This is a genomic window from Vreelandella alkaliphila, assembly GCF_016107625.1.
Lineage (GTDB): Bacteria > Pseudomonadota > Gammaproteobacteria > Pseudomonadales > Halomonadaceae > Vreelandella > Vreelandella alkaliphila.
In genome coordinates, this window is the sequence record NZ_JABASV010000009.1 from 1 (window position 1) to 190,751 (window position 190,751).

At 51.3% G+C, this 190,751-nt stretch carries 185 protein-coding genes, 1 tRNA gene and 1 pseudogene; 116 read left to right on the top strand and 71 right to left on the bottom strand.

The window, feature by feature from the left end; genetic code table 11:
* The first annotated feature begins 369 nt into the window (after nucleotides 1-369).
* Nucleotides 370-699 carry a DHCW motif cupin fold protein gene (locus tag JFC11_RS13765; protein WP_198349780.1) on the top strand — a complete coding sequence of 110 codons (330 nt, stop codon included), beginning with the start codon at nucleotides 370-372 and terminating at the stop codon, nucleotides 697-699.
* Nucleotides 700-923: 224 nt separating this feature from the next.
* Here the strand turns inward: JFC11_RS13765 and rlmF are convergent, their stop codons facing one another.
* Nucleotides 924-1,868: a 23S rRNA (adenine(1618)-N(6))-methyltransferase RlmF gene (gene rlmF, locus JFC11_RS13770; protein WP_198349781.1), complete on the bottom strand. Its 945-nt coding sequence runs from the start codon at nucleotides 1,866-1,868 to the stop codon at nucleotides 924-926.
* 123 nt (nucleotides 1,869-1,991) lie between these two features.
* The gene (soxR, locus tag JFC11_RS13775; RefSeq protein ID WP_198349782.1) at nucleotides 1,992-2,468 is read right to left on the bottom strand and encodes a redox-sensitive transcriptional activator SoxR; all 477 of its coding nucleotides are present in this window, start codon (nucleotides 2,466-2,468) and stop codon (nucleotides 1,992-1,994) included.
* Between the two features lie 101 nt (nucleotides 2,469-2,569).
* Here soxR and JFC11_RS13780 point away from each other — a divergent pair, with 101 nt between their 5' ends.
* The 7 genes from JFC11_RS13780 (at nucleotide 2,570) to JFC11_RS13810 (ending at nucleotide 6,992) form a co-directional block, all read left to right on the top strand.
* A complete protein-coding gene (locus JFC11_RS13780) occupies nucleotides 2,570-2,992 on the top strand; it encodes a VOC family protein (protein WP_198349783.1) in 423 nt (140 codons plus the stop codon).
* A 180-nt stretch (nucleotides 2,993-3,172) separates the two neighbouring features.
* Nucleotides 3,173-3,598 carry an N-acetyltransferase gene (locus tag JFC11_RS13785; protein ID WP_198349784.1) on the top strand — a complete coding sequence of 142 codons (426 nt, stop codon included), beginning with the start codon at nucleotides 3,173-3,175 and terminating at the stop codon, nucleotides 3,596-3,598.
* A 46-nt stretch (nucleotides 3,599-3,644) separates the two neighbouring features.
* A complete protein-coding gene (locus JFC11_RS13790) occupies nucleotides 3,645-4,190 on the top strand; it encodes a nucleotidyltransferase family protein (RefSeq protein ID WP_198349785.1) in 546 nt (181 codons plus the stop codon).
* A gap of 115 nt (nucleotides 4,191-4,305) precedes the next feature.
* Nucleotides 4,306-4,884, top strand: coding sequence for a DJ-1/PfpI family protein (locus tag JFC11_RS13795; protein WP_038483512.1), 579 nt, complete (start codon nucleotides 4,306-4,308; stop codon nucleotides 4,882-4,884).
* Nucleotides 4,885-5,020: 136 nt separating this feature from the next.
* On the top strand, nucleotides 5,021-5,800 hold the full coding sequence (locus tag JFC11_RS13800; protein ID WP_198349786.1) for an alpha/beta fold hydrolase: 780 nt from the start codon (nucleotides 5,021-5,023) through the stop codon (nucleotides 5,798-5,800).
* Nucleotides 5,801-5,815: 15 nt separating this feature from the next.
* Nucleotides 5,816-6,373, top strand: coding sequence for a dihydrofolate reductase family protein (locus tag JFC11_RS13805; RefSeq protein WP_198349787.1), 558 nt, complete (start codon nucleotides 5,816-5,818; stop codon nucleotides 6,371-6,373).
* A 64-nt stretch (nucleotides 6,374-6,437) separates the two neighbouring features.
* Nucleotides 6,438-6,992, top strand: coding sequence for a GNAT family N-acetyltransferase (locus tag JFC11_RS13810; RefSeq protein WP_198349788.1), 555 nt, complete (start codon nucleotides 6,438-6,440; stop codon nucleotides 6,990-6,992).
* A gap of 127 nt (nucleotides 6,993-7,119) precedes the next feature.
* On the opposite strand, the gene JFC11_RS13815 is transcribed toward JFC11_RS13810, so the two are convergent.
* The 5 genes from JFC11_RS13815 to JFC11_RS13835 are packed head-to-tail and all read right to left on the bottom strand — an operon-like array spanning nucleotide 7,120 to nucleotide 10,301.
* Entirely contained in the window at nucleotides 7,120-7,329 is a 210-nt protein-coding gene (locus JFC11_RS13815; RefSeq protein WP_095604216.1) for a YrhK family protein, read from the bottom strand.
* A 45-nt stretch (nucleotides 7,330-7,374) separates the two neighbouring features.
* Entirely contained in the window at nucleotides 7,375-7,833 is a 459-nt protein-coding gene (locus JFC11_RS13820; protein ID WP_198349789.1) for a carboxymuconolactone decarboxylase family protein, read from the bottom strand.
* Nucleotides 7,834-7,885: 52 nt separating this feature from the next.
* Complete coding sequence (locus JFC11_RS13825; RefSeq protein WP_232482920.1) at nucleotides 7,886-8,689, bottom strand: helix-turn-helix domain-containing protein; 804 nt, start codon at nucleotides 8,687-8,689, stop codon at nucleotides 7,886-7,888.
* A gap of 45 nt (nucleotides 8,690-8,734) precedes the next feature.
* The gene (locus JFC11_RS13830) at nucleotides 8,735-9,760 is read right to left on the bottom strand and encodes a GlxA family transcriptional regulator (protein WP_232482921.1); all 1,026 of its coding nucleotides are present in this window, start codon (nucleotides 9,758-9,760) and stop codon (nucleotides 8,735-8,737) included.
* Nucleotides 9,735-10,301 carry an isochorismatase family protein gene (locus JFC11_RS13835; protein WP_198349790.1) on the bottom strand — a complete coding sequence of 189 codons (567 nt, stop codon included), beginning with the start codon at nucleotides 10,299-10,301 and terminating at the stop codon, nucleotides 9,735-9,737. Before JFC11_RS13835 ends, JFC11_RS13830 begins: the two co-directional genes overlap by 26 nt.
* 64 nt (nucleotides 10,302-10,365) lie before the next feature.
* Here JFC11_RS13835 and JFC11_RS13840 point away from each other — a divergent pair, with 64 nt between their 5' ends.
* The 3 genes from JFC11_RS13840 to JFC11_RS13850 are packed head-to-tail and all read left to right on the top strand — an operon-like array spanning nucleotide 10,366 to nucleotide 11,561.
* A complete protein-coding gene (locus JFC11_RS13840; protein ID WP_120387090.1) occupies nucleotides 10,366-10,587 on the top strand; it encodes a hypothetical protein in 222 nt (73 codons plus the stop codon).
* Nucleotides 10,588-10,642: 55 nt separating this feature from the next.
* Nucleotides 10,643-11,065 (top strand): Replicative DNA helicase, encoded by a 423-nt coding sequence (locus JFC11_RS13845; RefSeq protein ID WP_095604212.1) that lies wholly within the window; start codon nucleotides 10,643-10,645, stop codon nucleotides 11,063-11,065.
* Between the two features lie 10 nt (nucleotides 11,066-11,075).
* Nucleotides 11,076-11,561, top strand: coding sequence for a YehS family protein (locus JFC11_RS13850; RefSeq protein WP_198349791.1), 486 nt, complete (start codon nucleotides 11,076-11,078; stop codon nucleotides 11,559-11,561).
* Between the two features lie 79 nt (nucleotides 11,562-11,640).
* Here the strand turns inward: JFC11_RS13850 and JFC11_RS13855 are convergent, their stop codons facing one another.
* Nucleotides 11,641-12,384, bottom strand: a complete 744-nt coding sequence (locus tag JFC11_RS13855) for a class I SAM-dependent DNA methyltransferase (RefSeq protein WP_198349845.1) — start codon at nucleotides 12,382-12,384, stop codon at nucleotides 11,641-11,643.
* Nucleotides 12,385-12,554: 170 nt separating this feature from the next.
* Here JFC11_RS13855 and JFC11_RS13860 point away from each other — a divergent pair, with 170 nt between their 5' ends.
* Nucleotides 12,555-12,962, top strand: a complete 408-nt coding sequence (locus JFC11_RS13860) for a DUF4019 domain-containing protein (RefSeq protein ID WP_198349792.1) — start codon at nucleotides 12,555-12,557, stop codon at nucleotides 12,960-12,962.
* Between the two features lie 91 nt (nucleotides 12,963-13,053).
* The gene (locus tag JFC11_RS13865; RefSeq protein ID WP_038486692.1) at nucleotides 13,054-13,371 is read left to right on the top strand and encodes an antibiotic biosynthesis monooxygenase family protein; all 318 of its coding nucleotides are present in this window, start codon (nucleotides 13,054-13,056) and stop codon (nucleotides 13,369-13,371) included.
* A 40-nt stretch (nucleotides 13,372-13,411) separates the two neighbouring features.
* On the opposite strand, the gene JFC11_RS13870 is transcribed toward JFC11_RS13865, so the two are convergent.
* A complete protein-coding gene (locus JFC11_RS13870; protein WP_009723577.1) occupies nucleotides 13,412-14,023 on the bottom strand; it encodes a LysE family translocator in 612 nt (203 codons plus the stop codon).
* A gap of 142 nt (nucleotides 14,024-14,165) precedes the next feature.
* Here JFC11_RS13870 and JFC11_RS13875 point away from each other — a divergent pair, with 142 nt between their 5' ends.
* Nucleotides 14,166-14,651 (top strand): Lrp/AsnC family transcriptional regulator, encoded by a 486-nt coding sequence (locus JFC11_RS13875; protein ID WP_038483538.1) that lies wholly within the window; start codon nucleotides 14,166-14,168, stop codon nucleotides 14,649-14,651.
* A gap of 40 nt (nucleotides 14,652-14,691) precedes the next feature.
* On the opposite strand, the gene JFC11_RS13880 is transcribed toward JFC11_RS13875, so the two are convergent.
* Both JFC11_RS13880 and JFC11_RS13885 read right to left on the bottom strand, forming a co-directional pair.
* Nucleotides 14,692-15,297 carry a YqaA family protein gene (locus JFC11_RS13880; protein ID WP_120387088.1) on the bottom strand — a complete coding sequence of 202 codons (606 nt, stop codon included), beginning with the start codon at nucleotides 15,295-15,297 and terminating at the stop codon, nucleotides 14,692-14,694.
* Nucleotides 15,298-15,306: 9 nt separating this feature from the next.
* Entirely contained in the window at nucleotides 15,307-16,125 is an 819-nt protein-coding gene (locus JFC11_RS13885; protein WP_198349793.1) for a DUF1206 domain-containing protein, read from the bottom strand.
* 155 nt (nucleotides 16,126-16,280) lie between these two features.
* Here JFC11_RS13885 and JFC11_RS13890 point away from each other — a divergent pair, with 155 nt between their 5' ends.
* Entirely contained in the window at nucleotides 16,281-17,210 is a 930-nt protein-coding gene (locus JFC11_RS13890; protein ID WP_232482922.1) for an AraC family transcriptional regulator, read from the top strand.
* Here the strand turns inward: JFC11_RS13890 and JFC11_RS13895 are convergent.
* Complete coding sequence (locus JFC11_RS13895; RefSeq protein ID WP_198349794.1) at nucleotides 17,175-17,768, bottom strand: LysE family translocator; 594 nt, start codon at nucleotides 17,766-17,768, stop codon at nucleotides 17,175-17,177. The genes JFC11_RS13890 and JFC11_RS13895 overlap by 36 nt on opposite strands.
* A 182-nt stretch (nucleotides 17,769-17,950) precedes the next feature.
* Here JFC11_RS13895 and JFC11_RS13900 point away from each other — a divergent pair, with 182 nt between their 5' ends.
* Entirely contained in the window at nucleotides 17,951-18,811 is an 861-nt protein-coding gene (locus tag JFC11_RS13900; RefSeq protein WP_198349795.1) for a bifunctional transcriptional activator/DNA repair enzyme AdaA, read from the top strand.
* Nucleotides 18,812-18,818: 7 nt separating this feature from the next.
* On the opposite strand, the gene JFC11_RS13905 is transcribed toward JFC11_RS13900, so the two are convergent.
* Nucleotides 18,819-19,739: a glutaminase gene (locus JFC11_RS13905; protein ID WP_038483546.1), complete on the bottom strand. Its 921-nt coding sequence runs from the start codon at nucleotides 19,737-19,739 to the stop codon at nucleotides 18,819-18,821.
* 177 nt (nucleotides 19,740-19,916) lie between these two features.
* Here JFC11_RS13905 and JFC11_RS13910 point away from each other — a divergent pair, with 177 nt between their 5' ends.
* Nucleotides 19,917-21,368: a cobyric acid synthase gene (locus JFC11_RS13910; protein ID WP_198349796.1), complete on the top strand. Its 1,452-nt coding sequence runs from the start codon at nucleotides 19,917-19,919 to the stop codon at nucleotides 21,366-21,368.
* A 20-nt stretch (nucleotides 21,369-21,388) separates the two neighbouring features.
* Here the strand turns inward: JFC11_RS13910 and JFC11_RS13915 are convergent, their stop codons facing one another.
* The gene (locus JFC11_RS13915; protein ID WP_038483550.1) at nucleotides 21,389-21,781 is read right to left on the bottom strand and encodes a RidA family protein; all 393 of its coding nucleotides are present in this window, start codon (nucleotides 21,779-21,781) and stop codon (nucleotides 21,389-21,391) included.
* 170 nt (nucleotides 21,782-21,951) lie between these two features.
* Here JFC11_RS13915 and JFC11_RS13920 point away from each other — a divergent pair, with 170 nt between their 5' ends.
* From JFC11_RS13920 to JFC11_RS13930, 3 genes are all read left to right on the top strand, one after another.
* Complete coding sequence (locus JFC11_RS13920) at nucleotides 21,952-22,512, top strand: hypothetical protein (RefSeq protein ID WP_198349797.1); 561 nt, start codon at nucleotides 21,952-21,954, stop codon at nucleotides 22,510-22,512.
* Between the two features lie 386 nt (nucleotides 22,513-22,898).
* Nucleotides 22,899-24,317, top strand: a complete 1,419-nt coding sequence (locus tag JFC11_RS13925; protein ID WP_095604204.1) for a xanthine/uracil/vitamin C permease — start codon at nucleotides 22,899-22,901, stop codon at nucleotides 24,315-24,317.
* A 196-nt stretch (nucleotides 24,318-24,513) separates the two neighbouring features.
* Complete coding sequence (locus tag JFC11_RS13930) at nucleotides 24,514-25,044, top strand: cytochrome b (protein WP_198349798.1); 531 nt, start codon at nucleotides 24,514-24,516, stop codon at nucleotides 25,042-25,044.
* A gap of 111 nt (nucleotides 25,045-25,155) precedes the next feature.
* Here JFC11_RS13930 and JFC11_RS13935 read toward each other — a convergent pair whose 3' ends face one another.
* The 3 genes from JFC11_RS13935 to JFC11_RS13945 all read right to left on the bottom strand — a co-directional run bounded on the left by JFC11_RS13935 (nucleotide 25,156) and on the right by JFC11_RS13945 (nucleotide 29,282).
* A complete protein-coding gene (locus JFC11_RS13935; protein WP_198349799.1) occupies nucleotides 25,156-26,334 on the bottom strand; it encodes a vWA domain-containing protein in 1,179 nt (392 codons plus the stop codon).
* Between the two features lie 3 nt (nucleotides 26,335-26,337).
* On the bottom strand, nucleotides 26,338-27,192 hold the full coding sequence (locus JFC11_RS13940; protein ID WP_095604201.1) for an AAA family ATPase: 855 nt from the start codon (nucleotides 27,190-27,192) through the stop codon (nucleotides 26,338-26,340).
* A gap of 104 nt (nucleotides 27,193-27,296) precedes the next feature.
* Nucleotides 27,297-29,282, bottom strand: coding sequence for a sigma-54-dependent Fis family transcriptional regulator (locus JFC11_RS13945; RefSeq protein WP_198349800.1), 1,986 nt, complete (start codon nucleotides 29,280-29,282; stop codon nucleotides 27,297-27,299).
* A 396-nt stretch (nucleotides 29,283-29,678) separates the two neighbouring features.
* On the opposite strand from JFC11_RS13945, the gene JFC11_RS13950 reads away from it, so the two are divergent.
* From JFC11_RS13950 to JFC11_RS13970, 5 genes are all read left to right on the top strand, one after another.
* Entirely contained in the window at nucleotides 29,679-31,493 is a 1,815-nt protein-coding gene (locus JFC11_RS13950) for an NAD(P)/FAD-dependent oxidoreductase (protein ID WP_095604199.1), read from the top strand.
* 58 nt (nucleotides 31,494-31,551) lie between these two features.
* Entirely contained in the window at nucleotides 31,552-32,328 is a 777-nt protein-coding gene (locus tag JFC11_RS13955) for an SDR family NAD(P)-dependent oxidoreductase (protein WP_095604198.1), read from the top strand.
* Between the two features lie 26 nt (nucleotides 32,329-32,354).
* Nucleotides 32,355-33,404, top strand: coding sequence for a 2,3-butanediol dehydrogenase (locus JFC11_RS13960; protein ID WP_038486701.1), 1,050 nt, complete (start codon nucleotides 32,355-32,357; stop codon nucleotides 33,402-33,404).
* Between the two features lie 250 nt (nucleotides 33,405-33,654).
* Complete coding sequence (locus tag JFC11_RS13965; RefSeq protein WP_198349801.1) at nucleotides 33,655-34,128, top strand: GAF domain-containing protein; 474 nt, start codon at nucleotides 33,655-33,657, stop codon at nucleotides 34,126-34,128.
* 520 nt (nucleotides 34,129-34,648) lie between these two features.
* The gene (locus JFC11_RS13970; protein WP_174412718.1) at nucleotides 34,649-35,257 is read left to right on the top strand and encodes an OmpW/AlkL family protein; all 609 of its coding nucleotides are present in this window, start codon (nucleotides 34,649-34,651) and stop codon (nucleotides 35,255-35,257) included.
* Nucleotides 35,258-35,341: 84 nt separating this feature from the next.
* Here the strand turns inward: JFC11_RS13970 and pepQ are convergent, their stop codons facing one another.
* The 8 genes from pepQ to JFC11_RS14010 form a co-directional block, all read right to left on the bottom strand.
* A complete protein-coding gene (pepQ, locus tag JFC11_RS13975; RefSeq protein WP_038483568.1) occupies nucleotides 35,342-36,631 on the bottom strand; it encodes a Xaa-Pro dipeptidase in 1,290 nt (429 codons plus the stop codon).
* Between the two features lie 85 nt (nucleotides 36,632-36,716).
* Complete coding sequence (locus tag JFC11_RS13980; protein ID WP_198349802.1) at nucleotides 36,717-37,628, bottom strand: LysR family transcriptional regulator; 912 nt, start codon at nucleotides 37,626-37,628, stop codon at nucleotides 36,717-36,719.
* A 49-nt stretch (nucleotides 37,629-37,677) separates the two neighbouring features.
* Nucleotides 37,678-38,739, bottom strand: coding sequence for an ABC transporter ATP-binding protein (locus JFC11_RS13985; RefSeq protein ID WP_198349803.1), 1,062 nt, complete (start codon nucleotides 38,737-38,739; stop codon nucleotides 37,678-37,680).
* A complete protein-coding gene (locus tag JFC11_RS13990; protein ID WP_095604194.1) occupies nucleotides 38,736-39,752 on the bottom strand; it encodes an ABC transporter ATP-binding protein in 1,017 nt (338 codons plus the stop codon). Before JFC11_RS13990 ends, JFC11_RS13985 begins: the two co-directional genes overlap by 4 nt.
* A gap of 7 nt (nucleotides 39,753-39,759) precedes the next feature.
* Complete coding sequence (locus tag JFC11_RS13995; protein ID WP_038483577.1) at nucleotides 39,760-40,704, bottom strand: ABC transporter permease; 945 nt, start codon at nucleotides 40,702-40,704, stop codon at nucleotides 39,760-39,762.
* Nucleotides 40,701-41,750 (bottom strand): ABC transporter permease, encoded by a 1,050-nt coding sequence (locus JFC11_RS14000; RefSeq protein WP_120387078.1) that lies wholly within the window; start codon nucleotides 41,748-41,750, stop codon nucleotides 40,701-40,703. The genes JFC11_RS13995 and JFC11_RS14000 overlap by 4 nt, the downstream gene beginning before the upstream one ends.
* Nucleotides 41,751-41,901: 151 nt before the next feature.
* On the bottom strand, nucleotides 41,902-43,473 hold the full coding sequence (locus tag JFC11_RS14005) for an ABC transporter substrate-binding protein (RefSeq protein WP_095604192.1): 1,572 nt from the start codon (nucleotides 43,471-43,473) through the stop codon (nucleotides 41,902-41,904).
* 326 nt (nucleotides 43,474-43,799) lie between these two features.
* Complete coding sequence (locus JFC11_RS14010) at nucleotides 43,800-44,186, bottom strand: glutaredoxin family protein (RefSeq protein WP_083003374.1); 387 nt, start codon at nucleotides 44,184-44,186, stop codon at nucleotides 43,800-43,802.
* A gap of 242 nt (nucleotides 44,187-44,428) precedes the next feature.
* On the opposite strand from JFC11_RS14010, the gene mpl reads away from it, so the two are divergent.
* From mpl to JFC11_RS14025, 3 genes are read left to right on the top strand one after another with little or no spacing between them, the layout of a single operon-like run.
* Nucleotides 44,429-45,814, top strand: a complete 1,386-nt coding sequence (gene mpl, locus JFC11_RS14015) for a UDP-N-acetylmuramate:L-alanyl-gamma-D-glutamyl-meso-diaminopimelate ligase (RefSeq protein WP_120387075.1) — start codon at nucleotides 44,429-44,431, stop codon at nucleotides 45,812-45,814.
* Nucleotides 45,811-46,476, top strand: coding sequence for a flavin prenyltransferase UbiX (locus JFC11_RS14020; RefSeq protein WP_038483587.1), 666 nt, complete (start codon nucleotides 45,811-45,813; stop codon nucleotides 46,474-46,476). The genes mpl and JFC11_RS14020 overlap by 4 nt, the downstream gene beginning before the upstream one ends.
* 2 nt (nucleotides 46,477-46,478) lie before the next feature.
* Complete coding sequence (locus tag JFC11_RS14025; RefSeq protein WP_198349847.1) at nucleotides 46,479-47,102, top strand: LysE family translocator; 624 nt, start codon at nucleotides 46,479-46,481, stop codon at nucleotides 47,100-47,102.
* Between the two features lie 10 nt (nucleotides 47,103-47,112).
* On the opposite strand, the gene JFC11_RS14030 is transcribed toward JFC11_RS14025, so the two are convergent.
* From JFC11_RS14030 to JFC11_RS14040, 3 genes are read right to left on the bottom strand one after another with little or no spacing between them, the layout of a single operon-like run.
* Nucleotides 47,113-48,504 (bottom strand): bifunctional DedA family/phosphatase PAP2 family protein, encoded by a 1,392-nt coding sequence (locus JFC11_RS14030; protein ID WP_198349804.1) that lies wholly within the window; start codon nucleotides 48,502-48,504, stop codon nucleotides 47,113-47,115.
* 27 nt (nucleotides 48,505-48,531) lie between these two features.
* Complete coding sequence (locus JFC11_RS14035) at nucleotides 48,532-49,464, bottom strand: diguanylate cyclase domain-containing protein (RefSeq protein ID WP_038483592.1); 933 nt, start codon at nucleotides 49,462-49,464, stop codon at nucleotides 48,532-48,534.
* Nucleotides 49,457-50,236, bottom strand: a complete 780-nt coding sequence (locus JFC11_RS14040; protein WP_370687198.1) for a hypothetical protein — start codon at nucleotides 50,234-50,236, stop codon at nucleotides 49,457-49,459. The genes JFC11_RS14035 and JFC11_RS14040 overlap by 8 nt, the downstream gene beginning before the upstream one ends.
* A gap of 264 nt (nucleotides 50,237-50,500) precedes the next feature.
* Between JFC11_RS14040 and JFC11_RS14045 the strand changes: the two genes are divergently transcribed.
* From JFC11_RS14045 to lipB, 11 genes are all read left to right on the top strand, one after another.
* Entirely contained in the window at nucleotides 50,501-51,808 is a 1,308-nt protein-coding gene (locus JFC11_RS14045; protein ID WP_120387073.1) for a glutamate-5-semialdehyde dehydrogenase, read from the top strand.
* Entirely contained in the window at nucleotides 51,805-52,464 is a 660-nt protein-coding gene (gene nadD, locus JFC11_RS14050) for a nicotinate-nucleotide adenylyltransferase (RefSeq protein WP_038483597.1), read from the top strand. The genes JFC11_RS14045 and nadD overlap by 4 nt, the downstream gene beginning before the upstream one ends.
* 107 nt (nucleotides 52,465-52,571) lie before the next feature.
* A complete protein-coding gene (gene rsfS / locus JFC11_RS14055; protein WP_038483599.1) occupies nucleotides 52,572-52,958 on the top strand; it encodes a ribosome silencing factor in 387 nt (128 codons plus the stop codon).
* The gene (gene rlmH, locus JFC11_RS14060) at nucleotides 52,955-53,422 is read left to right on the top strand and encodes a 23S rRNA (pseudouridine(1915)-N(3))-methyltransferase RlmH (RefSeq protein ID WP_038483601.1); all 468 of its coding nucleotides are present in this window, start codon (nucleotides 52,955-52,957) and stop codon (nucleotides 53,420-53,422) included. The genes rsfS and rlmH overlap by 4 nt, the downstream gene beginning before the upstream one ends.
* 35 nt (nucleotides 53,423-53,457) lie before the next feature.
* Entirely contained in the window at nucleotides 53,458-55,365 is a 1,908-nt protein-coding gene (gene mrdA / locus JFC11_RS14065; RefSeq protein WP_038483603.1) for a penicillin-binding protein 2, read from the top strand.
* Nucleotides 55,365-56,528: a rod shape-determining protein RodA gene (gene rodA, locus JFC11_RS14070; RefSeq protein WP_198349805.1), complete on the top strand. Its 1,164-nt coding sequence runs from the start codon at nucleotides 55,365-55,367 to the stop codon at nucleotides 56,526-56,528. Before mrdA ends, rodA begins: the two co-directional genes overlap by 1 nt.
* A 47-nt stretch (nucleotides 56,529-56,575) precedes the next feature.
* Nucleotides 56,576-57,592 carry a lytic murein transglycosylase B gene (gene mltB, locus JFC11_RS14075; protein ID WP_198349806.1) on the top strand — a complete coding sequence of 339 codons (1,017 nt, stop codon included), beginning with the start codon at nucleotides 56,576-56,578 and terminating at the stop codon, nucleotides 57,590-57,592.
* A gap of 2 nt (nucleotides 57,593-57,594) precedes the next feature.
* Nucleotides 57,595-58,569, top strand: coding sequence for a septal ring lytic transglycosylase RlpA family protein (locus JFC11_RS14080; RefSeq protein ID WP_198349807.1), 975 nt, complete (start codon nucleotides 57,595-57,597; stop codon nucleotides 58,567-58,569).
* 68 nt (nucleotides 58,570-58,637) lie between these two features.
* The gene (locus tag JFC11_RS14085; protein ID WP_120387069.1) at nucleotides 58,638-59,840 is read left to right on the top strand and encodes a D-alanyl-D-alanine carboxypeptidase family protein; all 1,203 of its coding nucleotides are present in this window, start codon (nucleotides 58,638-58,640) and stop codon (nucleotides 59,838-59,840) included.
* A gap of 118 nt (nucleotides 59,841-59,958) precedes the next feature.
* The gene (locus JFC11_RS14090; RefSeq protein ID WP_038483613.1) at nucleotides 59,959-60,270 is read left to right on the top strand and encodes an HP0495 family protein; all 312 of its coding nucleotides are present in this window, start codon (nucleotides 59,959-59,961) and stop codon (nucleotides 60,268-60,270) included.
* Between the two features lie 2 nt (nucleotides 60,271-60,272).
* Nucleotides 60,273-60,929, top strand: a complete 657-nt coding sequence (gene lipB, locus JFC11_RS14095) for a lipoyl(octanoyl) transferase LipB (protein WP_231658509.1) — start codon at nucleotides 60,273-60,275, stop codon at nucleotides 60,927-60,929.
* Between the two features lie 73 nt (nucleotides 60,930-61,002).
* On the opposite strand, the gene lipA is transcribed toward lipB, so the two are convergent.
* Nucleotides 61,003-62,061 carry a lipoyl synthase gene (gene lipA, locus JFC11_RS14100; RefSeq protein WP_198349808.1) on the bottom strand — a complete coding sequence of 353 codons (1,059 nt, stop codon included), beginning with the start codon at nucleotides 62,059-62,061 and terminating at the stop codon, nucleotides 61,003-61,005.
* A 248-nt stretch (nucleotides 62,062-62,309) separates the two neighbouring features.
* The gene (locus JFC11_RS14105) at nucleotides 62,310-63,296 is read right to left on the bottom strand and encodes a LysR family transcriptional regulator (protein ID WP_038483619.1); all 987 of its coding nucleotides are present in this window, start codon (nucleotides 63,294-63,296) and stop codon (nucleotides 62,310-62,312) included.
* 229 nt (nucleotides 63,297-63,525) lie between these two features.
* On the opposite strand from JFC11_RS14105, the gene JFC11_RS14110 reads away from it, so the two are divergent.
* The 6 genes from JFC11_RS14110 (at nucleotide 63,526) to JFC11_RS14135 (ending at nucleotide 71,248) form a co-directional block, all read left to right on the top strand.
* Complete coding sequence (locus tag JFC11_RS14110; RefSeq protein ID WP_198349809.1) at nucleotides 63,526-66,048, top strand: DUF3141 domain-containing protein; 2,523 nt, start codon at nucleotides 63,526-63,528, stop codon at nucleotides 66,046-66,048.
* 303 nt (nucleotides 66,049-66,351) lie between these two features.
* A complete protein-coding gene (topA, locus tag JFC11_RS14115; RefSeq protein ID WP_038483622.1) occupies nucleotides 66,352-68,979 on the top strand; it encodes a type I DNA topoisomerase in 2,628 nt (875 codons plus the stop codon).
* Nucleotides 68,976-69,437, top strand: coding sequence for a DUF6586 family protein (locus JFC11_RS14120; protein WP_198349810.1), 462 nt, complete (start codon nucleotides 68,976-68,978; stop codon nucleotides 69,435-69,437). Before topA ends, JFC11_RS14120 begins: the two co-directional genes overlap by 4 nt.
* A gap of 53 nt (nucleotides 69,438-69,490) precedes the next feature.
* On the top strand, nucleotides 69,491-69,955 hold the full coding sequence (locus JFC11_RS14125) for a 2-hydroxyacyl-CoA dehydratase (protein WP_198349811.1): 465 nt from the start codon (nucleotides 69,491-69,493) through the stop codon (nucleotides 69,953-69,955).
* Between the two features lie 174 nt (nucleotides 69,956-70,129).
* A complete protein-coding gene (locus JFC11_RS14130; protein WP_038483627.1) occupies nucleotides 70,130-70,762 on the top strand; it encodes a L,D-transpeptidase family protein in 633 nt (210 codons plus the stop codon).
* A 222-nt stretch (nucleotides 70,763-70,984) separates the two neighbouring features.
* Entirely contained in the window at nucleotides 70,985-71,248 is a 264-nt protein-coding gene (locus tag JFC11_RS14135) for an Lpp/OprI family alanine-zipper lipoprotein (protein ID WP_009723517.1), read from the top strand.
* An 89-nt stretch (nucleotides 71,249-71,337) separates the two neighbouring features.
* Here the strand turns inward: JFC11_RS14135 and JFC11_RS14140 are convergent, their stop codons facing one another.
* Nucleotides 71,338-72,462 (bottom strand): L,D-transpeptidase family protein, encoded by a 1,125-nt coding sequence (locus tag JFC11_RS14140; protein WP_198349812.1) that lies wholly within the window; start codon nucleotides 72,460-72,462, stop codon nucleotides 71,338-71,340.
* 106 nt (nucleotides 72,463-72,568) lie between these two features.
* Nucleotides 72,569-76,018 carry a transcription-repair coupling factor gene (gene mfd / locus JFC11_RS14145; RefSeq protein ID WP_198349813.1) on the bottom strand — a complete coding sequence of 1,150 codons (3,450 nt, stop codon included), beginning with the start codon at nucleotides 76,016-76,018 and terminating at the stop codon, nucleotides 72,569-72,571.
* 254 nt (nucleotides 76,019-76,272) lie between these two features.
* Between mfd and JFC11_RS14150 the strand changes: the two genes are divergently transcribed.
* The 9 genes from JFC11_RS14150 to sthA all read left to right on the top strand — a co-directional run bounded on the left by JFC11_RS14150 (nucleotide 76,273) and on the right by sthA (nucleotide 85,982).
* The gene (locus JFC11_RS14150; protein WP_038483633.1) at nucleotides 76,273-77,727 is read left to right on the top strand and encodes a glyceraldehyde-3-phosphate dehydrogenase; all 1,455 of its coding nucleotides are present in this window, start codon (nucleotides 76,273-76,275) and stop codon (nucleotides 77,725-77,727) included.
* A 317-nt stretch (nucleotides 77,728-78,044) separates the two neighbouring features.
* Complete coding sequence (locus JFC11_RS14155) at nucleotides 78,045-79,394, top strand: Na(+)-translocating NADH-quinone reductase subunit A (protein WP_120387065.1); 1,350 nt, start codon at nucleotides 78,045-78,047, stop codon at nucleotides 79,392-79,394.
* Nucleotides 79,394-80,620 carry an NADH:ubiquinone reductase (Na(+)-transporting) subunit B gene (locus JFC11_RS14160; RefSeq protein WP_120387064.1) on the top strand — a complete coding sequence of 409 codons (1,227 nt, stop codon included), beginning with the start codon at nucleotides 79,394-79,396 and terminating at the stop codon, nucleotides 80,618-80,620. Before JFC11_RS14155 ends, JFC11_RS14160 begins: the two co-directional genes overlap by 1 nt.
* Nucleotides 80,620-81,441, top strand: coding sequence for a Na(+)-translocating NADH-quinone reductase subunit C (locus JFC11_RS14165; RefSeq protein ID WP_120387063.1), 822 nt, complete (start codon nucleotides 80,620-80,622; stop codon nucleotides 81,439-81,441). The genes JFC11_RS14160 and JFC11_RS14165 overlap by 1 nt, the downstream gene beginning before the upstream one ends.
* A gap of 2 nt (nucleotides 81,442-81,443) precedes the next feature.
* The gene (locus tag JFC11_RS14170) at nucleotides 81,444-82,112 is read left to right on the top strand and encodes an NADH:ubiquinone reductase (Na(+)-transporting) subunit D (protein WP_120387062.1); all 669 of its coding nucleotides are present in this window, start codon (nucleotides 81,444-81,446) and stop codon (nucleotides 82,110-82,112) included.
* 1 nt (nucleotide 82,113) lies between these two features.
* Nucleotides 82,114-82,731 (top strand): NADH:ubiquinone reductase (Na(+)-transporting) subunit E, encoded by a 618-nt coding sequence (nqrE, locus tag JFC11_RS14175; protein ID WP_120387061.1) that lies wholly within the window; start codon nucleotides 82,114-82,116, stop codon nucleotides 82,729-82,731.
* 68 nt (nucleotides 82,732-82,799) lie between these two features.
* Nucleotides 82,800-84,032 (top strand): NADH:ubiquinone reductase (Na(+)-transporting) subunit F, encoded by a 1,233-nt coding sequence (nqrF, locus tag JFC11_RS14180; protein WP_038483644.1) that lies wholly within the window; start codon nucleotides 82,800-82,802, stop codon nucleotides 84,030-84,032.
* Nucleotides 84,033-84,235: 203 nt separating this feature from the next.
* Nucleotides 84,236-84,490, top strand: a complete 255-nt coding sequence (gene nqrM, locus JFC11_RS14185; RefSeq protein WP_009723507.1) for a (Na+)-NQR maturation NqrM — start codon at nucleotides 84,236-84,238, stop codon at nucleotides 84,488-84,490.
* A 100-nt stretch (nucleotides 84,491-84,590) separates the two neighbouring features.
* A complete protein-coding gene (gene sthA / locus JFC11_RS14190) occupies nucleotides 84,591-85,982 on the top strand; it encodes a Si-specific NAD(P)(+) transhydrogenase (RefSeq protein WP_038483647.1) in 1,392 nt (463 codons plus the stop codon).
* Nucleotides 85,983-86,022: 40 nt separating this feature from the next.
* Here the strand turns inward: sthA and JFC11_RS14195 are convergent, their stop codons facing one another.
* The 5 genes from JFC11_RS14195 to leuS all read right to left on the bottom strand — a co-directional run bounded on the left by JFC11_RS14195 (nucleotide 86,023) and on the right by leuS (nucleotide 91,647).
* Nucleotides 86,023-86,961, bottom strand: a complete 939-nt coding sequence (locus tag JFC11_RS14195; protein ID WP_198349814.1) for a PA2778 family cysteine peptidase — start codon at nucleotides 86,959-86,961, stop codon at nucleotides 86,023-86,025.
* A gap of 13 nt (nucleotides 86,962-86,974) precedes the next feature.
* Nucleotides 86,975-87,388 (bottom strand): PA2779 family protein, encoded by a 414-nt coding sequence (locus tag JFC11_RS14200; protein ID WP_198349815.1) that lies wholly within the window; start codon nucleotides 87,386-87,388, stop codon nucleotides 86,975-86,977.
* Between the two features lie 100 nt (nucleotides 87,389-87,488).
* The gene (gene holA, locus JFC11_RS14205) at nucleotides 87,489-88,556 is read right to left on the bottom strand and encodes a DNA polymerase III subunit delta (RefSeq protein WP_198349816.1); all 1,068 of its coding nucleotides are present in this window, start codon (nucleotides 88,554-88,556) and stop codon (nucleotides 87,489-87,491) included.
* Nucleotides 88,553-89,065 carry an LPS-assembly lipoprotein LptE gene (locus JFC11_RS14210; protein ID WP_038483653.1) on the bottom strand — a complete coding sequence of 171 codons (513 nt, stop codon included), beginning with the start codon at nucleotides 89,063-89,065 and terminating at the stop codon, nucleotides 88,553-88,555. The genes holA and JFC11_RS14210 overlap by 4 nt, the downstream gene beginning before the upstream one ends.
* On the bottom strand, nucleotides 89,062-91,647 hold the full coding sequence (gene leuS / locus JFC11_RS14215) for a leucine--tRNA ligase (RefSeq protein ID WP_095604168.1): 2,586 nt from the start codon (nucleotides 91,645-91,647) through the stop codon (nucleotides 89,062-89,064). Before leuS ends, JFC11_RS14210 begins: the two co-directional genes overlap by 4 nt.
* Before the next feature lie 163 nt (nucleotides 91,648-91,810).
* Between leuS and JFC11_RS14220 the strand changes: the two genes are divergently transcribed.
* Nucleotides 91,811-92,329 (top strand): zinc ribbon-containing protein, encoded by a 519-nt coding sequence (locus JFC11_RS14220; protein ID WP_198349817.1) that lies wholly within the window; start codon nucleotides 91,811-91,813, stop codon nucleotides 92,327-92,329.
* Between the two features lie 20 nt (nucleotides 92,330-92,349).
* On the opposite strand, the gene JFC11_RS14225 is transcribed toward JFC11_RS14220, so the two are convergent.
* A complete protein-coding gene (locus JFC11_RS14225; protein WP_095604167.1) occupies nucleotides 92,350-93,663 on the bottom strand; it encodes a hypothetical protein in 1,314 nt (437 codons plus the stop codon).
* A 619-nt stretch (nucleotides 93,664-94,282) separates the two neighbouring features.
* Here JFC11_RS14225 and JFC11_RS14230 point away from each other — a divergent pair.
* The 3 genes from JFC11_RS14230 to JFC11_RS14240 all read left to right on the top strand — a co-directional run bounded on the left by JFC11_RS14230 (nucleotide 94,283) and on the right by JFC11_RS14240 (nucleotide 96,160).
* Nucleotides 94,283-94,684, top strand: coding sequence for a GFA family protein (locus JFC11_RS14230; protein ID WP_038486724.1), 402 nt, complete (start codon nucleotides 94,283-94,285; stop codon nucleotides 94,682-94,684).
* Nucleotides 94,685-94,774: 90 nt separating this feature from the next.
* Nucleotides 94,775-95,395 carry a LysE family translocator gene (locus tag JFC11_RS14235; RefSeq protein WP_038483663.1) on the top strand — a complete coding sequence of 207 codons (621 nt, stop codon included), beginning with the start codon at nucleotides 94,775-94,777 and terminating at the stop codon, nucleotides 95,393-95,395.
* Nucleotides 95,396-95,536: 141 nt separating this feature from the next.
* Nucleotides 95,537-96,160, top strand: coding sequence for a peptidase E (locus JFC11_RS14240; protein ID WP_198349818.1), 624 nt, complete (start codon nucleotides 95,537-95,539; stop codon nucleotides 96,158-96,160).
* A gap of 241 nt (nucleotides 96,161-96,401) precedes the next feature.
* Here the strand turns inward: JFC11_RS14240 and JFC11_RS14245 are convergent, their stop codons facing one another.
* A complete protein-coding gene (locus JFC11_RS14245) occupies nucleotides 96,402-97,310 on the bottom strand; it encodes a LysR family transcriptional regulator (protein ID WP_120387055.1) in 909 nt (302 codons plus the stop codon).
* A 104-nt stretch (nucleotides 97,311-97,414) separates the two neighbouring features.
* On the opposite strand from JFC11_RS14245, the gene JFC11_RS14250 reads away from it, so the two are divergent.
* The 4 genes from JFC11_RS14250 to JFC11_RS14265 all read left to right on the top strand — a co-directional run bounded on the left by JFC11_RS14250 (nucleotide 97,415) and on the right by JFC11_RS14265 (nucleotide 100,150).
* Nucleotides 97,415-98,533: an FAD-dependent monooxygenase gene (locus tag JFC11_RS14250; RefSeq protein WP_198349819.1), complete on the top strand. Its 1,119-nt coding sequence runs from the start codon at nucleotides 97,415-97,417 to the stop codon at nucleotides 98,531-98,533.
* A 21-nt stretch (nucleotides 98,534-98,554) separates the two neighbouring features.
* Nucleotides 98,555-99,055, top strand: a complete 501-nt coding sequence (locus tag JFC11_RS14255; protein ID WP_120387054.1) for a P-loop nucleotide/nucleoside kinase family protein — start codon at nucleotides 98,555-98,557, stop codon at nucleotides 99,053-99,055.
* 97 nt (nucleotides 99,056-99,152) lie between these two features.
* Entirely contained in the window at nucleotides 99,153-99,692 is a 540-nt protein-coding gene (locus tag JFC11_RS14260; RefSeq protein ID WP_198349820.1) for an MAPEG family protein, read from the top strand.
* Nucleotides 99,693-99,781: 89 nt separating this feature from the next.
* Nucleotides 99,782-100,150, top strand: a complete 369-nt coding sequence (locus JFC11_RS14265) for an ASCH domain-containing protein (RefSeq protein WP_038483689.1) — start codon at nucleotides 99,782-99,784, stop codon at nucleotides 100,148-100,150.
* A gap of 30 nt (nucleotides 100,151-100,180) precedes the next feature.
* On the opposite strand, the gene JFC11_RS14270 is transcribed toward JFC11_RS14265, so the two are convergent.
* A complete protein-coding gene (locus JFC11_RS14270) occupies nucleotides 100,181-100,783 on the bottom strand; it encodes a glutathione S-transferase family protein (protein WP_038483691.1) in 603 nt (200 codons plus the stop codon).
* 149 nt (nucleotides 100,784-100,932) lie between these two features.
* On the opposite strand from JFC11_RS14270, the gene JFC11_RS14275 reads away from it, so the two are divergent.
* From JFC11_RS14275 to bla, 3 genes are all read left to right on the top strand, one after another.
* Nucleotides 100,933-101,829 (top strand): LysR substrate-binding domain-containing protein, encoded by an 897-nt coding sequence (locus JFC11_RS14275; protein ID WP_095604157.1) that lies wholly within the window; start codon nucleotides 100,933-100,935, stop codon nucleotides 101,827-101,829.
* 89 nt (nucleotides 101,830-101,918) lie between these two features.
* Nucleotides 101,919-102,458 carry a GrpB family protein gene (locus JFC11_RS14280; protein WP_198349821.1) on the top strand — a complete coding sequence of 180 codons (540 nt, stop codon included), beginning with the start codon at nucleotides 101,919-101,921 and terminating at the stop codon, nucleotides 102,456-102,458.
* Between the two features lie 65 nt (nucleotides 102,459-102,523).
* Nucleotides 102,524-103,417, top strand: a complete 894-nt coding sequence (gene bla / locus JFC11_RS14285; protein ID WP_198349849.1) for a class A beta-lactamase — start codon at nucleotides 102,524-102,526, stop codon at nucleotides 103,415-103,417.
* 71 nt (nucleotides 103,418-103,488) lie between these two features.
* Here bla and JFC11_RS14290 read toward each other — a convergent pair whose 3' ends face one another.
* Nucleotides 103,489-104,391, bottom strand: a complete 903-nt coding sequence (locus JFC11_RS14290; RefSeq protein WP_198349822.1) for a LysR family transcriptional regulator — start codon at nucleotides 104,389-104,391, stop codon at nucleotides 103,489-103,491.
* 197 nt (nucleotides 104,392-104,588) lie between these two features.
* Between JFC11_RS14290 and leuC the strand changes: the two genes are divergently transcribed.
* The 18 genes from leuC (at nucleotide 104,589) to JFC11_RS14380 (ending at nucleotide 124,147) form a co-directional block, all read left to right on the top strand.
* Nucleotides 104,589-106,040 (top strand): 3-isopropylmalate dehydratase large subunit, encoded by a 1,452-nt coding sequence (gene leuC, locus JFC11_RS14295; RefSeq protein ID WP_120387048.1) that lies wholly within the window; start codon nucleotides 104,589-104,591, stop codon nucleotides 106,038-106,040.
* A 3-nt stretch (nucleotides 106,041-106,043) separates the two neighbouring features.
* Entirely contained in the window at nucleotides 106,044-106,691 is a 648-nt protein-coding gene (gene leuD / locus JFC11_RS14300; protein WP_038483703.1) for a 3-isopropylmalate dehydratase small subunit, read from the top strand.
* A 42-nt stretch (nucleotides 106,692-106,733) separates the two neighbouring features.
* Nucleotides 106,734-107,813 (top strand): 3-isopropylmalate dehydrogenase, encoded by a 1,080-nt coding sequence (gene leuB / locus JFC11_RS14305; RefSeq protein ID WP_198349823.1) that lies wholly within the window; start codon nucleotides 106,734-106,736, stop codon nucleotides 107,811-107,813.
* 128 nt (nucleotides 107,814-107,941) lie between these two features.
* Complete coding sequence (asd, locus tag JFC11_RS14310) at nucleotides 107,942-109,054, top strand: aspartate-semialdehyde dehydrogenase (protein ID WP_089038162.1); 1,113 nt, start codon at nucleotides 107,942-107,944, stop codon at nucleotides 109,052-109,054.
* A gap of 168 nt (nucleotides 109,055-109,222) precedes the next feature.
* A complete protein-coding gene (locus JFC11_RS14315) occupies nucleotides 109,223-110,764 on the top strand; it encodes a type IV pilus assembly protein FimV (protein WP_198349824.1) in 1,542 nt (513 codons plus the stop codon).
* 24 nt (nucleotides 110,765-110,788) lie between these two features.
* Nucleotides 110,789-111,748, top strand: a complete 960-nt coding sequence (truA, locus tag JFC11_RS14320; RefSeq protein WP_038483709.1) for a tRNA pseudouridine(38-40) synthase TruA — start codon at nucleotides 110,789-110,791, stop codon at nucleotides 111,746-111,748.
* Nucleotides 111,745-112,380, top strand: a complete 636-nt coding sequence (locus JFC11_RS14325; RefSeq protein ID WP_038483711.1) for a phosphoribosylanthranilate isomerase — start codon at nucleotides 111,745-111,747, stop codon at nucleotides 112,378-112,380. Before truA ends, JFC11_RS14325 begins: the two co-directional genes overlap by 4 nt.
* An 86-nt stretch (nucleotides 112,381-112,466) precedes the next feature.
* Nucleotides 112,467-113,705, top strand: coding sequence for a tryptophan synthase subunit beta (trpB, locus tag JFC11_RS14330; protein ID WP_038483713.1), 1,239 nt, complete (start codon nucleotides 112,467-112,469; stop codon nucleotides 113,703-113,705).
* An 8-nt stretch (nucleotides 113,706-113,713) separates the two neighbouring features.
* Nucleotides 113,714-114,517, top strand: a complete 804-nt coding sequence (gene trpA / locus JFC11_RS14335) for a tryptophan synthase subunit alpha (RefSeq protein ID WP_009723460.1) — start codon at nucleotides 113,714-113,716, stop codon at nucleotides 114,515-114,517.
* 90 nt (nucleotides 114,518-114,607) lie between these two features.
* Nucleotides 114,608-115,627, top strand: a complete 1,020-nt coding sequence (gene accD / locus JFC11_RS14340) for an acetyl-CoA carboxylase, carboxyltransferase subunit beta (protein WP_038483715.1) — start codon at nucleotides 114,608-114,610, stop codon at nucleotides 115,625-115,627.
* Nucleotides 115,620-116,954, top strand: a complete 1,335-nt coding sequence (gene folC, locus JFC11_RS14345; RefSeq protein WP_051626458.1) for a bifunctional tetrahydrofolate synthase/dihydrofolate synthase — start codon at nucleotides 115,620-115,622, stop codon at nucleotides 116,952-116,954. Before accD ends, folC begins: the two co-directional genes overlap by 8 nt.
* Nucleotides 116,955-116,996: 42 nt before the next feature.
* Nucleotides 116,997-117,653, top strand: coding sequence for an SPOR domain-containing protein (locus JFC11_RS14350; protein WP_038483717.1), 657 nt, complete (start codon nucleotides 116,997-116,999; stop codon nucleotides 117,651-117,653).
* A gap of 3 nt (nucleotides 117,654-117,656) precedes the next feature.
* Entirely contained in the window at nucleotides 117,657-118,247 is a 591-nt protein-coding gene (locus JFC11_RS14355; RefSeq protein WP_038483719.1) for a CvpA family protein, read from the top strand.
* A 171-nt stretch (nucleotides 118,248-118,418) separates the two neighbouring features.
* Complete coding sequence (gene purF, locus JFC11_RS14360) at nucleotides 118,419-119,942, top strand: amidophosphoribosyltransferase (RefSeq protein ID WP_038483721.1); 1,524 nt, start codon at nucleotides 118,419-118,421, stop codon at nucleotides 119,940-119,942.
* Between the two features lie 56 nt (nucleotides 119,943-119,998).
* On the top strand, nucleotides 119,999-121,198 hold the full coding sequence (locus tag JFC11_RS14365; RefSeq protein ID WP_120387042.1) for an O-succinylhomoserine sulfhydrylase: 1,200 nt from the start codon (nucleotides 119,999-120,001) through the stop codon (nucleotides 121,196-121,198).
* A gap of 237 nt (nucleotides 121,199-121,435) precedes the next feature.
* A complete protein-coding gene (locus JFC11_RS14370; protein WP_038483725.1) occupies nucleotides 121,436-121,990 on the top strand; it encodes a cytochrome b in 555 nt (184 codons plus the stop codon).
* Nucleotides 121,991-122,062: 72 nt separating this feature from the next.
* Entirely contained in the window at nucleotides 122,063-122,647 is a 585-nt protein-coding gene (locus JFC11_RS14375) for a YceI family protein (RefSeq protein ID WP_198349825.1), read from the top strand.
* A 165-nt stretch (nucleotides 122,648-122,812) separates the two neighbouring features.
* Nucleotides 122,813-124,147 (top strand): MATE family efflux transporter, encoded by a 1,335-nt coding sequence (locus tag JFC11_RS14380; RefSeq protein ID WP_038486733.1) that lies wholly within the window; start codon nucleotides 122,813-122,815, stop codon nucleotides 124,145-124,147.
* A 6-nt stretch (nucleotides 124,148-124,153) separates the two neighbouring features.
* Here JFC11_RS14380 and JFC11_RS14385 read toward each other — a convergent pair whose 3' ends face one another.
* The 4 genes from JFC11_RS14385 to JFC11_RS14400 form a co-directional block, all read right to left on the bottom strand.
* Complete coding sequence (locus JFC11_RS14385) at nucleotides 124,154-125,638, bottom strand: uracil permease (RefSeq protein ID WP_038483730.1); 1,485 nt, start codon at nucleotides 125,636-125,638, stop codon at nucleotides 124,154-124,156.
* A 250-nt stretch (nucleotides 125,639-125,888) separates the two neighbouring features.
* Entirely contained in the window at nucleotides 125,889-127,079 is a 1,191-nt protein-coding gene (locus tag JFC11_RS14390) for an amino acid aminotransferase (RefSeq protein ID WP_038483732.1), read from the bottom strand.
* The gene (locus JFC11_RS14395) at nucleotides 127,080-127,418 is read right to left on the bottom strand and encodes a 4a-hydroxytetrahydrobiopterin dehydratase (protein ID WP_038483733.1); all 339 of its coding nucleotides are present in this window, start codon (nucleotides 127,416-127,418) and stop codon (nucleotides 127,080-127,082) included. It lies immediately after the preceding gene.
* A gap of 28 nt (nucleotides 127,419-127,446) precedes the next feature.
* Nucleotides 127,447-128,346 (bottom strand): GGDEF domain-containing protein, encoded by a 900-nt coding sequence (locus JFC11_RS14400; RefSeq protein ID WP_038483735.1) that lies wholly within the window; start codon nucleotides 128,344-128,346, stop codon nucleotides 127,447-127,449.
* 311 nt (nucleotides 128,347-128,657) lie between these two features.
* On the opposite strand from JFC11_RS14400, the gene cobA reads away from it, so the two are divergent.
* The 4 genes from cobA to dcd all read left to right on the top strand — a co-directional run bounded on the left by cobA (nucleotide 128,658) and on the right by dcd (nucleotide 132,262).
* Nucleotides 128,658-129,428, top strand: a complete 771-nt coding sequence (cobA, locus tag JFC11_RS14405) for a uroporphyrinogen-III C-methyltransferase (protein ID WP_038486736.1) — start codon at nucleotides 128,658-128,660, stop codon at nucleotides 129,426-129,428.
* 159 nt (nucleotides 129,429-129,587) lie between these two features.
* A complete protein-coding gene (locus JFC11_RS14410; protein ID WP_198349826.1) occupies nucleotides 129,588-130,712 on the top strand; it encodes a coiled-coil domain-containing protein in 1,125 nt (374 codons plus the stop codon).
* 171 nt (nucleotides 130,713-130,883) lie between these two features.
* A complete protein-coding gene (gene apbC / locus JFC11_RS14415; RefSeq protein ID WP_198349827.1) occupies nucleotides 130,884-131,684 on the top strand; it encodes an iron-sulfur cluster carrier protein ApbC in 801 nt (266 codons plus the stop codon).
* Nucleotides 131,685-131,695: 11 nt separating this feature from the next.
* Complete coding sequence (gene dcd, locus JFC11_RS14420) at nucleotides 131,696-132,262, top strand: dCTP deaminase (RefSeq protein ID WP_038483741.1); 567 nt, start codon at nucleotides 131,696-131,698, stop codon at nucleotides 132,260-132,262.
* A gap of 91 nt (nucleotides 132,263-132,353) precedes the next feature.
* Here the strand turns inward: dcd and purN are convergent, their stop codons facing one another.
* Both purN and purM read right to left on the bottom strand, forming a co-directional pair.
* Complete coding sequence (purN, locus tag JFC11_RS14425; RefSeq protein ID WP_095604134.1) at nucleotides 132,354-133,112, bottom strand: phosphoribosylglycinamide formyltransferase; 759 nt, start codon at nucleotides 133,110-133,112, stop codon at nucleotides 132,354-132,356.
* Nucleotides 133,109-134,176, bottom strand: a complete 1,068-nt coding sequence (gene purM, locus JFC11_RS14430) for a phosphoribosylformylglycinamidine cyclo-ligase (protein ID WP_095604133.1) — start codon at nucleotides 134,174-134,176, stop codon at nucleotides 133,109-133,111. The genes purN and purM overlap by 4 nt, the downstream gene beginning before the upstream one ends.
* 200 nt (nucleotides 134,177-134,376) lie before the next feature.
* On the opposite strand from purM, the gene JFC11_RS14435 reads away from it, so the two are divergent.
* Together JFC11_RS14435 and hda are read left to right on the top strand one after the other, a co-directional pair.
* Nucleotides 134,377-135,489, top strand: a complete 1,113-nt coding sequence (locus JFC11_RS14435) for an AI-2E family transporter (protein WP_095604132.1) — start codon at nucleotides 134,377-134,379, stop codon at nucleotides 135,487-135,489.
* Nucleotides 135,486-136,190, top strand: coding sequence for a DnaA regulatory inactivator Hda (gene hda / locus JFC11_RS14440; RefSeq protein WP_038483749.1), 705 nt, complete (start codon nucleotides 135,486-135,488; stop codon nucleotides 136,188-136,190). Before JFC11_RS14435 ends, hda begins: the two co-directional genes overlap by 4 nt.
* A gap of 77 nt (nucleotides 136,191-136,267) precedes the next feature.
* Here hda and JFC11_RS14445 read toward each other — a convergent pair whose 3' ends face one another.
* Nucleotides 136,268-136,642, bottom strand: a complete 375-nt coding sequence (locus JFC11_RS14445; protein WP_038483751.1) for a phasin family protein — start codon at nucleotides 136,640-136,642, stop codon at nucleotides 136,268-136,270.
* 349 nt (nucleotides 136,643-136,991) lie between these two features.
* Here JFC11_RS14445 and JFC11_RS14450 point away from each other — a divergent pair, with 349 nt between their 5' ends.
* Nucleotides 136,992-138,368 carry a class II fumarate hydratase gene (locus JFC11_RS14450; RefSeq protein WP_198349828.1) on the top strand — a complete coding sequence of 459 codons (1,377 nt, stop codon included), beginning with the start codon at nucleotides 136,992-136,994 and terminating at the stop codon, nucleotides 138,366-138,368.
* A 30-nt stretch (nucleotides 138,369-138,398) separates the two neighbouring features.
* Here JFC11_RS14450 and JFC11_RS14455 read toward each other — a convergent pair whose 3' ends face one another.
* The gene (locus JFC11_RS14455) at nucleotides 138,399-139,469 is read right to left on the bottom strand and encodes an endonuclease/exonuclease/phosphatase family protein (protein ID WP_198349829.1); all 1,071 of its coding nucleotides are present in this window, start codon (nucleotides 139,467-139,469) and stop codon (nucleotides 138,399-138,401) included.
* A gap of 182 nt (nucleotides 139,470-139,651) precedes the next feature.
* Between JFC11_RS14455 and JFC11_RS14460 the strand changes: the two genes are divergently transcribed.
* A tRNA-Val gene (locus JFC11_RS14460) sits at nucleotides 139,652-139,728 on the top strand.
* Between the two features lie 59 nt (nucleotides 139,729-139,787).
* Here the strand turns inward: JFC11_RS14460 and JFC11_RS14465 are convergent.
* The 4 genes from JFC11_RS14465 to JFC11_RS14480 form a co-directional block, all read right to left on the bottom strand.
* A complete protein-coding gene (locus tag JFC11_RS14465) occupies nucleotides 139,788-140,261 on the bottom strand; it encodes a GAF domain-containing protein (RefSeq protein WP_095604129.1) in 474 nt (157 codons plus the stop codon).
* Between the two features lie 79 nt (nucleotides 140,262-140,340).
* Complete coding sequence (locus JFC11_RS14470) at nucleotides 140,341-141,132, bottom strand: MetQ/NlpA family ABC transporter substrate-binding protein (protein WP_198349830.1); 792 nt, start codon at nucleotides 141,130-141,132, stop codon at nucleotides 140,341-140,343.
* A 114-nt stretch (nucleotides 141,133-141,246) separates the two neighbouring features.
* Nucleotides 141,247-141,900 (bottom strand): methionine ABC transporter permease, encoded by a 654-nt coding sequence (locus tag JFC11_RS14475; RefSeq protein ID WP_038483760.1) that lies wholly within the window; start codon nucleotides 141,898-141,900, stop codon nucleotides 141,247-141,249.
* On the bottom strand, nucleotides 141,881-142,924 hold the full coding sequence (locus JFC11_RS14480) for a methionine ABC transporter ATP-binding protein (RefSeq protein ID WP_038483762.1): 1,044 nt from the start codon (nucleotides 142,922-142,924) through the stop codon (nucleotides 141,881-141,883). Before JFC11_RS14480 ends, JFC11_RS14475 begins: the two co-directional genes overlap by 20 nt.
* Before the next feature lie 460 nt (nucleotides 142,925-143,384).
* Between JFC11_RS14480 and JFC11_RS14485 the strand changes: the two genes are divergently transcribed.
* The 10 genes from JFC11_RS14485 to moaE all read left to right on the top strand — a co-directional run bounded on the left by JFC11_RS14485 (nucleotide 143,385) and on the right by moaE (nucleotide 151,236).
* Nucleotides 143,385-144,011 carry a riboflavin synthase gene (locus JFC11_RS14485; RefSeq protein WP_038483764.1) on the top strand — a complete coding sequence of 209 codons (627 nt, stop codon included), beginning with the start codon at nucleotides 143,385-143,387 and terminating at the stop codon, nucleotides 144,009-144,011.
* A 199-nt stretch (nucleotides 144,012-144,210) separates the two neighbouring features.
* Entirely contained in the window at nucleotides 144,211-145,509 is a 1,299-nt protein-coding gene (locus JFC11_RS14490) for an NCS2 family permease (protein WP_038483766.1), read from the top strand.
* 34 nt (nucleotides 145,510-145,543) lie between these two features.
* Nucleotides 145,544-146,089, top strand: a complete 546-nt coding sequence (locus JFC11_RS14495; RefSeq protein ID WP_038483768.1) for an adenine phosphoribosyltransferase — start codon at nucleotides 145,544-145,546, stop codon at nucleotides 146,087-146,089.
* Nucleotides 146,090-146,097: 8 nt separating this feature from the next.
* Complete coding sequence (gene gpt, locus JFC11_RS14500) at nucleotides 146,098-146,577, top strand: xanthine phosphoribosyltransferase (RefSeq protein WP_009723428.1); 480 nt, start codon at nucleotides 146,098-146,100, stop codon at nucleotides 146,575-146,577.
* 1 nt (nucleotide 146,578) lies between these two features.
* Nucleotides 146,579-147,262 (top strand): uracil-DNA glycosylase, encoded by a 684-nt coding sequence (gene ung / locus JFC11_RS14505; RefSeq protein WP_198349831.1) that lies wholly within the window; start codon nucleotides 146,579-146,581, stop codon nucleotides 147,260-147,262.
* 97 nt (nucleotides 147,263-147,359) lie between these two features.
* On the top strand, nucleotides 147,360-147,989 hold the full coding sequence (gene upp / locus JFC11_RS14510; protein ID WP_038483772.1) for a uracil phosphoribosyltransferase: 630 nt from the start codon (nucleotides 147,360-147,362) through the stop codon (nucleotides 147,987-147,989).
* 88 nt (nucleotides 147,990-148,077) lie between these two features.
* Nucleotides 148,078-149,307 carry a uracil-xanthine permease family protein gene (locus JFC11_RS14515; RefSeq protein WP_038483774.1) on the top strand — a complete coding sequence of 410 codons (1,230 nt, stop codon included), beginning with the start codon at nucleotides 148,078-148,080 and terminating at the stop codon, nucleotides 149,305-149,307.
* Between the two features lie 41 nt (nucleotides 149,308-149,348).
* On the top strand, nucleotides 149,349-149,900 hold the full coding sequence (gene mobB / locus JFC11_RS14520; RefSeq protein WP_198349832.1) for a molybdopterin-guanine dinucleotide biosynthesis protein B: 552 nt from the start codon (nucleotides 149,349-149,351) through the stop codon (nucleotides 149,898-149,900).
* A gap of 60 nt (nucleotides 149,901-149,960) precedes the next feature.
* On the top strand, nucleotides 149,961-150,755 hold the full coding sequence (gene moaC, locus JFC11_RS14525; protein ID WP_198349833.1) for a cyclic pyranopterin monophosphate synthase MoaC: 795 nt from the start codon (nucleotides 149,961-149,963) through the stop codon (nucleotides 150,753-150,755).
* 4 nt (nucleotides 150,756-150,759) lie between these two features.
* The gene (gene moaE / locus JFC11_RS14530) at nucleotides 150,760-151,236 is read left to right on the top strand and encodes a molybdopterin synthase catalytic subunit MoaE (RefSeq protein WP_120387028.1); all 477 of its coding nucleotides are present in this window, start codon (nucleotides 150,760-150,762) and stop codon (nucleotides 151,234-151,236) included.
* 55 nt (nucleotides 151,237-151,291) lie between these two features.
* Here the strand turns inward: moaE and JFC11_RS14535 are convergent, their stop codons facing one another.
* On the bottom strand, nucleotides 151,292-152,890 hold the full coding sequence (locus JFC11_RS14535) for a ribonuclease J (protein ID WP_198349850.1): 1,599 nt from the start codon (nucleotides 152,888-152,890) through the stop codon (nucleotides 151,292-151,294).
* 276 nt (nucleotides 152,891-153,166) lie between these two features.
* Between JFC11_RS14535 and purU the strand changes: the two genes are divergently transcribed.
* Together purU and JFC11_RS14545 are read left to right on the top strand one after the other, a co-directional pair.
* Nucleotides 153,167-154,021, top strand: a complete 855-nt coding sequence (gene purU / locus JFC11_RS14540) for a formyltetrahydrofolate deformylase (RefSeq protein WP_095604125.1) — start codon at nucleotides 153,167-153,169, stop codon at nucleotides 154,019-154,021.
* 85 nt (nucleotides 154,022-154,106) lie between these two features.
* Entirely contained in the window at nucleotides 154,107-154,778 is a 672-nt protein-coding gene (locus JFC11_RS14545) for an energy-coupling factor ABC transporter permease (RefSeq protein ID WP_095604124.1), read from the top strand.
* A 60-nt stretch (nucleotides 154,779-154,838) separates the two neighbouring features.
* Here the strand turns inward: JFC11_RS14545 and lexA are convergent, their stop codons facing one another.
* Nucleotides 154,839-155,516, bottom strand: a complete 678-nt coding sequence (gene lexA / locus JFC11_RS14550) for a transcriptional repressor LexA (RefSeq protein ID WP_038483790.1) — start codon at nucleotides 155,514-155,516, stop codon at nucleotides 154,839-154,841.
* A 327-nt stretch (nucleotides 155,517-155,843) separates the two neighbouring features.
* Here lexA and JFC11_RS14555 point away from each other — a divergent pair, with 327 nt between their 5' ends.
* The 4 genes from JFC11_RS14555 to JFC11_RS14570 all read left to right on the top strand — a co-directional run bounded on the left by JFC11_RS14555 (nucleotide 155,844) and on the right by JFC11_RS14570 (nucleotide 158,759).
* Entirely contained in the window at nucleotides 155,844-156,521 is a 678-nt protein-coding gene (locus JFC11_RS14555) for a TetR/AcrR family transcriptional regulator (protein ID WP_038483793.1), read from the top strand.
* Entirely contained in the window at nucleotides 156,499-157,020 is a 522-nt protein-coding gene (locus JFC11_RS14560; protein ID WP_038483796.1) for a L,D-transpeptidase, read from the top strand. Before JFC11_RS14555 ends, JFC11_RS14560 begins: the two co-directional genes overlap by 23 nt.
* Before the next feature lie 81 nt (nucleotides 157,021-157,101).
* Nucleotides 157,102-158,112: a beta-N-acetylhexosaminidase gene (nagZ, locus tag JFC11_RS14565; protein WP_038483798.1), complete on the top strand. Its 1,011-nt coding sequence runs from the start codon at nucleotides 157,102-157,104 to the stop codon at nucleotides 158,110-158,112.
* Between the two features lie 68 nt (nucleotides 158,113-158,180).
* On the top strand, nucleotides 158,181-158,759 hold the full coding sequence (locus JFC11_RS14570) for a hypoxanthine-guanine phosphoribosyltransferase (protein WP_009723414.1): 579 nt from the start codon (nucleotides 158,181-158,183) through the stop codon (nucleotides 158,757-158,759).
* Between the two features lie 9 nt (nucleotides 158,760-158,768).
* On the opposite strand, the gene ppsR is transcribed toward JFC11_RS14570, so the two are convergent.
* A complete protein-coding gene (gene ppsR / locus JFC11_RS14575) occupies nucleotides 158,769-159,602 on the bottom strand; it encodes a posphoenolpyruvate synthetase regulatory kinase/phosphorylase PpsR (protein ID WP_038483801.1) in 834 nt (277 codons plus the stop codon).
* A 281-nt stretch (nucleotides 159,603-159,883) separates the two neighbouring features.
* On the opposite strand from ppsR, the gene ppsA reads away from it, so the two are divergent.
* Entirely contained in the window at nucleotides 159,884-162,268 is a 2,385-nt protein-coding gene (gene ppsA / locus JFC11_RS14580) for a phosphoenolpyruvate synthase (protein ID WP_038483803.1), read from the top strand.
* A 113-nt stretch (nucleotides 162,269-162,381) separates the two neighbouring features.
* Here the strand turns inward: ppsA and JFC11_RS14585 are convergent, their stop codons facing one another.
* The 3 genes from JFC11_RS14585 to acnB all read right to left on the bottom strand — a co-directional run bounded on the left by JFC11_RS14585 (nucleotide 162,382) and on the right by acnB (nucleotide 167,628).
* Nucleotides 162,382-164,268 (bottom strand): glycerophosphodiester phosphodiesterase family protein, encoded by a 1,887-nt coding sequence (locus tag JFC11_RS14585; protein ID WP_198349851.1) that lies wholly within the window; start codon nucleotides 164,266-164,268, stop codon nucleotides 162,382-162,384.
* A 67-nt stretch (nucleotides 164,269-164,335) separates the two neighbouring features.
* The gene (gene rraA, locus JFC11_RS14590; protein WP_038483805.1) at nucleotides 164,336-164,830 is read right to left on the bottom strand and encodes a ribonuclease E activity regulator RraA; all 495 of its coding nucleotides are present in this window, start codon (nucleotides 164,828-164,830) and stop codon (nucleotides 164,336-164,338) included.
* Nucleotides 164,831-165,024: 194 nt separating this feature from the next.
* Nucleotides 165,025-167,628 (bottom strand): bifunctional aconitate hydratase 2/2-methylisocitrate dehydratase, encoded by a 2,604-nt coding sequence (gene acnB / locus JFC11_RS14595; RefSeq protein ID WP_198349834.1) that lies wholly within the window; start codon nucleotides 167,626-167,628, stop codon nucleotides 165,025-165,027.
* 521 nt (nucleotides 167,629-168,149) lie between these two features.
* Between acnB and JFC11_RS14600 the strand changes: the two genes are divergently transcribed.
* Together JFC11_RS14600 and JFC11_RS14605 are read left to right on the top strand one after the other, a co-directional pair.
* The gene (locus JFC11_RS14600; RefSeq protein WP_198349835.1) at nucleotides 168,150-168,806 is read left to right on the top strand and encodes a MiaE family protein; all 657 of its coding nucleotides are present in this window, start codon (nucleotides 168,150-168,152) and stop codon (nucleotides 168,804-168,806) included.
* Nucleotides 168,807-168,836: 30 nt separating this feature from the next.
* Nucleotides 168,837-172,742 carry an ATP-binding protein gene (locus JFC11_RS14605; RefSeq protein WP_198349836.1) on the top strand — a complete coding sequence of 1,302 codons (3,906 nt, stop codon included), beginning with the start codon at nucleotides 168,837-168,839 and terminating at the stop codon, nucleotides 172,740-172,742.
* A gap of 8 nt (nucleotides 172,743-172,750) precedes the next feature.
* Here JFC11_RS14605 and JFC11_RS14610 read toward each other — a convergent pair whose 3' ends face one another.
* The 4 genes from JFC11_RS14610 to queC are packed head-to-tail and all read right to left on the bottom strand — an operon-like array spanning nucleotide 172,751 to nucleotide 175,222.
* A complete protein-coding gene (locus tag JFC11_RS14610; protein ID WP_120387021.1) occupies nucleotides 172,751-173,032 on the bottom strand; it encodes a YkgJ family cysteine cluster protein in 282 nt (93 codons plus the stop codon).
* Entirely contained in the window at nucleotides 173,029-173,868 is an 840-nt protein-coding gene (locus JFC11_RS14615) for a 6-pyruvoyl trahydropterin synthase family protein (protein ID WP_038483809.1), read from the bottom strand. The genes JFC11_RS14610 and JFC11_RS14615 overlap by 4 nt, the downstream gene beginning before the upstream one ends.
* The gene (queE, locus tag JFC11_RS14620; protein WP_198349837.1) at nucleotides 173,868-174,512 is read right to left on the bottom strand and encodes a 7-carboxy-7-deazaguanine synthase; all 645 of its coding nucleotides are present in this window, start codon (nucleotides 174,510-174,512) and stop codon (nucleotides 173,868-173,870) included. Before queE ends, JFC11_RS14615 begins: the two co-directional genes overlap by 1 nt.
* Nucleotides 174,512-175,222, bottom strand: coding sequence for a 7-cyano-7-deazaguanine synthase QueC (queC, locus tag JFC11_RS14625; RefSeq protein ID WP_198349838.1), 711 nt, complete (start codon nucleotides 175,220-175,222; stop codon nucleotides 174,512-174,514). Before queC ends, queE begins: the two co-directional genes overlap by 1 nt.
* 203 nt (nucleotides 175,223-175,425) lie before the next feature.
* Here queC and JFC11_RS14630 point away from each other — a divergent pair, with 203 nt between their 5' ends.
* On the top strand, nucleotides 175,426-175,842 hold the full coding sequence (locus tag JFC11_RS14630) for an SRPBCC family protein (RefSeq protein ID WP_038483816.1): 417 nt from the start codon (nucleotides 175,426-175,428) through the stop codon (nucleotides 175,840-175,842).
* A gap of 53 nt (nucleotides 175,843-175,895) precedes the next feature.
* Here JFC11_RS14630 and JFC11_RS14635 read toward each other — a convergent pair whose 3' ends face one another.
* The 8 genes from JFC11_RS14635 to JFC11_RS14670 form a co-directional block, all read right to left on the bottom strand.
* Nucleotides 175,896-176,135 (bottom strand): DUF2789 domain-containing protein, encoded by a 240-nt coding sequence (locus JFC11_RS14635; protein WP_038483819.1) that lies wholly within the window; start codon nucleotides 176,133-176,135, stop codon nucleotides 175,896-175,898.
* Between the two features lie 89 nt (nucleotides 176,136-176,224).
* Entirely contained in the window at nucleotides 176,225-177,295 is a 1,071-nt protein-coding gene (locus JFC11_RS14640; RefSeq protein ID WP_120387018.1) for an asparaginase, read from the bottom strand.
* A gap of 167 nt (nucleotides 177,296-177,462) precedes the next feature.
* A complete protein-coding gene (locus JFC11_RS14645) occupies nucleotides 177,463-178,662 on the bottom strand; it encodes an MFS transporter (RefSeq protein ID WP_198349839.1) in 1,200 nt (399 codons plus the stop codon).
* Between the two features lie 8 nt (nucleotides 178,663-178,670).
* Nucleotides 178,671-179,174 carry a hypothetical protein gene (locus JFC11_RS14650; protein ID WP_038483828.1) on the bottom strand — a complete coding sequence of 168 codons (504 nt, stop codon included), beginning with the start codon at nucleotides 179,172-179,174 and terminating at the stop codon, nucleotides 178,671-178,673.
* Nucleotides 179,175-179,251: 77 nt separating this feature from the next.
* Entirely contained in the window at nucleotides 179,252-180,508 is a 1,257-nt protein-coding gene (locus JFC11_RS14655) for a DEAD/DEAH box helicase (protein WP_089038216.1), read from the bottom strand.
* 272 nt (nucleotides 180,509-180,780) lie between these two features.
* The gene (locus tag JFC11_RS14660; protein WP_038483834.1) at nucleotides 180,781-181,374 is read right to left on the bottom strand and encodes a PqiC family protein; all 594 of its coding nucleotides are present in this window, start codon (nucleotides 181,372-181,374) and stop codon (nucleotides 180,781-180,783) included.
* A 13-nt stretch (nucleotides 181,375-181,387) separates the two neighbouring features.
* Nucleotides 181,388-183,070 (bottom strand): intermembrane transport protein PqiB, encoded by a 1,683-nt coding sequence (pqiB, locus tag JFC11_RS14665; RefSeq protein ID WP_198349840.1) that lies wholly within the window; start codon nucleotides 183,068-183,070, stop codon nucleotides 181,388-181,390.
* The gene (locus JFC11_RS14670; RefSeq protein WP_038486739.1) at nucleotides 183,063-184,409 is read right to left on the bottom strand and encodes a paraquat-inducible protein A; all 1,347 of its coding nucleotides are present in this window, start codon (nucleotides 184,407-184,409) and stop codon (nucleotides 183,063-183,065) included. The genes pqiB and JFC11_RS14670 overlap by 8 nt, the downstream gene beginning before the upstream one ends.
* Nucleotides 184,410-184,610: 201 nt before the next feature.
* On the opposite strand from JFC11_RS14670, the gene JFC11_RS14675 reads away from it, so the two are divergent.
* The 5 genes and pseudogenes from JFC11_RS14675 to JFC11_RS14695 all read left to right on the top strand — a co-directional run bounded on the left by JFC11_RS14675 (nucleotide 184,611) and on the right by JFC11_RS14695 (nucleotide 190,465).
* Nucleotides 184,611-185,585, top strand: a complete 975-nt coding sequence (locus tag JFC11_RS14675; protein ID WP_120387013.1) for a calcium/sodium antiporter — start codon at nucleotides 184,611-184,613, stop codon at nucleotides 185,583-185,585.
* A gap of 215 nt (nucleotides 185,586-185,800) precedes the next feature.
* Nucleotides 185,801-186,004, top strand: a pseudogene (locus JFC11_RS14680) (cytochrome ubiquinol oxidase subunit I); the annotation flags it as partial.
* A gap of 49 nt (nucleotides 186,005-186,053) precedes the next feature.
* The gene (cydD, locus tag JFC11_RS14685) at nucleotides 186,054-187,733 is read left to right on the top strand and encodes a thiol reductant ABC exporter subunit CydD (protein ID WP_198349841.1); all 1,680 of its coding nucleotides are present in this window, start codon (nucleotides 186,054-186,056) and stop codon (nucleotides 187,731-187,733) included.
* Nucleotides 187,730-189,457: a thiol reductant ABC exporter subunit CydC gene (cydC, locus tag JFC11_RS14690; RefSeq protein ID WP_198349842.1), complete on the top strand. Its 1,728-nt coding sequence runs from the start codon at nucleotides 187,730-187,732 to the stop codon at nucleotides 189,455-189,457. The genes cydD and cydC overlap by 4 nt, the downstream gene beginning before the upstream one ends.
* Nucleotides 189,458-189,472: 15 nt before the next feature.
* Nucleotides 189,473-190,465 (top strand): adenosine deaminase, encoded by a 993-nt coding sequence (locus tag JFC11_RS14695; protein WP_038483855.1) that lies wholly within the window; start codon nucleotides 189,473-189,475, stop codon nucleotides 190,463-190,465.
* Nucleotides 190,466-190,751: the final 286 nt, after the last annotated feature.

Here is a 190,751-nt window from a genome sequence, read left to right on the forward strand (position 1 = left end):
TGAAAGGCGTTACTTTAAGAGCCTAACGGGTGTCTAAAATATCCGGGGCGATTCAACTATCAGTGGCATCCATAAGTCTAGAGTTTTGTGTCTTTTCTTCAGTATTGTCGTTTATGAGTGCATCAATGCGCCTCAATTGGGAATATCGAGTAGCATTAGAGAATTTAAGCAACTTTATTAGTATTCAAGAGAATTCGTGACATGAAGTGGTTAGCTTGGCTAAAGGCAACCGTAGGGAGTCCTTGCGCTGTTCTCTGGCTAATAGAGCGGAGGCCTTGAGTTAATTGCTGAGAAGTGCTTTGCTTTAGCTCGATACCAGACCAAGCCTGCGCTGGAATAGTTGGTGTTATCTACTTATGGAGACGTAGTTTGAACATTACAGATTTACCTTTTGGGGTGACAGATTGGTCTGAAGTTAAGCAGACTGAGCATTCTGGAGAAAGTGGCGTTGCTTATTGGAAGACCCGAAATTTTGGGGATATCCGGGTGCGTATGGTTGAATATAGTCCTGGCTATTTGGCGGATCATTGGTGTGCTAAGGGCCACATATTGCTCTGTCTTGAAGGTGAACTTCATACTGAGCTAGACGATGGACGCTGCTTTGTTCTCACGCCTGGTTCGAGCTATCAAGTTGCCGATAATGTCGAACTTCATCGCTCTTCGACAAAGCAAGGAGCTAAATTGTTTGTCGTTGATTAGTAGTATAAGCCTGAAGAGGCACGGCGATGGTTACTTCATGGTCGTGCACCTTCAAGGAGATTTGTCAGGATGAGTTCGAGGCGCTAAGTCATACTGTCTTCAGGTGTCGCTAACGTATCCTAACTTGAATCGCCCATACGACACCAAGCCATCAAATTCGTATTGGTTTGGTGTTTAGTGCCGACTACCGCAGGCTGCCTGCAAGCATAAACCGCCTGCGCGGCTTAGATGAATGTCCAGGCCAATACTCTCGTAATCTTGTTTCCCTGCTTCATCTCTATTTCCCGTATATCAACTGCACCGAGCTTACTAATCAACTTCTTGGCAGGCTTAACATTGTCAGTTTTTGAAACCAGGCTAGTAAACCAGCGGCATTGAGCTGAATACTCCTTGCTTTCTCTTATGAGCTTTTTAAGAAACAGCTGTTCGCCCCCCTTACACCAAAGCTCTGCCCCCAACCCGCCAAAATTCAGTGTGGGGGATTGGTTTTTTACCTTTTGTTCTCCCCGACTACGAGCGAGGTTATTGAGTTTAAGCCGGCTACCTTTAAGAGCTTCATCAAGTGAGGCATGGAAGGGGGGGTTGCATACGCTGACGTCAAAGAATTCCCCAGCTTGAATGATCCCCTCAAAAATGTGGTTTTTATCGTGCTGCGTGCGCAGCGTGAAGCGTTCTTTGAGTGTGGGGTTGTTGGCGATAATCGTGGCTACGTTCTCAAGCGACTGCGGGTTAATATCGCTACCGACACACTGCCACCCATAAATTTGGCAGGCCAGTATTGGGTAAATTCCATTTGCTCCCGTGCCGATATCGAGCAGCTTGATACTGCGCTGTTCTAGCCCAGGCCCAGTCTCCAGCAAGTCAGCCATGTAATGGATATAGTCAGCTCTGCCTGGGATTGGCGGGCAAAGCGCGCCCTCTGGAATATCCCAATCTACAATGTTGTAGTACCGGTTTAATAACGCAGCGTTGAGCGTTTTTACTGCCAATGGGTCTGCGAAATCAATGGAAAGGTCGCCATGCGCGTTCGGTTTTACATGGGAGGCTAGCGCTGGGTGGCTTTTTACGAGAGCCGGGAAGTCATAGCCTTGGTTGTGTCGATTCCTCGGGTGCAGGCCTTTGCGAACAGACCTAGCTTGGCTTTTTTCACTTCGATGGGGGATGCTCACAGTAATAGGCCCGAGGCTTGTAGTTCGATAGTAAAGTGGGTCTGGCTTAGCCAGTGATTATAATCTTAATGGTTATGAAGTGCATGCTTGGCAGTTCGAGGGTAGCGAGAGGCCTCCGGTTCATTACACGTTTGGTTCTTGTCGGGTTCTGGCTTTCTGCTCTGCCTGATCGAGAAGTACGGGGCCGCTACCTGATTCTGCCAGCTTGTCGTCAGGGTTATAGAGCGGGCAACTAGTCATGCTCAGGCAACCACAGCCTATACATCCCGCTAGGTTATCGCGCAGTTTTTGCAGGTAAGCAATTCGGCCATCAAGCATTTGCTGCCAGTTTTTTGAAAGCTGCTGCCAGTCTTCAACCGTTGGCGTGCGGTTATTTGGTAATGATTCAAAGGCCTGCTTTATTTCTTCCAGGCTGACACCAACTCTCTGCGCTGCTTTTATCACCGAAATTCGCCTTAGCACTTCTGGTTTATAACGCCGCTGATTTCCAGCATTACGCCAGCTGTGGATCAGCCCTTGCTGCTCGTAAAAGTGCAAGGTGCTTACTTTAATGCCGCAGCGCTTGGCGACCTTGCCAACACTCCAAATTGCTTCTGCCATTACTCACCTCATATTTTTTTGCCATTTTTTCCACAAACCACTTTACCTCAACTTAAGTTGAGGTTTTACCCTGGCATCTCACTTAACGTAAGGAGTCTCTTATGTACTTAGAACACGTTAATCTGGTGGTTACTGATATGGATGCCATGTTGGATTTTTACCGTGCAGTTTTTCCACACTGGCGGGTGCGGGATGAAGGCCATGGCGAGTGGTATGGCAAACCGCGTAAATGGGTGCACTTTGGTGACGATGAAAATTACTTGGCGTTAAGCGATCACGGCGAAGGGGAGAACCGCGATCTGAAAGGTCACTCCGTTGGGCTGGCTCATTTTGCTTATGTGATCGATAACCTCGATGCCGCTGTCGCTAGGCTCAATAACGCGGGCTATGCCATTGCCAAACCTGGTGCTATAGAGCCGTTTCGGAAAAATGTCTATTTTGTCGATCCGGCGGGTTTTGAAGTGGAGTTTGTCGAGTACCTGAGCGACATCCCAGCCGAGCGAAATTTAAACCGCGATGTTTAGCCAGACCACCCTTGCGGGTGCGTTATGCTTACCACGCAATACAAAGCTGGCTAATTCAATCAGTGGCTAAATCGTAGCTCGGGGTAACGCAGGGTGAGAAATGAGTCATAAGGAACCCACGAATAGCGAATAAAAACAAGCTATTGTATGCTCATCTGACCATCAGTAAGGAATATTTAAATGATTCGTAAATGCCGAGAGACGGATATTGACCAGATTTTGGAGATCTGGCTTTCAGCATCGATTAAAGCGCACGCTTTTGTTGAAGCGGAGTTTTGGGCGTCAAAGGTTAACGAAATGCGCGATGTTTATATCCCTGCCTCGGAAACTTTTGTGTTTGAGTCTGACAATCAGATTGCTGGCTTCTACAGTTTATACGGAAATACACTGGCTGCCGTTTTTGTGTCGCCAAGCTTGCAGGGGCGAGGTGTGGGAGCAGCTATGCTTGATGATGCCAAGAGTAGAAGGGAGTGCTTGCAACTATCGGTCTACCAGGAAAATACTCCAAGTATCAACTTTTATAAAAAGCAGGGGTTTATTTCATTAGGTGAGCAAGTTGATAAACAAACAGGCCATCCTGAGTTAGTCATGGAGTGTTATTGTTAAGTGGTCGCCTGCGGCTGCTTAAACAGGTCATAAGTAAGGTATAGAGATGGATCATGAAGCGCTGATCAAGCAATGGATAATGAGTGATCCTGATCGCATGGCGGCGCTGACTATCGCGGCTGCGCAGAAGTTGCCGGGTTGGTGTCTCGCTGCTGGGTTCGTTAGAAATTTGGTGTGGGACAAGCTGCATGGCTTTGCAGCGAGTACGCCATTGAACGACATTGATTTAATTTACTTCGACGCGAACGACGTAAGTGATTTTCGTGATCGTGAGATTCAGCAAAGGTTAATGGGTGTCTCAACCTTTCCCTGGTCAGTAAAGAACCAAGCAAGAATGCACGAGCGCAATGGCGATTATCCGTATACGTCAACCGAAGATGCCATGAGTTTCTGGGTAGAAGTAGAAACTGCTGTAGGCGCTGCGTTGGATGATAGCGGAGAGGTAATAATTGTGGCTCCTTTTGGCGTTGAGCCACTGTTTGGCTACACCATTACATTAAATCCAAAACGGCCAAAACGAACGGACTTTGAAGCTCGGATATACAACAAGCGGTGGCTTCAAACTTGGCCAAAGTTGGTAGTAAATGTTTAACACCAGCTAATTTAATGAGTGTTGAACTGTGCGCGGTGTAACGCATGGCGAGCAGTGGTGGCTTTACTCTTAACTGTTGGCAAATAGCAGACTTAGATTCTAAGGACGTCCTCAAATGAACATTGGCATCTATATCTATGACCAGGCAGAAGTACTCGATTTCTCGGGCCCTTTTGAAGTTTTTACCACGGCCAGTCGCGTCAGTGATGAAGACGCGCCGTTTTCAGTATTTTTAATTGCTGAAAAAGACGGCCCAGTAACTGCCCGGGCGGGATACCAGGTGTTGCCAAATGCCACCATCGATAATCACCCGCCTATCGATGTATTGATTATTGTCGGTGGTGTGCACACGGGTGAAATGGCAAACGAAAAGGTAAAGGCCTGGATTGCAGATCAAGCAGCCATAGTGCAGCAGGTGGCCACAGTGTGCACCGGTATCTTCCTAGTTGCTAATGCTCAACCTAGCCTGAAAGGCAGAGTAACTACTCACTGGGACGACCAGCGTGATTTGCGAACTCAGTTTCCGCAGCTTGATGTGGTGGAGGACGTGCGCTGGGTAGACGATGGCGGTGTCATTAGTTCAGGTGGCATCTCTGCGGGGATCGATATGTGCTTACACTTGGTCGCCAAGTTACGCAGCCCCGAGCTTGCGGAGAAAACAGCGCGACAAATGGAATATCGCTGGAATCGCTAGGATTACGCTTTCTGCATGCAGGTCACAGTGATTGCCACCCGAATGTTATTGCAACCTGTGGTGGTGCTGTTTTGTGCTCAATCCCGTGCTAGTTGGAGTACAGGGGAAGCTTGCTACCGAATTAGGAATAACTGTAATGGACTATTTTCAAGAGGGAACCGGTGAATACTTAGTACTGGTTCATGGGGCGCTCACCGATGGTGCTATGTGGCTTCCTCATATTGAATACCTGAAAGGTGACTATGAGGTGGTTTCTGTTACTTTGAGGCACTTTGGTAAACCTTGCTCAGGTGGTTTTGGCCTCAATACGCATGCCAATGATTTAGCTGAACTACTGTCGAGCTTGGCGAAAGATAAACCCATTAATATTGTTGGTTGGTCTTACGGGGCGGATGTCATCATTAATATGCTGGTGACACATGACTTAGCGTTGTCCAACGTGTTCCTGTACGAGTCTGGTTATCCAGGCTGTTTACAAGGAGAGAAAATGGATGCTTGGCAGTCGGATGCCAACGCCATGTTTAGTCCGGTTTTTGAAAATTTTCATGCTGGAAATATGCAATTAGCGGTTGAGCACCTAATTGACGGTTCAGGCAATAGAAAAGGTTATTTTTCTACTCAGGACGAAAGTATCCAAGCGTTGCAGATATCTAAAGCGTACACGTTAACCCATCAACTGAATCAACAAGAGCAGCCAGCCATAAACGCTGAGTTGGTCTCCAAAATCAGTGCTCCAATCGTTATAGGTTATGGGGCGGAAACGCGTGATATGTTTAGGCTTGTTGCCCAACAAACCGCTCATTTGTTAGCCAACTCTGTGATTAACGAAGTTGCTGGCGAGGGGCATATGTTGCCCCAAGAAAGTCCCGAAAAGTTCTCTACACACATTAAGTTGGCACTTGGTCATGGTTTGTAAATTACGGGGATGTTTATGAAGTGTTCTGTCTATATAGCAACAAGTGCTGACGGATATATTGCGACCCCAGACGGGGGCGTTGACTGGCTTCATACCGCTGGCAACTTAGAGGCAGATATGCGTGAGAACCCCGACATGGGCTTTCAGAGATTTATTGACTCCGTTGATTGTATGGTGATGGGGCGTAAGTGCATGGACGTTATTTCGAGTATGAATTTAGCGCCTGACCAATGGCCCTATGGTGACCTTCATATTGTCGTGCTTAGCCATTCAATCAGCGAGCCTCCTGAAAACCTGCAAGGCAAGGTAGAAATGTACGCTGGTGAGGTTCAGGACTTAATGTCTGACCTAGAAAGTAAAGGGTTTGAACATGCCTATATAGATGGTGGTTCAACCATAACCTCGTTTCTCAATCTTGGGCTTATTGATGAAATGACCATTACAAAAGCACCTATTCTTTTAGGTGGCGGTATAGCTCTTTTTGGAAGCCTTAACCAACAGATTAGGCTTGAAGAGGCCGAAGCGATCGCATTCCCAAACAATTTTATTCAAACGAAATACAAGGTAAGTTGATTTTCAAGGCTGCCTAAGCAGTACCGCAGCAATAGCGACTTTGGGCATCGTGCACAAGGAGAAAATGGTGCAAATTTGTGAAACGGAGCGTCTGGTTATACGAACGTTGTCCTTAAACGATGTTCCCGAATTGACCAAGATCCTCAGTGATCCTGACGTCATGAAGCACTCGATCCGAGGCGTTTGTGATGAAGCCGCAACGCGGCGATTTATCGACTGGTGTTTGGAGTGCTATGCGTCTCATCGTATTGGGCCGTGGGCTTTGGTTGAGAAGGGAGCCGATAAGCTGGTTGGCTTTTGCGGTGTTAGCCCCGAAGAGGTTAATGGTGTAGAAGAAATTGGGCTAGGTTATCGGCTGGCTAAACAATACTGGGGCATGGGCTTGGCGACTGAAGCAGTGCAAGCGGTACTCAGTGTGGCATTTAGCCAGAAGCAACTCGCTTCCGTGGTGGTTATTATCGAACTTGATAATGGTGCATCACTCAAGGTCGCAGAGAAAGCAGGGTTTAGTCAGTTTGATACTATCGAATTCCACGGTCGCCCAGTGAGGTTGTACCGGTTAGCGCCGCAGCAATGGTATGCATTACAAAGCAATGCTGTGAACGCGGCGAGCGTTTGATGGTTATGCCGAATACTGAGAACTGGAAGTGCTAGCGAGCCATGCATAAGGAGGCTGGCCACATGGCCTTTTTATAAGCCGCTAGGTATCTAAAACCCTAGCGGCTATAGAAGCGTCGGGTGTTGGCTCAACTAGACGTGCTTTTGCCCGTATTTTTAATACTCATTGCGTAAATAATAAACATGATGAGTGAACCCATCACAAAACACCATACGCCTACGGTTGCATAGATAGCGCTGTTGGGTAGGAATAAGAGACTGCCAAAGAAAAAACATAAACTGGATAAGAGACCCAGAAAGTTAGGGAGTTGTTGACGCTGTTTCGTCACACTGTTCATTTCATTTACCCATCTGAAATTTTAGTTTTAAGTGCCTAAGATGGCTTAGATAGTGATATTGGGTGAAAACTGAAAGCCCACCGATATCCGATTCCAGCTGTTGATTTGCACAATAATCGCAGTTAGGTCAATTAGCCCCTGCTCACCAAAGGCAGTTAACGCGTTTTGATAGGTGTCGTCGCTAATGGAGGGCTGTTGGCTGATGAGTGTGAGTGCTTCGGCCCAGGCGAGTGCGGCACGTTCTTGTGTGCTAAAGCAGGAGGCTTCCCGCCAAGCAGGCAATACGTCTAGGCGAACCTGATGCTCGCCGTCGTCTCTGGCCTCTTGGGAATGCATGTGTTGGCAAAAGCAGCAGTGATTTATTTGCGAAACACGCAGGTTGACTAAGTGAACGATGGTGCGGTTAAGCGTTGAATCTACAGCAACATTGCCTAATGCAGTTAGGTGCTTAGCTAGGCGTGGGACAAGGCGATACACTGACTGCTGAGATAGACGAGTAGACATGTGAGTGACCTCGGTGAGTAAGTTGAGAGCTCAGCTTAACGTCGAGGTTTTTTTACGCCTTGTAAATTTGCGACAGTTTACGCTTGCGATAGGCGGCGGGCGTTTCATAGGCGAGTGATTGAAAGGCATGAGTGAAGTGAGCTTGGTCATAGTAGCCGCATTGTAGGGCTATTTCCGCTAGGGGAAGCGCGGTTTCAAGTAGCCTATGACGGGCACGGTCTAGCCGGGCATAGGCGACTAATTGGCCTGGCGTAACGCCCACCTCGCGCTTTAATTTGCGTTCCAGGGTGCGCCTAGTCACCCCTAGTGTGGCGCCTAACTCTTGAGGGGGAAGCTGTAGTTTTCCAATCGCTTGAACAATCGTGGGGGTACGGCTATTGACCAGCGGCTGGCTCTTCAGTCGGTGTAACAACCATGTTTCTAACAGGCGTAAACCCTGTTGTGCATCCAGGTGGTAGAGGTGCTCTACCACGTGCATTAACCCTTGTAACCCCGGTGTTTCAAGTTCGTTATCTAAGCGCTGCGGTTTATCTGCGAATGCTTCGGGTAGCAAGCCTAACAGGCAGTGAACGCCTGCTGCTTTAAAGCGAATCCCCAGGCATGGAGTGTGGGCGTCGAGTGTTTCTATTAACGTGCGCCTGTTAAAACAGAGCGTGATGATGGGGTGAGAGCTATCAAGCTTGATACTGAGACTAGCGCCGGCATCGGGATAGAATTTTTCGGTTCTGGGTTCAGTAACATCCCCTGAGCCACCCATTGACCAAAGGCACTGTACCCACGGGGCTAATCGCTGATCAGGTAGGCGATGCCAAAAATTGAGATAATTAGCGTTGCTTGGCAAGATAAGATCGGTCATGGGGGCAACCAGCGATATGTTTTCCTAATGGTAGCTCGTATTGTCTCAATCCAGCAGCTTTTGAGAACTGGCCCGGCGCCATACACTTGGTGATACTTTCTCGTGGCGAGCCCAGATGCGCCTTAGTTGCCGTTCATCACCGAATCCGGACGCTTCGGCGATGCGTGCTAGCGTCCATGGCGTCTCGGTCATTAATGTTTTAGCGCGTTGCAAGCGCAACCCCATAATGTATTCACCCACCAGCATGCCGGTGAGGCTTTTGAACCGACGTCGAAAATGGCGCTCACTCATGGCTGCTTGAGTCGCTAATGTTTCAATACGCCAGGTTTGCGAGGGGGCGGCACATATTGCATCTTGAACGCGATGCAGCCGTTCATCCACATGATTGCGGCCCTCAAGCCAGGCTCCCAACTGGGGTTCCTGTCCACTGCGGCGAAGATATAGCACCATCTCTCGCGCCACCGCTAGCGCTAATGAATGACCGCAAGCGCGGGTAAGCCAGTAGAGCATGGTATCTATACCGGTTGAAATCCCAGCGCTGGTTAAATAGCGGCCATCTTCAATAAAAATACAATCGCTTTGCACCTTGGCCTTTGGCGCTTTGGTCTGTAACTGCTCGATTAATGTGTGATGCGTGGTGCAGCGTCGCCCCTCCAGCAAGCCTGCGTCAGCTAGTAACAGCGTTCCGGAGCAAACCGTCATCAGCGTTTCCGCATAGCATGCGTTTGCCTTAAGCCAACTAACACACTCTTGCTGAGCCAATGGCTCAACGCTATTGCGATACTGTCCTGGAATTAACAGTAGCTGTTGAGGGAGCAGCTGTTCGGGTAACGGGTCAATGCCACTAAGCGTCAGCGGTCCTAACCACGGCATAGCGGTCTTTGGGCCGACATAGCAAACCTCAACATCGATTGAAAGCCGGTCGGCACACTGCAAGACTTGAAGAGGCCCGACCAAGTCAAGGGGCACTTGGCCAGGCATCATCAATACCGCAATCCGCAGGGTGTTGGCTCTTTGGGAGAGCGGTTGACTGTTTTGTTGCTCTTCACTCACGCGTGTTTTGCCACTCATTGATCAAGTCTTGTGTGCTGATAATACGCGCAAAACGGTCTTCAAGTACCAGTTCAGTACGTGCCTTAATATCATCGGCTGACCATGTAATGCCGTTACGCGTCATAGGAAACGTTAGCGTTGCATCGCTGACAAAATCAACGCTGAAGCCTAAATCTGACGCTACCCGGGTGGTTGTCTCGCAGCATTGTTCTGTGCGAATACCGCTAATCGCAAGTTGCGTAATGTCGCGTTCGCGTAACCAATTTTCAAGCTCAGTATCGCTGAATGCATTATGAACACGCTTATGGAAGGTCACCGCCGCTTCATCGTCAAAACCATCAAGCGGGCGAATTAAGCCATTAGCGGGGTCAAAAGCGCCTTGGCTACCGGGTGCTTCATGAAAAATGCGCACAACAGGTATGTTATTTGCCTGCGCCGCGTCTAACACTGCTCGTTGCTTGGGGCGCCATGCTTGCGCCAGAGATTCTACCCAATAATCGCGGGCGGGGAAGGAGGCTTGAACGTCAATTAATAGCAGAGCGGTTTTAGACTGGGTCATGGCTAATCTCATCGTGTTGAAGTGAGGCTACAGATTAGCTATTCCCATTTCAGCCAACGATACCTTGCGCGGTCTAAAAGCGGTCAATTTCGGCCAAGTATTGGCTGATGGCGGGAAGTGTCGGCAAGAAGCGAAAAGCCACCTTGCCGATATCGAAAGCTGTAAAATGATCACCCGGTGGTGCGCTATCAAAGGCTATAATAGCGTGATTATGGTGGAATACCGCTACCGTGACTTTTATCTATCGGGCTGGCTTTTACAGTTTTTATCGAAAATACCTAGATAAGTCGGCTTGTTGGTTGATTTTGTTGTTTGTTTTAATGAAAGGAAGGTGGTTGGTAATGATTAACACCAAAATATATAAAGCGGTTTATGAACTAGCTGAGCGGCTAATGAAAGCTGCGGCTAAAGATGACAGAGAGGCGTTTGATCCGCTCTATGCCGAGTTGCAGGCGATTTGCACCGATAACGAAAACACCGATAAAGACCACCCAGAGCAGTGGGAAACCTTGGCTGACTTTACCGAAGAGTTAGAGGATGCGCTGCCGATTTACCAAAAGGCGCTTGAGAAAGCCATTGCCAAGAACTCGAAAGACCATATGGCCTCTATCGGTTTTTCCATGGCAACGTTGCAAGTACAGTTAGGTCAAACGGATGACGCCATCGAAAGATTGCAACATGCGAAAGCCAGCGCCGATGGCATTGAAGATGACGAGCTGAAAGCAGAAATCGATCAGCTGCTTGAAACGCTAACGACCAACTAGGAAGCCTATTTTGACGAATAATGATATTTTTCGCCGCATCCGCTACACCTTTGATTTAAAAGACAGCACCATCGTGGATATCTTCTCACTGGCTGACGTCAGTGTGAGTCAAGCGCAGGTCACTGCTTGGCTGAAAAAAGACGAAGATGACGCTTTTGTCACGATGAAAAATAGAGAGCTGGCGGCGTTTCTGAATGGGTTTATCAGCTTTAAACGTGGCAAGCGTGAAGGCCCGCAGCCGGTGCCTGAAGCACAACTAAACAATAATATGGTGTTCCAGAAGCTGCGCATTGCACTGAATTTAAAAGCAGACGATATCTTGGCAGTGTTTGAACAGGTGGGCTTACCGCTGAGCCAGCATGAACTTAGCGCCTTTTTCCGTAAGCCAAGCCATAAAAATTACCGTGAGTGTAAAGATCAAATGCTGCGTAATTTCTTACTCGGTATTCAGCGCCAGCTACGGCCTGGTTCGGCCGATGCAGACGCAACACCTTAAGCCCTGGGCTTCTGCGCACTATCTGCTGTGAGGTAAAAGCAAGAGGGGCAACCTTGGCAGCCTCTCTGCTTTACCGATGCTAACGCTTCACGCAGACGAAAAGCGCATTGCCTGAAAGGTTATTCCAGGGGGTAATAGTCTGGTAGTTGTGCTCAAATACATGCACCTCAAAATAAGGCGCCAGTAGGGCGGTTAATTCCGTAAAGCTGACCGCTACCATCGGATGTTCGTCGTTCCAGACCTGCGTGGCGCCTGCGCTGGTTTTTTCAATACTCAGCCTAAGCGATTGCTTTTCGCCGTGCCCGCCGTAGTGCCAACCCGAGCGGAACGTGAAGACATTGTCATCTTGTCTGGCACTGTGTTTAACGCATAAGTCGTTATTGATTTTGTTTTTATCGACCACGTTAAAATAGAAAACGCCGCCCTGTGTTAGTGCGCGATGGGCGCTGGAAATACACCCTTTTAGCTTTTCAATCCCATCGTTGTAGTGGATCGAGTACAAAAAGCAGGTGATCAAATCGAGGGGTTCGCTGGCTTCGAACGCACTCATATCTTGCCGTGAAAAAAGCGCTTCTGGGCAACGCTTGGCGGCGATATCCAGCATGGGTTGGTTAATATCAAGACCACTGCTGAGATAACCAAAATCAATAAAATGGCGGACATGAGGGCCCGTGCCACAGGCTAAATCAAGGTGCACATGCCCGCCGTTGCCGAAAATCTGATGGAGTCGACGAATGGCGTTGCTTTGCGCTTGATAGTCGATATCGACGCACATCAAATCGTAGTAGCCAGATAGATCGGTATAGAGTGCGTTGGCGGACAGATTGGCGGACATAGTAGCCTAATGGTGGGCGCTAAAATATTGGGGTGGCGCATAGTAAACGAGCGGGCAAAGTTTTAGAAGCGAGGGGAATATTGTTGTTAAAGAAATTCGGTCATTGTCCGATAATCACTTAAGAGTAAAAAGCCAATAAGCCGCCACAAGAGTCAGCCATGTCCAAATCACCTGCTCACCTTATCGCTGCGATACTGCTTAGCCTAGTCACCTATGCTCAGGCGTCTGCTAATACGGCAGAAGCAGCGGCGCTAGCGTGGTTAGAATCAATTGATAATGGTGAGGTTGAACAAGCTTGGGAGAGCTCATCGCCGCTACTAAAAACGCCGCTATCGCCTAGCATGCTTAGACGTATCATTGAGTTAGCACGCAATGAGTTTGGCGCGGTTGAATCACGTCGGAAAGTGCAAGTCTCTCACTACCAATCTATGCCGGGTGCGCCAGATGGCGACTACATGGTTTTTATCTTCCATACTCGGTTTGAAAATAAAGCGAGAGGAATAGAAACCGTAACACCTCATCTTGAAGATGGTGAGTGGCGAGTCAGTGGTTATTATGTGCAATAGCCCTGTGTAATAGCTCTGTGTAGTGCTTCTTTGTAATAGGTTTTTGTAAATGACTGATGCCGTAACCAATACGAATCAAGGTGGTGCTGCTATGCCTAGTATTGCTAATACGCCCGAGCCGCCTTACTACGCGGTTATTTTTACCTCACAACGCACCGAGATCGATAATGGCTATGACGCAATGGCGACAAGAATGGTTGAACTTGCAGCACAGCAGCCGGGATTCTTGGGTGTAGAGTCTGCCCGAAATGAAGTGGGAGTGACGGTGTCATACTGGGCTGATTTGGCCTCAATAAAAGCGTGGAAAGCCCACGCTGAGCATCAGGAAGCTCAGCGACTAGGCCATCAGCAGTGGTACCAGCATTTTAAGGCGCGCATTGCCAAAGTCGAACGAGATTATGGTATTTAAACTATCAACGCAGCCTAGGCAGGCTTTTTGCTGATTAAGTTTAAGAGGCTAACCTTAGGGCAAAGCCAATAATGAGTGTTCCAAATACCCAGCGTTGCAGGGTTTGCCTTTTTTGATGGCTGGCAAACCAGCGTTGCATCCGCGCTCCCAAGCAGGCATATAGCGCATCGTACACAAGCCCCACGCCCACTAGCACAGCCCCCAATAGAGTAAATTGGAGCGCAACGTCACCCTGTTGAGTGTGAACGAATTGGGGTAATAACACCGAACAAAACAGCAGCGATTTTGGGTTCAGTAGGTTCGTTAAAAGACCCCGTCTCCAGGCTAGGTAATAGCTACCGGTGAGCGATGCTTGCGGATGGTTAGTATCGGTGCTCCGTTTGGTACGAATCAGCTGCACACCCACCCAAATCAAGTAGGCAGCACCGAGATAACGAACAGCATCAAAAAGCCACGGAGCGGCGACAAATAGGGCGGCCAGGCCCAAACCGGCTAACGCCACATGCAGCCCTCGGGCGATGGCTAACCCTAGCGCTGTGGCTAATCCATGCCCACGGCCCAGCGTACTGCTGGTATGTAGCACCAACAGCATATCTGGGCCTGGAATCAGGTAAACAATGGCTAATGCACTAATAAAAAGACCGATTTCCATGGCCGCTCCCTCAAAATTGCACGTAGTGACTTCATAAAGGGCATGGTACCGTTAAACTGATGAGTGATTTCTTGCCATTTGCGCTCATGGAACATCAGTTATTGGTATTTTGTGCTAACTAAGAGTGGAGAAATGCTTACTTATGCCAAGTGGTCAGTTAGATGCTACCGACCGGCGCATTCTTGCGTTGCTACAGGGGGATGCTCGCTTAACCAATGTGGAGCTCGCAGAGAAAGTAAATTTGTCGCCGTCTCCCTGTTTACGCCGGGTGCGACGCTTGGAAGCAAGCGGCATTATTCGTGGCTATCACGCGGAGCTTGATCGTCGAAGCGTCGGGCTGGAGTTAACGGTGTTTGTGGGCATTAAGGTAGAACGCCACCATGAAGAGCAAGCTAATGCCTTTCGAGAAGCCGTGGTTAAACTGCCGGAAGTGGTCACTGCGCATTTGGTGTCTGGTGAATCGGATTTTCTGCTACAGGTGGTAGTGCCTAGCTTGGCTGCGTACGAGGCGTTTTTAACGGGGACGTTGCTGCGCTTACCTGGAGTGAGCGATATTCGCAGCAACTTTGCTATTCAGCCGGTGAAAGAGTACGGCACATTACCGCTGGATAATAGCGATAAGGCCTAGTCTGGCAGTTGAGGAATGAAGAAGGCCTACGGTTTAGCGATTAATGCGATATTACTAACCCAGCCAGCGACTGTAATCCGACGACCACCACCAGAACCACCATGCCTAGCGCTAGGCTGGTTTTAAGCGCGTGACGCTTCCACATAAGTTCTACGCGGTTGCCAAAGCGGTGTACCAGCCAAGCAAGGCCGAAATAGCGAAGCCCACGGGCTAGTAGGGCAGCCAGCACAAATAACATAATCGGATAGCCGGAAAGCCCGGCGGTAATCATTGCCACCTGAAACGGGATCGGCAGTATGCCAATAGCCAAAATCGCTGCAAAACCGTACTGCTCGAAGAATGTTTGGAACGACTGATAACTCTGCTCCATACCCATAAATTCGATAAACCATGTGCCTATGGATTGGTACAGCACCATGCCGACGGCATAGCCCACAATGGAAGCTATCAGGCAGCCAAGGGTCGTCGCGGTGGCCATTGCCCAAATGCGCTGCTGGTTAATCGCCATGAGCGGGATCAAGACCAGTTCAATGGGAATTGGCAAAATAATGGTTTCTAAAAAAGACAGGGTGCCGAGTAACCACAGCATGTTTTTCGAGCCATTAATACGCTCAAACCACTGTTTAGTCCGTGTTGTTGAAAGCATCTTATGTCTCTACATTTCAGTATTAATGCGACGATAGACGGCCGCTAAAAGGCTGTAGAGACCAAACGCAAAGAGTCCAAGTGCGACAAAGGCAAGCAACCACTGACCGAAAGGTTGGCTTCGCAGCGTGCTGAACACTTCTCCCATACCACCTGCTTGATTAGGGTTAATTTGGTAGGCTGCGATGATAAAAAAGCTGCCCACGATCACGAAGACGAGACCGCGAATCACTAAGCCGAATCGACAGATGGGGTAGGCCCATTGTTGAGTTTGTGGTGGCATCGCAAAGTGTTTATCGAATTTTGCTTTGTAGCCTTTGATTGCATGGGCAATACCAACACCCATCAAGATTAAACCAACCCCGCCAACTAACCATCGCCCGAAAGGCTGCTGCATCAGCCAGCCTGCTACGCCTTGCGAGCCGCCGCTGGAATCCCCAGAAGAGCCTGCAAATTGAAAGATGAGCGTTGCGGCAAAAAATGCCAGAAGAATATGCGTAATGGCACTCGCTAATAAACCTGCGCGAATAGTTAAGCCTTTAGCACCATTACCATGATGGTCGGCGTCTTTGACAGCTTGGATTGTGCGCCATAGAGCGTAGCCGACCAAACCGACAGCAATAAGACCTAGCATGATTTTACCAAAAGGGGCAGTTAGCACTCTTTCTAGAGCACCGCGGCTGCCTTCCGTTTGGCCGCCTTGTCCAAAGGCTGCCAGGGTGGCTAGGCCTCCCACTAATACATAAACGATGCCGCGAGAAGCGTAGCCCATTCGGGCGAAAAGGGTAATCGCATCACGATGATCTGGGTTATTCATTCGATTGGCCATGGTGTCCTCCTGACGTTTATGGCATTGCGAATTCCTACGCAATCTGGCTTATATAGAGCTTGTCTGGCGGCCCATATTGTGCGTGCGTTGTGCTATTGTCTAGCGTAGGCCAAGCCATCAGGCTATTCGCTATTTTTTGATGATGCGAGCAGAAGATGAGCCATAAGTCTCCAAGTGCTAAGTCTTTACATGCTAAGTCTCTACAGGCTGGGTCTCTACAGGCTGGGTCTCCGCGTACTGGGTCGCCGCCTGTTTTTTGGCGCGACTCACGTCTGCCTTATGTCGAACTGCGTAAAATCAGTGATGCGAGGCAAGTGTGCTACGCCCCTCACAGCCATGTTCACTGGTCGGTAGGGGCTATTACCTCAGGCAGCAGTACGTTTTTCTATCGGGAATCGACTTACCCGATTAGCGCCGGTGACTTGGTTATGATGAACCCCGACTGGGTGCATGCCTGTAACCCCATCGAGAACGAACCTTGGGCATATTTGATGCTCTATGTGGATGCGCAATGGCTAGCGGATTTACGCTATCAAATAGGCACGCTTGGTTCCCCAACCTGGAGTGATATCGATACGGCGGTGGTCTCACAGCCAGCGCTGTATGCCCACTATTGTAAAATGGCGGCTTGTTTATTAGATAAGCAATGCACTCTCTCTATGAAGCACGCGTCGGTTACCGGGTTTCTTACCGCATTGATGCTGGCATTAGCGCATGAGACAACCGTCTCTAGGCCGCAGCCGCCGGATGGCTTGCAGGCTGCGGCTGCCTATTGTGACGTGAATGCGGCTTTTGATGTGTCATTGGAAACGCTATGTCAGTTAACCGGCTATAGCGCTGGTCATCTTATCCGTGCGTTTAAGCAGCACTATGGGCTTACCCCTCATGCTTATCTGATTAATCGCCGTGTTCAGCTTGGCCAGCGGGCGCTTAGGCAGGGGGAGTCGATCGTTAATGCGGCTTTATTAGCCGGCTTTAACGACCAACCCCACTTCCAGAGAACATTCAAGCGGTTAGTGGCGGCAACACCCAATCAGTATCGCTATCCGCTACTCAAACAGCAGGAAAATAGCGCTGGCAGCTAGGCCAGCAGCCAGCGTGCGGTTAATGGTAAGCAGAACGAACGGACGGTGAATATAGCGTCTAAGAAAAGCACCTGCATAAACCCAGCTGGCCAATGACAACCAACAAATGGGTAGGTAGAGAGCAGCGAACAGCCATAACTGGTAGGGGTCATTACTGTTGGTGTAAGCCCCAATGCCAGCGGCAGACGCCAGCCACGCCTTTGGGTTTAACCACTGCATCAGCGCGCCGGTCATAAAGCCCGGTGGCTTATCTGTACTCTGGCCGCGAACAGCGCCATCATGTTGGCAAAGCTGATAGCTTAAGTAAAGTAAGAAAAGTAGCCCCGCCCAGCGTAATATTTCCTCCAGCAGTGGCACTACGTTTAGCAGTGAGTAGAGCCCCGCGCCAATCGCCAGGAAAAGCACTAGAAACCCCAGGGTCGCCCCCGTGACAAAAATAAGCCCTTTGGCAATAGGGTAGTGGGTGCCGCTACTCAGGCAAACAAGGTTGACGGGACCTGGTGAAATAGACGCGGCAAGGGCAAATGTTGACATCGGTAACAGTAGTGAAACGCCCATGGTTGTCCTCCTAAACAGAATCAAGAGCTTGCAAGAGCGTGAGAAAAGAGTATTGAACAAAATTGAGATGCCGCGATATTGCGCAAGATTCGGGTAGGCCGGATGACACGGTCTGGTTAAGCTTGTCCTATGTTCAGAGAGCCCTGTGCTTTTCCTCGTTTAGCTCCGGTGAGAACGTCTTTATGAATGACTATGCCCGTATCGAAAAAGCGATGTCCTACATGGTGGCCAATGCCGCTAGCCAGCCAAGTTTGGAAACGGTGGCGGCTCAGGTGCATTTGAGTGCTTACCATTTCCAGCGGCTGTTTTGTCGTTATGCGGGTATCAGTCCTAAGCGTTTTTTACAGGCGCTGACCTTGGAGCGGGGCAAACAACTGATTGCATCGTCAGAAAGTCTTACCAACACCGTACATGCGCTAGGACTAAGCGGTAGCTCGCGGCTTTATGATCACTTTGTGCAGCTAGAAGCGGTCACGCCGGGTGAATTTAAGCGCCAAGGGGAGGGGGTTGAGATTGCCTATGGCGTGCACCCTACACCTTTCGGCGAGATATTGGTGGCGATGACGCCGAGAGGAATTTGTCGGATGGCCTTTGTGGCATCTACCAGCCAGGAAGCGTTGCTGGCAGAACTCGTAAAACAGTGGCCACGCAGTACGCTATGCCATCGCCCTGATGCCACCCGTTATGCGGTAGAGGCACTGTTTACAACATCTGCAGAAACGACCACAAAAGCGACACCTGCCACGCTATCGCTCCACGTGAGCGGTACTAATTTCCAGATTGCTGTATGGCGCGCGCTGCTCACTATTCCTGAAGGGCAGTTGGCGAGCTACTCGCAAATTGCCCAGGCACTTGGCATGCCGAAATCATCTCGAGCCGTCGGAAATGCGGTGGGTGCTAACCCTATTGCACTGTTGATTCCTTGCCATCGAGTGATTCAGCAAAGTGGTGCGCTAGGCGGCTATCGCTGGGGGATTGAAACCAAGCAACAGCTCCAGGCCTGGGAAGCGGCGCAGCATTCTCCTCAGCTTGAGCCGCATTAGCCCTGACTTAGTGTCCAAATACCGACCAGCCGGTCTCTTGAACAAACATTTCCAAGGCGCGTGTACCCAGTAGGCTATTGCCGTATTTATCCAACCCCGGTGACCATACGGCAAGCGAACCACGCCCAGGTGCAATAGCCAAAATTCCACCGCCAACGCCGCTTTTACCGGGCAGACCAACGCGGAACGCAAACTCACCCGACGCATCGTAGTGGCCGCACATCATCATCAATGAATTAATCCGTCGCGCTCGTTGGGGCGATACCACGCGTAAATCACTTGGCTGATTGACACCGTCCGATGCCAAAAACAGCCCGGCGTGAGCAAGTTGTTCACAGCTCATGGCAATTGCGCACTGGTGAAAGTAGGTGCCGAGTACTTTATCGACATCATGGCGTAGGCGACCAAAGGCTTTCATAAAATGAGCCAGAGAAGCGTTGCGGTCTTTGTGCTGCATTTCGGAAGCCGCTACCTGATGGTCAAAACAGATACTGTTATCGTCGGCGATATAGCGCACAAAGCTAAGAATTTCCGCCAGTGTCTCTTTAGGCTCGTGACCCATCATGATGGCATCAACAACCGCAATCGCCCCGGCATTTATAAACGGATTACGTGGTTTACCGCTTTCATGCTCAAGCTGCACGATAGAGTTGAATGGGTCGCCAGAAGGCTCACGCCCGACCCGCGACCACAATCCATCCCCCCATTTGCCCAACGCAATGGTTAGCGTAAAAACTTTGGAAATGCTCTGGATTGAGAACGGCGTAGTGGCGCAGCCTGCAGAAAAGCGTTGGCCGTCTACCGTAGCTAAGCTGATAGCGAATTGGCTGGGGTCCACATGGGCAAGCTGGGGAATATAGTCAGCGACATTTCCGCGCTCGGTTTCAAGGGCAAGCTCGGCGGCAATTTTATTGAGTAACTCTTGCATGTAATACGAATTCGTTTGGCAGCATGAGGCGCTACCCTAGCGGAAACGAGCAGGCTTGTCTGCTGGCGGTTGATACCGAAATGCCATGGCCTATGCACGTTGTTGAGAGGTCTTGTCCGTTGCTAACTAGCTGTTCGGCGGCTACAGTTCGGCTACTTTCAGCAAGAGCCGACGGGCATGACCACATTAATGATTCAGGGCACCACCTCGGATGCGGGCAAAAGCACGGTGGTTGCTGGGCTTTGTCGCGTGTTAAAGCGCCGTGGTATCTCAGTCGCGCCATTTAAACCGCAAAACATGGCACTCAATAGTGCGGTCACTAGCGACGGCGGTGAAATTGGCCGCTCCACTGCGTTACAAGCGCAGGCGGCGGGTGTGGTTCCCCATAGTGATATGAATCCGGTGCTATTAAAGCCGGAGACGGATCGCGGAGCCCAAGTGATTTTACGCGGTAAAGTGCATGGCCACATGGATGCACTGGATTACCACGCGTTTAAGCGCACGGCGAAAGAGAGCGTCATGGCGGCATGGCAGGCCCTGGAAAGCCGCTTTGATATGATCATTGCCGAAGGCGCGGGCAGTCCGGCGGAAATCAATCTGCGTAAAGGCGATATCGCTAATATGGGCTTTGCCGAAGCTGCCGACTGTCCGGTTTTGTTAGTAGGCGATATTGACCGCGGCGGTGTGTTTGCTCAGCTAGTAGGAACGCTGGCGCTATTAAGCGACAGTGAGCAGGCACGCACGCAAGGATTTATTATTAACCGTTTTCGGGGCGATATTGGCCTTTTAGAACCGGGGCTTGAGTGGTTAGAAGCGCGTACTGGCAAGCCAGTTCTGGGCACCTTGCCTTACTTGCAGGGCCTACTGCTGGATGCTGAAGATAGCATTGGTCGGGTTCACGCTGAGAAAGCCAATCACACCCTTAAGGTGATTGTTCCCGCGCTGCCGCGTATCAGCAATCATACGGATTTTGATCCGCTGCGCTTACACCCTCAGGTATCGCTTACCTTTGTAGGGCCAGACCAACCGATTCCACCTGCTGATGTAATGATACTGCCGGGGAGCAAAAGCACCGCCAGTGATTTAGCCTGGCTAACACGCCAGGGCTGGAGAGACGCGATTGCTCGCCATTTGCGCTACGGTGGCAAGGTGCTGGGGATTTGCGGTGGTTTTCAAATGCTGGGTGAGTGGATAGATGACCCGCACGGCTTGGAAGGCGCGCCCGGGAAGGTAGCAGGTTTGGGGTTGTTGCAGGTATCCACGAGAATGGTCGCGGGCAAGCAGCTGCGCAATGTCAGCGGCGTTATGGTCGGGCAAGAAGCGGCTGTAACGGGCTACGAAATCCACAATGGTGTGAGCAACGGGGATGCACTCAATCGGCCGCTTTTTGATTTAGGTAGCCACGTGGATGGCGCTATCAGTATCGATGGCCAAGTGATGGGCACTTACTTGCATGGGTTGTTTGACCACCCTGAAGCCTGCCAAGCGTTGCTTACTACGTTAGGGCTAGCAAGTGCGGCACCCGTCGATTATCGCGCCCACCGCGAGCAAGCGCTTGATCGACTGGCTGATACGCTGGAAGCGCACTTGGATATTGATGCGGTGTTGGCGATGGTAGGGGCGCATTAAGCGCCCAGAATGCTGAGTGTTTATTCTTGCGGTGGGCGCTTTGCCATCAAAGTAATCTCTACGGTACTGCCCCCGCAAATATTTGGTGACTCGGTGCAGGTGCGTGCTGGGTAGCGGCCCGGTTCAAAAAACTCCGCGTAGATACTGTCTAATGCATTGATCTGCCTTAAGTCTGCGAGATGAATGTCGACTCTAACAATATCCGCCAAGCTGCCTCCCTCTTGTTTTAACATGCGTTCAAGTTCGCGCATGACGAGGCGTGTTTCTTCTTTGACATCTCCACGAGTGGCTTTGCCGTTAGAAAGATCCATAACCGTCAGCCCTGAAATAAACACATAATGATCATCGATAACCATGTGACTACCAGGGAAACTCGGTTTGGGTAACGTGGGATCGTCGATATACTGTGGCATTGGCTCTCCTTAGCGACAAATAAGCGAGTCGCGCTTAGTGCGACTCTGCTACTAGAGTGTAGTTCCTTTGGGAGCAGAGGGTGGTGCTATCGATAGCTTTGCTCTAGGCTGGCCAACTTTTAAGGTTTCCCCGTTGTTGATGTGATTTTAAATTCTCATGAGAGAGCGTAATGAAGGTAGTTCATATTAGTCAGAGCGCCCCGCGTAATGCGTGTTTGGCAACCTTGTGTGCCAAGGTATACGGTCAGCAAGCTGGGTTAACGCCGCTGGTAATTTTTACCGGCACGAAAAACGTGCTGTTTGACCAGGAGGCAGCCCGTCTTTTGGCGGGTGTCGATGGCGATGGTAAACCCCTGGTGCTAGCATTGCTGGTGTTGGATGAGGCTGGCGAGGGGATGACGGTAACCCACGCTTGCGAGTTTGTTGATGGTGCTAAAGCGCGTCTAATCAGCGAGTTAAGCCTCAAAGCCCCGCTGCGCGTTGAGGTAAGTGATGCCACCCAAGAAGCGTTCTATCAGCAGTGCGGGTTTAAGCGTTGGTTTGATGGGGAAAATGGGCAACGTGTTGGTTTAGGCGCACGTCATCCTGCTAAGCATAGCGATGAACTGACGCCCACGTTGAGCCTGGATGAGGCGCTAATACTGCGCCGATTTAAGCATGACCCCACTGCATTTGCTGAGGCTAAAGACGCTTTTTTGTCAGGTTTAAACAGCTTCCCAGCTACCCTGTAAGGCGATAGAACACTCAGTGAGTGGATGGATAACGGTACGGTGACTACCCCTTAGCACCTGCTGCTCCTGATCTTTAGGTGTTATTACGCTACTTCTTATATAGCTAAGACTAAAAGACGACGTTTACGTAAGCGTCGTTTTTTCATTGCTGTGTTGTCGACAGTTTGAATGATTTTTTCGGTTTTTAAGCGTATTTTGCATCCATTTAACCCATAGGGGATTATTTTCCAGTCGGCGTGTCGACAATATTTGGGTCAGCCATAAAGGGGTATGCACGAAAAGTCGAATATTAACTTGGTGGATAGCTGAGTAAAAAGCACGTACCTAACAAAAACAATACTCACAAGGATTCAATAATGAACAATCAGACACCGTGAGGAATCGTCGTGCTGCTCAAAAGAAAGTATGGGGAAGAACATCCCTACTGGCCGGTTGGCCCATTCAAAGTTCGCCTACCTTTTATTCATTTCCGTTGGGAAATACCTGAGACCATCCAAGCGCTGGTAATGTTTGTTATCGGGCTAGGGATGATTCCTCTATTAGAACAATATCTAGGGCTTCCTTATGAAGTGGCGTTGGCCTACGTCGTCGTGTGCGGCATTGGTTTTATTCTTCCCCCGTTGTTGGGTGTTCCGTTTGTGGCCGGTTGGATCACGCCCGCGATACCTGTGGTACTGCTGTTTATTGGCCAGTTTGAACCGGGACCAGAAGCAATCCGCGCGATGGTAGCGCTGCAGCTCATGGTCACCGCGATTTTTCTATTTATGGCGGTAACTCGGTTAGGAACAACGCTGGTTAATAGCGTGCCGGATTCAATTAAAGCAGGCATTTTACTCGGCGCAGGCATTGCGGCAATTAGCGGCGAGATTAGCGTTGGGGGCAGGCTGTACGAAACGCCTATTTCGCTGGGGATTGGCGGTTTAATTACGCTTTATGTGCTGTTTTCACTGTCATTTCGTGACTTGACTGAAAAGTTTCGCTGGGCACGCAATATCGCCGCCTACGGCATGGTGCCGGGGATGCTAATCACCATGGCGATTGGCTGGGGAGTTGCCGAATACCCGATGCCTTCGGTTGAGTGGGGCATTGCGATACCCGATTTTGCCGGTATCTGGGCGTATCTACCGTTTACCATTGGTGCGCCGGGTATCGATCTACTGGTTGCGGCAATCCCAACGGCTATCATCGCGTATATCATCGCATTTGGTGACATTATTGTTGGTCAAAGCCTGATCAAGCGTGTCGACCACTTACGCCCGGATGAAAAAATTGAGGTGAATGTCGATCGCGTTCATCTAATTACCGGTTTGCGTAACCTGATGCACTCCATGTTTGCCCCTTACCCTGGGCTGGCCGGGCCGCTCTTTACCGGGGCGATGGCAACCATTGCAGAACGCTACCGCTATGGTCGCGGGGCGATGGATACCATCTACTCAGGAGCATCAGTGTTTTGGATTGTCGGGTTCCTGGCACTGTTCTTATTGCCGTTGGTAACGCTTTTCCGCCCGGTGTTGCCAATTGCGCTGTCGATTACGTTGCTGATTACCGGTTACCTATGCATTGCAGTAGCGGTTGAGCAGATTAAGAACGCCACCGCCATGGGCGTTGCCGGGATTATGGGTGTAGTGTTGGCCACCCACGGCGCAGCCTGGGGGCTCGGTGTTGGGGTGATTCTGTACTTCATGATTGAACACCGTTCGCGGAGCCACGCCAATGACGAGGCTGAAGAGCCTATCCATGTAGAAGAAGATATGGCGGTCGAAAAGGAGTTGGTGAGTGAAGCAGAAGAAAAACCAGCCCGTTAGTTAACCAGCAGTTAACACAACGCTTGCGTAACTATTGGGCGGTTTGAAAACCGGTGGGTCTTAACAGGCCTGCCGGTTTTCGTTGGAACAGCGCGTTCCGCTATTGGCAACAAAAATCCATGCTCTTGTCATGATGTTGTTCGCTAAGCTCGCTAAAATAGCCTTATTGTTGATGACTTAGGCTGAGGAGCGGTGTATGGCGCTAGCAATGATGGATACTAATAAACGCTATGGGATAGTCAGTCGCCTGCTTCACTGGGGGATGGCACTATTATTTGTATGGCAATTCAGCAGTGCTGCGGCGCGGGTGTTTTTCGAAGACACTCCGCTCGAATCTTTTTTATGGGGCACTCACAGCCAAGTGGGCGTGGTGCTCCTGGCGCTTGTGGTCGTGCGAGGGGCCTGGGCGTTAATCAACGCTTCGCGTCGCCCGACCTCGGTTAGTGTGATGGCAACGTTGGGGCACTTGGCACTGTATGGTTTGATGATCGCAGTGCCTACGATTGCACTAATTCGCCAGTACGGTTCAGGCCGTGCGCTGGATGTATTTGGGTTTAACCTAATGCCAGGCTTTGATGGTGAAAAAATTGCCTGGATGACAGAGCTTGGTGGTTTGTTGCATGGCGAACTTGGTTGGGCACTGCTGGCGCTGATTGTAGGCCATGTGGTGATGGCAATTTTGCACCGCAAATTGACCAACCATGATGTGCTTTCACGCATGGCTTAGTGAGAAGAGCTAGTCGATTAGGTTTGCAAAAACAGCGCGTTCCATCGAACGCGCTGTTTTTTTGATTAAAATTTCAGATAAGATAGTAATACTGTCCTTTTCGACGAATTGCTACTTAGCTAACTCGCGCATCGCTGTTTCCAGTCCTTCCATGGTCATGGGATACATGCGGTCATCGATAACGTCACGAATTAACTGGGTCGAGTAGGTGTACTCCCAGGCACGGGGTGGCATGGGGTTTAACCACGCCAAGCGTGGAAACGTATCAGCCAAGCGTTTTAGCCACACGCCGCCAGGTTCATCATTGAAGTGTTCCACGCTGCCACCCGAGTGAGTGACTTCGTAAGGCGACATGGCGGCATCACCGACAATCACCACCTGATAGTCCTCGCCGTAAGTGTGCAACACATCCATGGTCGGGATGCGCTCGTTACGGCGCCGCATATTGTTACGCCAAACCCCTTCGTAGAGGCAGTTGTGGAAGTAATAATGTTCCAAGTGTTTGAATTCGGAACGTGCCGCTGAGAATAACTCTTCGCAGACGCGAATATGATCATCCATCGATCCGCCGACATCTAAAAACAGCAGCACTTTAACCGCATTATGACGTTCGGGGCGCATTTGAATGTTGAGTAACCCTGCATCCCGTGCGGTTTCGCGGATAGTGCTGTCTACATCAAATTCGTCCAGCGCTCCTTGGCGGGCAAACTTGCGTAGCCGCCGTAAGGCCATTTTGATATTGCGGGTGCCCAGTTCAAGCGAGTCATCGTAATCGCGAAAACGTCGCTCGTCCCAAACTTTGGTAGCGCGACGGTGGCGGGAACCATCCTGGCCAATACGTATGCCTTCGGGGTTGTAACCATACGCTCCAAAAGGGCTGGTGCCACCCGTGCCAATCCACTTGTTACCGCCCGCGTGGCGCTCTTTTTGCTCTTCCAGGCGCTTTTTAAAGGTCTCAATCAGCTCTTCAAGACCACCAAGCGACTCAATTTTGGCTTTCTCTTCGTCGCTGAGCTGCTTTTCAAATTCGCGTCGCAGCCACTCATCGGGAATGAGCGCCTCGATCGCCGAGTCCATGTCTTCAAGGCCTTTAAACCAGGCGGCAAAGGCACGATCAAAGCGGTCAAAGTAGCGCTCGTCTTTGACCATGACCGTACGCGCCACTTGATAAAACGCTTCCATATCGGCAAACACGACGCCATGTTCGACCACCGCGTGCAGGTCGAGCAATTCGCGCAGAGAAACGGGCACACCGGCACGTTTGAGGGCATCAAACAGACCAATAAACATGGCTTAGCGCCCCGTACTCTTTTGGCGACGCATCATAAACGCCAGGCGTTCTAGCAGGTGAGTATCCTGCTCGTTTTTAACCAGCGCGCCCGCCATCGGCGGTAGGGCTTTGGCCGGATCGCGGTTATACAGCGCTTCCTGGGCCAGTTCGTCAGCCATTAGCAGCTTGAGCCAATCCACCAGCTCTGAGGTAGAGGGCTTTTTCTTGAGCCCTGGGGCGTTGCGCAGATCGAAGAACACTTCCAAGGCTTCGCCGACCAGCTTGGGGGCGATATCCGGAAAGTGTACATCCACAATCGCCTGCATGGTTTCGCGGTCGGGGAATTCGATGTAATGGAAAAAGCAGCGACGTAGGAAAGCGTCGGGTAGCTCTTTTTCGTTATTCGAAGTAATCACGATAATTGGGCGTTGTTCGGCGCGAATGGTTTCACCGGTTTCATAAACATGAAACTCCATACGATCCAGCTCTTGCAGCAGGTCGTTGGGAAACTCGATATCCGCTTTGTCGATTTCATCAATTAGCAGCACCACGCGCTCGCCCGCGGTGAAAGCTTCCCACAGCTTGCCGGGCTTGATGTAGTTACCGACATTTTCCACCCCTTCAACGCCCAGCTGGGAATCGCGCAGGCGGCTGACCGCATCGTACTCATAAAGCCCTTGAGCGGCTTTGGTGCTGGACTTGATATGCCAAGTAATCAGCTTAGTGCCCAGGGATTCAGCGAGTTCCTCGGCCAGCAGTGTTTTACCGGTACCGGGTTCACCTTTGATGAGAAGTGGACGCTGTAGCACAACCGCGGCATTGACTGCCTGTTTGAGTGCATCAGTTGCGATGTAAGAAGAGGTTGAATCAAACGCCATGGGGAGTGCCTCGGCTTGTCGAAACGAGTTGTTTAAAAATAGATTCAAACAAGTGTACGTGAGGGTAAACCCCATAGCCAACTAGTGGATAGAGCAATTGGCTATCAGCCCTGCCAGTTGGGGGGCACAATCCCTTGGCGCTGCATTTGCCGATACACCGTGGGACGCGAAACGCCTAGTTCACGGGCAACCGCGCTGATATTCCAGTGATGTTGCTTGAGCAGATCGATAAGTGAACCTGAAAGGGCTTCGCTGGCGTTCGTTTCAAGTTGGGCCGACGCGTTGAGGGTAATTCGCTGGCTAAGGCACTGTTCTGGCAGATCGTGAACGGTGATTTCGTCACTTTCCGAAGTGGCCAGGGCAAAAGCGAGAGCGTTTTTAAGTTGACGGATATTGCCGGGCCATGAATACGCGAGCAGCGCACTGATAGCATCTGCGCGTAGGCGCGGCGATATTTGCGTGGCGCGCTCGGCGGCGACATCTTCAAACACGCGGCGAATAACAAATAGCTTATCGGCGCGTTCGCGTAGCGCGGGTAGTCGCAGCTGAGCACCGTTTAGCCGGTAATAGAGGTCTTCGCGGAATTCTCCTTGCTGGATCATTTCTTCGATATGGCGATGGGTGGCCGTAATAACACGAATATCGATTTTAACTGGCGTGTTAGCCCCCAGCGGCATGACTTCCCGTTCGGCTAGCACGCGCAACAGTCGGGTTTGTAGCGCTAACGGCATATCACCGATTTCGTCTAAAAACAGCGTGCCTCCATGAGCCTGTGGAATAAGCCCGCGCATCCCTTTTGAGCGGCCGCCGGTAAAGGCGCCAGGTTCGTAGCCAAACAGTTCGCTTTCAATCAGTGACTCGGGAATGGCCGCACAGTTGACGGCAATAAACGGTTGTTTGGCGCGGTTGCCGCTTTCGTGCAGCGCCCGTGCAACCACCTCTTTACCGGTGCCGGTTTCGCCGCTAATCAGCACGTTCACGTTAGCTTCATTACGCAAGCGGTCGGCCAGTTTTTGTACTTTGCGCATCGCAGGGTCGTCGGCACCCAGCCGAGCTAAGGGTTCCGGCAGTTCAGAAGTAAGCGGTGTTGCCCGTTGCGCCATGCGGGGGCGGCGGGGCTCCAGCAGGCTTATAAAGTGGATGGTGTTGCTGGCGCGAGCGCGGAAGGCACGCAATTGATCATCAGTACCGCTATTAATACTGAGTATATCGGCGATCTCACACTCGAATAGTTCACCCAGCATTGGGGTGTAATTCGTGGACCAAGGTGGCCAGCGGTGCTGGTGTTCAGCGATTAGCTCGCGGCCTACGGCGTTGGCAGCGATGACCTGTCCATTCTCTTCAATGGCGATTAAACCACGCCCGTTGACGTGCACAAATTCCCGCGAAGTATCTAGACGCACCATCAGGCAGTCGCGGTAGCGCTGCAGAAAATAGGCATCCTCAATCATGCGCGCATAAAGCGTTACCAACGATAGGCTGAAATTCTGGCTTTCGTGCTGGGTAGGCGACTGCAGCGCGGAGATATCTAACACGGCCATCACATTACCCTGAGGGTCAGCAATAGGAGCGGCGGTGCAGGTCAGCGAGATATGGGATGCATCGAAGTGTTCTTGGCGGTGGCAGATAATCGCCTGGCGATCATGCAAGCAGGTACCGACAGCGCAGGTGCCTGCAAAGCGTTCATCCCAGTCAGCCCCCAGGTAGAGGCCTGCTTTGCGTAATTGCTGGTCCTGGTTGGGGTCGCCACGAAACTCAACGGTAATGCCGCGGTGGTCGGTGACGAGTAGTACGTAGCCAAGCTGCGCTATTTGCCCATAAAGCTGGTCGACCCCGGCGCGGGCGACATGCAGTAATTCATCAACAGACTCGCGGTGCTCAATCAATGTTTGCTGCGGCACCACCCGCGCTGGGCGTGGATGAGTGGGGTCTAGCTGATACTCGTTCAGGCAGCGCAGCCAGGAGCGACGAATGGGGGCCTGCGCAGGCAAGCTGGGGGTATCGAGTCCTTCACCGAGCTGAAAAATATGCTCGATATGCTGACGTTGTTCAGATTGAAGCCGTGTAGGTGCAAGCGTGGAGTGCAGCATGGCGTTACTCGTTGGGCGCTGTCGTTATTGTTCTTTCAGCCTATGCGCTTTACCCCCAGAGTCAACGTGGTCTGCTTACGCCGTTAGTCGTGCGTTACACCTGTAACGTTTAGCTGTAAACAGCGTGACAAGTGTACATGACTCCCTATTGGTTACTCAGTAGGTGATAAGGCTAGGCGAGGGCGCTGTAAACCCTTCCATGGGCGCTACTTTTGCCATCCATGGCAAAAGACCCTCGCTACGCCTTATCACTGCCTTGTACCTCATTAAGGCTGTATTTTTTGTTTATTTTTCAGCTTGTTGATGTGCTTTTCGGGCTGTTTGGCACGGTAGCTGCTTAGGGTTGGGTGCATCACAGTTAACTCAACAATAACAAATGCACATGGAGTACCCGCTATGTCAAAGATAACGGCACAAGTCCAGCAAACCCCCACGGAGACTGTTCAAGCGTGGCTGCAGGATTTCGATACTGCCCTTCAAACCCAGGATATTGAGCGAGTACTGTCGCTGTTTGGAGACGAGTGCTACTGGCGTGACTTTCTTACGTTTACCTGGAATTTAAAAACCTGTGAAGGCAAAGATGAAATTCAGGCCATGCTCAATGCCACGCTCAATAACGCACAGCCTACGGACTGGCAGTTAGAAGGCGAGGCCACCGAAAACGGCGATATCTACGATGCGTGGTTTACTTTCAATACAGCGGTTGCCCGCGGTAAAGGCTATTTGCGCCTTAAAGAAGGCAAGTGCTGGACGTTGTTAACTACCATGCAAGCACTGAACGACTACCCTGAACAGTGCAATCAACATCGTCCCAAAGGAGCTGAGCACGGTGCCAATAAGCAGCGTGAAACGTGGTTGGAGTCACGGGAGCGTGAAGAAGCAGAGCTGGGCTATACCCAGCAGCCTTACTGCGTGATTATTGGCGGTGGCCAGGGTGGTATTGGTTTAGGCGCACGGCTCAGGCAACTGGGTGTGCCGACGATCATCATTGAGCGCAACGAGCGCGCGGGAGACTCCTGGCGTAAGCGCTATAAGTCACTCTGCTTGCACGATCCAGTGTGGTACGACCACCTTCCCTATATCCCTTTCCCAGATAACTGGCCGGTATTCGCCCCGAAAGACAAAGTGGGTGATTGGCTGGAAATGTACACAAAAGTGATGGAGCTCAATTATTGGAGTTCCACCGAGTGTCAGAATGCTAGCTACGACGAAGCCGCAGGTGAGTGGCTGGTTAAGGTTAAGCGCAACGGCGAAGAGATCACGCTACGGCCCAAGCAGTTGGTAATGGCTACCGGTATGTCTGGGATGCCCAATGTGCCTAAATTCCCAGGGGCAGAAAACTTTGCAGGCGAGCAGCAGCACTCTAGCCAACACCCCGGGCCGGATGCCTATAAAGGTAAGAAATGCGTCATCGTGGGCTCTAATAACTCGGCCCATGACATTGCCGCCGCACTATGGGAGCACGATGCCGATGTCACCATGCTGCAGCGTTCATCTACTCATATTGTGAAGTCAGACTCACTGATGGAAGAGGTGTTAGGACCACTTTATTCGGAAGAGGCTGTGGCGAATGGGTTAACCCATGAAAAAGCCGATCTAGTGTTTGCCTCGATCCCTTATAAGGTGCTGCCGGATTTCCAGCGCCCCGCCTTTGAGGCGATTAAAAAGCGCGATGCTGAGTTTTACCAAAAGCTTGAGAGCGCAGGCTTTATGCTCGATTTCGGTGACGATGAATCCGGGCTGTTTTTGAAATATTTGCGCCGCGGTTCGGGTTATTACATCGATGTAGGTGCATGCGACTTGGTGGCCAGTGGCGATATCAAACTGCGCAGTGGCGTAGGCATTGAGCACATTAATCCGCACTCCATCACGCTGACTGATGGCAGCGAGCTTGATGCTGACTTGATCATCTATGCCACCGGCTATGGCTCGATGAATGGCTGGGCGGCACGGCTTATTTCTCAAGAAGTGGCCGATAAAGTTGGCAAGTGTTGGGGGCTAGGTTCCGACACCACCAAAGACCCCGGCCCATGGGAAGGAGAGCTGCGCAATATGTGGAAGCCCACTCAGCAAGAGGCACTGTGGTTCCATGGTGGCAACCTACACCAGTCGCGGCATTACTCACGCTATTTGGCGCTGCAGTTAAAAGCACGCATGGAAGGGCTAGATACCCCTGTCTATGGCCTGCAGCCAGTTCATCATTTGGGCTGAGCGTTTATACGAGTCGGTATACCGGCTCGGTTCAATTAATTAAAGAGGAGAGACGCTCATGCAATTGAATGGAAAGACTGCATTAGTCACTGGCGGAGGGCGTGGCATAGGCCAGGGTATTGCTATGGCATTGGCAAAAGCTGGTGCGGATGTGGCCGTCGCCGACTTGGATATCGAAATTGCAGAAGAAACGGCTGCTAAGGTCGAAGCGCTTGGCCGTCGTAGTATTGCGCTACAGGTCGATGTTTCGTCCTCCGAATCGGTGCATATGCTGATACAGGCGGTGCAAGAATATTTCGGGCAACTAGATATTGCTGTCAATAACGCAGGAATTATCAGTATTCATTCGGTTGAGGAGCTGTCTGCGCAGGAGTGGGATCGTGTCATGGCGGTCAATGCTAAAGGTACATTTCTGTGTACACAGGCTGAGTTAGAAGTCATGCGGCCACGCCGATATGGGCGGATAGTTAACGTCTCTTCCATCGCTGGCAAGGTTGGGTTTCCTAATCTTTCCCATTATTCCGCTTCTAAGTTTGCGGTCATTGGCTTTACCAATGCTGTCGCTAAGGAAGTCGCATCCGATGGCGTGACAGTGAATGCGCTATGCCCTGGGGTCGTCGGCACTGGTATGTGGCGGGGAGAAGATGGTCTTGCTGGGAGGTGGCGCGAAGAGGGGGAAACTGAGCAGGCCTCCTGGGAGAGGCATCAAAAAACCTTACTGCCTCAGGGCGAAGCACAAACTCCTGAGGATATGGGGCAACTGGTGGTCTATCTGGCTTGCGCCGAACACGTAACTGGTCAAGCCATTGCAGTAGATGGGGGATTTTCTCTGTGACCTATAGCAAAGATGAAAAGAGCACTATGCAGGCAGCGGTTTGGTATGCAGCGAAAGATCTGCGTGTTGAGCAAATGCCGATACCGACGATTAACGACCCTCATGAGGTAAAAGTTAAGGTGGCGGCGTGTGGTATTTGTGGTAGCGATTTGCACGAATACGCCGCTGGGCCGATTTTTATTCCGGTCGATAAGCCGCACCCCATTAGCGGTGAGCAAGCACCAATTATCATGGGGCACGAATTCGCTGGTGAAGTGGTAGAGGTAGGCGACAAAGTAACTCGGGTGAAAGTGGGGGATCGCGTCGCTATCGAGCCGATTCTTTCACCTAACCAGAACGGTGCTTATCAGATGGAGCGCTACAACCTCACGCCACTATTGGGTTTCCATGGCCTTTCTGGCGGCGGCGGTGGCTTCTCGGAGTTCACCGTGATGGGGGAGCACATGGTGCATAAGCTGCCGGATGACCTCAGCTTCGAGCAAGGGGCACTGGTAGAGCCAGCGGCGGTTGCTTTGCATGCCGTTCGTCAAAGTAGTTTGAAGGCAGGGGATAGCGCAGCGGTATTTGGCGCGGGCCCGATTGGCTTAATGACCATCGAGGCACTAAAAGCAGCAGGCGCCGCTCAAATTTACGCCGTCGAGGTAGCTCCTTCACGTAAAGCTAAGGCCGAAGCGCTTGGTGCTATCGTAGTGGACCCGCAGCAAGAAGATGCAGTGGCGAAGCTACAAATGTTGAGCAACGGTGGCGTTGACGTAGCGTTCGAAGTGACCGGGATTCCGGCCGTACTGAATCAGTCTTTGCACAGCACTCACGAAGGCGGTGAAGTAATCGTGGTCAGTATTTGGGAAGGAGAGGCCAGTTTCCATCCCAATGATTTGGTCATTAAAGAGCGTACCATGAAGGGCATTATTGCCTATCGCCATGTTTATCCGGCGGTAATGGCACTAATGCAGCGAGGCTACTTCCGCGCTGAAGATATGGTAACCCAACGCATCCCGCTAGCAGATATTGTTGAAGAGGGATTCGAGGCACTGTTGAGTGATAAAGCGCAGGTGAAAATAATCGTCACGCCCTAGCGCCGTTGCAGGAAACGACCAAAGGCCATCCTATGATGGCCTTTTTTGATTGTAAATTTTGATTTAATAATAAGATTTTTAACTAATTGATAACAAAAAGATAATTTTTATAATTCATGAAACGTAAATGTAAAAATAGTGTAACCGGCGACAAAAGCTGAATTAATGCATACATTTTACTAATCAAAACGATCTAAGCAGCATTGCTGCATGAATGACGCTATCCATTACCTAAGAAGAGGGTGTCGCCATGGTAAAGGGTGAGCAAGCAAGGCTACAGGCACTGCGCCAACTAGCGCTTTTGGATACCCCGCCAGAAGAGCGTTTCGATAGGATTGTTCGGCTGGCAATCCAGTTTTTTGGTGTAGAGGCTGCGCTGGTAACGTTAGTCGATGAAGATCGCCAATGGTTTAAATCCCGACGAGGGATCGCGCTTACCCAAACGTGTCGAGAAGAGTCGTTTTGTGCCCATGCCATTCAGGAAGAAGGAATTTTTGAGATTGAAGATGCCAGCCAAGACAGCCGTTTTAAAGACTTTGTTTTGGTAAAAGTACATAGAGGCATACGCTTCTACGCGGGCATACCAATGACAACGGTGGATGGCTTCAGGATAGGAACGCTTTGTATTATTGACTCCGTGCCACGGCGTTTAAATGAGCAGCAGCGTCAGGTGTTAAAAGATTTAGCAGCATGTGCTGAAGACGAGATCAACCGATCACGCTAGAAGCACTTCTCTGCTCAACGTTAAACGGAGTTTCCAATAGAGCGATTCGTTATGAGGCAAAATCAGCCTGTCATGCTCATAGATGGTGCGCTTTGGCATTGGCAACAACGTCTTGCGATAAATATTTAGTTTTTATTTTTTATAAGATTTTGTTTTAATTCATTAAAAATTAAATTGGCACGCAGTTCGCTATGTATCAGGTAAGAAGCAAATGAACAGAGTTCCCAGCGTTAAATAGGCGTCTCTTCCTTCTTTGCTAAATCGCCCCGACAGAGATTGGTAAGCGATACACTGAGTGAGCTGGCGTGCTCCACCTGGGTCCCCTTCGGGGGACTTTTTTTATATCTGCCCTTTGTGCTTGATTTTTATAACCGATGCTGTCCGCCGACAGAGCTTGATATGTAAAACTTATATTAAAATAACACAACAAGTTTGGAAACGCTGTTTGATTAGTATATATTGTATAGGTAGCTGGAGTTACCGGCACCAATCCCGAGTAAGATGTAAGAGGATGACCCTGATGAGTAAATTAAAATTAGTTTCTGCTGCTGTTCTTACCGCTAGCGCATTGATCGCCAGCCAAGCAGCACTCGCTTACGAAGCAGGTGACGTTTTCGTACGTGGTGGTGTCGCCCAAACGGATACGGGTTCTGGAAATGGCAATGTTGGCGCGGCAGATCTAAACGTACAAAGCGCGCGAGGATTTACGTTTGGCGCGGGTTACCTGTTCACCGATAAGCTTGGCGCTGAACTGAACAGCTCCGAGAAGTTCGAACACGACCTCAACACCAGCCCTGGTGGCAGCGCAGGCAGTGTAGACCGTCTGCCGATTAATCTGTTGGTTAACTACTATCCGATGGGCGGTTTAGACTCTAAGGTTCAGCCTTATGTAGGCGTTGGCTTGAACTATACCCGCTTCTCAGGCGAGCCCACTGGCTTAAGCGTTGATGAAAGCTATGGCGCGATCGGCCAGGCGGGGGTTGATTTAGCGGTTACCGATAACGTCATGCTAAATGGTTACGTTAGCTATGCAGACGTGAATGCTGACATCAATGCAGGTGGTAACAAGGTCGGTAAAGTAAACATGGAACCCGTTACTATCGGTGGTGGCGTTACCTACCGCTTCTAACGAGAAGTGCGCAGGGTGATCTTGCCCTCGATCTGATAGTCGCCCGGCCTGGGGAGTTGATCCTTGGGTCGGGCGTTTTGTTGATCAGGGGGTCAAGTTTTTGAAGCCACTCTCTGTGACAACGACGTTATCTTCAATACGGATGCCGCCACAGTTGGCTAACGAATCAACGACTTTCCAGTTAATCGGTAGTGCCTTGTCGCGCAATGGAGCCAGCAACATAGGGATATAGTAGAACCCAGGCTCTATCGTTACTACCATGCCAGGGCGCAGCGTACGGGTTAAACGTAGCGCTGGGTGCTGTGCAGGAGCGGGTGAGGGCGTTCCATCTGGATGGCGAAGCCCGGCCACATCATGAACCTGCAGCCCTAACGAATGCCCTAAACCGTGTGGGCAAAAAGCTCGCGTGATTCCCTCATCAATTGCCTGTTCTGCGCTGCCCTGAAAAAGGTCATTGGCAATCAGAATATCTGCCAGCAAACGATGCATTTGCTCATGTAACGCAATGAACTCGATGCCTGGAGCAACGCTTTCCACCAGCGTGTCTTTTACATGATGAATGCCGTCAATTAAATCGCGATAGATGCCAGGTGCGTCTGGGCCTGCATAAGTGCGTGTAATATCAGCGCAGTAACCGCGAAAACGGCGACCAGCGTCAACCAATAGGCTATATCGTTGCGTGGGACTGTTTAGGTCATAGTGTTGGTAGTGTAATACGCCCGCATGATCATTTAGCCCAATAATGTTCTGGTAGGGGACATCAGACTCCCGCTGCCTGCTGGCAGCTAGGTAGGCCAGTTGAATATCTAGCTCAGCCGATGCGCCAATAAAAGCAGCCTGCGCGGCTTGATGTCCTGCTATGGCAAGCCGGTTGGCTTCGCTTAAACAAGCTATTTCATAAGCTGTCTTCAACATGCGCAGTTCATCGAGGGCCCTAACCAGAGGTTCGGGCTGATACTGTGCGTCTAGTGCTTGGCGTGTGGTGGCCTCAATATCACCGATCACGGCAGCGCGACCGGCTAACGTTGGTGTGGTCTTTTCGCTACACAGGTGGATATCAAACTCAGTTACCCATGGTTCTTCAGGCAGGCGAGTAGGCAAATGCCAGAAATCTGCTGGCGCATACAGATACAGCTGTGGGCGCTTGCCGGCTTGAATCACCAACCAACTGTGCTGAATATCGGCCATGCCTACCCAGTGCATAAAATGGCCGTAAGTTTGGAAGGTTGGCGTTTGGTCGTCGCCAAAGTGTGCGCTAGCGTGGCCGCTATAGATGGCTAAGCTATCGAGACTGTGACTGGTTAACAGGTCTGCATAAGCTTGCTGTAAATGCGCTAAGTGTTCGCGCTGCAGGTTAAACAAAGAGGCTGACATGCAGGTGGTGTCCTTTTTTTCAATGGCGGCTTGGCTAGTGTCTCAGGGTACGGTATCAAGTCGGGCTATTACTTTAACTACGGGCTTAACTGCGGGGTGGAGCAAGCTCACTCCACAGGCTATCCAGCTCTGCGTGATGCTGGTTTTGGTGCCGATATAGTCGTAGCTCCATCGGAACATCCCAGCGGCTATCGCCGGCTCTGATTAATGTGCCGTTGGAGAGCTCAGCGGCTATGTTGCGTTCGGGTAACCAGCTCATGCCATAGCCGAGAAGCACCAGCTCTTTAATACCTGCCGCATAGAGATTTTCACTTTGCGCCGTGAGGTAGGTGCTTTGCGGTAAGCGAGCGAGATGCGCCTTTACTGCTGAGCCCAATAAGCCGCGCTTTGGATAGGCCAGCCATGGCGCGGGTTGCTGTCGCGAGCCGGGTAGCAACGCGCACGGTGTGCCATTCGCATCTAGTCCTGTGACAGGAATCAAACGCTCGTGGCCAATGACCCGATACGTGCAGGCACTGGTATCGATATCTAAATCGCAACGCCCGATTGGCCAATAGCAGATAGCAAGATCGCACTCTGCCCGACCAAGTGCTTGAAAATAGTCGTTTGCCACCCAGCCAGTTGCACGCAAATAGGGCTGTATGCGCTCTTGCCAGCCCGTAGCAGCAAGCCATTCTGGCAAGAACTGCGGGAGTAAGCTCTGTGGAGCAGCCACCATGATGCGGCGCTGCTGCCCGGCGCTAATTTCGCGCACGCGGTCACGCGTTAAGCGCACGCGATCAGTTACCTGCTCGCACAGCGTCAGGAACTCCTCTCCCGCGGGGGTTAGCGAAAGTGGCAACGTCTGCCGGTTGATCAGCGTCACGCCCATCTCTTCCTCAAGTAATTTAATGCGCCGAGAAAATGTGGGCTGTGTAACGTGCTGCTCATCCGCTGCGCGAGAGAAGTGTCGCGTTCTGGCCAGGGCGATAAAGTCTTCTAGCCAGCGAATTTCCATGTCTTACCTCGTCGTGCTGCCAAACGTGATGCTGTCGTTAAAATTGGCGTCATAGGCGGCCTTCTTCAACAGCGTGGCACGCAACGCGAGTGCCGTCATCCTGCGTTTGCAGGGTAGGGATTTCCTGATGACAGCGGGCGTTGGCATAGGGGCAACGGCCATGGAATACGCAGCCGCTCGGTAAGTTGACCGGCGTAGGCACTTCTCCGGTAAGACGAATATGCTGGGGGCGATCATCTTTTAAGCGTGGAATAGCGGATAGTAGCGCCTGGGTATAGGGATGGCGCGGTTTAGCAAATAGCGTTGCCGTTGTGGCCACTTCACACACCGTGCCTAAATACATCACCGCTACGCGGGTACCAAAGTGCTCAACCACTGCCAAATCGTGGGTGATAAATAGATAGGTCAGGTTACGAGCTTGTTGGGCCTCCATCAGCAGGTTGAGCACTTGCGCCTGAATGGAGACATCCAGTGCCGAAATGGGCTCGTCGGCAACAATAAACTCAGGATCAACGGCTAGGGCGCGTGCTATGGCGATACGCTGGCGCTGACCGCCGGAAAACTCATGCCCAAAACGTTTGCCCCAATCGGGGTCTATCCCCACGGACCCCATAACGTCTTGGACCTTGTCGAGTATCTTCTCTCGGTTCCAGTCTGGGTGGTGCAAACGCAGTGGTTCTTCCAGCGTTTGCTGAATCGTCATCCGTGGATTAAGCGAGGCATAAGGATTTTGGAAAATCATCTGCATGCGCTTGCGATAAGGCAATAGCTGACGAGAGCTCAAATTATCAATGCGCTGCCCGTCATAGCGGATTTCACCCTCTGTGGGGGTGAGTAAGCCCATTACCGTGCGTGCCACGGTGGACTTACCGCAGCCAGATTCACCGACCACGCACAGTGCTTCTCCGCGTTTGATATCAAGGTTAACGCCATTAATCGCGTGTACATGCTCTTGATGACGCACCAGCTTGCCGCCTTTAAAGCGCAGCTGTTCCAAAAAATCCCCTGATAATGAAAAGCGCTTCTTAAGGCCACGAATTTGTAGCAACGATTCGCTGCTCTCTTCATTTTGCGTGGGCGCAGCGTGGCGAGTTTCGACCTGAGCACTCATTGTGTTTCCTCCTTCAGGCGACGATCTTCAAGCATTTCAGCCACCATATGGCAGGCGACACGGCAATTGCCGGATTCGACAAATTCAGGCACTTGCTGGGTGCAGGCCGGCCGTGGTTGACCATCTGCCCTATTGATGAAGTCGCAGCGAGGATGAAACGCGCAGCCGCTAGGTAAGTTAGAGAGTGATGGCATGCTGCCACGGATCTGGTTGAGCTTTTCACCTGGGGTCGCCATTTGTGGTAACGCGTTGATCAGCCCTTGGGTATAGGGGTGCTGTGGATCGTTGATGATTTCCCGTGTGAGGCCTTGCTCAATAACGCGACCGGCGTACATAACCAGCATGCGCTGGGTGACCTGACTCACTACCCCCAGGTCGTGGGTGATAAGAATCAGACCCACGTTGTGCTGTTCGCATAGCTCAAGCAACAGCGCCATGATTTCCGCTTGGATGGTCACGTCCAGGGCGGTAGTCGGTTCATCGGCAATGATAATATCAGGGTCGAGCAGTAGGGCGATGGCGATAATAATACGCTGACGCATACCGCCAGAAAGCTCGTGGGGATATTGATCCAGGCGTGTTTCTGGCGATGGGATTTGTACCTGTTGCAGCTTGTCCAGGGCAATCGCGCGGGCTTCTTTGGTGGAGATCCGTCGATGGGCTTTTAAACACTCGACCATCTGCTCACCAATCGAGAGCACGGGGTTCAGCGTCATCATCGGATCTTGGAAGATCATCGAGATGCGGTTACCGCGTATTTTGCGCAGGCCGCGCTCAGACATGGTGTTAAGCGTCTGGCCTTCAAATTTAATGCTGCCACCCGCTATAAAGCCGGGTTTGGCGATTAGGTTAAGTAGTGAGAAGGCGGCCACGGATTTACCCGCGCCAGATTCGCCTACGATACCTAAGCGCTCGCCGCGCTCCAGGGTGAAGTTGACATCGCGTAGAGCGCGCACTTCACCTTGGCGAAGGGCAAAACGTACATCGAGTTGAGAGACTTCAAGTAGTGCCATGGTGTCCTCAGCCTTTATAGAGTCGTGGGTTCATGACATCACGTAGCCAATCGCCCAATAGATTGATAGACAGCACCAGCACAATGAGTACTGCTCCAGGAATTAGGGTGATCCACCAAGACCCCGATTGGATATAGTCAAAGCCCGATTTGATGAGTGATCCAAGCGATGGGTGGGTTTCGGGCATTCCCAAGCCTAAAAATGACAGCGCAGCCTCTGAAATAATCGCGTTAGCAATTTGCACCGTTGAGATAACAAAAATCGGCGACATGGTATTAGGCAGCACATGGCGGAACATAATGCGTTTGCTACGTAGCCCCATAACGCGTGCAGCATCAACGTACTCTTTGTTTTTCTCAGCCAGTACTGAAGCACGCACCGTACGTGCATACTGAGGCCATTCGGCTAACCCGATAATCAAAATAAGCATGAGTACGGCATATTGGCTGTAGAACGCGCTGCCCATAGTGGCTTTCACTAGCGCGCCCACCACGATAGCGACCATCAAGGTGGAAAATGACAGCTGGATATCGGCTAAGCGCATCAAAAAAGCATCAATGCGGCCGCCTAGGTAGCCTGCCATTAAGCCGAATGTTACGCCGAGCAGTGCTTGAAGTATGACCGCGCCAAAGCCAATCAGTAGCGATACGCGGGTTCCGTAGAGAATAATCGACCATAAATCGCGCCCCTGGGCATCGGTGCCTAGGCTGTAACGCTCATCGGCACCATCAATCCAAAAGGGTGGCAGCTCGGACGACATAATGTCGATTTGAGCCAGATCATAAGGATCGGTAGGGGCTAGCAATGGGGCTGAAAACGCTGCGATCACTAAGCAAATAAATACTGCGAGGCACAGTTGAGCCGTGCGGTCGCGTTTGAAGCTGTACCATAAATAGGAGTCGCGCAGGCGTTCCCAGCGGCTGGGTGCAGTCGTTGTTGTGGGCGTTGTCATGCGGGCTTACCTGTTAGTTTTACGGTGGGGTTAACGAAGCCGTAGATCAAATCCACAATGGTGTTCGTCACCACGAAAATGACGCCGACAATCATCAGGTAGGTAACAATCAGCGGTATATCGGCTCGGTTAATCGCATCAAGGAACATCAGCCCCATGCCCGGCCATTGGAAAACGGTTTCGGTCAAAATGGTGTAAGCCACCATGGTGCCGATCTGTACGCCGCCAACGGTGATAACCGGCAGCATGGTGTTCTTAAGCGCGTGCACAAAGTAAACGCGTCGCATTGAAATGCCTTTGGCTCGGGCATACTTCACGTACTCTGACTGCAGCACTTCCATCATTTCTGCGCGAATCAGGCGGATAAACAGCGGCAACATAATCGATGCTAGTGAAATAGCGGGCAGTACCAAATGCTGTAAACCGTTCCAAGTCGCCAGGTTGGTGTCCCAGTGGCCTACCACATGTACTAAGTCATAGCCACGGCCAAACGATGGCATATTGCCTTCTGTCGACAGCAGGCCATTTAGCCAAGCTCCCCAACTGGTACTTTCAGGAAACAGAGTGATAGTGATACCAATCGCAAAAATCTGAATCAATAAGATGGCGGTCAAAAACACCGGTATCGAAATGCCGATGATCGAAGCGCCCATAAAAAAACGTGATATGGGAGAGCGAGGTTTTATCGCGCTATAAACGCCGATTGGCACTGAGAAAAGCACAATAATCAGCGTAGCCGCAAACACCAGTTCAAGGGTTGCGGGCAAATGCCGGGCGATAACCTCCAGCGCAGGTTCACGATAAAAATAAGAGTCGCCAAAATCGCCTTGAACGGCGTTTTTCGCAAAGCGTGCATACTGAACTATAAACGGATCATTTAAGCCCAAGCGCTCGCGAATGGCTTCACGCTCGCTTTCGGGAACCGACTGACCGACCATCTGTTGTACAGGGTCACCCAGGTTATCCTGGATGGCGAAGGCCAGTACACTGATGACAAACATCACCAATATCGCGTGCATCAGGCGCTTGATTAAAAAAGCAATCATGGCGTACGCCACCTATGTCATAGGTTTAATAGAGAGTTAATTGCAAGTTAGGGCGAAGCCTATGATGAGGCTGTTGACCACATACAACGCTTCGTCCCCCAAAGCTTTGGGGAACGAAGCATCCTTGCACGTGTGAAAGTAAGCGTGGCAATTAGCGACTAATTACCAGATCACCTAGATAGGGGAAGTCTAGGGCGTTAACAACCGGCTCGATATCAACGCCGTTAGCTGCACCATAGGCAAGGTTCTGCCAATGCAGCGTGATGTAGCCCACGTCTTCATAAAGCATGGCTTCGGCTTCACGCAGCATTTCATTGCGTTTTTCGAGATCGGTTTCGCTATCTGCCGCAGTCACAAGTGCGTCGATTTCTTCGTTGCAGTAGCTGCCGTAGTTGTACTGGCCAGCGCCAGTCTCTTCATCAATACAGAAAGAGAGGTATTGGAAGAAGTTGGCGGTGTCTTCGGTGTCAGCGTGCCAGCCAATCATCGCCATGTCGGAAGCGCGCTCGTCATACTCAGGCCAGTACTGGGCAAGCGGCATGGTGCGCAGATTAACGTTAATGTTAATTTGTGCCAGCATGTTTGCCACTGCTTGAGCGATCTGAGCATCGTTCACATAGCGGTTATTGGGTGCGATCATGTCAACGCTGAACCCTTCCTCGTAGCCCGCTTCTGCCATCAGCTCTTTGGCGCGTTCAATGTCATAACGAGGCACTAAGTCAGGGTTGTGGCCGGAATAGCCTGCGGGAGAGAACTGGCTTGCTGGCGTCGCGAAGCCGCGCATTAAGCGGTCGGCAATACCTTCTTGGTTAATCGCCAGATCAACAGCTTGACGCACACGTGCATCCTGGAAGGCTTCAACGCGCTCTTCGTTCATTTGGAAGCCAATGATGCGCGTACCATCCACTTCTACTAGGTTGGCGTTACCGGCTTCGCGAACACGGTCCAGGTCGTTGGGCGGGACGGCATCGATAAAGTCAACGCCGCCTGACAGTAGTGCCGCCACGCGTGAAGCATTCTCAGCAATAGGTGTCAGGACAATTTTAGAAACGTTGCCTTCGCTTTCGGTATCCCAGTAATCCTCAAAGCGTTCAAAATCAACGCGGACACCTTGGCGGCGTTCAGTGATAATAAATGGGCCTGTGCCCGATGCATTACGCGATGCAAATGAGTTGCCCGCTTTGACGATTTCTGCTTTTTCATTGCCGCTTTCCGTTTCACCCGTGTAGAACTCGCTATCCATCGGGAAAATGTAAGTCGCAAGGTTGAGCAGTAGCGGGTAGGGCTCAGTGGTTGTAATTTCGACAGTGTAATCGTCAACTGCTTCGGCGCCTGCGACGGGCTCAAAAATAGCGCGATAATCGGGGCTCTCTTTCAGGCGCTCAATGGTCCATACCACGTCTTTGGCGGTGAAATCGTTACCTGAGTGAAACTTGACGCCTTCACGCAGCGTCATGCGTGTCGTGGTTTCGTCTACCTGTTCCCATTCGGTCGCCAGGCGCGGCTCAAACTCGAAATCTTTTGTCCAACGTACCAACGGGTCAAACGCTAAGTGTGAAAGGCGCAACATGCCGCCAGATAACTGCTCGTGGATATCGAGGGTTTCAGGATCGGCAGAGTAACCAATGCGCAGGGTTTCTGCGCTCGCGGTCATGGGCAGCATCGTCGTGCCTGCAACCACAGCACCAATAACAGAAGCCAGTAGCGTTTTCTTAAACGTCATAATGTTTCCCTTTGTATTGTTTATTGTTCACTTTGCTGGCCAAAGCAAGTGTGTTTAAAAACAGTGTGTTTAAAAGCTAAGTGCTCTTAAAAACCAGCAAAACAGACACGGTCAGCTTGCAAGCTGTTCTAACAATATTCTGTTCTCTTTAAACATAGAGAGTGGGGGGCGCGTCATACAATCGAAATAATGAGAGGTATCATTCATCTGCTGAATGACAGGGCTGGGCACGGCATTAAGAGGAAAGGAGATTAGACGAAGGTGTAGGGAGTGTGAGCCGCTATTTAGGCGCTTCTGCTCAATAGCGGCATCTGTATAAAGGTGTTTTAAGCGAAATGTTGGTGCAACCAGCGGTTAATGGCATCTGACTCGTAGAGCCACTCTTCACGGCCGTCTTCATGATTAATTTTTAAACAAGGAACTTTAACCTTGCCACCGCCTTCTTGAAGGGCTTTTTTATGGGCAGGGTCTAGCTGAGCATCGCGCAATTCGATCTTTAGGCCCAGCCGAGCGATTTCTTTGCGTACTTTGATACAGAAAGGGCATGTCCGGAACTGGTAGAGGGCTAGGTGTTCACAGGCGGCATCGACTTTCGCTTGCTCTTCCTCGGTACGCTCTACCGATTTAGGGGTTGAAAGCTTCTCTGAGATCAACATGACGGGGGCTAGAATAAGGCGAACACCTCTGAAAAAATAGCGAATTAAAACGCGCATCGTAAGCTCCCTCGGTAGCACTGACACTGGTCAGCGATAAGATATGTATGAATGATCGTATTTAAGAGATCATGAGCAAAAAGGTAGCCGCATCCTGCATCAAACTGGGCGTTTTGTCACTTCTGAACGAGCTTAGGCGCTAGCTTTAAAGCCAAGACCTGCCTTGAACTAGATGAGCAAGTTAACGTTGCATGCTAGTCTCAGCAGCTTAGTTAACTGGTTAAGTAAGGAGCGCTTCACCTATGCGTCTGCATATTATGGGTATCTGCGGCACTTTTATGGGGAGCCTGGCTTTGCTAGCGCGGGAGTTAGGGCATCAGGTGAGCGGCTCAGATACGAACGTTTATCCTCCCATGAGTACCCAGTTGGAAGAGGCAGGGATCACCTTGATGGAAGGGTATCGCGCCGAAAACCTTGCTGATCAACCTGCACTTGTCATTGTAGGAAATGCGCTATCGCGGGGTAATCCCGAAGTCGAGGCGCTGCTAAATAGCGGTTTGCCCTATACCTCAGGTGCTCAGTGGTTGGCTGAACATGTACTGCCTGGCAGGCAAGTCATTGCTGTTGCAGGTACTCACGGTAAGACCACCACTGCCAGCCTTTTAGCATGGCTATTGGAAAGCGCTGGCTTAACGCCTGGGTTTTTAATTGGCGGCGTGCCGCGTAATTTTGGCGTGTCGGCACGCTTAGGTCATCACGACAGCCCCTTTATTGTCGAGGCTGACGAGTACGATACGGCGTTTTTTGATAAGCGCTCTAAGTTTGTTCACTACCGCCCCCAGATTGCGGTGATGAATAACTTGGAGTTTGACCATGCCGATATATTCCCTGACCTTGCAGCGATTGAGCGCCAGTTTCACCATTTGGTGCGAACTGTGCCGAGCCAAGGCTGCTTGCTGGTTGCTGATCAACAGCCAGCGCTGGAGCGTGTTCTGGCAATGGGGGCATGGTCGTCGGTCGAGCATTTCGGCACGTTAGAGAGCAGCGAGTGGCAACTGCGTTTGGAACGTGCTGATGGTAGTCGTTTTCAGGTACTCCACATCGGGGCAAACAGCGAAGAGGACGGCGTGGTCGAGTGGGCGTTAACCGGTGAGCACAACGCGCGCAATGCACTCGCGGCACTTGCTGCAGCGAGCCGTTGCGGTGTGAATCTCGCTCGCGCTTGTGCCGCTCTCGCGCGTTTTAAAACACCCCGTCGGCGTCAGGAAATCATCGGTGAAGTGGACGGCGTACAAGTTATTGATGACTTTGCCCACCATCCAACAGCGATTGCAGCGACGTTAAAAGGGTTGCGCGCAGCCACCACCAAAGGGCGACTACTCGCGGTGATTGAGCCACGTTCCAACACCATGCGTTTAGGCGCTCTACGTGCCCGACTAAACGAGAGCGTTGCCGATGCGGATGCAGTGTTCTGGTTTCAACCGGCAGGGCTTGATTGGTCAATGGAGGCGTTAGTGGCTGAACAAGGCGAGAGCGCTGAGCTATATAGCGATATAGATGCACTTGTTAAGGCGGTTGTTGCTCACGCGTCGCCACTCGACCGTATTGTTGTTATGTCAAATGGTGGTTTCGAGGGCGTTCACCAGCGTCTATTGAGTGCGCTATCTGCCAAGGAGCAAACTGAGTGACAGACTTTAAACCTCCGGTGACGGTGGCGCTGACAGGTGCTTCAGGGGCGCAATATGGCCTGCGCTTGATCGACGTACTGGTGGCCTCAGGGCATGAAGTGTGGGTAATGATCTCCAAAGCGGCGCATATGGTTATTGCCACTGAGACGGATGTGTCGTTACCCGCTCAGCCAAAACGCTTAGTAGAGGCGCTTACTGAGCAGAGTGGTGCCAAGCCCGGTCAAATCCGCTGTTTTGGGCGTGAAGACTGGATGGCGCCCGTGGCATCGGGGTCCGGCGCTCCCTCTGCGATGGTAATTTGTCCCTGCTCTACAGGCACGCTGTCAGCAGTCGCAACTGGCGCGAGCAATAACTTAATTGAGCGTGCCGCTGACGTTGCCATCAAAGAGCGGCGGACATTAGTCATGGTGCCGCGTGAAAGTCCATTTTCCCCTATTCACCTAGAGCACATGCTGGCGCTAAGCCGCCTGGGTGTCGTGATTTTGCCTGCGGCCCCCGGCTTTTATCATCGCCCAGAACGGATAGAAGATTTGATCGACTTTGTGGTCGCCCGGATACTCAATCAGTTAGGTATTGCCCACCGCCTTGTACCGCGTTGGGGAGAGGGCCATGAAACCACGTCGAACGATACAGATAACGAAGTAAACAGCACGGAAGAGTAATGATGATGTCATGGGCGACGCTGTCAGTGTTTGTACCCACTTTTTTGTTCGTTTCACTAACGCCGGGAATGTGTATGACGCTGGCCATGGTGCTGGGCATGACCCAGGGAGTGAAGCGAACGCTGTGGATGATGATAGGCGAGTTAGTTGGTGTTGGTATTGTGGCCGCCGCTGCAGGTGCTGGTGTGGCCGCGTTAATGCTACGACAGCCAGAGCTGTTCATTGCGTTTAAGTGGGTAGGCGGCGCTTACTTAGCTTATTTGGGCATTATGATGTGGCGCTCTAGAGGGCGTATGGCTATTCCTGCCGAACTGAATGCCGGACCTGCTGCAGGGAGAGTGCAGTTGGCTACTCAGGGATTAGTCACGGCAGTGGCCAACCCTAAAGGCTGGGCCTTTTTCATGGTGCTGTTGCCGCCGTTTTTAGATGGCAGTCGGCCACTTGCGCCTCAGTTAACCCTGCTGATTGCGGTTATTTTAGTGATCGAGTTTGCCAGCATGCTGGTGTACGCCACTGGGGGGAAAACGCTGCGTAACGTGCTAGGCAAAAGCGGCAATGTACGGTTGCTTAACCGTATTGCAGGGACACTAATGATTGGGGTGGGTGTCTGGCTGGCCCTGGGATAGCACCGAATGGCTAGACAGGTGGCATCAGGATAATTCGCAGGACTACCAGCGCGATGGTGGATGCCATTAGTCTGCCCCACGGGCAATGAGGTAAAGGAGCTCTAACGCGTCGCTGCCAATTCAGCCGAATGAGGGCGCATACCAGCAAGCCCAAGAGCGCGCCGCCGATGAGATCACTTAGCCAATGAACGCCTAATATCAAGCGCGATAACGCCATGGGTGTTGCTAAGATAATGGCCAGCCAATAAACCCAAACTCGTTGTTTGCGGTGCAATTCTGCTGCAATGAAAGCCGCTGCTAGCCCTACAACAACAACCGTCGTGGAGGTGTGTGCACTTGGGTATGAAAATGAGCCAATTAAGTACTCTGGTGTTGCTGGTCGAGCACGCTCAAAAACCATTTTTCCTATTGTGTTGAGCAGCGCAACGCCACCGATGGCAAAGACCCAATGGCAGAGAGCATCGATGCGTTTATGATGGATCAGCCAAACGACCAAAGGCAAAAGTAGTGCGCTAATCCCAAGTGCATCCCCTATTTTAGCTAAAACTAAGCTGATTAACTGAAGTGGTTCATTGGTTAACCAGCTAAACAGTCGCTGTGCTTGTAGGTCTATTGCCAGCGGGTCTTGATGATTGATTACTAGCAGAGTCCAGGCGGAGACACTTGCCAACGTGATCAAAAACAGCAGTAACGAGGCTAGTGGCACTTCATCATTAAGGCTCATTGAGAGCCACGATCGACGCATAAAGGGGATGCGGCGAATAAGGCGTGCTGTTGCCAAGTAGATAAAGCCATGGCGCCCAACCTGAGCTCTTCCCCAGGAAAAAACCACCGCAAGCACGACGATGCTGGCGCCTAATGTAATGATTGCCGTTTCAATGTTTTGGGGGAGGTTGAGGTGCTGTTGCCAGGTTCTTCCTAGTAAGTAGCCAGGCAGCACATAAGCGGGAGCCCACAGGGCTGCGGAGGTGATATTGGCCCACAAAAAAGTGCGCTTTGGCATCCGCATCATACCTGCAATAAGCGGAATAATGGGGCGGACTGGGCCTACGAACCGGCCAATAAATACTGAATGGATACCATAACGGTTAAAAAAACGTGCGCCGCGTTCCAGCCATTCTGGGTGCATGGATAAAGGCCAACGGTTAGTGACCTGTTCACGATGGTGATAGCCAAGCAGGTAGCTAATGCTATCCCCCAAAATTGCGCCTAGTAACGCAGCGCCGATTAGCCATGGTAGGGCAATGGCTTCATGTCCCGCCACGGACGAAGCTGCGGTAATTAACACAACACCAGGCACCAATAAGCCAACCAGCGCAAGGGATTCAAGCAGTGAAATCAGTGCAACCAGCAGTAATAACATGACTGGCGAGAGTGGCAGGGCAAAAAGCGTATCAGCCATGAAAAATACTGCTCCATTTAATCCGCATTAGGCGATAGATAATGCTTTTGCACGAGCTTCCAAGCGATTTATATAGCGTTCAAAGCTCTCATTTCGGCATGGTAGGCAAACAGCAATGCGGGTTTCTAGCTGCCCAGTTTCCACTAGAACACGTTGTGATAGTGCGCGTTGAAGCCGCTCGCGCACCAACATAGCACCGCTCTCACTTGTGTCGGGCAGCACTAGCCAGAACGTGGCGTTGTCTGCCCGGCCTAACAGATCGTGGTCGCGGCAACGGCTATTGACTTCGTTACAGAGAGCGCCCAACAGTGCCGTTTGCGCGCGTGAGCCAAATTGCTCTTCCGCCATATCAAGCTGAGGTAAATGCATCACTAAGACTGCCAAGCGTTTGTTAAGCATTGCAGCGCGCAGAAACTCATTGTGAAGCCGCTCTTTTAGCGTATCAATATGGTAAGCATTGCAATCATTGTCGTTTGGGTCTGTCGCCCTCAGCAATGCTCTTTGTCGTGCGTGCTCCCATGGTGGTAAGGCCATCAGCAGAATGAGAGCGGTATAAGCAATAATTATCTCTGAGGATGCATCGCTGTGACGGGTTAGTAGCCACCACAAGGGGCTGGAAAATACCGTTAGCAAGAAAGCGTTCGATAGCGGTAGTAAAAAAAATGCAGCGGCCGTGGGCAGTCCGATCCAAATTGTCGAGATGCTAGGATGACTGTAGAAGGCAGCCAGGGTAATGATATAACTACTACCCAGCAAAATAGCACGGGGAAGAACCGGGTTTAACGCCTGACTGTGGTGCATTAGCAACGCAGTAAGTAGCAGCAGTGTCACAAACATTGGCACTAAAAGGTCGTGATATTTTCCCATGCCATAAAGCCAGAATGTGTACCCTGCTACTAGGATCACACTGGCAGTGTAGGCAAAAGTCATCAGGTGTCTTTGCCGCGGTTGATCAATCATCGTTACCTTCCCGTTGTTGAGGCGGGGGCTGAACCAGCGTTTCGATGGATAGGCCTGATAGCTCTATATCCATTAGTGGTAGATGGTGGGAGTGCTGTGTTTCTGGGAGGCCTGCACAGAGAAGCTTGCGGCGGTGGGCGGCTTCCTTTGGGTTATGCGACAAGGTCAAGGCGGCAAGCGTCTGATTATTTAAGCGATAAACGTGTTCAAAACTGTATATGAGGTTGCATAATTTTTGCGCCGCCGACCAAAGCTGATGGCGTTTTACTTGGATAATTAACAACTCTGCATAGATGGCTTCACGTTCAGATCGGGTTTGTTCTCGGCTCAGGTCTCTCAGCAGCTGTCCACTTGGCCATAGATTTAATCCGGGGATTAGCCGAAGGCGTTTGCGAATGGAGCCGTTAATATCGATTAACTGGCACGCTTTTGCACTGGACAGCACACCTAGCGTGATCAATGCCGCCAACAGTAGTAGCGCTTCGGGTAAGTTAAGAAGGGGGGCAATGAATGACCAGCTAATCAACGCAGCGCAGGTATTGAACACGGCCACCCAGCGTTTCTGAGGCAGCATAAACATTGCCGCCCAAGCCCATATTAAAAAGCTATGGCGCTCTGGAGCCACGGCAATAAGCCCCAGCAGTAGCGCCCCGGAGAGTGCTTGCCAAGGTAGGCCTTTAGAACGACGATGGCTAAAATCGAGCAATAGTGCAGTAACAAAAAGCCAGCCTACAGATAACCAAAGTACTAGCGCGGCCGCGGGCTGCGCCATATATGTCCAGGACGCTAATGCTAACGCCGCTGCGAACAAGTTGGCTCTTAATAGGCGTATTTTGTACTTGCTTTGCATGGTGGCTTACTATTCACCTTTAATTCAGGATTGCCCATGGAGCACTTTGACTAGGCGTGGGCGTCGAAATGTAATCATTAGTAGCGTCAGTATAACGCCCTAATGGCGTAACATACTGCCAAACACCTAGTACCACTACCATAGAATGCAACTTGCCTTGCATACGCAATAAGACAGGGAGAAAGTATGAGCGGTTCAAACGCACACCAAAACATAGCCCTACAGCAATTAGCTGCGGGGAATGTGCCCGCTTATATCCAGGTGCTCGGTCAAGGCGCTAGGGCAGCCGCCAGAGAGCTGCGTCGTGCTGATACAGGATTGAAAAATCGTGCGCTTGAAGCAATGGCATCGCGCCTGACGGCATCTAAACAATTAATACTAGAAGCTAATGCGCTTGATTTACAGCGTGGCAAAGAAACCGGCCTAGACGCTGCATTGCTTGATCGTCTGGCGCTTAATGATGCGCGAATTGATGCCATGGTCGAAGGTCTTCACCAAGTGGCTGCACTACCTGATCCCGTTGGCGAAATTGACGATATGCGCTATCGCCCAAGCGGAATTCAAGTTGGCAAAATGCGCGTGCCTCTAGGGGTTATTGGCATTATTTATGAATCTCGCCCAAACGTTACCCTTGAGGCAGCAAGCCTGTGCTTAAAATCGGGTAATGCTTGCTTGCTGCGCGGAGGTTCTGAGGCCAGTGCGTCAAATGCGGCGATTAGTAGTTGTATCCAAGAGGGGCTAGCTGACGCTGGCTTGCCAGCTGAATCAGTGCAGGTTGTTGCCACCACCGATCGCGCTGCGGTGGGTGCGATGATTAGTATGCCCGAGTACGTCGACGTCATTATTCCAAGAGGTGGTAAGTCTCTGATCGAACGCATTTCCCGCGAAGCAACGGTGCCGGTCATTAAACATCTTGATGGGGTTTGTCACGTTTACATCGACACTACGGCAGATCCCGCTAAAGCACTGGCCATCGCGGTAAACGCGAAAACGCATCGCTATGGCACCTGCAATACGATGGAAACGCTGCTGGTGGATGCGCCGATTGCCGATATCGTGCTGCCAGAGTTGGCTCGTGCCTACGCCGAGCACCATGTAGAGCTACGTGGTTGCGAGCGTACACGAGCATTGCTGCCCCAAGTGGCGTTGGCCACCGAAGAAGACTGGGGCGCTGAGTACCTTGCGCCTATTTTAGCGATTAAAGTCGTCGATGGTATGGATGAGGCGATTCAGCATATCGAGCAATATGGCTCCCATCATACTGATGCCATTGTGACTCAAGACATCAGTCTAGCGAGACGCTTCATGGCTGAGGTCGACTCAAGCTCAGTCATCGTAAATGCTTCTACGCGCTTTGCTGATGGCTTTGAGTATGGACTGGGCGCAGAAATTGGTATCTCAACCGATAAGCTGCATGCGCGAGGGCCGGTTGGATTAGAAGGGCTTACAACGCAAAAATATGTCGTCTTTGGTGATGGGCAAATCAGGCAATGAGTTCAACACCCATGCGAATAGGCATGCTGGGGGGCACATTTGATCCTGTACATCTGGGGCATTTGCGAAGTGCCGTTGAGGTTCGTGAAGCCCTGGAGCTTGATCGTTTACACATGATTCCCGCACCTCAGCCGCCTCTGCGTGATACGCCTCAGGTGTCACCGGAACAGCGTTTTGAGTTGTTAAGGCTAGGTATTAGCGACACGCCAGGTGTGATGGCTGATGATCGGGAGCTGCGCCGCGAAGGGCCTTCTTATAGCGTGGATACGCTTGCCGAGCTGCGGCAAGCGTATGGCGATAGCGCGAGTCTAGTGATGATTATCGGGTTCGATGCTTTTCTAAGGTTAGCCAAATGGCACAAAGCTAATCAGATATTCTCTTTAGCACATCTCGTTGTGATCGCTCGACCTGGCTATAACGCGCGGTGGCCTGAGGAATTAAGGGAACTGGTGGGTAATCGTGAAGTCGATAGTGTGGATGAACTGATGCGAAGCCCTAATGGTAATGTTCTGACGCTGGCCTTGCCCTCCATGATGGCGATTTCGGCTACTTATATAAGAGAGCGTTTAGAAAAGGGCAAAAGCGTTCGTTATCTACTGCCTGAGGCCGTCGAGGAAGCCATTCTGCGGCATGGTTTCTATCATTCTGGTGAATAGCGCTGGCAGTCAGGAAAGAAGCCGTTACAATGGCCGGCTAATTGACTGAATATCACTGAGCTTGCTTTTGCTGAGCTTACGACAACAAGGGGTTGCCTTTAGGAGCCATGCACATCGATACACTTAAAAATCTAGCGGTTGATGCCCTAGAAGAACTTAAAGCACGAGATATTACGCAGTTAGATGTTTCCAAACTGACTGAAGTTACTGATTTGATGCTGATCGCCAGTGGTACGTCTACTCGCCACGTGGCTGCCTTAGCGCAAAATGTTGTGGAAAAGGCCAAAGCGTCAGGCCTTGCGCCCCGAGGTGTTGAAGGTGGCGATAATGCTGACTGGGTATTGGTCGATTTAGGCGATGTGGTTGTCCATATTATGTTGCCTGAAGCGAGAGCCCTCTATGATCTTGAGCGCTTATGGGCAGACCTACCCAATGACGCTGGGGCTATTAGTGAGTCGCTCAAACGGTTTGAAGAGCGAGCCACGATGTCATGAAGATCCGGCTGTTAGCGGTGGGCACCAAAATGCCTGCGTGGGTTGAGGAGGGCATTGAGACCTACCGCAAACGGCTGCCTCGAGACTTCTCGCTTGAAATTGAAGAGATTCCACTCGGTCAGCGTGGCAAAAATGCTGATATAGCCAAAGCGCGTGCGCAAGAGGCTCAGCGTATACGTGACAAGCTTCGTGGCGACGAGTATATCGTGGCACTTGAGGTTAAGGGTAAGACCTGGAGTACCGAACAACTTGCTGACGAAGCCGACGCTTGGCGCATGTTGGGCAAAGATATTGTGTTGTTGGTGGGAGGACCAGATGGCTTAGAGCCATCCCTTTCAGCAATGGCGGATAAAGCGTGGTCTTTATCGCCTCTCACGTTGCCGCACCCACTGGTACGCATAATGCTGGCTGAGCAACTTTACCGGGCGTGGACACTGTTAGTAGGTCATCCCTATCATCGATAATTGCTTTTTGTCTGATTTGAGAGTCATCGTTACCCATGCCTAAGCGCCGTGACACGCTTAAAAACCCTGAGCAAGAATTGCGTATTTTTCGTGTCAGGGCGCTACTTGCCGTTTTGGTGGTGGTTGTTTTGACGGGATTGCTGACTGGACGATTAGCATACTTGCAGATCGTTCAGCACGATTTATACAGTACTCGCTCCGAAAAAAACCGTGTCCGTGTCGAACCGCTGCCCCCCAATCGGGGGTTGATTTATGACCGCAATGGCGTCCTCCTTGCCGAAAATCGCCCTACCTATAACCTCACGTTGGTGCGCGAACGCGTTGATGATTTAGATGAAACGCTGGCGCTGTTAGTTGAGCTTCTAGACTTGCCCGAAGATGATATTGAAGCGTTCAATGTCCGTTCCCGGCAACGCCAACGCCCGTTTCAGCCTGCGCTTTTAATGAGTGATTTGAGCGAAGACCAAATCGCACGGTTAGCGGTGAATCGGCATCGTCTACCAGGGGTTGAAGTAGAGGCACAGCTTCTTCGTTATTATCCTGATGCCGAAATGATGGCCCACTCACTGGGCTACGTAGGGCGCATCAACGCAGAAGAGATGCAAACCCTAGATGCTGGGCGATATGCGGGAACACACTTTATTGGTAAAACAGGGATTGAGCGCTTTTACGAGACGGAACTGCACGGGCAGGCGGGGCTGCGTAAAGTTGAAACGAATGCACGTGGGCGTGTACTTAGAGAGCTTGGTCGTACTGATCCGGTACCTGGGGAAAACCTTACTTTAACGCTTGATAAGTCAATGCAAATGCTGGCTTACGAGCTGTTAGATGGCAGGCGTGGATCTATCGTCGCGATCGTTCCTGGGACGGGTGAAATCCTCGCCATGGTATCGACGCCTGGCTTTGATAGTAATCAGTTCGTGACGGGAATTGATGTCGCTTCTTATCGCGGCTTGCAGGAAAATATCGACCTCCCGCTGTTTAATCGAGCAATTCGTGGCCATTATCCGCCAGGTTCGACCATTAAACCTTTTTTGGCGCTTGCGGGGCTGGTCGAGGGTGTTATCACTCCCGATAGCACGATTAATGATCCTGGTTTCTATCAGTTACCCAATGACTCTCGTCGCTATCGTAATTGGTTGCGTTGGGGGCATGGTCGGGTAGACATGGAGCGGTCTATTGCTGTTTCAAACAATACTTACTATTACACCTTAGCTCATGATTTGGGTATCGATAATCTGCATGAACAAATGACCAACTTTGGTTTTGGCCAACGTGTTGCTCATGACGTGCAAGGTGAAAGCACTGGCCTGATGCCGTCTCGTGACTGGAAGCGGGCACGCTTTAATCAGCCTTGGTATCCCGGTGAAACACTCTCTGTGGGAATTGGGCAGGGTTACTGGCAAGTAACTCCGTTACAACTGGCTAGTGCAACGGCTACATTGGCTAATCGCGGTCATTGGGTAAAGCCACGTCTTGCGTTAGCAATAGGTGAAGAGCCCTTAGCGTTGGATTTGCCGGATACGCTGCCCGATATTCAGTTGGATAATGACAACTGGTGGGACCGTGTTTTCAGTGGCATGGAAAAAGTTATCAGCGGTAATGAAGGTACAGCACGCCGTACGGGAGTAGGGCTAGAGTACCGTATGGGGGGGAAATCAGGCACCGCCCAGGTGTTCTCGCTTGGACAAGATCAGCGTTACAACGCCGCAGAACTTGAGGAGCGCTTACGCGATCACGCTCTTTTTATGGCGTTTGCGCCAATCGACGACCCTCAAATTGCGGTCTCAGTCATTGTTGAAAATGCTGGAGGCGGTAGTACGCATGCCGCTCATTTGGCGCGTGCGATGACCGATGCATGGATATTAAGAGACGATGCGCCAGACGTTGAAGAAGTTAAAGAAGTATTGGAAGAAGATACTGCCAACGTGGAGGGTAACTAATGAGGTCATGGCAAACCCTCTCTCGCCCATTACGTCGTTATCCAGTACGCCCACCCGATAGTGGTATTGCTCGGCGCAAAAGCATCTGGGAGCGGATTCACCTTGATCCGTGGCTGTTAGGTTTGCTGCTGTTGCTGATGGGTGGTGGTCTATTAGTGCTTTATAGCGCTTCCGGGCAGCGTATTGATACCGTGATTGCTCAAGCTATACGTTTTGGTGTTGCCATCGCTGTTATGGTGGTTATTGCCCAATTATCGCCTTCCACGTTTCTGCGCTGGGCTCCCTTGGCTTACGGCTTGGGTCTAGCTATGTTGTTGGCAGTTGAAATAGCGGGTGATGTGGGTATGGGGGCAAAGCGGTGGCTTGAAATACCGGGTGTTATTCGGTTTCAACCATCTGAAATGATGAAATTAGCGGTGCCACTGATGGTGGCTGCCTATCTGAATCGTTGCCAATTACCGCCACGTTTCAAGCATATTTTTGTATGCGCGGTGATAATCGGCTTGCCGGTGGTGCTTACAGCTATTCAACCGGATCTTGGGACGTCGCTTTTAGTGGCCAGCGCGGCGGTTATTGTCGTGCTTTTGGCAGGTTTGTCCTGGCGCCTAATTGGTTTGATTGCTGCCTTAATTGCAGCAGGGCTTCCTGTTCTATGGATGAATATGCACAACTATCAGCGTCAACGGGTTTTAACATTCCTGGATCCAGATAGCGACCCCTTAGGGTCGGGTTGGAATATTATTCAATCAACAACAGCGATAGGCAGCGGTGGCTTATGGGGGAAAGGCTGGCTTGAGGGTACTCAGTCTCAATTAGAATTCCTGCCTGAGCGCCATACGGATTTTATTATTGCCGTGCTGGGTGAAGAGTTTGGTCTGGTGGGAATGCTCGTGCTGCTATCCCTGTATGTCATGATTGTGGGGAGAGGTCTTTGGCTGGCAACCTCTGCTCAGGACACCTTCGGGCGACTTTTTGCAGGCAGTATTATCCTGACGTTTTTTATATATGTGTTTGTCAATGTCGGCATGGTAAGTGGTATTTTGCCCGTTGTTGGCGTACCGCTGCCGCTAGTGAGCTATGGCGGGACTTCTAGCGTGACCTTGCTGGCAGGGTTCGGTATTCTCATGTCAATACATGCCCATCGGCGGTTGTTGCCGCGCTAGTATCGAATAGATAAGTAGCGGTGCTTTTTCACAGGAGTGGTTAGTTAATGAAATGGGCCCGAAATAAAGCAAGCGGCTGCATGGCAGCTATGTTACTGGCGTGTGCTTACACGGTTGCATGGGCTGACGACGCGTCGCCTTTTGATCCTCAGCAGCATGAAGGTACTCAACAGCTAGTTGACGAGTTAGCAGAACAAGGAATTCCTCGGCAATGGCTAACAGATGCCCTGAATCAAGCCAGCTTTAGCCAATCTGTTTTGGACGCGATGGAAGGTGCGGCTGAACGTCGCTTACGTTGGTATGAGTATCGCGATATCTTCTTAACTCAGCAACGTATTGAGGAGGGAGCCGACTTCATCAGTGAGTATGAGGATGCGTTTGCTCGGGCTGAGGATGTGTATGGTGTCCCACCAGAGATCATTGCTGCCATTATTGGTGTTGAAACCTATTACGGTAAGCATAAAGGGCGTCACCTTGTATTAGACTCATTGGCAACATTAGCCTTCAACCATCCTGTCCGTGGTGGCTTTTTCCGGGGCGAACTGGCGGCTTTTTTGAAAATCGCTCATGAGCAAGGCGTTGAGGTTGACGAGCTTTATGGTTCGTATGCAGGCGCAATGGGGTATCCCCAGTTTATTCCCACGAGTTATCAAGCCTATGCCGTCGATTTTGACGGTGATGGTAAACGAGATTTATGGGAGAATCCGGTTGATGCCATTGGCAGCGTGGCGAACTACTTTGCTGTACATGGTTGGCAGCGTGATGGGGCAATTTATCATGAGGCCGATGGCCCTGATTCAGCGCCTGAAACGCTTCCTATTAACCAAACCAGTAAGCCTGATGTGACTGTATCTGAGGCGATTGAAGCTGGCATTGAACCACAAAGTGCGCTTGATCCAGAGTTACTTGTGGTGCCTTTAAGGCTCGAGCTTGCCGATGATAGTATCCAATATCGCTTGGGGGAATATAACTTTTACGTTATTACCCGCTATAACCACAGCCATCTCTATGCAATGGCGGTGACAGAGCTATCAGAAGCGATTGCACGGCAGGTTGAGGGCTAAATATGAGAACAGTGCTGTCTGAGGCTCGTGGCATAGGTGGTGCGGTGATCATCATGGCGTTGGTTAGCGGCTGTGCCAGCCATGAAGCTCAACAAAATAGCGCCAATCAGCCTGCTAGTAAGCCTGCTGAAAGTGCGAGCGGGGCGCTCAGCAGTGGAGCAAGTAGTGGTGGTGAATCGACGGGGGAGCGCTATGCAATGACCGGCGACGCGTATCCGTTAGAGCCGCCGGATGTGAGCAAGGTGCCAAACGCTGAGCCTCGCATAGAACCGCTATCGCGTTCCGGTAATCGCTCCACTTATGAAGTGTGGGGTGAAACCTATCATGTATTGCCGGATGCAACGGGCTACGTGAAGCAAGGGACGGCCTCCTGGTACGGTGAAAAATTCCATGGCTATGCCACATCAAACGGTGAAATTTATGACATGTATAAAATGTCTGCGGCTCACCGTTCGTTGCCACTGCCAACATTCGCCCGTGTCACCAGTTTAGACAGCGGTCAATCTGTTATCGTGCGCGTCAATGATAGGGGGCCTTTTCATAGCGACCGTGAAATAGATCTTTCCTATGCAGCGGCTGCACGGCTAGGCTTTTTAGATAATGGTACTGGCGCCGTTCGGGTTGAGGCTATCGAGCCTGAACAATGGCTGGCTCAGCAAGGTAGGAGTAGCCGTCCAGTCGATGAGGTGCCTTCGGCATCTTCTACTGTGAATGCACGGCCTGTTCCAAATATTGCTGCTCAGCGACCAATGGCAGCGGATGACGCGATTTATCTACAAATTGCGGCACTGGGCAGTGAAGAAGGAGCCCAGCAGTTGCAGCAACGTTTGGTTAGTGAGCTCCCTCATAAAGTACGGGTGATGAGTGATGCAGATGTGCATCGTGTGCAGGTTGGGCCAGTGAGCCCTAATCAGGAAACCCAAGCACGTGAAGAACTCCGTCGGGCGGGCTTCCCACAAGTGTTTATCGTGAGATAGTTCACCCCATTTATTAGCTAAAATAACGTGCTTCGTTGACGTTTTTTCTTTGTTGTGAGAAGTAAGAGATGAATGTATTGATGTCTATTCGCCGTACCGCTGGGCTTTGTTTGTTTGCGGTTTTTGCCGTGGTGTCTTCACCGGCCGTAGCTCAGGTGATACCTCAGCCGCAAACGATTATTCCCTCCGCTCCTCAGCTAGCGGCGAGCTCATGGATTCTGATGGATGCCAACAGCGGTCGTATTCTTGCTGAGCATAATTCTGATGAACGCTTACCGCCAGCCAGCCTGACTAAACTCATGACCGCTTATTTGGTCGAGCGTGAGTTAGATCGCGGCACAATTAGCTTGACTGATATGGTTAATATCAGTGAGAAAGCTTGGCGTACCGGTGGCTCCAAGATGTTCATCGAGGTAGGCGATCAAGTCTCGGTCGATAATCTGCTGCATGGCATTATTATTGTATCCGGTAATGATGCTAGCGTGGCGATGGCAGAGCATCTAGCTGGTGGCGAAACGCCATTTGCCGATTTGATGAATCAGCATGCTACGCGCTTAGGAATGCACAATACTAATTTCCAAAATCCGACAGGTCTTCCTGGCGATAATCACTACTCCACCGCTCACGATATGGCGTTGTTGTCACAGCATATTATTAACGACTACCCTGAGCACTATACTATTTACTCTCAACGCAACTTCGCGTTTGGTGGCATCGACCAGCCAAACCGTAACCGGTTGCTATGGCGCGACCCGAGTGTCGATGGTTTGAAAACCGGTTGGACAACGGAGGCGGGCTACTGTCTTGTCTCTTCGGCCGAGCGTGATGGCATGCGGCTAATTTCAGTTGTGATGGGCACTAACTCAGAAGAGGCGCGAGCGCAGGAAACGCAAAAGCTACTCAGCTACGGCTTCCGCTTCTATGAAACGATGAAGCTCTATGAGCGTGGTGCAGTGCTTGCAACGCCACGGGTATGGGGCGGTGATAGTAATGAGTTGCGTGTTGGCGTTGATGATGAAGTGTTTATGACACTTCCGCGCAACCGTAATGAAGAGTTGCGTGCTCGCTTGAACCTGGATAGCGATCTTCAAGCGCCGATTGCCGTGGGTGATGATGTCGGTACGTTAGAAGTATATTTAGGTGAAGAAATGGTTGGTGAGCGCCAGCTAGTGGCGCTAGAAAATGTTGAAGAGGGTGGCTTGTTTAAGCGCCTATTTGACCAAGTAAGGCGTTTCTTCAGTGGTTTGATTAGCAACTTTACTGATAAGTAGCCACGAGCTTAAGCGCAGGATTTTTAGTATTTTGCGCTTAAGTTATTAATCTTATAAGGCTGTACTGCACTCGTACCCTGAGCAGAAGTATCTATATATTCCCGTGTAAAGGCGAGCTATGAAAAAAGGCGCGAAAAATGGGCTAAGAGATTTACGTCAGCCTGAAGTAAACGAGCCACCTAAAATCACTTTTCCCTGTGATTACTCATTGAAAGTGGTTGGCGATGCTGCTGAGGATTTTCCAGCCTGCGTGTGCCAAGTGATTGTTAAACATTCCCCAGATTTTGATGAGACGTCGCTTCAAGTCATCGACAGCCGTAACGGCCGTTTTCAATCTGTGCGTGTGACTATTGTAGCCACTGGCGAACAGCAATTACGCCAGCTGTTTGATGATCTGAAGGCTACAGGTCGCGTACACATGGTGGTATGACCTTGGCTAGTCAACCTATTGAGTTGCATCAGCTTGGCCATCGTGCCTACTTGCCTGTGTGGAGCGCGATGCGCGAACTCACCGACACGCGAGACGAGACAACGCCTGATCAATTCTGGCTAGTTGAGCACGATCCCGTTTTTACTCAGGGGCAGGCGGGTAAGCCCGAACATGTGTTAATGCCAGGTGATATCCCTGTCGTGAAAACGGATCGTGGGGGGCAGGTAACCTACCATGGCCCAGGCCAAATTGTATTATATCCATTGCTGGACGTTAGGCGTGGCAAGATTGGTGTTCGTGAGCTAGTAACTGCGCTAGAAAATTCGGTGATTGACGTACTTGCGCTTTATGGCGTTTCTGCCTGGGCGAAACCAGATGCACCTGGCGTCTATGTCGACACGCAGCAAGGTGAGGCGAAAATTGCCTCGCTAGGGTTACGAATTCGGCGGGGCGCAAGCTATCACGGGGTTGCGCTAAACGTAGACGGTGACTTATCCCCCTTTGGGCGCATCAATCCCTGTGGCTATGCAGGTATGCAGGTAACGCGATTGGCTGATTTAGTGGCGCTGCCTGTCGCTCACCAAGTGGGGAGTCAACTAGCGTCTGCATTAGCTCAGCGGTTGGATCGTCAGTTGGTGGATGTATCCTTTACCCAATAATAAGCGATCTGCACGCAAGGCACTGTTGGAACTGATTTAGCTGTGCCAATTGCGTGCAGCTAGCCTAGGCGATTTATCCGACGTTAAACGCAGGAATGCGGTTAGCGTCAGGCTCATGACCAGGAACCGCAGCAGGCGACGCGAGACCAAGATTGTTTTTCTCAAAAACACGGTCAGCGCGATAGCTAGAGCGAACCAGCGGCCCGGACGGCACTTCCATAAAGCCTTTTTCAAGACCAAGCACACGATAGCGATCAAACTCTTCTGGGGTGACCCAGCGCTCTACGGCTAGATGGTTTTTGGTTGGGCGCAAATATTGTCCAAGCGTCACGATATCAACGCCAATCTCTCTCAGGTCATCAAAGGTTTTAAGAATCTCTTCGTCTGTCTCACCTAATCCAAGCATCAAGCTTGTTTTGGTAATTATATCTGGCCGATACTGTTTGGCATGCGCTAAGACATTCAGCGTTTTGCGATAACCTGCACGTGGGTCGCGTACTTTGCTGGTTAGTCGCTCTACCGTCTCTACGTTCTGTGCCAACACTTCCAAGCCCGAATCGACTACCCGCTCAATGGCGGCTTTATCAGCGTCAAAGTCGGGTGTTAGGGCTTCTACAACTACTTCCGGCGTGCGGGATTTGATAGCCTTAATACAGTTGGCGTAGTGCGTAGCGCCGCCGTCGTCCAGGTCGTCTCGGTCAACGGAGGTCAATACGATGTAGCGCAGCCCCATCAACTCGACTGATTTTGCTGTGTTTTCCGGCTCATCTAGATCCAGCCAGCCTTTCGGATTGCCTGTATCCACTGCACAGAATCGGCAGGCGCGTGTGCATACAGACCCCATTAACATGATGGTGGCGGTGCCATTGCTCCAGCATTCGCCCATGTTAGGGCAGTGCGACTCTGCACAAACAGTGCTAAGACGGTGTGTAGAGACATTCTTTTTGACGGCTTCGAAGCGTTCGCCCCCAGGGATCTGTGCGCGCAACCATTTAGGTTTACGGTCAAGACTGGGAGACGCCTCATCTGACGACGTTTTACGCTGTTTCATGCCGTCTTTAATGACCGACATGCCATGCTCATTGCGGAATTTTTCGCCGCTAGGGACGCGCGTTGTGGGGTTATTGCTCATAGGAAAGAGCCTCTCTACTGTGCGGCAGGCAATGCCCAAACGTCGTGGCGTCTAACCATATGCTGTGGCGATGGCGTTTAAATGCCATGGCGTTGACAGTTGGATCGCCTGCGCGAATACATGCCAAACCCTGAAGATTCTGAATGATACGTAGGTAGTAGGCTAATGTAACATATCTGTTGGTTAACAAGACACTAAGCCCTCTTCATCGAACCGCCAAACAGACAGTCCAGCCAATCGATAGCCCACTATAGTGACAGTAAAGGTAGGCAGGAAACGCCGTGGCTAGGTAGTGGGCTAGATGGGGCTTGGAAATACCGACGAAAATCTGGCAGGTGTTCCCGTGTAAAGCGTAAAAAAAGATCAGCGACTGGTGTCGGAAAATGATCGCGACGATACACCGTGCACCACGAGCGCCGAATAGGGAAGTTAGGTAGCGGGAGCGCTGATAGCAGCCCTTGTTCTAGTTCAAGTTGAACCGCCAAGCGGGGCAAGACGGCAACGCCTAAGTGGGCCATAACGCCTTGTTTAATGGCTTCATTAGTGCCTAATTCAATGCGGTGGGGAAGGCCGACTTCTTGGTCAACAGCCAGTTGCTCAAATGCGATACGCACCCCAGAACCTGGCTCACGCATCAATACATAATGGCGCGCAAAGTCGGCTAATGTTGGTGCTTCCATGTGAAGTAGTGGGTGGTCTGGCCATACGAGAGCGATGAGTTCATTTTCAAGAATGGGCATGACTACCAGGTCGTCGTCTTCAGGCACCATGGCCATAATCACGACATCATCTTTTTGTTCTGCCAGTCTTTCCAGCGCTTGACTGCGGTTGCATACCTTTAGACGAATACGTACGTCGGGATAGCGTGCTCGAAACCGTGCTAGTAAATAAGGCACCACATACTGGGCTGAGGAGACTGCTGCGATGTTCAGCTCACCGCTAATGCTGCCATTAATCTCCGAGAGATTCATTTGCAGTCTAGAGAGCTGTCCGAAAATCTCGCGTGTGGAGAGCGCTAGGGTATCCGCGGCAGGTAGCACGTGAAGGGTTTTACCGGCATATTTAAACAGCGGCTGACCAAGAGCGAGTTCTAACTGGCGAATTTGTGCGCTAACCGCAGGTTGTGTAAGCCCTAGCTGCTCGGCTGCGCGCGAGTAAGAGCGCTGGCGGTGAACTGCCTGAAATACCTGTAATTGTCGGAAGGTCAAACGGTTGAGTAGTGTAAGGGATGACATAACAACCTCTAGGTATACACCCTCCGAAGATAGAAAGTGCCACAAAACAAAAAAGTTTCAGCATTACGCTGGAAATGCTACCACCGATGATGTGCGGCGTCTTTATGACAACAATGATGAATTTGCAAAGGTAGGCATCGACGTTATGCAGTGAGTGGCCTAAACTATATTGCATTGCAGCATCAACGCTTCGGGACAGATGCTTTGCATCAACCCAATGGGAGAATTTATGAACTTTCTCGCTCATCCTTTGTTGCCTGGCAGCGCGCTGAAAAGCCTGTGGCCAGGAGCGTCTGATCAAATGGCTCCATTACCGGTCGGCGAGGCCTTTGCTAGCATGGTAGATCCGTTCGGATTCGGACGGGCTGCAGCGGGCTATTGGCGCGACAGTATTGAGCGTAGCGTCCTGTATTGGGATGTTATGCGCGAACGCGGAAATCAATATCTTGAGCATATGGAGCAAACCAAGCCGAACGTGCTTGGATTTGATACAGAGGTGCTCATTGATGGACGTACGCTTCCCCATCCAACCAATTATGAGCTGCTGAGAGTTCTTCCCCCCAGCCATATTCAGATTGACCCTGAGAAACGACCGTTTGTTGTCGTGGATCCTAGGGCAGGTCATGGCCCTGGTATCGGCGGGTTCAAGCCTGATAGCGAGCTTGGGGTTGCTCTAAAGGCTGGTCACCCTTGCTATTTTATTGGTTTTTTGCCTTTTCCTGAACCGGGGCAAACCGTTGAGGATGTGGTAGAAGCGGAAATTGCGTTTTTGCGTCATGTTATCGCTCTGCACCCAGAAACAGCTGAAAAACCAATGGTGGTGGGGAACTGTCAGGCGGGTTGGCAAATAATGATGGCTGCGGCACTTGAGCCGGATGTGTTTGGTCCGATTCTTATTGCCGGTGCTCCGCTTTCTTACTGGGCCGGGGAGCACGGTAAAGCGCCCATGCGCTATACCGGTGGTATGACCGGTGGAAGCTGGATTACTGCTTTAACTAGCGACATTGGTAACGGCCTGTTTGATGGTGCTTGGCTAGTGCAGAACTTCGAGCGTCTCAACCCAGCCAATACCTACTGGAAAAAGCAGTACCATCTGTATGACAACATTGATACCGAATCCAAACGCTATTTAGAGTTCGAGCGCTGGTGGGGTGGTCACGTTGTTTTAGGTGGCCAAGAGATCCAATATATTGTCGATAACCTATTTGTTGGTAATCGTCTCTCGACGGCCCAACTGGTGACTCGCGATGGCCGCCGGATTGATCTTCGCAATGTGCGCTCACCTGTTGTCGTATTCTGCTCGCGTGGTGACGACATAACGCCGCCGCCTCAGGCGCTGGGTTGGATTCGTGATTTATACGAAGGCGAAGAAGATATCATCGCCAACGAGCAGACGATCGTGTACTGCATGCACGACACAACAGGGCACTTAGGGATCTTTGTTTCCGGTAGTGTGTCGCGTAAAGAGCATGCTGAGTTCACGGCCAACATGGACTATATCGACGTTATGCCGCCCGGGCTGTATGAGACAACGGTTTCGCATGTCAGCGAGCGAGATGATGCGGAGTTACTTGAGCGTGATTATTTGCTTGAGTTCACATCGCGTAACTTTGAGGAGCTGGATCAGGATGTAATGCATATCCCAGAAGATGATCGTCGCTTTGCAACGGTTGCACGTATTTCTGAGATCAATCTTGGTTTCTATCGGCTGTACGTTCAACCCTGGGTGCAGGCCATGATGACGCCAGAAGCGGCACGCTGGATTCGTCGTATGCATCCTATCCGGTTAGGCTACAAGCTTCTATCTGATCGTAATCCGCTGACCGTTCCGCTGCCGGTGATAGCTGAAGCAGTACGCAGCAATCGTCAGCAAGTGGGTCAAGATAATGTTTTCAAAGCATTAGAAACGATGTGCTCCGATCAAATCGTCGCCAATCTCAATGCAGTGCGAGATTTGCGCGATAGCACGACGGAAAGGCTGTTTATGGACATTTACGGACAGCCACTACTGCAAGCAGCGGTAGGTTTGCATGGCGATGCGCATGTGCATCGTCGTCGTCCTGGAGCCGAGCCAGAGCATCAACGTTTTGTTGAAAACCGCAAAAATGAGCTGCGCAATAAAATAGCCCAGGGTGGCGCTCATGAAGCCGTCATGCGCTCAGTTATCTATGTGCTAGGTGGAGCGCCAGCGACAGATGAGCGTAATTTCAAACGGTTACGTGCTTCCCGTGCTGAGTTAGAGCCTAGTTCAACGTTGAGTGAATTTAAGCGTTTGGTACGCGATCAGTTCTTTATCCTGAAATTAGATCGTGAGCGAGCGCTATCGTCATTGCCCGAGCTGTTAAAAGGGCAAAGCAGCAGTGACATCGACGGGCATATCGAGCACCTTAAACATGTGTTCGCTGCGAGCGGTGAATTATCTGAGCACGCAGCAGAGCGTTTTGAGCAGGTGAAGATGCTATTTGATCAAGCGAGGCCGCCGAAAGCCGCTCAACCAAAAGCCTTGAGCGCACCCGCTACTGACACTAAGCAAGCAGGTGACCAGAAGGCGGCTATTGATACGCAAACCGCTGCAAGCTCTCCAGCTGAAAGCGTGTCGACAGAGACAGTATCGACGGAAAAGGAGGCTACCCAACGCGCATCTACCGAAACGGTGCCTGCTACTAATAATGTAGCAGCAGATGCAGCTAAAGAAGCAAGCAAGCCTCAGCCAAGAGCGGCGTCGCGTAGGAAACCACCGCGCAAGCGCTAAGTGTTGTAGCGTTTGTCTACGCCCCTGTTTTGATACAGGGGCGTTTTTTTGTTTCCGTATTTTGGGTTGCCGTCTGCGTATTGGCAGTCTAGTGTCTAGCTACTTCATTATGAAAAATAGTACGGATAGACACCTTGCGCTTCAGCATTAGTTTGTTACTTATGCGTCGGTTGTTACTGGCGCTTGTTGCAGGCCTGGGGTAGGGTAGGCGCATTTTTCTCATGGTCGTCAAGTGGTAACAACAGGCGACAACGTATTCAGAGCATGGGCGATAGCGCCTGAGCATTAGGAAAGTGGAGCACTATGGGCAAGTCACTGGTCATCGTCGAGTCGCCTGCGAAAGCGAAGACGATCAATAAGTATCTCGGCAACGATTTCATCGTAAAGTCGAGCGTGGGTCACATCCGTGACCTGCCGACCAGCGGCTCAGGTAAGGCAGCCTCCGACCCGAAGGAGCGCGCTCGCCAGGCTGCGGCAACACGCAAGATGTCGGCGGAAGAGAAAGCAGAGTACAAAAAACGTAAGGCTCATGATCAGTTAATTCGGCGGATGGGCATTGACCCGGATAACGGCTGGGAAGCGCGCTATGAAGTGCTCCCTGGTAAGGAAAAAGTCGTCGCTGAATTAAAGAAACTGGCTGAAAAAGCTGATGCTGTTTATCTCGCAACGGATTTGGACCGCGAAGGGGAAGCAATTGCCTGGCATTTGCGCGAGACGATTGGTGGTGATAACAGTCGTTATAAGCGCGTTGTATTTAATGAAATAACCAAAAATGCCATTCAGGATGCGTTTAAGTCGCCAGGGGCGCTAAATATTCCCCGGGTAGAAGCGCAGCAAGCGCGCCGCTTCTTGGATCGTGTTGTTGGTTTTATGCTTTCACCGTTGCTGTGGGCCAAGATTGCCAGGGGCTTATCAGCAGGTCGTGTTCAATCTGTCGCGGTTCGCTTGATCGTTGAGCGTGAACGCGAAATTCGTGCGTTTATTCCTGAAGAGTTTTGGGATGTCCATGCAGATCTCGCTTCCCCGGATGGCGAGCTGGTTAGATTTGCGTTGGTGCGTCAGGATGGTAAACCCTTCCGTCCTACCTCCGAAAAGGACACGCTTGCGCGCATTGAGCAACTGCGCAAAGCCAAGCTTGCGATTACCTCCCGTGAAGACAAGCCGACGAGCTCCAAGCCTACTGCTCCGTTTATTACCTCAACATTGCAGCAGGCTGCCAGTGGCCGGTTAGGGTTCTCTGTTAAGAAAACCATGACCATGGCTCAGCGTCTCTACGAGGCCGGTTACATTACCTACATGCGTACCGACTCCACCAATCTTTCAAAGGATGCGGTAGAGAGTGTTCGCTCGTTTATTGGTGATGAGTACGGAGCACGCTATTTGCCAGACTCTGCTAACCGTTACAGCAGCAAGGAGAGCGCCCAAGAAGCCCACGAGGCGATCAGGCCCTCTAGCGTTGAGCGCAAGGCTAGTGACCTATCTGGAATGGAGCGTGATGCAGAGCGTCTCTACGAGCTGATTTGGCGTCAATTTGTGGCCTGTCAGATGACGCCTGCGGAGTACCTTTCCAGTACGCTGAGTGTTGAGGTTGATGGCTACGACTTGCGCGCCAAAGGGCGAGTGCTCAAGTTTGATGGTTATACGCGGGTGATGAAACCATCGGGTAAAAATGAAGACCAAAGCCTGCCTGATTTGCCGAAGGGCACGGCGATGGCGCTTGAAAAGCTTGACCCGCAGCAGCACTTTACTAAACCGGCCCCGCGTTATACGGAAGCCAGCTTAGTAAAAGAGCTCGAGAAGCAGGGCATTGGCCGTCCTTCTACCTATGCTGCCATCATTTCCACGATTCAGGATCGTGGTTACGTGAAGCTAGAAAGTCGCCGTTTTTATGCTGAAAAATTGGGTGATATTGTCACCGAACGGCTGAAAGAGTCTTTCCCCGATTTGATGGATTATTCGTTTACGGCTCGAATGGAAGATAGCCTGGATGAAGTTGCGGAAGGCGAGCGTAACTGGCAAGCCTTGCTGGATGCTTTCTATGGTGAATTCAGTCAGGAGCTTAGCAAAGCCGAAAGCGACGAAGGAATGCGCCCTAATCAGCCGGTTCCTACGGATATTGACTGCCCAAGTTGCGGTCGCAAAATGCAAATTCGGACGGCTTCCACCGGTGTGTTCTTGGGTTGCAGTGGTTATAACTTGCCGCCCAAAGAGCGCTGTAAAACCACCATTGATTTAATCCCTGGTGAAGAAGCTGTTGCAGAAGATGCAGGCGAAGAAGCAGAAACCAACGCACTCCGTGCCAAGCGTCGTTGCCAGAAGTGCGGAACCGCCATGGATAACTATCTCATCGATGAGGGTCGCAAACTGCATATTTGTGGCAATAGCCCTGATTGTGATGGTTATGAGGTGGAAGCGGGCAAGTTCAAAATCAAAGGGTACGACGGCCCCATTATCGAATGCGATAAGTGTGGTTCTGAGATGCAGCTTAAGTCAGGTCGATTTGGCAAATATTTCGGCTGCACCAACAGTGAGTGTAAAAACACCCGCAAGTTGCTTCGTAGTGGTGAAGTGGCACCGCCCAAAATGGACCCCATTCCCATGCCGGAACTGGCCTGCCAGAAGGTAGAGGATCACTACGTGCTGCGTGATGGTGCCAGTGGCTTGTTCTTAGCGGCCAGCAAGTTTCCTAAAAATCGTGAAACCCGTCCGCCGCTGGTAAAAGAGCTAAAAGCCCACGCCGACGAACTACCGGAAAAGTATCACTTTATCTTAAAGGCGCCCAGCGAAGACCCGGATGGCCGTCCTGCGCAAATTCGCTACTCACGGAAAAATAAAGAGCAGTACGTGATGACCGATGAAGAAGGTAAAGCAACCGGCTGGAAGGCGACATTTGAGGCGGGTAAATGGCACGTGGAGGATAAGCGCAAGTGAGCCCACGTTCTCGTACCAACCAACTGCTTTATCAAGCTGAGCTTTTGGTTGGTCTTCCAGCAGGTAATGACGAACATGCTCAGGCTCTTCAAATGGCGATTGAAGAGAGCGCCTTGGCGCTCTTTGAGCTGGCATTAAACTCGCTGCTCAAAGAAGTGACCGAGCATGCGCGTCTTAACGAGCATGGCTGGCAAGTGCTCCTTAATGAGAAGGGGCCTGCCGTTGCTGAGCTGCAGCGCTTAAGAGATATGCTGCACCAGCCGGATAGCTGGTTGCACTGGCTGGTAGGGCAAATTGAGAAACTGCACAGTGACGAGGGGGCTAGTAAACGCGCAGTGCAGAACCCCTCAATGATCGCTGTCGGCAGCCAAGTGAGTGTTGCTGACCAGCTGTTAGCTAACCTTCATGCTGCAAAACGGGATATTGCTGCGTTACGTGAAACTAGCCAAGAGTGGTAATTATAACGACAAACGTATTGCCTAGAGAGAGTGAATCGCAAGAGGAGATATAGATGCGCTATAACCAAGTCAAAGACTTCGTTGAATGGGCCGCGGATTATCATGGGCGCATGGCGCGTCAGTATCGTGCTGCGGCTGATTCAAGCGACCAACAACGTCTTGTCATGGCGTTAACGTATTTAGCCGACAGCGAACTCCGGATGAAGACTGGGCTGGAGGCGCTTTTTAGTGATGGCTTTAATCATAAAGAAGTGTTGGAAATATGGTTTGATGACCCTAATGACTTTCCTCAGCCTCCAGCCCTTGAGGCACTTGCTCAACAAACGATTGCAGACTCAATTGATGAGCTGACTCGTGTAGCGGTTGAGTCGCATCGCAAGCTACAGGATCTCTATGAGCATCGTGCATCACGGGCAAAAATAGAGCCAGAGGAAACTTTTTTTAACGCCTTGGCGGAAGGGCATCATGCTGAAGCGCGCAAGCTAGTAACGAGTATGCAAGAATTCGAAGATATCTAGGCAGGCATTTGAGGTGATTTAGATAGCGTTTAATAATGGCGCGGTTGCCATATTGTCGCACTGGCTTATTTTTTGGCTTTTTTGAAAGCACTGACATTTGGTGTGAGAATAAGGTATAACAACCGCCACAAATGCTTTGTTGGCTGGTGATACTGGCCTATATAGAGAACGATAATGATGCCTGTAAACCGTCGCCGTTTTTTAGCGTTGGCGCTGGGCTGGCCTGCTGTGGCCAGTGCAGCGACTTCCGGTACCTTAAATAATTATGAGCCCACAGATCTGGTTGAGACGCTGCTTTCGCGTGCGAGTATTCCGCGTCACAGCAATGAACTTTGGGTATTAATTGATGATAAAGACGCCACGTTGAGTGTTTACCGTGGTAATGCGTTGGTTGAGCACTACGCGCCCATATCCCTTGGGCGAGGTGGGGCGAAAACCCAGCGGATCCGCGGTGATAATGTGACACCACTTGGCGAGTTTCGAATTAATCGATTTAATTACGAAAGTCAGTGGCATATCTTTATTGGTATCGATTATCCTACGCCACCTCATGCGAGGATGGCGCTCGAAAAAGGCATTTATTCCCAAGCGGATTATGATGCTTATTTTGATCACTATCAGCGCCACGGCTCACCGCCGCAGAATACGGCATTGGGCGGTGCCATTGGCATACATGGTATTGGCGAGGGTGATCCAGATATTCATGGCCAGTACCACTGGACTCAGGGTTGTGTTGCTGTCACCAACGAGCAAATTGAACGCGTTGCGTCGCTGGTAGGTGTTGGCACTCGCGTAGTGATCCGATAAGCTATGTCGTTGAAGGAAGTTAAAGGTTTTAAATACGTGGCTATAGACAACCGCTGTGGTCTATTATAAAACAGCGTTTGACTTGCGTGCATTGGTGTAATGCCATGGTACAAGTCGCTGTAAAGAACCTGCACCGCAGGTAGACAAAATTGAGCTAACGCTTTAGCCTTAAATTTGTCATACCCTTAACGTTGTACCCAAGGAAGACTCAAGGAGAACATTATGACTCTGAAGACTGCTCTGAAGATGACTGCCGCTGCTGCTTCACTGGCAATCCTGGCTGGCTGTGCTTCTACCAGCGCCCTGGAAGAAGTTCGCATGACTGCTGAATCTGCACAGGCTGACGCCGCAGAAGCACGCAGCATGGCTTCACAAGCAATGAACACTGCTAACCAAGCTCAGCGCGATGCGCAAGCTGCTCTGCAGATGTCTCAGCAGAACCGTGAAGAAATGAACCGCATGTTCCAGCGTTCCATGCAGAAGTAATTCTGCCTGGGCTCTAAGTGTTAAAACTTAGGGTTGCTGTAGATGTAAAAAAACCCCGCCTCGGCGGGGTTTTTTTATTTTGACTAAGGTTATGCTTCTTCCTCGGCTTGTGTCGCTGTTGTGAGCTCAATTTCTTCTAATAATCCATCAAGCTCCACAGGCTCTTCAACAGGGGCTGGTGCTGGTGCTTGGGGGCCATAAAGCGCTATAAGGCGACCATCCGGATTTTCTACTGCTAGTTTTACCTGGGCATAGTCAACTTCTGCTTGGTCTTCAGCAAGCTCGCTTACTCGTTCGATGGCATTAAGCAGTGGTTCAAAATCGCCAACGTTTTCTTCAAGCTGAGGGTAAGACTGCACAAACAGTGTGCCGTCCGCTGCCCAGCCTGCTTTAAACGGTGCATCCATCAAGTTGACTTGAGTGCCGGTAGGCATGCGCTCGTAGAGCGACTTGATATCTTCGGGGAACATGCGGATGCAGCCGCGGCTGACCCGCATGCCGACGCCTTCAGGGCGGTTGGTGCCATGAATCAGGTAGCTAGGCATCGCCAGTAATATAGCGTGACGACCCAGCGGGTTGTTAGGGCCAGCAGGCACAATAGAGGGGGCTGGCTCGCCACGTGCAGCTGCTTCACGACGCATAGAGGCTGGCGGCGCCCAGGCAGGATCTTTTACCTTCACTGTCGTGCGGGTAATGCCGATCGGTGTGGCAAATTCCTCACGGCCAACACTGACGGGATAGGTTTCAACAATGCCAGGGTTGTCAGCCGGATAATAATAGAGTCGCAGTTCAGACAGGTTTACGACCACGCCTTCGCGGGGTGCAGGCGGTAAAATATAGCGCGCAGGTATAACGATTTCTGTGCCTTCCCCAGGTACCCACATGCTGACGCCTGGATTGGCCATACGAATCTCTTCGTAGCCAATGTTATGGCGTCGCGCTATATCGATGAGTGTGTCTTCAGGATCTTCTACGACGACGGTGTAGTGTTCTCCAATAATGTCGCCTTCTTCAGGAAGGCGAAAATGGCCGCGGGGTAGTTCTCTTTGCTCAGCGAGCTGGTCAGCGCTGGTAAGCGCCTCTTCTGTAGCAGGGGCTGGGCCTTCAGCTGTATCGGCTGGAGACTGTGCATAAATAGGGGTAGAGAGGCTTGCTGTAAGTAAGACAGCTAAGCTCGTCGGGCCCCAGGCGTTATATAACTTACGAATATTCATGGTGGTTCCTAATTAATTTATGCGCCACATTGCTGCAAACTAGCATTGTCAAGGGCGGCAGTTAGAGGGCCGTGCGTAGGGCTTTCATACAAGTTTGCCCCAAGGTTCACGCCGCCGCTACTTTTTGATTGAGTGTTGTAAGCAGAGCTTCGACTTTATCAAAACGCTGTTCGGTGGTTTCCATTGGGAATTCAAATCGTAAAGTGTCTGAGCCATCCAGTCGGTAGTGCTGTGGCGATTTTTGAATAAGCGTCACAAGGGTTAGCGGATCGACCTGGGTAGAGCCGTTGAAAAGCACTCGTCCACGGTTCTCACCGGCTTCAATGCGCGCTACACCCAGTTGTTCAGCGCGGTGGCGAAGCCTAGTCTGACGTATCAGGTTCTTCAAAGGCTGAGGAAGGAGCCCAAAGCGATCAATAAGCTCGACTTGTAGCTCCTTAAGCTCAGCGTCGCTCTGGGTATTGGCGATACGTTTATACATCACCAGGCGCTGCTGTACGTCGTGAATATAGTCGTCAGGAATCAGCGCCGGCAGATTGAGGCTAATCTCGACACCGGTGTTGAAGGGGGCGTCAATGTTAGGCGTTTTGCCCGCACGGATAGCCTTCACCGCGCGATCCAGCATTTCCATGTAAAGCGTGTAGCCGATGGTTTCCATTTGGCCGCTCTGCTCGTCGCCTAGAAGCTCGCCTGCGCCACGTATCTCCATGTCGTGGCTTGCTAAGGTGAAGCCAGCACCGAGATCATCAGAGGCGCTAATCGCTTCCAGACGTTTCACGGCATCTCGTGTCATTGCCTTGGGGGGCGGCGTTAGTAGGTAAGCGTATGCTTGATGGTGGCTGCGTCCAACACGGCCACGCAGCTGGTGTAGCTGGGCCAAGCCGAACTTATCGGCGCGCTCAATCAAAATAGTGTTGGCGCTGGGCACGTCAATGCCGGTTTCGATAATGGTAGAGCACACCAGCACATTGAAGCGACGATGGTAGAAGTCTGACATGACTCGCTCAAGGCTGCGCTCGGGTAATTGGCCGTGAGCGACAGCAACCCGTGCCTCTGGCACCAGTTCGCGGATTTGTTCGGCAGCGTTTTCAATCGTTTTGACTTCATTGTGCAAAAAGTAGACTTGTCCGCCGCGTAATATTTCACGCAGCAGGGCTTCTTTAATGACGCTGCTATCTCGCTGTTGCACAAACGTTTTGACCGATAAGCGCCGTGCTGGTGGGGTGGCAATAATCGACAGGTCTCGGATGCCGCTCATGGCCATGTTCAAGGTGCGCGGAATCGGTGTTGCCGTTAGCGTCAGAATGTCGATTTCGGCGCGCAGCGTTTTGAGTTTCTCTTTCTGCGCGACCCCAAAGCGGTGCTCTTCGTCGATAATTAAAAGCCCCATTTTGGGCAGCTCAACGCTTTTAGACAGCAGTTTATGAGTACCGATTACAATGTCGGTTTGGCCATTTTTGATGCTTTCCAAGGTTTGCGTCATTTCCTTGCCGCCTGTGAAGCGTGAAATAAGGCTAATATTCACAGCGGTGTCGGCAAAGCGGTCGCGGAAGTTTTCAAAGTGCTGGCGAGCTAATAGCGTAGTGGGCACAAGCACCACTACTTGGCGACCAGTCTGAACGGCTAGGAATGCAGCACGCATGGCGACTTCGGTCTTGCCAAACCCTACATCGCCACAAACGACGCGATCCATTGGCTGAGGAGAGATCATGTCGCTTATTACTGCTTCAATGGCTGCCTGCTGGTCAGGGGTTTCTTCAAATGGGAAGCTGGCAGAGAAGCGAACGTATTCATCGCCCGGCGTATCATAAATGAACCCTTCCTGAGCCTCCCTCCGGGCGTAGATGTCGAGTAGCTCAGCGGCAGTGTCGCGGATTTTCTCAGCCGCTTTACGGCGTGCCTTTTCCCACTGATCTGAGCCTAACCGATGCAGCGGAGCGAGTTCGTCATCAGCGCCGCTATAGCGAGAAATAAGATGCAGGCTATCGACCGGGACATAAAGTTTGGCACCGTCGGCATATGAAAGCGCCAGGAATTCGTTAGCTTGACCGCCAGCTTCAAGGGTTTCCAGCCCCAAGTAGCGGCCGACGCCATGTGCTTGGTGAACAACCGGTGCGCCTTCTCGTAACTCAGATAAATGGCGCACGGCCAATTCGTTGTCGTCGGTCGCTTTTTCTCGCCGCCGACTCTGGCGCACGACATCGCCAAAGAGCTCAGTCTCGCTGATTACCGCGACATTCGGTTCGGTAAGCCACAAGCCGCTGCCTACCAAGCTTTCAGTAATGGCAATGCGATCAGTGCTGCTTAAAAAGTCTTGGAAGCTGTCAATATGGGGCAGGCTTAATTTAAGCGGCGCCAATACTTCTTCTAACGCTTCTCTGCGTCCCCGTGACTCGGCAACAAACAGTACCCGCGTAGCTTGCTGTGCATCCAGAAAGGTAGCCAGTTCGTTAAGGGGTTGCTTGGCGCGAGCGTTAATTGCCAGCGAGGGTAGTGCTTGGGCCTTCGGCGCCAGGGCATGGCGTTGCGTGTTGTCTTCGGTTAGTTCGATTCGGGGGCGGGCTTTTATCGCCGAAAAAACGTCATTAACGGGAATGAACGCGCGAAGCGGTGGTAAAAGGGGGCGTGTTGGATCAACACCCAAATTCTCGTAGCGTGATTCAATGGACTGCCAGTGTTGCTCAGCTGCTTCGAATACACTAGGCAACAGTGCTACACGGGTGTCATCGGTAACGTGCTCAAATAAAGAAGCGGTTTCGTCGAAGAACAGTGGCAAATATTGTTCCAAGCCCGGGGAGGGGATGGCTTTCAGTGCATCGTTATAGAGAGGGCACTGGCGCGGATCAACATCAAAAAGCGTTTCAAACTGTTCTCGGAAGCAAGCAATAGCGCTGCGACTGAGTGAATACTCATGAGCTGGGAGTAGCTCAATCACATCGACTTTATTGGTCGAGCGCTGATTGCCAGGGTCAAAATGGCGTAGCGTATCGATTTCGTCATCAAACAAATCGATACGAATTGGCTCATCCATACCCATGGCGAAAAGGTCGATAATTGCGCCGCGCATGGCGTATTCGCCAGGCTCGTAGACCGTTTCTACGGCACGATAACCTGCCCGCGATAGCGATTCGCGAAATGTTTCCCGATTTAGCTTAGCGCCCGCTTTTAGCGTCATCACGCGCCCAGCGATGTATGATACGGGAGGCAGACGCTGCATCAGCGTATTGATTGGCACCAGCACAATGCCGCGTACGCCATCCTGCAGTAAGCGCAGCGTACGCAGGCGTGACGAGATAATATCCTGGTGCGGGGAGAAGCTGTCATAAGGCAGTGTTTCCCAGTCTGGAAAGGGTAGAACGGGAACATTGCTATAGAATGCCAGATCCTGCTCCAGGCGCTGTGCGCTGGCAGTGTTCGGCGTAATAACCAATAATGGTGCGCTTAACGCGACCTGAGCCAGCGCCAGGGCAGTTGCACTGCCCGGCGGCGCTGTTAGGTAGAGCGTGTCGCGAATCCCTTTGGGTTGGGGCGGTTCGAGCAGAGAAAAAGAGGACATAGTCACGGTATCGTTTTGCGCTGAAACGGAATCTGGATCATACACGATCAGTACTTTCAGGCAGAGGCCTGCGCAAAGCAACCACTAGTAGTTAAGTAAGCCTTGTGGTTCCGATACACTATTGTGGTTTGTAGTCAATCCGCTTTTTCTGTAATACCCCTACATGTTGTGCGACTATCCATTCATTGCGGCATGTAGGTAAGCCCAGGATAATGCTCCAGGAAATTTCTTTTCACTACCCAATGAGGCCGCACGTGAGTCAGCAAGCTCTCGAAAACGTTTTTCAGGAATGGCAAAGCAACGAAGCTCTGGCTGAGCAAATGATTCCGCTAGTGGGTCAGCTGTATCGCCAAAATAATGTTGTCGCCACTATGTTTGGTCGTTCCTTGATTAAGCGGTCCGTCATTCGCATCCTCAAAGATCACCGCTTTGTACGCAAAATTGAAGGCACTGAGCTATCTGTTGAAGATACGTTCCCCATCGTAAAAGCGATGAGTGAGATGAACCTCGGCCCTGCCCATGTTGACGTTGGAAAGTTGGCGGTTAATTTTAAACGCCAGGGCGGTGGTGACCTTGATGCTTTCCTGCGTAAAGAACTTGCTGAGATCATTGATGGCTTTCAGCCAAACGGCAGCAAAGGTGAGCCTCAAGACGTTGTGCTGTACGGGTTCGGTCGTATCGGTCGTTTGCTGGCACGTGTAATGGTCGAAAAAGCGGGCGGCGGCAATCTGTTGCGCTTGCGAGCCATTGTCGTTCGTGGCCGCGGCGATGTGGCAAAAGACCTTGAGAAACGCGCCAGTCTGCTGCGTCGTGACTCGGTACATGGGCCTTTCGACGGCACAATTACTGTCGATGTTGAAGCGCGTACACTTATTGTCAACGGTAACGTGATTCAGGTTATTTACGCCGACTCGCCTAGTGAAATTGATTACACTGCTTACGGTATCGACAACGCGGTGATTGTTGATAACACCGGTATCTGGCGCGACGAGGCTGGATTGGGTCAGCATCTTGAGTGCAAGGGCGCTAAGAAAGCATTGTTAACGGCCCCCGGCAAAGGCGATATCAAAAATATCGTATTCGGCATTAATCATGAAACGATTGGCGATAATGACCGTATCGTGTCGGCAGCGTCCTGTACTACCAACGCCATCGTGCCAGTGCTAAAAGCGCTAAATGATGAATATGGCGTAGTGACAGGCCACGTAGAGACCGTGCACGCCTACACCAACGACCAAAATCTTATCGATAATTACCACAAAGGCGACCGTCGTGGGCGTAGTGCGGCGCTGAATATGGTATTGACCGAAACAGGTGCAGCAAAAGCGGTCGCAAAAGCGCTACCTGAACTTGAAGGTAAGCTCACAGGTAACGCCATTCGCGTGCCTACGCCCAATGTTTCTATGGCTATTTTGAATTTAACCTTGGAAAAGGGCACCGATGCAGAGGCGTTGAACGATTACCTACGTCGCGTATCGATTGATTCCTCCTACCAGAAGCAGATTGACTTCGTGGATTCAGCAGAAGTTGTATCGTCTGATTTTGTTGGCAATCGTCATGCAGGGATTGTCGATGCTAAAGCCACCATCGCAAACGGTAACCACGCCGTCGTTTATGTGTGGTATGACAATGAATTTGGCTATAGCTGCCAAGTTATTCGTATTCTTCAGCATATGTCTAATGTGAAGTTTTTGAAGCTGCCGCATTAAGCCGTTTGAGCATTAATGGCGTTTAAGCAGCAGTTAATGCGCTTTTAATCGCTAAGTTGTACCAAAAGCCACCTCCGGGTGGCTTTTTTTATGTTGAAAGCGAGATCAGATCAAGCGTCTATAGCACTTTAGGAGGCTGTCATGGATGTGGTCATTGGCCGCGCTTATCTTTATAATACGATGGATTTTTCGGGGTGGTTCAAGCGTGCTTGAGCCTGACTGGTAACGATCTGAACAGACAATAAGAATTTACTGAACAGAAATAAGCATTCGAACCCCTTACCTTCGTATATCCGATCCATCAACTGGGCGAGACTATGATCGAAGTCAAAAAAGGCCTGGATCTCCCCATCACGGGAGCGCCCGAGCAGCGTATTGAAGATGCGCGGCCTGTGCGCCACGTGGCAATCCTGGGCACCGACTACGTTGGCATGAAGCCGACGATGGAAGTTCAGGAAGGGGATAAGGTCAAACTGGGCCAATTACTCTTCACCGATAAGAAAATTGATGGTGTACGCTTTACAGCGCCCGCCAGCGGTGAAGTAGTTGCTATTAACCGTGGCGAAAAGAGACGTCTGCTGTCTGTCGTTATTAAAGTCGATGAAAATGAAGAAGCGATGACATTTGCTTCTCATGATCGTGACGCTTTAGGGCAGCTTGAACGTCAATCTGTTGTTGATCAACTGGTTGAGTCAGGGCTTTGGACTGCTTTGCGCACCCGGCCTTTCTCTCGCACGCCAGCTATCGACAGCACACCTACCGATATTTTTGTTACTGCTGTGGATACTCATCCACTTAGCGCTGACCCTGCGGTAGTGATCAACGAAAACTCCCAAGCATTTGAAGACGGCCTCAAGGTGCTAACCCGCCTGACCGAGGGCAACGTTTTTCTGTGTACGGGAGCTAATGCTTCCATTCCTGGTGGTAATGTCAGCGGCGTAAAGACTGAGAGCTTTGCTGGCCCGCATCCGGCAGGTTTGGTAGGAACGCATATTCATTATCTTTCACCGGTAGCCCTGCACAAAAAAGTGTGGCACATCGGTTATCAGGATGTGATTGCGTTCGGCAAGCTGTTTGTAGAAGGCAAGCTTGATACGAGCCGTATCATTGCTGTCGGCGGCCCGCGTGCTGAAAATCCTCGTTTATTGCGCACCCGTGTTGGTGCCAGTACGGAGGAACTCTTAGCAGGTGAGGTCATCAAACCCGATGACACCCGTGTTATTTCAGGTTCTGTGTTCTCTGGTGCCTCTGCTGAAGGGAGCCTGACTTACTTGGGACGTTTCCATAACCAAGTAAGCTTGCTTGAGGAAGGTAACAAGCGCACCTTCTTGGGATGGATGTCTACGGGCGCTAATCGGCACTCAGTCATGGGCATTTACATTTCTAAGATTAAAGGCCTGAGCAATTATGCACCAACCACTTCAACCAATGGCTCTGAACGTGCCATGGTGCCGGTGGGTAACTACGAACGCGTCATGCCGTTGGATGTCATGCCAACGCAACTGCTGCGTTCGCTGATTGTGGGCGACATTGAGGTTGCCATGCAGCTTGGGTGTCTTGAGCTGGACGAAGAGGATCTGGCGCTGTGTACCTACGTTTGCCCCGGCAAATACGAGTACGGCCCAATCCTGCGTGACAATCTCACCATGATCGAGAAAGAGGCCTGATGATGGGTATTCGACAAACACTCGATAATCTCGAGCCGCACTTCCATAAAGGTGGTAAGTACGAAAAGTTCTATCCGCTGTACGAAGCGGTAGACACCATTTTCTACTCGCCCCCCAGTGTTGCAAAAACTACCGCGCACGTGCGTGATGGCGTCGATCTGAAACGCATCATGATCACTGTGTGGATGTGTACCTTCCCGGCCATGTTCTTCGGTATGTGGAACGCAGGATGGCAGGCGAACACCGCTATCGAAGCGGGCTATGCCTCCATGAACGGCTGGCGCGAAGCCATCATGATGACCCTCGCGGGCGGTCATGATCCGAGCAGCCTGTGGGCGAACTTCGTTCTCGGCGCGACTTACTTCCTACCGATCTACTTGGTGACCTTCGCCGTGGGTGGTTTCTGGGAAGTACTGTTCGCCATCAAGCGCGGCCACGAAGTCAACGAAGGCTTCTTCGTGACCTCCGTGCTGTTTGCGCTGATTCTGCCGGCCACGATTCCGCTTTGGCAGGTTGCCTTGGGTATTACCTTTGGTGTGGTAATCGGTAAAGAGATCTTCGGCGGCACGGGTAAGAACTTCTTGAACCCTGCGCTGACTGGCCGTGCCTTTCTCTACTTCGCGTATCCAGCGCAAATCTCCGGTGACGCGGTATGGGTAGCAGCCGACGGCTATACGGGTGCGACGGCGCTCTCCATGGCGTTCCAAGATGGCATGTCCGCATTGACCGATACCTACAGCTGGTGGGATGCCTTCCTGGGCTTCATTCCCGGTTCCGTGGGTGAAGTCTCGACGCTGGCGATCCTGATCGGTGCTGCGGTCCTGCTGTGGACCAAGATTGCCAACTGGCGCATCATGCTGGGCGTTTTCCTGGGCATGGTGATCACCAGCACGCTGTTCAACCTGATCGGTTCTGATACGAATCCGATGTTCGCGATGCCCTGGTACTGGCACCTCGTCATCGGTGGCTTTGCCTTCGGCATGGTATTCATGGCGACCGACCCCGTGTCCGCTGCGATGACCAACCAAGGTCGCCTGGTGTTCGGTGCACTGATCGGTGTCATGACCGTGCTGATCCGCGTGGTGAACCCGGCGTTCCCGGAAGGCATCATGCTGGCCATCCTGTTCGCCAACCTGTTTGCGCCGCTGATTGACCACTTCTTCGTCCAGGCCAATGTGAAGCGCCGTCTCAAGCGTACTGGCGTACCGGCCGAGGAGACTGCCTAATGGCACAAGGTAACAACTCCATCAAGAAAGTCCTGATCGTAGCGTTCTCGCTGTGCATCGTGTGCTCGGTCATCGTTTCGACGGCGGCCGTTGCGCTGCGCCCTATGCAGCAGCTCAATCAGGAATTGGATCGTAAAACCAACATCCTCAACGTGGCACGTCTTTATGAGCCCGGCATGGATGTTGAGGAAGTGTTCCGCACCCAAATCACCGCGCGTGTGGTAGAGCTTGATTCTGGTGAGTATACCGATCAGTTCGACCCAGATACCTTCGATGGTTTCGAAGCTGCGCGTGACCCGGCTACCGGCCGCACGCTGTCTGGCGACCGTGACATCGCGGGCCTGACGCAGGTGGAAAACTTCGCGACCGTGTATCTGGTCGGCGATGCTGAAAACCCCGATCAGATCGTTCTGCCCATTCGTGGTCAGGGCCTCTGGGGTCGTATGATGGGCTTCCTCTCCGTTGAAGGTGACGGTAACACCATCGTCAGTATCACGTACTACGACCACGCGGAAACACCGGGCCTGGGTGCCGAAGTGAACAACCCGCGCTGGCAAGCCCAATGGGAAGGTAAAGAGATTTACAGCGAAGAGGGCGACCTCTCTCCTGAAATCCACCTGACCAAAGGCGGTGCGAGTAACGAGCATGAAGTCGATGCGCTCTCCGGGGCCACGCTGACCAGTAACGGCGTGACTAACATGCTGCAGTTCTGGCTGAGTGAAGAGGGCTTTGCGCCTTACCTGGCTAAATTCCGCAGCGGAACCGAGCCATCAGACGCCGAAGACACCGATACCGACTTCGACGACGTTGAGGGGGCCTGATCATGGCGGATGTAAATGCAAAAGGCGTTTTGACGGCGCCGATTTTCAAGAACAATCCCATTGCGCTTCAGATTCTGGGGATCTGTTCTGCTCTGGCGGTCACCACCAGCATGAGCGTGTCGCTGGTCATGGCGCTGGCGGTTATCTTCGTAACATCTTTCTCGAACTTGTTCGTATCGCTGATTCGGAACCACATTCCGTCCTCGATCCGTATCATCGTTCAGATGACCATCATTGCCTCGCTGGTTATCGTGGTCGACCAGATCCTCAAAGCCTATGCTTACGAAATGTCTAAGCAGCTATCGGTGTTCGTCGGTCTGATCATCACTAACTGCATCGTAATGGGTCGCGCGGAAGGTTTCGCGATGTCCAACACACCGGGCATGTCGTTCCTGGACGGTATCGGTAACGGTTTGGGTTACGGTTTTGTTCTGATGGTCGTTGGCTTCGTTCGTGAGCTGCTGGGTGCGGGTAGCATCTTCGGCTTCACTGTCCTGCCGACCATCCAGAACGGTGGCTGGTACGTGCCGAACGGTTTGCTGCTACTGCCGCCTTCTGCCTTCTTCATCATCGGTCTGTTGATCTGGGTACTGCGCTCCGTCAACCCCGAGCAGGTAGAAGAGAACGAGTTCAAGATGAAGCACAACACCAAGCCGAAGGAGGCCGTGTAACATGGAACACTATCTGAGCCTTTTCGTTGCTTCGGTATTCGTCGAGAACATGGCACTTGCCTTCTTCCTGGGCATGTGTACGTTCCTAGCGGTATCCAAGAAGGTGTCTTCTGCCATTGGCCTCGGCATCGCCGTTATCGTCGTACTGACGATCACGGTACCGGTCAATAACCTGGTATTCACGTACCTGCTGCAAGAAGGCGCGCTGACTTGGACCGGCATTAGCGGTGCTGAAAACATCGACCTGTCATTCCTGGGTCTGCTCTCGTACATCGGTGTCATCGCGGCGCTGGTACAGATCATGGAAATGTTCCTTGATAAGTACGTGCCGTCGCTCTACAACGCACTGGGTGTCTTCCTGCCGCTGATTACCGTTAACTGCGCCATCCTCGGTGGCGTACTGTTCATGGTGGAGCGTAACTACAACTTTGGCGAAGCCGTGGTTTATGGCTTCGGCGCGGGTACCGGTTGGGCGCTAGCGATTGCGGCCTTGGCCGGTATTCGTGAAAAGCTGAAGTACAGCGACGTGCCGGGCGGTCTGCAGGGCCTCGGCATTACGTTTATCACCGTTGGCTTGATGTCACTGGGCTTTATGTCCTTCTCTGGCATTCAGCTTTAATCGGAGCCGGTTTTCTCGGCAGCTCAGGCTGCCGAGGTATAGAAAACCTTCAGCAATAGGAAACCGACATGGTTGATACATCTGTCATCTTGCTCGGTGTTGTCATGTTCACGATCATCGTTATTAGCTTAACGGCGATCATTCTGGCAGCGCGCAGCAAGCTAGTGAGTAGCGGGGACGTGACGATTGAAGTCAACGGCGACCCCGAGCACACCCTGCAGACTCAGGCTGGTGGTAAGCTTCTTAACACCCTAGCTGCAAACGGAATCTTTCTTTCCTCTGCCTGTGGTGGCGGCGGTTCTTGCGCTCAGTGTAAGTGCCGAGTAGAAGAGGGCGGCGGCTCTATTTTGCCGACGGAAGAGTCTCACTTCACTATGCGTGAAAAGAAAGAAGGCTGGCGTCTGTCTTGTCAGGTTCCTGTGAAGCAGGACATGAAAGTAGAAGTGCCTGAAGAAGTCTTCGGCGTTAAGAAGTGGGAGTGTGAAGTTACCGCGAATCCTAACGTCGCGACCTTCATTAAAGAGTTGAACCTGAAGCTGCCCGAAGGTGAGGAAGTTGCCTTCCGCGCCGGTGGTTATGTGCAACTGGTAGCGCCGCCTTACGATATTAAGTTCTCCGATTTTGACATCGAAGAAGAGTATCGTGGCGATTGGGAAAAATTTGATATGTTCAAAATTTCCCATAAGAATAACGAGGAAGTTATTCGCGCTTACTCCATGGCTAACTACCCGGATGAAAAGGGCCTCCTCAAGTTCAACATTCGTATCGCGACGCCGCCTCCGGGTACAAGCCACCCGCCGGGCCTTATGTCGACCTATGTCTTCAGTTTGAAGCCTGGCGACAAGGTTACCGTTATGGGGCCGTTTGGTGAGTTCTTTGCCAAAGACACAGATGCGGAAATGATCTTTGTCGGTGGTGGTGCGGGTATGGCGCCAATGCGTAGCCATATTTTCGATCAGCTCAAACGCTTGAAGTCAGATCGTAAAATTACTTTCTGGTACGGTGCGCGCTCCTGGCGTGAAACCTTCTACAACGAAGAGTATGATCAGCTAGCCGAAGAGTTCCCGAACTTTGAGTGGCACCTGGCGCTTTCTGACCCGCAGCCAGAAGATAATTGGGAAGGGCCGACAGGCTTTATCCACAATGTATTGTACGAAAACTATCTGAAGGACCACCCAGCTCCTGAAGATTGTGAGTACTACATGTGTGGGCCGCCCATGATGAACGCGTCTGTTATCAAGCTATTGCTCGATATGGGCGTGGAGCCGGAAAACATCCTGCTGGATGACTTCGGCGGTTAACAACGTGATTGTGTAAGTTGCCTTCGGGCATGAGCGGGGCTGGCCTTTTGGTCAGCCCCGTTTGTATGTGAATGTTTGAAAAACGATGAGTTGCCTGATCATTTTGAAGTGGCTGAGGTACAATAGGCATTAAAATTCTACGGCACTTAACGACATGACCGTTGTCGGCAGGTGAGCAGTTAATGCAATGCTGGGAGGTGAACATGACAATCTGGCTACTGGTATTTGGTTTTATGGCGCTGGTAATGACGGCAATGGCCGTTGGCGTATTAATGGGCCGCAAGCCTATTGCCGGTTCCTGTGGTGGATTAAATCAGTTAGGCCTAAAAGAAGGCTGTGACATCTGCGGCGGCAAAGATGAGGTTTGTGAAGAAGAAAACCGCAAGCGTGGAAGTGTACGTCGGCGTAGCGATGAAAGCCGTGGAGCTGACCTAGGTTATGACGCAACGCGTCGTTAATCTAGCAATTGGCTGCTCAGACGCTCGCTCACCGCGAGCGTTTATGTAAATGCCATTGTTGAGAGCGCTTTTAAGTCAGGAATAAGGAGATCCAAGTCGTATGGCCGTTCACAATTACGATGTTGTGGTGATAGGTACTGGTCCCGCTGGGGAAAGCGCTGCTATTAACGCCGCAAAGCATGGCAAGCGAGTGGCGATTATTGAAAAGCAGGCCCAGGTGGGGGGTAACTGCACCCACTGGGGCACAATCCCTTCAAAAGCGCTGCGCCATCAGGTCAAACAGATCATGGCGTTCAATACCAACCGCATGTTCCGCGATATCGGTGAACCCCGCTGGTTTTCTTTTCCTAAAGTGATGGAGCGCTCGCGTGGCACCATCGATAAACAGGTCGAAATGCGCACAACGTTTTACGCGCGCAACCGCATTGATCTGTTTCATGGTGTGGCGCGTTTTAAAGATGAGCATACCGTGGTAGTGCGAGACCGGCAGGAAGGCGTGGAAGAGCTGGTAGCCAAGAAAATTGTTATTTCTACCGGCTCTCGGCCTTATCGTCCGGCGGATATTAACTTTCGTCATCCACGTATTTACTGCTCTGATACGATTCTCAGCCTTTCCCATACCCCGCGGACACTGGTGATCTTTGGGGCAGGTGTGATCGGTTGCGAGTACGCCTCTATCTTTTCGGGTCTTGGTGTTAAGGTTGATTTGATCAACAACCGCGATAGTCTGCTGTCATTTTTGGATGATGAGATCAGTGATGCGCTTTCCTACCATCTGCGTAAACACGGTGTGCTGATCCGCCATAACGAAGACTATAAAAGTGTCGAAGGTGATGAAGCCGGCGTAACCGTAAATCTGAAGTCAGGCAAGAAAATCCGCGCCGATGCATTTCTTTGGGCGAATGGTCGTACCGGTAATACCGATAGCCTTGGACTTGAGAACATTGGTTTAGAGGCAAACGGCCGAGGCCAGCTTAGCGTTGATGAGCACTACCGCACCGCGATTCCGCATATTTACGCTGCAGGTGATGTGATTGGTTGGCCGAGTCTCGCCAGTGCTGCCTACGACCAGGGATTAAACTCCTGTAACGAGTTACTGGAAAAAGAGTATCGCTTCGTTAGCGATGTACCCACCGGGATCTACACTATTCCCGAAATCAGCTCTTTCGGCCCCAACGAGCGTGAACTGACCGAAGCCAAAGTGCCCTACGAAGTGGGTAAGGCCTTCTTTAAAGATACTGCTCGTGCGCAAATCACCGGCGATACGGTGGGAATGCTGAAGATTTTGTTCCACCAAGATACGTTGGAGATTTTAGGTATCCATTGCTTTGGTGACCAGGCGTCGGAAATTTTGCACATCGGCCAGGCCATTATGCAGCAGGAAGGGGATGCGAATACCGTGAAGTACTTCATCAATACGACCTTCAATTACCCCACCATGGCCGAAGCGTACCGGGTGGCGGCGCAAAATGGCTTAAACCGAGTGTTTTAAAATGTTTTAAGCATGGGGGCTATGCCCCCATACTCACGCCTCACAAACCATCCAGCAGTTGCTGCGCGCGTGGTTGCCAGTCACCGTCTAAGGTGGCAGCCTGAGTGAGTGCTTCGCGCGCACCCTCCCTATTTTCCTTCTGAAGCCTGAGTATGGCTACATTGAGCCATGCAGCGCCCATGGCAGGGTCAAGCTGTGTGGCTGATTCGAAGGCTTCCAGCGCTGCTTGAGGTTGTTGATCGGCGTATAGCGCATTGCCGAGTGCAAATTGACCCAGCGGATTAGCAGGGAAGCGTTCTACAAAGGCTTGCCAACTGGAAAGTGTTGCTACAGGCCCATGCTGCTCCTCGTAAGCGCTAATGGCTTCCAGTGCATTGCGGGCGGTAACGCCTTCGGGCAGGCTGCCTGGTTCGCTAACCACAAATCCCCAGCGCTCACTGCGTGCCCAGGTAGCATCAAAGCGGCTAAACGACATCGTATGTCGTTCGATTTCGCCACTACGTAAAATCAGCGTTTCATTAGGTAAATCAAAACCAATGGCCACCGCGTAGTGCCACATCGGGAAAGCTGGCAAAGCGAGGTTTTGCATCACCACCACGGGGTCACCTGCTTCCAGGTGGCCAAGCAATGCATCCATGGTGCCACGAACGGGGATCGCTAACTGCTTATAACGGCGCACAGTGGCTAGCATTTCAGGTTGGACGCTACCCTCTCGCCCAGGCAGAAATACCTGTGGGATTAACTGCTCAAGCCCTGCATCTACCCCCTGGTGATTGAGCACCATTGCCAGCGTTGCTGGGCCACACTGATACGCCGTCTGGGCGTAAAACGGTACTTCGGTAAGCTCAGTTTGCGGTGCTAGGCTAGCTTTAGTGCTTTCTAGTAGCACCGGGCTGCGGGCGCAGCCGCTAAGCAGAGTGGGCAGCAGTAGGGCAAGCAGTAAAACGCCCGCAAAGCGGGCGTTTAAAAGGTGTTTCATCATGGCAGTCAAATTAGCGAGTGAACGGATAAACATCGGTGAGACCGAGAATGTCAGTCACCAGCAGGATAACGAATACCGCAAATAGGGCGCCAATCACGCCGGCGCCGGCGGGCAGCTGTTCGAGTTGTTCGGCCATTTGCTGCGCTTCTGCATCGCTTAGTGCGGCAACGCGGGCTTCAACGTCATCTAGATCAACACCTTGCTTGAGCAGCTCTTCTTGCACATCTGCACGGGCGAGAATTTCATTAATACGCTCGCGGTCAGCACCTGCGCGGTCGCCTGCTAAAACAGATTGGGTAGAGACTAAGTCTGTAGAGGCAGCGTCCATACTCTGCGGGGCTGTGGGCGCAGCGGCAACAGGTAGACTGGTAATGACTAACGCAGCGATCAGTAAGCTTGAGAGGTAAGCGCGCACTTTTTTCATTGTCTTCATCCTTAGACGTATCGGGGAGCAAGCTAATTTGTAACCTGAATCAATAGTATAGAAATAAACCGTACTGGATTTAAGGCGAAAACGAAAAGTGCTAATTATTTGCACTAATGCGGTAGGTCCAATGGGATTCAGCTAAAAGCCCCTTACCACCCGCCATGGTCATGGCTAGGTCATGAAGCCCTGGCCATAAGGGCACCGCAGAAGCCCCTTTCACAGCAAGATCTAACCGTTGGGCCATCAGCAGGAGTTTGTGTAAACGTTTCATTGATAGGCGACTGATCGCTTTTTGGTAAGCGGGGCGGCGTTTATCAAAAATCATTGGTTTCTGAGTTTTACACGCGTGCTCAAAGCTTTGTCCCTGATCCAAATGCTGGTGCAGCGAAAGCAGGGTGCGTAGCTCGCGACTGAGTGCCCAAAGCACGATGGGAGCTTCAACCCCTTCACTGCGCAGCCCATTAACGATACGCGAGGTCCGGCTTGGCTCTCCTTTTAAACAGGCATCCGCAAGGTTAAACACATCAAAGCGAGTGCTGTCTTCCACGCCTTGGGCAATGCTTTCAACATTAAGGCGAGTGTTAGGTGGATGAATCAGCGCGAGTTTTTGCAGCTCTTGATCAGCGGCCAACAGATTACCTTCGGTGCGCTCACCCAATAAGCGAGCCGCTTCTAGGTCAATTTGCAAACCATGCAGCGATGCGCGATCCCTCAGCCAGTAGCCTAAGCGCGAAGCATCAACGGGCCATACAGGTACAAATAAACCGTGTTTATCGAGTGCTTTAAACCAAGCGCTTTTTTGTTGCTTGGCGTCTAACTTGCCCATGCTGATCAGCAACAAGTCGTCACTGCCATCCATCAATTCAGCATACTGTGCCAGTGCTTTACTGCCATCTTGGCCGAGTTTGTGCGTCCCCAGCCGCAGTTCCAGAAGCTTATTAGAGGCGAATAAAGAGAGGTTGCTGGCGGTTTCCAGTAGCCGGCCCCAGGCAAAATTAGGTTCTACATCTAGCACTTCCCGCTCTTCGACACCCGCTTGCCGCGCGGCTGAGCGCACGGCATCGCAGGCATCACGATGTTGCAGTGGCTCATCACCGGCAACAATCACCACCTTAGGCAATTTTTTTGCTAAGGCCGCGGGAAGCTGATCCGAAAATACCTTCACTGAATGGCCTCAAGGTTCGCCAGTCTTTCGATAATGCGCTCAGCCAGTTGTCGCGTTAGCGTTTGTTCAGCTTCTTGAAAGAGGGTTTCGCGATTGAGCAGATCATCATCGCTGACCCGAATACGTGTATTGGTCGTTACCGTTGCATTATTAAGCACATAAGCATTGTCCTCTCGCTGCTGTACGGAGAGAGACGTGCTTAGCGTTAGCTCATGTTCTTGGCTGGCACGCCCTTCGCTGCCAATACGGCGTTGGCGAAGCGTCGGTGAGCCCAGCGTGACCCGCCAGGGGGCGCCATCAGAAACCTCGCTGCTTTGCTGCAGTAACCGGATGCGTAGCTGTTGGGCCAAGGCACTTTTGTCGTCGCCCTCTAGTGACAGGGCCGGCAAGCGCGGCATTGAATCTAAACCGCGCAAGCGAAACCCGCAGCCGCTGAGCAGCACCGCCGCTGAGGCGGCGATGCTGGTAGCGAGGAAACGACGGCGTGTAACGTGTTGGGATGGTTTCATCCACTCACCACAATGTTAACCAGCTTGCCGGGTACAACGATGACTTTACGAACCGTTTTACCTTCCAGATGGCGCTGGACGTTTTCGTTCTCCATCGCCAGTTGCTCGATGGCGGCTTTATCTGCGCTGGCCGGGGCTTCTAGGCGCGCGCGCAGCTTTCCGTTCACTTGCACGACTAGTTCGATACTGTCGCGGGTGAGTGCGGCTTCATCCACCTTCGGCCACTGAGCTTCAATGGCGGGCTGGTCATAGCCTAATTGTTGCCACAGCGTGTGGCATAGGTGCGGTGTAATGGGTGCCAGCAGCAGCACACATGCCTCAAGCGCTTCGCGACTGACCGCTAGGCCGAGCTCGGACGTGTCGTCGAACTTGGCCACTGCGTTAGAGAGTTCCATTACCGCGGCAATGGCGGTATTAAAGGTGGTGCGGCGGCCAATGTCATCGCTGGCTTTCTTGATAGTCTCGTGGGTCTTACGACGCAGCGCTTTTTGGTCGTCGTTTAACGCATCAAGGGTCAGTTCGCCCGGTGTACCAGCAGCAAGGTGCTCGGTCACCTGACGCCAAATCCGTTTCAAGAAGCGGTGCGCACCTTCAACGCCTGAATCCGACCACTCCAGTGACTGCTCGGGCGGTGCGGCAAACATCATAAACAGACGGACAGTATCGGCACCAAACTTGTCGATCATCGACTGAGGATCAACACCGTTGTTTTTCGATTTAGACATCTTCTCGATGCCGCCCATTTCCACCGGCAGGCCGTCGCTGATTAGAACAGCGCTTAACGGACGACCTTTCTCATCGCGTTTGACTTCTACATCAGCGGGATTGAACCACTCCTTACCACCATTATCTTTAAAGCGGTAGAAGGTTTCCGCGATGACCATGCCCTGGGTGAGCAGTTGCTGGAACGGCTCATCGGAATCCAACATGCCGAAATCGCGCAGCAGTTTATGGAAGAAACGGGCGTAGAGCAGATGCAGAATCGCGTGTTCGATACCGCCGATATACAGGTCAACGGGCAGCCAGTAATTGGCGCGCTCGTCCAACATTGCTTCGTGGTTATCCGCGCAGCAGAAGCGGGCGAAGTACCAGGACGATTCCATAAAGGTATCGAAGGTATCGGTTTCGCGCACCCAGCCATCGCCCAGTTCAGAAAACTCGGGCATCTTCTTCAGCGGTGAACCAGAAGCATCCACGGTGACTTCCATGGGCAGTGCTACCGGCAGCTCATCATCAGAGAGCGGCACGGTTTGGCCTTCCGGGCCGTATTTCACAGGAATTGGTGCACCCCAATAACGCTGGCGAGCAATCCCCCAGTCACGCAGACGGTAATTGGTTTTTACTTCACCACGGCCAAGCTCAGTAAGCTTCGCGGCAATTGCATCAAACGCCGCCTGGAATTCCAGGCCATCAAATTCGCCTGAGTTAATCAGCGTGCCGTGCTCAACATAAGCACCTTCGGAAATATCCGGCTGGTTGCCGTTGGCATCGGCCACCACAGGCTTGAGTTCTACGCCGTACTTGGTTGCAAACTCCCAGTCGCGCTGGTCGTGGGCAGGTACCGCCATAACTGCGCCAGTACCAAACTCCATTAATACGAAGTTGGCCACAAACACCGGCACTTCATCACCGGTGAGCGGGTGAATCGCTTTGTGCCCAGTGAGCATGCCCAGTTTTTCTTTGGTAGCCATTTCGGCTTCCGACGTGCCACCTTTGGCGCATTCGTCACAAAACGCCGCGAGTTCGCTGTTTTGCGCGGCAGCCTGCTTAGCCAGCGGGTGACCAGCGGCGACGGCCACGTAGGTGACACCTAGCAGCGTATCTGGGCGAGTGGTATACACCGCCAGCGGCTCGCAAGCGCTACCGTCTTCCGCCTGAATATCAAAGGTCATCTCAACGCCGCGGGATTTACCAATCCAGTTGCGCTGCATGGTTTTGACCTGTTCAGGCCACTCGACATTATCAAGATCTGCCAGCAGCTCATCGGCGTAGTCGGTAATTTTCAAGAACCACAGCGGGATCTCTTTACGCTCTACCGGTGCACCAGAACGCCAGCCGCAGCCGTCAATTACCTGCTCGTTAGCCAGTACCGTTTGGTCAACCGGGTCCCAGTTCACCGTGGACATTTTCTTATAGACCAAGCCTTTTTCGACCAGCTTGGTAAAGAACCACTGCTCCCAGCGGTAATAGCTGGTATCACAGGTAGCGAATTCGCGGCTCCAGTCGTAGGCAAAGCCAAGTGCCTTCAACTGGTTACGCATGTAATCAATGTTTTGATAGGTCCACTTCGCGGGCGGCACCTGGTTTTGAATCGCGGCATTTTCCGCAGGCATACCGAACGCATCCCAGCCCATGGGCTGCATGACATTTTTACCCTGCATGCGCTGGAAACGGGACACAACGTCGCCGATAGTGTAATTACGCACGTGACCCATATGCAGCTTGCCGCTGGGGTAGGGGAACATGGATAGGCAGTAGAACTTTTCGCGGTTAGCGTCTTCTACTGCTTTGAAGCACTGGTGTTTATCCCAGTACTGCTGAGCGTCACGTTCAATCTCACGGGGGCTGTAATGTGCGTCCATCGGTGTTTTCAATGCCTTGGGGTAATTCGCCCAAAAAGGGCGCAAAGTGAATAATGGATGACGGCTGTCAGATAAGTAACGTCGATTGTATCCTATGCAGGTGTATCCTTGAACGGTTAGCCGATGATAGGCCGCACCTTGGGTCGACAAAAGGAGAGGTACCATGGAACAACATAACGATCACCGTTTGCGCGAAGGCTACGAGCGCCTGCTAGAACGCATGCAGGACGGGGCCAACGATCTTACCTGGGATAATCTACAAAAGGATTTGGACGACGCCGTTGCTTTTGAAGCGGAGCTGGAAGAGTACACCAAAGACGAGCTAGCACTGCTGCGTGCCTGGGTAGAGCGTGACCTGAAAGATATGCGCTACTACATGGCAGATTCCGGTAAACAGGTTGCTAGCTGGTTGGGCATTGATATCGACAGCCTTTCACGGCGGGTGGCGGAATCGCTGCTTTCAATCGCCGACCGCAGCGTGGTGGAGCGCGAACGCTTCGAAGATGACCTGGAAGCTGCCCGCGCCGACTACTGCGAAGGTGAAGTTGCTGCGCCTGGCCTGATGGCGTGCGTACACTGCGATGCCCAGGTGATGCTAGAAAGCGTCTCGCGCCTGGAACCATGCCACCAGTGTGGCCACCGCTATTTCTACCGCTTTCCCAGTAAAATCGTCGAAACCTAAGAGGCTAGCGCACTCATCACTTAATTGACCCAGATGCTCAGGCCTGCGATCGCGCCCAGCGAGAGCAGGCTCATCATGGCGGCATACAGTAAATTGTTTTTCATCATGCGGTAGCCGCTGATTCCGTAGCGCCCCTGCAGCGAAAGGTTTATGCCAGATAACGGCCCAACGCTGGTACCCACCGCCCAAGCGCTCAGCGCAACAAAGGCAAACAGCGTTTGCTCACCGCTGGCTAAATTCAAAATAGATGCCAGCACGGAAACGCCAATGATCGGGTGTAATCCCGCCAGCGCACTCAGTGTAATCGCCGCAAAGCTTACCATAGCCTGCCACATGCCAAAGGTAGCAAATAGCGTCCATTCGTCACCTGCTGCGGCCGCTACCAGGGTAGAAAGCCCCAGCGTTAATAAGCCCGCCGCTAAAAACAGCGAAATTTCCCCGCGCATGGCGGGTAGTCGTGTGGTGGTGTGTTGGCGAATGCGCCGCAGGGTAAAGCGTGTGCCTTCCCGTAAGTTGCTCAGTACCGCTACCACTGGCAGTAAAAAGGTAATAATACTGACAATGGTGAGCGACGGCGTCAGCCAAAAATGAAACAGCATCACCAGTGCTGCCATGCTCGCCGGCATCAACAAGCTACGTGGCGAAAGTGAAAAGCCGTCGACCTCGGTTAAATCAAACCGACGCCTCAACTCTAAGGTGGTTAATAGCCCCGATAGCACCGCCAACGGAAACCCTATCAGCGCAATCTGGCCGTACTGAACTTCAGGCGCCAAGGCAATCACCACCGCCATAGAGGCAAAGAAGGGTGACCACAATGCCGCACTTGAAAGCCCACGATTTAAGGCCAACAGCTGGGGCATGGTTAACGGAGAGCGCCTAGCTAAGCGGTCGCCCACCATAAAAATCGTCGAAAGATTCAGAATAGTGCCAAGAAAGTGCACTCCCAGCCACGTGCGCAGCACGCCATCTGCACCGGTCACCCGTTTGCCCGGTGGGCGCTTATTACCCTGGGTGCCAATCAACGAAATAAAGCTAACGCCCACCAGCATCGTGGCCACAAACACATTGCCTTGAAGCATGGCAGGCCAATTTACATTGGCACCATAAATCACCCGTGCCACCACTAGCATCAGCACTCCAATGGTAATCAATACCCCCGCCTGAATGCGCGAACGGCGCGGAATGTCCCGCCACAGCAGCGCCACCGCTGCCCACAGCACATAGCTCACTGCCTGCGCCGTCGGCACCACGCCGATAAAGCCAATAATTTGAGCAAACAGCCCAAGCAGAATCAAAACACCCGCCACCCGCTGCCGCATCGTTGTCTCTTGCATCTCAATCCCTTGCTGGTTGAGTTAGCAGGCTAATCGGCTTTTCAACAATTGGCTAGCGGAAGAGAAGCTAAGAGGGCGTTTACCGAAAGAAAAGTCGAATTTTCGTAGCGCGATGATAATGCCGCCACCACTAGCCGTGCCGTTATTACCAATGAAAGCAACTTGTAGCGCGCGGTAACGAATTTCGCGAGGAACGAGCGAATGAGGCACCCGCGAAAAGGATCAATTTTGTTCCTCCACGATTTAGCTGTGTCGAGTAATTCGTTTGGCAAAGGTATTGGCTCAAAAATGATGGCGCATTTAGGAACGTTGCCATTGTCTCAGGCCGGCGTCACCCTATTGCAGACGATCTTCGCTCTGACCTGAAAATACTTCGAAAATACCGGAATAAATGGGTTCATGTGAATGACCCATGGGATGATCAATGCCTTATCGACACACCGGAAGAGGCCGAAACAGATTACAGGTTCTACTGTTGTACTCAATTAAAGCACGTAAAATCGCAAAACAAGGCGTTTAGGAGTGATTTCAAATGCTTGTCGGGTTCGCTTCGCTCAAGTATGGCAAGCGCTGGTGACACATTAATACGGCGTTATGTGAGGCCGTGAAAGGAGTTCTTATGACTGATTATTTTGGTTCTTGCCTGTGTGGCACCGTGAGATTTGAGGTAAAAGGCGAGTTTGACAGCTTTTATCTGTGTCATTGTCAGCACTGTCAAAAAGATACAGGCTCGGCTCATGCGGCAAATCTATTCTCAAATTCAGCTAAATTGGTCTGGCAGTCAGGTGCCGATGCAGTGACTTCCTTTGCGCTTCCAGGCTCTCGTCATAATAAGAGTTTTTGTAAGTTGTGTGGTTCAGCATTACCCAATACTCAGATCGCGGGTTTGCTCGTCGTTCCTGCTGGGTGTTTGGACACTGAAATCACTATGTTGCCAACTGCACACATCTTTTTATCTAGCAAAGCTGCTTGGGATGGGGAGTTAGGGGAGGTGCCAAAGTTCGAGGGGCTGCCAGATTGAGCTATCATCACATAACCAGCGGCTGTTGGCAGATGCACCTACGTTGCGCTCTGGCAAGTCGCAAAGCCAAGCGTTAGACCTGGAATTGCCATGAGTTTAGTTGAAATATTAGCTCTGTTTACAGTGATGGCAGCTTTAGCGCTAGTTCCCAGCACTAGTGTCGCTTTGGTCGTTGCTCGCGCTTCTTCTGCCGGATTCTCGAACGGCTGTGCCGTTGCGGCGGGAATTGTAGCCGGTGATCTTATCTTGGTATTGCTAGCTGTTTTAGGGATGACTGCGCTGGCAGAAGCTGTGGGTAGTTTTTTCTTGATACTGAGATATTTGGCAGGCGCGTATTTGATCTGGTTTGGTATAAGTCTTATGAGATCGAAAGCTCCATTGCAGGTGGAGCATTCCGGCCGATCAGTATCGAAATTATCAGCAAGCTTTTTCTCTGGTCTACTTCTCACCCTTGGTGATGTAAAGGCAATATTCTTCTACGCGAGTTTATTCCCTACTTTTGTTGATTTGGCCACTATCCGGACATTGGATATCGCAGCAATTGCGATGATAACCATAGTCGCCGTTGGTGGTGTCAAATTAGGCTATGCATATTTCGCGGGGGTCGTTGCGTCATTTGGCACTAACCATAGAGCAGAACGAGCAGTTAAAGTGACGGCTGGTGGTTTAATGGTTGGAGCCGGATCGTATCTGATAGCAAAGGCTTATTGAGCTTCTCTTAGGATGATCGTTAATCAATGACCTTTCCCCCAAAACTAACCAACATGGAAGGTGGCAGATATGGCTCAAAATGGATTTTCTACAGCCTGTTGAGCCACTATAGTGACAGCATTTAGACAGTAAGGAAGTCGAATGAAAAAAATGTTTTTAGCTTCATCTTTCGTAGATGTTGCAGACCTATTTGTGAAATTTACCAGCGCAAAATGTGTAGGAAAAACGGTTACATTCATTCCTACTGCAAGCCTAGTCGAAGAGGTCAATTTTTATGTGGCCGCAGGCAGAGATGCACTCGAGAAGTGTGGGCTAATTGTTGATGAGCTTGAGATTTCAACTGCTCCAAGTGAAGAGATAAACAGCAAGCTTCAAAAAAATGACTATATCTATGTCACTGGTGGAAATACTTTCTTTTTACTTCAAGAGTTGAAAAGAACTGGTGCAGATAAAATCATAAAGGAACAAATAAGTTCAGGGAAAATGTATATCGGAGAGTCTGCCGGCTCTATTGTTATGTCGCGTAACATCGAGTATGTGAAAGATATGGACGATTTCACGGCGGCACCTAATGTAGGCTCTTTTTCATCATTAGGCATGGTTGGCTTTTATCCAGTGCCACACCATACCAACGCTCCTTTCGAGCAAGTCGTTGAAGGCATAATCACTAGCTATGATGAAAAAATAGACCTTTGCCCAATTAGTAATACGCAAGCCATTATCGTCAATGGTGATGAGTTTGAAGTCTGCACGGCCGAAACTTAACCAGACACAGCGGTTCGCGGACTGTGGTTACGAGTTACTCATTCCCCGCGCTGCTAAAAGAGGTTGCGGAGTAGTATCAGTGCTGGCAAAGCCATCAGTTCGCCGCCGGACGCTTGTTCCACGCGCCGTTTATGATGGCAGCCCAGTCGCTGGCTTTTGGGTGTGGCTATAGCGTCACTACCATACATATGTCTTCAGGCTGACGTTGAGTAGCAGGTGGAAGCTGATATGGGTGAGGTCATCACGAGACTTTATTTCCATCTGAATCAAGATCCATAATTGCTAATCTCAGGTGTTCCAAAAATACTCTCACTTTTTCCAGCGGGTATTTTTTTCCCGAGTAAAACGCATATAACACGAGATCCTCTGGCTGGCAGTTAAGATCAATCTTGATAAGCGATCCATTTTCTATATCTGCTTGGCATGCATGAGTGGGTAAAATAGCAAAGCCAAGCCCCTTCAGCGCGGCAGCTTTAGCCATGTAGCCACTGTTGACCTTATAGCTGGATTGCACCTGAATGGTCTGGTTATTCTTGAATCGCCAGGGCATGCCTTGTAGGACAGACAGGCTGGTGATGCAGGGCGCTTTGCTCAGTTCATCCAGTGAGCCCGGCAATCGGTGATGCTCAAGAAGTTGCGGTGCGGCAACTACGCAACTCGGCCAGCGTTGGATTTCTTTAGCGACCCAGCCAGAATCCTCCAATGGCCCTCTACCGAAGCGTAACACCAGGTCGAATCCTTCTAACAAACCTTCCGAAGGGTTTAATTGGGTGTCACAACTTAGTTGTATTTGAGGATGCTGGAGGCAAAAGTTTGCGGTGATTTCGGCCAGAAAGGGGAGGTCAGGCATGATGATCTTAAGGTGGCCGGATAGGGCGTCACCGTGTAGTGAGGCTTCTTCAAGTGCGTCATTCATCGCCCGTGTGAGCGGCGTGATGGCCTGATAAAGTTGCTTGCCTGCGGCGGTTGGAATCATCTTACGGGTGGTGCGTTCCAATAGTCGCAAACTAAGTTGTTGTTCCAATAACGCGACATGGCGACTGACATTGGATGTTGGCAATTGACGTTGCTCCGCTGCACGCTTAAAGCTTAGTTGTTCATATACCGCCTGAAAGCTAAGTAGCCATTGAAGTTCGATTTTCTCAATCATAGATTCTCTCAGAAAATGGGATTAATAACGCAATAATAGCGTGTTTATCCCTGTGAGTGGATTTGTGACAATCTCTACCGAATTTAACTATTGAGGTAGGGTCGATGAAAAACACTAATCGTATTGCCATTGTTGGTGCAGGGGTTGCTGGAATAGCGCTGGCAATACTCGCCACACAACAAGGCTATCAAGTGAGCGTGTATGAGCGTGACAGTAAGGTCTCGTCCATTGGTGCTGGCGTGACTTTATGGCCAAATGCAATTTTTGTACTGCAACAGATGGGGGTGGAAAAAGAGCTAAAACGCCTGGGTGGTGCTCTCCGTTTAATGCGTCAGTTTGATCAATTTGGCGTTTGGCAGGGTGAGCTTGATATTGAGGAAGTGAACCTGCTGAGTGGTTTCCCCAGTATAACAATATTGCGCCGTGATCTTATGAGCATGCTGGCCGAGAGGTTGGATGATTTGGGGGTGAAAATACACCTTGGCTGCCCAATGACGACGCAGGATATTGGCCGATTAAAGCAAGAGTTTGACGTGGTAGTAGGAGCCGATGGGCGAATGAATTCGGTGGTGCGTCACACGTTATATTCCGAAAAGGTGAGCCCCCGTTACCAAGGGTTCATTAACATCATTGGTATCAGTCAGTTGAATGAGGGGGTTTTAGATAACGCCATCCATGATTTTCGTGGCTTGGGTGAGCGGTTTGGAATTGTCCCTGTGAATAATGGGCTATGTTTCTGGGCTGGCGCATGGAATGCCGATATTGATAAACAACGGCCCTTATCTACTTGGTATGATGAGCTGCATCAGCGTTTTCGCTGCTGGCCTGACCCGGTACGCAACGTGCTGAAATTCTATGATGCAGCATCGCTCAATCGCATTTTTGTTCATGATCTTGATCCCCTGCCTTATTGGCATCAAGACAATGTTGTCATTATTGGAGATGCGGCCCATGCGTCTTTACCAACATCTGGGCAGGGAGCATGTCAGGCGCTGGAAGATGCGTGGCATCTTGTCCGGCTTTTGGGAGAGCAAGGTGAGTTGGAAAGTGTTCTGACAAGTTTTTATCAACAGCGAATCGTTAAGACATCCTCAGCTCAAACCGTTGGAAGACAGGTGGCCGAGAGGATTTTTGGAACACAACTTGCGTCTCAGCCAGCGACTTTAGGCATTTCTGCTGAGCAATTAAGCCTGTTATGGATGCAGGGATTAGAAACGCAGTAGGCGTAATTAAAGGAGCAGATAATGAGTTCTTACGGAACGTTGATATTCTTCTGTGGAAAGATGGGCGCTGGAAAAAGCACGCTGTCTGTCAGCATTGCGCGTGAGCGCGGCGCCGTGCTTCTTTCAGAGGACGACTGGTTAGCTACTCTTTTCCCAGGCGAAATCAACGATTTCAACGACTACATCAGTTACTCGTCACGCCTTAAGCCATTGCTTAGGAAACACGTTGAGCAAATACTCTTGGCAGGCACCACTGTGGTTCTAGATTTCCCCGGCAATACCAGGAAGCAAAGGGCATGGTTCAAGGATATCTACTCGCAACGAGGGATATCTCACGAACTGTACTATGTGATGGCAGAAGACGAGGTTTGTCTAAAACAGCTGAAACAGCGCCAAAGGGAGCAGCCTGAGCGGGCGAGCTTCGATACCGAGGAAGTTTTCAGGATGGTAACGGGTTTCTTTGAGTCACCTGAAGAGTCTGAGGGATTCAATGTCGAGGTTGTAGAGCGGACGTTCACATAACCTTCATATTGCCGATTTAGATGCTTGTGATACCGTTTTAGCAGCGTTTTGAAAGCATATGCTTAAAGCCTCATTATGGCCTAAAAGGAATTAGAATATGACTCAAAAAAGCGATGATAGAACAGTTAAAATGGGGATGCTGCTAGGATTTGTTGGAACAATAGTGGTGTTTGTCTCTTTCTATAGTTTTTTGCCTCAAGTTGCTGAGGAGGTTGTCGTAGTAGAGCGACTAAAGCTCGCAATAATGTGCCTTGTTTTTCCTGTTGCACTGTTTTTTTTGATGATTGTTAGAATCGGCTCTCAACGTTACGGAAACCCATCAGCGGATCCAACTAAATGTGAAGCAAATACAGAGGGGATGAAGGTTGACCTAAGAGTACTATCTAATACTCATGAACAGCTTATGATATTCGCTATTAATATACTGGCGCTATCTGTTTTAATTCCTTATCAATTATTGAGCTTGCTGCCCATCTATTCTGGAGTTTTTGTTGCTGGTCGCGTCATGTTTTGGATAGGTTACAGGCGTAATGTGTTATGGAGAGCGCCAGGGTTTGCAATGTCTACACTGCCTGCAGTGGTAGGAGTAGGGTATAGCTGTGTTGCGGTTTTATTATCTGCATTCGCAGTTTTTTAATAAAATTGAACTTGATGTTGTGTATGTTTTTTTCTTTTTATTGTCGATTTTAATTCGAGTTTGTGATTTTTACTAAAGAAGGAAGGTCTATGCTCGCACTTTCAATAGTAAGCCCGCATGGCTCTAATATAGCTTCGGGAAAAAAGACGCTGGAGGTTCGCTCGTGGCGCCCAGAATCTTTACCTATCCGTGATCTTTTGATTGTAGAAAATTCTCACTTCTTATCTGCTGATAACCCCGTTGACCCTGATGGCAGGGCTGTTGCAATTGTGGATGTTGAAGAGATACATGAATGGCAGCCTTCAGAAGTGAAGGCTGCTTGTTCAAATGGCTGGGAACCTGGTTATTTGGCTTGGTGTTTGTCAAATGTTCGTCCTATTACCAACAACCCGGTTTTTAACAACGTGGCTGTGCCAGCCAAGAGAAAGCTATATGAAGTTGAGCTGGTGCAATTTTAAGCTTAGCAATTGTCAGCATGGGAACGGTTCCTACTCCGCTATGATCGAAATGTGGTTCGGGTGAGACGCTACCCGATCCAGCCACCGGCAAACGTTGGGATAATCCACCAATGCGAACCCGCCATCTTCCGCTACATGGGTATAAGCGAAGAGGGCAATATCCGCGATGGTGTAGCGACCTGCGGCGAACCAGTCCTGTCGTGCCAAGTGATCGTCCATTACCGCTAGCGCTTCGCGCCCCAGTGCTTGTTTACTCGCGAGCTGTGCTTGGCGTTCATCGTTCAGGCCAAGGTGAGTCAGCCAGAAGCGCGGTGTGGCGATGTTGGGCTCGTGACTGTACTGTTCAAAGTTCATCCAACGCAGGGCCTGGGCCTGATCCCAGTGATCTTCCGGCCAATAATCACTCCCTTGGGCTAGATAGTAGAGAATGGCGTTCGACTCGCTGAGAAAGCGGCCGTCGTCGAGCTCCAGTACCGGAATCTTGCCGGTGGGGTTCTTCTGCAGGAATGCTGGGGTTCGCGTTTCTCCATGCACGATATCGTAATGACGATAGTCATAGGGTCTATCCAGCAAATTCAGTAATAGGCGCACTTTGTAGCCGTTGCCGGAGGGTAGGTAGTCGTGCAAGATCATCGTCTTCTCCAATGAGTTTAACGCAAGGGTGGCGGGTCTGAATCCACACCCAAGCCACGGAGGACAGTGTTTCGTTTTCCGCGAAGTTCGACAAACGAATAGTACTAATATCAGCCATCAGTGGGGCTGATGGATAGAGGCCTCGTTACATGGATATGGATCTCCTACGCACCTATATAGCCGTGGTTGATACCGGCAGCCTTACCCGTGCCGCGCGTCAGGTGCACCGAACTCAGGCCGCGCTCAGCATGCAAATGAAGCGGCTGGAAGAGCAGGCCGGCTGCAGCTTGTTCTTTAAAGAAGGCCGCAATCTAGAACTCACCAACGAGGGCAAACGTCTTGTCAGCTACGCTCGCCGATTGCTGGCAATGCATGATGAGGCGCTAGTTCAACTGAGATCGAGCGCCGCTTTACCGACGTTGCGTATTGGCAGCCCAGATGACTACGCCCAGAGCCTGCTACCTTTGTTGGTAGATACCCTTCATGATCAACACCCTAGTGTTCAGCTACAGCTGATATGCGCGCCTACCATCACGTTGAGAAAGCAGCTGGATGAGGGAGCGTTGGACTTGGCTATCCTGACGCGAGCGGCCAACAGTGATGAAGGTCATGTGCTGATGCTTGATAAGGGAATTTGGATACAGCACCCGGAATTTGACTGGCAGCAGCACGAAACGTTGCCTTTAGCTCTGTATGAAGCCGACTGCAAATTTCACAGCTCGGCTTTGGATGGCCTAAACAAAACACGCCGCTCTTACCGCATTAAGGCGCTCAGTGCCAACGCAGGAGCTTTGATGGGGTTGGTTCGGCAGGGCAAGGCCATCACTGCGGCGGCGACGGCTTCCTTGCCGAGTGATTTGGTCGAAGTCGATGCTGCCCATGAAATGCCGGCACTGCCTAGTATTGATATTGTGCTGGTCAGCTCTTCCTCTGGGCATCCTTTGGTGTCGGTGAGTTGGGCGGGTGATTTGGCAAAAGCGTTGTCGCTTAGGCTTCATGACGCACAGAAAATAACCGAGGTCTGTCGCTATGAACGTTCAGTTTAGGCGTGGTAATAACATCGCCACAGTGACCGGACGGGAGTGCATGGCCATGGTGATTTTTGATCAGGTTGATAGAGCAAGGGATAGCGACGATGGATGAAGCAGAGTCCCTTAACAGGGCGATTAATGAGGAAGTGGTAATCTTCCCATCTGATGCTAACTGGCAACGAATGTTCGAGGAGGAGCGAGAGCGTCTCTTTGATTTGTTTCCAGATGATTTTTTGGCGATCGAACACGTTGGGAGTACAGCCGTACCGGGGCTTTCTGCCAAGCCAGTTATCGATATCTTGGCTGGAATGGACTCGATGTCACGTGCCGACAAATTAATGGAACCGTTGTGCCGCGCAGGCTATGCAACATCAATGGCGTTCAACGCTTCGCTAGTTGGTCGGCGTTGGTTGATGCGGTGGGCCGAAGGGCGTAGGACGCATCACTTACACCTCATGGTCTACGGTAGCCGTGAGTGGGATCAGCGCTTGGCATTTCGAAACATACTGCGTGCCAATGCTGAGCTAGCCCAACGGTATGAGAAGAATAAGCGGTTATGGGCGGCAGAATTTAAGTCAGATAGAGAAGCCTATACGGCTGCCAAAGCGGGTTTTATCCTGGAGGCCTTAGAGAGCTCTCTATAGGCCATATAGATAGGCGAAGTGATCAATTTACCTCTCGTTATAGATTTTATGATTTTAAAAGGATGATGAAAGTGGATTGCAAACAACGAGTTTCGCGCTGGGTTATATCGATTTGCTTAATAGCGGTTCCTTCTGTGTTGATGGCTCAGGATGATAATTTGCTTACAGAGGTTGATCGTATAGAGAGACAGTTGGATGCACGCGTTGGTTTTGCAGCCTATGACTTGGAAACTGGGCAGCGTTGGGAATACAACGCAGACCAGCTGTTCGCCATGTCCAGCACCTTTAAAACCTTAGCATGTGCAGCGCTGCTGCAGCGTGTAGATGAAGGAAATGAGCAACTCGAAAGACGAGTGAAGGTATCTGCTTCTGACATTGTCACTTATTCACCCGTTACTGAAGCGTATGCGGATAATCGGGAGATATCGCTTTTTGAGCTCTGTGAAGCGACGATGACAACTAGCGATAATACGGCGGCTAACCTAATTTTACAGGCGATTGGTGGACCACAGGCCGTGACGGAGTTTGTTAGAGAGTTGGGGGATAGTGTCACGCGCTTGGACCGTTGGGAGACAGAGTTAAACGAGGCTGCTCCACATGATGAGCGTGATACCTCCACGCCCAATGCAATGGTGAGTAACCTTGAGAAGCTGGTAGTGGGAAACGCGCTATCATCTCAGTCTAAAAACCAACTGCGTGAATGGTTGGTCAATAATGAAGTGGCTGATGGCTTGTTTAGGTCACAAATGCCTGATGAGTGGGTGATTGGAGATCGGACGGGAGCCGGTGGTTTTGGTTCAAGATCGATTACCGCTGTTATATGGCCGCCCGAGCGCGAGCCTACCATCGTGGCGTTTTATATCACCGAAACTGACGCATCCTTTGAAGAACGAAATACCGCGATAGCTGAACTGGGAAGTGTGATCAGAGATGCCATTGATACGAGTGGCGCTTTGTAGTTGTCCAGGCATCGCCTCACAGGTGCCTAGTAGGCTCGCATATCGCTTTCCCGCAACACTGGTGCGTGCGGCTAAATGTTGAGAGTGGCGTGGCGGGTGCTTTCCAGTTCTTCAATCATTTTTTTAGCGGCATTAGAAAGCGTACGACTGGTGTGGACGAGATAGCCCAACGGGCGCTGGATGGGAGCGGTGTCTACATTGAGCTCGATGAGTTCGCTATCGATCATGTTTTCAGGTAGCAGGCTCCAGCCCAGGCCCACGCTACACATCATTTTCAGCGTTTCTAGATAGTTTGTCGCCATGCTAACGGGAAGCTGTAGGCCCACTTCGGCAAAACGTTGGCCAATCAAGGTACGCGTAAAGGTTTTGGCACCTGGCAGCACGCAATTGAATTCACATAATTCAGTCAAGCTGAGCGGGCTGCTGGTGTGGCGGGTACGCTGCGCCAGTGGGTGGTCGGTGGCGCAGACAAAACACAGCCGATCGCGCCATAACTCTACCACGTGAAGCTGTTCAACGGGGTGGGGGGCGAGAGTGACTATCGCCATCTCAAGCGTGCCGTCGACCACGCCTTGGTAGGCTAGCTCTGAGTCCAGAAAGTGCAGGTCTAACGCCACTTCCGGGTGGCGATGAGTGTATTGCTTTAAAAGCGGTGGCAGTCGGTGTAGGCCGATGTGGTGACTGGTGGCTAGCATTAGCTTACCGCCTACTTGGCCGGAAAGATTGGCGAGTGCTCGGCGGCTGTCTTCCACGGTAAACAGTATGTGCTGTGCTTTGGGAAGTAATACATTGCCCGCTTCGGTCAGCGCAATGCGCCGCCCGATGCGGTCAAATAACCGGGTGCCAAGTTGGTCTTCCAGAGTAGCGATGCGTTTGCTTACTGCAGGCTGCGTTAGATACAGCTGTTCCGCCGCGCGGGAAAAGCTCTGGGTTTCGGCAACGGCCAGAAATGCTTGCAGGCTTTGAGTATCCACTTGCGACTCCCTGAACAGGTATTTATCACTAGGTACTTAATAGGTGCTATCGAATAAGTATTCCAGTTTGGAATCTAATCTATGAATAACATGAATTGCTTTTATGCGCGACTCGCGTGACACTGCCTGTATAGCCACATAAGCAGCACGTAGAGGCTGCCATACCGAACTAGCAGGGCAATGCCCAGGAGAGCAACATGTCAGGTCAAACGCTTTACGACAAACTCTGGAATCAACATTTGGTGAAACAACGTGACGACGGCACGGCGTTGATCTATATCGACCGCCAGTTGCTTCACGAAGTCACCTCTCCCCAGGCGTTTGAAGGACTGCGCCTGGCTAATCGCAAGCCCTGGCGTTTAGATGCTAACTTGGCAACGCCTGACCACAACGTTCCTACGACGGTAAAAGAGCGCGCTGAAGGCAATAGCGGTATTAAAGACCCCGTGTCGTTAATCCAAGTACAAACCTTGGACGATAACTGCCTTGAGTACGGCATTGAAGAGTTCAAAATCAACGACCCGCGCCAGGGTATCGTGCACGTGGTAGGCCCAGAGCAGGGCGCAACGTTGCCCGGTATGACCGTGGTGTGTGGCGATTCCCACACCGCTACCCACGGCGCGTTTGGTGCCTTGGCCCATGGTATTGGCACCTCAGAAGTTGAACACGTTATGGCGACCCAGTGCTTGCTGGCGCAAAAAATGAAGAACATGCAAGTGCGCGTGGAAGGCGAGCTTGGCCTGGGCGTGACCGCTAAAGACGTGGTGTTGGCGATTATTGGCAAAATTGGCACCGCTGGTGGTACGGGCTATGCCATTGAGTTTGCAGGTAGTGCGATTGAGTCGCTCTCTATGGAAGGTCGCATGACCGTATGCAACATGGCCATTGAAGCGGGTGCCCGTGTGGGCCTGATTGCCGTCGATGACACGACGATTGATTATCTGGCCGAGCGTCCCTTTGCGCCCACTGCCCAGCAGTGGGAAGCCGCCGTAGCCGATTGGCGTAACCTGGTTTCCGATGCCGATGCGCAGTTCGATAAAGTAGTTACTCTGCGAGCTGAAGAGATCGAGCCTCAGGTCAGTTGGGGGACTAGCCCGGAAATGGTCACCGGTATTTCCGGCCAAGTGCCAGACCCCCAAGCCGCGTTGGATGACACCGTGCAGCGCAGCCACGCGCGTGCCCTCGAATATATGGGCTTGCAGGCAAACCAGAAAATTACCGATATCAAGCTCGATAAAGTATTTATCGGCTCCTGTACTAACTCGCGTATTGAAGATTTACGCGAAGCGGCCAAGGTGGCGAAAGGTAATAAAGTTGCTGGCTCTATTAAGCTGGCTATGGTGGTGCCGGGTTCTGGTTTGGTGAAACGCCAGGCAGAAGCAGAAGGCTTGGATAAAATCTTTATTGAAGCTGGCTTTGAGTGGCGTGAGCCGGGTTGCTCAATGTGCTTGGCAATGAATGCCGACAAGTTGGGCGCTGGTGAACACTGTGCATCAACGTCTAACCGCAATTTTGAAGGTCGTCAGGGTTACGGTGGTCGTACACATCTGGTGAGCCCTGCGATGGCCGCGGCGGCAGCGATTGCTGGTCACTTTGTTGATGTACGTACCTTACCCGCCAACGACACTAGCCACGCGCAGGAGGCCTAAGCCATGAAAAAGTTTGAACGTTTAGAAGGAATCGTAGCGCCGCTTGACCGTGCTAATGTCGATACCGACCTGATTATTCCGAAGCAGTTTTTGAAGTCGATTAAGCGCACAGGCTTTGGCGTGAACCTGTTTGATGAACTGCGCTACCTGGATGAAGGCCAGCCAGGACAAGACTGTTCGCAGCGCCCGCTTAACCCAGATTTTGTGTTGAACCAACCGCGGTACCAAGGTGCTGAAGTATTGCTGGCGCGCCGCAACTTTGGCTGTGGTAGTTCACGCGAGCACGCCCCGTGGGCGCTCGAAGATTTTGGTTTCAAGGCGGTGATTGCGCCAAGCTTTGCCGATATTTTCTACAACAATGCTTTCAAAAACGGCATTCTGCTGATTACGCTAGAAGAAGATGTTGTTGACCGCCTGTTTACGGAAGTGGCAGGCAGTGAAGGCTATCAATTAGACGTAGATTTAGAAAATCAGCGGGTCATTACGCCCAGTGGCGAAATTCTCGAATTTGAGGTGGATGCGTTCCGGAAGCACTGCCTGCTGAACGGTCTGGACGATATTGGTATTACCCTGCAGGACGAAGACGCTATTCGCGCGTTTGAAGAAAAACATCGCCAGCAGCGCCCGTGGTTATTCCGTCAGCCTGCGTAAGTGTTCATTCACCTTCAACGTTTGAAATGCTAAGGAAATTGCATGACTCATAAGGTATTACTGCTGCCGGGTGACGGTATTGGCCCTGAAATTGCGGCCCAGGCGGCTCGCTTGCTGAAGGCCTGCCAGGAAGCTGGTTTGGATATCGACGTCGAAGAAAGCCTTGTCGGTGGCTCTGCTTACGATGTTCACGGTGAGCCACTGCCTGCTGAAACTCTTGAAAAAGCCAAGGCAGCCAGTGCTATTTTGCTGGGCGCTGTTGGTGGCCCCAAATGGGATACACTCGAAGACCTTTCCAAGCGTCCTGAAAAAGGCCTGTTAGGTCTGCGTAAAAACTTGGGTTTGTTCGGCAACCTGCGTCCGGCCATGCTTTATCCGCAGTTGGCTAGCGCTTCTAGCTTGAAGCCGGAGTTAGTGGCTGGGCTGGATATTATGATTGTCCGTGAGCTTACCGGTGGCATTTATTTCGGCCAGCCACGTGGCATTGAAGAGCGCAACGGCGAGCGGGTGGGTTTTAACACCTACATCTACTCTGAAAGCGAAATTGAGCGTATTGGTCGCGTCGCCTTTGAAATGGCTCAGAAGCGCGGCAAAAAACTCTGCTCGGTAGATAAAGCCAACGTGTTGGAAGTCACTATTCTGTGGCGTGAAGTGATGGAGCGTTTGGCACCAGAGTACCCGGATGTTGAGCTTTCCCATATGTACGTGGATAACGCCGCCATGCAGCTGGTGCGCGCGCCGAAACAGTTTGATGTGGTAGTGACGGGCAATATGTTTGGCGATATTCTTTCCGATGCCGCTGCCATGCTTACCGGCTCTATTGGCATGTTGCCTTCAGCATCGCTAAACGAGAGTGGGCAGGGCATGTACGAGCCTTGCCACGGTAGCGCGCCAGATATCGCTGGGCAGAATATTGCTAACCCGTTAGCGATGATGCTATCGGTCGCGATGATGTTGCGCTATTCATTGAATGAAACCGCCATGGCTGAGCGCATTGAAGCCGCTGTTGGCAGTGTGTTGGATGATGGCTTGCGTACTGCTGACATCGCCTCTAAAGGAACGCGCCGTGTCTCTACCGATGAGATGGGTGATGCAGTATTGGCGGCCTTCGCAAAAAATTAAATTATGTATAAAGCGTGCTAACTAATTGACGCTGAAAGGTATTAACAGTCGGCCACCCTAGGGGTGGCCGACGTTGTGTCTAATATTTGTGTATAATATCGCTCTCATTCTTAGTTGGAGGACTTCACATGTTGAAAGTCGGTTTCGTGGGATGGCGTGGCATGGTTGGCTCAGTGCTGATGCAGCGCATGCAGGAAGATGGTGATTTTAACGGTATTGAACCGGTATTTTTCACCACCTCCCAAGTTGGTCAGCCTGGCCCCGATATCGGCGTGGACGTGCCTCCACTGAAAGATGCGTTTGATATTGATGCGTTAAAAGCACTGGACGTGGTGGTGACCTGTCAAGGTGGCGACTATACCAAGCCGGTTTATAAAGACTTACGTGAGGCGGGCTGGAAAGGCTACTGGATTGATGCGGCCAGCACCCTGCGTATGGAAGACGAAGCGACCATTATTCTGGATCCGGTCAATCGTAAGGTGATCGATAACCAGTTAGCGAAGGGTGCTAAAACCTTTGTCGGCGGCAACTGCACCGTGAGCCTGATGCTGATGGGCTTGGGTGGCTTGTTCGAAGCAGACATGGTCGAGTGGATGACTTCCATGACGTACCAAGCAGCTTCCGGTTCAGGCGCTAAGCACATGCGCGAGCTGTTGAACCAGATGGGTCAACTGCGCGACAGCGTAGGCGAAGAGCTTAAAGATACCTCTAGCGCGATTCTGGATATCGACCGTAAAGTGACTGCTGCGATGCGCAGTGGTGACTTTCCCACGGATAATTTCGGTGCACCGCTAGCGGGTAGCTTGCTGCCATGGATCGATACCAAGCTTGATAACGGCCAAAGCCGTGAAGAGTGGAAGGGCAGCGTTGAGACTAACAAGATCTTAGGTTTGCAAAACAACCCGATCCCCATCGATGGCCTTTGTGTGCGCATCGGTGCAATGCGTTCTCACAGCCAAGCGTTCACTATTAAGCTGAAGCAGGATGTGCCGCTTGATGAGATCGAAGATCGTATTGCTAAGCATAATGAGTGGGTTCAGCTGATCCCGAACGACAAAGACGCTACAGTTGCTGGCCTAACGCCCGCTGCTGCGACTGGCACGCTGCAAGTACCGGTCGGTCGTCTTCGCAAGCTGAATATGGGCGGCGAATACTTGTCAGCCTTCAGTGTTGGTGACCAGTTGTTATGGGGTGCTGCCGAGCCGCTCAAGCGTATGCTGAAGATCTTACGCGAGCAGTAGAGCACGCCACGCTTAAATAAAGGCGTTGATAAAAACGGGAAGCTGTTCGCAGCTTCCCGTTTTTTTATTCTCTGGGTGTGGTAAAAAGGATGCAGAGTGTGATTTTGCTAAGTAAATGTAAGAAAGTGTGGCTTGGCCGCAACCAAATAAAAGGCAGCAGAGGCCTTTATGAGAAAACAGTTAACAGGGATGTTGGGGCTATCGCTGAGCGCTATTAGCCCGCTGGCAGTGGCGCTTGGGTTGGGCCAGGCAACGGTAAGTTCGCCGTTAGATGCGCCGCTTGAGGCCACTGTGCCGCTTCAGGAAAGCGAGCATTTCGCGCTGAGTGATTTACGTGTCGACCTGGCAAACGAATCGGCGTTTAGAGCGCTGGGGTTGGAGTGGACACCCCTTACGGCAAGTATCAGTGTTCAGGTTCAAGAGCAGCCAGCTGGGCATCGACTTTTGCTGCGCTCTTCCCAGGCAGTTCATGAGCCATGGTTGGATCTACTGTTAACGATTTCTTCGCCAGAAGGGCGGCAGACGCGCACTTTAACGCTGTTGTTTGATCCACCTGAATACGCGTTAGGTAGCCCTGTTGACGCCATTGGCTCGGCCGAAGCGACCAGCAGCGCAGCCGCTTCTATGGCATCGGTCGCACGCGATATTGTCTACGTAGCCAGTGGCGATACTCTTTGGAGCGTTGCCGCAAGGGTGAAGCCAGCCGATGTAACCATTCAACAAATGATGACGGCGCTCTTAGCAGCTAATCCCGCTGCGTTTCCCACTGGCAATGTAGATGAACTCCGTGCGGGCCAGACGCTCAATATCCCTACCCGTCAACAGGTTGCTTCACGAACGTCCAGCAATGCTGCCCCGGCGATTCAAGCGATGCGTCAGCCTGTAGACCGTCAGGTTGAGCCCCAAGAAAAACCTGAAAGCCATAGTGATTCGAGCGTGGAGCAGGCAGGCGAGCCAACCATGGAAAGTGTCGACCAGGGCACTAATCCATCCCCGCAAACATCCGATACTGTCGCCATCGAGCAAATGCTCGCTGAACAGCTGTTGGAGAGCCAGGATAGGCTGCTAGCGGCGCTTGACGAGCGCGAAGAAATGCGTGATGAGCTAGTCATGCTGCGTCAAGAGGTGGTGTCGCTAACACAAGCATTGAGTGCGTCTCAGCGCGAGCTTCAGCAAGCTCAAAAAATATCAGATGCGCTGGCGGGGAGTGCCGCGCTGATGGCAAACAGCCATACACCTAACGAGATGCCTAACCTGAACCGTTCGCAGAGTGCGTCAGACACGATTGTTGAGCGCATTACCGCCTATCAATGGCCGCTTGCTAGTACTGCGTTAGCGCTTTTGTTGGGAGCGCTAGTATGGTCTCGCAGACGTCGCGAACGGCAGTGGGAAGATGTTCCGCCCACTTCATCAGTTTATAACGCTGATACGATGCCAACTGCTACGTTTTCACCTACTACGTCTTCACCTACTGCGCTTTCACCTACTATGCCTTCATCTACTACAGAACCACCAGCGCGGGATTCATCAACAGCCGATACAGTACCGGCTAACAGTAAGCCAGTACCGATAGTTGAGGCCGAACGGCAGGAGACGTCTTCGCCTTCAGTCATGGGGAGCAGCCAATATGGGCGGAAGAGCGTCGAGGAACGCTGGGAAATCGAAGAGGTGGCATTTGAGCCACGACGTCGGGATAATGGCACATCCTAACTATCTTCTATGTGACGTGGCTTCATGACGCTGTTTTACCATTTTGACGAAACAAAGCCCTTAACGGGGCGCCTAGCGATGGGCATTGAATATGATGGTACGCGCTTTTGCGGCTTTCAGCGTTTGAAGCACGCAGCTTCAGTTCAGCAAGCGGTGGAAGATGCGCTGGAAAAAGTGGCCAGCGCACCAGTGCGTATTCATGCCAGTGGTCGAACCGATTCTGGCGTGCATGCCACCCGTCAGATCATCCATTTTGACCCGCCTGTTCAGCGTTCTGAAAAAGCCTGGATTTTTGGCAGCAACACCAACCTTCCTAGAGACGTCGCTGTGCGCTGGGTAAAACCTGTGTCCGATGACTTCCATTCCCGCCTGGGCGCACTTGGGCGTCGCTATCGTTATATTTTGTTGAATCAAATTAGCCGTCCGGTGTTAGAACGCCACAACGTAACTTGGTGTCGAGATCCGCTAGATGCCGATGCTATGCATCGGGCGGCACAGGCTTTAGTAGGCGAACATGACTTCAGCAGCTTTCGAGCGGCGGGCTGCCAGTCCAAAACGCCTTGGCGGCAAATGCACTTTGTAGAAGTGAAACGCTATGGGCCAATAGTGGTCATTGATATTCAGGGCAATGCTTTTTTGCACCACATGATTCGCAATATTGCGGGGGCGCTGGTCAGCGTAGGGCGCGGCTCACAAGATGAAGGGCACATTGCGCGCCTGCTGGCACTGAAGAATCGCCGAAAAGGCGATGTCACTGCACCAGCCTGTGGCCTTCATTTCGTAGACTCACTTTATGACGAACGATTTGATCTGCCCAAAGAGCCGTTAGGCCCCAACCTGCTCGCATTTACCGGTGAGTGGACCGGGGAACGTCAGTTACCTGATAATCCGCGCATTGCGGCACGGCGCAAGTTGACGTTTAAGAGTCAGACGCCTTTAAACCAAGAGTCAGCGCCTTCAGAGCAGCAGGAGACCCCATTATGAACGCGCGTTCTGGTCGTACACGGATTAAATTCTGTGGCTTAACTCGCCATGAGGACGTCGCGCTGGCAGCATCGCTTGGTGTGGATGCGCTTGGCTTCGTGATGTGGCCTAAGAGCGCCCGCAGCATAACGCCTGCTGTGCTGGAAGAGTTGGCAGTGGAAGTACCTGCATTTGTGACGCGTGTGGGGTTGTTTGTTAATCAGCCCGCTGAATTCATTGAGCAGTGCTTACCTTACTTGGATTTAATTCAGTTTCATGGTGAAGAGCCTGCCTCGTTCTGTCAGCAGTTTGGACGGCCTTGGATTAAAGCACTGCGCATGCGTGATGATATCGACCTGCATCAGGCGGCGGCTGACTACTCGCTTGCGCAGGCGCTGCTATTAGATGCCTATCGACCTGGTATCCCAGGGGGAACGGGAGAGACGTTTGATTGGTCTAGAATCCCCGCAACCTTAGAAAAACCTGTTATCCTGGCTGGTGGGTTAACGGCTGATAATGTGGCTTCTGCGGTTAACCAAGTAATGCCTTATGCTATTGATGTCTCTGGTGGTATAGAAATATCTCATGGCATAAAAGATGCCGAGTTAATGGCATCTTTTGTTCAAAATGTGGCGTTAGCCTGCGCCCATTAAGCTCATTGCGTAGCGTACCCGACAGGGTGACTACGCCTCATTGTTAGTTCATTTATTGTTTGCCTGTTCTGGCGATCTTGTGAGGTATGCCTGTGACTGTCTCAGCGACTGAAACCAAGTTCAGCGACCTGACCCGAATGCCGGATGCCCGTGGTCATTTTGGCCCCTACGGCGGCCGGTTTGTGTCGGAAACCCTGAGCTTTGCCCTGGAAGAGTTAGAGCAGACCTACCTGAGTCTGCGTGATGATCCCGATTTCCAGGCTGAGTTTGACCGTGATCTTGCCCATTATGTGGGGCGTCCTTCGCCGCTTTACCATGCAGAGCGTTGGTCACAGTCGTTAGGTGGCGCGCAAATTTGGTTGAAGCGTGAAGACTTGAACCACACAGGTGCCCACAAGGTTAATAACACCATTGGCCAAGCGCTGTTAGCCAAAAAAACCGGCAAGCCCAGGGTTATTGCTGAAACCGGAGCAGGCCAGCACGGTGTTGCTACGGCGACTGTGGCAGCTCGCTTAGGCCTGGAATGTGACGTTTATATGGGGGCGGCAGACGTTCAGCGCCAGAAGCTGAACGTTTATCGTATGCGCCTGTTGGGTGCACGTGTAATTCCGGTCGAATCAGGCACTCGTACGCTTAAAGACGCAATGAATGAAGCCTTGCGTGATTGGGTCACCAATGTTGATAACACGTTTTACATTATCGGCACCGTGGCGGGTCCGCACCCTTATCCGCAGTTGGTGCGTGATTTCAACTCGGTAGTGGGGCGTGAGGCGCGCCAACAGTCATTAGCGCAAATTGGGCGTTTGCCAGATGCGCTAATTGCCTGTGTGGGCGGTGGTTCCAACGCCTTGGGCCTATTCTATCCCTTCGTCGAAGATGATGCGGTGGCGATGTACGGTGTCGAAGCCGGTGGCGATGGTATCGAAACAGGCCGACATGCCGCGCCGCTTTCGACTAATGCGCCGCGTGGTGTTTTGCATGGCAACCGAACTTACTTGATGTCTGACGAAGCGGGACAAGTGTCTGACACGCACTCGATTTCTGCTGGCCTCGACTACCCAGGGGTTGGGCCTGAACACGCGCTATGGAAAGATGTTGGGCGAGTTAACTACGTAGCCGCAAACGATAAAGAAGTGCTGGAAGCGTTTCGTGAACTGACGCACATGGAAGGGATTATGCCAGCATTGGAATCGGCCCATGCGCTTGCTCATGCGAAGGTGCTGGCACCGACCATGCGCCCTGACCAGCATATCGTGGTCAACCTTTCTGGTCGTGGTGATAAAGATATCATGACCGTTGCGAACATCGATGGCATTGAGTTTTAAGGGCTAGCATGAACCGTATTGACCAGCGTTTTTCCGAATTAAAAGAGCAGGGTCGTAAGGCCCTGATTCCTTATATTACCGCCGGTGACCCTGCGCCTCAGTACACTGTGGGCTTTATGCATGCCCTAGTAGAGGCGGGGGCTGATATTATTGAGCTTGGCGTGCCGTTTTCAGACCCAATGGCCGATGGCCCGGTGATTCAAAAGGCCTGTGAGCGCGCGCTTAAGCAGGGCACTCGCTTGGTTGACCTGCTGGATATGGTCGCTGAGTTCCGCCAAGTGGATGCTAAAACGCCTATCGTGTTGATGGGGTATCTCAATCCGATAGAGCGGATTGGCTATGAAACGTTTGCTGATAAAGCGGCAAGCGTTGGCGTTGATGGCGTGCTCGTGGTAGATATGCCGCCTGAAGAGGCTGATGAGTTCGGCCCGCTGTTAAAAGCCCGCGATTTAGCAGCGATTTTCTTGGTTGCGCCTACCACTTCCAATGCTCGTGCCGCTACAATATGCGCCCACGGTGAGGGCTATCTCTATTATGTTTCGCTTAAGGGCGTTACCGGTGCTGCTACACTCAATGCTGACGATGTGGCAGAGCATCTCGCGCCCTTGCGCGAAATGACCGATTTGCCATTATGTGTTGGCTTCGGTATCCGCGATGGTGTGACTGCCGCTGAAGTGGCGAAAGTCGCTGATGGTGTGATTGTTGGCAGTGCGCTAGTGAACCGCATTGCAGAGAGCGTTGACGCACCTGAAACCATTGCTGGTCAGCTTAAAAGCGTGTTGGGCGAAATGCGCACCGCGATGGATGCCTAAGCGCATTCCCTCATCGTCTACACTGAATTGATTGACGACACTCATCAAGCTTGGCGTTGCTAAGCATGACGTATACGGAAACTTTTTGATATGAGCTGGTTAGACAAGATTGTGCCCTCCATGGGGCGTATCCAGCGTAAAGACCGTCGCGCCAGCGTGCCCGATGGCCTCTGGCGTAAATGTCCCAAGTGCGAAGCGGTTCTCTATCTCCCTGAGCTTGAGAAGCACCACAGCGTCTGTCCCAAGTGCGACCACCATTTACGGTTGACCGCGCGTAAACGTTTGGACTGGTTTTTGGATAAAGAGGGGCGACAAGAGATCGCGGCTGAGATTGAGCCTAATGATCGCTTGAAATTTCGCGACTCTAAAAAATACAAAGACCGCTTAACGGCTGCCCAAAAAGAGACCGGTGAAAAAGATGCGCTGGTCGCTATGCGTGGCGAGCTAGACGGGCTCCCGGTTGTGGCTGTTGCTTTTGAATTTACCTTTATGGGTGGCTCAATGGGGGCGGTTGTGGGCGAGAAGTTTGTCCGCGCGGCAACCATTGCACTTGAAGAGCGACTTCCGCTGATCTGCTTTGCCGCTTCTGGTGGGGCACGGATGCAAGAAGCACTGTTTTCACTCATGCAGATGGCCAAAACCTCGGCAGCGCTTGAAAAGCTTAAGCAGTCGGGTGTGCCTTACATTTCTGTTCTGACAGATCCAGTGTTTGGCGGGGTATCCGCATCGCTAGCGATGCTGGGCGATCTAAATATCGCCGAGCCCAATGCCTTGATTGGTTTTGCTGGCCCGCGCGTTATTGAACAAACCGTCCGTGAAACGCTGCCGGAAGGTTTTCAGCGCAGTGAATTTCTGCTGGAACACGGCACCGTAGATATGATTGTGCATCGTCATGAAATGCGTGCTCGTGTTGGTGGTGTGCTGCGTAAGCTGACTCATAATATCGCGCTACCTACCGAAGGTGATGTCAGTGACGACGCATCGATTGACGAGCCGTTGGTTGATGAAGCGCCAATAGCCGATGCTGTAGATGCAACAGACGTTGATACGCCTGAAACGCATAGCGAAGCCAGCACCGTTAAGAGCGACGATTCGACCCGCAATGCCTAAGTCTATAGCCCCTGAATCTTTAGCTTCTGACTCTTTAACTCCAGGGTCTTTAGCCGAATGGCTGCACTACCTTGAAACCCTACACCCCGTAGGGATTGATATGGGGCTTGAGCGCGTAGCAGAAGTTGCCAAGCGCATGGGGTTACTAAACAGCCCGATTGCACCACAGGTGATTACGGTGGCAGGTACGAATGGCAAGGGGTCAACCCTTGCCATGATGGATGCTGTCGCACGCACGCACGGTTTGCGGGTGGGGACTTATACTTCGCCCCATCTAGTACGCTATAACGAGCGTGTCACGATCAATGGTGACCATGCTGACGACCAGCGGCTAATGACTGGTTTCTCTCGCGTAGAGGAAGCTAGGCTACAAACGCCTGAAATTAGCTTAACCTATTTTGAGGCGGGAACGCTGTGCGCCCTCTGGTGCCTAGCACAGGAAAACCTCGACTTAGCGCTGCTCGAAGTTGGTCTGGGTGGGCGATTAGATGCTGTCAATATCATTGATGCAGACGTTGCTATTGTTACCACTATTGCTCAGGATCATGCCAATTTTTTGGGGTCTGATATTGCCCAAATTGGCCGAGAAAAAGCAGGCATCTTTCGTGCTGCAAAACCCGCTGTATTGGGCAGTCGACTGCTTCCCAGCAGTGTAGCAGAGGCTGCCAATGCAATTGCCGCTCCTGTTTACTGTCTTGGTGAAGCTTTTAGCCACTCAATTACTGATGACTCTGCTGCTGATAGCCTGTCTGAATGGAGCTGGAGTGGGCTGAACTGCCAGGGAGAGGTTATTTCTCTGGCAGGCCTTCCTGATCCCGGTTTGCCAATTGATAACGCAGCAACGGCTCTCCAAGCATTGACACTTAGCGGATTAGTGGTGAATGCAGACGCATGCCGCCGTGCGTTTCATGGGGTGCAAGTGCCAGGACGTATGCAGTGGATAGGGCAGTGGTGCTTGGATGTCGGGCATAATCCTCATGCAGCCGATTATGTCGCTAGGCGACTCCCATCGGTGCCTGAGGGTGGTCGGCAGTGGGCGTTGATCGGCATGCTCAATGATAAAGACGCTGATGGTGTTATTAGTGCTTTGCTACCCCGCATTACTGACTGGGTATGCGTGGCGTTGGAGGGCGAGCGTGGTCGGTCAGCTGCCGAGCTGGCGGGGCGTATCACATCTTTGGGTGGACGTGTGCATCTTTGCGCCAGTTCCCCAGAGGCCGGAGTACAGATAATGGCTGAGCAGTTGGCACCCTCCGACCGGGTGTTAGTTACCGGCTCGTTTTTTACAGTTGCGGCCTTGTTGGAAATAACACTGCCGCAAGCTTAATCGGCCTAACCGTTGTGCTCGCTAAGCTTGATGGAGAGGGATATGAAATACGGTAAAACGGAACGCATCAGTGGTATTGTCATTTTACTCGCGTTGCTGGCGATTTTCGTGCCGTGGTTGATGAGTGATCCTGCTCCCCGAGAAGAGCGCCCTCAGCCTACGTTTGTTATTGAACGGCCTGTAGAGGCAACACAGCAAGATGTTCCGGCTCCGCAAATGCCGTCATCCATCAACACGTCCTCAAGTGAAGGTCGTTCTGTAGATAGCGCGGTCAATAGTGTGCCAATTGATGCCAATCCAAGGCAGCCTCAAACCGGTCAAGCCAGTAGCTCTAACGCGCAGAGTGCTGGAGCAAATGATCCAATTGCTGAGTTAATGGCTGCAAATAACCGTGATAACGCGTCTACAAGTTCTTCTGCCAGCTCTTCTAGCACATCATCGAATGCTGCTGGTCCAACATCTTCTTCCCAAGGCGAGTGGGCCGTTCAAGTGGGAAGCTTTGGTAATGCGGATAACGCGCAGCGGCTAAGTGATCAGCTTACTCAGGCGGGGTTTAGCGCCTATCTACGCGAGCGTGATAATAACCTCACCTCTGTTTATGTTGGGCCATATGCGACGTCTGAAGATGGTGAGTCTGCGATGGCGATTATTAAGCAGCGTGCCAATGTACAGGGCTTGTTAGTGCGAGTGAGAAATTAACTTATGGCACTTACTTGGATAGACGCGCTTTTCCTGGCGGTGCTGGCACTTTCCATGTTGGCCGGCTTTACGCGCGGATTTGTCAGGGAAGCTCTTGGGCTGGCCGCATGGGTAGTCGCCTTGTTGGTAGCGCGGGTCTTGGCAGAGCCGGTGGCGGATCTAATGAGCGGGTTCATCGACAGTTTCGATGCGCGCTTAGTGTTGGCATTTATTTTAGTGATTTTTGCAGTCATTTTACTTTGTGGGATTGTGATCCGCCTCGTTCATGCGGCGGTAGAGTGGGTCGGTATGGGGTTGCTTAACCGCTTTGCGGGAGCTGCCTTTGGGCTTGCTCGTGGCGCTGTCATTTTATTGGTGGCAACCGTCCTTATTACACTAACGCCCTTAGCTGAGCTACAGGCTTGGCAAGAAGCTGAGCTACGGCCGACGTTTATTGAGCTGCGCGATTGGGCGGTAAGCCAGTTAGATCAATGGGAGCGGGAGCTGCCACAAGCACCTGACTCGCTTCGCGATATTTCGTTGCCAGATTTCCGCGCTCAGGAAGAGCTAGTTCCACAGCCTTTTACGCCAACATCTGAGAATGGTGGCCAGTGAGTCACTGCTTAATGTTGGCTCAACGCGACGTGATGTTTAGTTAGTAATACAGTTAGCCGCTGTCTACCAATGCCCGCTTTTGCGATCGAAAAATAGGCAGTGGCTCACATTCGTTTGATGAACGTACGGGTTTGCTACGGTGAACCATGGCACTAAAGCGAGGTAACTTGAATGTGCGGTATAGTGGGCCTTCTGGCCAAGCAGGCGGTAAATCAGGGAATCTACGATGCTCTGACCGTACTTCAGCATCGGGGCCAGGACGCTGCCGGCATGATGACTTGGAGCGAGGGACGCTTCCTACTGCGCAAGAGTAACGGGCTGGTGCGAGATGTGTTCCATACCCGCCACATGGCTCGCCTAAAAGGTAACCTTGGCATTGGTCACGTACGTTATCCAACCGCTGGTTCCTCTAGTGAAGCTGAGTCTCAGCCGTTTTATGTCAATTCCCCCTACGGTATTGCGCTGGCTCACAACGGTAACCTGACTAACTCTGAGCAGTTAAAGCAAGAACTTTTCTCGACTGACCTTCGTCACATCAATACCAGCTCTGATTCTGAAGTTTTGCTAAACGTATTTGCCCATGAGCTGGGTAAGCAGGGTCTGCACCTGGAAGCCGAGGATATTTTTGATGCCGTTCGTAGAGTGCACCGGCGCTGCAAAGGCGGCTACGCGGCGGTCGCGATCATTAACGGTTTTGGCATGGTGGCATTTCGGGATCCTCATGGTATTCGTCCCGTGGTATTTGGTACTCGCCAAAGTGACGAGGGCCAGGAGGTCATGATTGCTTCGGAATCCGTCGCCCTAGATGTAGGTGGCTTTGAGCTGGAGCGTGACCTTTCACCAGGTGAAGCGATTTTCGTCGACATGCAGGGACAGATTCACACCCAGGTGTGTGCTGATCGACCTGTGTTGACTTCCTGTATTTTTGAGCATGTTTACCTGGCGCGCCCCGACTCTATTCTTGATGGTGCCTACGTGTATGGCACGCGTATGCAGATGGGACGCAAACTTGGCGACCGCATTCTTAACGAATGGCCTGATCACGATATTGACGTTGTCATTCCAATTCCCGATACGTCGCGCACCTCTGCCCTTGAGATGGCTCAGCACTTGGGTGTGACCTACCGCGAAGGGTTTATGAAGAACCGCTATATTGGCCGTACGTTTATTATGCCGGGCCAAACGCAGCGTAGAAAATCGGTGCGTCAAAAATTGAACGCCATTGATGTCGAATTCAAAGGCAAAAATGTGCTGCTGGTGGATGACTCTATTGTGCGAGGAACCACCTGTAAGCAGATTATTCAGATGGCTCGCGATGCAGGGGCTCGTAAAGTGTATTTCGCTTCTGCTGCTCCGCCCGTTCGCTACCCCAATGTCTATGGCATTGATATGCCAGCAGCAAAAGAACTGATTGCGCATGGCCGCACAGAAGAAGAGGTTGGCCAACTGATTGGTGCAGATCGAATTTTCTATCAAGACCTGGAAGATTTGAAAGCAGCTTGCCGTGAGGTTAATCCTGAGATGGATGAGTTTGATTGCTCAGTCTTCGACGGTAACTACGTCACTGGCGATATTGATGATGCCTACTTGGCGGTGCTTGAAGCGAGTCGTAATGACGCGGCTAAAGATCAAAGTGCGGGCGACCATGCGCTAGTGGATATGCATAACCAAGATGATGATGATCTTGACGACTAATGCCGCTTAATAGCTCGTATTACAACTTTTATTGACGTTTTAAAAGGTGCTCAGCCATGCATGATGATAGTCACCAGGATGATTGGTCGCTAGAGACCCTTGCCATTCGCGCGGGCCATCACCGTACGTTTGAGCAAGAGCATGCCGAGCCCATTTTTCCCACTTCAAGCTTTGTTTACGAAAGCGCGGCTGAAGCCGCGCGCAAGTTTGGGGGGCAGGAGCCGGGCAACGTCTATTCGCGCTTTACTAATCCTACTGTGCATACGTTCGAGCGCCGTTTGGCGGCGCTTGAAGGTGGTGAGCGGTGCGTGGCAACAAGTTCGGGTATGTCGGCCATTTTATCGACGGCGTTGGCACTGCTAAGTGCCGGCGATGAAATTGTTGCATCTCGGTCGCTGTTTGGTTCTACCGTGAGTTTGTTTGACAAATACCTGGGAAAATTTGGCATCACGACTCGTTATGTAGAGCTATCTAACGTTTCTGCCTGGGAAGAGGCCATCGGCCCAAATACTAAACTGTTGTTTGCGGAAACACCTTCCAATCCACTGTCTGAAGTCGCAGATATTCCAGCATTAGCTGAACTTGCTAAGCGTAGTGGTGCACTTTTGGCGATTGATAACTGCTTCTTAACACCGGCACTTCAGCAGCCAATTGCACTTGGCGCTGACTTAGTTATCCATTCAGCAACGAAGTATCTGGATGGCCAGGGACGTGCTGTGGGTGGCGCAGTGGTTGGTAAACACGACGTATTGGAAGAAGTGTTTGGTGTGGTACGTACTTGCGGGCCTTGCCTGAGCCCCTTTAATGCGTGGATTTTCACCAAAGGTCTTGAAACCTTATCGTTGCGCATGAAAGCGCATTGCGAAAATGCGCTGACTTTGGCGCTCTGGTTAGATCAACACCCGGCCGTTAATAAAGTGTATTACAGTGGTTTAGAAGCCCACCCTCAGCATGCGCTTGCCAAAAAACAGCAGCAAGGGTTTGGGGCCGTATTAGGCTTTGAAGTGATAGGTGGCCAAAAAGGGGCTTGGCAAGTGATTGATGCAACGCGCATGCTGTCCATCACTGGCAATCTAGGGGATGTTAAAACGACGATTACCCATCCGGCTACCACCACCCATGGGCGTCTTTCTGATGCGCAGAAAGATGCTGCGGGCATCACGCCAGGGCTGATTCGCGTAGCGGTAGGGTTGGAAAGCCAAGCTGATATTCAGCATGATCTTGCCGCTGGCCTGGATGCTTTGGCGGCTAGCTGAGCGATTCAAATAGCGTTTTGATAATCCGGCCATTCGTGGCCGGTTTTTTATTGCTTGTTTGGCTAACGATATTGTTTTTAATACGGCTTTTTACGAATGGTTTTTAACAAACGTTTTTTACGAATGGTGTGTTCTGCTTTTTTCAGCAGTGTTTTGATTAGCAAGACGGTATGCTTTATATAAGTATGTACTTACAGCGGGCATGAGCTATCGCTGTTGTAAATGAGGAAATCAAGGATGTGGCGGAACACGCAGAGTGGTTGGGGAGTCATTAGTATTACTCTTCACTGGCTAAGTGCATTAACCATTGTAGGGTTGTTTGCTTTAGGTTGGTGGATGACAGATCTTGGCTACTACGATACATGGTATAACCAAGCGCCGTGGGTGCATCGCTCGATTGGTATCTTGTTATTAATAGCTACCTTTGCTCGCTTGGTATGGCGCTTGATTCAACCAACGCCTCATGCAGAGGGTAGTCGCTTTGAACGTCTAGCTGCCCATGCTGGGCATATAATGTTATATGTCTTGTTATTGTTAGTGCTTGTTAGTGGCTATTTGATTTCTACTGCCAACGGGCGCGGAATTAGTGTGTTTGATTGGTTTGAAGTGCCAGCGCTGCTCCACGGGCTTCCTGATCAAGCTAGTCTGGCAGGCGATGTTCACTGGTACAGCGCCCTGGCACTTATGGTATTGGCCGCAGGGCACGCGCTAGCCGCTATGAAGCATCATTGGTGGGATCGCCATTCGACACTCGTGCGGATGGTTAACCCTGCTCATGGCCGCAAGCGGTAATGGAATTTTTTTGTCCACTGCGCTGATAGTTTGCTCGTAGTGTTTATTAGGAAAATAAAGGAGATTTCCACGATGTTAAAGAAAACCGCTTTTGCTACTGCAATTGCCGCCGCTTCGCTAGCGACGTTCAGCCAAGCGCAAGCAGCAGAATATCAAATTGACACTGAAGGCCAGCACGCCTTTGTTCAATTCAAAATTAGCCACCTCGGCTTTTCCTATATTCTGGGTACTTTCGAAGAGTTTGACGGTCAATTCTCTTATGACCCAGAAGATTTAGAGGCCTCTTCTGTAGAAATGGAAGTGCAGGTGAGCAGCCTGAACACTAATCATGCAGAGCGTGATCGTCACTTCTTGAGCAGCGATTTTCTTGATGCCAGCGAATATCCTACGGCAACTTTCACTTCAACAGGTTTTGAATCAACGGGTGAAAATGAAGGCGTCGTAATCGGTGAACTAACGCTTCATGGTGAGACACAAGAAATTGAAATGCCTGTTACCTTAATGGGTGAAGGTGATGACCCCTGGGGCAATTACCGTGCAGGTTTTGAAGGCAGCACCATGTTAACACTGGATGATTTCGGCATTGATATGAGCGACTTCCCAGAATCAATGCACGAGCTGGAGCTTTACGTGACGTTTGAAGGCATTCGTCAGTAAGCGAGTGTAAGCAAAAAGCGCCATCACCCTTGCCTGGGTGATGGCGCTTTTGCGTTGGGAGTTACTAGAAACAACTTACATCTCGTAGGTTGTAAGTATTGTTAACTAGGTGGCGTTCACCGTTATCTACTCTGTTTTGAGGATTTCTCTTTGGCAGCGGTCATTATGCAGCAACGCGAGCTGGCGATAACCTTATGGCGTCAAACGTGGCCGATGGCCATTGGCGTGTTGGCGCTATTGGGTTTCCAGCTTGTAGATAGTGCTTTTATTGCCCGTTTGGGAACAGCGCCCTTGGCCGCTCAGTCGTTTACCTTTCCTTTGTCATTTCTGATTATTGGTATTCAAGTGGGAATGGGGATCGCGATTGCGGCGCTGATTTCCCGAGCTCTAGGGGCTGGAGAAGAGAGTAGAGCGAAGCGGTTAGGTAGTCTGGTGCTAATTGCCGGTGGGCTTGTCATCGGTCTATTAACTGTAGTGCTCTGGTTTCTTCAAGTACCCATATTCAGGTTGCTAGGTGCCGATGATAGCGCGCTGGTCTATATTCGCGCTTACTGGGGGCCACAGCTATTTTCGGCTTGGCTAGGCGCGCTGCTCTATTTTATCTATAGCGTGTTTCGTGCTCACGGCGATACACGGCTGCCAGGTAAGATGATGGTGCTTAGTAGCCTTGTTAATCTGGGATTGGATCCGCTATTTATTTTTGGTATTGGTTCTTGGCAGGGGTGGGGGCTAGCGGGCGCGGCTTGGGCGACCGCCATTGCATTTTTTGTGGGGCTGTTATTCAGCAGTATTAAACTAAAGCATCGAAAGTGGACGACGAATACCGCACTATGGCAAGAAGCTAGGCGCTCGTGGCGGCTTTTTACCGGTATTGCTGCTCCTGCTATGGTTAGCCAGTTGATGCCGCCACTGGCGGCGATGTTGGCGATTGCGGCTGTTGCTAGCCTAGGAGATACCCAAGTGGCGGCTTGGGGACTTGCCAGCCGCCTAGAAACGGTTTCGCTGATGGTGATATTGGCGATGACGATGTCGCTACCACCATGGCTTGGGCGTTGCTATGGCGCGGGCGACTGGGGACAGATTCAGCAACTGATGCGCTTGGCAGTGAATGTCGCGTTGATATGGCAGCTTAGCCTGGGGCTGTTGCTGGCGCTGGCTTCACCCTGGGTGGCTATGGTGTTAGCCGGGAACCAGGAGGTGCAAAGTGAGCTCGCGCTGCTAATTCGCTTTTTGTTGCCAAGTTATGCTGCGCTGGGCGTGTGTATGCTGGTGGTGTCTGCAGGTAACGCTCTCGGCTGGCCACTTAGAGCAATGCTGCTTTCAAGCGCACGCTTGTTTATTTGCTATCTACCTTGTTTATGGTTGGGTGCGCAGTTGTTTGGCTGGACAGGCTTAGCCGCTGGTGCGGCATTGGGTAACGTGTTGGCAGGTATGGTTGCTTGGATAGTGCTCAAGCGCATTTTATCCCGCCCGCATCGGCAGGCGGGATTCAGCAAGTAATGCAGTTTAGTGCTTCTTGGGGGCTTCCTGGAACGAGAAGTACATAAACAGTAATGCCATGCCCAAGTAACCCATGACAAATTCAGGCGCCGCGTTGAAGGCCAGTTTTGGGGCGTGCATCAGTCCTACAAATGAGAAGCCTGCCGCAATGGCGGCGAATGCGGCTGCACGCCGGAACTGATGATCGATCACCGATACTGTCATGGCCCCTAGGAAGATGGCCATAAACATCGCACCTTGTCCCATGACAACAATGGCACTGGAAATATCGCTGACGACGTCACCAGCACCCCGGTTGAAGCGTGTCATTACGTAGTTGGCAAAGTAGGGCAGCATCGCCAGCGCAATGGCCGGATAATAGCGGGTATCGTTCGCTTGAAATGCAGTGGCTATCATCGACATGCCGACAAATACCAAGATAGGGGCCACTACTGAGACCGGAATAATGGCCGCTAAGGCAGCGATCAGACCAAACATGGTGGCGAGGGCATAAACGGCACCGTTTAAAATGCTGTAGCCTCGTCCTGCCCCCATCCACTTCGCGCCCACCGTTGCGATATAAACAGTTGTCGGGAATACGCCGCCAAATAGAGCGCCGATCATCGTGCCTGCTCCATCCACTGCCTGGCACTCGCGCACATCGTATTTATCGCCAGCCGCTTCCATCGCTTCAACGTTATTCATGGTTTCAATAGCGTTATAGAGGGTGATGGGGAGCACGACGGTAAGTACGGCCAGCATGCCGGTAAACAGCAAGCCTAGCCCTTCATACCATGCCAAATTAGGCAGTAGGGGGTAGAACCCTAAATGTGTAAAAGCATCGCTAAAGCGTTCACTGCCCGCATCGCCAATCAAATATGCCATCGCAGTACCGACCACAATGGCAAACAGCGATGTCGGTAGCTTAAATGGCATGCTGACGCGGGCCACAAGACCAACAATGATAATGCCGAGCACCAGAAGTCCAATGATAGGCATTTCCAGGGTTTTAAATAGCATCTCACCGGCAATAAAGGTGAGTGCGACGCCAGCAACAGCGCCCAACATGGCCGCCCGTGGGAGGTGATACTGCACCCAGCGGCCAATAATGCTAATCAAGGCTTCTATTGCGCCGCTAATAAAGCAGGCGGCCACGGCAACTTTCCAGGCTAATTCCGCGTCACCGGTTAACTGCTTGGCGGGGAGCAATACGCCGAATAGAAACACAAACATGACCGGTGTGGAGATGCCGTAGGAGAGCGCGGTGACATCGCTGCGGTTTTCTTTGCGTGCGAGCCTAGCGGCACTCCATGCGTAATAAAAATTGCCTGCCATGACTGCCACTGCGGCACCAGGTAACACCTGACCATACACAATGGATGTGGGGAACCCCATGCCCAGCATGGTAATTGCGATAATGACAAAGTTGGCAATATTGTTTTGAAACAGCGCGAAGAACGCGTCGGTATCTTCTTTTTTGTACCACGGATAGTGAGTGCCGACAGCCGCCATGATAGGCCTCTTAGTTATGGTGTGTTGTATACAAGGCTATGCTGAGTGTGCCGAAGATTTGACTGATCGGTCAAGCATTGCGTTGTAGCGGACGCCGCACGGGCGCCCCAGGCTCTGGCGGCAAGCGGGCAATTGTACATAACAATCGCTTGCCTGTTCAGTGGCTTATCTTCAATTCATCTACAAAAACGCCCAGGCAATTTGCCTGGGCGTTTTAGCTGTTGACACTAAGGTTAACAACTCACTGGCGTTATTCGTTAACGGCAGCGATGGCTTTAGCGAGGTAAGGTAAATTCTCGTGTGAGAATCCTGCAACGTTGGCACGGCCAGAGCGCACCATGTAAATACCGAATTCGTCACGCAGGCGGTCTACTTGCTCGGGGGTTAAACCGGTGTAAGAGAACATGCCACGCTGTTCTGCAACGCATGCATACTTTTCATCAAGGCCGTAAGGCTTAAGGGCTTCAACGAAGTCGCGACGCAGCGTATTGATGCGATCACGCATTTCGGTCAGCTCTTCACGCCACATTGCAGACAGCTCAGCGTCGTGGAGAATTTCGCTAACAATCGCGCCGCCGTGGGCTGGAGGGTTAGAGTAGTTCTCACGGGCCACAATGGCAGCCTGAGAGCGAACGTTCTCCATCTGCTCGGCGTCTTTTGCAATCAGGATCAAGCAGCCAGTGCGTTCGCAGTAAATGCCAAAGTTCTTTGAGCAGGAACTGGTGATGATAACTTCATCAAGGTTTTCAGCCAGCAGACGAACACCATAGGCATCTTCGTCCAGGCCTTCCCCGAAACCTTGGTAAGCAAAGTCAACCAATGGCAGTAGTTTGCGCTCGCTCAGTACCGCCATTACTTCTTGCCACTGATCTTTGGACAGGTCAAAGCCGGTCGGGTTGTGGCAGCAAGCGTGAAGTACCACAACGTCGCCTTCAGGAATCTTTTTCAGTGCTGCTAACATACCATCGAAATCAAGGCGGTTGTCAGCATCAACGTAGGGGTACTTGTGAAGTTCGATACCTGCAGCGGTGAAAATGCCGTGATGGTTTGGCCAAGTAGGATCGCTGACCCAGATTCCTTTTCCAGGAAGCTGGTGAGCAATAAAGTCAGCGGCTAAGCGTAGTGCACCTGTTCCACCAGGAGACTGGGTAGCGCTCGCGCGGTTGGCTTTCAATACGGAAGAATCTGTACCTAATACCATAGGCAGCACAGCATCACCGTAAGCAGGGGCACCGTGAGAGCCAATATAGGTCTTGGTGGTTTCATTCTTGAGCAGGCGAGCTTCTGCTTCCTTGACAGCGCGCATGACCGGCGTATTGCCTTGTGCATCGCGATATACGCCAACCCCTAAATCGACTTTCTGGGGATTGGTGTCTTTTTTGAAAGCTTCGATCAGCCCGAGAATGGCATCTCCTGGGACTCGCTCAATTTGCTCAAACATTTATTCGGCTACCTCGTCGGTTCTGGCGGCAAGAATGAAATCATTAAGATGCAGGCCCTTTATTGCATGAGACCACCATGTCACGGTGGTTTTACCCCACTCAGTAACAATGACAGGATGGTGCCCAGCCTGCTCTGCTATATCGCCAACGCGCTGGGTGAATGCCAGGGCATCGGCAAAGTTGCGAAACGTAAACTGTCTCGTCAGCTTCATGATGCCATCGTGGTCAACAATCTGCCACTCTGAAAGTGCTTCTAGATGGGGTTGGCATGCGCTATAAGTGAGCGGTATGGCGTTGCTACTGCAAGGTTCACAGGTTTTCTGAGCAAGCGTTGTCATGTGTTGCCTCCTTTTAAAATTGCTCTTATTAGGGTAGAAGGCATACACAGTCGCGACCAACCTCTTTCGCGCTGTATAGAGCTTGATCAGCGCGCTCTATTAAGTTGGCTAAAGGCTCACCGCACCGATACTCCGCTACACCAATGCTCACGGTTACTTGGCCGGCACCGATTCCAAAATCGTAGCTTGCGATGGCATGTCGGAGACGGTCAGCGAGTTTATGGCATTGTTGCAGCGGTGTAAGCGGCAACACGACCATAAACTCTTCACCTCCAAGTCTTGCCACCATATCTTCGCAGCGCAGGAGTTGCTGAGTTTGCACGGCAAGTTGTTCAAGTACGCTATCGCCCTGCAAGTGTCCCCAACGATCATTGAGCTGTTTAAAATAATCTATATCTACCATCATGATAGATAAAGGCGTCCCATGCCGCGTGCTTAATGAGGCTAGGTGCGTTAAGTGCACCATGAGTTTGCGACGGTTAGGCAATCCCGTTAAAGGGTCGGTGTCGCAGAGTTTTCTTAGTCGCTGCTCTTCAGCGACTTGATCAGTAATATCCATCATGATGCCGCTCCAGCGAACACCATTGGATGCCGGGGAAGGGTTAGCACTTACCGCAATCCAGTGCGGTTTTCCTTTAGGGAAGGGGAGGCGGAAGCGAGTTGTGAGCGGTAGCATCCAGCGTGCAGATCGCTCAATAGACGACATGATTTTGGGGTGATCGTGACCGGTTAGGTGTTCAATAAGTTGGCCAGCGTCATGCGCTAATTGTTGTCGGTCGATGTGTGCCAGCGCCTCGCCCCCGCCTTCCAGATAGGGAAAGTGCATACGGCCGCAATGTGATCGATAGAATTGAAAAATAACCCCTGGTATCTGGGATATCAGACTATCAGTACTGTGCGGTACTGGGGCTGTATCATTCACGAGCATGCGTGAAGCTCCAAAGCATATGCCAAATAAAAGTTAATCGTAAAGGTTAGCCCTAAAAACGTAACTAATATGTAAGCCATTACTGACAACGCTTGCTTTTTTTAAAATCAATTGATCTATATATATTCTATAAAAGAATTTTAGTGTGACGTTAAGTGTCTTCCATAGAAACTTTGGCGCGACACGGGAAGGCCTATTGCATTTTAATAGATTGGATCATTTTTTATTGTCGGGGTGTTTCTTTGAGAGAAGTAAAGGCAGCCACTATAAAGACAGGCCATTCGGTTAGCGCTCAAAAAGTTGGCGGTGGTTTGGTAAGTTTGGTAGGTGCTGGCCCAGGGGATCCAGAGCTATTGACGTTGAAAGCGTATAAGCGGCTTCAGGTAGCAGAAGTGGTGCTCTACGACCGCCTCGTTAGCGATGAAGTGCTAGCCCTGATTGGGCCTAAGGCTGAGCGATTTTACGTTGGCAAGGCGAAGGCGTTGCACAGCGTCCCTCAAAATGAAATTAACCAAACATTGGTGGCTTGGGCCAGGCAAGGTAAGCAAGTTGTGCGTCTCAAGGGGGGAGATCCCTTCATTTTTGGCCGAGGTGGAGAAGAATTAGAAACGCTCATGGCTGAAAATGTGGCGGTAGAAGTCATCCCGGGTATTACCGCGGCATCCGGTTGTGCAGCTTATGCGGGCATTCCTCTGACACACCGAGATCATGCGCAGTCGGTTCGCTTAGTCACGGGCCACTTGCAACATGGAGAGAGCACGCTTGATTGGCAAGCGTTAGCTAGCCCTGGACAAACCTTGGTATTTTATATGGGGCTGAGTAACTTAGAGGCCATTTGCCAGGCTTTGATGGACCATGGTCTCGCACCCAGTACCCCTTTGGCGCTGATTGAACAGGGCACAACACAGCACCAATGTACGCATATTGGTTCTTTGCAACAGCTGCCTGAGGCATTTCACCAAGGTGAGATTACACCGCCTACATTATTGATTATTGGCAGTGTTGTGTCATTACATGCCACGCTTTCTTGGTTTGAGGTTGCCGCTGCCGATGCGATAGGCTTTAAGGAAAGTAAACACTAGGCTAACCAACAAACGGGTAACCGTATGGGCCGTTAGTCATATACGTTGATCGCTGGCTAGATGTTGCTAGATGTGTATGCTAGTAAAAGAATGTCAGGTGCTAAATGTCTATCAACGCTGCTGATATCGGTAGCCTAAAAAAGAAGAGAGGGACGCAGTATGCCAGAAGCAAACCACTCGGATAATCAAGCGTCAGCGAGTAAGCCAGGCATGAAAACGCTTTTTAAAGACAACCGTGTCAAAGGCATTGCTGGTATTGCCGCCATTGCTGTTATTTGGGCAATTATGGCGCAATCGAACTCGGGCACACGGCAAGAGCGTGTCGAAACGTTAGAAGGCCAGTTAGCCAGCATCGAGCAAGATAATAACCAGCTTAGCCAGCGGATTGCAGAAGTTGAGCAAGCTGAGACCGATTTAAGTGCAATGCGTGAGGAAATGGCAGCGCTGGAAGAGCAGCAGGCTCAGGCACAAAGCGATCTAGAGTCCGCTCAGCGTGATACAAGTGCGGTGCAATCGCGTCTTGAAGAGCTAGAAGCTGAGCGTGATGCACTTCAGCAAGAAGTCGATACGTTAAGTGAGCAAGTAGAAAGCGCTGAAGCCGACTTGCAAGCACTCAAAGAAGAACGTGATCAAGTGGTAAGCGCGCGTGACGAAGCTGAGTCTGCTCGTCAGGAAGCTGAAGAAGCTCGTCAAAGTGCCGAAGAGGCCCGCCAAGAAGCGGAGTCGGCACGTCAGCAAGCTGAACAAGAGCGTCAGGAGGCCGTTGACGAGCTTAGTGCCGCTCAAGAGGAACTGTCGGGTTTAGAAACCCAGATTAGCGAAGCTAGCGAACAATTGTCCGGTACTGAGGAAGAGGTGTCAGCCGTTCAAAGCGAATTGGATAATTTGCAAAGCGAGCGTGACTCGCTCACCAGTGAGCGGGATGAGTTGCAAAGCGAGGTTGATTCGTTAACCCAACTGCGCGAAGAAGAGCAACAGAGCCTCGACCAAGTGCGCAGCGAGATGGATGATCTCATGGTCGCGCTGGATATTGGTCGTGAAGAAGTAGCCAATGTTGAAAGTGATATTGAAGCCCGTGAAGAGCAGCTTGCACGCCTGGAAACCCAGCTTAGTGATTGGCGTGACGAGCTTTCATCTTTGGAGAGTCGTTTGCATGTAAGCGATGCAGCGAATGACGAAGTGCCTTCTCTTACTGATGAGCAGAGTGACAACGCTGATTCAAATGGTTCTGAGCAAGCTGAAGAAGCAAGTTCTGAAGAGCAGGATCAACAAAACAGTAACTGATCTATACACTTGATCGTGCGCTGATTGCTAGCGTAATAAAGCGGATGTAGGTACCCCCTGCATCCGCTTTTTGTATGTTGGTTTAGATTGTATGTTGGTTTAGAAATAGGCCGCCTAGGAGTATCATTCAAACCACGGATAGATTAGTCGCAATAGACAGGAGTGCCATTGATGGACGGTGTAAAACATATAGTAGCAGTGGCATCGGGGAAAGGTGGGGTCGGCAAATCGACCGTTACTGTGAACTTGGCACTAGCGCTTTCTGCCCAGGGGTATCGTGTTGGCGTACTGGATGCTGATATTTACGGCCCTAGCCAAGCGCAAATGCTGGGTGTTAAAGAAGGCGTACGGCCTCAGGCGACGGAGGACAATAAGTTTCTGCCGCTAGAAGCGCACGGCCTTCAAGCGATGTCGATGGCCTTTATGGTTAACACCCGTGAGGCGATGGTCTGGCGTGGCCCGATGGTCGTTGGTGCGTTTCAGCAAATGCTGACACAAACCCAATGGGATAATCTGGATTTCCTGCTGATTGATATGCCGCCAGGTACCGGTGATATCCAACTGACGCTGGCGCAAAAAGTGCCTGTTTCAGGCGCCGTGATTGTCACCACGCCTCAGGATATTGCGCTCCTTGATGTCCGCAAAGGCATTGAGATGTTCCGTAAGGTCAATGTGCCAGTGCTTGGCGTGGTAGAGAACATGAGTCTTTATCATTGTGAAAATTGCGGCCACGAAGCGGCTATTTTTGGTACCGGTGGCGGCGATCGCATCGCGGAAGAGTATGATACGACAGTTCTTGGGCGGTTGCCGTTAACGCTATCTATTCGTGAGTTAGCTGACTCTGGTCGCCCCAGCGTGATTTCCGAACCCGATAGCTCAGTGAGTCGCACGTTTGCAGATATTGCCAAACAAGTGGCGCAATCGGTAAATGCCAGCCATAGCGGCGGCCCCACTATTTCTTTTAGCGAGTGATGACGTAACAAATGAGTATTAAATCTGATAAGTGGATTCGTCGCATGGCGCAAAGCGATGCCATGATTGAACCGTTTGAAGCTGAGCAGGTGCGCTATGTGAATGATCAGCGCGTTATTTCTTATGGCACGTCGAGCTACGGTTACGACGTTCGCTGTGCCGATGAATTTAAAGTGTTTACCAACATACATTCGGCTATTGTCGATCCCAAAGCGTTTGATGACAAAAGCTTTGTCGATGTTAAGGGGGATGTGTGTATTATTCCGCCGAATTCCTTCGCATTAGCACGCACGGTTGAGTATTTTCGTATTCCGCGCAGTGTGCTGACGATTTGCCTTGGAAAATCCACTTACGCGCGCTGTGGCATTATTGTTAACGTAACGCCGCTTGAGCCAGAGTGGGAAGGACATGTGACGCTTGAATTTTCAAATACTACCAACCTGCCAGCCAAGATTTATGCCCATGAAGGGGTAGCTCAGATGCTATTCCTTGAATCTGATGAGATGTGTGAAACATCTTATAAAGATCGCGGTGGTAAATATATGGGGCAACGAGGCGTTACGTTACCTCGCACGTAAATAGTGCACGTAACAGTAGTTGTAAGCTAAACGAAAAACGCCTTACGCGCTAATAGCGGTAAGGCGTTTCTTATGGTCAGAGCAGTGACGTTTAGGTGTTTTCGTCAAACTCTTCGTCTAGCTCTTCTGCAGCATCTGTGTGGGAGAGCCGCATACCATGGGGGGGCAGGGGATGGCCATCCATGGTGGCGTTTTCAGCGCTATATTGCAGGCGGCCTTGCAGAAACCACTGAACGGCAATTGGGAAGATTAGGTGTTCACGAGCGTGCACCTTCTCCTTGAGCGTCTCAACGGTATCTTCATTTGTAACGTTCAGTTCTGCTTGCAGCACAACAGGCCCACCATCTAGCTCTTCAGTGACAAAATGCACGCTACAGCCATGCTGTTTGACACCGTCTGCCAGCGCTCGAGCATGGGTATTTAACCCTTGATAGGCGGGCAGCAGTGAAGGGTGGATATTGAGCATTTTGCCTAAAAAACGCTGCACAAAGCGGGGCGTCAGAATGCGCATAAAGCCTGCTAAAACAATCAAGTCAGGCTCATGACGTTCGATGACTTTGATTAGCGCTCCGTCGTAAGCATCGCGGCTGTCATATTCGCGATGAGGTAGCGCAACGGCTTCAATACCCGCTTCTAAGGCGCGCTTCAAGCCATAGGCATCCGGCTCATTGGAAATAACAGCGACGATTTCCCCACCAAGTCGATCATGGCTTTGCGCGTCAATCAGCGCCTGTAAATTACTGCCACTGCCAGAAATTAGCACCACAATACGTCGCGCCGCTGTTGGTTCTGGCGCCATGTCGTTTATGGTGTCGTTGAACGTGCCACTATTGAAGTCAGTACTGCTCATGCGCGAAGGCTCTCCAAAACGACGGCTTCCTCCTGGCGCTGAATAATCTGACCAATGCGATATACGGTCTCGCCTTGAGCTTGCAGGTGCGCCATAGCGTCTTCAGCTTGGGCCTGGGGAACTACAACCACCATGCCGATGCCGCAGTTCAGTACGCGGTGCATTTCCGTTTCACTGACATTGCCTTGGGCTTGTAACCAGTTAAATACTTCTGGGCGCTGCCAGGTAGAAAGATCAACGTGGGCTGCGAGGGTATCGGGTAGAACACGGGGAATGTTTTCCAGTAAACCACCACCCGTAATATGGGAGAGCGCGTGAACGGGAATATCTGTGCCGCGCATCATCGACAGCAACGACTTCACATAAATACGCGTCGGCGCCATTAACGCGTCGCCAAGCGGCTGCCCACCCACAGTATCATTGAGTGAAGCGTTGCTAACTTCCAGAATTTTGCGAATCAATGAATAGCCATTGGAGTGCGGGCCAGAAGAGGCCAATCCCAGCAGTACATCGCCTTCGGCTACCTTGCTGCCGTCTAAAATATCGGCCTTCTCAACAACGCCAACGCAGAAGCCTGCCAGGTCGTAGTCATTGCCCTCGTACATACCGGGCATTTCCGCAGTTTCGCCGCCTACGAGTGCGCAACCAGCCAGTTCGCAACCAGCGCCAATGCCGGTCACGACATCTGCAGCGATATCCACATCCAGCTTACCCGTGGCATAGTAGTCAAGGAATAGCAGCGGTTCAGCACCGGCAACGATCAAATCGTTGACACACATAGCGACCAAGTCAATGCCAATGGTGTCATGCTTACCAAGGTCCATGGCAAGACGCAGTTTAGTGCCGACACCATCCGTGCCGGAGACCAGGACTGGCTGTTTATAACCAGCGGGAAGCTCACACAGTGCGCCAAACCCGCCAAGGCCACCCAGGACTTCAGGGCGTGTCGTGCGTTTGGCAACGTGTTTGATGCGATCAACTAGCGCGTTGCCGGCATCAATATCGACACCTGCGTCTTTATAGCTGAGTGAGGGAGTGGCCTGAGAAGTGGAGGTATCGGTCATGACAGATCCTGTGAAGCCTATAGCAATACGGGTAGTGCTGGCGAAATGGCCAGTGCTGGGGCGATAACGGAACGGATTGTAACACCCAGAGACGTAAGTCGCATCGATGTGCGGCGTTAACCGATGTTCAATACGCTACTTTTGTTACTATTCAGTACGCTAAGGGCGCTAACCATCTTTCCAGGAGGGATATAAAGAGCATGCGACATTCATGGTGGGGCGTTGTTTTTTTGGTGGTATTGGTGGGCTGCCTCTACTTATTAGATGCGGTACTGATGCCATTTATTGCGGGTTTAATTTTGGCCTATTTGGCTGACCCGCTTGCTAATTATTTCCAGCGGTTAGGCATGAAGCGGCCTTGGGCAGTTAGTAGCGTCTTTTTTGTCCTGTTAATGATCCTTATTTTAAGCCTGCTTATTTTGATCCCGCTAGTTGTTCAGCAGACAAAACAGCTGGGAGAGGCGTTGCCGAGTGTCTTCAACTGGATTGAGAATATATTAGCGCCGCAGGTTCAGGAGTGGACGGGTTACGATTTGGGCGCAGAGCTAACGAACGTTAGAGAAACTTTGATCGAAAACTGGCGTGATGCGGGTAGCTATGCAGCTCAGGCGTTAAGTCAAATAGGCCGTTCCGGGATGGCTTTCGTTTCCTGGGTTACCTACGTCGCCCTGATTCCTGTCGTAACGTTCTATTTACTACTTGATTGGAGCAGGCTGATTTCTAGTCTTGCTGATTTGGTTCCTCGTCAATGGACAAGCGATGTTTCCCGCTTGGCTCAGCGCTGCGATGAAGTTCTATCAGCGTTTCTACGTGGGCAGTTACTGGTCATGCTGTGTTTAGGCATTATATATGCGGCGGGCCTAACGTTGATGGGGCTGAACTTCGGCCTGCTGATTGGTGTTGTGTCTGGGCTTGTCAGTATTGTGCCGTTCCTTGGTTTTATTGTGGGGTTAGTAGTGGCGCTTATCGTAGCGCTTTTCCAGTTTGATACATGGTGGGCTGTGCTGGGCGTGATCGCGGTATTCGGTATCGGTCAGGCGGCAGAAAGTGTCATACTTCAGCCTAAGCTGTTAGGCGATAAGATAGGTTTGCATCCTGTTGCAGTTATCTTTGCGGTACTGGCGGGCGGTCATCTTTTCGGTCTGACGGGCGTACTCTTAGCATTGCCTGCCGCAGCGGTCATTATGGTGCTTTTAAGGGAAATTAAAGATCGCTATAAAGGCAGTGCTCTCTATGATGCCGAGCAACGTCCGCAAGAACAGCAACATTACAATGATGGACTGGGTCGTCACGACGAAAGGGAGTCACCATGAGCCGATTACCGGCACAGCTACCGCTTGGGGTAGGGTTGCGAGACGACGCGACATTTAATAATTACTATGCCTCACAAGCAAACGCTTCATTAATGGAGTACCTGAGCCGGCAGCTTAAGTCAGATGCTGAGCCGTTCTTATATTTATGGGGCGCGCCGGGCAGTGGCCGTAGCCATCTTTTACAAGCGGCGTGTCATGCCGCCTCGGATGCAGATAAGCGGGCACTTTATCTTCCATTGGCAGACCTTGGTCATTTTCCACCGCTGATGCTGGAGGATATCGAACGTCTGGATCTCGTCGCCATTGATGATCTTGAATATGTGATAGGGCGTAAGCGTTGGGAAGAGGCTCTGTTTCACGCCTTTAATCGGCTGCGTGATGCGGGAAAAGCCTTAGTGATTGCCGCCAATACGTCTCCACGCCAACTAGACGTTGCATTGCCGGACTTGGCGTCACGGCTAACCTGGGGAGTTACGTTTCATCTGCATCCGTTGGATGATAACGAACGCCTAGCAGCGTTAAAGCTTCGCGCCAACGTACGTGGAATGCAGTTGCCTGATGACGTAGGGCGCTACATTATGCATCGCGGGCCGAGAGAGTTGGGGGATTTGTGCCATGCGCTGGAAACGCTTGATCAAGCATCGTTATCCGCTAAACGGAAGCTGACTATTCCTTTCGTTAAGTCCGCCCTTAATTGGTAAAGCGCAATTGATAAAACGCCCCTGCCAGTGATCTGGCAGGGGCGTTTTAATGACAGCAAGTCAATAACTAACAGATATTAAGCAGTTTTGCTCATTTTGCTAGCAGCAGCTTGCGCTTGCTTAACATTATCTTCTGTCAGTTTTTGGCCTTTCTGCAAAAAGTCTTGCTGAAGAGCAACGACTTTATCTGCATCGCCTTTTACACGTTCAGCTAGTTCTTTAGCCACTTTTTGCTGGCCTTCCATGTAGCTACGCAGGCCGTTGGCGTCTTTCACGCTCATCAGCTGACGCATTTGGGCGATGCCGGTATCTACGTAAGATTTGTTGGCATCAAACTGTGCGTTAAGCATTTTTTCAGAGTAATCGATGCTTAGCGTCATGTATGCACGCACAGGTGCCATGAACATGTTGTCGAACTGCTGAGTCATTTCGTTGGTGTTAAATGTTTGCATGGTAAACACTCCTGTTCCATTGCCCACTAATCGGCCCATTGATTGACGGTGCCGTTAGTGTTGGTTGATCAGCAACGGTTTTGTTAAGCATCCACCGCAGCTGATATCTAGTTATCTTGCGTTGCAGCATAACAGGGGTTTTTGTGCAGTGCAACATTGTGGTGAAGTGAATTTAAGGATCGTGTGAGTGTGGCTGTGTGAGTCGATGATACGCGCGGATTTACCTAACGCGCCGGTAGGGCTAGGCTAAGCGTATAGATAACCGTTATCACTAAAATAATCGTTGGGAAACGTGACGCTAGTGATGTGAGCGGCGTTAGCTAAGTCGTTTTTAAAAAGGAGTGCCAGGATGGACACACGTATTGAACGGGATAGCATGGGTGAGCTCGATGTGCCTGCAAATGCGCTTTATGGCGCTCAAACCCAACGGGCTATCAACAACTTCCCTGTCTCGCATACCCCCATGCCCACGGCATTTATTCACGCTGTCGCGCGGATAAAGCTCGCTGCTGCGCGGAGTAACTGTCAGTTGGGTTTGTTAGATAAACCCCGCGCGGAGGCGATTGAGAATGCGGCTCGGGCGGTGATTAGTGGCCAGCATGATGGGCATTTTCCTATCGATGTTTTCCAGACAGGCTCTGGTACGTCGACCAATATGAACGTCAATGAAGTGCTGGCGACGCTTGCCAGTCGTGAAGGGGTCGAAGTAACGCCAAATGATCACGTTAATATGGGGCAGTCGAGTAACGACGTTATCCCAACGGCCATTCACCTATCGGCAGCGATAGCCGTTAATGAAACGCTTCGTCCCGCATTGGTGACGCTGCAGGCCACGATTGATCGTAGGGCGAGTGAGCTGGCCCATGTTGTTAAAACAGGTCGTACTCATCTGATGGATGCCATGCCGCTGCGTATGGATCAAGAACTAGGAGCGTGGTCGAGCCAAGTGGGGCAGGCCATCGAGCGTTTTGATAGCGCCATGACAAGGCTGTGTCGATTAGCGCAAGGCGGCACGGCGGTGGGCACCGGTATTAACGCGCCTGAGGGGTTTGCCGAGCTAATGGCTAGCGATTTAAGTCAGCAAACGGGCCTACCTTTTGTGCCTAATGATAGCTTTTTTGCCAGTTTGGCATCCCAGGATGCTGCCGTAGAGTTATCGGGGCAGTTGAAAGGGTTGGCCTGTGTGGTTATGAAGATCGCTAACGATTTACGCTGGATGAATTCGGGGCCGTTGGCGGGGCTGGGCGAGATTGAACTTGAGGCACTACAGCCTGGTAGTTCCATTATGCCGGGTAAGGTAAATCCAGTGATTCCTGAGTCGGCCGCCCAAGCGGCAGCGCAAGTCATCGGTTTGGATGCCGCGGTAACAGTGGCGGGTCAGAGTGGAAACTTCCAGCTCAACGTGATGCTGCCGCTAGTGGCTTCGAATCTTCTCACATCGATTAGATTGATGAGTAACACAGCCACCTTGTTGGGTGAGCGTGCTATCGCCACATTCAAAGTGCGTGACGATAATTTACAGGGGCCGCTCGCACGGAATCCTATTTTAGTCACGGCCCTTAATAGCGTGATTGGCTATAACGCCGCCGCCGCGGTGGCTAAAAAAGCCTATCAAGCTGGGCGCCCAATCATCGACGTTGCGGAGGAAGAGACCGACCTAGATCGCTCAACGCTCGAACGTTTGCTAGACCCTGCAGTACTAACGCAAGGAGGCATACCTGAGTAGCCTCTATTGAGATATTAAGAGGGTAGGCGGTTAGGTTTCTTGCGTTTCCGTTTTGCCCTTTTGAATGGTTTTGTTCGCCTCTTGACGCTCTTCTGCACTGGCGTCGGGCGTTTCGTGTTCATTTTGACGCGAAGGCCGATAGCAAAAAGTGGCTAATATAGGGAAGTGGTCAGATCCGAACGCCCCAAGTCGCTGCATGTTGACGAGGGTGAAATGCTCGCTTACAAACGCGTGGTCGAGAGGCCAGCGCAATAGGGGGTAATTAGCGTGAAAGGTACTGAACATGCCGCGTCCGCGACGTGGGTCGAGCATCCCCCCTATGCGACAAAAACGTCGTGTTGTGCGTGACCAAGCGACATCATTCAGATCTCCGGCAACGAGAGTGGCCTTGGGGTTTCGGTGAATTTCTTTTCCAATCCATAACAGTTCTGCGTCACGCCATAGAGATTTTTCGCTTTCACTGGGTGCAGGCGGTCTTGGATGGACGGCAAATAAGCGAATGTGCTGACCGCTTTTAAGTTCTACCTGGGTGTGAATCGAAGGTATATCGTCCTGGATAAGCCACTTAACCTCAGTGTTTTTCAGCGCTAGGCGAGAATAAAGGTGCATGCCATAAAGGTTATCTAGTGGGATCTTAACGCTATGTGGCCACTGTTCGTCTAAAGCTGGGTCAAGCTGATCTTGCCACCATTGATCGGATTCTAACGTGAGAATCATGTCGGGCTGGTGGCGCGTTATCATCGCCAGTAATTCTTCTGACTGACGGTTTGGTGTCAGTACATTGGCGATTAGCAGCGTAATCATCTGGTCTTTAGGGGCATTATGGGCGGCTTTTACCTGCACAGGCCAGAGCTTTGTCCATGGCAAAATGTAGCGCAGTTGAAGCGCTAGCGTGGCGAGTGAGACCAGTGTCGCGGTAACTCGCCACGGCCCTGGGTCTAGTAACCACAGGCTAGCTAAGCCACACGCTAAAGCCATTACGGCAATTTGCAGTCGGGGAAATTCAAAACTGCGCACCCACCACCAGCGCATAGGCACGCGGGCAATCAGTGTGGCGAGTAACAATGAGATGGCGATGCATCCTAGCAAAGGCCCAAGCAAGGTTTGCCTCCTGGTTTAACCGTGAATAGTGGTTAATCTACGTTTAGCTTAGCGGTAACCGTAGATAAGTGTCGATAAGACATTAAAATTGAGGGGAGTTAATTCATTTACGTCATTTCAAAATGCTAAAAACTACTTGCAATTCAGCTATGAAGCCGTAGAATACGCATCCGTTGCACATCAGGACCATAGCTCAGTTGGTTAGAGCGCCACGTTGACATCGTGGAGGTCGGCGGTTCAAATCCGCCTGGTCCTACCAGATACTTAAAAGCCCCATGCCTCTTAGCATGGGGCTTTTTTTATGGCCAACCGATAAAGCTAGTCGATAAAGAGAGGGAGGTCAGTCTGGCGAATAAACGTAGCCACCAGTGCCTCAATACCCGCCTGATCTTCTTGACTAAAGCGTGCGTGCTGGGGGCTGTCTAGGTCGAGCACTCCCCAGAGATAGCTGTCGATCACGATGGGAGCAACGAGCTCTGAGCGAGAGTCAGCATCGCAGGCGATGTGATCAGCAATAGAGTGAACGTCATCAACCCGTTGGGTAGCTTGTTGGCGGGCAGCAGCCCCGCAAACGCCTTTGCTGAAGGGGATTGGATGGCAGGCAGGTTTGCCCTGAAATGGGCCAAGGCTGAGTTGGTTGGGCTGGCGCTGCAAATAGAACCCCACCCAGTTGATGTCGCTCAGTGCGTGTTGAATAAAGGCACAGGTTTGTGCGCTGTTGGTTAGCCAATCACGTGTGTCTAGCAGAGCTTCAAGCTGCCGATTAAGCAACGCATAATCAACACTATGCATACGAATTCCTTATAGGATTAAACACATCAGGCCAGCCCTAAGGCTGGCCTGATTATATCGATAGAGAAAACCGTACTGTTTATTCGATCCAGCCGGGTACAGCTGCGCCCTTAAACAATTCTTCTGCTTTTTCGATGACCTCGTCGCGCTGATAAGCGTCAACAAGTTGACGGATTTCTTCGCGATCTTCGTCTCCGCCCCGTACTGCAATCAAGTTGACGTAGGGAGATTCAGGACCTTCCTTGATTATCGCGTCACTGAGGCTCAAGCCAGCCGGTTGGGCGAACGTATTGTTAATGAACGCCATGTCGACGTCTGGTAGTACACGGGGTAGTTGTGCAGCTTCAATTTCGCGGAAACGGAAGTTGCGTGGATTTTCAGCGATGTCGATGGGGGTAGCTTCCAGGTTGCTCGGATCATTAAGTGTGATCAGGCCCTGGTTGTGCATCAGAATGAGTGCACGCCCTTCATTAGATGGGTCGTTGGGCAGCGCGATTTGAGCGCCATCGGGCAGTTCTTCGATGCTGTCGTATTTCTCAGAGTATGCGCCGATCGGGTAAACAAAAGTGTAGCCCGCAATGGCAAGATCATATCCACGGTCATTGACCATAGCCTGCAGGTACGGTTCGTGCTGATAAGCGTTCGCGTCTAAGCTGCCATCGGCGAGGGCAGCATTCGGCGTGACGTAGTCGGTGAACTCAATGATCTCGACGTTTAAGTCATACTCTTCTTTGGCAATTCGCGCTGCCACTTCCATGACTTCGGTTTCCGGACCTGCCACAGTGCCCATTTTGATGGCGCGTGTTTCTGCGTTGGCAACGTTAACTGCAAGGGCTAAGGCAGTCAGGCTGCCGATAAGTAGTTTTTGCATGGTGTCACTCCTGTGGCACAGTAAATGTTGGATGTGATTATGCGGCAATAAGAAATAAAATTCTAATGCGTTTTGGTTATATTCGACTATGCCGATAAAAGGTGCAGACTATCGTCACTTGCGATCACTTTTACGCACTAAATAGTCGCCCAGGCTTTGGAAACCTTGAACCATCACCACCAGTATAACGACGGTAATTAACATAATGGTGGGGTTGAAGCGGTTATAGCCATAGCGAATGCCTAAATCGCCCAGGCCACCGCCACCTACGGCGCCCGCCATGGCAGAGTAACTGACCAGTGTCACTAACGTAATCGTCAGTCCCGTGATAATACCGCCCCTTGCCTCAGGGATCAGTACCTTGGTAATGATCTGCCAAGGCGTTGCTCCCATTGATTGGGCGGATTCAATAAGCCCCGGGGATATCTCGTTAAGCGCACCTTCGATTAGCCGAGCTACAAATGGAATAGCAGCAATAGTTAACGGTACTGAGGCGGCATTAATACCAATAGACGTGCCGACCAGCATGCGGGTGAACGGGATAATCGCCACCATCAAAATGATGAACGGAATTGAGCGGCCAATATTGGTAACAATGCCTAGCACTTGATTGAGTGCTGGCATCGCTAATATCTGACGAGGGCGAGTCACGTAGAGCATGACGCCAAGTGGCAGGCCGAGCAGGGTGGCGATCACGCCTGAAATAGCCACCATGTAGAGCGTATCCAGCGTGGCTTGTAAAATAAGATCAAACATTGCGCTGGACATGACCAAGTACCTCTACCTGTAGTTGATGTGCTTCTAAATAAGCCATTGCTTCCTGAGTTTGAGCGGGGCTGCCGAGCAGCTCTGCAATCATCAGCCCTAGGGTGCGGTCTTGAATGGACTCGACCTTTGCCTGGAGGATGCTGACATCAACGCTGCACTCCCGCGCTAAGCGTGAAATAAGGGGCGTCGAAACAGCATCACCGGAAAACGTTAGCCGAACGACGGGATGAGTATGTTCGCTCGGTGTATCGCTTAAACGCTCGATCAGTTCTTTAGGTGGGCTTAGCTGCAAAAAGTCGTTCAGGAACTCCCTACCCAGCTGTGTGATAGGCGCAGTGAAGAAATCACCGACCTCGGCGTCTTCTACTAGCTCACCATCGGAGATGAGGCTTACTCGATGGCAAATAGACTTCACAACTTCCATTTCGTGAGTGATCAACAAAATGGTGATGCCGAGCTGCTGATTAATTTCTCTCAACAGCTCAAGAATCGAACTGGTGGTCTGGGGGTCTAGTGCGGAAGTGGCTTCATCGCACAGTAAGACGTTGGGTTTGCTGGCCAGGGCGCGGGCGATGGCGACACGCTGCTTTTGACCACCAGAAAGCTGGGCTGGGTATTGTTTGGCTTTATCAGACAAGCCCACCAGCTCCAGCAGCGGCAATACGCGATCCTTTATAGCACTGCGGCTTTCGCCCATTAACTCAAGGGGAAGTGCCACATTATCAAATACAGTACGCGTTGTTAGCAGATTGAAATGCTGGAAAATCATTCCAATGCGGTGTCGGGCACGGTTTAATTCGCCGCGACTAAGGCGGGTCATTTCCTGGCCATCGACTGATACGCTGCCAGTGCTTGGGCGTTCAAGTAGGTTGACACAGCGAATAAGGGTCGACTTGCCTGCGCCCGAAAGACCAATAACGCCGTGAATGGTGCCTTTGGGAATCGTTAAATTGACATCTTTTAGGGCATGAACGGCACTATTGCCAGTGCCATAGGTTTTACTAACGTTGCTAATTTCAATCATAGCGTCTGCCTTAACGGTAGGCCGAAGACGGAGTGCGAGGGAGCAAGCGTAGGGCGGGAAATAAAAAAAGGCCACCCTTGCGGGTGGCCATCAACGCTGGACACACCCTTTTAGCTGCACTTCACCAAGCCATTGGCTTGGTGGACGCCCGCAATCTGGGTACAAATCGGCGTCATTACATTTGCGGCGAAAGTCTAAAGAGTGGTGGGTGTCTTGTCAATTAGCGCCGTTCTATTTCATGTTTTAATGCGATAATTCAGGTTTATTTTCTGAGTCAATGATTTTTGTTAGTGATTGATTCTGATGAGTGCTAATGCGGCGCTTGTTATCAGAAAAAAAGCCGTTTCAACGTTTGTAGCAAGGCTTCTGGCTGCACACGGGTTGGGTATTAGTAGTAAGCTTGCACAGAATTTTAGGACCTGTTTTGACTTTAATGCGTTGAGAAAGAGGGCGTAGCAATATGTTTACTGGCATTGTGCAAGGCGTGGCTGAGGTCGTCGCTGTTAAAGAGCTGGAAGAGTTTCGCACCCACGTAGTCGCATTGCCGGAGGCGTTGCGTGAAGGGCTCACTATTGGTGCGTCGGTAGCCCATAATGGTGTTTGCCTAACGGTAACCGCGATAGAAGATGGGAATGTCAGTTTTGACCTGATGCGTGAAACGTTGCGTTTGACAAATCTTGGTGCAATTGCACCAGGTCAGTGCGTCAACATAGAGCGCGCGGCGCGTTTTGGTGATGAAATTGGTGGGCACTCCATGTCAGGCCACATTATTTGTATGGCCAATGTGGTGGCAATCGAAGAGGCACCCAACAATCGTCGGCTTTGGTTTTCACTGCCTGAGAGAGTCGCTAAGTTTGTATTCGAGAAAGGGTACATTGGTGTTGATGGTATCAGCTTGACGGTAGGTGACGTACGTCCCGCCAGCGATAGTGCGGGGGTGGAGTTTAGCGTCAATCTGATACCAGAGACGCTGGCGCGTACAGTTTTAAAAGACCGGTTGCTAGGCGACAGGGTCAATATCGAGATTGATCCGCAAACCCAGGTGATTGTTGAAACAGTTGAAAGGGTGTTAGCGAGTCGTCTTTAGTCGTGTTTTTTGTCTTACCGTTGACCGATCGGTTAGCTCATGGCCTGAAGTTTGCTATTCATAATAGATAGGTGGGTGACTTCCCACCAACGCTAGCGGCACACGGGGCACTCGCAACGCGTAGAGCCTTTAGGTAGTATGTGCGGCTTTTCTCGCATCAAGGGACGCATTCAGCGTAAGCGCGAAGGATAAAAACGACATGAAACTTCTGGACAACTACTTCAAGCTCACCGAGCAGAAGACCAATGTAAAGACCGAGGTGATTGCTGGATTCACCACGTTTCTTACGATGGCTTATATCATTTTCGTCAACCCGAGCATTCTCTCGGAAGCGGGGATGGATTACGGCGCGGTGTTTGTGGCTACCTGTATCGCCGCTGCTATTGGCTGTTTTGTCATGGGGCTTTGGGCAAACTATCCGATCGCGCAAGCACCAGGTATGGGGCTGAATGCCTTTTTTACCTACGGTGTGGTGCTGGGAATGGGCTATACCTGGGAGGCGGCATTGGGGGCTGTCTTCTTCTCCGGCCTGACGTTCTTCCTGCTAAGTATTTTTAAAATCCGCGAGTGGATCATTAATTCTATTCCACTCTCATTGCGTTTGGGGATTGCCGCGGGTATTGGCTTATTCCTTGCGATGATTGCACTTAAAAATGCCGGTATTGTGGTCGCTAATCCAGCCACCTATGTGGCGCTGGGTGATCTATCCCAGCCACCCGCACTTTACGCCTTACTGGGCTTTTTCGTTATTACGGCGCTTTCCTATCTGCGTGTGACCGGTGCGGTAATGATCGGTATTTTGGGTATCACGATCCTTGCGATGCTGTTCGGCCATAACCAGTATGGCGGTATTATGTCGATGCCGCCTTCGATTGCACCTACCTTTATGGCAATGGATCTAATGGGCGCACTGGATGTGGCCATGCTAAGCGTCATTTTTGCCTTCTTGTTTGTGGATTTGTTTGATACGTCAGGCACGTTGGTAGGGGTGGCCCACCGCGGCAAACTGCTGGATGAAAATGGCAAGCTGCCGCGCATTGGTCGCGCGATGATGGCCGACAGTACCGCGTCTATGGCGGGTGCTGCATTGGGTACTTCGACAACGACTAGCTATATTGAATCAACTGCGGGTATCGCTTCCGGTGGTCGTACGGGGTTAACGGCGGTTGTGGTCGGTGTGCTGTTTTTAATTAGCCTTTTCTTTGCGCCGTTAGCAGGTTCTATTCCGGCCTATGCGACAGCAGGGGCACTGCTTTACGTGGCCGTTTTGATGGCGGGTAGCTTAGCCCACGCAAACTGGGAAGATCCAACCGACGCTGCGCCTGTACTGATCGCTGCCCTGGCTATGCCGCTGACGTTCTCAATTGCTGAGGGAATTGCGCTTGGTTTTATTAGCTATGTGGCTATTAAAGCGCTTTCGGGACGGTTCAGCGATTTGAATCCCGCGGTCATAACGCTGGCGCTTCTGTTTGCAGCAAAATTTCTTTTCCTGGGTTAATTACCCGCTTTATCTTTAATCAATGAGAGACGCGATGAGCATCTACGGCGACTACATTAAGTCCGTTATTCGCACGGTTCCTGACTGGCCAGAGCAGGGCGTAAATTTTCGTGATATCACACCGCTACTGCAAAATAGTGCTGCCTTTCGCAAGTTGATTGATAGCTTTGTGCATCGCTACCAGGAAATGAACTTAGATGCCATCGCGGCGATTGATGCCCGTGGCTTCATCATTGGTGCGCCCTTGGCCTACGAGTTGGGCTGCAGCTTTGTGCCCGTTCGCAAGAAGGGCAAACTGCCTTTCAAGACGATCAGTGAGACTTACACGCTTGAGTACGGCCACTCTGAAGTTGAGCTTCATGCCGATGCTTTCCAGAAAAATGATCGTATCCTGCTGATGGATGATCTGATTGCCACTGGCGGTACTATGCTTGCAGCAGCGAATCTAATTCAACGCTCTGGTGGGCACGTGGTGGAAACCGCAACTATTATTGAGCTGCCTGAGCTGGGCGGTTCCCAGAAAATTCGCGACGCTGGCTATAGCGTATTCGCGGTATGTTCATTCACCGAAGACGAGTAACGCCTCTTATGAGCAGCGAACGCTATCATCAGCACTTCACCATTTCCTGGGATCAACTGCACCGCGATGTGCGTCAACTTTGTCATCAGTTAATTGAACGAGATTTCAAAGGTATCGTCGCGATTACCCGTGGTGGATTAATACCTGCGGCGCTCATCGCCCGTGAACTCAATATTCGCTTGATCGATACCGTTTGTATCAAAAGCTATGATCATATGGATCAAGGCGGTTTAGACATTATGAAGGGCGTTGACCATGATGGTGATGGTTGGCTGTTGGTTGATGATCTGGTAGACACCGGTAAAACTGCCCGTGCTGTTCGTGAAATGCTGCCTAAGGCGCATTTCGTGACAATGTATGCCAAACCAGAAGGGCGCCCTCTGGTTGACCAATACCTTACCGAAGTGGCTCAGCAGTGTTGGATCCAGTTCCCTTGGGATATGGGCATTGCTTATGTTGAGCCGCTGGCGGATCAACTGAAGAAGTAATATGGCTAACCCGCTACCCGACGATTGGGATCAATGGCTTGGGCAAGAATTTCAGGCTGACTATATGTCAGCCCTGAAAGCATTTTTGGCCCAAGAAAAATCAGCCAAAAAAGTTATCTACCCGCACTCATCGCATTGGTTTCGCGCTTTTGAGTTGACACCTTTAGCCTCTGTGAAAGTCGTTATTCTAGGGCAAGACCCCTATCACGGCCCAAATCAAGCTCATGGGTTGTGCTTTTCGGTGCAGCCGGGCATCCAAGTGCCTCCCTCTTTGGTCAATATTTATAAAGAATTAGCTGCTGATGTGGGGTTTACACCCGTGCGACACGGCTTTTTGGAGTCTTGGGCAACCCAGGGTGTGCTGCTGCTGAACACCGCATTAACGGTTGAGCAGGGTAATGCCGCTTCTCATCGTGGCAAGGGGTGGGAACACTTCACTGACTGCGCGATTGAAACCGTCAGTCGGCATGCTGAACCGTGCGTTTTCTTGTTGTGGGGCAGTCATGCGCGCCAGAAGAAAGTCCTGATTGATCAGTGGCGCCACTTGGTGTTGGAATCCCCGCATCCTTCGCCACTCTCGGCGCATCGAGGCTTTTTTGGCAATCATCACTTTTCCCGTGCCAATCAGTTTTTAGCAGAGCATGGGCGTTCACCGATTGAGTGGCAATTGCCGGAAACCCCTTAACCTACTGGTCAGTTGCGGGTAGAATGGCGCGCAATTTTGTAAGCTTGTCGATGCGACTTAGGTCGCCATCCTGAATCCCATGCAGCGAGGAAGTCCCATGAGTGTCTACGCCATTAATCATCCGCTTGTTCAACATAAGCTGGGACTGCTGCGCGAAGCTGATTTAAGCACCAAGAGCTTCCGAGAGCTGGCTGGTGAAGTGGCTAAGCTGCTGACCTATGAAGCAACAAAGGGGCTAGAGCTCGAAGATCATGAGATTCAAGGCTGGAACAACGAGCCTATTGCGACGCGTCGCTTGAAGGGAAAAAAAGTAACGGTTGTGCCAATTCTGCGAGCTGGTTTAGGTATGCTGGAGGGCGTAACTGACCTGATTCCTAGCGCACGCGTCAGCGTAGTGGGTCTTTATCGGGATGAAGAGACTCTTCAGCCAGTGCCTTATTTCGCCAAGTTCGCCAATGATATTGAAGAGCGCATGGCACTTGTCATCGACCCGATGCTTGCGACCGGTGGCTCAATGGTGGCGACGTTAGATATGTTGCGTGAGCGTGGTTGTGAGCATATGAAAGTCATCGTGCTGGTAGCTGCCCCTGAGGGTATTAAGCGTGTTCAGGATGCGTACCCAGATGTTGAGATTTACACCGCATCCGTTGATGACCGGCTAGATGAGCATGGCTACATCGTGCCTGGTTTGGGAGATGCAGGTGATAAGATCTTCGGAACGCGCTAAGCACTCCGACTAACAATGCCCCTTACGCTTCGCGTTGGGGGCATTTTTTTGGCTAACCACCGACAACGAAAACATTGGAAACGTTTAGATGAGACATTCAGCAAGTCATGAGTCTTGGCCCAAAATGCTGCTGACAGGTGCGCAAATGCTATTCGTAGCCTTTGGTGCACTGGTATTGGTTCCACTGCTGACTGGTCTAGATCCCAGTGTCGCACTGTTTACCGCAGGTATTGGTACGCTGGTGTTTCACGGAATTACCAAGCAGACGGTGCCGGTATTCTTGGCGTCATCATTTGCGTTCATTGCTCCCATTCAAGGCTCGATAGCAAGCTTTGGCGTGTCAGCCACGCTGGGTGGCTTAATGGCAGCAGGGGTGGTGTACGTTGCCATTTCTCAAGTAGTACGTGTTAAAGGCACTGCTTGGCTGCACAGGCTGTTACCGCCTGTTGTTGTCGGGCCAGTCATTATGGTGATTGGTTTAGCATTGGCGCCAGTCGCTGTCAGTATGGCAACAGGAGAGACAAGCGATAACATTGGCTATGGTCAAGCGATCTTTCTTTCCATGGCCAGTTTGCTGGTAACGCTGATATTAGCTGTCTTCGGGCGTGGAATTCTTCGCTTAGTGCCGATAATGGGTGGTATTGCAGTAGGGTATGGCTTAGCGCTTGTTATGGGCGTTGTCGATTTCACTGCGGTGCGTGATGCTGCTTGGCTATCATTGCCCAGCTTTACTGCGCCGAGTTTTCACTGGGCGGCTATTTTGTTCATGATTCCTGTCGCGATTGCTCCTGCGGTGGAACATATCGGCGATATGGTGGCGATAGGCTCAGTGACACGCAAAAACTATTTAGAGAAGCCTGGTCTTCATCGCACCTTGTTAGGCGATGGGTTGGCGACAATGGCGGCTGCGCTGTTTGGTGGTCCTCCTAATACAACCTATTCAGAAGTAACGGGGGCAGTGACGCTGACTAAGGCATTCAACCCCATGTACATGATCATCGCCGCAGTGATTGCGATTGTACTGGCCTTTGTAGGCAAGCTGGGCGCGTTACTGCAAACTATTCCAGGCCCTGTAATGGGCGGTATTATGACGCTGCTGTTTGGTTCGATCGCAGTGGTTGGTATGAATACCCTGGTGCGTGCAGGCCAGTCATTAACTGCGGCGCGTAATCTCGTGGTGGTTTCGTTAATTTTAGTATTTGGGATAGGTGGAATGCAGTTTGGAGGTGGTCAGTTCACCCTCCAGGGCGTGAGTTTAGCTGCGTTAGTTGGCATTGCGCTAAACTGGCTGTTACCTGCTGAGAAAGAGGGCGAATAGCCACTCAATCATACCTACCGGTTGGTCATTGGGAGTTGTTAATGGAAGAGGCAATTGATAGTCCATTTCCTGTACTCGGCATTGCTGCGTGGAGTGGTACTGGTAAGACGACTCTGTTAGCGCAGCTTTTGCCTCGCCTGCGCGAAAAGGGGCTCAGGGTGGGGGTGATAAAGCATGCCCACCATAGCTTTGATGTCGATCAGCCAGGAAAAGATAGCTATAAACTTCGTCAGGCTGGCGCTGCGCCTATGTTGATTGCATCCCGAGAGCGTTTTGCCATGATGCAAGAGACACCTGGCCAAGAAGAACCGGACCTTGGCTACCTCTTGTCACTGATGATTACCCAGGCGCCAGATTTGCTCATTGTCGAAGGCTTTAAGGCGTGGCCAATTCCTAAGCTAGTCCTGTACCGTGCAGGAATTGGCGATGTTTCCATTGTCAGTGGTGACTGGGTACAGGCGGTAGCGTCAAGTGGTTCGCTGCCTCCATCAATTCGCCCAACAGCTAAGCGGCTGGACCTGAATAATATTGAAGCGATCACTGAGTGGGTAATCGAGTGGATGAATGCTCAACCCAATGCTGTGGCTAACTAAATTAGCAGCTCCCAAATCAGTATTTTTATAACACCGTGGCTTGATTAAATAGGTAACGATATGCAGCTAACTCACCTCAATAAACACGGCGAAGCCAACATGGTCGATGTCGGAGATAAGCGAGAGACTCGCCGCGAGGCGGTAGCGTCTGGGCGTATCGTTATGCAGCCTAAAACGTTGCAGCTGTTGAGTGATGGCGAGTTGCCCAAAGGCGATGTGCTGGCGACCGCGCGCATTGCGGGTATTCAGGCAGCAAAGCGCACGCATGAGTTGATCCCGTTGTGCCATTCATTAGCGCTTTCAAAAGTCTCTGTAGATTTCGATATTGATCACGCTAACGGCTGTGTTGAAGTCTCCGCGCTTTGCCGCCTTAACGGACAGACCGGGGTGGAAATGGAAGCCCTGACAGCCGTGTCAGTAGCTTGTCTGACGCTTTACGATATGTGTAAAGCGGTGGATAAAGAGATGCGCATTGACGCCATTCAATTGGAAAGTAAGCGGGGCGGTGTTCGTGGCGATTATCAACGAGGTGTGCCAGAACCAATTGTGACTGGCGGTGGCGTTGCGGGAGAGGTTCGCTTAGGCGAGCGATGTGCATCCCCTTGCGTTCGGGTTAAGTTTCTTGCTGAGCTGCGTGAGCGGGTGGAAGAGAGTGACCTTGCCATTGGGCTTGATCAACTGCCGAGTCGAGATGTGGCGGGGTTGAAAGCGGCGTTAAGCGCTATGGATGCACGCTTTAATGTGTTGTCAGAGCAGCGCACGTTGTGTGCTATCAATCAAGTGATGGCCAACGATAGTGCGCGCCTTACCGATGAGGATGAAGTGGCCTTCTTTCCTCCAGTGACGGGTGGGTAATCAGATGGCTGATATTACAGAGACTGAATTGGATATTGCTGTCAGGGTTCAAGAAGAAGCGTTTAAAATGGATGATGGCTATGAAAGTGCGCTGCGCAAGCGCACCGATATCGGCGCTATTGTCACCTTCACGGGATTTGTGCGTGACTTTAATGAATCCCCTGATGTTATTGGGCTGACTCTTGAGCACTACCCAGGGATGACCGAGCGCACATTAACGCAGATTGGTGAGCAGGCCTATCGGCGTTGGGATTTACAGGCCGTGCGGATTATTCACCGCATTGGTGATTTGACGCCGGGAGACCCTATTGTGCGGGTGCTGGTGGCCAGTGCTCATCGCCGCGATGCTTTCCAAGCCTGCGACTTTATTATGGATTTTTTAAAAACCCAGGCGCCGTTTTGGAAGAAAGAGCACTCCCGTCAGGGGGCTTACTGGGTAAAAGAGCGGCATACTGATCAGCAAGCTGCAGAACGCTGGTAGACGATATTGCCAATAGCATTAATATCGCCAATGGCTTTAACTATCGCCAATGGCTTTAACTATCGCTAATGGCTTCTGAAGAGGGCATTTCGGTTGCCATTATTTGTAAATGTACGTCTGGCATGTGCTGTAGGTGATTGGCTAGCCAATGAATGAGCCTCGGTTGCAGTGCTTGACGCAAATCGGCCAATGTCTCTGCTGCTATTTCTAATAACTGATCATCTAGCCATTCGCTGAAACTATCTTCATCGAGTGGGCTGGTACCGCTGGCATCCAGCATCAAACGACCAATGCGGCACCAGCCAGTGTCGGTAGCCGTAACGGGAAGCGCTAAGAACAAACTGCCGCGCCGCGATGAATGAGAGCCGGTATCGAGCCCTGGATGAGGCACGACGCTGTTCTGATTAACGATGCAGGGCGGCTGGGGATAGCGTGCTTCGCAGCGTAAGCCTAGATTGTCGAACATCAACATGTCGCCATTTACCGGTGCGAGCGGGGCGTTAATACCGAGGCTGGTGGCAATCTCTTGATGGGCAGCCTGATGGCGCGCCTCCCCATGCACCGGCAGCAATGTTTTCGGCCGAATCCATTGATACAGTTTTCTCAGCTCATCTTCGGCAGGATGCCCAGTAGCGTGTAATTCTGGGTGGTTCATCTCATCGAAAATTGACACCCCAAGCTGCACTAGGCGTTTTTTCAGTTGTTCAATAGGGCGCTCGTTGCCTGGTATGGCTTTGGCAGAAAAAATGATGCTATCGCCTGGCTCAAGATCCACAAACGGGTGCCTCCGCTGCGCTAAGCGTTGTAGTGCTGCACGTGGTTCGCCTTGGCTGCCCGTAGCAATAATCACCACCTCTTCTGGCGGCAGGTAGCCTAAGTCATGGGGCGGTACTAGCGGCGGAAAGTCGTCTAGATACCCTAGGCCCTTCGCGACACTCACCATGCGTTCCATTGAACGGCCCATCAGACTGACGCGTCGGCCGCACTGTTGGGCAGCAATCCCAATCGCTAATACGCGGGCGAGGTTGCTGGCAAAACAAGATACCACCACGCGGCCTTTGCACTGCTTCAAGGTGTGAGCGAGTGCTTTTGCAACATCGCCTTCACTGCCTGAATGGCCGGGCATCGGGGCGTTAGTGGAGTCGCCTACGACGAGGTCGATAGGCGCGAGCGCACGAAATTGAGCAGCGTTAATGGGCGAACCAATTAACGGGTTAGGGTCTAGTTTCCAGTCCCCGGTGTGTAGCACGCGATAGTCGCCTGCCTGCATTAGGATTGAGCAGCTTTCAGGAATCGAATGGGTAACTTGAAGGTAACGCAGCGTGAAGGGGCCGAGCTCCATTGCATCACTCGGTTCCACAACGTTTATAGCGGCGCTACTAAGCTGATGTTCTGCAAACTTATGGCGCAGCAATCCCGCCGCTAACGGCGTTGCAAAAATAGGGCAATTCCACTTAGGCCAGAGCCACGCCACGGCGCCAATATGATCTTCATGGCCATGGGTAATGTAGAGTGCCTTTGGGGTAATGTTGAGTGCTGCTAATGTATCTGTATTGGGCACCTGCAGTGGAGAATTAGGTAGATCTTGGCGAATCATCATGCCGCAGTCGACGGCGATCCACTCATCATCGTATCCATACAGCGTAAGGTTCATTCCAATTTCACCACACCCACCTAGCGGCAGTAGGCGCAGGGGAGGGCGACGGCGGGGACGAAGTTGAACGCGTGGTGGGTGCATCAGTAATGAAAAGCCTAAAAAGTAAGGCCTTAACTATACGGGAAGGCAGGGGCGGGTAACAATCATCGTGGCATTTGGCTGCGGTGCTTCCTTGATAAGCATAAGGTACACTATTTCGCCTATATACCGCTTACCTACCGCTGGTAGGTGCTTGTCGAACGTGCCGTTAAAATATGTCAAGAGTGTTTATTTATGTCTCATTATTACCGTTTGGTGGTTTCTTGCCCTGATCAAGTGGGCATTGTGGCGCGTGTCTCAAGCTTTATTGCTCAACAAGGTGGTTCTATCACTGAAGCAAGCCAGCATTCTGATCTTGAGACTGGCCGATTCTTCATGCGATACGAAATTTTGGCAGATTCGTTGGGTATGTCGGCGGAGGCGTTACGTAGTGCGTTTGAGCCGGTGGCTAAAGCCTTCAATATGCAGTGGTCGCTCGTCGATACTCAAAAGCGTAGGCGTGTGGTGTTGATGGTGTCGCGGGAGTCTCACTGCCTGGTTGATCTGCTTTATCGTTGGCAGGCTGGGGAGCTTGATTGCGATATTGTCGGGGTTATTTCAAACCATGAGGATATGCGATCACTCACTGAGTGGTATGGCATTCCTTACCATCATGTGCCCGTAGATCCTGATAACAAGCAGGTTGCTTTCGAGCAGGTGCAAACTCAGATTGATAGCGCAAGGGCTGACTGCGTTGTGCTGGCACGTTACATGCAGATTTTGCCACCTTCGCTCTGCTCACGTTACGCGGGACGGGTGATTAACATCCACCATAGCTTCTTACCCTCTTTTGCCGGTGCTAAGCCCTATCATCAAGCTTACCAGCGTGGCGTTAAGCTAATCGGTGCTACCTGTCACTATGTCACTGAAGAACTGGATGCTGGGCCGATTATTGAACAAGATATTCATCGGGTAAGTCATTGCCACACGCCAACGGATCTCGTGCGTTTTGGGCGCGATGTCGAAAAAGCGGTATTGGCGCGTGGTTTACGATGGCATTTAGAAGACCGAGTATTAATCCATGGCAATAAGACCGTGGTGTTCAGCTAAGCATGTTGTTTAGATACGCAGAGTTTTTAGTCAATTCAATTTTACAGCTGGCTTGTCGCTAGCTGACGGGTAGATAGGGGCATCCATGTCTTTCGCGCAAAGTGTTTTAGCTCCCTGGGCATTGTTGCTGACGTGGTTGGTATCGTTGAGCGTACTTGCATGGATGATATGGCTGCGCCCTTGGCGAGTACTGATAGGCGATGTGGCTCTTCAGCATCGGTGGTTAGCCGCGACGCTCGCTGTAGTGTTGATGTGGCAACTGCGTGCTCAGGCAGTCGATTGGCTAACCCTGCACTTAGTATTCACTGTCTTAATGACGTTGGTATTCAAAATGCCTCTCGCATTAATCAGCAATGTGCTGATTAATGTTGCGATGTCAGCTATTGGCCGCAACGAATGGGTGTTACTAGGCGCTAATGTATTGGTAACCGGCATTGTACCTGCGGTCATTACCGGTTTGGTATGGCGATGGGTAGATCGGCGCCTGCCGGATAACTTGATGATCTTTCTATTCGTATGCGGCTTTTTTGGCGCAGCGCTGGCAACACTGGCAGGAGGGTTGTCGGCGGTCTTGCTAATCATGGTGGCGGGTACCGACTCTGAAGCTGTGTACTTAGCCCAAGAGTATGCGCGCTTCTTACCCCTGTTAATGCCCTCCGAGGCTTTCATCACAGGGATGTTGCTCAGTATTTTATTGGTGTATCACCCGAGTTGGGTAGCTACGTTTAATGATCGTCGCTATATAGACTCTCAGTAACATTGCGATAGCCGGTGAGTATCTCTATCGAGTGCCTCACCGGCATTTACACTTACTCGCTTATCCCAGTGCTTGGCCGTTACCGCCACGTATGACACCAACTCCCACCCCTTCGATATCCAACTGCTGCGTGCGTAGGTCAATTTCTATGGGCGCAAAGTCGTTGTTTTCAGCAATCAGCGTCACCGTATGGCCCTGTCGTTTAAAGCGTTTTACAGTTACTTCATCTTCTAGCCTTGCCACCACAATCTGGCCATCACGAACCCGGTCGGTGCGATGCACGGCAAGAAGGTCGCCTTCCAGTATGCCAACATCCTTCATTGACAAGCCTCGCACCCGAAGAAGGTAATCCGCTTTGGGGGTAAAGTATTCAGCGGGGAGTGGGCAATAACGATCAATGTGTTCCGCTGCTAGAATCGGGCTTCCTGCGGCCACTTCGCCAATGACAGGTAAGCCATTGGGTAGTGGTTCTACGTTGGCGGCAGGCGCTGTTGCCGAGACATCACTGACATCCTGCGGTTCCTGATTAGGCAGTCGAATCCCCCGCGAGGTATTGCGAATGATGCGGATGGCACCTTTACGCTCAAGCGCTCGTAAATGCTCTTCAGCAGCGTTAGGGGAGCGAAAGCCTAGCGCTTTGGCAATTTCTGCGCGGGTTGGCGGATAGCCAAATTCAGACATCGTTTTAACAATAAAATCAAAAACATGCTGTTGACGAGCAGTAAGTGGACGCGACATAACAAACTCCAAAAAATTAAACAAGACAGTGGCTACATGTCGGCTTAAACAGTATGTGGTTAAGTATACAGTATGTTGCTCTGTCCAGTACATGCTAGAGCGTTTCGCTATGGCATGGGAGTCGTTATGCGAATGGTGTCAGGAGTGGAGATAAGAACGGTAAGTCTGAGGGGCTCTGTCGACGGAGCGTCTGATGGCAGGCGTTTGAATAGGGGCCTAGGGTGTATTTGAGCGTTGGGTAAAAAGCTAAAGATAAGTGATTGAGCCAAATAGCGTTATGGCATAGTATTTAACGATGTTTTAAACACTCGTTTTCTGGAGGGCGCTATGGCGCAATCTGATACGGTAACACGTATCCTCGATACCGCTGAGGTGCTGTTTGCCGAGCGTGGTTTTGCCGAAACATCGCTACGCAATATCACCAGTAAAGCGCGGGTCAATTTGGCGGCTGTCAATTACCACTTTGGTTCTAAAAAAGCGCTTATCCAAGCGGTGTTTGCGCGCTATTTAGACCCCTTCTCGCAACGTTTTCATACGGCGCTTGATGAGCTGGAAGCGCAGTACAACGGTGATGTGATTCCGCTTGAAGTGCTGTTGGAAACAATGGCAAGCACGGTGCTGGCAGTGCCTGCTGAGCGCAATAGCCTGAAGGTGTTTATGCGTCTGCTAGGATTGGCGTATAGCCAGGCACAAGGGCATTTACGCCGTTATATCCAACAGCAGTACGGAGACGTATTTACCCGCTTTACTGAACTCGTGCGCCAGGCAACGCCAGATTTACCTGATGCTGAGCGTTTTTGGCGACTGCATTTCATGTTGGGCACCGTGATTTTTACGCTGTCGGGTCTAGATGCGCTGCGAGACATTGCTGCGAAAGACTATAATGAGCAAGTAACCGTCAGGGATTTGGTAAGACGTTTACGCCCTGTCGTGGTTGCTGCCATGAATGCTCCGCTACCGCCTGCTGCTGATGAAGGACATTATGCGAACGCCCACGCTAGCTGAACTACCCCCGCAGAATGGTGGTTGGATAGAAATCAATATCAAACAGCAGCAGCTATGCTGGTGGCAAGGGCGTACGCTGCAGTACACGTGCTCTGTATCCACCGGTGAGAAAGGTGTAGGACAGCAGGAAGGTAGTGGTCAAACCCCCCTGGGATGGCATTATATCCGCGCATCGATAGGTGGCGGTTTAGCTGATAATGCTGTTTTTCGGGGGCGACGGTGGACTGGGGAGGTGTTTACGTCGGCGCTTGCGGCGGAATTCCCTCATCGTGATTGGATATTAACGCGCATTTTGTGGCTCTGTGGTTTAGAGAGAGGAGTGAATCGCGGCGGGGATGTCGACACTCAGCGTCGCTTTATCTACCTTCATGGCACGCCACCTGATCAACCGATGGGTGTGGCTGCTTCACATGGGTGTATTCGGTTGCGCAATGACGATCTGCTTTATCTTTTTGAGCATGCGCCGCCGGGCACACCTGTTTGGCTTCATAATGGCTAAGCGTAGGCAGCTTATTATTGATTTTTTGACACGAGAGATTGATCAACTAAAATTGACGGCCCTTTTGTTGGATCCATCACAATGACTCAATCTTTAGGCCCGGTCATGCTTGACCTTGAAGGGCCGCGATTAACCAAAGCTGAAAAACATCTTTTGATGGACCCTGCTGTGGGCGGTGTCATTTTATTCGCTAGAAATGTCGAGAATGCTTACCAGGTTAGAAAGCTTTGCAGTGATATTCGTCGTGTCCGCGGCGAGCTGTTACTTGGTATTGATCAAGAAGGCGGTCGCGTTCAGCGAATTAAAGAAGGCGTTACTCGCATGCCAGCCATGGCACGCATTGGTGATCAATTCGCTGAGGATTCGGCATCCGGTCTTGCACTAGCAAAAGATGCGGGTTGGTTGCTGGGGATGGAAATGGCTGCTTGCGGTCTGGATATCAGCTTTGCGCCTGTTTTAGATGTCGAAAGTGGCATCTCTAGCGTTATCGGTGATCGTAGCTTCAGCACCGACCCTGCACACGTCGCTGCGCTGGGTCAGTGTTTTATCAACGGTTTGCATGAAGCGGGTATGGCGGCGGTAGGTAAGCATTTTCCTGGCCATGGTGGCGTTGCCGCTGACTCCCATGTGGCGTTACCTGTGGATGACCGTCCGCTGGCGCTTATTAAACAGCGCGATCTTGTTCCGTTTAGCCAGCTTGCTACTCAGCTTGATGGTGTTATGCCTGCCCATGTTATTTATAGTGCGTTTGACTCACGTCCTGCTGGCTTCTCACCTAGCTGGTTGGGAATGTTAAGAGAGTCCCTGGGGTTTAAAGGTTGTATCTTTTCAGATGATTTAAGCATGGCGGGTGCTCATGAAGCGGGTGACCCGAAGGAGCGCGCCAGTGCTGCCCTTGCCGCAGGATGCGACATGCTATTGGTCTGTAATGACCGCTCTGCAGCGTTAGACGTTGTTGAAGCATGCCAAGGATTACACAGCAAACGACCAATCAAGCTACGCTATGGGCGAGCCCGTCCAGATGTGGATGCGCTAACGGCGCTTGGCCGCTGGCGTCGTACCCATGCCAAATTAGAAGCGTTGGCGAACTAACCCCATCTTTTCTTAAATTATTTCGTTTTTAAGTCACTGACTAGTTAACCTCTTCTTGGAGTAACCCGATGTCCAAACTGGATAAAGAGGCGCTTGAGTCGCTTGACTCAATGCGTGAGCTGATGGATAACGCTGACTGCTTAATTTCTCAAGAACAAGTTGAGCGCGCACTGGATCGAATGGCCGAGGCAATTAGCAAAGATCTAGGGGATAAGTTGCCAGTTTTTTACTGTGTTATGAATGGCGGCTTGATCACTACAGGGCACCTGCTAACTCGATTAGGTTTCCCTCTTGAGGTTGATTATCTGCACGCGACCCGCTATCGCAATGAGTTGCGTGGTGGCGAACTTTTTTGGCGTGTTTCTCCAGAAATTCCCATGGCAGGGCGCCACGTAGTCATCGTCGATGACATTCTTGATGAAGGCTCTACGTTAGCCGCTATTCTTGCCTACTGCGAGGAAGCCCAAGCGGCGAGCGTTACAACGGCCGTGCTGGTGGATAAGCAGCATGACCGTAAAGCGGTGCCTGGCTTAAAAGCCGATTACTGTAGCCTAGAGGTTGCAGATCGTTACGTGTTCGGCTTTGGCATGGATTATAAAGGCTACTGGCGTAATGCCCCTGGAATATTTGCTCCCAAGGGCATGTGATGTTCTGGCCTAGCGGGGCGAGAAGCGCCTGGCTAGGCCTGTCTCCGCAATCATTCGGGTTGATATCTCTTCTACTGAAAAGCGTGTCGTATCGATAAACGGGATGTGCATCGAGCGATATAGCGACTCAGCCTGTTCAACTTCTTGCAAACACTGATCCATTGAACTGTAGCGGCTGTTTGGACGGCGCTCGTTGCGTATTGCTGCTAGCCTGCGAGCATCAATTGTCAGACCAAACAGCTTGTGTCTATGAGGAGCCAGTGCCTTGGGTAGTTTTAAACTGCCATCTTCATCCAGGTCATCTTCAGTTAATGGGTAGTTAGCTGCTCGAATACCAAATTGAAGCGCTAGATAAAGAGAGGTGGGTGTTTTTCCGCAACGTGAAACGCCAACCAGAATAATGTCGGCTTTATCGTATTGGTGCGTTCGTGCGCCATCATCATTATCTAGTGCAAAATGGACGGAATGGATGCGATCCATGTAGACATCATCGCTACCAATCGAGTGCGTTCTGCCGACGCTGTAAGAGGAGTGTGTTTCTAGCTCTTGCTCTAGGGGTTCTAAAAAGGTAGAGAAGATATCCACCTTGAAACCTGAGGCCTGTCGAATGACGTTACGGATATCCTGATCCACAATGGTATCAATGATAATCGGCCGATGGCCGTCACGGACGGCGGTAGAGTCGATTATTTCCGCTAAAGCTTGAGCCTTTTCCAGCGTATCAATGTAGGGCTTTGTAAGCATATTAATTTCAACATCACTAAATTGAGCTAACAGGCTACGCCCAAGGCTTTCTGCCGTAATGCCAGTACCATCAGAAATAAAAAAAGCTGTTCGCTTCATCGCTAAATCCGTCAATAAATAAAGTTGCTATTGTGGGGTGAGGCGTGGGTTAGCACAATCGTTGCCAAGCCATTCACATTGCAGTTCGTTTTAACGCATATTTAATAAAAATTACCTCATTAAGACTACATAAAAAGCCCTTTATTGCACTTTGTTGTAAAAATCCTCCACTCCGTTCGCTATTAGACCAATGGCGAATGCGGCAGGGCGATGCTAGTGTGACATGGTCAATTAGAGTCGGCCTGTCAGGTCGCAAAGCAGTCTAAAAGCGAGGGGGTTGCGTGGAAGAGTACATTCTATGGTTCGATCAGCTAGGTATGGCAGACGTCGAACGTGTGGGTGGTAAAAACGCTTCGCTTGGCGAAATGATCTCGAATTTATCAGGTGTGGGCGTGACAGTGCCGGGTGGATTTGCCACGACGGCCCATGCCTATCGTGAGTTTCTCTCTCACGAAGGGCTAAATGACCGCATCAACGCCACCCTTGCTCGCCTTGATGTCGATGATGTTAAGGCGTTGGCAGAGGCTGGCAAGACTATCCGCCAGTGGATTATTGATACGCCACTTCCCCCTGCATTTGAACATGCTTTACGCGGTGCCTATGAGCAGCTTCAGGCTAAGCATCCCAGCTTGAAAGTTGCCGTACGCAGCTCGGCCACGGCAGAAGATCTGCCTGATGCGTCTTTTGCTGGTCAGCAGGAAACGTTCCTCAATATTGAAGGTTTTGACAATATTAAACAGGCGGTGCACGAAGTGTTTGCATCGCTATTCAACGACCGCGCGATCTCTTACCGCGTTCACCGCGGCTACGCCCATGAGAATGTGGCGCTGTCTGCGGGTGTGCAGAAGATGGTGCGTTCAGAGACAGGTGCTTCCGGGGTTATGTTTACGCTGGATACCGAGTCTGGTTACCGCGACGCAGTGTTTGTCACTGCTTCCTGGGGGCTTGGTGAAACCGTCGTCCAGGGGGCTGTCAATCCTGATGAATTTTATGTGCACAAGCCCACGCTTGAGGCTGGCCGTCCCGCGGTGCTTCGCCGGACGCTAGGCTCTAAATTGATCAAAATGATCTATGGGCAAGATGCCAGTGCTGGTAAATCAGTTGAAACTGTTGATGTGCCGTTTAATGATCGTGGTCGGTTCTGTATTAACGATGAGCAGATCATGGATCTTGCACGGCAAGCCATGACCATTGAAAAACATTACCAGCGCCCGATGGATATCGAGTGGGCACTGGATGGTGATGATGGTCAGCTTTACATCGTTCAAGCACGTCCTGAAACCGTTGTTTCACAACAGGAAGGAGGAAAGTTAGAACGCTTCCACCTGCGTGAAAAAGGACGCACGCTGATTACAGGGCGGGCGATTGGTCAGCGGATTGGGCGTGGCACGGTAAAAACAGTACTTAGCCCAGAAGAAATGGACAAGGTTCAAGAGGGTGACATCCTGGTAACCGACATGACCGACCCGGATTGGGAACCGATCATGAAGCGTGCATCAGCGATTGTTACTAATCGTGGTGGACGAACTTGTCACGCGGCCATCATTGCGCGGGAATTGGGCATACCTGCGGTGGTCGGTTGCGGGGATGCAACCACTCAGCTTAAAGAAGGCATTGATGTCACGGTGTCCTGTGCCGAAGGTGACACTGGCCACGTATATGAAGGGCTTCTGGCATTTGACTGCAAGGTCTCAAGTGTCGACGCGATGCCGGAGATCCCCTTCAAAATTATGATGAATGTGGGTAACCCAGACCGTGCATTTGGCTTTGCTGGCTTACCCCACGCTGGGGTTGGCCTTGCTAGGCTGGAGTTCATCATTAACCGTATGATCGGTGTTCACCCCAAAGCGCTGTTGGATTACGACACGCTGCCTGCTGATCTTCAGCAGGTCATCGATTTGCGCACTGCCGGTTACGATGATCCTGTCAGTTTCTATGTTGATAAGCTGGTCGAAGGCATCTCAACCCTGGCCGCTGCTTTCCATCCTCAGCGAGTGATCGTAAGGCTCTCTGATTTTAAATCAAATGAGTACGAAAACCTCATTGGTGGCAAGCTTTATGAGCCCGGTGAAGAGAACCCAATGCTTGGTTTCAGAGGGGCCTCGCGTTATATCTCGGATGCCTTTAGGCCCTGTTTTGAGCTTGAGTGCCGAGCGCTGAAGCGGGTTCGTGAAGAAATGGGCTTTGATAACGTTGAAATCATGGTGCCCTTTGTCCGCACAACCGATGAAGCGCGCGAGGTCGTAGAGTTGTTAGCGGCTAATGGCTTACCGCGGGGCGGTGAGTCTAATCCTGATGGCTTAAAAGTTATCATGATGTGTGAGTTACCGGCTAACGCACTACTGGCTGATGAGTTCCTCGAGTACTTTGATGGTTTCTCGATTGGTTCCAATGATTTGACCCAACTGACGCTAGGTCTGGATCGTGACTCGGGTATCGTTGCGCATCTGTTTGATGAACGAAATCCAGCGGTGAAAAAGCTATTAGCAATGGCCATCAAAGCCTGCAAAGCGCAAGGCAAGTATGTTGGCATTTGTGGTCAAGGCCCTTCTGATCATCCGGATCTGGCCAAGTGGTTAATGGAGCAGGGAATTGATTCTGTCTCCTTAAACCCAGACGCGGTGCTTGAAACCTGGTTTATGCTGGCGGGTGAAACCATCGAATAATACTGTCAGCTTGCAGGACTGGCTCGCAACACCAGTGAGTGACATAGTGGGGTGAGTTGCTCATCTTCGCCCGGCCATTGGCCGGGCGACTGGGAATCATAAAGAGATTTTTGCTATTGGCGTAGCCAGTTGCGCAGTTTTACCAGCATTAGACCGCCGTCGCTCAGCGCACGGCGGTCTTCTATTAGCTCGCTCAAACGGTCTGGATAGTCAGTGATTATCGCATCAACCCCAAGATCAATCAGTGCCGACATGCGCGCTCGGTCATTGACTGTCCAGGCGTGTATTTCGTAGTTATAAAGCGCCGCCAATCGAATTTCTTGTGGTGTGATACGGTTATGACGCAGGCCTAAAGCATCGAATTGGCGTCGATCCAGCGTGCCAGCCAAGATCAGTTGGGCGAGTAAGGTAATGCGTAATTCGGGGGCTTGCTGTTTTAAATAAGTCACCATACTGGGTGACATGGTCGCCATGCGCATATCTAGGAATACATTTGGAAACCCGCAGTTCGCGTTCGCATTGAGCGCGTTATCCTGGGTTGCCCAGCAGCGATAACGAATGTCACTTTCTGTCTCAAGGGTTGCTAATACGGCGCGAGCAAGCCTCTCTTCGTCGCCAGGCGAGGGCTTCATGTCAATCATTAAGCCTGCGCGTCCTCGCACTAGCGCCAAAGCATCATCCAAACCAGCAATCCTTTCGTCTTGAAAGGCATCGCCAAACCAGCTGCCGACATCAACTTTGCTCAACTCTGCTCTAGTGAGTGAATCAAATTCTCGCCGATCGCCTGTTAGCCGGGCCAAGCTGCGATCATGGTAAAGAAGCACCTGGTTGTCAGCACTCAGGCGAACATCCAGTTCTACAGCATCGGCACCGTCTTCAAGCGCTTGTCTTATCGCGGATAAGGTATTCTCCGGCGCTACCATCGAGCTTCCTCGGTGGGCGATGACTGCTACGTTATCGCGTATTTCAAAGCTGTTGAGTATCCACCATGCTTGTAGCCCCGCCAGTAGCAGTACGCTTAGTTCAATCGCCCACGCAAGGCGACCAGGATGGGCGTGTTCCGACCGAGGCGAAGGGCGTGTCTCTCGAAAAGCCAGTTGCAGGTATAAGCACGCTGATAGGAGGGCATTGGTGGCAATACCTAAAAATGTAATGGTTAACGTAACCAGTACGTAGCTGGTTAAATAAGCCAACATCGCTGGAATCAGCACGGCATTATGTTCGGGTAGTCCCCATAACAGGGGCGTCACGACACTATCAAATAGCCATGTAGAGATAATCGGCAGACTGATAATGACGATCAGCAGTGTTAAGACCGCCACACCAATCGAACGATGCCAGCCGCGAGTTAAGCGCACGCTACGCTTAAGTGCTTGGAAAGGGGGGCAGTTGTCCAACGCTACTAACGGTAGCGCTAGTAACCAACGCAGGTAGAGCCACGCAGCAAACCCAAGCCAGATAACCAGTAACGGCAGTGCGCAAGCAATAAAATACCACAGCGAGGCTGGGCGGGTTTGTTGTAAATAGTAGGGATCTATACCGCTTAACCACACATCATAAAGCCACGCTAAGCCCATCATAAAAGGGGCTAAAAGCAACAAGTGGGCTCCTACCTGAAGAATGACCAGACCCGCGAGTGCTGGCAAACGGCGTGTGCTTAACCACAGTGCTTCAAAAGCGAGTCGGTAGTGGTTGTCTTTAGGTCTGACGGCCACCAGCAGCATGCCTGCTTGTTGCCAATAAATCAGTAAGAATGCAAAGCCAAGACCCACGAGCAACGCAACTAAGCCCAGTGGACTAAATAGCAGTGTAATCAGCGCATCATTGGTGACGACTGTTCGGTTGAGTTGCGCTAGTAAGGCCCGAGAGATCCACGCAATCAATGGCACTACAAGAGCAGAGGCTAATAGGGTGAAGAGCAGGTGATAAGCAATGAGAGGACGAAGATGGTCGCGCAGAGTGTGGAGTAGGGTGTAGCCCAATTGGTTAAGCGGCTGCATGGTCACAATTTTGTCAGAGTTGAATTACCAGGGTGGCACTAAGTACCACACCTGGCAAGCCCTTGCCTTAGGAAAGCTCAAGCGGTTTTTCGGCGATAATAATGCCGTTGTTATCTGCGTAAAGCCATTGTCCAGTGTGTAACGTGGCGCCTGCAAAGGTAATGGGTATATCGCGTTGCCCTTCGCCGCGCTTTTCGCTCTTGCGCGGATGGTTACCTAACGCTTGAACGCCAAGTGGTAGTGTGACAAGAATGTCGACGTCTCGTACACAGCCATACATCACCACACCAGCCCAACCATTTTTAGCGGCTTGCTCGGCGAGCATATCACCAAGCATGGCACAGCGGTGTGACCCGCCAGCATCCACAACTAGCACTGCACCATCACCTGGTTCGGCAACAGCTTGCTTAACCATTGAGTTGTCTTCAAAACACTTAACGGTACGAATAGGGCCGTAAAAACTGTCGACGCCACCATAATTAGCAAACATCGGTTCAAGTACTATTACGTCAGGATTCGCATCACATAAATCTGGTGTGACAACAGGGGTTGCATATGTCATTACACGCTCCTATGAAGCATTATCTTCAAAATTAGCCCATGAAGACCCATTGATGAAAGTCAGGCGGCCATAAAAAAACGCCCCAGCCTGCAAGCAGGTTGGGGCGTTCGGTCATCGGCTCAAAAAGGAGACATTGTCATCCTTCTTGCGATGTTGCGAGCATCGGCGATAAGTTCTCGGTACTGCAAAGAGCATTAAGCTTCTTGAGCAACCGGAATCACGTTCGAGGCGATTTTTTGATACTCCTCGATTTCGTGGAAGTTCATGTAACGATATATTTCTCCAGCGAGTGCGTCAAATTCACTCATGTATCGCTGGTACTCTTCCACTGTTGGAAGGCGGCCTTCCACGGCAGCGACGGCTGCGAGTTCCGCTGAGGCGAGGTATACATTGGCACCATCACCTAAGCGGTTCGGGAAGTTACGTGTAGACGTAGACACAACAGTGCTTTTCGCTGCAACGCGTGCCTGGTTACCCATACACAGTGAACATCCCGGCATTTCCATGCGGGCGCCAGCACGGCCATAAATGCCGTAATAGCCTTCTTCGGTAAGCTGGTGCTGATCCATTTTGGTCGGCGGCGCCAGCCAAAGGCGCGTTTTCAGGCTGCCCGCAGGCTGTTTTTCAAGTAGTTTACCGGCTGCACGGAAGTGACCAATATTGGTCATGCACGAACCGATAAATACTTCATCAATTTTTTCGCCGGCAACGTCTGAAAGCAGACGAGCATCATCTGGATCATTAGGCGCACAAAGAACGGGTTCTTTAATTTCGCTCAAATCAATTTCGATGATTTCGGCGTAGTCAGCATCTTTGTCAGCACGCATCAAGCTTGGGTTCTCAAGCCATGCTTCCATACCTTCGATACGACGGCTGATAGTGCGTTCGTCACCGTAGCCATTCGCAATCATCCACTTCAGCAGTGTGATGTTGGATTTAAGGTACTCGGTGACGCTTTCTTCAGACAGGGTGATTGTACAGCCTGCTGCACTGCGCTCTGCTGAAGCGTCGGAAAGCTCGAAAGCTTGCTCGACGGTCAGGTCTTCAAGACCTTCAATTTCCAATACACGGCCAGAGAAAGCGTTCTTCTTACCGGATTTCTCAACGGTTAGCAGTCCCTGCTTGATGGCGTAGAGGGGAATGGCGTGAACCAGGTCGCGCAGTGTCACGCCCGGCTGGCGCTCACCTCTAAAGCGCACCAGTACGGATTCCGGCATGTCCAGTGGCATAACGCCAGTCGCAGCAGCAAACGCTACCAGACCAGAACCTGCTGGAAACGAAATGCCCAGCGGGAAACGGGTGTGAGAGTCACCACCGGTACCCACTGTGTCGGGCAGTAGCATACGGTTCAGCCAGCTGTGGATGATGCCGTCGCCGGGGCGAAGAGAGACGCCGCCACGGTTCATGATGAAGTCAGGCAGTGTGTGGTGCGTATCCACATCGACAGGCTTTGGATAGGCCGCAGTGTGACAGAATGACTGCATGACCAAGTCGGCCTGGAAACCAAGGCACGCCAAGTCTTTCAGCTCGTCACGGGTCATCGGCCCTGTTGTGTCCTGAGAGCCAACGGTGGTCATCTTGGGCTCGCAGTACATGCCGGGGCGTACGCCGTCCATGCCACACGCTTTACCGACCATTTTTTGAGCAAGGGTGAAGCCCTTGCCAGTATCAACCGGCTGGTCTGGCAGGCGGAAAACATCAGAAGGCTCAAGGCCTAGCGATTCACGCGCTTTACCTGTTAAACCACGACCGATAATCAGCGGAATGCGTCCACCTGCGCGCACTTCGTCAAGAATCAGTTGGGTTTTAAGTTCGAAGGTTGTCAGTACTTCGTCGGTACCGTGCTTGCACACTTTGCCTTCGTATGGATAGACATCAATGATGTCGCCCATTTCTAGTTTGGCAACATCCATTTCAACCGGCAGTGCACCAGAATCTTCCATAGTATTGAAGAAGATCGGTGCGATTTTGGCACCAAAACAGAAGCCGCCAGCGCGCTTATTGGGCACGTAAGGAATGTCGTCGCCGAAGAACCAGAGTACAGAGTTAGTGGCGGACTTGCGTGAAGAGCCAGTACCAACCACGTCGCCTACATAGGCAACGGGGAAGCCTTTCGCTTTAACTTCTTCAATTTGTTTCAGCGGGCCAGTCGTGCCTTGCACTTCGGGTTCAATACCTTCGCGCTCGTTTTTGAGCATGGCATTGGCATGCAGCGGGATGTCTGGGCGCGACCACGCGTCAGGCGCAGGAGAGAGGTCGTCAGTATTGGTTTCGCCAGGAACCTTAAAGACGGTTAAGGTGATTTTCTCTTCCAGTGCAGGCTTGGAGAGGAACCACTCTGCAGCAGCCCAAGACTGAATAACGTCTTTAGCAACCGCATTGCCATTTTTGGCGCGCTCTTCAACGTCATGGAACGCATCAAACATGAGAAGGGTATGCTTGAGCTGTTCGCCAGCTTCTCGAGCAAGTTCTTCATTGTCTAATAGTTCGACCATGGAGACGATGTTATAACCGCCTTGCATGGTGCCGAGAAGTTTGACGGCATGGATCTTATCGATCAGTGGAGAGGTGGCTTCACCTTTAGCAATCGCGGTTAAGAAACCTGCTTTTACATACGCAGCTTCATCAACGCCTGGGGGTACTCGGTTGGTGATTAGGTCAAGAATAAACTCTTCTTCACCTGCCGGCGGATTTTTAAGTAGCTCAATTAAGGCAGCGACTTGTTCGGCGTTCAGGGGCTTGGGCGGTACGCCCTCTGCAGCGCGTTCCTCGACATGTTGGCGGTAAGCTTCAAGCACGTTGGGGCCCTCTCATCTTCTTAATGGTGACGAGCGCATACCCACACGGTATTGAGTATGTGCTCGGACACGTGACATACGCTTGACAAACAGCGTCTGGTGGATGAAATGGATTCTACGGGAAACTGTCGACAATGTTAAGGCGGCAAGCTCCTGAGGACCTTGTACTTTATGTTGAGGAGATGGTGTGGGGTTTCTTAATAGCGCGTTTTTTTCTTAATTAACCCAGCGGGTGGAAGTTTTTTACCGAACAGGCGTAATTGAGGGTGAGGGCACGTGTGATTATTGTGATGCCGCGTTACCATACTGCTTGATTATTTCGTCGTATTATTATCACTACGGCAGTTGAATCGCGGGTATTGTGGTGTGGAGCTGCAATATAAGCGTAATTATATATTAGATATGTGCTATATAAAAAGTGCTGTTACGGCTCTTTCAACAGCGAGCGTAATGGCAGGGAACAAACGCCCAGGGCGTTTATATGTTGTACAATAGTGAGATAAGCGCTTGGTAATGGTGTTATGTCGATACAATTAAATATGTTGCAACCTGTAGGTCATGCGCTTCAAGCGGATGATTTACTGCCAGAATGTCTCCATCAGTTTCTTGCTTGCTCAACGCCTGATGCTTGGCTGCAATGGGCGCTGGATAACCCAGAGATACTTCTTATTGACCACGCTCAGTGTGAGAAAAAAGCCGCTTCAACGGCAATGAGCTTGCTCTATCGTTACGTTGATCAGCCGTTACTATTAAGCAAGATGTCGCAGCTGGCTCGAGAAGAACTACTGCATTTTGAGCAGGTAGTTGGCTTAATGGAGAAGCGAGGCGTGGCGTATAGTCACCTTACTGCGTCACGCTATGCCGAAGGCTTGCGCAAGCATGTGCGTAGCAATGATCCTGACCGTTTAATTGATGTGTTAATTATTGGTGCGCTCATTGAAGCACGTAGCTGCGAGCGCTTTGCGCGCTTAATTCCTTATTTAGATGAAGAGCTTGCCAAGTTCTATCGCACGTTAGTGAAGTCAGAAGGCCGTCACTTTGAAGACTATTTGCTGCTTGCCAGACAGCAAACATCGGCATCAATAGATGACAGAATCGCCTTTTTTGTGGCGCGTGAAGCGGAGTTGATTACTTCGCCAGATACGACTTTTCGTTTTCATAGCGGTGTGCCTGCTTAAGCCACCGCTAGTCTAGGTAGGATATGTATCATGCGCGATGCTCGTGAGACAGACCAACTGACCCTGTTTGGCCATTTCTCTTTATCACAAGGAGAAGATGTGCTGACGCACTTCAGTTATGACAAGGTAAAAGCGCTGCTCGTTTATTTGTTGCTGCACCGACAGCCGGTCAACCGAGCTTCCCTCGCAGAGTTACTTTGGCCAGACCAGGGGCTGTCATCGGGCAGAACCAACCTACGTCATGCGCTTCACTGTCTGCGTCAGTCGATGGGGGACAATGCCGAGCAAGTGTTGAACGTATCTCGCCAGACCATCGCTTTTCAGTTGCCCGCCCACTGGCGGGTTGACTTGCACGAATTACAGCAATTGTTGGAAGGCCCTCGAGATTTGGCGAACCTTGAAGAGGTGATGTCGTGTTATCAGGGGGATTTGATAGAAGAACTCCAGCTTGCCAACTGCAGCGAATTTCAGCGCTGGTTAGTTCAAGTACGAAACGAGTGGCGTCAGCGTGTTATCCGTTTCGCTGAGCAGGTGTTAGATGCCCACTCCGATGTACCTGACAATTTATTGGAAGGTTTAGTCAGCCGCTTTTCTGGCTACGGACCATTCCATGAGCGCCTAGTACGTCAGTTGGCTGAGCAAAATCAGATGGCGGCTGCCCATGAACAGTACAACAGCTATTTACAGTTGTTAGCACTTTCTGGGCAGCAGCCCGAACCGAGCTTTCTACAGTTAGCTAATTATTGGTCAGATGGTCACCATGATCCGCGTGTATTGAGCCCGCAAGGCGCTTTTTCGCGCGTGTTGGCCGCGGATAGTAAGCCTCTTCGCGAAGATGAAATTGAGCTGCGCCAGTTATCTGTGATGGCTATCCGGCTTAAGTTACAAGGTGATTGGCAAGATCGCGCGGCTACTCGGAACTGTTTGGCGCTTCAATTAGAGCTACTGCGCTGGTTAGAACAGCAGTGTCATCACTTGGGTGGCTTCTGGTTGCCGGGCGCAACAGGTGGGCTTGGCTTGGCCTGCTTTGGTACCCATGGTCCGGCTCATCAGTTGGCAGAGCTGGTTGCACTTTATGAACACTGCCGCCTGGCGTTGCCTTTAGAGTCCCAGCGTCACTGGGTCGGTGACGGTGATCCTCCAAAATTTGAGCTCGCCGCAGGTCTTAATAGCGGAAGAGTGGTTTATCTACCTGAACGTCAGCTAGCTGACCCGCTTGGCCAAGTAACCCAAGTATCACTGGAGTTAATGAGTGCCGCAGAAGGTAGCGAGTTGGTAATTTCTCAAGAAGCCAGCCAGCACATGCCGCCTGCACTTGATTTGCAACCGCGGTTGGTATCTCGCTTAGTGGCTAGCGATGGCCGCGTCCGCTTGAGAGCATTAGTGCTGGGAGTGAATGAGGGCGGTAGGGATGCGCTACCTCCCAGTTTAGTGGGTCGAGAAACATCACTACGCACGCTAAGAGACGCGTTGGCGAGGGCAGGCATTGGCTTGCGCCAGAGCGTGCTAGTACGTGGTGCATCCGGGATGGGTAAATCTGCGTTAATGGTGGGTTTTCGCCAGTTAGAACTGAGTCGTGATGCTGCCATTTGTTGGCAGCCAACGACGCGGCTATCGGTGCTAGAGCCCTACGGTGTCGCACGTACTCTACTCGCTTGGTATGTTGAAGCTACGCCAACTTGTGAAGCTGTTCGCCAACTGCAAGAAACGCTCTCCTTAGAGCCTCTGGAGGATGAACGTCAGCAACTGCTTGAAGAAGCGCTCGGTGTGCGTGATGTTCAAGAAGTTGCTCAGTTAACTCAGAATGGTGAGGCTATTGAGCTAGTTGTAAAGCTGTTACACCGCTTAATCGATCATCTGGCCAGTTCACGGACATTGGTACTAATGATTGATGATCTGCAATGGCTTGATGAACCTTCATTCAAGGTGTTGGCAGGGCTACAAGCTCGGTTGCCGATCAATACTGCCTTTATGCTGGTCGCCAGTCACCATGGCCGAGAGTCACTGCCGGTCAAATTGCACTGGGATCAGCAAATTACGCTTGGAAGGCTGGATGCGCAGCAGTCGTCTCGCTTGCTTTCTCAGTTATCCCGCCGGTATCGCATTCATTTAAGCCCGCGGCTACGCAATCAAATCATTGAGCGTTGCGACGGGGTGCCGCTGTATATGCAAGAGATTTGTCGGCGTTTAGATATGGATCGCCGCGAAGGTCGCAGTGTACAGTTTGATGAGCTGCCCAAAGGGCTATTAGGACTGCTGGCTAGCCGAATTGACCAGTTGGAAGGTGATCGGGAAATTGCCCACGTAGCGGCGGTATTAGGCAAGCGTTTCCGTCTTGATTTTCTGCAAGAGTGCAGTGGTTGGGAAAAGCTGCGGCTGTCCCAAGCAATTGAGCACATGCGTCAACTGGAAATTATCGAACCAGTGGATAAAGACGGGGGCGAGCAGGAGCATCAGTTTAGCCACCAACTGCTGCAAGAAGCCGCTTATCTTTCATGTCCTAGGGACGTGCGCGTTAAGCTTCATCAGCAGGTAGTCACGCTGATTGAAGAGCGCTTCCCTGTATGGATTAGCCGCCACCCAGGTGATTTTGCAACCCACCTACGCCGCAGTGGCCATTACGCCAGGGGCGCTCGTTACTTTGAACTGGCCGCACGGGAAGCCCTCAAGGTGAGTGCTAACCGTACGGCACTGCGCATGGCAGACTTCGGACTTGCTAGCCTGCGTCATGTGGATCATGAAGTTGAGCGCGAAGTGAGCCTGCTGACCGTGCGAGGCCAAGCGGCCTTCGCCTTAGAGGGACATGGTTCGCCCACTGCGCATGAGAGCTTCGTGCGTGCGAGGGAGTTGCTCCGCCAGTCGGGTGGCGCCGCCACGGAAGATCCCGAAGACCTTGAGCAAATATTTTTGGTTAAGTGGGGCTTATGGGTTGGCCGAAGTCAGCGCTATGCCCACGCCGATGCATTTGCGCTTGCCTCGACGCTGGCAGACATTGCTGGGCGTTTAGAAGATCCGCGCTACCAAAGGCTGGCAGATTATGCGCGGGCGCATTGCGAATACTGGGCTGGACGTATTCAGCAAGCGCATGACCATCTGGACGAAATTGACCCGCTCAATGCGCAAATGATGATTGAATGGCTGCCATTCTCTGATCACCCGCAAGTAACCGCGGCTTCTTTCCAAGGTTGGGCGCTCTGCTTGCGTGGTGACTACCAACGCGCAGAGCGGCATATCTCTTCCGCCATCCGATTGGCTGAAAAAATTGGCCATCCCGGTACGCTTGCCATGGCGTTGATGTTTTCCGCCGCTCTTTATCGGCAGCTTGGCCATGTACATCTAGCAGCACGACACGCTGAGCGTGCTGCTGCAATGACGGGTACGCCCGATTTGCAACTGTGGCAGATTTCTGCCCAGGGGATTCTTGGCTGGCAGCGAGCTCTTGCGGGCGATCAGGGGGGCTTGGTGCAGGTGCGGGACAGCCTGGATCAGATGGCAGAGCTGAATGGACGTGATCGCTATCAGCGTCCGGTCCTGTGGTACTCAGATGCGTGTATTGAGCTTGGCGAGTTAAAAGCGGCTGAAGATTATCTAGATCAGTGTCTGGTCATTGCCAAAGAGCGCACAACGCTCTTTTTACCTGAGTTGGCAACGCAGTTAGCTAAAGTGCGTGATTTGCTCGGCCACCCTGCTAATGAAGTGAAAGCGCTGGCTGAAATGGCCATTAATCAGGCCCGCGAGCATGGCAATCGCCATCAGGAGCTTGCAGCGCTCGAGCTTTGGTTGACGCGTATTGCACCAAACGACTTGCAGGCCAAAGAAGCATTTAGACGCTTATTAAGTGAAGTGAGCCATAGCGATGCGCCAGTGCTTGTTCGCTGGGTTAGCCTGCTTGATAGACGGTTGCCCCACGCGGTAAGTGTTGAAAACGAAACCTGATTGGGTGACTAACGGGTTGTTGATTCCAGCCAGTTAAGTGTGGCGAGCGCCTCTTCACGGTGTTCGCCACACACATCAGCATCATAGTCGAACCGCTCACACACGGCAGGACGACTAGGATCGCCAAATAACCTACATAGATTGTCATCACTTAACTGTGCGCATCGAACGCCCGCCGGTTTGCCATTTGGCATGCCGGGTATATAAGAGGTGATCGACGGTGCAATACAGCAAGCACCGCAGCCTGCTCGGCAGGCGGCGGTGTCTGTTGCGAAAACGTGACTACTCATGGCGAGGCTTCTGCCGTTGCGCCTTTATCAATTCCTTCAAATGCCTGAACCAGTGTTTTATGGCCGCTGTGCTCTGCAATACTCTTGGCAAGCCATAAAGCAATATTCTCGACGGTTGTCGGCTTGGGCAGTACACAGCAGCGTTCTTGAGGCAGCGTGATCGAAAATGTGCCTTGTGCAGACTGGTAACGGCAGGTCAGCTTTTCATCAATCTGGCTTTCAATGTCGGCCTTTTCAAGCAGATATCGATTATCCAGCCATGCTGCCCAGCGCTGCTCAAGCGCTGGCTGACGTGCCTGATGCTGCCAGATAAACAGGCGCGAGCGGTGGCCATGGGCAATCCGCTGACAGTTGCCGAGATGCCGTTTCAGTCCGTGAGTGTAGCCATAGGCAGCGCCGTCTATAGGCTCGTCACTAAGCGTTAGTGTGACACTGTGGACATTGGCTGGCCGTTGCTCTTGCTTTGTCAGCTGTGAGCTTAAATAGTGGGTGACACGCTCAACAGTGATGGTATCCCAGGGGAGCAAGGTAAATGCTTGGGCTGGCCCGCGAACTTCCATTTCGTAAGGAGTCGCTGTTCTAATGCAGATACCTTCAGCGCAGTCAGTAACCTTAATGCCGGGCGCGTTGATAGGTACGAGCAGCGTATGGTCTAGGCCACTATCGAGTGTGCGCTTTATCCACGGCTTTACTTCTCCAAAGTCAAAAAGCATACCGTCTTCGCCTAGCTCCCCATCCAGTTGAGCATCTACTTGCCAGCTACAGCCTACCAACCCTTTTGTAGGGCACCACAGTGAAACATCAATATGGCTGAGACGATTTACAAATAACGCCATTACTCAAATCCTGCAATTTTGTGCGTTTGAAGCGATAGCCGCCACTGGGGGTTAGCCATGCAATACTCGGTGGTTGCCTGAACCGTCGCGTGATTTTTCTGCGCTATGCCGTGGTCCATCGGCTGCAAAAAAAAGTGGTTGAAGTCCAAATTGGCGAATTGAGTGGGTGGCGCTGCAGATTGTGGGAAAACCAGCTTTAACTCATCGCCATGGGTGACCACCAGTGGATTAGTGCCCTTAGGGCTAACACATAGCCAATCAATTCCTGGTGGTGGTATGACCGTTCCATTCGTTTCAACGGCCACTTCAAATCCGTCGCTGTGTAGTAGCGTGATCAGCGGGGTATCAAGTTGGAGTAATGGCTCGCCGCCAGTGAATACCACGTAGGGCGTTGCTCTCCCCGCATGAACTGGCCAAAGGGCTTTAATGTGATCAGCGAGTTCACGTGGTGTGTTAAAGCGCCCACCGTTAATGCCATCCGTACCGACAAAATCGGTGTCGCAAAAGGAGCATTTTGCGCTGGCGCGATCGATTTCACGCCCAGACCACAAATTGCAGCCGCTAAAGCGGCAAAATACGCTGGCGCGGCCTGCCTGTGCACCTTCGCCCTGCAAGGTATAAAAGGCTTCTTTGACGTGATACATCAGCCGGTAACCTGTGCAGGGGTAGATTCATACGCCAGTGGGTCTGAAGTATTGTTGGCTGCGAACGCCGCCAGCCGTTCACGGCAACTGCCACACTTGCCGCAAGCCAGTGGGCGTCCTTCATAGCAGGTCCAGGTATCACGGTAGTTCAAGCCCATTGCTAAGCCATCGCGTAAGATATCGGCTTTGCTCGCTGCTAGATAAGGTGCATGCAGCGTTATCGGTTCAAAATTAGCGATGCCAGCGACCTGATTCATTGCGTGAACAAATTCAGGGCGGCAGTCAGGGTAGAGAATATGATCGCCGCCGTGGGCGCCGTAATCGACACGCCCCGCCCCGATATTAACTGCCTTAGCAATGGCTAACGAAAGCAGAATCATATTGCGGTTAGGGACAACGGTGGTAGTGAGGTTATCAGCAGCGTAGTCACCCTCAGGCATTGATATATCTGGGTTGGTCAGCGCTGAGTTATCAATTAAACCGTGAATAGCACGTATATCAACGACTTGATGGGGAATATTGTGCTGCTTACAAACTGCTTTCGCTATGTCCAGTTCTTTGGCGTGGCGTTGGCCATAATCAAATGAGAGCGCATGAACCTCGAGCCCTTCTTTAATTGCGCGGTGAAGAACGGTATAGGAGTCCATGCCGCCGGAATAAATCACAACGGTAGATGACGCGTCTGCGCCAGAGGTAGGGGGTAACGACATAATAATTACTCATTGGCCGGAGAATTTATTGAGTGCTTTAGCGTCGCGCTAAATGAGATTCCGGGGTCCGGTCCGGAAGGACGGCAGTTTACGCAATGCGGGCTTGCCTGGCCAGTGGTAGCGGCAATTGGTACCATTTTCCGTTCGGTATGTGCATGGGTCAACATGCTAAGCTAATCCTTCTAGTCGTAAGGGATGAATCCATGGCCACCATAGAACATAGCGAAATTATTAATGCTCAGCCTGAAAGGGTGTTTGAACTGCTGAGTCGAGTTGAAGATTTTGCTGACTATTCTGATCTGATTAGATCAATTGATACCTTAGGCGATAACCGTTATCGCTGGCATGTCCACGCGGTGGGTATGGATTGGTCATTTGATGTGGCAGTAACCGAGATCAAGCCACCTTATGTGCTGGCATGGGAATCATTGGAAGGCGTTAAAAATCAAGGTCGTTATCAATTGCGTGAAGTGCCGGAGGGGACAGAGGTATCACTTACGCTGAGTTATGAAATCCGTAATCGATTGGTGGAAAAAGCGGTGAACCGTGCTGCAAAGCCATTAGTGGGAAAAGTGAGCAGGCAAATTCTTGAGCGCGTTGAAGCTCGCCTCAATAGTTAATGGCTACATTGGCGCCGTTAGTGAGCGGCGCGCAAAGAGACGTTTAACAGCAATCAAGCTCGTTTGTGCATCGAGGCATCAAGGTGGTCGACAACTTCGGCCCAGTCAGCATCATCTTCCACGGCCTCACGAAGAAAATCAGCTTGGCCTTCGTTCCAGCAGGGAGCCTCTGCGAGTGGCATTTCTTTAGGTAGGGGGGAGTGGCGCTGAATAAAGTGCTCAATGGATTCTGCATCCGAGCGTAGCCCGAGCTGTTCAAATAGCTCGCTAAAATGGTGTACAGGCCGTTCCATACGCTGCTTTCCTTTTTGGTTATTAACGTATGTTTAAACATAGCGTGTATAAGTGACTACGCCAGTGCGAATTGATCGACGTGCGGCGTTTAGCGCTCGCCGACAAGTGACGTTAAAAATCGCTGGCGTCGAATGTCCATGGAAAGGGGTTGAGCCAATAGGTGAACGAGTTTGGTGAAAGCGGCTTCCGGCGTCATGTTATCTCCAGACAGTAAGCCCGCTTCTGCTAGGCCATGGCCCGCTGCGTACTCGCCCATATGAATGCTGCCCTGGGGGCACTGGCTAATCGCGGCCAGCAGTTTTCCTTCGCCACTGGCGTTAGCAATGACATCAATGAGTGCAGGGTCGTTGGGTATATTACCTGCTCCCCAAAGCTGCAGTAGAGCCCCCTTTACGCGCGAATCACCGAGCAGAGCTTCCAATTGCCAAGGCGATATGCCGGGCCACAATGCTAGTCTGATAACGGCGCCATCGGAGACGGCTTGATAGTCTGAAAGCTCAAAGCGGGGCGCGCCGCGTTGTTGAAATCCTAAACCTCGACTTGGGTAATAAATGAAGTCTTCGCCAACGCGTTCACCGATACAGGGATAGCTTGGTGAGATAAATGCATCTAAGGATTCTGTATGCTGTTTAATCGCTCGTGAACCCCTCAGAAGGCGATTTGAAAAGTAGATCGCCACCTCCTGTAATTCAACGTTTGCAGCAAACCTTAATGCTCCGTAAAGGTTGCCGATCGCATCGCTATCAATCATTTCAAGAGGATGCATAGAGCCTGTTAATACAACCGGGCGGTCAATCCCCTGTAGCTGATAGGCAAGACTCGACGCGGTCCAGCTTAGGGTATCTGTGCCGTGGATAACGACAAATCCACGGTAGTTGGCTAAGTGGGCTGCAATATCGTTGGCAATCTGTTGCCAAGTCAGCGGCGTCGCTGCACTTGAGTCGATCAATGACGCATAACTAAGCACGTCATAAGCGGGAAGGGCATGTTGGTGCAGTATAGGAAGCTGGCTTAGTGCGTCTGCCATGCGATCTTGAAAGTTCCCCCCTGGGGCTAGTCCCTTTACATTTGGCTGCATGCCAATGGTGCCGCCAGTATAGATGACCAGTACACGCTCTTGAGTGGGGGCGGCGTTTGCCAGGGGAGAAGTGATGCTCATAGCCGTTTCCTGAATTGGGCGAATCTAAAGGGGTGCTTCTCAATCGTAGCGTCTAGGTACTTGTGTCTAAGTACTTGTGCCTAAGTGCCTGTGCTTAAGTGTCCGTGGCTCAGTATGCTATTGAAGCAGGTGCTGCAAACTGAGGCAGGTATTGCCATGTGCGACTGCTAACCGCGATGTACTAACAACTCACCACTATGATCGTCTAATTGGCGGTTACGCCCAGCCAATAAGGCAAATCCGCAACAAATAACAATTAGCAGAATAAGCAGCCATGCTATGTGGTCTAACTCTGCTCCGGCTTGCAGCATTAGACCAACCCCAAATGGGCCTAGCGCTGCCAACGTATAGCCGCCACCCTGTACTAAGCCAGAAAGCTGCCCCGCAAGACGTGAGTTAGCCGTTCGTAACACCAGCAGACTGAGCGCTAAGCTAAAGCTGCCGCCTTGTCCAATGCCCAGAAGTACCGCGCCGGGCCACTTCCAGGCTAATGGCGCAATAAGCAACATCCAAAGCCCTAGTGCGGTGCTAAAAAGGACTAGCAGTAAGGCAGGGCGTTGGTCGTGGGTTAAGCGGGCTAGCCAAGGTGCGCCCAGTGCTGAAACTAGCTGACACATGATTGAGATGGCCATTGTCCAGCCGGCCGCAGCTTCATCATAACCTCTGTAGACTAATAAGGTGGGCAGCCAACCAAACACAATGTAAGCCATGGAAGACTGAATGCCCATGAACAGCATGACATGCCACGTGAGTGGTTTACGCATTAATTGGGCGAGCGAAGCAGAGGTTCTTGGGTTGAGCGGGGTGTGTTGAGCCGTTGGCATGCTGATCATCCATAGTGCCAGGGATACTAATGCTAACAGTGACCAGCTCATTAGACTCAACTGCCAGCTGCCTAACCATTGCATTAGCGGAACACTAAGACCAGCGCCTAATGCACCGCCGAAACATAACGCCATGGTGTATAAACCAGTCAGCAGATCGGCGCTGTGGGGCAGCTCTCGTTTAACAAGCGCTGGTAGAAGGGTGCCTGCAAGGCCAATCGCACTGCCTGCCATTGCGGAGCCAATAAAAAGTGCGCCAGGCACTGGCATGCCTCTTAAGATTAAACCGCAGGTTAATAAAAGCAGTGCACTACTCAGGGCCCGTTCGCTGCCCAACTGTTTAGCCAATAGGGGAGCAAGTGGGGCTGACAAGCCTAAAAAAAGCACGGGTAATGTGGTTAAAATGCCCGCTGATGCAGGGCTTAATCCCGCAGTTTCTTGCAGTCGGGAAAGCAGAGGCGCAACTGATGACATAGCAGGGCGTAAATTAAGCCCTACTACGAACATCAGAACAATAAAGGTGTATGTGCGACGAGAAGCCATGCTGGCATTTACTTGAGGTGGGGGCGTAAGTCGCCGCGTACCGCATCAAGCAGGGTAATGAAATGATAATCTTGCTGCGTGTCTAAGCAGTCTACGCGCACCTCGGTACGCATCCCCTTATCAATATTCAGCTTGTCGTAGATTTCGAGGGTTAATTTACGTGCAGGTTTATCCCCAGGCGTAATAATGCCGTCTTCCAGCGTAAAGGTTTCAAGTAACGTTACCCGTACTCGCGTGCTGCTCTCTTCGCTAAGTACCCGTCGTACAAATAACCATCCTTCACAGGGTAGCGATTCGTTATCATTACGTTCACGTAAGAAAAGAGTGCGATAACAAGCGCCCTCTGTAGAGGCTTTTTCTGCCATGCTGCGATACGCTTGCAGTACCTGCCCAGCCGATGCTCGGGCATCCTCTAGCCGCTGTGAAATACCTTGGTGCTCACGGCTTAGTTGCTCCTGGCGTTGAAAGGTAAGCCACTGGCGGTAATCGTTAATAAGTTGAGACGACGCCATAATCACTCCATGAATAAGTTAAGCTGTACCAGCGGAATACGCGAAGCGATAACCTTCGCATATTCCTAAGCAAAGGGCTAGCGACGGGCGCGACGACGACGTTCACCGCCAGTATTGGCTGCTTGTCCTTCCGGTTTACGCTTGGCGCGGGGCTGCTTCTGACCACGGCGGCCATTTTCAATCGGCTCGGGCTTAGCGTTGGGATCAGGTTCAAAACCGGGTTCGATACGTTTAGGCAGGTTTTGCTTGATAAGACGCTCAATCCCACTCAGCAAACCGTGTTCGTCGACACATACGAGCGAAACTGCTTCTCCATCGCTGCCCGCTCGGCCGGTACGTCCAATACGGTGAACATAGTCCTCTGCCACATTGGGTAAGTCGAAATTAACGACATGGGGAAGTTCGTTGATATCTAGCCCGCGAGCGGCAATGTCAGTGGCGACAAGTACCTGCAAATCACCGCTTTTGAAAGCACCAAGAGCACGTGTTCTAGCCCCTTGGCTCTTATTGCCATGGATGGCCATGGCAGGTATGTCTTGCTTAGAAAGCTGCTCTGCTAAGCGGTTTGCGCCATGTTTGGTGCGTGTGAAAACGAGTACCTGAAACCAGCCATGCTGCTGAATTAAATGGGCCAGCAGCTCGCGTTTTTTATCACGATCTACTCGGTAAATGGTTTGCTCAATTTTTTCAGCGGTCGTGTTGCGAGGTGCGACTTCTATTAACGCGGGATTGTTGAGCAACTGTTGCGCCAATAATTGTATGTCGTTGGAGAATGTTGCAGAGAACAGCAGATTTTGACGCTGTTTTGGCACTAAACGCAATAGGCGCTTGATATCATGGATGAATCCCATGTCGAGCATGCGGTCAGCTTCGTCGAGCACCAGGATTTCGACGGCCGATAGATCCACGTGGCCCTGCTGATGCAAGTCTAGTAGCCGACCTGGCGTGGCGACCAATACATCAAGCCCCGCTTTGAGTGCATCCACTTGTGGCTGTTGGCCAACACCGCCGAAAATAATATGCGAGCGTAAAGAGAGGTGCTTGCCGTAAGCGGTTACGCTTTCGCCTACCTGGGCAGCAAGCTCGCGCGTAGGCGTGAGCACTAACGCGCGTACTTGGCGTTTGCCGGGACGTTTTCCATTCGCTAACCGCTGTAACATGGGTAACGTAAAGCCAGCGGTTTTGCCTGTGCCAGTTTGGGCACTGGCGAGCATGTCGCGACCTTCAAGTACAACGGGGATAGCTTTTTGTTGAATAGGGGTAGGCTGCGTATAGCCCTGCGCGGTAACCGCGCGTAGTAAATCGTCGTGCAGACCAAGTTCAGAAAAGCTCATGCGTTCTCCGCAATCGCTTAGTAAGTGACGTCGCTTGGCGCCGTCGTTACTGAGCGTAATGTTCAAAAAGCGAGGATGGTACACCTTCGCGGCAGCGAAGTTTGCCAGATAAAGCACGATGCCGCGATGGTCATTTTTTTGCCGATCAAGACGGTGAAATAGACATTGGCTCGAATCGGGGGTGACGTGGTGATGCTGATAGATGACCCCTTTAGTATATCATGGATACTTCATTTCAGCGTTTAACATAGCGGTTGGATGCCTTACTGATGTCACATCTGAAAATAATTTCCTTCGCGGATCTCATTGGCGATTTGCAGGGCCACCTTATCCCAACTTTCGCCAAGTGAGCGAACGAGAGCAGGGTAGCCGTCCTGCTGTAGCTCGGTCTCTGCAGAAAAACTTTTTAGCGCAAGTAGGTTATTATCCGCGCCGCGTAACTGCCATTGGCCACTGGTGACCGCTCGCCCATCGTGCCGCCCCTGAAATTGATCAACTTCAAGTAGTAATGTGAGCGCTTCAGGTGCATTGCCATCAGCATGAACGACCTGAATGGACGCGAGCTCTTGGGATAGTTGAGCACGCAATGCACGTTCTAATTGGCGTCCAATACTTTCCGCCCATTGGTGTTCTCGGGCTTCATTTAGGGTGATGTCATCAAGCTGCATGACGATACCGTCCACATCTAGATAGTGTGCTAAACGTGGTGATCGCACCTGCAGTGTGCCAATCGGCTGGCTTGGTGAACTCACTGCATTTTCGCTTGGTAGCATGTAGCGAGAGGGTGGTGTGACACTGCTAGCGCAAGCGCTTAGCAGAATGCAAAGGCCAAATAGTGATAAATAGCGGACTGCCTTACAGCGCATAGTAAGCTCCTTCTTAGCGTGGTGCGCGAGGCACGGGATCTTGAGTATCCAGGTTGTCGAATAAAAGCGCTCTTGGGTTTTCATTTAATGTGCGAGTAAGTGGTTGTAAGTCGCGCATTAAGCGATCCAGCCGTTGAATAGCCGTTGTTAAATCCTGATAGGCTGGAGATGATGGCGATACACCTTGCAAGGTGTTACGTAGCTCCTCAAGAGTCGCATTTACGTTTCCGCCCACTGCCTGAGTATCGGGATCATTCAGCAACTGGTTGATGGAAGTGCTTACTTGGCGTATCTCGTTGAGCACACTTTCAGATGCTTGTAAGTTTCGGTCTAAACCTGCAAGTAATGGCTCAACTTCAAGCGCGTTTAATTTCTCAAGCAGGCTGGTTATCTGCGCTTGGATCTGTGCAAAGCCGCCAGCGACGGTAGGGAATACTGTCCGCTCGGAGAACGTTTCGGCGACATATTCATCAGCCAAGTCGCGTTGAAAATTAAGATCAACGAAAAGTGCACCCGTTAATAGGCTGCCATTTTTGAGTGATGCACGCAGCCCTAAGCCGAAAAGGCGCTTAAAGCGCGAGTCCCACTGTTCTATGTCGATGTCGGCATTCTCAATGCCCAGTCGCTGAGGCTCGATTCGAATCAGCACCGGGATGGCAAACTGAGAACGTGAGTCGGGCTGTGGAGCGGTAAAATTCCAGGGCACCGACGCAACCGTACCGATTCTTACTCCGCGAAATTCGACGGGCGCACCTTTCGATAACCCGCGAACGGTATCATCAACCAATAGCACGTACTCTAAATACTGATTGAAGGTTCCTTCCCGGGCAGTATTTTCATCCGCATAGAGATTAAAGCGTGCATTGGGCTCTACGGGTTGCCCCATCGGCAAGTCTTCTGGCACGCCAAACGTAACGCCACCTCCCAGTAACGCTTCAAGAGACTCCACGTTGACACGTACACCATCAGCATCTAGTTGAAAATCAACACCGCTCGATGTCCAAAATCGAGTGCTATCCGTTACCAACTGGCCGTAGGGTTCTTCAATAAATACTTGGTGGTGCATTGTGCGAGATTCCGCGTCAAACCGAGTATCTTCAACTCGTCCTACGGTATAGCCCTGGTAAGAAACAGGGTCGCCTATACGAAGTGAGTTACCCAGTTGACTGACTAAGCTGATTTGCAAACCAGCCTGCCCAGCTGGGGCAACCGGTGGTGTATCACTTACCGTAAACTCGCGCTCAGGTTCATCAGACTTACCTGCCTCTAGCTGAATATAGGCACCCGACAATACCGTGCCCAGCCCGCTAATGCCCTCGCGGCCGATGCGCGGCTTTACCACCCAGAATCGGCTATCTTCCCTAAGCATAGCTTCCGCTTCTGGTTGGATGCGGGCGGTCATAACGGCGTGGGAAAGATCATCAGATAAGCGAACGTTTTGGACTCTGCCTATTTCAACATTGCGGCTGCGAATAAGCGTGCTGCCCGCTTCGATACCTTCCGCGCTGTCCATTGTTAGTGTAACGAGCGTGCCTCGGCTGGCGTAGTTGTCGTAGACAAGCCACAGTCCGATCACAACAGCAACGATTGGCACGATCCAAATCGGAGAGAGCCGTGTTTGCGGTGATGACTTCGCACGATGTAAATCGTTGTTGTCGTTGGTATCGGCTTTATTTGGTGTTGAATCATTAGCCATCAACAGTTTCCTTGGTGGCCGTTTTACGGCGTGTAGAGCGAGGAGTTGGTGTGTCCCAAATTAAGCGCGGATCAAACGTCATGGCTGCTAACATTGTGAACACAACGACGGCGGCAAACGCGAGCGCTGCCGGCCCTGGTGTAATTGACATTAACGACCCCGCGCGAATCAGAGCTACTAATATTGAAACCACAAATACGTCAACCATCGACCACCGGCCTATAAATTCAGTCAGCCGATAAAGTCGAGTTCGGCTTTGTGCGTTTAGCTCGTTGCTATGCTTTATAACCATACAGAGCCAAATCAATGCGACTAGCTTGCCAACGGGAACAATAACGCTCGCTACAAAGATAACCACGGCCACGGGCCAGGAGCCCATTTGAACCAGTTGGACAACCCCGCCAATGATCGTTGAGGGTGATGAGTGCCCTAAGCTAGTCGTGGTCATAATAGGGTATACATTAGCAGGGATATACATCACCGCTGCTGCAAAAAGCAGTGCCCAGGTGCGTTGTAGGCTGTGTGGTAATCGTGGGTGGAGCTTTTCTTGGCACCGCCGACAGTGCCCCGTGCCATGCTCGCTAAGGCGATTAATTAGGCCGCAAGTTGGGCAGCCGGTTACTCCCTGGCTTGCTGCTGTCGTTCCTGTAAGAGTGCCTTCTGGCGCGAGGGGTTCTTTCTCTAAAGAGAACCACATCCAATCTGAATCAATGGATTGTGTCGTTAACAGTAAGAGGATGGCAAATACACTGAATGCCCAAAAGGAGATGCCTAATTCAACTTGTGCCATGCCAGCTATTTTTATCAAACTCACCAGTGCCCCAACGATGAAGACATCCGCCATCATCCATGGGTTAAGCCTCGCTAGTGAACGAGCGATGTCCCGACTAAACGGCATTGGATGGCCGCGAAGTAAGCCAAACTGAAGCCAGATCACGCCGATTAGATAAATAGCGGGCAGCACAACAATGGTCATAATGACAGCGATAGCGACAACAGGCTGATGAAAAGAGATGAGCGTAGTGGCTGTCTGTGAAAGTTCTATACGATTACCAATGCCGCTGATGCTAAAGCTCACAAACGGAAATGACACTGCTGCAAGTAGTGCTATCAAGGATGAAAGCGCTAGCGCCATGCTTCTCTGAGCAGGATAACGATGTCGCTTTACCAGCACATGTGAACAGCGTGGGCAGGATGCTTTCTCTCCGGAGCCGAGCGGAGGAAGTGCAGAAACCCAGTCACACTCGTGACAGGCGCGTAAGCGTCTACGCTGGGCGCGTGTTTCGGGAGGATGGCAGTCGACCTGTGGTGAGTTCACCTGCAAAGAAGGTCGTTTAATAAACTGAAAATGAGGCAACAGCAAATTCTCAATACGTTGAGGAATCCAAATTAGTACGGTGGGCAGATACTACTGTCAAATCGAGATTTATCTTCGCCCCGCCAAAACAGCACTTGACCTAACCAACTAGTTAGACAAGGATGCCTCGGCAATGGTGCCTAATGATAGTGCCTAACATTACGTTATTAAGGAAATGAAATAATGTTGCTCCCTTTTTTGGCTGTAGTTTTGGGATTGGTGCTTCTCGTATGGAGCGCCGAGAAATTTATCGATGGTGCTGCAGCTACCTCTAGGTGGTTAGGGCTATCGCCTCTATTAATTGGCATGCTGGTTATTGGTTTTGGCACCTCTGCACCAGAAATGATGGTGTCAGTGTTGGCGGCCATGCAAGGAAATCCTGGTTTAGCGGTAGGTAACGCATATGGTTCAAATATCGCTAATATTGGCCTTGTTTTAGGTTTTGTCGCGTTACTAGCTCCTTTAGCGGTGCACTCCGGTGTGATCCGCAAGGAGATGCCACTGTTGATAGGTGTCATGCTTCTGACGGGTTATATGCTTTATGACGGTTGGATTTCTCGTGGAGAAGCAGTCTTACTGCTAGGCGCGTTGGCGCTCTTTATCGGGGTTAGTATTGTTCGTTCACGAGGGCAGCAAGATGATCCGCTAGTGGGTGAAGTTTCAGAAGCGCTGGATAGTAAAGCCATGTCCCGTGGCAAGGCGCTTATGTGGACGTTAGTTGGACTAGTTTTGTTAATCGCTAGCTCGCGCATCTTAGTGTGGGGGGCGGTCGAAATAGCGGTGGCTTTTGGGGTTAGTGACTTAATTATTGGCTTAACCGTCGTAGCAATAGGAACGTCCTTACCAGAGCTTGCTTCCTCTATCAGCGCTTTACGGCGCAAAGAGCATGATATGGTGCTGGGTAATGTCGTAGGCTCTAACCTGTTTAACAGTTTGGCTGTGGTAGGTCTTGCAGGCCTTATTACACCCATTGAAGTAGGGCGCGAAGTGCTAATTCGTGACTGGAGCGTCATGACTTTTATGACCCTCATGATGGTGTTCTTTGCTTTCTCTTGGCGGGGTCGCCCACGGCGTATAAACCGTATCGAGGGTGGCGTGCTGCTCTCTATGTTCATTGCTTACACTGGCTACATGGTTAGCATCGTCGTGATGTCCTAACTGCGTCAATGCGACACAGTTTTGAAGAAGCGCTAGTAGTGTATAACGTTTGTCACAGCATCAAATGACAACACATTCGAATCTCAGGCTTAGTTGCTGTGTTGCTGCATCGTGCCTAGAGCCCATGCTCATTGCTAAAGTGCAGCACCAGTAAGGCTTAACTAAGCTTGTGTGGCCCCGCAGTGGGATGCTTATCCAGGTCTTAGGAGAGTGTGATGGAGCTTGCCCTCTGCGTGCTATCGCGAATTCAGTTCGCCTTTGTGGAATATTTCCATGCAATTTTTCCAGTTTTTACTATCGGGCTGGTCTCCTATATAGCATTACTCCATGGGCTTTTCTTTAAAACCCAAAACCCAGCTTGGGACCGTCTTTCGCTATTTTGGACAAAGGTGTGTGCAGTTGTCTTTAGCTTGGATGTATCCATTGCTGGCAAGGCGCGACCATCAAGTGCGGAGTGCCACTAACCTTATGGCTACCTCTCAATCAGATCAGGTAATACCCTTAACTTCACGCTCATGGTTGAAATCTCTTGCTCGGCGTGAGCACAAAAAGCTCACGCTAGCCGCAATAGGTGGCGTGCTTGCAGGGGGGCTTACGGTTTTACTAGTGGTGGGGCTTGCATGGTGCATTGATCAGCTTGTAATTCATGGTCGCTCACCGGCATCACTGACAGTTTTTTTCTTGGGGTTGGTGGCAGTGGTACTGTGTCGCTCACTACTTCAAGCAATGCAAGAAGCCAGTAGTGCAGAGGCAAGTCTTCGTATTCGCCAGCATGCGCGAGAGGAGTTGCTAAATAAGGTGGCGATGCTTGGGCCCGTTTGGCTTACTCGCCAACAGAGTGGGGCGATAGCGAATCAGGCGGTAGAGCATATTGACGCGTTAGACGGTTATTTCGCGCGTTTTTATCCTCAGATGAGGATTGTCGTCGCCTTACCGCTACTTATCCTTTGCATTGCTGGATGGCTGGACTACCTCGTGGCCATTTTTTTATTGCTTTCAGCACCACTTATCCCGCTATTTATGGCGTTGGTAGGCATGGGCGCTGAGCGTTTGAATCGTGATCAATTCATGGCCGTGTCGCGTTTGTCGGCTCACTTTGTAGACCGAGTTAGAGGGATGACGACGCTCCAGCTGTTTGGCCATACCAAGTCAGCACAAAAAGATGTTTGGTATGCCACTGATGACTATCGACGACTAAGTATGCGCACGCTGCGTCTAGCGTTTCTATCATCAGCGGTGCTTGAGTTTTTTGCATCCGTGGCGATTGCAGTTGTGGCCATGTATGTCGGTTTTGGTCTACTTGGTTATATCGACTATGGGCCATCCTCTTCTCTAACCCTCTTCACTGGGCTAGCCGTTTTATTGCTGGCACCAGAGTTTTTTCAGCCTCTACGAACGCTATCCCAGCACTATCATGACCGCGCAGCAGCATTAGGGGCAGCTGAAAGTATCGTGGCAATACTCAACGAGTCAGATCTGGTCCCTTCAGCCACGTCAGTGCCTCATCCGGAGAATGCAGTTATTGAGTTTTGCGGGGCTAGTGTTGGATATGAGGGGCGTGCCACGGTCTTGTCCAACCTGAACGCTACCATCCGGCGTGGTGACGTGGTTGCTATTACCGGTGAATCAGGTAGCGGTAAATCATCCATCCTAGCCTTAATGGCTGGTTTTATGATGCCTAGCAGCGGTGAGTGCCGGTATCGCCACAGTGGTCAGGTCGCCTGGCTGGATCAAACGCCTTGCATTATTCAGGGAAGTCTTGCCGATAACCTGCGCTTAGCCGCTCCTGAGGCTGACCAAGCGTCAATGGTACGAGCACTGCAACGGGCAGGGCTGGGTGAGTTGTTATCCCAGCTACCTAATGGTCTGGAAAGTCTGGTAGGCGAGCGTGGTGTCGGACTGTCTGGTGGCCAAGCGCAACGTCTTACGCTGGCGCGTGTCTACCTTAGCGAGGCGCAACTGGTTTTGTTAGACGAACCGACGGCAAGCCTAGACGCTATCACTGAGAAGGCTGTCATTCAGGCACTGTTGGATTGGGCAAAGGAAGGCCGTACGCTAGTTATTGCAACGCATCACTCTGCGGTGGTGGCTGTTGCTAATCGCCATTTTACTTGTGAAGCTGGCCAGCTTATTGAGGCGACGGTATGAGTCAGTTTTATCGCGATATGAAACCCTGGCTGCTCATAATGCTGCGCCGTCGTCAGCGCTTTTTTATAGGTGCATTATTAGCGTTGGTGACGCTCCTGGCAGGTCTTGCACTGTTAGGGCTTTCTGGTTGGTTTATTACCGCGTGTGCGTTGGCTGGCATAGCGTTGGCAGCTGGGTTGCCCGTTACTTTGGATATTTATGTTCCCGGTGGCGGTATTCGTTTTTTTGCACTGCTGCGAACGGTGGCGCGTTACGCGGAGCGTCTTTACAACCACAATACCGTACTGACATTGTTAGCTGATTTGCGCTACCGCGTGTTTGGGGATTTAACAAGGTTGGATGAAGCAACCCTTAAGCGCCGCCGCGCGAGTGAATGGCTAAGTCGCTTAACGTCGGATATTGATACGCTTGACAACTTGTATCTGCGCTTGCTTATCCCTCCGTTAGTTGGGCTATTGAGCATCTTTGTTATATCTGGCTTTATCGCTATTTGGGTGCCAGTGTTGGGTGGTTTGATAGCCGCTGTGTTGAGCGTACTATGGTTTGTAGTGACGCTTGGTTATGCATGGTTGGGGTTTGGTAATAGCCACCAGCAAGTTAGCGACCAAGAAGAGTTACGCCGTCTAGTGCTTGATCAAGTACAAGCGTCGGCTGAGCTAATGAGTTACCAGACCAACCCTTGGTACCGTACACGGATTAATCAACACGAAGGCCAGGCGCTAAGTAATCAGCGTCAGCTTGCTTATAAGTCGGCCATTGGCAATGCGTTAGTATTAGCGGTGACCGGTATGTTGTTGGTGGGCGTATTATGGCTGGGCAGCTTCATTGTAGAGGCTGGTCACGTGTCGGGGCCTATCATTGTTATGGTGGTTATCGCTGTGCTGGGTATAAATGAAGTATTCACTACGCTGCCTAACGCCTTTCTAAAAGTCGGTGCTAGCTATGGCGCTGCTCGGAGATTAAATGCACTGAGCAGCATAATGAATGAGGCGCCGTCGTTGGCCTTGCCTGATGCTTCTCACGGGCATTCAGTGGCGTTTAAGAATGTTTCTTTTCGTTATCCCGCAACAGCCTATTCGGTGCTGTCTGAGACTTCATTTACCTTGCCTGCCGGAGAGCGAGCAGTAGTGACAGGTATCTCAGGGGTAGGCAAGTCAACGTTGGCTAACCTTGTTATGGGTAGAATATCGCCTTCAGAGGGGCAGGTTTGCGTTGCCAACTGTGCGCCTTCTAACGTTACTGTGGAAAGCCGTGCCAAGAATTTTGCTTTGCTCACGCAGCAGATTGATCTTTTTGATGGATCGTTAGCGGCGAATCTGCGTATCGCGAACCCTGAGGCAAGCGATGATCAACTGTGGGAAGCTCTCTCTCAAGTTGCCCTAAAGGATTGGGTAAAGCAGCAACCAAATCAGCTTATGACCCAAGTCGGCGAAAAGGGGCAGCAGCTCTCAGGAGGGCAATCACGTAGAGTGGCATTGGCTCGTATTTTCTTGCGTGATCCAGCAGTCGTGCTTTTGGACGAGCCCTTTGCCGGTGTGGATGCCTTCACCGCTATGCATATTGCTAAATCTCTTGATCATTGGCTCACTGGTCGAACAGCGATCTATTTTATTCACCAAGTAGAATGCCCGTCGTTGCTGCCTGGCGTTAACTATCACTGGCGACTTGCTGGGGGGAAGTTAAATACGGATACTCTTGATAATGTTGGAAATAATTTATCCTAATGACAGGAGTTTCGTATGCATGAATTTCTTCTTCAGCTGCCTAAGGTAGAGCTTCATTTGCATATCGAAGGTTCACTAGAGCCTGAGTTAATGTTTGAGCTTGCCAAGCGAAATGGTATTGAGCTTCCTTATGCTACGGTTAAAGAGGCAAAAGCAGCTTACGAGTTCGATGACCTACAGGGGTTCCTAAATCTTTATTACCAAGGCATGAACGTGCTGCGTACAGAGCAGGATTTTTATGACTTGGCGATGGATTATTTCAAGCGTGCTCGTGGGGAAGGGGTAGTGCACATTGATATGCATTTTGACCCTCAGGCCCATCTCCAGCGTGGTATTCCTCTTGACGTTGTGATGGCGGGATTGCTTCATGCGAAAGAAGAGGCAGAGGCAACGCTTGATCTGTCTGTTGGTGTGATTATGGCTTTTTTGCGTGATCGTCCGGCTGAAGAAGCGCTCAGCGTGCTTGAAAACGCTGCTCCATACTGGAAGTTTTTAGATGCAATTGGTTTAGACAGCGCAGAGCGTGATAATCCCCCGGTAAAGTTCCAGGCACTGTTTGCGCGAGCCAAAGAACTTGGCTTGGTGCGTGTTGCCCATGCAGGAGAGGAAGGGCCTGCTGAATATATTGCTGAAGCACTGGATCTTCTCGATGTTCAGCGAATTGACCATGGGGTTCGCTGCCTCGAAAGTGACGCAGTGGTTAAACGGCTCAGGGAGCGTCAAATCGTACTAACGGTTTGCCCGCTGTCTAATGTCAGTCTGAAAGTGGTTGATGATCTTCGAGATCACCCTCTTCCCCAGTTATTGAAAGAAAACCTTAAGGTGACAATTAGCTCAGACGACCCGGCTTATTTTGGAGGTGGGTTGCTGACAAATCATGTTGCCTGTGCTGAAGCATTTGGCTGGGGTGCGGAGGTGTTCCGCATGCTGAACCGTAATGCAATCGAAGAAGCGTTTGTTGATGAGTCACGTCGCCAAGAACTTTTGCAACGTCTTGAGTTGGTATGAAAGAAGCGCCGACCTCGTGTTGATAATGGCTTATGTAAATCGCTTCCCATTTCACTGTCGGCCAGCATAGGTTTGGTCGCTGCCCGTAATGAAGTTCCTACTAGACAAACGGTATTCTCAAGTAGTCGCATATCTTCTTTCTAGGTGGTCATTCAACAAGATAAAAAAGTGTTGACGAATAAATAGAAATGAGTAGAATACGCCCCACATCGAACGGCAACGCCATTCGATAGCTCTTTAACAATTTGATCAGGTAATTCATGTGGGCGCTTGCCGATGAGGGTGA

What these genes read in the sequence shown, in the direction of transcription:
- JFC11_RS14245 (WP_120387055.1), bottom strand. Translation starts at nt 97,310, where the DNA reads ATGATTGAGAAAATCGAACTTCAATGGCTACTTAGCTTTCAGGCGGTA.
- JFC11_RS14170 (WP_120387062.1), top strand. Translation starts at nt 81,444, where the DNA reads ATGGCGGATGTAAATGCAAAAGGCGTTTTGACGGCGCCGATTTTCAAG.
- JFC11_RS14355 (WP_038483719.1), top strand. Translation starts at nt 117,657, where the DNA reads ATGGCACTTACTTGGATAGACGCGCTTTTCCTGGCGGTGCTGGCACTT.
- JFC11_RS14655 (WP_089038216.1), bottom strand. Translation starts at nt 180,508, where the DNA reads ATGAGCTTTTCTGAACTTGGTCTGCACGACGATTTACTACGCGCGGTT.
- JFC11_RS14435 (WP_095604132.1), top strand. Translation starts at nt 134,377, where the DNA reads ATGCGACATTCATGGTGGGGCGTTGTTTTTTTGGTGGTATTGGTGGGC.
- mobB (WP_198349832.1), top strand. Translation starts at nt 149,349, where the DNA reads ATGGAAGAGGCAATTGATAGTCCATTTCCTGTACTCGGCATTGCTGCG.
- queC (WP_198349838.1), bottom strand. Translation starts at nt 175,222, where the DNA reads ATGTCGTTACCCCCTACCTCTGGCGCAGACGCGTCATCTACCGTTGTG.
- JFC11_RS14390 (WP_038483732.1), bottom strand. Translation starts at nt 127,079, where the DNA reads ATGTTTGAGCAAATTGAGCGAGTCCCAGGAGATGCCATTCTCGGGCTG.
- JFC11_RS14370 (WP_038483725.1), top strand. Translation starts at nt 121,436, where the DNA reads ATGTGGCGGAACACGCAGAGTGGTTGGGGAGTCATTAGTATTACTCTT.
- mfd (WP_198349813.1), bottom strand. Translation starts at nt 76,018, where the DNA reads ATGTCCTCTTTTTCTCTGCTCGAACCGCCCCAACCCAAAGGGATTCGC.
- asd (WP_089038162.1), top strand. Translation starts at nt 107,942, where the DNA reads ATGTTGAAAGTCGGTTTCGTGGGATGGCGTGGCATGGTTGGCTCAGTG.
- JFC11_RS14445 (WP_038483751.1), bottom strand. Translation starts at nt 136,642, where the DNA reads ATGCAAACATTTAACACCAACGAAATGACTCAGCAGTTCGACAACATG.
- lipA (WP_198349808.1), bottom strand. Translation starts at nt 62,061, where the DNA reads ATGAGCAATAACCCCACAACGCGCGTCCCTAGCGGCGAAAAATTCCGC.
- JFC11_RS13820 (WP_198349789.1), bottom strand. Translation starts at nt 7,833, where the DNA reads ATGTCTACTCGTCTATCTCAGCAGTCAGTGTATCGCCTTGTCCCACGC.
- JFC11_RS14160 (WP_120387064.1), top strand. Translation starts at nt 79,394, where the DNA reads ATGATGGGTATTCGACAAACACTCGATAATCTCGAGCCGCACTTCCAT.
- JFC11_RS14260 (WP_198349820.1), top strand. Translation starts at nt 99,153, where the DNA reads ATGACTCAAAAAAGCGATGATAGAACAGTTAAAATGGGGATGCTGCTA.
- JFC11_RS14200 (WP_198349815.1), bottom strand. Translation starts at nt 87,388, where the DNA reads ATGAAAAAAGTGCGCGCTTACCTCTCAAGCTTACTGATCGCTGCGTTA.
- JFC11_RS14515 (WP_038483774.1), top strand. Translation starts at nt 148,078, where the DNA reads ATGAGACATTCAGCAAGTCATGAGTCTTGGCCCAAAATGCTGCTGACA.
- folC (WP_051626458.1), top strand. Translation starts at nt 115,620, where the DNA reads ATGCCTAAGTCTATAGCCCCTGAATCTTTAGCTTCTGACTCTTTAACT.
- JFC11_RS13825 (WP_232482920.1), bottom strand. Translation starts at nt 8,689, where the DNA reads ATGACCGATCTTATCTTGCCAAGCAACGCTAATTATCTCAATTTTTGG.
- JFC11_RS13930 (WP_198349798.1), top strand. Translation starts at nt 24,514, where the DNA reads ATGGCGCTAGCAATGATGGATACTAATAAACGCTATGGGATAGTCAGT.
- leuS (WP_095604168.1), bottom strand. Translation starts at nt 91,647, where the DNA reads ATGGACGCACATTACAGCCCCCGTGAGATTGAACGTGACGCTCAGCAG.
- JFC11_RS13800 (WP_198349786.1), top strand. Translation starts at nt 5,021, where the DNA reads ATGGACTATTTTCAAGAGGGAACCGGTGAATACTTAGTACTGGTTCAT.
- JFC11_RS14570 (WP_009723414.1), top strand. Translation starts at nt 158,181, where the DNA reads ATGTCCAAACTGGATAAAGAGGCGCTTGAGTCGCTTGACTCAATGCGT.
- sthA (WP_038483647.1), top strand. Translation starts at nt 84,591, where the DNA reads ATGGCCGTTCACAATTACGATGTTGTGGTGATAGGTACTGGTCCCGCT.
- JFC11_RS14030 (WP_198349804.1), bottom strand. Translation starts at nt 48,504, where the DNA reads ATGGCTGATACGCTTTTTGCCCTGCCACTCTCGCCAGTCATGTTATTA.
- JFC11_RS14675 (WP_120387013.1), top strand. Translation starts at nt 184,611, where the DNA reads ATGTTGCTCCCTTTTTTGGCTGTAGTTTTGGGATTGGTGCTTCTCGTA.
- JFC11_RS14365 (WP_120387042.1), top strand. Translation starts at nt 119,999, where the DNA reads ATGCATGATGATAGTCACCAGGATGATTGGTCGCTAGAGACCCTTGCC.
- JFC11_RS13785 (WP_198349784.1), top strand. Translation starts at nt 3,173, where the DNA reads ATGATTCGTAAATGCCGAGAGACGGATATTGACCAGATTTTGGAGATC.
- JFC11_RS14385 (WP_038483730.1), bottom strand. Translation starts at nt 125,638, where the DNA reads ATGGCGGCTGTCGGCACTCACTATCCGTGGTACAAAAAAGAAGATACC.
- rraA (WP_038483805.1), bottom strand. Translation starts at nt 164,830, where the DNA reads ATGACATATGCAACCCCTGTTGTCACACCAGATTTATGTGATGCGAAT.
- JFC11_RS14225 (WP_095604167.1), bottom strand. Translation starts at nt 93,663, where the DNA reads ATGCAAGAGACAACGATGCGGCAGCGGGTGGCGGGTGTTTTGATTCTG.
- rsfS (WP_038483599.1), top strand. Translation starts at nt 52,572, where the DNA reads ATGCACATCGATACACTTAAAAATCTAGCGGTTGATGCCCTAGAAGAA.
- JFC11_RS14135 (WP_009723517.1), top strand. Translation starts at nt 70,985, where the DNA reads ATGACTCTGAAGACTGCTCTGAAGATGACTGCCGCTGCTGCTTCACTG.
- JFC11_RS14040 (WP_370687198.1), bottom strand. Translation starts at nt 50,236, where the DNA reads ATGGCGCAGCCCGCGGCCGCGCTAGTACTTTGGTTATCTGTAGGCTGG.
- JFC11_RS13805 (WP_198349787.1), top strand. Translation starts at nt 5,816, where the DNA reads ATGAAGTGTTCTGTCTATATAGCAACAAGTGCTGACGGATATATTGCG.
- JFC11_RS14220 (WP_198349817.1), top strand. Translation starts at nt 91,811, where the DNA reads ATGGAACAACATAACGATCACCGTTTGCGCGAAGGCTACGAGCGCCTG.
- JFC11_RS13900 (WP_198349795.1), top strand. Translation starts at nt 17,951, where the DNA reads ATGAATGACTATGCCCGTATCGAAAAAGCGATGTCCTACATGGTGGCC.
- JFC11_RS13935 (WP_198349799.1), bottom strand. Translation starts at nt 26,334, where the DNA reads ATGTTTATTGGTCTGTTTGATGCCCTCAAACGTGCCGGTGTGCCCGTT.
- JFC11_RS14645 (WP_198349839.1), bottom strand. Translation starts at nt 178,662, where the DNA reads ATGGCTTCTCGTCGCACATACACCTTTATTGTTCTGATGTTCGTAGTA.
- apbC (WP_198349827.1), top strand. Translation starts at nt 130,884, where the DNA reads ATGGACGGTGTAAAACATATAGTAGCAGTGGCATCGGGGAAAGGTGGG.
- JFC11_RS14615 (WP_038483809.1), bottom strand. Translation starts at nt 173,868, where the DNA reads ATGGCGTTATTTGTAAATCGTCTCAGCCATATTGATGTTTCACTGTGG.
- JFC11_RS14380 (WP_038486733.1), top strand. Translation starts at nt 122,813, where the DNA reads ATGCAGCAACGCGAGCTGGCGATAACCTTATGGCGTCAAACGTGGCCG.
- JFC11_RS14410 (WP_198349826.1), top strand. Translation starts at nt 129,588, where the DNA reads ATGCCAGAAGCAAACCACTCGGATAATCAAGCGTCAGCGAGTAAGCCA.
- moaC (WP_198349833.1), top strand. Translation starts at nt 149,961, where the DNA reads ATGCAGCTAACTCACCTCAATAAACACGGCGAAGCCAACATGGTCGAT.
- JFC11_RS14375 (WP_198349825.1), top strand. Translation starts at nt 122,063, where the DNA reads ATGTTAAAGAAAACCGCTTTTGCTACTGCAATTGCCGCCGCTTCGCTA.
- JFC11_RS14010 (WP_083003374.1), bottom strand. Translation starts at nt 44,186, where the DNA reads ATGCGCGTTTTAATTCGCTATTTTTTCAGAGGTGTTCGCCTTATTCTA.
- trpB (WP_038483713.1), top strand. Translation starts at nt 112,467, where the DNA reads ATGCCTGTGACTGTCTCAGCGACTGAAACCAAGTTCAGCGACCTGACC.
- JFC11_RS13955 (WP_095604198.1), top strand. Translation starts at nt 31,552, where the DNA reads ATGCAATTGAATGGAAAGACTGCATTAGTCACTGGCGGAGGGCGTGGC.
- JFC11_RS13915 (WP_038483550.1), bottom strand. Translation starts at nt 21,781, where the DNA reads ATGCCACAGTATATCGACGATCCCACGTTACCCAAACCGAGTTTCCCT.
- JFC11_RS14165 (WP_120387063.1), top strand. Translation starts at nt 80,620, where the DNA reads ATGGCACAAGGTAACAACTCCATCAAGAAAGTCCTGATCGTAGCGTTC.
- JFC11_RS14235 (WP_038483663.1), top strand. Translation starts at nt 94,775, where the DNA reads ATGAGTTTAGTTGAAATATTAGCTCTGTTTACAGTGATGGCAGCTTTA.
- gpt (WP_009723428.1), top strand. Translation starts at nt 146,098, where the DNA reads ATGAGCAGCGAACGCTATCATCAGCACTTCACCATTTCCTGGGATCAA.
- JFC11_RS13910 (WP_198349796.1), top strand. Translation starts at nt 19,917, where the DNA reads ATGACCACATTAATGATTCAGGGCACCACCTCGGATGCGGGCAAAAGC.
- JFC11_RS14695 (WP_038483855.1), top strand. Translation starts at nt 189,473, where the DNA reads ATGCATGAATTTCTTCTTCAGCTGCCTAAGGTAGAGCTTCATTTGCAT.
- JFC11_RS13995 (WP_038483577.1), bottom strand. Translation starts at nt 40,704, where the DNA reads ATGACAACGCCCACAACAACGACTGCACCCAGCCGCTGGGAACGCCTG.
- JFC11_RS13905 (WP_038483546.1), bottom strand. Translation starts at nt 19,739, where the DNA reads ATGCAAGAGTTACTCAATAAAATTGCCGCCGAGCTTGCCCTTGAAACC.
- JFC11_RS14640 (WP_120387018.1), bottom strand. Translation starts at nt 177,295, where the DNA reads ATGAGCATCACTTCTCCCCTGGCAAACGCCGCCCCCACTCAAGAGCGT.
- JFC11_RS14635 (WP_038483819.1), bottom strand. Translation starts at nt 176,135, where the DNA reads ATGGAACGGCCTGTACACCATTTTAGCGAGCTATTTGAACAGCTCGGG.
- mltB (WP_198349806.1), top strand. Translation starts at nt 56,576, where the DNA reads ATGAAATGGGCCCGAAATAAAGCAAGCGGCTGCATGGCAGCTATGTTA.
- dcd (WP_038483741.1), top strand. Translation starts at nt 131,696, where the DNA reads ATGAGTATTAAATCTGATAAGTGGATTCGTCGCATGGCGCAAAGCGAT.
- JFC11_RS14475 (WP_038483760.1), bottom strand. Translation starts at nt 141,900, where the DNA reads ATGTCCAGCGCAATGTTTGATCTTATTTTACAAGCCACGCTGGATACG.
- JFC11_RS14265 (WP_038483689.1), top strand. Translation starts at nt 99,782, where the DNA reads ATGCTCGCACTTTCAATAGTAAGCCCGCATGGCTCTAATATAGCTTCG.
- nagZ (WP_038483798.1), top strand. Translation starts at nt 157,102, where the DNA reads ATGACTCAATCTTTAGGCCCGGTCATGCTTGACCTTGAAGGGCCGCGA.
- JFC11_RS13960 (WP_038486701.1), top strand. Translation starts at nt 32,355, where the DNA reads ATGCAGGCAGCGGTTTGGTATGCAGCGAAAGATCTGCGTGTTGAGCAA.
- JFC11_RS14250 (WP_198349819.1), top strand. Translation starts at nt 97,415, where the DNA reads ATGAAAAACACTAATCGTATTGCCATTGTTGGTGCAGGGGTTGCTGGA.
- JFC11_RS14035 (WP_038483592.1), bottom strand. Translation starts at nt 49,464, where the DNA reads ATGATTGATCAACCGCGGCAAAGACACCTGATGACTTTTGCCTACACT.
- JFC11_RS13845 (WP_095604212.1), top strand. Translation starts at nt 10,643, where the DNA reads ATGATTAACACCAAAATATATAAAGCGGTTTATGAACTAGCTGAGCGG.
- moaE (WP_120387028.1), top strand. Translation starts at nt 150,760, where the DNA reads ATGGCTGATATTACAGAGACTGAATTGGATATTGCTGTCAGGGTTCAA.
- JFC11_RS13890 (WP_232482922.1), top strand. Translation starts at nt 16,281, where the DNA reads ATGAGCCATAAGTCTCCAAGTGCTAAGTCTTTACATGCTAAGTCTCTA.
- nqrE (WP_120387061.1), top strand. Translation starts at nt 82,114, where the DNA reads ATGGAACACTATCTGAGCCTTTTCGTTGCTTCGGTATTCGTCGAGAAC.
- JFC11_RS14450 (WP_198349828.1), top strand. Translation starts at nt 136,992, where the DNA reads ATGGACACACGTATTGAACGGGATAGCATGGGTGAGCTCGATGTGCCT.
- JFC11_RS14495 (WP_038483768.1), top strand. Translation starts at nt 145,544, where the DNA reads ATGAGCATCTACGGCGACTACATTAAGTCCGTTATTCGCACGGTTCCT.
- JFC11_RS13950 (WP_095604199.1), top strand. Translation starts at nt 29,679, where the DNA reads ATGTCAAAGATAACGGCACAAGTCCAGCAAACCCCCACGGAGACTGTT.
- JFC11_RS13895 (WP_198349794.1), bottom strand. Translation starts at nt 17,768, where the DNA reads ATGGGCGTTTCACTACTGTTACCGATGTCAACATTTGCCCTTGCCGCG.
- JFC11_RS13940 (WP_095604201.1), bottom strand. Translation starts at nt 27,192, where the DNA reads ATGGCGTTTGATTCAACCTCTTCTTACATCGCAACTGATGCACTCAAA.
- JFC11_RS14130 (WP_038483627.1), top strand. Translation starts at nt 70,130, where the DNA reads ATGATGCCTGTAAACCGTCGCCGTTTTTTAGCGTTGGCGCTGGGCTGG.
- rlmH (WP_038483601.1), top strand. Translation starts at nt 52,955, where the DNA reads ATGAAGATCCGGCTGTTAGCGGTGGGCACCAAAATGCCTGCGTGGGTT.
- JFC11_RS14395 (WP_038483733.1), bottom strand. Translation starts at nt 127,418, where the DNA reads ATGACAACGCTTGCTCAGAAAACCTGTGAACCTTGCAGTAGCAACGCC.
- JFC11_RS13980 (WP_198349802.1), bottom strand. Translation starts at nt 37,628, where the DNA reads ATGGAAATTCGCTGGCTAGAAGACTTTATCGCCCTGGCCAGAACGCGA.
- JFC11_RS14490 (WP_038483766.1), top strand. Translation starts at nt 144,211, where the DNA reads ATGAAACTTCTGGACAACTACTTCAAGCTCACCGAGCAGAAGACCAAT.
- leuB (WP_198349823.1), top strand. Translation starts at nt 106,734, where the DNA reads ATGACTCATAAGGTATTACTGCTGCCGGGTGACGGTATTGGCCCTGAA.
- JFC11_RS14230 (WP_038486724.1), top strand. Translation starts at nt 94,283, where the DNA reads ATGACTGATTATTTTGGTTCTTGCCTGTGTGGCACCGTGAGATTTGAG.
- JFC11_RS14480 (WP_038483762.1), bottom strand. Translation starts at nt 142,924, where the DNA reads ATGATTGAAATTAGCAACGTTAGTAAAACCTATGGCACTGGCAATAGT.
- ung (WP_198349831.1), top strand. Translation starts at nt 146,579, where the DNA reads ATGGCTAACCCGCTACCCGACGATTGGGATCAATGGCTTGGGCAAGAA.
- JFC11_RS14545 (WP_095604124.1), top strand. Translation starts at nt 154,107, where the DNA reads ATGTCTTTCGCGCAAAGTGTTTTAGCTCCCTGGGCATTGTTGCTGACG.
- JFC11_RS14325 (WP_038483711.1), top strand. Translation starts at nt 111,745, where the DNA reads ATGAACGCGCGTTCTGGTCGTACACGGATTAAATTCTGTGGCTTAACT.
- JFC11_RS14560 (WP_038483796.1), top strand. Translation starts at nt 156,499, where the DNA reads ATGCGAACGCCCACGCTAGCTGAACTACCCCCGCAGAATGGTGGTTGG.
- queE (WP_198349837.1), bottom strand. Translation starts at nt 174,512, where the DNA reads ATGTATCACGTCAAAGAAGCCTTTTATACCTTGCAGGGCGAAGGTGCA.
- JFC11_RS13965 (WP_198349801.1), top strand. Translation starts at nt 33,655, where the DNA reads ATGGTAAAGGGTGAGCAAGCAAGGCTACAGGCACTGCGCCAACTAGCG.
- JFC11_RS14280 (WP_198349821.1), top strand. Translation starts at nt 101,919, where the DNA reads ATGGATGAAGCAGAGTCCCTTAACAGGGCGATTAATGAGGAAGTGGTA.
- JFC11_RS14535 (WP_198349850.1), bottom strand. Translation starts at nt 152,890, where the DNA reads ATGAACCTTACGCTGTATGGATACGATGATGAGTGGATCGCCGTCGAC.
- leuC (WP_120387048.1), top strand. Translation starts at nt 104,589, where the DNA reads ATGTCAGGTCAAACGCTTTACGACAAACTCTGGAATCAACATTTGGTG.
- JFC11_RS13970 (WP_174412718.1), top strand. Translation starts at nt 34,649, where the DNA reads ATGAGTAAATTAAAATTAGTTTCTGCTGCTGTTCTTACCGCTAGCGCA.
- ppsR (WP_038483801.1), bottom strand. Translation starts at nt 159,602, where the DNA reads ATGAAGCGAACAGCTTTTTTTATTTCTGATGGTACTGGCATTACGGCA.
- JFC11_RS14080 (WP_198349807.1), top strand. Translation starts at nt 57,595, where the DNA reads ATGAGAACAGTGCTGTCTGAGGCTCGTGGCATAGGTGGTGCGGTGATC.
- JFC11_RS14110 (WP_198349809.1), top strand. Translation starts at nt 63,526, where the DNA reads ATGAACTTTCTCGCTCATCCTTTGTTGCCTGGCAGCGCGCTGAAAAGC.
- JFC11_RS14255 (WP_120387054.1), top strand. Translation starts at nt 98,555, where the DNA reads ATGAGTTCTTACGGAACGTTGATATTCTTCTGTGGAAAGATGGGCGCT.
- JFC11_RS14045 (WP_120387073.1), top strand. Translation starts at nt 50,501, where the DNA reads ATGAGCGGTTCAAACGCACACCAAAACATAGCCCTACAGCAATTAGCT.
- JFC11_RS14105 (WP_038483619.1), bottom strand. Translation starts at nt 63,296, where the DNA reads ATGTCATCCCTTACACTACTCAACCGTTTGACCTTCCGACAATTACAG.
- upp (WP_038483772.1), top strand. Translation starts at nt 147,360, where the DNA reads ATGAGTGTCTACGCCATTAATCATCCGCTTGTTCAACATAAGCTGGGA.
- JFC11_RS14465 (WP_095604129.1), bottom strand. Translation starts at nt 140,261, where the DNA reads ATGCATAGTGTTGATTATGCGTTGCTTAATCGGCAGCTTGAAGCTCTG.
- trpA (WP_009723460.1), top strand. Translation starts at nt 113,714, where the DNA reads ATGAACCGTATTGACCAGCGTTTTTCCGAATTAAAAGAGCAGGGTCGT.
- JFC11_RS13815 (WP_095604216.1), bottom strand. Translation starts at nt 7,329, where the DNA reads ATGAACAGTGTGACGAAACAGCGTCAACAACTCCCTAACTTTCTGGGT.
- nqrM (WP_009723507.1), top strand. Translation starts at nt 84,236, where the DNA reads ATGACAATCTGGCTACTGGTATTTGGTTTTATGGCGCTGGTAATGACG.
- JFC11_RS13920 (WP_198349797.1), top strand. Translation starts at nt 21,952, where the DNA reads ATGAAGGTAGTTCATATTAGTCAGAGCGCCCCGCGTAATGCGTGTTTG.
- soxR (WP_198349782.1), bottom strand. Translation starts at nt 2,468, where the DNA reads ATGGCAGAAGCAATTTGGAGTGTTGGCAAGGTCGCCAAGCGCTGCGGC.
- JFC11_RS14140 (WP_198349812.1), bottom strand. Translation starts at nt 72,462, where the DNA reads ATGAATATTCGTAAGTTATATAACGCCTGGGGCCCGACGAGCTTAGCT.
- JFC11_RS14025 (WP_198349847.1), top strand. Translation starts at nt 46,479, where the DNA reads ATGATGTCATGGGCGACGCTGTCAGTGTTTGTACCCACTTTTTTGTTC.
- JFC11_RS14610 (WP_120387021.1), bottom strand. Translation starts at nt 173,032, where the DNA reads ATGAGTAGTCACGTTTTCGCAACAGACACCGCCGCCTGCCGAGCAGGC.
- purF (WP_038483721.1), top strand. Translation starts at nt 118,419, where the DNA reads ATGTGCGGTATAGTGGGCCTTCTGGCCAAGCAGGCGGTAAATCAGGGA.
- JFC11_RS14660 (WP_038483834.1), bottom strand. Translation starts at nt 181,374, where the DNA reads ATGCGCTGTAAGGCAGTCCGCTATTTATCACTATTTGGCCTTTGCATT.
- cydD (WP_198349841.1), top strand. Translation starts at nt 186,054, where the DNA reads ATGGCTACCTCTCAATCAGATCAGGTAATACCCTTAACTTCACGCTCA.
- JFC11_RS14125 (WP_198349811.1), top strand. Translation starts at nt 69,491, where the DNA reads ATGCGCTATAACCAAGTCAAAGACTTCGTTGAATGGGCCGCGGATTAT.
- leuD (WP_038483703.1), top strand. Translation starts at nt 106,044, where the DNA reads ATGAAAAAGTTTGAACGTTTAGAAGGAATCGTAGCGCCGCTTGACCGT.
- nadD (WP_038483597.1), top strand. Translation starts at nt 51,805, where the DNA reads ATGAGTTCAACACCCATGCGAATAGGCATGCTGGGGGGCACATTTGAT.
- JFC11_RS13945 (WP_198349800.1), bottom strand. Translation starts at nt 29,282, where the DNA reads ATGCTGCACTCCACGCTTGCACCTACACGGCTTCAATCTGAACAACGT.
- lexA (WP_038483790.1), bottom strand. Translation starts at nt 155,516, where the DNA reads ATGTCGCGTCCACTTACTGCTCGTCAACAGCATGTTTTTGATTTTATT.
- JFC11_RS14400 (WP_038483735.1), bottom strand. Translation starts at nt 128,346, where the DNA reads ATGCTCGTGAATGATACAGCCCCAGTACCGCACAGTACTGATAGTCTG.
- JFC11_RS14210 (WP_038483653.1), bottom strand. Translation starts at nt 89,065, where the DNA reads ATGAAACCATCCCAACACGTTACACGCCGTCGTTTCCTCGCTACCAGC.
- JFC11_RS14315 (WP_198349824.1), top strand. Translation starts at nt 109,223, where the DNA reads ATGAGAAAACAGTTAACAGGGATGTTGGGGCTATCGCTGAGCGCTATT.
- JFC11_RS14600 (WP_198349835.1), top strand. Translation starts at nt 168,150, where the DNA reads ATGTCGATACAATTAAATATGTTGCAACCTGTAGGTCATGCGCTTCAA.
- JFC11_RS14485 (WP_038483764.1), top strand. Translation starts at nt 143,385, where the DNA reads ATGTTTACTGGCATTGTGCAAGGCGTGGCTGAGGTCGTCGCTGTTAAA.
- JFC11_RS14270 (WP_038483691.1), bottom strand. Translation starts at nt 100,783, where the DNA reads ATGATCTTGCACGACTACCTACCCTCCGGCAACGGCTACAAAGTGCGC.
- JFC11_RS13865 (WP_038486692.1), top strand. Translation starts at nt 13,054, where the DNA reads ATGCCTAGTATTGCTAATACGCCCGAGCCGCCTTACTACGCGGTTATT.
- JFC11_RS13795 (WP_038483512.1), top strand. Translation starts at nt 4,306, where the DNA reads ATGAACATTGGCATCTATATCTATGACCAGGCAGAAGTACTCGATTTC.
- JFC11_RS14090 (WP_038483613.1), top strand. Translation starts at nt 59,959, where the DNA reads ATGAAAAAAGGCGCGAAAAATGGGCTAAGAGATTTACGTCAGCCTGAA.
- rodA (WP_198349805.1), top strand. Translation starts at nt 55,365, where the DNA reads ATGAGGTCATGGCAAACCCTCTCTCGCCCATTACGTCGTTATCCAGTA.
- JFC11_RS14240 (WP_198349818.1), top strand. Translation starts at nt 95,537, where the DNA reads ATGAAAAAAATGTTTTTAGCTTCATCTTTCGTAGATGTTGCAGACCTA.
- JFC11_RS14555 (WP_038483793.1), top strand. Translation starts at nt 155,844, where the DNA reads ATGGCGCAATCTGATACGGTAACACGTATCCTCGATACCGCTGAGGTG.
- hda (WP_038483749.1), top strand. Translation starts at nt 135,486, where the DNA reads ATGAGCCGATTACCGGCACAGCTACCGCTTGGGGTAGGGTTGCGAGAC.
- JFC11_RS14005 (WP_095604192.1), bottom strand. Translation starts at nt 43,473, where the DNA reads ATGACGTTTAAGAAAACGCTACTGGCTTCTGTTATTGGTGCTGTGGTT.
- JFC11_RS13830 (WP_232482921.1), bottom strand. Translation starts at nt 9,760, where the DNA reads ATGAGTGGCAAAACACGCGTGAGTGAAGAGCAACAAAACAGTCAACCG.
- JFC11_RS14350 (WP_038483717.1), top strand. Translation starts at nt 116,997, where the DNA reads ATGAAATACGGTAAAACGGAACGCATCAGTGGTATTGTCATTTTACTC.
- cydC (WP_198349842.1), top strand. Translation starts at nt 187,730, where the DNA reads ATGAGTCAGTTTTATCGCGATATGAAACCCTGGCTGCTCATAATGCTG.
- JFC11_RS14585 (WP_198349851.1), bottom strand. Translation starts at nt 164,268, where the DNA reads ATGCAGCCGCTTAACCAATTGGGCTACACCCTACTCCACACTCTGCGC.
- accD (WP_038483715.1), top strand. Translation starts at nt 114,608, where the DNA reads ATGAGCTGGTTAGACAAGATTGTGCCCTCCATGGGGCGTATCCAGCGT.
- pqiB (WP_198349840.1), bottom strand. Translation starts at nt 183,070, where the DNA reads ATGGCTAATGATTCAACACCAAATAAAGCCGATACCAACGACAACAAC.
- JFC11_RS14650 (WP_038483828.1), bottom strand. Translation starts at nt 179,174, where the DNA reads ATGGCGTCGTCTCAACTTATTAACGATTACCGCCAGTGGCTTACCTTT.
- JFC11_RS13860 (WP_198349792.1), top strand. Translation starts at nt 12,555, where the DNA reads ATGTCCAAATCACCTGCTCACCTTATCGCTGCGATACTGCTTAGCCTA.
- JFC11_RS13985 (WP_198349803.1), bottom strand. Translation starts at nt 38,739, where the DNA reads ATGAGTGCTCAGGTCGAAACTCGCCACGCTGCGCCCACGCAAAATGAA.
- JFC11_RS14630 (WP_038483816.1), top strand. Translation starts at nt 175,426, where the DNA reads ATGGCCACCATAGAACATAGCGAAATTATTAATGCTCAGCCTGAAAGG.
- purN (WP_095604134.1), bottom strand. Translation starts at nt 133,112, where the DNA reads ATGAGCAGTACTGACTTCAATAGTGGCACGTTCAACGACACCATAAAC.
- mrdA (WP_038483603.1), top strand. Translation starts at nt 53,458, where the DNA reads ATGCCTAAGCGCCGTGACACGCTTAAAAACCCTGAGCAAGAATTGCGT.
- nqrF (WP_038483644.1), top strand. Translation starts at nt 82,800, where the DNA reads ATGGTTGATACATCTGTCATCTTGCTCGGTGTTGTCATGTTCACGATC.
- JFC11_RS14605 (WP_198349836.1), top strand. Translation starts at nt 168,837, where the DNA reads ATGCGCGATGCTCGTGAGACAGACCAACTGACCCTGTTTGGCCATTTC.
- topA (WP_038483622.1), top strand. Translation starts at nt 66,352, where the DNA reads ATGGGCAAGTCACTGGTCATCGTCGAGTCGCCTGCGAAAGCGAAGACG.
- JFC11_RS13870 (WP_009723577.1), bottom strand. Translation starts at nt 14,023, where the DNA reads ATGGAAATCGGTCTTTTTATTAGTGCATTAGCCATTGTTTACCTGATT.
- pepQ (WP_038483568.1), bottom strand. Translation starts at nt 36,631, where the DNA reads ATGTCAGCCTCTTTGTTTAACCTGCAGCGCGAACACTTAGCGCATTTA.
- purM (WP_095604133.1), bottom strand. Translation starts at nt 134,176, where the DNA reads ATGACCGATACCTCCACTTCTCAGGCCACTCCCTCACTCAGCTATAAA.
- JFC11_RS13880 (WP_120387088.1), bottom strand. Translation starts at nt 15,297, where the DNA reads ATGCTTTCAACAACACGGACTAAACAGTGGTTTGAGCGTATTAATGGC.
- JFC11_RS13810 (WP_198349788.1), top strand. Translation starts at nt 6,438, where the DNA reads ATGGTGCAAATTTGTGAAACGGAGCGTCTGGTTATACGAACGTTGTCC.
- JFC11_RS14155 (WP_120387065.1), top strand. Translation starts at nt 78,045, where the DNA reads ATGATCGAAGTCAAAAAAGGCCTGGATCTCCCCATCACGGGAGCGCCC.
- JFC11_RS14275 (WP_095604157.1), top strand. Translation starts at nt 100,933, where the DNA reads ATGGATATGGATCTCCTACGCACCTATATAGCCGTGGTTGATACCGGC.
- JFC11_RS13990 (WP_095604194.1), bottom strand. Translation starts at nt 39,752, where the DNA reads ATGGCACTACTTGAAGTCTCTCAACTCGATGTACGTTTTGCCCTTCGC.
- JFC11_RS13790 (WP_198349785.1), top strand. Translation starts at nt 3,645, where the DNA reads ATGGATCATGAAGCGCTGATCAAGCAATGGATAATGAGTGATCCTGAT.
- purU (WP_095604125.1), top strand. Translation starts at nt 153,167, where the DNA reads ATGTCTCATTATTACCGTTTGGTGGTTTCTTGCCCTGATCAAGTGGGC.
- JFC11_RS13835 (WP_198349790.1), bottom strand. Translation starts at nt 10,301, where the DNA reads ATGACCCAGTCTAAAACCGCTCTGCTATTAATTGACGTTCAAGCCTCC.
- bla (WP_198349849.1), top strand. Translation starts at nt 102,524, where the DNA reads ATGAAAGTGGATTGCAAACAACGAGTTTCGCGCTGGGTTATATCGATT.
- JFC11_RS13885 (WP_198349793.1), bottom strand. Translation starts at nt 16,125, where the DNA reads ATGGCCAATCGAATGAATAACCCAGATCATCGTGATGCGATTACCCTT.
- truA (WP_038483709.1), top strand. Translation starts at nt 110,789, where the DNA reads ATGACGCTGTTTTACCATTTTGACGAAACAAAGCCCTTAACGGGGCGC.
- JFC11_RS14470 (WP_198349830.1), bottom strand. Translation starts at nt 141,132, where the DNA reads ATGCAAAAACTACTTATCGGCAGCCTGACTGCCTTAGCCCTTGCAGTT.
- mpl (WP_120387075.1), top strand. Translation starts at nt 44,429, where the DNA reads ATGCGTCTGCATATTATGGGTATCTGCGGCACTTTTATGGGGAGCCTG.
- JFC11_RS14000 (WP_120387078.1), bottom strand. Translation starts at nt 41,750, where the DNA reads ATGATTGCTTTTTTAATCAAGCGCCTGATGCACGCGATATTGGTGATG.
- JFC11_RS13875 (WP_038483538.1), top strand. Translation starts at nt 14,166, where the DNA reads ATGCCAAGTGGTCAGTTAGATGCTACCGACCGGCGCATTCTTGCGTTG.
- JFC11_RS14195 (WP_198349814.1), bottom strand. Translation starts at nt 86,961, where the DNA reads ATGAAACACCTTTTAAACGCCCGCTTTGCGGGCGTTTTACTGCTTGCC.
- JFC11_RS14085 (WP_120387069.1), top strand. Translation starts at nt 58,638, where the DNA reads ATGAATGTATTGATGTCTATTCGCCGTACCGCTGGGCTTTGTTTGTTT.
- JFC11_RS13780 (WP_198349783.1), top strand. Translation starts at nt 2,570, where the DNA reads ATGTACTTAGAACACGTTAATCTGGTGGTTACTGATATGGATGCCATG.